This is a genomic window from Novosphingobium sp. SG919, assembly GCF_012932495.1.
Lineage (GTDB): Bacteria > Pseudomonadota > Alphaproteobacteria > Sphingomonadales > Sphingomonadaceae > Novosphingobium > Novosphingobium rhizosphaerae.
This window is the reverse complement of record NZ_JABCNG010000002.1, coordinates 1-230686: the sequence shown is the minus strand read 5'-3', so window position 1 is coordinate 230686 and position 230686 is coordinate 1. Positions and strand designations below refer to the sequence as shown.

General features: G+C 65.9%; 184 protein-coding genes and 5 pseudogenes (1 of these 189 cut by a window edge). 104 read left to right on the top strand and 85 right to left on the bottom strand.

The window, feature by feature from the left end:
- From FHT19_RS11175 to FHT19_RS11165, 3 genes are all read left to right on the top strand, one after another.
- Positions 1-1969, top strand: the 3' portion of a protein-coding gene (locus FHT19_RS11175) for a 2Fe-2S iron-sulfur cluster-binding protein (protein WP_169475180.1). The gene continues 911 nt to the left of window position 1, outside the view; only the last 1969 of its 2880 coding nucleotides appear in the window; its start codon lies off the left edge, out of view; the stop codon is at positions 1967-1969.
- Position 1970: 1 nt separating this feature from the next.
- Complete coding sequence (locus FHT19_RS11170; RefSeq protein WP_248290451.1) at positions 1971-2474, top strand: sarcosine oxidase subunit gamma family protein; 504 nt, start codon at positions 1971-1973, stop codon at positions 2472-2474.
- A 132-nt stretch (positions 2475-2606) separates the two neighbouring features.
- Positions 2607-3956: an MFS transporter gene (locus FHT19_RS11165; protein ID WP_169475178.1), complete on the top strand. Its 1350-nt coding sequence runs from the start codon at positions 2607-2609 to the stop codon at positions 3954-3956.
- A gap of 4 nt (positions 3957-3960) precedes the next feature.
- Here the strand turns inward: FHT19_RS11165 and FHT19_RS11160 are convergent, their stop codons facing one another.
- Positions 3961-5022, bottom strand: coding sequence for an SDR family oxidoreductase (locus FHT19_RS11160; protein ID WP_169475177.1), 1062 nt, complete (start codon positions 5020-5022; stop codon positions 3961-3963).
- 122 nt (positions 5023-5144) lie between these two features.
- On the opposite strand from FHT19_RS11160, the gene FHT19_RS11155 reads away from it, so the two are divergent.
- From FHT19_RS11155 to FHT19_RS24615, 5 genes are all read left to right on the top strand, one after another.
- Entirely contained in the window at positions 5145-5531 is a 387-nt protein-coding gene (locus tag FHT19_RS11155; protein WP_168557523.1) for a helix-turn-helix domain-containing protein, read from the top strand.
- 90 nt (positions 5532-5621) lie between these two features.
- On the top strand, positions 5622-6623 hold the full coding sequence (gene bchI, locus FHT19_RS11150; RefSeq protein WP_169475176.1) for a magnesium chelatase ATPase subunit I: 1002 nt from the start codon (positions 5622-5624) through the stop codon (positions 6621-6623).
- Positions 6607-8367 carry a magnesium chelatase subunit D gene (locus FHT19_RS11145; protein ID WP_348981779.1) on the top strand — a complete coding sequence of 587 codons (1761 nt, stop codon included), beginning with the start codon at positions 6607-6609 and terminating at the stop codon, positions 8365-8367. The genes bchI and FHT19_RS11145 overlap by 17 nt, the downstream gene beginning before the upstream one ends.
- Positions 8364-9242 (top strand): alpha/beta fold hydrolase BchO, encoded by an 879-nt coding sequence (bchO, locus tag FHT19_RS11140; protein ID WP_169475175.1) that lies wholly within the window; start codon positions 8364-8366, stop codon positions 9240-9242. Before FHT19_RS11145 ends, bchO begins: the two co-directional genes overlap by 4 nt.
- Positions 9239-9361: a hypothetical protein gene (locus FHT19_RS24615; protein ID WP_282435895.1), complete on the top strand. Its 123-nt coding sequence runs from the start codon at positions 9239-9241 to the stop codon at positions 9359-9361. The genes bchO and FHT19_RS24615 overlap by 4 nt, the downstream gene beginning before the upstream one ends.
- A 464-nt stretch (positions 9362-9825) precedes the next feature.
- Here the strand turns inward: FHT19_RS24615 and FHT19_RS11135 are convergent, their stop codons facing one another.
- The 6 genes from FHT19_RS11135 to FHT19_RS11110 form a co-directional block, all read right to left on the bottom strand.
- Positions 9826-10104, bottom strand: coding sequence for a hypothetical protein (locus FHT19_RS11135; protein WP_169475174.1), 279 nt, complete (start codon positions 10102-10104; stop codon positions 9826-9828).
- Positions 10105-10115: 11 nt separating this feature from the next.
- Complete coding sequence (locus tag FHT19_RS11130) at positions 10116-10283, bottom strand: hypothetical protein (protein WP_169475173.1); 168 nt, start codon at positions 10281-10283, stop codon at positions 10116-10118.
- A gap of 10 nt (positions 10284-10293) precedes the next feature.
- Positions 10294-13404: an efflux RND transporter permease subunit gene (locus tag FHT19_RS11125; protein WP_169475172.1), complete on the bottom strand. Its 3111-nt coding sequence runs from the start codon at positions 13402-13404 to the stop codon at positions 10294-10296.
- Positions 13401-14432 (bottom strand): efflux RND transporter periplasmic adaptor subunit, encoded by a 1032-nt coding sequence (locus tag FHT19_RS11120; RefSeq protein ID WP_211184896.1) that lies wholly within the window; start codon positions 14430-14432, stop codon positions 13401-13403. The genes FHT19_RS11125 and FHT19_RS11120 overlap by 4 nt, the downstream gene beginning before the upstream one ends.
- A 122-nt stretch (positions 14433-14554) precedes the next feature.
- Positions 14555-15169: a TetR/AcrR family transcriptional regulator gene (locus FHT19_RS11115; protein WP_168553860.1), complete on the bottom strand. Its 615-nt coding sequence runs from the start codon at positions 15167-15169 to the stop codon at positions 14555-14557.
- Positions 15162-15338 carry a hypothetical protein gene (locus tag FHT19_RS11110; RefSeq protein ID WP_169475051.1) on the bottom strand — a complete coding sequence of 59 codons (177 nt, stop codon included), beginning with the start codon at positions 15336-15338 and terminating at the stop codon, positions 15162-15164. Before FHT19_RS11110 ends, FHT19_RS11115 begins: the two co-directional genes overlap by 8 nt.
- On the opposite strand from FHT19_RS11110, the gene FHT19_RS11105 reads away from it, so the two are divergent.
- The 3 genes from FHT19_RS11105 to FHT19_RS11095 all read left to right on the top strand — a co-directional run bounded on the left by FHT19_RS11105 (position 15261) and on the right by FHT19_RS11095 (position 19626).
- Positions 15261-16772, top strand: coding sequence for an efflux transporter outer membrane subunit (locus tag FHT19_RS11105; protein WP_211184897.1), 1512 nt, complete (start codon positions 15261-15263; stop codon positions 16770-16772). The genes FHT19_RS11110 and FHT19_RS11105 overlap by 78 nt on opposite strands.
- Positions 16769-17227 carry a 3-hydroxyacyl-ACP dehydratase FabZ gene (gene fabZ, locus FHT19_RS11100; RefSeq protein WP_169475170.1) on the top strand — a complete coding sequence of 153 codons (459 nt, stop codon included), beginning with the start codon at positions 16769-16771 and terminating at the stop codon, positions 17225-17227. Before FHT19_RS11105 ends, fabZ begins: the two co-directional genes overlap by 4 nt.
- A gap of 155 nt (positions 17228-17382) precedes the next feature.
- Complete coding sequence (locus FHT19_RS11095; RefSeq protein ID WP_169475169.1) at positions 17383-19626, top strand: GH32 C-terminal domain-containing protein; 2244 nt, start codon at positions 17383-17385, stop codon at positions 19624-19626.
- Here FHT19_RS11095 and FHT19_RS11090 read toward each other — a convergent pair.
- A complete protein-coding gene (locus tag FHT19_RS11090; RefSeq protein ID WP_169475168.1) occupies positions 19608-20621 on the bottom strand; it encodes a LacI family DNA-binding transcriptional regulator in 1014 nt (337 codons plus the stop codon). The genes FHT19_RS11095 and FHT19_RS11090 overlap by 19 nt on opposite strands.
- 166 nt (positions 20622-20787) lie before the next feature.
- Between FHT19_RS11090 and FHT19_RS11085 the strand changes: the two genes are divergently transcribed.
- A complete protein-coding gene (locus FHT19_RS11085; protein ID WP_169475167.1) occupies positions 20788-23655 on the top strand; it encodes a TonB-dependent receptor in 2868 nt (955 codons plus the stop codon).
- A 174-nt stretch (positions 23656-23829) separates the two neighbouring features.
- Here the strand turns inward: FHT19_RS11085 and FHT19_RS11080 are convergent, their stop codons facing one another.
- The 8 genes and pseudogenes from FHT19_RS11080 to FHT19_RS11050 form a co-directional block, all read right to left on the bottom strand.
- Complete coding sequence (locus FHT19_RS11080; protein WP_169475166.1) at positions 23830-25275, bottom strand: glycoside hydrolase family 32 protein; 1446 nt, start codon at positions 25273-25275, stop codon at positions 23830-23832.
- Positions 25276-25330: 55 nt separating this feature from the next.
- On the bottom strand, positions 25331-26422 hold the full coding sequence (locus FHT19_RS11075; protein WP_169475165.1) for an ABC transporter ATP-binding protein: 1092 nt from the start codon (positions 26420-26422) through the stop codon (positions 25331-25333).
- Between the two features lie 3 nt (positions 26423-26425).
- Positions 26426-27313 carry a carbohydrate ABC transporter permease gene (locus tag FHT19_RS11070; RefSeq protein ID WP_168553867.1) on the bottom strand — a complete coding sequence of 296 codons (888 nt, stop codon included), beginning with the start codon at positions 27311-27313 and terminating at the stop codon, positions 26426-26428.
- The gene (locus tag FHT19_RS11065; protein WP_169475164.1) at positions 27310-28359 is read right to left on the bottom strand and encodes a sugar ABC transporter permease; all 1050 of its coding nucleotides are present in this window, start codon (positions 28357-28359) and stop codon (positions 27310-27312) included. Before FHT19_RS11065 ends, FHT19_RS11070 begins: the two co-directional genes overlap by 4 nt.
- Positions 28356-29639 carry an extracellular solute-binding protein gene (locus FHT19_RS11060; protein ID WP_169475163.1) on the bottom strand — a complete coding sequence of 428 codons (1284 nt, stop codon included), beginning with the start codon at positions 29637-29639 and terminating at the stop codon, positions 28356-28358. Before FHT19_RS11060 ends, FHT19_RS11065 begins: the two co-directional genes overlap by 4 nt.
- Position 29640: 1 nt before the next feature.
- Positions 29641-30546 carry an ROK family protein gene (locus FHT19_RS11055; RefSeq protein ID WP_169475162.1) on the bottom strand — a complete coding sequence of 302 codons (906 nt, stop codon included), beginning with the start codon at positions 30544-30546 and terminating at the stop codon, positions 29641-29643.
- 403 nt (positions 30547-30949) lie between these two features.
- Positions 30950-31143 (bottom strand): annotated as a pseudogene (locus FHT19_RS24415) (IS21 family transposase); the annotation flags it as partial.
- 177 nt (positions 31144-31320) lie between these two features.
- Complete coding sequence (locus tag FHT19_RS11050) at positions 31321-31548, bottom strand: hypothetical protein (protein WP_169475161.1); 228 nt, start codon at positions 31546-31548, stop codon at positions 31321-31323.
- 59 nt (positions 31549-31607) lie between these two features.
- On the opposite strand from FHT19_RS11050, the pseudogene FHT19_RS24410 reads away from it, so the two are divergent.
- A pseudogene (locus FHT19_RS24410) lies at positions 31608-31914 on the top strand (transposase); the annotation flags it as partial.
- Between the two features lie 343 nt (positions 31915-32257).
- Here the strand turns inward: FHT19_RS24410 and FHT19_RS11045 are convergent.
- A complete protein-coding gene (locus tag FHT19_RS11045) occupies positions 32258-32923 on the bottom strand; it encodes a TetR/AcrR family transcriptional regulator (protein ID WP_168553871.1) in 666 nt (221 codons plus the stop codon).
- A gap of 136 nt (positions 32924-33059) precedes the next feature.
- Here FHT19_RS11045 and FHT19_RS11040 point away from each other — a divergent pair, with 136 nt between their 5' ends.
- Complete coding sequence (locus tag FHT19_RS11040; RefSeq protein WP_169475160.1) at positions 33060-35378, top strand: TonB-dependent receptor; 2319 nt, start codon at positions 33060-33062, stop codon at positions 35376-35378.
- Complete coding sequence (locus FHT19_RS11035) at positions 35378-36670, top strand: family 1 glycosylhydrolase (protein ID WP_169475159.1); 1293 nt, start codon at positions 35378-35380, stop codon at positions 36668-36670. Before FHT19_RS11040 ends, FHT19_RS11035 begins: the two co-directional genes overlap by 1 nt.
- A 188-nt stretch (positions 36671-36858) precedes the next feature.
- Here FHT19_RS11035 and FHT19_RS11030 read toward each other — a convergent pair whose 3' ends face one another.
- Together FHT19_RS11030 and FHT19_RS11025 are read right to left on the bottom strand one after the other, a co-directional pair.
- Positions 36859-37092, bottom strand: a complete 234-nt coding sequence (locus FHT19_RS11030; protein ID WP_169475158.1) for a DUF2274 domain-containing protein — start codon at positions 37090-37092, stop codon at positions 36859-36861.
- A 10-nt stretch (positions 37093-37102) separates the two neighbouring features.
- Positions 37103-37603 (bottom strand): annotated as a pseudogene (locus FHT19_RS11025) (TrbI/VirB10 family protein); the annotation flags it as partial.
- 143 nt (positions 37604-37746) lie between these two features.
- Between FHT19_RS11025 and FHT19_RS11020 the strand changes: the two are divergent.
- From FHT19_RS11020 to FHT19_RS11005, 4 genes and pseudogenes are all read left to right on the top strand, one after another.
- On the top strand, positions 37747-38094 hold the full coding sequence (locus FHT19_RS11020; protein WP_169475157.1) for a transposase: 348 nt from the start codon (positions 37747-37749) through the stop codon (positions 38092-38094).
- On the top strand, positions 38046-38432 hold the full coding sequence (gene tnpB, locus FHT19_RS11015) for an IS66 family insertion sequence element accessory protein TnpB (protein WP_348981778.1): 387 nt from the start codon (positions 38046-38048) through the stop codon (positions 38430-38432). The genes FHT19_RS11020 and tnpB overlap by 49 nt, the downstream gene beginning before the upstream one ends.
- A gap of 72 nt (positions 38433-38504) precedes the next feature.
- Positions 38505-40150 (top strand): annotated as a pseudogene (locus FHT19_RS11010) (IS66 family transposase).
- Between the two features lie 120 nt (positions 40151-40270).
- Positions 40271-40723, top strand: coding sequence for a hypothetical protein (locus FHT19_RS11005; RefSeq protein WP_168557280.1), 453 nt, complete (start codon positions 40271-40273; stop codon positions 40721-40723).
- A 189-nt stretch (positions 40724-40912) separates the two neighbouring features.
- Here FHT19_RS11005 and FHT19_RS11000 read toward each other — a convergent pair whose 3' ends face one another.
- Genes FHT19_RS11000 through FHT19_RS10990 form a run of 3 tightly spaced genes read right to left on the bottom strand, consistent with a single transcriptional unit; the run spans position 40913 to position 43712 of the window.
- Positions 40913-41896: an NAD(P)H-quinone oxidoreductase gene (locus tag FHT19_RS11000; protein ID WP_169475156.1), complete on the bottom strand. Its 984-nt coding sequence runs from the start codon at positions 41894-41896 to the stop codon at positions 40913-40915.
- Positions 41893-42231 carry a carboxymuconolactone decarboxylase family protein gene (locus tag FHT19_RS10995; protein ID WP_168557278.1) on the bottom strand — a complete coding sequence of 113 codons (339 nt, stop codon included), beginning with the start codon at positions 42229-42231 and terminating at the stop codon, positions 41893-41895. The genes FHT19_RS11000 and FHT19_RS10995 overlap by 4 nt, the downstream gene beginning before the upstream one ends.
- Positions 42232-42254: 23 nt before the next feature.
- Entirely contained in the window at positions 42255-43712 is a 1458-nt protein-coding gene (locus tag FHT19_RS10990; protein ID WP_168557277.1) for an NAD-dependent succinate-semialdehyde dehydrogenase, read from the bottom strand.
- 94 nt (positions 43713-43806) lie between these two features.
- On the opposite strand from FHT19_RS10990, the gene FHT19_RS10985 reads away from it, so the two are divergent.
- Entirely contained in the window at positions 43807-44841 is a 1035-nt protein-coding gene (locus FHT19_RS10985) for a LysR family transcriptional regulator (RefSeq protein WP_211184898.1), read from the top strand.
- 137 nt (positions 44842-44978) lie between these two features.
- Here FHT19_RS10985 and FHT19_RS10980 read toward each other — a convergent pair whose 3' ends face one another.
- Together FHT19_RS10980 and FHT19_RS10975 are read right to left on the bottom strand one after the other, a co-directional pair.
- The gene (locus FHT19_RS10980; protein ID WP_169475155.1) at positions 44979-45992 is read right to left on the bottom strand and encodes a nucleoside hydrolase; all 1014 of its coding nucleotides are present in this window, start codon (positions 45990-45992) and stop codon (positions 44979-44981) included.
- A gap of 245 nt (positions 45993-46237) precedes the next feature.
- Complete coding sequence (locus tag FHT19_RS10975; protein ID WP_168557274.1) at positions 46238-47125, bottom strand: LysR family transcriptional regulator; 888 nt, start codon at positions 47123-47125, stop codon at positions 46238-46240.
- A 105-nt stretch (positions 47126-47230) separates the two neighbouring features.
- Between FHT19_RS10975 and FHT19_RS10970 the strand changes: the two genes are divergently transcribed.
- The gene (locus FHT19_RS10970; protein WP_168557273.1) at positions 47231-48073 is read left to right on the top strand and encodes an oxidoreductase; all 843 of its coding nucleotides are present in this window, start codon (positions 47231-47233) and stop codon (positions 48071-48073) included.
- Here the strand turns inward: FHT19_RS10970 and FHT19_RS10965 are convergent.
- On the bottom strand, positions 48066-48257 hold the full coding sequence (locus tag FHT19_RS10965; protein ID WP_169475154.1) for a hypothetical protein: 192 nt from the start codon (positions 48255-48257) through the stop codon (positions 48066-48068). The two genes, FHT19_RS10970 and FHT19_RS10965, sit on opposite strands and share 8 nt — an antisense overlap.
- A gap of 24 nt (positions 48258-48281) precedes the next feature.
- The gene (locus FHT19_RS10960; protein ID WP_169475153.1) at positions 48282-48959 is read right to left on the bottom strand and encodes a hypothetical protein; all 678 of its coding nucleotides are present in this window, start codon (positions 48957-48959) and stop codon (positions 48282-48284) included.
- Between the two features lie 363 nt (positions 48960-49322).
- On the opposite strand from FHT19_RS10960, the gene FHT19_RS10955 reads away from it, so the two are divergent.
- Positions 49323-52337: a PAS domain S-box protein gene (locus FHT19_RS10955; RefSeq protein ID WP_169475152.1), complete on the top strand. Its 3015-nt coding sequence runs from the start codon at positions 49323-49325 to the stop codon at positions 52335-52337.
- Between the two features lie 106 nt (positions 52338-52443).
- Here the strand turns inward: FHT19_RS10955 and FHT19_RS10950 are convergent, their stop codons facing one another.
- The 5 genes from FHT19_RS10950 to FHT19_RS10930 form a co-directional block, all read right to left on the bottom strand.
- A complete protein-coding gene (locus FHT19_RS10950; RefSeq protein WP_169475151.1) occupies positions 52444-53445 on the bottom strand; it encodes an NADP-dependent oxidoreductase in 1002 nt (333 codons plus the stop codon).
- Positions 53446-53475: 30 nt separating this feature from the next.
- Entirely contained in the window at positions 53476-54339 is an 864-nt protein-coding gene (locus FHT19_RS10945; protein ID WP_169475150.1) for an alpha/beta hydrolase, read from the bottom strand.
- Between the two features lie 48 nt (positions 54340-54387).
- A complete protein-coding gene (locus FHT19_RS10940) occupies positions 54388-55212 on the bottom strand; it encodes an oxidoreductase (RefSeq protein WP_169475149.1) in 825 nt (274 codons plus the stop codon).
- A gap of 94 nt (positions 55213-55306) precedes the next feature.
- Entirely contained in the window at positions 55307-56401 is a 1095-nt protein-coding gene (locus tag FHT19_RS10935) for an alkene reductase (protein ID WP_169475148.1), read from the bottom strand.
- A gap of 55 nt (positions 56402-56456) precedes the next feature.
- Entirely contained in the window at positions 56457-57245 is a 789-nt protein-coding gene (locus FHT19_RS10930) for an SDR family oxidoreductase (RefSeq protein ID WP_169475147.1), read from the bottom strand.
- A gap of 108 nt (positions 57246-57353) precedes the next feature.
- Between FHT19_RS10930 and FHT19_RS10925 the strand changes: the two genes are divergently transcribed.
- The 3 genes and pseudogenes from FHT19_RS10925 (at position 57354) to FHT19_RS10915 (ending at position 60108) form a co-directional block, all read left to right on the top strand.
- Positions 57354-57902, top strand: coding sequence for a TetR/AcrR family transcriptional regulator (locus tag FHT19_RS10925; RefSeq protein WP_169475146.1), 549 nt, complete (start codon positions 57354-57356; stop codon positions 57900-57902).
- 414 nt (positions 57903-58316) lie between these two features.
- Positions 58317-58511 (top strand): annotated as a pseudogene (locus FHT19_RS10920) (CsbD family protein).
- Between the two features lie 106 nt (positions 58512-58617).
- Positions 58618-60108: a PAS domain-containing protein gene (locus FHT19_RS10915; protein WP_169475145.1), complete on the top strand. Its 1491-nt coding sequence runs from the start codon at positions 58618-58620 to the stop codon at positions 60106-60108.
- A gap of 13 nt (positions 60109-60121) precedes the next feature.
- Here FHT19_RS10915 and FHT19_RS10910 read toward each other — a convergent pair whose 3' ends face one another.
- Positions 60122-60526, bottom strand: a complete 405-nt coding sequence (locus FHT19_RS10910) for a response regulator (protein ID WP_248290409.1) — start codon at positions 60524-60526, stop codon at positions 60122-60124.
- A gap of 506 nt (positions 60527-61032) precedes the next feature.
- Between FHT19_RS10910 and FHT19_RS10905 the strand changes: the two genes are divergently transcribed.
- Together FHT19_RS10905 and FHT19_RS10900 are read left to right on the top strand one after the other, a co-directional pair.
- Positions 61033-63180: a TonB-dependent receptor gene (locus FHT19_RS10905; protein WP_169475144.1), complete on the top strand. Its 2148-nt coding sequence runs from the start codon at positions 61033-61035 to the stop codon at positions 63178-63180.
- Position 63181: 1 nt separating this feature from the next.
- On the top strand, positions 63182-64633 hold the full coding sequence (locus FHT19_RS10900) for a PepSY domain-containing protein (RefSeq protein WP_169475143.1): 1452 nt from the start codon (positions 63182-63184) through the stop codon (positions 64631-64633).
- Between the two features lie 250 nt (positions 64634-64883).
- Here the strand turns inward: FHT19_RS10900 and FHT19_RS10895 are convergent, their stop codons facing one another.
- Together FHT19_RS10895 and crtD are read right to left on the bottom strand one after the other, a co-directional pair.
- Positions 64884-65699, bottom strand: coding sequence for a hydroxyneurosporene dehydrogenase (locus FHT19_RS10895; protein ID WP_248290408.1), 816 nt, complete (start codon positions 65697-65699; stop codon positions 64884-64886).
- Between the two features lie 23 nt (positions 65700-65722).
- Positions 65723-67282: a 1-hydroxycarotenoid 3,4-desaturase CrtD gene (gene crtD / locus FHT19_RS10890; RefSeq protein ID WP_169475142.1), complete on the bottom strand. Its 1560-nt coding sequence runs from the start codon at positions 67280-67282 to the stop codon at positions 65723-65725.
- Between the two features lie 103 nt (positions 67283-67385).
- On the opposite strand from crtD, the gene FHT19_RS10885 reads away from it, so the two are divergent.
- From FHT19_RS10885 to FHT19_RS10830, 12 genes are all read left to right on the top strand, one after another.
- Positions 67386-68504 carry a methyltransferase gene (locus tag FHT19_RS10885; protein ID WP_169475141.1) on the top strand — a complete coding sequence of 373 codons (1119 nt, stop codon included), beginning with the start codon at positions 67386-67388 and terminating at the stop codon, positions 68502-68504.
- A gap of 124 nt (positions 68505-68628) precedes the next feature.
- On the top strand, positions 68629-69606 hold the full coding sequence (bchC, locus tag FHT19_RS10880) for a chlorophyll synthesis pathway protein BchC (protein WP_168557258.1): 978 nt from the start codon (positions 68629-68631) through the stop codon (positions 69604-69606).
- A 35-nt stretch (positions 69607-69641) separates the two neighbouring features.
- Positions 69642-70604, top strand: coding sequence for a chlorophyllide a reductase iron protein subunit X (locus tag FHT19_RS10875; RefSeq protein WP_169475471.1), 963 nt, complete (start codon positions 69642-69644; stop codon positions 70602-70604).
- Positions 70591-72132 (top strand): chlorophyllide a reductase subunit Y, encoded by a 1542-nt coding sequence (gene bchY / locus FHT19_RS10870; protein WP_169475140.1) that lies wholly within the window; start codon positions 70591-70593, stop codon positions 72130-72132. The genes FHT19_RS10875 and bchY overlap by 14 nt, the downstream gene beginning before the upstream one ends.
- On the top strand, positions 72129-73589 hold the full coding sequence (gene bchZ, locus FHT19_RS10865) for a chlorophyllide a reductase subunit Z (RefSeq protein ID WP_169475139.1): 1461 nt from the start codon (positions 72129-72131) through the stop codon (positions 73587-73589). The genes bchY and bchZ overlap by 4 nt, the downstream gene beginning before the upstream one ends.
- A complete protein-coding gene (locus tag FHT19_RS10860) occupies positions 73586-73756 on the top strand; it encodes a hypothetical protein (RefSeq protein ID WP_169475138.1) in 171 nt (56 codons plus the stop codon). The genes bchZ and FHT19_RS10860 overlap by 4 nt, the downstream gene beginning before the upstream one ends.
- Positions 73749-73904: a light-harvesting antenna LH1, beta subunit gene (gene pufB, locus FHT19_RS10855; protein ID WP_168557254.1), complete on the top strand. Its 156-nt coding sequence runs from the start codon at positions 73749-73751 to the stop codon at positions 73902-73904. Before FHT19_RS10860 ends, pufB begins: the two co-directional genes overlap by 8 nt.
- 79 nt (positions 73905-73983) lie before the next feature.
- On the top strand, positions 73984-74169 hold the full coding sequence (gene pufA, locus FHT19_RS10850; protein WP_168557253.1) for a light-harvesting antenna LH1, alpha subunit: 186 nt from the start codon (positions 73984-73986) through the stop codon (positions 74167-74169).
- 117 nt (positions 74170-74286) lie between these two features.
- Complete coding sequence (pufL, locus tag FHT19_RS10845) at positions 74287-75111, top strand: photosynthetic reaction center subunit L (protein ID WP_169475137.1); 825 nt, start codon at positions 74287-74289, stop codon at positions 75109-75111.
- Positions 75112-75125: 14 nt separating this feature from the next.
- Positions 75126-76100: a photosynthetic reaction center subunit M gene (gene pufM, locus FHT19_RS10840; protein ID WP_169475470.1), complete on the top strand. Its 975-nt coding sequence runs from the start codon at positions 75126-75128 to the stop codon at positions 76098-76100.
- Positions 76097-77203 carry a photosynthetic reaction center cytochrome PufC gene (pufC, locus tag FHT19_RS10835; RefSeq protein WP_169475136.1) on the top strand — a complete coding sequence of 369 codons (1107 nt, stop codon included), beginning with the start codon at positions 76097-76099 and terminating at the stop codon, positions 77201-77203. Before pufM ends, pufC begins: the two co-directional genes overlap by 4 nt.
- 270 nt (positions 77204-77473) lie before the next feature.
- Complete coding sequence (locus FHT19_RS10830) at positions 77474-78004, top strand: cytochrome c family protein (RefSeq protein WP_169475135.1); 531 nt, start codon at positions 77474-77476, stop codon at positions 78002-78004.
- A gap of 76 nt (positions 78005-78080) precedes the next feature.
- On the opposite strand, the gene hemA is transcribed toward FHT19_RS10830, so the two are convergent.
- Genes hemA through bchF form a run of 14 tightly spaced genes read right to left on the bottom strand, consistent with a single transcriptional unit; the run spans position 78081 to position 93358 of the window.
- Positions 78081-79301 (bottom strand): 5-aminolevulinate synthase, encoded by a 1221-nt coding sequence (hemA, locus tag FHT19_RS10825; RefSeq protein ID WP_169475134.1) that lies wholly within the window; start codon positions 79299-79301, stop codon positions 78081-78083.
- Between the two features lie 33 nt (positions 79302-79334).
- Positions 79335-80147 (bottom strand): putative photosynthetic complex assembly protein PuhE, encoded by an 813-nt coding sequence (gene puhE / locus FHT19_RS10820; protein ID WP_169475133.1) that lies wholly within the window; start codon positions 80145-80147, stop codon positions 79335-79337.
- Positions 80141-81217, bottom strand: a complete 1077-nt coding sequence (gene acsF, locus FHT19_RS10815; RefSeq protein ID WP_168557246.1) for a magnesium-protoporphyrin IX monomethyl ester (oxidative) cyclase — start codon at positions 81215-81217, stop codon at positions 80141-80143. Before acsF ends, puhE begins: the two co-directional genes overlap by 7 nt.
- Entirely contained in the window at positions 81214-81504 is a 291-nt protein-coding gene (locus FHT19_RS10810; protein WP_168557245.1) for a hypothetical protein, read from the bottom strand. Before FHT19_RS10810 ends, acsF begins: the two co-directional genes overlap by 4 nt.
- Entirely contained in the window at positions 81501-81983 is a 483-nt protein-coding gene (gene puhC / locus FHT19_RS10805; RefSeq protein ID WP_169475132.1) for a photosynthetic complex assembly protein PuhC, read from the bottom strand. Before puhC ends, FHT19_RS10810 begins: the two co-directional genes overlap by 4 nt.
- Positions 81980-82606 carry a photosynthetic complex putative assembly protein PuhB gene (gene puhB, locus FHT19_RS10800; protein ID WP_169475131.1) on the bottom strand — a complete coding sequence of 209 codons (627 nt, stop codon included), beginning with the start codon at positions 82604-82606 and terminating at the stop codon, positions 81980-81982. Before puhB ends, puhC begins: the two co-directional genes overlap by 4 nt.
- A complete protein-coding gene (gene puhA / locus FHT19_RS10795; RefSeq protein ID WP_169475130.1) occupies positions 82603-83391 on the bottom strand; it encodes a photosynthetic reaction center subunit H in 789 nt (262 codons plus the stop codon). The genes puhB and puhA overlap by 4 nt, the downstream gene beginning before the upstream one ends.
- Positions 83392-83413: 22 nt before the next feature.
- Positions 83414-84805, bottom strand: coding sequence for a BCD family MFS transporter (locus tag FHT19_RS10790; protein ID WP_248290450.1), 1392 nt, complete (start codon positions 84803-84805; stop codon positions 83414-83416).
- A gap of 56 nt (positions 84806-84861) precedes the next feature.
- Positions 84862-85566: a magnesium protoporphyrin IX methyltransferase gene (bchM, locus tag FHT19_RS10785; protein ID WP_348981777.1), complete on the bottom strand. Its 705-nt coding sequence runs from the start codon at positions 85564-85566 to the stop codon at positions 84862-84864.
- Positions 85563-86474 (bottom strand): ferredoxin:protochlorophyllide reductase (ATP-dependent) iron-sulfur ATP-binding protein, encoded by a 912-nt coding sequence (gene bchL / locus FHT19_RS10780; RefSeq protein ID WP_210425739.1) that lies wholly within the window; start codon positions 86472-86474, stop codon positions 85563-85565. Before bchL ends, bchM begins: the two co-directional genes overlap by 4 nt.
- A 10-nt stretch (positions 86475-86484) precedes the next feature.
- Complete coding sequence (locus tag FHT19_RS10775; protein ID WP_169475128.1) at positions 86485-90078, bottom strand: cobaltochelatase subunit CobN; 3594 nt, start codon at positions 90076-90078, stop codon at positions 86485-86487.
- Positions 90068-91606, bottom strand: a complete 1539-nt coding sequence (gene bchB / locus FHT19_RS10770) for a ferredoxin:protochlorophyllide reductase (ATP-dependent) subunit B (protein ID WP_169475127.1) — start codon at positions 91604-91606, stop codon at positions 90068-90070. Before bchB ends, FHT19_RS10775 begins: the two co-directional genes overlap by 11 nt.
- A 4-nt stretch (positions 91607-91610) precedes the next feature.
- Positions 91611-92894 carry a ferredoxin:protochlorophyllide reductase (ATP-dependent) subunit N gene (locus FHT19_RS10765; protein ID WP_169475126.1) on the bottom strand — a complete coding sequence of 428 codons (1284 nt, stop codon included), beginning with the start codon at positions 92892-92894 and terminating at the stop codon, positions 91611-91613.
- The gene (gene bchF, locus FHT19_RS10760; protein ID WP_248290449.1) at positions 92891-93358 is read right to left on the bottom strand and encodes a 2-vinyl bacteriochlorophyllide hydratase; all 468 of its coding nucleotides are present in this window, start codon (positions 93356-93358) and stop codon (positions 92891-92893) included. Before bchF ends, FHT19_RS10765 begins: the two co-directional genes overlap by 4 nt.
- Positions 93359-93551: 193 nt before the next feature.
- Here bchF and FHT19_RS10755 point away from each other — a divergent pair, with 193 nt between their 5' ends.
- From FHT19_RS10755 to FHT19_RS24405, 8 genes are read left to right on the top strand one after another with little or no spacing between them, the layout of a single operon-like run.
- A complete protein-coding gene (locus tag FHT19_RS10755; protein WP_169475124.1) occupies positions 93552-93791 on the top strand; it encodes a hypothetical protein in 240 nt (79 codons plus the stop codon).
- A gap of 29 nt (positions 93792-93820) precedes the next feature.
- Positions 93821-94552, top strand: coding sequence for a cobalamin B12-binding domain-containing protein (locus FHT19_RS10750; RefSeq protein WP_169475123.1), 732 nt, complete (start codon positions 93821-93823; stop codon positions 94550-94552).
- A complete protein-coding gene (ppsR, locus tag FHT19_RS10745; RefSeq protein ID WP_168557235.1) occupies positions 94553-96007 on the top strand; it encodes a transcriptional regulator PpsR in 1455 nt (484 codons plus the stop codon).
- Between the two features lie 58 nt (positions 96008-96065).
- Positions 96066-96968 carry a chlorophyll synthase ChlG gene (gene chlG, locus FHT19_RS10740; protein ID WP_168557234.1) on the top strand — a complete coding sequence of 301 codons (903 nt, stop codon included), beginning with the start codon at positions 96066-96068 and terminating at the stop codon, positions 96966-96968.
- Positions 96965-98284 (top strand): BCD family MFS transporter, encoded by a 1320-nt coding sequence (locus tag FHT19_RS10735; RefSeq protein ID WP_248290407.1) that lies wholly within the window; start codon positions 96965-96967, stop codon positions 98282-98284. The genes chlG and FHT19_RS10735 overlap by 4 nt, the downstream gene beginning before the upstream one ends.
- Complete coding sequence (locus tag FHT19_RS10730) at positions 98281-99510, top strand: geranylgeranyl diphosphate reductase (RefSeq protein ID WP_169475122.1); 1230 nt, start codon at positions 98281-98283, stop codon at positions 99508-99510. Before FHT19_RS10735 ends, FHT19_RS10730 begins: the two co-directional genes overlap by 4 nt.
- The gene (locus tag FHT19_RS10725; protein WP_169475121.1) at positions 99507-99986 is read left to right on the top strand and encodes a TspO/MBR family protein; all 480 of its coding nucleotides are present in this window, start codon (positions 99507-99509) and stop codon (positions 99984-99986) included. The genes FHT19_RS10730 and FHT19_RS10725 overlap by 4 nt, the downstream gene beginning before the upstream one ends.
- Positions 99987-99993: 7 nt before the next feature.
- A complete protein-coding gene (locus FHT19_RS24405; protein WP_248290406.1) occupies positions 99994-100368 on the top strand; it encodes a hypothetical protein in 375 nt (124 codons plus the stop codon).
- Here FHT19_RS24405 and FHT19_RS10715 read toward each other — a convergent pair.
- Complete coding sequence (locus FHT19_RS10715) at positions 100265-100882, bottom strand: TetR/AcrR family transcriptional regulator (protein WP_248290405.1); 618 nt, start codon at positions 100880-100882, stop codon at positions 100265-100267. The genes FHT19_RS24405 and FHT19_RS10715 overlap by 104 nt on opposite strands.
- Before the next feature lie 92 nt (positions 100883-100974).
- Between FHT19_RS10715 and FHT19_RS10710 the strand changes: the two genes are divergently transcribed.
- The 5 genes from FHT19_RS10710 to FHT19_RS10690 all read left to right on the top strand — a co-directional run bounded on the left by FHT19_RS10710 (position 100975) and on the right by FHT19_RS10690 (position 106054).
- Positions 100975-102108: an acyl-CoA dehydrogenase family protein gene (locus FHT19_RS10710; RefSeq protein ID WP_169475120.1), complete on the top strand. Its 1134-nt coding sequence runs from the start codon at positions 100975-100977 to the stop codon at positions 102106-102108.
- A gap of 86 nt (positions 102109-102194) precedes the next feature.
- A complete protein-coding gene (locus FHT19_RS10705) occupies positions 102195-102962 on the top strand; it encodes an SDR family NAD(P)-dependent oxidoreductase (protein WP_168557230.1) in 768 nt (255 codons plus the stop codon).
- A 38-nt stretch (positions 102963-103000) separates the two neighbouring features.
- Complete coding sequence (locus FHT19_RS10700) at positions 103001-104206, top strand: acyl-CoA dehydrogenase family protein (protein ID WP_169475119.1); 1206 nt, start codon at positions 103001-103003, stop codon at positions 104204-104206.
- Positions 104196-105275, top strand: coding sequence for a phosphotransferase (locus tag FHT19_RS10695; protein WP_169475118.1), 1080 nt, complete (start codon positions 104196-104198; stop codon positions 105273-105275). Before FHT19_RS10700 ends, FHT19_RS10695 begins: the two co-directional genes overlap by 11 nt.
- Positions 105272-106054: an enoyl-CoA hydratase/isomerase family protein gene (locus FHT19_RS10690; RefSeq protein WP_169475117.1), complete on the top strand. Its 783-nt coding sequence runs from the start codon at positions 105272-105274 to the stop codon at positions 106052-106054. The genes FHT19_RS10695 and FHT19_RS10690 overlap by 4 nt, the downstream gene beginning before the upstream one ends.
- A 341-nt stretch (positions 106055-106395) precedes the next feature.
- On the opposite strand, the gene FHT19_RS10685 is transcribed toward FHT19_RS10690, so the two are convergent.
- Positions 106396-106659, bottom strand: coding sequence for a hypothetical protein (locus tag FHT19_RS10685; protein WP_169475116.1), 264 nt, complete (start codon positions 106657-106659; stop codon positions 106396-106398).
- On the opposite strand from FHT19_RS10685, the gene FHT19_RS10680 reads away from it, so the two are divergent.
- A complete protein-coding gene (locus FHT19_RS10680; protein ID WP_169475115.1) occupies positions 106651-110364 on the top strand; it encodes a hypothetical protein in 3714 nt (1237 codons plus the stop codon). The genes FHT19_RS10685 and FHT19_RS10680 overlap by 9 nt on opposite strands.
- A 49-nt stretch (positions 110365-110413) precedes the next feature.
- Entirely contained in the window at positions 110414-113185 is a 2772-nt protein-coding gene (locus FHT19_RS10675; protein ID WP_169475114.1) for a hypothetical protein, read from the top strand.
- A gap of 101 nt (positions 113186-113286) precedes the next feature.
- Here FHT19_RS10675 and FHT19_RS10670 read toward each other — a convergent pair whose 3' ends face one another.
- Complete coding sequence (locus FHT19_RS10670) at positions 113287-114861, bottom strand: ABC-F family ATP-binding cassette domain-containing protein (protein WP_169475113.1); 1575 nt, start codon at positions 114859-114861, stop codon at positions 113287-113289.
- Positions 114862-115105: 244 nt separating this feature from the next.
- Positions 115106-115756, bottom strand: a complete 651-nt coding sequence (locus tag FHT19_RS10665) for a hypothetical protein (protein WP_169475050.1) — start codon at positions 115754-115756, stop codon at positions 115106-115108.
- A gap of 108 nt (positions 115757-115864) precedes the next feature.
- Between FHT19_RS10665 and FHT19_RS10660 the strand changes: the two genes are divergently transcribed.
- Together FHT19_RS10660 and FHT19_RS10655 are read left to right on the top strand one after the other, a co-directional pair.
- Positions 115865-116533 (top strand): response regulator transcription factor, encoded by a 669-nt coding sequence (locus FHT19_RS10660; protein WP_169475112.1) that lies wholly within the window; start codon positions 115865-115867, stop codon positions 116531-116533.
- Positions 116530-117855 (top strand): HAMP domain-containing sensor histidine kinase, encoded by a 1326-nt coding sequence (locus FHT19_RS10655; RefSeq protein WP_169475111.1) that lies wholly within the window; start codon positions 116530-116532, stop codon positions 117853-117855. The genes FHT19_RS10660 and FHT19_RS10655 overlap by 4 nt, the downstream gene beginning before the upstream one ends.
- Before the next feature lie 18 nt (positions 117856-117873).
- Here FHT19_RS10655 and FHT19_RS10650 read toward each other — a convergent pair whose 3' ends face one another.
- Together FHT19_RS10650 and FHT19_RS10640 are read right to left on the bottom strand one after the other, a co-directional pair.
- Entirely contained in the window at positions 117874-118572 is a 699-nt protein-coding gene (locus FHT19_RS10650; protein ID WP_169475466.1) for a pentapeptide repeat-containing protein, read from the bottom strand.
- A gap of 418 nt (positions 118573-118990) precedes the next feature.
- Positions 118991-120010, bottom strand: a complete 1020-nt coding sequence (locus FHT19_RS10640; RefSeq protein WP_169475110.1) for a zinc-binding alcohol dehydrogenase family protein — start codon at positions 120008-120010, stop codon at positions 118991-118993.
- Positions 120011-120109: 99 nt separating this feature from the next.
- Here FHT19_RS10640 and FHT19_RS10635 point away from each other — a divergent pair, with 99 nt between their 5' ends.
- Positions 120110-120484 carry a helix-turn-helix domain-containing protein gene (locus FHT19_RS10635; protein WP_169475109.1) on the top strand — a complete coding sequence of 125 codons (375 nt, stop codon included), beginning with the start codon at positions 120110-120112 and terminating at the stop codon, positions 120482-120484.
- A gap of 52 nt (positions 120485-120536) precedes the next feature.
- Here FHT19_RS10635 and FHT19_RS10630 read toward each other — a convergent pair whose 3' ends face one another.
- Both FHT19_RS10630 and FHT19_RS10625 read right to left on the bottom strand, forming a co-directional pair.
- Positions 120537-121232: an HAD-IA family hydrolase gene (locus FHT19_RS10630; RefSeq protein ID WP_169475108.1), complete on the bottom strand. Its 696-nt coding sequence runs from the start codon at positions 121230-121232 to the stop codon at positions 120537-120539.
- Positions 121233-121378: 146 nt separating this feature from the next.
- Positions 121379-122275, bottom strand: coding sequence for a LysR family transcriptional regulator (locus FHT19_RS10625; protein WP_169475107.1), 897 nt, complete (start codon positions 122273-122275; stop codon positions 121379-121381).
- Between the two features lie 113 nt (positions 122276-122388).
- Between FHT19_RS10625 and FHT19_RS10620 the strand changes: the two genes are divergently transcribed.
- The 4 genes from FHT19_RS10620 (at position 122389) to FHT19_RS10605 (ending at position 126952) form a co-directional block, all read left to right on the top strand.
- Positions 122389-122718 carry a nuclear transport factor 2 family protein gene (locus FHT19_RS10620; RefSeq protein ID WP_169475106.1) on the top strand — a complete coding sequence of 110 codons (330 nt, stop codon included), beginning with the start codon at positions 122389-122391 and terminating at the stop codon, positions 122716-122718.
- Positions 122715-123494, top strand: coding sequence for an SDR family oxidoreductase (locus tag FHT19_RS10615; protein ID WP_169475105.1), 780 nt, complete (start codon positions 122715-122717; stop codon positions 123492-123494). The genes FHT19_RS10620 and FHT19_RS10615 overlap by 4 nt, the downstream gene beginning before the upstream one ends.
- Before the next feature lie 286 nt (positions 123495-123780).
- Positions 123781-125943, top strand: coding sequence for a TonB-dependent receptor (locus FHT19_RS10610; protein ID WP_169475104.1), 2163 nt, complete (start codon positions 123781-123783; stop codon positions 125941-125943).
- A gap of 73 nt (positions 125944-126016) precedes the next feature.
- On the top strand, positions 126017-126952 hold the full coding sequence (locus FHT19_RS10605; protein ID WP_169475103.1) for an alpha/beta hydrolase fold domain-containing protein: 936 nt from the start codon (positions 126017-126019) through the stop codon (positions 126950-126952).
- Here FHT19_RS10605 and FHT19_RS24400 read toward each other — a convergent pair.
- The 5 genes from FHT19_RS24400 to FHT19_RS10580 all read right to left on the bottom strand — a co-directional run bounded on the left by FHT19_RS24400 (position 126943) and on the right by FHT19_RS10580 (position 133294).
- Positions 126943-127974, bottom strand: coding sequence for a hypothetical protein (locus FHT19_RS24400; protein ID WP_248290404.1), 1032 nt, complete (start codon positions 127972-127974; stop codon positions 126943-126945). The genes FHT19_RS10605 and FHT19_RS24400 overlap by 10 nt on opposite strands.
- Before the next feature lie 305 nt (positions 127975-128279).
- On the bottom strand, positions 128280-129176 hold the full coding sequence (locus FHT19_RS10595) for a LysR family transcriptional regulator (RefSeq protein WP_169475464.1): 897 nt from the start codon (positions 129174-129176) through the stop codon (positions 128280-128282).
- Between the two features lie 104 nt (positions 129177-129280).
- Positions 129281-130276 (bottom strand): aldo/keto reductase, encoded by a 996-nt coding sequence (locus tag FHT19_RS10590; protein ID WP_169475102.1) that lies wholly within the window; start codon positions 130274-130276, stop codon positions 129281-129283.
- 106 nt (positions 130277-130382) lie between these two features.
- On the bottom strand, positions 130383-130844 hold the full coding sequence (locus FHT19_RS10585) for a DUF3429 family protein (RefSeq protein WP_169475101.1): 462 nt from the start codon (positions 130842-130844) through the stop codon (positions 130383-130385).
- Between the two features lie 59 nt (positions 130845-130903).
- Complete coding sequence (locus tag FHT19_RS10580) at positions 130904-133294, bottom strand: membrane-bound PQQ-dependent dehydrogenase, glucose/quinate/shikimate family (protein ID WP_169475100.1); 2391 nt, start codon at positions 133292-133294, stop codon at positions 130904-130906.
- Between the two features lie 241 nt (positions 133295-133535).
- Here FHT19_RS10580 and FHT19_RS10575 point away from each other — a divergent pair, with 241 nt between their 5' ends.
- The 4 genes from FHT19_RS10575 to FHT19_RS10560 all read left to right on the top strand — a co-directional run bounded on the left by FHT19_RS10575 (position 133536) and on the right by FHT19_RS10560 (position 140406).
- Positions 133536-134891 carry a dienelactone hydrolase gene (locus FHT19_RS10575; protein ID WP_169475099.1) on the top strand — a complete coding sequence of 452 codons (1356 nt, stop codon included), beginning with the start codon at positions 133536-133538 and terminating at the stop codon, positions 134889-134891.
- Between the two features lie 10 nt (positions 134892-134901).
- Positions 134902-136785, top strand: a complete 1884-nt coding sequence (locus FHT19_RS10570; protein WP_169475098.1) for a sulfotransferase — start codon at positions 134902-134904, stop codon at positions 136783-136785.
- Between the two features lie 195 nt (positions 136786-136980).
- Complete coding sequence (locus tag FHT19_RS10565) at positions 136981-139398, top strand: TonB-dependent receptor (protein WP_248290403.1); 2418 nt, start codon at positions 136981-136983, stop codon at positions 139396-139398.
- 81 nt (positions 139399-139479) lie between these two features.
- Complete coding sequence (locus FHT19_RS10560; protein WP_169475096.1) at positions 139480-140406, top strand: LysR family transcriptional regulator; 927 nt, start codon at positions 139480-139482, stop codon at positions 140404-140406.
- Positions 140407-140415: 9 nt separating this feature from the next.
- Here FHT19_RS10560 and FHT19_RS10555 read toward each other — a convergent pair whose 3' ends face one another.
- The 3 genes from FHT19_RS10555 to FHT19_RS10545 are packed head-to-tail and all read right to left on the bottom strand — an operon-like array spanning position 140416 to position 145069.
- On the bottom strand, positions 140416-140943 hold the full coding sequence (locus FHT19_RS10555) for a RidA family protein (protein WP_168557204.1): 528 nt from the start codon (positions 140941-140943) through the stop codon (positions 140416-140418).
- A gap of 12 nt (positions 140944-140955) precedes the next feature.
- Complete coding sequence (locus tag FHT19_RS10550; RefSeq protein WP_169475095.1) at positions 140956-142470, bottom strand: FAD-dependent oxidoreductase; 1515 nt, start codon at positions 142468-142470, stop codon at positions 140956-140958.
- A 22-nt stretch (positions 142471-142492) separates the two neighbouring features.
- Positions 142493-145069: a TonB-dependent receptor gene (locus FHT19_RS10545; RefSeq protein WP_169475094.1), complete on the bottom strand. Its 2577-nt coding sequence runs from the start codon at positions 145067-145069 to the stop codon at positions 142493-142495.
- Positions 145070-145492: 423 nt separating this feature from the next.
- On the opposite strand from FHT19_RS10545, the gene FHT19_RS10540 reads away from it, so the two are divergent.
- On the top strand, positions 145493-146059 hold the full coding sequence (locus FHT19_RS10540) for a hypothetical protein (RefSeq protein ID WP_169475093.1): 567 nt from the start codon (positions 145493-145495) through the stop codon (positions 146057-146059).
- A 53-nt stretch (positions 146060-146112) separates the two neighbouring features.
- Here FHT19_RS10540 and FHT19_RS10535 read toward each other — a convergent pair whose 3' ends face one another.
- The 4 genes from FHT19_RS10535 to FHT19_RS10520 form a co-directional block, all read right to left on the bottom strand.
- On the bottom strand, positions 146113-147000 hold the full coding sequence (locus FHT19_RS10535) for a hypothetical protein (protein WP_168557200.1): 888 nt from the start codon (positions 146998-147000) through the stop codon (positions 146113-146115).
- On the bottom strand, positions 146997-148076 hold the full coding sequence (locus FHT19_RS10530; protein WP_248290402.1) for a 2-oxoglutarate and iron-dependent oxygenase domain-containing protein: 1080 nt from the start codon (positions 148074-148076) through the stop codon (positions 146997-146999). Before FHT19_RS10530 ends, FHT19_RS10535 begins: the two co-directional genes overlap by 4 nt.
- 115 nt (positions 148077-148191) lie before the next feature.
- Positions 148192-148866, bottom strand: a complete 675-nt coding sequence (locus FHT19_RS10525; RefSeq protein WP_168557199.1) for a TetR/AcrR family transcriptional regulator — start codon at positions 148864-148866, stop codon at positions 148192-148194.
- Between the two features lie 127 nt (positions 148867-148993).
- Complete coding sequence (locus tag FHT19_RS10520; protein ID WP_169475092.1) at positions 148994-150214, bottom strand: MFS transporter; 1221 nt, start codon at positions 150212-150214, stop codon at positions 148994-148996.
- Positions 150215-150338: 124 nt separating this feature from the next.
- On the opposite strand from FHT19_RS10520, the gene FHT19_RS10515 reads away from it, so the two are divergent.
- The 6 genes from FHT19_RS10515 to FHT19_RS10490 all read left to right on the top strand — a co-directional run bounded on the left by FHT19_RS10515 (position 150339) and on the right by FHT19_RS10490 (position 158089).
- A complete protein-coding gene (locus FHT19_RS10515; protein ID WP_169475091.1) occupies positions 150339-151439 on the top strand; it encodes a Gfo/Idh/MocA family oxidoreductase in 1101 nt (366 codons plus the stop codon).
- Between the two features lie 29 nt (positions 151440-151468).
- Complete coding sequence (locus FHT19_RS10510) at positions 151469-152521, top strand: sugar phosphate isomerase/epimerase (protein WP_169475090.1); 1053 nt, start codon at positions 151469-151471, stop codon at positions 152519-152521.
- A gap of 173 nt (positions 152522-152694) precedes the next feature.
- Complete coding sequence (locus FHT19_RS10505) at positions 152695-154272, top strand: carboxylesterase family protein (RefSeq protein ID WP_169475089.1); 1578 nt, start codon at positions 152695-152697, stop codon at positions 154270-154272.
- Positions 154273-154319: 47 nt separating this feature from the next.
- On the top strand, positions 154320-154964 hold the full coding sequence (locus tag FHT19_RS10500; RefSeq protein WP_169475088.1) for a gluconate 2-dehydrogenase subunit 3 family protein: 645 nt from the start codon (positions 154320-154322) through the stop codon (positions 154962-154964).
- Positions 154965-154985: 21 nt separating this feature from the next.
- On the top strand, positions 154986-156671 hold the full coding sequence (locus FHT19_RS10495) for a GMC family oxidoreductase (protein WP_169475087.1): 1686 nt from the start codon (positions 154986-154988) through the stop codon (positions 156669-156671).
- 2 nt (positions 156672-156673) lie between these two features.
- Positions 156674-158089, top strand: coding sequence for an MFS transporter (locus FHT19_RS10490; RefSeq protein ID WP_248290401.1), 1416 nt, complete (start codon positions 156674-156676; stop codon positions 158087-158089).
- Positions 158090-158142: 53 nt separating this feature from the next.
- Here FHT19_RS10490 and FHT19_RS24395 read toward each other — a convergent pair whose 3' ends face one another.
- Positions 158143-161850, bottom strand: coding sequence for a hypothetical protein (locus tag FHT19_RS24395; protein ID WP_248290400.1), 3708 nt, complete (start codon positions 161848-161850; stop codon positions 158143-158145).
- 261 nt (positions 161851-162111) lie between these two features.
- Between FHT19_RS24395 and FHT19_RS10480 the strand changes: the two genes are divergently transcribed.
- Positions 162112-164019, top strand: a complete 1908-nt coding sequence (locus FHT19_RS10480) for a sialate O-acetylesterase (RefSeq protein WP_169475086.1) — start codon at positions 162112-162114, stop codon at positions 164017-164019.
- 84 nt (positions 164020-164103) lie between these two features.
- Here FHT19_RS10480 and FHT19_RS10475 read toward each other — a convergent pair whose 3' ends face one another.
- The gene (locus FHT19_RS10475; RefSeq protein ID WP_248290399.1) at positions 164104-166623 is read right to left on the bottom strand and encodes a glycoside hydrolase family 3 protein; all 2520 of its coding nucleotides are present in this window, start codon (positions 166621-166623) and stop codon (positions 164104-164106) included.
- Between the two features lie 87 nt (positions 166624-166710).
- Between FHT19_RS10475 and FHT19_RS10470 the strand changes: the two genes are divergently transcribed.
- The 7 genes from FHT19_RS10470 to FHT19_RS10440 all read left to right on the top strand — a co-directional run bounded on the left by FHT19_RS10470 (position 166711) and on the right by FHT19_RS10440 (position 180240).
- Complete coding sequence (locus FHT19_RS10470) at positions 166711-167778, top strand: LacI family DNA-binding transcriptional regulator (RefSeq protein WP_169475085.1); 1068 nt, start codon at positions 166711-166713, stop codon at positions 167776-167778.
- A 100-nt stretch (positions 167779-167878) separates the two neighbouring features.
- Complete coding sequence (locus FHT19_RS10465) at positions 167879-169516, top strand: family 43 glycosylhydrolase (protein WP_169475084.1); 1638 nt, start codon at positions 167879-167881, stop codon at positions 169514-169516.
- Positions 169517-170070: 554 nt separating this feature from the next.
- Positions 170071-172995, top strand: a complete 2925-nt coding sequence (locus FHT19_RS10460; protein ID WP_169475083.1) for a TonB-dependent receptor — start codon at positions 170071-170073, stop codon at positions 172993-172995.
- A gap of 98 nt (positions 172996-173093) precedes the next feature.
- A complete protein-coding gene (locus FHT19_RS10455) occupies positions 173094-174587 on the top strand; it encodes a tryptophan halogenase family protein (RefSeq protein WP_169475082.1) in 1494 nt (497 codons plus the stop codon).
- 1 nt (position 174588) lies between these two features.
- Positions 174589-176127, top strand: coding sequence for a tryptophan halogenase family protein (locus FHT19_RS10450; RefSeq protein ID WP_169475081.1), 1539 nt, complete (start codon positions 174589-174591; stop codon positions 176125-176127).
- 148 nt (positions 176128-176275) lie between these two features.
- Positions 176276-178600 (top strand): glycoside hydrolase family 31 protein, encoded by a 2325-nt coding sequence (locus FHT19_RS10445; protein ID WP_169475080.1) that lies wholly within the window; start codon positions 176276-176278, stop codon positions 178598-178600.
- A complete protein-coding gene (locus FHT19_RS10440) occupies positions 178597-180240 on the top strand; it encodes an alpha-L-fucosidase (RefSeq protein ID WP_169475079.1) in 1644 nt (547 codons plus the stop codon). The genes FHT19_RS10445 and FHT19_RS10440 overlap by 4 nt, the downstream gene beginning before the upstream one ends.
- On the opposite strand, the gene FHT19_RS10435 is transcribed toward FHT19_RS10440, so the two are convergent.
- The 4 genes from FHT19_RS10435 to FHT19_RS10420 form a co-directional block, all read right to left on the bottom strand.
- Entirely contained in the window at positions 180237-180638 is a 402-nt protein-coding gene (locus FHT19_RS10435; protein ID WP_169475078.1) for a VOC family protein, read from the bottom strand. The genes FHT19_RS10440 and FHT19_RS10435 overlap by 4 nt on opposite strands.
- Before the next feature lie 69 nt (positions 180639-180707).
- The gene (locus tag FHT19_RS10430) at positions 180708-182186 is read right to left on the bottom strand and encodes a PepSY-associated TM helix domain-containing protein (RefSeq protein ID WP_169475077.1); all 1479 of its coding nucleotides are present in this window, start codon (positions 182184-182186) and stop codon (positions 180708-180710) included.
- On the bottom strand, positions 182183-182746 hold the full coding sequence (locus FHT19_RS10425; RefSeq protein WP_248290398.1) for a hypothetical protein: 564 nt from the start codon (positions 182744-182746) through the stop codon (positions 182183-182185). Before FHT19_RS10425 ends, FHT19_RS10430 begins: the two co-directional genes overlap by 4 nt.
- Entirely contained in the window at positions 182743-185022 is a 2280-nt protein-coding gene (locus FHT19_RS10420) for a TonB-dependent receptor (RefSeq protein ID WP_211184902.1), read from the bottom strand. Before FHT19_RS10420 ends, FHT19_RS10425 begins: the two co-directional genes overlap by 4 nt.
- A gap of 229 nt (positions 185023-185251) precedes the next feature.
- On the opposite strand from FHT19_RS10420, the gene FHT19_RS10415 reads away from it, so the two are divergent.
- Entirely contained in the window at positions 185252-186058 is an 807-nt protein-coding gene (locus tag FHT19_RS10415; RefSeq protein WP_169475076.1) for a FadR/GntR family transcriptional regulator, read from the top strand.
- Positions 186048-187124, top strand: coding sequence for a hypothetical protein (locus FHT19_RS10410; RefSeq protein ID WP_169475075.1), 1077 nt, complete (start codon positions 186048-186050; stop codon positions 187122-187124). The genes FHT19_RS10415 and FHT19_RS10410 overlap by 11 nt, the downstream gene beginning before the upstream one ends.
- Before the next feature lie 44 nt (positions 187125-187168).
- On the opposite strand, the gene FHT19_RS10405 is transcribed toward FHT19_RS10410, so the two are convergent.
- Genes FHT19_RS10405 through FHT19_RS10375 form a run of 7 tightly spaced genes read right to left on the bottom strand, consistent with a single transcriptional unit; the run spans position 187169 to position 195590 of the window.
- The gene (locus FHT19_RS10405) at positions 187169-189244 is read right to left on the bottom strand and encodes a beta-galactosidase (RefSeq protein ID WP_169475074.1); all 2076 of its coding nucleotides are present in this window, start codon (positions 189242-189244) and stop codon (positions 187169-187171) included.
- 28 nt (positions 189245-189272) lie between these two features.
- Complete coding sequence (locus tag FHT19_RS10400) at positions 189273-190340, bottom strand: Gfo/Idh/MocA family oxidoreductase (protein WP_169475073.1); 1068 nt, start codon at positions 190338-190340, stop codon at positions 189273-189275.
- Positions 190337-191530, bottom strand: a complete 1194-nt coding sequence (locus FHT19_RS10395) for an extracellular solute-binding protein (RefSeq protein WP_169475072.1) — start codon at positions 191528-191530, stop codon at positions 190337-190339. Before FHT19_RS10395 ends, FHT19_RS10400 begins: the two co-directional genes overlap by 4 nt.
- A complete protein-coding gene (locus FHT19_RS10390; protein WP_169475071.1) occupies positions 191527-192639 on the bottom strand; it encodes an ABC transporter permease in 1113 nt (370 codons plus the stop codon). Before FHT19_RS10390 ends, FHT19_RS10395 begins: the two co-directional genes overlap by 4 nt.
- The gene (locus FHT19_RS10385; RefSeq protein WP_248290397.1) at positions 192636-194129 is read right to left on the bottom strand and encodes a sugar ABC transporter ATP-binding protein; all 1494 of its coding nucleotides are present in this window, start codon (positions 194127-194129) and stop codon (positions 192636-192638) included. Before FHT19_RS10385 ends, FHT19_RS10390 begins: the two co-directional genes overlap by 4 nt.
- The gene (locus tag FHT19_RS10380) at positions 194126-195133 is read right to left on the bottom strand and encodes a sugar ABC transporter substrate-binding protein (RefSeq protein ID WP_169475069.1); all 1008 of its coding nucleotides are present in this window, start codon (positions 195131-195133) and stop codon (positions 194126-194128) included. The genes FHT19_RS10385 and FHT19_RS10380 overlap by 4 nt, the downstream gene beginning before the upstream one ends.
- Before the next feature lie 4 nt (positions 195134-195137).
- Positions 195138-195590 carry a MaoC/PaaZ C-terminal domain-containing protein gene (locus FHT19_RS10375; protein ID WP_169475068.1) on the bottom strand — a complete coding sequence of 151 codons (453 nt, stop codon included), beginning with the start codon at positions 195588-195590 and terminating at the stop codon, positions 195138-195140.
- 127 nt (positions 195591-195717) lie between these two features.
- On the opposite strand from FHT19_RS10375, the gene FHT19_RS10370 reads away from it, so the two are divergent.
- The 5 genes from FHT19_RS10370 (at position 195718) to FHT19_RS10350 (ending at position 207565) form a co-directional block, all read left to right on the top strand.
- On the top strand, positions 195718-196809 hold the full coding sequence (locus FHT19_RS10370) for a carbohydrate ABC transporter substrate-binding protein (protein ID WP_248290396.1): 1092 nt from the start codon (positions 195718-195720) through the stop codon (positions 196807-196809).
- Between the two features lie 122 nt (positions 196810-196931).
- A complete protein-coding gene (locus tag FHT19_RS10365) occupies positions 196932-198533 on the top strand; it encodes an alpha-L-fucosidase (RefSeq protein WP_248290395.1) in 1602 nt (533 codons plus the stop codon).
- A gap of 57 nt (positions 198534-198590) precedes the next feature.
- The gene (locus FHT19_RS10360; RefSeq protein WP_169475066.1) at positions 198591-201194 is read left to right on the top strand and encodes a TonB-dependent receptor; all 2604 of its coding nucleotides are present in this window, start codon (positions 198591-198593) and stop codon (positions 201192-201194) included.
- Between the two features lie 93 nt (positions 201195-201287).
- A complete protein-coding gene (locus tag FHT19_RS10355; RefSeq protein ID WP_169475065.1) occupies positions 201288-204767 on the top strand; it encodes a glycosyl hydrolase in 3480 nt (1159 codons plus the stop codon).
- Positions 204767-207565 (top strand): family 78 glycoside hydrolase catalytic domain, encoded by a 2799-nt coding sequence (locus FHT19_RS10350; RefSeq protein ID WP_169475064.1) that lies wholly within the window; start codon positions 204767-204769, stop codon positions 207563-207565. Before FHT19_RS10355 ends, FHT19_RS10350 begins: the two co-directional genes overlap by 1 nt.
- 21 nt (positions 207566-207586) lie before the next feature.
- Here the strand turns inward: FHT19_RS10350 and FHT19_RS10345 are convergent, their stop codons facing one another.
- A complete protein-coding gene (locus FHT19_RS10345; protein ID WP_169475063.1) occupies positions 207587-208792 on the bottom strand; it encodes an SGNH/GDSL hydrolase family protein in 1206 nt (401 codons plus the stop codon).
- An 8-nt stretch (positions 208793-208800) separates the two neighbouring features.
- The gene (locus FHT19_RS10340) at positions 208801-209748 is read right to left on the bottom strand and encodes an IclR family transcriptional regulator (RefSeq protein WP_169475062.1); all 948 of its coding nucleotides are present in this window, start codon (positions 209746-209748) and stop codon (positions 208801-208803) included.
- 171 nt (positions 209749-209919) lie between these two features.
- On the opposite strand from FHT19_RS10340, the gene FHT19_RS10335 reads away from it, so the two are divergent.
- From FHT19_RS10335 to FHT19_RS10320, 4 genes are read left to right on the top strand one after another with little or no spacing between them, the layout of a single operon-like run.
- Positions 209920-211119, top strand: coding sequence for a CaiB/BaiF CoA-transferase family protein (locus tag FHT19_RS10335; RefSeq protein WP_248290394.1), 1200 nt, complete (start codon positions 209920-209922; stop codon positions 211117-211119).
- A 3-nt stretch (positions 211120-211122) separates the two neighbouring features.
- On the top strand, positions 211123-212769 hold the full coding sequence (locus FHT19_RS10330) for a DUF5597 domain-containing protein (protein WP_248290393.1): 1647 nt from the start codon (positions 211123-211125) through the stop codon (positions 212767-212769).
- A gap of 31 nt (positions 212770-212800) precedes the next feature.
- Positions 212801-213544 carry an SDR family oxidoreductase gene (locus FHT19_RS10325; protein WP_168557165.1) on the top strand — a complete coding sequence of 248 codons (744 nt, stop codon included), beginning with the start codon at positions 212801-212803 and terminating at the stop codon, positions 213542-213544.
- A gap of 59 nt (positions 213545-213603) precedes the next feature.
- Positions 213604-214449 (top strand): fumarylacetoacetate hydrolase family protein, encoded by an 846-nt coding sequence (locus tag FHT19_RS10320; protein WP_169475061.1) that lies wholly within the window; start codon positions 213604-213606, stop codon positions 214447-214449.
- A 58-nt stretch (positions 214450-214507) separates the two neighbouring features.
- Here FHT19_RS10320 and FHT19_RS10315 read toward each other — a convergent pair whose 3' ends face one another.
- A complete protein-coding gene (locus FHT19_RS10315; protein WP_211184903.1) occupies positions 214508-216226 on the bottom strand; it encodes a DUF5597 domain-containing protein in 1719 nt (572 codons plus the stop codon).
- 154 nt (positions 216227-216380) lie between these two features.
- Between FHT19_RS10315 and FHT19_RS10310 the strand changes: the two genes are divergently transcribed.
- From FHT19_RS10310 to FHT19_RS10295, 4 genes are read left to right on the top strand one after another with little or no spacing between them, the layout of a single operon-like run.
- Entirely contained in the window at positions 216381-217511 is a 1131-nt protein-coding gene (locus FHT19_RS10310; RefSeq protein WP_169475060.1) for a fumarylacetoacetate hydrolase family protein, read from the top strand.
- Between the two features lie 17 nt (positions 217512-217528).
- Positions 217529-218302 carry an SDR family oxidoreductase gene (locus FHT19_RS10305; protein ID WP_168557305.1) on the top strand — a complete coding sequence of 258 codons (774 nt, stop codon included), beginning with the start codon at positions 217529-217531 and terminating at the stop codon, positions 218300-218302.
- Positions 218293-219189 carry an SMP-30/gluconolactonase/LRE family protein gene (locus FHT19_RS10300; RefSeq protein ID WP_211184904.1) on the top strand — a complete coding sequence of 299 codons (897 nt, stop codon included), beginning with the start codon at positions 218293-218295 and terminating at the stop codon, positions 219187-219189. The genes FHT19_RS10305 and FHT19_RS10300 overlap by 10 nt, the downstream gene beginning before the upstream one ends.
- A 21-nt stretch (positions 219190-219210) precedes the next feature.
- Positions 219211-220623 carry a sugar porter family MFS transporter gene (locus tag FHT19_RS10295; protein WP_168557162.1) on the top strand — a complete coding sequence of 471 codons (1413 nt, stop codon included), beginning with the start codon at positions 219211-219213 and terminating at the stop codon, positions 220621-220623.
- Between the two features lie 34 nt (positions 220624-220657).
- Here the strand turns inward: FHT19_RS10295 and FHT19_RS10290 are convergent, their stop codons facing one another.
- Positions 220658-221317: a TetR/AcrR family transcriptional regulator gene (locus tag FHT19_RS10290; RefSeq protein WP_248290392.1), complete on the bottom strand. Its 660-nt coding sequence runs from the start codon at positions 221315-221317 to the stop codon at positions 220658-220660.
- A gap of 142 nt (positions 221318-221459) precedes the next feature.
- Here FHT19_RS10290 and FHT19_RS10285 point away from each other — a divergent pair, with 142 nt between their 5' ends.
- The 9 genes from FHT19_RS10285 to FHT19_RS10245 all read left to right on the top strand — a co-directional run bounded on the left by FHT19_RS10285 (position 221460) and on the right by FHT19_RS10245 (position 230581).
- Positions 221460-222653: an amine dehydrogenase large subunit gene (locus FHT19_RS10285; protein ID WP_248290391.1), complete on the top strand. Its 1194-nt coding sequence runs from the start codon at positions 221460-221462 to the stop codon at positions 222651-222653.
- Positions 222650-223138 carry a MauE/DoxX family redox-associated membrane protein gene (locus FHT19_RS10280; protein ID WP_169475059.1) on the top strand — a complete coding sequence of 163 codons (489 nt, stop codon included), beginning with the start codon at positions 222650-222652 and terminating at the stop codon, positions 223136-223138. The genes FHT19_RS10285 and FHT19_RS10280 overlap by 4 nt, the downstream gene beginning before the upstream one ends.
- Positions 223138-223728, top strand: coding sequence for a redoxin family protein (locus tag FHT19_RS10275; RefSeq protein WP_248290448.1), 591 nt, complete (start codon positions 223138-223140; stop codon positions 223726-223728). Before FHT19_RS10280 ends, FHT19_RS10275 begins: the two co-directional genes overlap by 1 nt.
- Before the next feature lie 3 nt (positions 223729-223731).
- Entirely contained in the window at positions 223732-224298 is a 567-nt protein-coding gene (locus tag FHT19_RS10270) for a methylamine dehydrogenase light chain (protein ID WP_168557159.1), read from the top strand.
- Positions 224295-224768, top strand: coding sequence for a cytochrome c (locus FHT19_RS10265; RefSeq protein ID WP_248290390.1), 474 nt, complete (start codon positions 224295-224297; stop codon positions 224766-224768). The genes FHT19_RS10270 and FHT19_RS10265 overlap by 4 nt, the downstream gene beginning before the upstream one ends.
- Positions 224765-225235 carry a cytochrome C gene (locus tag FHT19_RS10260; RefSeq protein ID WP_169475057.1) on the top strand — a complete coding sequence of 157 codons (471 nt, stop codon included), beginning with the start codon at positions 224765-224767 and terminating at the stop codon, positions 225233-225235. Before FHT19_RS10265 ends, FHT19_RS10260 begins: the two co-directional genes overlap by 4 nt.
- Before the next feature lie 29 nt (positions 225236-225264).
- Positions 225265-227463, top strand: a complete 2199-nt coding sequence (locus FHT19_RS10255; RefSeq protein ID WP_169475056.1) for a TonB-dependent receptor — start codon at positions 225265-225267, stop codon at positions 227461-227463.
- A gap of 74 nt (positions 227464-227537) precedes the next feature.
- Positions 227538-228941, top strand: coding sequence for an aldehyde dehydrogenase family protein (locus FHT19_RS10250; RefSeq protein ID WP_169475055.1), 1404 nt, complete (start codon positions 227538-227540; stop codon positions 228939-228941).
- On the top strand, positions 228938-230581 hold the full coding sequence (locus FHT19_RS10245; protein WP_169475054.1) for an AMP-binding protein: 1644 nt from the start codon (positions 228938-228940) through the stop codon (positions 230579-230581). Before FHT19_RS10250 ends, FHT19_RS10245 begins: the two co-directional genes overlap by 4 nt.
- Positions 230582-230686 lie beyond the last annotated feature (105 nt).

Sequence of the window (230686 nt, the reverse complement as noted above, 5' to 3'; positions counted from 1 at the left end):
TGGCGTGGTGCCGGGCCGCCGCGCCGTGGTGGCGACGAGCAACGACGATGGCTATCGCACCGCCTTTGCCCTGGCCGATGCCGGGGCGCAGGTGGTGGCCGTGCTGGACAGCCGCGCCGCGCCTGCTGGCCCGTTGGCGGAGCAGGCGCGCGCGCGGTTTGCCGTGCTGGCCGATGCCCGGCCGATCGACACGCGGGTGCGTGGGAAGAGGCTTTGCGCCGTGATTGCGCAAGTGGGCGGGAGCGAGCAGCGCTTTGCCGCCGATCTGCTGGCGATGTCGGGCGGGTTCACCCCGGTGGCGCATCTGCACAAGCAGGCGGGCGGCGATCTGGCCTGGGACGCGGCGACGCAGGCCTTCGTGCCCGGCGCGGCGCGGCAGGCGCAGGCGAGCATTGGCGCGGCGGCGGGCGGGCATGACCTGGCCGCGATCCTGGCGCAAGGCTGGCAGGCCGGTGGCGGCGATGCGCGCATGTTTGCGGTGGACGATCCGCTGGGCATGGGCACGCCGGCCGAAGCGGCGACGGTGCCCGACACCATACGCGGCAAGGCTTTCGTCGATTTCCAAAACGATGTTTCGCTCGGCGATATCGATCTGGCCTGGCGCGAGGGCTATCGCTCGGTCGAGCACCTCAAGCGTTATACCACGCTGGGCATGGGCACCGACCAGGGCAAGACCGGCAACATGGCCGCGCTGGGCCGATTGGCGCAGGCGCAGGGGGTGGACATTCCGCAGGCCGGGCTGACCACGTTTCGCCCGCCTTATACCCCGACCACGCTGGGCGTGTTTGCCGGAGCCGCGGTGCGCGATCATGCCGGGCCGGTGCGCAAGCTGCGCCTGCACGCGGAGCATGACCGCCAAGGCGCGGCGTGGCAGCCGGTGGGATACTGGTTCCGCCCGCGCAGCTATCCGCAGGTGGGCGAAAGCCTGGGCGAGGCCAGCCTGCGCGAGGCGCGGATGGTGCGGCAAAGCGCGGGAATCGTGGACGTATCCACGCTGGCGACGTTCGAGGTGGCCGGGCCGGATGCCGCAGCGCTGCTGGAAATGGCCTGCGCCACGGCCATCGGGCGGCTGGCGGTGGGGCGTGGGCGCTATACCGTGATGCTGCGCGAAGACGGTATGGTGATGGACGATGGCACCGCCTGGCGCCTGGACGAGCAGCGCTATCTGCTGACCAGCTCCACCGGCGGGGCGGACCGCATGGCACAGCACTTGTCGTGGCTGCGCAATGTCATGGCCCCGCAGCTGAAAGCGAGCGTGGTCAATGTGCAGGAGCATTACGGCGCCGTGGCGCTGGCCGGGCCGCGCGCGGCGGCGGTGCTGGCCGGCCTGACCGGCGCAGCGGCGCCCGCGCATATGCATTGCGCGCAAGGGCAGATCGCCGGGATCGACGTGCTGCTGCTGGCGGCGAGCTATAGCGGAGAGCGCGCGTTCGAAGTCTATGCGCCGGGGCATCACATGCCCGCGCTGTGGCAGGCGCTGCACCGGGCGGTGGTTGCGGCCGGTGGCGGTGCCTATGGCCTTGATGCCATGGACCATCTGCGCGTGGAAAAGGGCCATGTGGTGATCGGCGCCGAAGTGGACGGGCGCGTGACCGCCGCCGATATCGGCCTGGGCGGTATGCTGCGAAAGCAGGGCGGATTTGTCGGCTGGCAGGCGCTGCAGCGCCCGGTCCTGGCCACGGCCGCAGGGCGGCGGCACTTGGTGGGGCTGACCGTGCTGGACGGGCAGGCCCTGCCCGAAGGCGCGATGCTGGTGCTGCGCGAGGGAGAGGAGCCGCTGGGCCATGTGACCACGGCGGCGCCGAGGGTTGCGGGCGAGGGGTGGATCGGCCTGGCGCTGTTGACCGATGGCGCTTCGCGGCATGGGCAGGAATTGCTGGCTTGGTCTGCCACGCGCGGGGCCACGGTGCGGGTGCGGGTGGGCGATCCGGTGTTCTACGATCGGCAAGGGGCGCGCTATCGTGACTGAGATGATCGTTGGCGATGCAGGCGATGTGCTGGCGCTGGAACTGTGGGATGGTGCTGGCGCCGGGCCGGTGGCGGCGGCCCTGGGCTTTGCCCTGCCGACGGCGGGATGCAGCGCGGGCGACGATGTTTGCCGGGCCATGCGGTTCGAGCCCAATGTCTGGCTGGTGGAAGGCAGCGGCGTGGATGCCCGCGCCCTGGCCGCTGCGGTGGCGGGCCATGGCGCGGTAACGGCGATTGGCGGCGGGCTGGTGCGGGTCACTTTGCGCGGGGCTGCCTGGCGCGCCCTGTTGATGCACGATGGCGTGTTCGATGCCGAAGACGTGGGCTTTGGGCCGGGGCGCACGGCGGCGACGGTGATCGCGCATGTGGCGGTGCGGCTCCATGTGGTGCGCGAGGACCGCTGCGATGCGCTGGTGCCGGCCAGCCTGGCCGATGGGTTGCTGGCGCGCTGGCGACAGGCTGCGTGGGGGCTTCGACAAGCTCAGGGCGAACGGGGGAGAAGTTGATTGATCGAATCCGAGGTAACGGAAAACCTTGGAATGCTGCTTTGCCGGGGCAACAAGGCCGGGCTTCGGAATGACGGGAAAATGCGTGTATGGGCAGGCCTGCATTCAAATGGCCGCCGGGGAGAAACGAGCATGCGCGATGGTGAAGCAATTCTGCCCCCGGCACCCCCGGTGATCGGCCAGAGCGCGGCGGAGGCGGCGCGGCAGTGGTATGTGCTGGTGCTGCTGTCGCTGGTCTATGCGATGAACATTGCCGATCGCTATGTCATCACCACGGTAATGGAATCGATACGGCTGGATCTGAAGCTGACCGATTCGGGCGTGGCGCTGCTGACCGGCGTGGCCCTGGCGCTGTTCTATGTCACCATCGGCATTCCAGTTTCGGCGTTGGCTGACCGGTTCAGCCGGCGCAACATCATTTCGGGCGCGCTGCTGCTGTGGTCGGGCCTTACCGTGCTGACCGGGCTTTCTTCCACATTTGGCCAGATGCTGCTGGCGCGGATCGGGGTGGGGATTGGCGAGAGCGGGGGCACGCCGCCGTCCACCTCGATGCTGGCGGACTACTTCCGCCCGGCGCAGCGGCCGGCGGCGCTGACGGTCTATGCCCTCGGTTCATGCCTGGGGGCGTGGATCGGGGCGGACGTGGCCGGGCGCGTGGCCGATTTGTATGGCTGGCGCCATGCGTTCCTGGCGCTGGGCGTGCCGGGCGTGGCGCTGGCGGCGCTGATCTTTTTCACGGTGCGCGAACCGCGCCGGGGGGCGATGGATGCGCCGCGCGCGGCCGATGCGCCGCCGGCCGCGCCGCGCCTGCCGCTGTGGCGCGCGCTGGCATTCCTGCTGCGCCAGCGCGCCACCATGCACCTGATGATGGGCGGGGCGGTGACGGCGCTGTGGGGCTGGGGCCTGATGTGGTGGACGCCCACCTATCTGCAACGCGCCTATGGCCTTTCGGCCGGGCAGGCGGGCGAGATCCTGGGGCCGATGCACCTGATCGCCGGCAGCCTGGCGACGGTGGCCACGGCGGTGCTGATGGCCAGCCGCGTGATGGCCGATCCGCGCCGCGTGCTGATCCTCATGGCGGTGGTGGTGGCGGTGATCACCGTGCCCTCGTTCTTCATCTATTGGACGCATGACCTGGGCGTGGCCAAGGCCTGCCTGTGGCTGTTCGTGCCGGCGATGTATTTCTACATCGGCCCCTCGTTCGGCCTGTTGCAGAACATCGTGCCCGCGCAGATGCGCGCCACCGCCTGCGCATTGACGCTGCTGATGGCCAACATCGCCAACCTGGTGATCGCGCCGCAGTTTGTGGGCTTGGTGAGCGACCACGTGGCCGGTGGCCACGGCGCGGACGCGGCATCGCTGCGGGTGGCGCTGCTGATCCTGGCGCCCACCGGGCTGTGGGCCGCGTGGCATTACTGGGCCGCCACGCGCGGCATCCTGGCCGAACAGGCGCGCGCCACCGCAGGTGATACGCTGGGTTGAGCGCCTAGGGAATCAGCCGTTCGGCGCGAAGCTGGCGGAACAGGTCGAAAAAGGCGGCATCGGTCTGCTGGTAGGCGGCAAAGCCCAGCGCGCGCGAGCGGGCCATGTCGGTCACAACCTCGATCGGGCGGCCCAGATCGGCATCGGTGTGCCAGGGGGAGGCGAGGCGGGCGAGATCGGGTTCGACCAGTCCTTCGCGCGCGGCGATGGCGCGCCAGGCCGGGGCGTCGTCGGCCATCTGATCGGCCAGGGGGCGCACGGTACCATCGAACGCGGCCGCGTCGAGCCCGAACCATTGCGCCAGGCGCGGCCACATCCAGCGCCAGCGGAAGACATCGCCGTTGGCGCAATTGAACGCCTGGTTGGCGGCCTCTGGCGTGGTGCTGGCCCACAGCAACTGGTGGGCGAGCTGGCGCGCGTCGGTCATGTCGGTCAGGCCGTTCCATTGCACCGCCGATCCGGGGAAGCGGAACGGGCGGCCCAGTTCGCGGCACAGCGTGGCATAGACGGCCAGCGTGGTGCCCATGTTCATGGCATTGCCCACGGCCTTGCCGATCACCGTGTGCGGGCGGTGCACGCTCCAGGCAAAGCCATCGCGCGCGGCGGCGGCGAAAAGTTCGTCTTCCTGGGCATAATAGAAGTTGTCGATCGGCAGGCGCGGCTGGTCTTCGCGAAACGGGGTATCGGGCAGGTTGCCCTGGCCATAGGCCTCGAACGGGCCGAGATAGTGCTTGAGCCCGGTGACCAGCGCCACGTGGCGCACACTCTTCGACCACGCCACCCCGTCGAGCAGGTTGCGCACCATGGCGGCGTTGACGGCAATGTTTTCCCGTTCGGTCGGGCGGCGCAGCCAGGTGGTGATGAACACCGCATCGGGCGCGTGGCCGGCCAGGGCGGCGGCGGTGGCGGCGCTGTCGGTCAGGTCTGCGGCAACGGGTTCGACGCCGGGCAGCGGCAAGGGATTCCGCGCCAGGCCCAGCACGCGCCAGCCCCGGGCGTGCAGCAGGCCGGCAATGGCCTGGCCGGTGATGCCGGTGGCCCCGGCCACAAGGGCAGTCTTGGTCATCGATGGTTCCTTGTCGGGCAAAAACGTATAGTTGGGATCAGGATGGCAAGGCGCCAAGAAGGCACCATTTGGTGACCACCCGCACCCAGCGGGCGCGGGGCCGAGGCGAAAGGAATGCAGGCGTGATACCGGGCAGCCCGGAAGAGGAATGGCGCGAGGACTGTGCCCCGCGCCGCATCCTGGAACTGTTTGCCACGAAGTGGACCAGCATGGTGCTGCACACGCTGCATGCCCGCCACGGTGGCACGGCGCGCAGTGCGGCCCTGCTGCGCAGCCTGCCGGGCATTTCCAAGAAGATGTTTGCCCAGACGGTGCGGGAAATGGAAGCAAGCGGCCTGATCGCGCGCACCGTGCGCGATGCGGTGAACCCCCCGGAAGTGGATTATGCGCTGACGGCGCTGGGCCGCCGCTTCGTGGAGCCGGTCGAAGCGCTCTATGGCTGGGCGCGCGACAATGGCGACGCACTGGATGCTTTGGCGCCGCGCATCCGCTCGCGGCGGCGCGCCTAGGGGCAATTCGCGCCAACCCGAGAAATCGGGCGGCTGGCCCATGCGATTTTTCTTGTCCTTACACACATTGATGTCCAATGTGTTGGACATATGGCGCGCTTCCCCTTCTCTGCGATCGTCGGCCAGGACGAAATGAAGCTCGCGCTGCTGATCGCGGCGGTCGATCCGTCGATCGGTGGGGTCATGGTGTTTGGCGATCGCGGCACGGGCAAATCTACCGCCGCGCGCGCCCTGGCAGCGCTGTTGCCGCCGATCCAGGTGGTGGAAGGCTGCCGGTTTGGCTGTGCGCCGGGCCATGCCGGCGCGTGTCCCGGCGCGTGCACCGGGGGCAAGGCGGTGAAACGGCCGGTGCCGTTCGTGGACTTGCCGCTGGGCGCGACCGAAGATCGCCTGCTTGGCGCACTCGATCTGGAACGCGCGCTGCGCACCGGGGAGCGCGTCTATGAACCGGGCCTGCTGGCGCGCGCCCATCGCGGTTTCCTGTACATCGACGAGATCAACCTGCTGGAAGACCACCTGGTCGACCTGCTGCTCGACGTGGCGGCATCGGGCGAGAACGTGGTGGAGCGCGAAGGCCTTTCGGTGCGCCACGCGGCGCGGTTCGTGCTGATCGGCAGTGGCAATCCCGAAGAAGGCGAATTGCGTCCGCAATTGCTGGACCGGTTCGGCCTGTCGGTGGACGTGCGCACGCCCAAGGCGATCGAGGACCGGGTGGAGATCATGCGCCGGTGCGCCGCGCACGATGCCGACTCGGCCGCGTTTGCAGCGCATTGGGCGCAAGAGGACGACAAGGTGCTGCAGCAGATCGCGCGGGGGCAGCGCAAGCTGGCCAGGATCGAGGTGCCCGATGCCCTGATGGCCGATGCCGCAGGCCTGTGCAGCGCGGTGGGGGTGGATGGCTTGCGCGGCGAACTGACGCTGATGCGCGCCTCGCGCGCCTATGCTGCGCTCAAGGGGGCCAAGGCGGTGCGCCGCGAGCATCTGGTGGCGGTGGCGCCGCTCGCCCTGCGCCACCGCCTGCGCCGCGATGTGCTGGACGAAAGCGGATCGAGCGCGCGGATCGAGCGCGCCCTGGTTGAGCATCTGGCATGACCCGGTATCGCTCATGAGTGGCGCGCTGGCGGATGCGCTGTTGGCAGCGCGCCTGCTGGCCCATTCGCCCGCGCCGCTCGGTGGCCTGTGCCTGCATGGCGGCGGCCCGGCGGCAGACCGGGTGCTGGCCGCGCTGGCGGCGCTGATGCCACCGGGCACGCCGTTTCGCCGCCTGCCCGGCCATATCGACGAACAGCGCCTGTGCGGCGGGACCGACATCGCGGCGAGCCTGGCGGCGGGCCGGCTGGTGCGGCAGCGCGGCTTGCTGGAAGAAGCGGCGGGCGGCGTTCTGGTGATGCCGATGGCGCAGCGGCTGCGCGCGGATGTGGCCGGGCGCGTCGCCCAGGCGATGGATGGGGCCGGGGATAGGGCCGGCGCCTTCGTGCTGGTGCTGCTGGATGATGGTGCGCCCGGGGATGAGCGGCCGCCATCTGTGCTGATGGAGCGGATTGCCTTTGATCTGTGCCTGGCCAAGGTGCGGCCGGCCGACCTGGCCATGCCGCTCCCTTTGCCATGGCCAGGGCGCGGCGAAGGCGCGGTGTTGCCGGCGCTTGACGATACCGCGCGGGGGGCGCTGGCGGCCACGGCAGATGCGCTGGGCATCGCGTCCATGCGCCCGCAGTTGCAGGCCTGCGCCGCGGCATGTGCCCATGCCGCCTTGATGGGCGCGGCGGTGGTGGGTCGCCCGGATGCAGAGATCGCGGCGCGGCTGGTGCTGTCGCCGCGCACCACGCAGGTGCCGCCCGAAGCCGGCGCCCCGCCGCCAGAGCCGCCGCCCGCGCCGCGCCCCGATGCGCGCGCCGAGGAACCGACGGCCGGCGACGCGGATGGCGAGAGCGCCACGTCCGACATTCCCGAAGCGCTGGTGGTGGAAGCCGCCCGCGCGGCGATTCCGCCCGACGTGCTCGATCGCATGGCCGCCGGCCTGGGGCGGCAGGCGCGCGGCAGCGGCGGTGGGGCCGGGCGGCGCATCCGTTCGGCCCGGCGCGGCCGGCCTTTGGCCGCGCGTCCCGGTACGCCGGGCGGCGGGGTGCGGCTGGCCCTGGTCGACACGCTGCGCGCGGCGATCCCGTGGCAGCCGCTGCGGCGCGACGATCCCGCGCCCGAAGGGGCGGGCCCGATCCGCTTTCGCCGCGATGACTTGCGCGTGCGCCGGTTTGAAGAACGCAGCATGACGGTGACGGTGTTCTGTGTGGATGCGTCCGGCTCCACCGCGATGTCGCGCCTGGCCGAGGCCAAGGGCGCGGCGGAGCTGATCCTGGCGCAGGCCTATGTCAAACGGTCGGACGTGGCGGTGGTGGCCTTTCGTGGCGAGGGGGCGGAACTGCTGCTGCCGCCGACCCGCTCGCTCACCCGCGCCAAGCGCGCGCTGGCGGCGCTGCCCGGCGGGGGCGGCACGCCGCTGGCCAGCGGCCTGGCCCTGGCGCGGCAGGTGGGCGATGCGGTGGGCGCGCGGGGGGCAACGCCGCTGCTGGTGTTCCTCACCGATGGCAGCGCCAACCTGGCCCTCGATGGCACGCGTGGCCGCGCGCGGGCGCAGGACGATGCCTTGTTCGCCGCGCGCGCGATCGCCACGGCGGGCCACGATGCGGTGGTGATCGACATTTCGGCGCGCCCCCGGCCCGAGGCGGCACGGCTGGCCGATGCCATGCGCGCGCGCTATCTGCCGCTGCCCTGCGCCGATGCGCGCGCGTTGCACGCCGCAGTGGCGGTGGCGGCGGCGGGGCCGGGGGCACGGGCATGAGCGGCGCGCCGCGCTGGGACGGGGAGGGGCGCTGCTGGCCGCACCGCGCGGCCAGCCGCTTCGTCGCCACGCCGGGGCTGGTCTGGCACGTGCAAGTGATGGGGGCCGGCCCGGTGGTCTTGCTGATCCATGGCACGGGCGCGGCCACGCATAGCTGGCGCGGCGTGATGCCCGTGCTGGCGCGTGATTTCACCGTGGTCGCGCCCGATCTGCCGGGCCATGGCTTCACCCGTGGGCGCCCGGCGGGTGGCCTCACGCTGCCGGCCATGGCGCGCGCGCTGGCCGATCTGCTGCGCGCTTTGGACCTGGCGGCCGCGTTGGTGGCGGGCCATTCCGCCGGAGCGGCGATTGCCCTGCAATGGGCGCAGGACGCGGGCGGCGCACTGCCGGTGATCGGCTTCAACCCCGCGCTGATGCCGTTTCCGGGGCTGGCAGCGCAGCTCTTTCCTTCGCTGGCGCGGATGCTGTTCGTCAACCCGCTGGTGCCGCGCCTGCTGGCGGGCATCGCGCGCCTGCCCGGAGAGCCGGAGCGCTTCCTCACGCGCGCCACGGGATCGACCATCGATGCGGGGGGCCTGGCCGCCTATCGCGCGCTGCTGGGCTGCCCGGCGCATTGCGCCGGGGCGATGGAAATGATGGCGAGCTGGGATCTGGACGCGCTGCGACGCCGCCTGCCGGCCATGGCCATGCCGGTGCACCTGGTCCACGCGCGGGCAGACGTGGCCGTGCCGCTCCACACCGTGGAAGCCGCCGCCGCCCTGCTGCCCCACGCGCGCCTCACCGTGCTGCCCCACCTGGGCCACCTCGCCCACGAAGAACGCCCCGACCTTGCTGCGCAGACCATCGCGGCGCAGCTACAGGAGAGCGTGGCATGACCGGCTGGATCGAAATCGTCTTCACCGCCGCCGTGGCGATTGGGTTTGGAGCGTATCAGCTGTGGTCGGTGAACCGGGAGATCCGGCGCGACCGGGACAGGCGGGATCGGGGGGAGTAGCGGGCTTGCGAGGAGGGGGTGAGGTCAATTGCGCGCCCTTTTCGCGCCCCCGCGTGGAACCGTTTTTGCAATCGGAGGCGCGGAGGATGGGGTTGGTGACGCTCTGATTACGACCAGAGCTGGTTGTTCAACTCAGCTCTGCTCGAAGTTTGTTGCTGCCGGAAGCTGCCAAAGGGACGCCGCGCACCGGTCTTTTCGCGAACGGCCCAATCCAAGCCCATGTTGCCCCATGTCTGGAAAGCTTGGTTCGAGATATAGGACGAATTTGTTCGACCATAGGACTGACCGACATCAGGTCATACCGAACAAACCAGGCGCAGCGCGGAACCAATGTCTGGTGCAGGAAACGAACGTAAAACCTCGTTGATTGGAACTTTGCCCGCCAGCTTCGTGATGGCCGGATTGGCTGCCTGCCCCCACTTGGCCGCGGTACCCGAAAGCGCAATGGCATGCATCGCGGATCGCTACTGCACGATGGCTTGGACGATCCTGGCTTGTATATCCGGATCTTGATCGTTGGGTTGACCGAGCGGGATCGAAAAACCGGTGTGCGCCAAGCCGACAATGCGCGCGACAATTGCCTCTTGGCTGTTGCTGGGCGGAGTTGCAATCCGCTTTGCATTTTTCGAACCGCTCGGGGCGTGCGAACCTCCAACAAGGGTTTTGATTGCGATTTGCTGCCGATCGAGCAACTGGAATGCTGCGTGATGGGCCATGTGTTGTGCGCCGAGCGAAAGCGCCATGATAACTCCAATCATTTTCTGAACTCCTGCGTGGCAAGGTGGCGTGTCTGGTCGGCCAGGGGATCGGCGGCCATCGCGCGGTCCAGCGTATCAAGCGCTTTCCAGATCTTGCGGCCGGTTCGGGCGAATCGATTGAACGGCGCTATGGCATTCTCCTGTGTCATGATCCTGGTGGACAAGGCTGTCTGCTTACGCGGCAGCAGGCTCGGTGTGCGGGTCGCGCCCCGGGGCAGTGATGCGGAACCACAGGGCGTAGAGCGCGGGCAGCACCAGCAGGGTGAGCACCGTGCCGCCCAGCGTGCCGCCGATCAGGGTGATCGCCATGGACCCCCAGAACACCGACTTGATCAGCGGCACGAAGGCGAGGACGGCGGCAAGGGCGGTCAGGATCACCGGCCTGGCGCGCTGGACGGTCGCTTCGACCACGGCATCGAATGGCGCTAGCCCAGCGCGATCGTTGTCATGGATCTGGCCGATCAGGATCAAGGTGTTGCGCATCAGAATGCCGGCAAGTGCGATAAGGCCCAGGATCGCGTTGAAGCCGAATGGCGTGCCGGTGAGCAGCAGCGTGGGCACCACGCCGATGAGCCCCAGCGGCGCGGTGAGCAGCACGATCCACATTGCCTTGAGATTGCGCACCTGGAGGATGATCACGATCATCATCAGCACGATCATCAAGGGGAAGATCGGTGCCAGGGCCGCATTGGCCTTGTTGGCTTCCTCGATCGAGCCGGCCATGTCGATGCGATAGCCTTCGGGCAGGTTCTGGATAATCGGTTGCAGCTTGGCGAGCATCGCCGTCGAAACGTCGGGCGGTTGCAGGCCATCGGCAATGTCGCCACGCACCGTGATCGTTGGCACGCGGTCGCGGCGGCGCAGGATGGGGTCTTCCATCCGCACTTCGACTTTGCCGATCTGGCTGACCGGCACGCGCTGCCCATTGGATCCGGTCAGTACGTAGTCACCGATCCGGGCGGGATCGAGCCGCTTGCCGCCTTCCGAGCGCGCCACCACGTCAACCGTGCGGATATCCTCGCGCACCTGGCTGATCGTGACGCCGGTGAGCAGGAACTGCAACTGCTCGCCAACATCGCTGGAGGTGAGGCCCAGCGCGCGCAGGCGATCCTGGTCTAGCACGATGTGCAGCGCCGGGCTGCGTTCGCCCCAATCGGTGTTGACGGTGCGCATCGCCGGATCGTTCTGCATCACCTTTTCGACGCGGGCAGCGATGTCACGCACCTTGGCAAGATCGGGGCCGTTCACGCGGAACGCTACCGGGAACGGCGAGGGCGGGCCGAACACGAGCTGCGTCGCACGCACGCGGGCGCTGGGCGCCAGGCCATTGGCCACCGCCTCGCGCAGGCGCAGCTTGAGCGCGTCGCGATCCGCTTCCTTCTCGGTCCGTACGATGATCTTGGCGAACGAGGGATCGGGCAGTTCGGGCGAGAGCGGAATATAGAAGCGCGGTGCGCCCTGTCCCACGTAGGTCGTCACGATGCGGGGCTCTCGCTGCGCGCGCAGCCAGCTTTCTACCTCGCGCGCGGCTTCGCTGGTGCGCTCGATCGCGGTGCCTTCGGGCATCTGCACTTCCACCAGCAGTTCCGGGCGGTCGGACGTGGGGAAGAACTGCTTCTTCACCGGCCCCATGCCCAACCCGGCGATGAGGAACGCACCCAGCGTTGCCAACGCCACCCATTTCTTGCGCAGCACAGCCCAGGAAATGACGGCGCGGACCTGGTTGTAGCGTGGGGTGCGATAGATCGCCTCGTGCCCGCCGGAGACCGGCTTGATCGCGGGCAGCAGCTTGACCCCCATGTACGGTGTGAAGATCACCGCGACGAACCACGACGCGATCAGCGCAAAGCCCACGACCCAGAAGATGTTGCCGGCGTATTCCCCCGCCGTGGACTTGGCAAAGCCCACCGGCATCAGGCCGATTACGGTAACCAGGGTGCCGGCCAGCATCGGCGCGGCGGTGTGGCTCCAAGCATAGGCGGAGGCGCGGATACGATCGTAGCCCTCCTCCATTTTTACCACCATCATCTCGATGGCGATGATCGCATCGTCGACCAGTAGGCCGAGGGCGAGGATCAGCGCACCCAGCGTGATGCGGTCGAACACCCGGTCTGTGGCCCACATGATCAGCAACACGACCGCCAGGGTGAGCGGCACGGCTGCCGCGACCACCACACCCACGCGCCAGCCCAGGCTGACCAGGCTGACGACCATCACGATCGCCAGGGCTTCCATGAAGGTGTGCATGAACTGGTCGACGGCTTCGCTGATATTGACCGATTGGTCGGTCACGGTGCTCAGCGTCATGCCCAGCGGCAGTTCGGTGCGGATCTTGGCGACTTCGGCGTTGAGCGCCTTGCCCAGGTCGAGGCCGTTCCAGCCTTGGCGCATCACCACACTGAGCATCAGGGTGGGCTCGCCTTCGCTGCGGATCAGGAACGAGGCCGGGTCTTCATAGCCCCGCTCGACTTTGGCGATTGCCGACAGCGGCAAGGTCTTGCCATTGGCCACGATGGGCAGGTCGCGGATCTTGGCGAGGTCGTCGAACGCGCCATCGAGCCGCACGAACATCTGCTGGCCCTTGGTTTCCACCGATCCGGCCGGCGTGACCAGGTTCTGGCGGTTGAGGGCATCGAACACCGCGCGCGCCGAAACGCCCAGTGTCGCCAGGCGATCCTGCGCGAATTCCACATAGATACGCTCAGGTCGTTCGCCGAGGATCTTGATCTTGTCGACGCCAGGAACGTGCAGAAGACGCTGCCGCAGCGTTTCGGCCTCGCGCGCCATGTCGCGCTGGGGTTCGCCCTTGGCCTTGAGAGCCAGGAGCGCAAAGCTCACGTCGCCGTATTCGTCGTCGACGAACGGCCCGACCACGCCACGCGGCAGCCGGGGGGCTTCGTCCAACATCTTCTTGCGCGCCTGGTAGAATTGCTCCGGCACGTCCTGCGGGGGGGTCTGGTCGCGCAGGGTCAACGTGGTGAAGGCCAGGCCCGGTCGAGTGAACGTCTCACTGCGATCGTACCAGCGCAATTCCTGCAGGCGCTTTTCCAGGGGCTCTGCCACCTGGTCCTGCATTTCGGCCGCGGTGGCGCCGGGCCAGGCGGTGACCACGGTCATGGTCTTGATCGTGAAGCCGGGATCTTCGGCACGGCCCAGTTTGAGAAAGGCGAACAGGCCGGCCACGATGATGGCCACCAGGAAGAACAGCGTGACCGATTGCTCGCGCACGGCCAGCGCCGAAAGGTTGAAGCGGCCGGAGCCGGCATCGGGGCTGGGCGCGCTCATCGTGCGGCCACCCGCACGGCCTGGCCCTGGCGCAGCAGGTGCGCCCCCATCGCCACGAAGCGGTCGCCGGGGTTGAGGCCGCTGGCGATGGTGGCGGTTTCTTCGCCAAGGCCGCTGACGACGACCGGGCGCCAGGAGACAGTGGTGCGCTGTCCCACGCCCACCACCCAGACTCCCGGCCCTTTGCCGACATCGCGGATCGCGCCGAGCGGAACCTGGATTGCCTTGGTATTGCCGGGACGAGCCAGATTGACCGTAACGGTCGAACCCAGCGGTGCGCGCGCGGCATCGCCCGACAGCACGTAGCGCGCCTCGAACGTGCGCGTCATCGGATCGGCGGCGTCAGAAAGCAGGCGCAAAGTGCCGATGCCGGCGGCACCGCCAAACGTCCGGGCCGGGGCCGTCGAGCCAATGGCTGGGCGCAGGGTTTCGGGCAGATGCACCAACGCCTCGCGCGGACCGGACCTGGCAATACGCACGACGATCTGCCCAGCGCCGACCACCTGCCCGGGCTCGGCCAGGGTTTCGACGACCGTGCCATCGGCATCGGCAACCAAAACACTATAGCCCGCTGCGTTGCCCGCGACGCGGGCCTGGGCCTGGGCGGCCGAGAGCTGCGCGCGCGCGGCGTCGGCGGCGGCCTTGGCCTGGTCATAGGCCGATGCCGATACGGCCCCCGCGCTGACCAGATCGCGCATTCGGCGTTCGTCGGCAGCGGTTTGCACCGCGCGGGCGCGCGCAGCGGCGACGGTTTCCAGTGTCGATTGCGTGTTGAGCGCAAGATCGGTGCGATCGATCCGCATCAGCGGTTGGCCCTTGTGCACCGTTTGCCCGGCATCGACGAGACGCTCGACGACTTTGCCGCCCACCCGGAAGCCAAGGTCGCTCTGGACGCGGGCGGCAATCACGCCGGTGAATTCCCGCCCATCCGCATCCTGTGGCCAGGCGGCCAAAACACGCACAAGCGGTGGCTCGGTGCGCGGGTCAGTCTCCTGCTGGTGGCAAGCAGCCAGGGGCAGGGACAGCATGAGGGCAGCGAACCCGATTTTGCTCGGCCGACTCGACACGGTGGACTCCTCCAGATTTCGAGGGTCCATTTGTTTTCATGTGACCAATCTGTCAATAGGTCACAACTTAAAACTTGGGGCAGTCAGAGCGAAAGGCTGCGCAGGATCAGGTTGGCAACCTCGGTCTGCGCATCGGGCAGCAAGTCCAGGTTGCGTTCGAGGTGGAGCGGATCGACAAACGGCATCATCGCGTAGAAGATCGCGCGACAAGTCTCGTCCAGCGGCGTCTTGCGTTCGAATTCGCCGCTCTCCCGCCCGAGCCGGACGATCTCCTCGATCATCTCGCGCAAGGTTGCCTTATAGGCCTGGGCAGAGCCCCATTGCTCCGCCGCGGAATGGGCGGTGATGTCGTAGATCTTGCGATCGTGAAAGAAAAGCGCGACGCTAAGCTGGGTCAGCGTCTTGAACATGCGGCGAAAACGTTCTGATGCGCTGCCACCTTCATCCACCGTTTGGCGTGTCTCCGCGGCGATCCGCTGCAATCTGCTGCTGCAGATCGCTTCACCGATCGCCTGTTTCGATTCAAAGAAGCGATAGATGTAGGCCTTGGAAAAGCCGATCTCGCGGGCAAGGTCGGCCACGGTGGTCTTGGCGTAGCCATAGCGTGCGAAGCATTCGTTCGCCGCTTCGACGATCTGGTCGCGCACGGCATGTTCGGCAGGGCCGCGGGTGTGGGTTTCGGGCGTAGCATCAGACATGGATATCAGCATAAGCCGGGCCGAGTAGATTGACAACGAGTGACCAAATAATATAATGGTCACTACTCAATTTTCGCGGCTCGAGGAAAAGATGCGGTTGCTCCCCTTGATCATCACTGCCGGTTGCGCGCCCTTGCTGCTTGCGGGCTGTGCCACTGAAGGCGGCCATGCCCCGTTAGCGCTAGCGCCCGCTCCGGCCCTGCCAACCGCATTCCAGGGCAGCGCGGCGGTAGAAGCGCGGCCGGTGGCGGCAGGCGCAGCGTCTGCGGATCTCATAGCCTGGTGGCACATGTTCAATGATCCCCTGCTCACCAGCCTGGTCGAACGGGGGCTGGCGCAGAATCTCGATCTGCAGCAGGCGGCCGCCCGCGTGAGCCAGGCGCGCGCCGCGCTCAAGGGCGCGAACGCCGCGATGCTGCCCTCGGGCCAGGCCAGCGGGCAGGGCGGAGAGGTCTACCAATCCCGCGAGACGCCGATCGGCCGCCTCGGCAGTGCCTTCCCGTCGTTCGAGCGATCGACCCAGACCTATGAACTCGACCTGGGAGCAAGCTGGGAAGTCGATGTCTTCGGCGGCCGTGACGCGGCGCGCGATGCGGCGAGGGCGGATTGGCAGGCCTCGCAAGCGGGTGCGGTGGCAGCGCGGCTGGCCGTGACCGCCCAGATTGCCGATACCTATGTCGGCATCCGCATGCTGCAGGCCCGGCTCGACGTGGCCAGAGCGCAGCTTGGCACCCAGCAACGCCTTACCGATCTGGTAGCGCTGCAATATCGCAAGGGCTTTGCGGCAGAGCTGCAATGGAAGCAGGCGGAAGGCGCGCTGGCGCAAGTGCGGGCATCGATCCCCGCGCTGCAGAACGAACTGGACATGACCCTCAATGCCCTGGATGTGCTGATCGGGGCGCAGCCGGGAACCACGCGGGCAGAGCTTGCCGCCAGCGCTCCCGTTCCCGCGCCGCCCGCGATTTCCACGGCGGGTGGGCCGGCGGCCATGTTGCGCCGCCGACCTGACATCATCGCGGCCGAGCGCACCCTCGCCGCGTCGAACGCGCGCATCCGGGTAGCGACGGCGGAATACTATCCCAAGTTCTCGCTGAGCGGCCTGCTCGGCACCGCGACAACCTCGGCCGGCAGCCTGCTCTCGGGCGGCGCGACCCAAGCCAGCGGCATTCTCGGGCTGCGCTGGCGCTTGTTCGATTTTGGCCGGGTCGATGCCGAAATCAAGGCCGCCAAGGGGCGCAATGTCGAAGCGCTGGCGGCCTATCGCCTCGCGGTGCTGCGCGCCTCGCAGGATGTCGAGGATGCCTTCTCCTCCCTCGTCCAGCAGGAAGCGCGGGTCCAGGCGCTGGGCGAGGGGGAAACCGCGCTGGCGCGTGCACGCGACGCGTCGCTGGCGGCCTACAAGGGCGGAATGGTCAGCCTGGTCGAAGTGCTCGACGCCGATCGCCGCTTGCTGGAAACCCGCGATGGCCTGGTCCAGGCGCGCGCTGCCACCGCGCGCGGCGCCATCGCCTCGTTCCGCGCGCTGGGTGGCGGCTGGGATGCTGCGGCAGGCAGTCCGGCGCTGGCCCTGGCCGACATGCCACGGCCTGCCGCCCGGCCATGAGTAGAGGGCCCAGCCTGATCGGCGCAGCAGCGCTCGCTGCCGCGCTGCCGCATCGGTATCCAATGCTGCTGGTCGACCGGGTTGAGACGCTCGTTCCAGGAGAGCGCATCGTGGCGATCAAGGGGGTGACACTGAACGAGGCGTTCTTTGCTGGCCTACTTCCTGGCAATCCTGTCATGCCAGGCGTGCTCGTGGTTGAAGCACTGGCCCAGGCGGCGGGAATCCTGGCGATGGAAACCTTCGGGTTGAGCGGGTCGCGCCGCCTAGTTTACTTCACCGCGATCGATCGGGCTACGTTTACCTGGCCGGTGTTGCCCGGCGCGTTGCTTGTTCTCGATGTCGTGTTGCGTCAGCGCCGAGCGAACATGGCCAAGTTTGGCGGACTGGCGCGCGTTGACGGATTTGCCATAGCCGAGGCGCAGTTCACCGCTATGATCGGACCGGCGCCGGCCTGAGGGTTTTATCCCCGCTCGCAAGATCACGAACAGCAATTTGTCGACGTCGACATTTTCCAATTGACGCTCTTGCCGGGCTCGGTCACATTTCGCGGGAAGCAAGGGCACAGCCCGCGCCAAGAACGACTGGAGAGACCGTGCCCCTGAATTCCTCCATGCATCGCGCCGTTCGGTTGGGTGTGCTCGCACTTTCCTGCTGGACGAGGCCTGCCTGCGCCGATGCGCCGAAGCCGATCGCTGACAAGCCCCTGGTCGCATGGTCGTTCGAAGCGTCTGACTCTGGCGGTCCGGCGTATCATACCCAGTTTCCCCAGCCGGATTTCGTTCCTGGCGTTGTCGGACAGGCCTGGCGCAGCGACGGCTTCTCGAGCTGGGCGTCGGGTGCTCTGGCGCTGGAGTCCGTGCGAGGCTTTACCGTCAGTACGTGGATTGCGCTGGAAAGTTATCCCTCGGGCTATGAGGCGCCAGTAGACCAGCTCGTTCCGGCATCGATCGTGCAACAAGCCACGCGGGACAGAGGCTTTGACATCTTCATCGATGCTTTTGGCCGTTGGGGCGCGCGCATCTCGACCGACGCTGGTGCGATACGCCTCCGGGCCAAGGGGCCGTTTCCGCTCAACGCATGGGTCCACCTCGCACTGACGTTCGATCCGCCTAGTGGGGAGGCATGCCTCTATCTGTCCGGGCAGCCGGTAGCCTGCCAGAAGCACCGGCCGACGACGTTTCGCGCTGCCGCGGTACCGTTCCAGATTGCCCACAGTTGGCAACAGGCACCGCTTGGCCTGTTCAACATCAATGGCCTCAACGCTGCCTATGACGAGGTGCGGGTCGATGCCGGGCGCTTGCCGCCAGTGGCCGTGGCGGCGGCGGCCGCGACTGTCAAGCCGCCTCCGGCCGTGCGATCGCTGATCGTCCCTGCCTCCCGCTTTGCCGGGGACTTGCAGCGTCCCACCTATCACGCCCTGCCGCCGGCCAACTGGACCAACGAGCCGCATGGGCTGGTCCGGCGTGGTGCGACCTGGCATATGTTTTATCAGCGCACGCCCAACGGGCCCTACAAGACCCTGATGACCTGGGGCCATATGCGCAGCGACGACCTCGTGCACTGGACTGATCTGCCATTGGCACTGCGCCCGGAACTGCAGACCGACGATTTCGGGTTCGACATGAAGGGCATCTGGTCGGGCGACGTGGTCATCGGCCCGGCCGGATTCGCATATGCGTTCTACACCAGCGTCAACCACAGCGCGGCCTTCTTCAACCCTGGCGTTTCGCTGGCCATCAGCGACGATCCGGGGCTTTTGCGCTGGACCAAAGTGGGGCCGTTGATCGACCGCACTGGCGCGCAGGACATGCGCGATCCATTCGTGTGGTTCGAAAACGGCGAGGCGCGGATGATCGTGGGGGCGGCGCTGGGCGGGTCAGGCGGGCTGGCCTACTACCGGTGCGACAACCTGGCGAGCCGGCGATGCTGGAAACGGCAGCCGCCGTTGGCGCCCTTTGCCGCCATGGACGTCGGCTCGCAGATCTGGGAAATGCCGGTCTTCGAGAAGATCGCGGCAGACCGCTATATCCTGGTGGCCAACCCGATCGGCGGCAAGGTCAGCAAATATGGCGAGCCGGCCACGCGCGCGGTCTATTGGATCGGGCGCTGGGACGGCACGCAGTTCATGCCAGATAACGTCGAGCCCAAGATGCTGGATGTGGTGCCGGGCCATCTCAGCCCGACCGTTTCGCGAACCGCCGATGGCACCCTGGTGGGTATCGGCATTGTCGACGAGCGGCGTACGCCCGAGGCGCAGCGCCAGGCCGGCTGGGCGCATACGTTCGGCTTGCCGCGCGCTTGGCGCCTACTTCCCGATGGCAGGACGTTGGGCCAGTCGCCATTGCCCGCCCTGGCGAGCCTGCGCAATGCGGACGGCGCGATCGTCGTCGGCGCAGCCGGTGTGGGGGAGCGACATCTGGGCGATCTGGGGCATGCGATCGAGCTCGACGTCCAGTTCGCCACGCCACCGGCCACCGGACAATATGGCGTGATTCTGGCTGCGTCTGCCGATGGGCAGGAAACCACGCGCCTCTATTACGACGCGGACAAGCACGAACTCGTCGTCGACAAGAGCCGTTCAACGTTGGCCGCCACCGGAGAAGGGCCGCAGGTCCTGCGCGGCGCCTTTGACGAGGTCGCGTTTGGCAAGCCACAGGATTTTCACGTTTATGTCGACCATTCCGTAGTCGATGTGTTCATCAACGATGCGGCGGCGCTGTCCTTCCGCATCTATCCGACCAGGGCGGACAGCACCGGGTTCGGCATTGTCTCGAGCATGGAAACGGCCGCGAACGCGAGGGCCTGGCGGCTTCGCCCGGCGCCGGTCGTGCTGGATCAGGTCGAGGCGCGCTGAACAAGCGGGCAGGGCAGCCGCTCCACCGTCGGCTGTTCGTCCGCCCCGGCCAGCAGCGCGAACAGGCGGTCTGCGGCGCGCACGCCGATCTGGTAGTAGGGCAGGGCAACCGTGGTGAGCGGCGGAACCACTTGTTCCGAGATCATGCGGAAATCGTCGAAACCGACAATCGCGATGTCGTTGGGGATCCCGAGGCCCAAGCTGGCTGCGGCAAACATGCATTGCATGGCGATTTCGTCGTTACCGGCGAGGATGATGGTGGGACGCGAGGCAGCCGGCGCGTCCAGCAGCTGGCGCGCCGCAGCATAGGCCTGCATCGTTTCGCTGCCGATGGCGCCGGATATGCCCGGCACGATCCATTCCTCGCGAATCGGCACGCCGGCTTCGGCCATGGCGCGGGCAAAACCTTCGCGACGCAGGCTCGACGCCAGGATCAGTGGGTTGAGCGTGACGAACGCAATGGAGGTGTGGCCCTTGTCGAGGGCATGGCGCGCGGCGGCATAGCCGCCGTCACGGTCGTCGGGAACCACCGCAGGAACGTTTGCGCGCGCTGCAAAGCAATTGACCAGAACCGCGGGAATGTTGTGCATGTTCGGGTCGAAGTCGATTTCATGGTGATACATGGTGGCGAACAGCACGCCATCGATGCGGTGCTCCTGGAATGTGCGCCAAACGCGCTTTTCTCCTTCGGCCGTGCCGGATGTGTTGGCGATCAGCAGGCTTTGGTTTGCCTGGGAGACCCGTTCCTGCACGCCGCGGATGATTTCCACGGAATTCGGCGTGGTCGACACCACGTCGGTGATCAGCCCGATAACCCCTGACCGGTTGGTGCGAACCATGCGCGCGGCCAGGTTGGGAATGTAGTTGAGACGGGCAATCGCTTCCTCGACCCGGGCGCGGGTCTTGCTGCTGATGTTGGGCTCGCCATTGACGACCCTCGACACCGTCCTGTCCGACACGCCAGCCAGCGCGGCCACGTCCTTGATCGTCTGCAAACTGTCACTCCCGCATTGCGAACCGCACCTTAGCGGCAAATCCCTGCGCCGCCATCACATTGTCGACGTCGACATTTTTAGATTGACGACGTCGACAATGTGATGCTCTATCCGCTTCACCATCGACTCGGATCAATAACGATCAGGTAATGGGGGAGGAGACGAGATGATCATGCGTTCCAGTCGGCCAATGACCATGCTGGTGGCGACCGCGTCCGTTGCGGCGTTGTGCGCGCCCTTGGCGGCACAGGCGCAGGCCGCGCCCGGGCGGGATGCCGCGCAGGACAGGGACACGGCGGCTGCGCGCGCCGCCAACCCCGAAATCGTGGTGACCGGCGTGGTGCGCAAGACGCGCAAGCTCGATACCACGTTCACCATCGACACGCTCAGTCAGGACGATATCAAGCGGCTGGCGCCGATCAGCACGGCGGACCTGCTCAACAACATTCCCGGTTTCTTTGCCGAAGGCAGCACGGCGGGCGAGCGCAGCAACAACGTGACGGTACGCGGCCTGCCCAGCAGCGGCTATCGCTATGCGCCGCAGCTGATCGACGGCCTGCCGGTCTACCAGGATTCCGACGTTCCGTTTGCCAACAACGACGTGTTCTTCTCCACCGACCTGATGACCGACCGGGTCGAGGTGGTCAAAGGCGGGCCGGGCGGGGTGCTTTATTCCAACGGCCTGGGTGCCATCGTCAACTATGTCACCAAGACCGGCGGTGACCGCTTCGAAGGCGGCTACAAGCTGGAGCTGGCGACCTACGATTTCATTCGCAACGATGTCTACCTGGCCGGCCCGATCAACAAGAACCTGCACTTTGCCGTCGGCGGGTTCTACCGCACATCCGGCGGCCTGCGCGACACCGGCTATACTGCCGACAAGGGTGGCCAGGTTCGTGGCAACATCACTTACAAGAGTGACGACGAGAAGACCACGTTCGGCCTCTACGTCTCGCACCTGAACGATCGCACGGCCGTCTACAACAACCTGCCGATCGAAGTGCCGGGGTTCAGTTCGCCGGGGACGGCGCAGAATCCGATCGTGATCGACCAGTCCACCGTGAAGCCGATCGGCATCAATTTCCAGAACGGCACGCTGCTTTCGCCCGCCACGCGCTACATCACGCAGATCGATGACAGTGGCCGCGTCACGACGGCGGACCTGGCCGACGGCATCCATCCCGATTTCACCACGATCACGGCCAAGTTTTCCAAGGAACTCGATTCCGGCTGGCGCTTCGATGTCGACGCGAACTACACCTCGGGCACGTCGGGCTTCAATGCGATGTTCGCGGGCAACGATGCGGCCACGGCGACCTCGTTCCTCAACAACCGATGGATCGGGGACGTTCTCCAGCCCGCATTCGATGCCAATTTCCAGGCGTCGGAAGGCCATCCCAACAATGCCTCGTTCTATAACCGCAATATCCTGGCGACCTATTTCAACGCGCTGAGCCCGGCGGATTTCGACGCGCAGTACCGCACGCCGCTGATCAATGCCGGCTTCAGCAATTTCGAGCAATTGCGCGCGCAGTATGGCGCAAACCAGAATATCGCCGGGCCGGGCGGCTCGCTGGGCGCGTTCTATGCCCGCAATAGCCAACCCATTGCGGCGGGCAGCAACCTGAGCTTCCAGATCCCCTGGATCGTCCGCTCGCGGCTTTCTAGCGCGGCACAAAACCTGAAAGTGCAGAAGGAGTTCAGCCTGTGGGGCAAGCATAACCTGACCCTGGGCGCCTATCACAGCACCAACAGCGACGATTACAATTTCCAGCAGAGCCTGGTGATCACCACACTGGCTTCGCCGGTCGAACTGGTCGACCTCTACATGGTCAACGCCGCCGGCAGCAAGGTCGGCCCGGCGCTGTCGCTTAATGGCAGCTATCTGCCCGGTTTTGCCGGCAACGCGGCAAGTGGGGATGCGGAGAACGCGGCGCTGTTCATCCAGGATCACTGGGAAACGCTGGGTGGGCGGCTGCGCATCGACGCCGGTTTCCGCTGGGAGACCGAGAAGCTCAACGTCCGCTTCCAGACCCGGCAATGCTGCACCAGCTTCCTGCCCGGCGGTGCCGAGACGGGCAACCGCGCCTATACCCAAGTGCAGACCCTGGGCGCGCCGCAATATCTCGATGAGCGGTATTACGGCCATGGCTGGTCGGTTGGCGCCAACTACAGTTTGATGCGCAACCTGGCGGTCTATGCGCTGGCCTCGCAATCGTTCCGCCTGCCCAGCTTCAACGATGGGGTCGCCTTTGCGCAATCGGCGCCGATGGGCAACCCGGTGGAGCATATCGACCAGTACGAAGGCGGCGTCCGATTCCAGAGCCGGATCTTCGATTTCTCGGCAACCGGTTTCTACAACAAGTTCACGCCGCGCACGCTGATCAACATCTACCAGGATATCAATGCCCCGGTCTGCACCGGCGGCGGGACCGTGGCCACGACGGCGACGATCACGTCCTGCCCCAATGTCTATCAGCCCTATTCCTATGGCACCACGAACTATGGCACCGAACTCGAACTGGTGGTGCGCCCGCCATTCATTCCGGGGTTCGATATCAAGGCCAACGTCGTGCTGCAAAATCCCAAGGTCAACGGGTCCAGCTACACCATCGTGAACCAGGTGGGGAACAGCTACCAGTATGGCACGGTCAGCCAGGATGGCCGCCGCGAAGGACGCCAGGCCACCACGACGCTCAATATCCAGCCGCGTTGGGACATGAAGCCCCTGACCGGGCTGCCGGTCAAGCTCTATGGGCAATACGAGTATCGCTCGGCGCGCTATTCCAATTCGCAGGATCTCAATGTCACGATCTATCCGTCGTACTATATCGTCAATGCCGGTGCGTTGATCGATCTGACCGACAAGCTCTCGATCCAGTTCCACGTGGCGAACTTGACCAACCAGCTTTCGTTCACCGAGGGCGATCCGTTGTTCTTCGATCTGAAGGCCCCCAACGGGCAGGGCAATCGCGGCGTGGCGCGGCCGCTGTTCGGCCGCACCGGGCGCTTCACGCTCAACTACCGGTTCTGACCAGCAGCCTGCCGCTGCCGGTTCCGCCATGCCAGCCAAGCGAGGAAGGGTCTTTGTCGACCCTTCCTTTTTTGTATGCGTGTGGCGTGTCGCGCCGATCCGCTGGATGATGCGGGTGCAAAAAAAGGCGCCCACCGCTTTGGCTGGGGTGGGCGCCGGTTGCTCTTGGCGCGGTCAGGCTTCGGTCGGCACTTCGGCCGGCAAGGCAAAGTCGATGCGCGCGCCGGGGTGCGCGATCAGTTCGACCGTGGTTTCGCCGAGCGGGAAGTGGCAGGCGGTCAGCACCACGGCGCCATCGTTGACGAACAGTTCGACCGACGAGGCATCGACGATGATGGTCATCTCGATCGTGTCGCCCGCCGGCATGGCGCAGGCGGTTTCCGCAGCGAAGGCCTCGACCGGCAGGGCGGGGTGACGGCCACGCCGCAGGCGGATCTGGTTGGCGGCAAAGTCCAGCGTGATGGCGATCCCGCTGTCATCCTGCCCGGCGATGGCAAACGTGCATGCGCCCTGCGAGGCCCTGTCGGCCCGCAGCAGGACCTGGCCGCGCAGCGGCTGCCCCTCGCGGTCCAGCCTGTGCCGCTGGCCATCAGCGAGGACGCCACCGAACCCGTACTCGGGCAGGCGGTCGCGCACCTGGCGGGCCGGGCGTTGGGCGAGGACCATGGTGCCGCCGATGTCTTTGACGTGCAGTTCGCGGGGGATGGTCATTGCACCGCGCCAGGGATGGGTGGGGTAGTCCTTGCCGGTGAGATGATTGCTCATCCAGCCGATCCATAGCGGGCCGTGCGCATCGCCGGGAAGATCGGACCAGCATTGGGCGGCATAGAAATCCGGCCCCATATCCACGATCTGTGCGGCACTGCCCGCGAGCGGCGTGAACCTGTGGCCATCGAATGTGCCGATGAAGACTTGCGCGCCGGAAGCACCGCAGACCATATCCTTGTCGACATCGACCTTCAGCGCCCAGGCGCTGCCGCTCTGCCCCGCCATCGGTGCTTCGAACAGGTCGGGGCATTCCCATTGGCCGCCGGTGTGGCCGGCCGGTCCGAATTCCGACGCGAGCTGCCAGTCGATCAGGTTCGCGGAGCGGTAGATCTGCACCTTGTGATCGCGCGCCAGGGCAACCACCAGCACCCAGGCCTGGCTGGGGGCGTGCCAGAACACCTTGGGATCGCGAAAATGCACTTGCTTTGCGGTGATCACCGGATTGCCGGGATATTCGATCCAGGACCGCCCGCGGTCGTGGCTATAGGCCACGTGTTGCGACTGGCGCTCCGTGGCGGGGTGAAACGCGGTGTAGAGCGCGACCAGCGGCGGCGCCCCGTCGATCCCGAAGCCACTGGTGTTGGCCCAATCGACCACCACCGATCCGGAAAAGATCATGAATTCCCGCTCTGGCATGGCGACGGGCAATTCTTCCCACTGGACAAGGTCAGTGCTGATCGCATGGCCCCAACTCATGTGGCCCCAATCCTTGCCATGCGGATTGTATTGGAAGAACAGGTGATATTCGCCCTCGAAATAGACCAGGCCGTTGGGATCGTTGATCCAGTTGCGCTGCGGCGTGAAATGAAAGTCTGGCCGATAGTGGGGGGTGGCTTCGTCAGGTGTGGTCATGATGCATTCCAAAATGCCCGTTGGGCCGTGCCCATGCGGAGGGCAGCGGTGATGACTATGCGGCCAGGCGCGGCAGGGTGACGCCGTCGCTGGCAAACAGGTGGGCGCGTGCCGGGTCGAACGTGATGCCAACCGCGTGTCCGGCGGCAACCGTGTGGCCGGCGCCCACGCGCACGGCCACCGGTTCGGTCCCCGTGCTTTCGACAAACGCGAACGTGTCGCTGCCCAGCCGTTCGACCTGCAGCACCGCACCGGCGAAATGGCCGTCTTCGGGCGCGCAGAGCGTGCAGTCCTCGGGCCGGATGCCGATCGTCACCGCGCCGGCGTGGGCGCCATGGTGCGGGAAGGCGAGAACCTGCCCGGATGCGGCGATGCGCACGGCCAGGGCATTGCCGTTCAGGCCCAGGGCCTGCGCAGGCAGGAAACCCATCTGGGGAGAGCCGAGAAACCCCGCGACGAACCTGTTGGCCGGCCGCTCGTAAAGCTCCAGCGGCGCGCCGATCTGTTGCACGGTTCCTGCTTCCAGCACCACGATCCGGTCGGCCAGGGTCATGGCCTCGACCTGGTCGTGCGTGACATAGACCACCGTGTTGCGCAGCCGGTTGTGCAGGCGGCTGATTTCCAGGCGCATCTGCACCCGCAGCGCGGTGTCGAGGTTGGACAATGGCTCGTCGAACAGGAAGACCGCCGGATTGCGCACGATCGAGCGGCCAATCGCAACCCGCTGCCGTTGCCCGCCCGAAAGCTGGCTGGGCCGGGCATCGCGCAGCGCGCTCAACTGCAGGGATTCCAGCACAGCATCCACGCGGCGCTGGCGTTCGTGGGGATCGATCCGCGCCAGTTTCAGGGCAAAGCCGACGTTTTCCGCCACGGTCATGTGTGGGTAGAGGGCATAGGATTGGAACACCATGCCCACGTTCCGCTCTGCCGGCGTGCGATCGTTGACCACGACACCATCGAACCGGATTTCACCGGCATCGACGGATTCGAGGCCGGCGATCATGCGCAGCAGGGTCGATTTGCCGCACCCGGAAGGGCCGACCAGTACGATGAACTCGCTGGGCTGGATCGCCAGGTCGATACCCTTGATGATCTGCCTGTCGCCAAAGCCCTTGCGGACATCGTTCAATTCAACCTGTGAAGGCATGACTTATCCTTTGACTCCGCTGCCCATCACGCTTTGCACGAACCAGCGCTGGAAGAAGACGAAGGCCAGGAACACCGGCAATGTTGCCAGCGTGGCATAGGCCATGACCTCGCCCCATTCGGTTTGAAAACGGAAGAACTGTTGCAGCCCGACCATCAGCGGCCGCGCCTCGGCGCTCGGCACCACGATGACCGGCCACAAGTATTGATTCCACGCGGCAAGGCCCTGGATGATCGCCACCGTCGCGAACGTGGTGCCCGAAAGCGGCACGATCACATGGCGGAAGACCTGGTAGGGGGTGGCGCCATCGACATAGGCGGCTTCGTCGAAATCGCGCGGAATGTCGTTGAACGCCTGGTAGAAGAAGAAGATCGAGAAGGCATTGGCCACGAACGGCACGATCTGCACCAGCCGGGTATCCAGCCACGACCACTGGATGGTCAGGCCACCATCGAAACCCAGCGTGGGCAGGGAGGCAACCAGCAACATCATCGGCACGGCGATGGCTTCGAGCGGGATGATCAGCATGATCACGATCAGGCCCAGCACCAGGCCCTTGCCGCGCCATTCCAGCCGGGCGAGCGCAAAGGCGGCAAGGCTGTTGACGAACAGCCCGGCGCCGACCGTGGACACGGTGATGAACGCGGAATTGAGCGCGTAGGAGCCTATGCCCGACGTGGCGATCACGTCGCGATAGTTCTGCAACGATACCGCCCCCACCGGCAGGAAGGCGCGAAAGGAGCCAAGATCGCCGAAGATCTGCTGGTTGGGCTTGAACGAGGCCATCACCATGAACACGAACGGCGAGACGAACACGATCACGAAAAGCAGGGCGATGGCATAGAGGCCCACGCGCACGGCGGCCGTGCGGCTGTTGATCGGCCGCCTCATCGCGCACCCGCGCGCCGCGCAAAGAAGCGCTGCTGAAGAATGGCCAGCGTGGCGATCAGGACGAAATAGACAACGGTTACGGTAGAGCCATAGGCGATGTCCTGATCGCGGACGCCGCGTTCGATCGCATAGAACATGACAGTGCTCGTGGCATTGGCCGGCCCGCCCTGCGTCATCACGTCGACCTGGGTGAAAAGGCCGAAGGCGGCGATCGTGGTGATCACCACGACGAAAGCGATCGTGTTGGACAGGCCGGGCAGGGTGACGTGGACAAAGCGTTGCAGCGGCGTGGCGCCGTCGATCCGCGCGGCATCGTAAAGCTCGGTGGGGATGGCCTGGAGACCCGCCAGGAAAATCAGCATCTGCAGCCCGGCGCCCTGCCAGGCCGACATGATGACGATGGCGGGCATGGCCGTGGCCGGATTGCCGAGCCAGTCGATCCGCGTGCCCTGGCCGCCCGAAAGCCAGCCAAGCGCCTGATTGACGAGCCCCAGATCGCGGTTGAACAGGAACGCCCAGATGACCGCGACGACCACCATCGACATGACGACCGGCGAAAAATAGATCGTGCGGAAGGCGCGCTGGCCGCACAATCCGGCATTGACCAGCAGGGCCAGCCCCAGCGCCAGGCCGCATTGCAGCGGCACCACCATGACCGCGAACAGCGCCGTGTTAAGCAGCGAACGCATGAACACCGGATCGCGCGCCAGCAGCACGAAGCGCGTGCTTTCCCAGGTCATCGCGCCAAGCGGGCGGTAGGGCCGCAGGGTGGGGCTGGACCGCGTCACGTCACGAATGCGGGGGAACGTCACATGGCCATCACTGCTGGCGATGCCATCCTGGCGCATCACTTTCAGGCCGAGCAGCCGTTCATAGTTGGCCAGGCCGACAGCCTGCACATGCTGGGGCGACAGCAGCTTCTGGTTGGTGAGCGTAAGGGCGATCGCCATCGCGAAGGGGATCACCAGGAACGTGATCAGGCCCAGCATGGCCGGCGTGCCGAACAGGAACGCGAGGCGCCCCTTGCGTGCCCATCGCGGGGTCATTTCGTCTTCTCCGCAGCAGGCGCATAGCCATTGTTGTCGGCAATCGACTGGTCGATGGCGTCGGCGGCGTCGTCCAGGGCGTCGCGCGGGTCCGTGCCGTCCATGATGTCGCGCGCGGCGTGGTACCAGGCGTTGGAAATCGCGGTGAATGCCGGCGTGGCGGGGCGGGGCCGGGCAAAGGCGCGCGACATGTCGTAGAACACGCGCCAGTCTCCCCCCTTGCGGAAGCGCTGGGTGCGCTGCGCCGCGGCTTCGGTTGCCGGGATCATGCCCGCCGCCGTGGCCATGGCGGCGATCTCCGGCGTGCTGATGAGATGGCGGATGAACGCCGCGGCTTGCGCCGGCTGCGTGCAGGTGGAACTGACCGCCCACTGCCAACTGCCGCCGCCGATTGCCACGCCATGGCCGAAGTCTGGCGGCGGCAGGATCAGCAGGTCGTTGCCGAAGGCCTTTTCAAGATCGGGGGCTCGCCAGTTTCCCGTATAGGCAAGGGCAACGCGGCCCCGCATCAGGCTCTGGTCGTCGGGCTCCAGGCGCCGCGCCCATTCGTTGGCGAACAGCGCGTGGAACCAGGCCGCCCATGCCCGGGCTGGCGCGCCATTGATCACGCCGTCAGCCGTGCGATTGGTCTTGCGGTCGATCAGGTCGCCGCCAAAGCTCTGCAGCATCGGGCTATAGGCATAAGTCCACCAGTTCGGGTTGGGTTCGCGGGTGCCCAGGTCCAGCGGCACCTGCCAGCGTCCGGTGGCCTTGAGCTTGCGCAGGACATCGTCGAATTCAGCGCGCGTCCACGGCTGTGCCAGCGTGGGGATGCGGGCGTGGATCTGCGCCAGCGTCGATCGCCGGGTGAAGATCGCCAGCGCCGCGTCGAACTGGCCGACCGAATAGATATGGCCCTGGTACTGGCCAAGCGCGGGTGGCGCGATGGAGGCAAACGCCTGGCGGTCGATCAGCGTGTCGAGCGGGCGAATGTGCCCCGCCCAGACGAACGCGGGAACCATCGGACTGTCGACCGTCAGCACGCAGGGCAGGCGGCCGGCCATGGCCGCGGCCATGATCGATTGCGGATAGGAACCTTGCGGGATGGTCTGCGCGTTTACGACAAAGTTGTGCCGGCCGGCGGCGAAGCGGGCGATCATCTGCTGGTTGGCGGCGGCTTCCTCCGGCCCGGTCTGGTGCTGCCAGACATGGAGCACGCGCCCGCCTGCACCGGGCTTGTCCGTGCAGGACGCGGTGGAGGCAAGCAGGGTGCCGATGCTCAGGCGCAGTATGCGGCGCATGTCAGGCGTCCCCGGCCGCGCGCCGGGCCATCGCCATCGCGCCGATCAGCGCTGGCGACGTTTCGAGCAGGGCCGTCGGCATGATGAATGTCTCCGTCGCCACTGCGCGTGGGCCCAGGGCATAGCCGGCCATCAACCCGGCAAAGCCGACGCGCACGCGATCGACCAGGAACGGCGGCGACATGACCCCGCCGCCCAGCACGATGCGATCGAGCCGCAAGGTATAGGCCAGGTTCACACATAGTGCCGCGATATAGTGTGCGGCCATGTCCCAACCCGGATGATCGGGCGCCAGTTCCTCTGCCGCGCGACCCCAGCGTGCCTTCATGGCCGGCCCGGAAGCCAGGCCCTCAAGGCAATCGCCGTGGAACGGGCAGGTGCCGGCAAAGCCATCGCCCGGTGCGCGCGAGACCTGGAGATGTCCGATTTCCGGGTGAGGGAATGTCTGGCGCAATTGGCCGTCCAGCACGACGCCAACCCCAATCCCGGTGCCGATGGTGACATACGCAAAATTGGCAAGACCGGTGGCCTGGCCTTGCAATCCTTCGCCAAGTGCCGCGGCATTCACGTCGGTTTCGGCAACCACCGGGGCGCCGACGGCACTGGCCACGGCGCGCACGATATTCGTTCCCGACCAGCCAGCCTTGGGCGTGGTGACCAGGCATCCGAACGATGGGGATGCGGGATCGAGGTCGATCGGGCCGAATGCGGCCAGGCCCGTGCGGACTGCATCGCCGTGGCGTGCCTGCGCGGCCCGGAAGAAGTCCGCAAGGTCGGCAAAGGTTTCAGCCGGTGTGCGGGTGGGGAAGGCGGCCTGTGCCAGCACGTCACCCTCGGGCGTGCTCAACGCACAGACGAACTTGGTTCCACCCGCTTCGATCGCGGCGAGATTTCTTGGTGTGGGCATGGGCGATAACTCGTTGCCGGAGCGGAATGAGGGCAGCGGGTGCGGCCAACCCGCAGCCTGGGACGGGCGTTGCGGGATTGGTCCGGGCACTGCGGGTGGTGCGGCCGCAGGCGAGACGTGCAGTCAGTTTCGACCCACGCCGGCATCTTCCATGCGCGATGCTGTTGCTGTCATCCGTCCTCTCCGGCTTCTTCCGATGAGATGATTGTGTAGGCTGCTCATGTCGACGTCGTCAACAGCTAATTGTCGACGTCGACATTTACGCATTTATGCATGCTCTGTGGAAAATTCTGAGCGCTCTGGCACCCGTCGTTGCGGCGTGAGCGGGGCAGGGGGCAATCGTCGCGCCGCATGTTCCGTCCCGTTGAACCGCCAGTGCGTGCCCGTGTGCGCCTTGGTGGCTGATTTTGTCGTCCGTTGTCTTCATACTATCAAAAACTCCGCACTGTGGCACGCCGCCCGGCACCCGGAATGCCTGCGCCAAGGCAACGAACAGCATCTAGCTGCGCTGAACTTCGTTTCCTGCGACTGCAGCGGGTGAGCCCGCATCATGACAGTGCGGCTGTGCGAACGCTTGGTATGGGCCACCTTGACCTTGATCCGCTTGTGGAGCGGCGTGCAAAATTGGGTCTGACTCAAATTCCGTGCAATTCAGATCATACTGGCGCCATAACTTTGGTATAGAGTAGGTCGATCTTGGCGCAGCCGTACATCTGTCGCTTGATGGCTTTCAGGCGGTTGACCTTGCCCTCACTTGTCCGCTGGACCACGGCGTCAGATTGCGGTGGCGACGGCGTCCTTGTCTGCCTGAACGCCGGCGGCAAAGGCAGCAACTTTGTATATGACGATCCACGGATCGAGCCGCGCCTTGTCTTTCGAGCGCATCATCCCGTGGAAGCGATCGAGAGCCTCGCGCGCGGCTATCGGCGTTGGCACGGCCTGTTCGATTCCTGCGTTGATCAATGCGGTCTTGACCGAACCGGTGTTGCGCTCGGTGGTCATGCTGCGCGCTGATCTGACCCCGGAAAACTGGATCGCCTGGAGTTAGCGTTTTTCGCCGTATTCACGCTGGCTGGCAGGAGGGAGCGGACGGTGTTCTCTTTGCGGACATCTGCCGCAAGGCAGGGTCAGCCAGGCGATCTACTTCAACTGGAAGAAGAAGTGCGACGGCATGCTGCCGCCAGACATGCGGCTGCTGAAGCAGGTAGAGGACGAGGATTCCAAGCTGCGCAAGCTTGTGGCGGTTCTCTCGCTCGACAAGGAGATATTGCAGGACGTCATCCGCCGAAAACTGTGAGGCATGCTCGCAAGCGCGAGCTGGCAAACGGGTTTCGCAGTGACTTGGGCGTGTCGATCCGCCGGGCTTGCCAGCGCCTGGAAATGGACACCTCCGGCTGACAGTCGGTAGGTACCGGAGTGATCGACATGCACCTGCCCAGTGTGATCCACCGCCGGCATTTTCAGCAAGACATAACTGTTCACGAGATCAAGCGGCGTGCGCGCTTTTCGCGCAACACGCCCCCCCCAAACGTCTGCGCGCGGACGCCGCGGAGCCGGTGCTCATGGTTCTTCACCGACCGAGCAAGCTGGACCTGTCCACCTGATTCCTTATGGTATTGAACCGATTGGCCTGGCCCGCGATTGGTGCGCTGGACCACGGCGTGGTGATCGCGGCTGCAAGGCATAGCATTGATATGCACCCGCGAGGTTACTACGAGGTTTGCTGTTCAAGGGACTGAGCGAACCTTGCCAGCAAAGGTTCGAGTTCATCAATGCGGCCGCTAGGCGCTGCAAAGGACAACAGGCTGCTTAGCAATGCCACCGGCGTGCGGGTGTCGATGCCGGTGGGCATCACCAGGTTCGCGATCGACAGGCCACGCACCGACCAGACCATCAGCCGCATAACAGCTAGGGCCGTTTCTCGACCTCCGCCAAGGCCCATTTGCACCGTTGCAAGTGCGGCGTCTTCCACGTCAGCCTGCCGGTTGCGTACCAGCTCGGCAAGTTCTGGATCGCTGCGACTGGCCTGAAGGATTTCCAGCACGGCAACGCCAGCCGGTCGGTCCAGTACGTCGAGCAGGATCGCAGGCCAGTCCTGCACCTTTTGGCCGGTCAATCCCTGCGCAACCAGTTCCTCATAGATGATTGCTTCGCGTCGATAGACTTCGGCAACCACTTCGGCCATCAGCATCGCCCGTGTGCCGAACTGGTGCAATATGGCACCCCGGCTCACGCCTGCTTGCGCTGCGATCAACGCCGTACTGGCAGCCGGATAGCCGGCTTGGTGAATTACGGCGATGGCTGCGTCGATCAGCGCCTCGCGGGTTTCTGCTGTTCGTTCTTCCTGGCTGCGGCGCCTGCGCGTCTGCTCTGTCATGGATCCATCCTGTGTGATGCAGGAAAAGCACAGGACACTGCGTACGATCAAGCTGTAACTAACATGCGTTCTTGACTGAACGTAAATTGACGACTAGCCAGCTGTTCAACAAAACTGTCCTGAAGGGAGGATCCTGATGTCCAAGTGGACGAAGCTGGCCGGTGCTGGCCTGCTATCGATCGCGCTCGCCATGCCTGTTGCCGAAATTGCCCATGCCAAAGCTGGCGGCGACGACCAGGCAGCCCTTGCCGTTGGCGAAATCATCGTGACAGCGCAGCGCCGGCCTGAACGTCTGCAGACCGTGCCGGTCAGCGTCACCGCTGTTTCATCCGATGCGCTCAAGGCGCGCGGGCTCAACGATCTTTCGCAGATGACTCTCGCCGCCCCAAGCCTTCAAGCCGGCGCGGACAACAATTTCTCGGTACGCGGCGTTGGTACGTCGGCCTTTTCGAACTCGATCGAATCGAGCGTCGCTTTCGCCCAGGACGAAGTGAACCTGGCCAACCCCGGCCTGGTTTACAGCTTCTACGATCTTTCGCAGGTCGAAGTGCTCAACGGGCCACAAGGCCTGCTGTTTGGCCGCAACGCTTCTGCTGGGCTCGTCAACGTCAGCAGCGCGCGTCCGGAACTGGGCAAGACCTCGGGGCAGTTCGACCTTGAGCTCGATACGCGGCCGACCGCGGCCAGCCGGTCCAACGGCGTGGTGGCGCGCGGTGCGGTAAACCTGCCGCTGGGATCAAGTGTCGCGCTGCGCGTGGCCGGCTTCAACGAATACCAGCGTCCGATCACGGCGTTCACTGGTCCTGTCGATGCCGGCGCGCGCAGCGAACTGGACCTGCGGCGGTTTGGCGTGCGGGCCAGCCTGCTGTACAAGCCTAACGACGCCTTCAGTCTACTGGCAATCGGAGAGATCGGCCAGGACCGTGGTGTACTGGGGATGTTCGACATCGCCTATCGCGAATTGGGCAGCGGCAGCGTCAACGCCGCCGCGCTGACCGCCAGCGGAATCACCGCAGGGCCGGACAATATCACCGTCGCGGGCAACGGCGGCTATTACCGTGACCTCGATCGCCGCGGCCTGCAAGCCAAGGCGAGCTATGTCTTGGACAATGGCCTTGAAATCAGCGACATCGCCGCGTGGAAGAGCTTCAACCGCAACCAGCAGCTCGACACCGACGGCACGGTGCTCAACGGCGCCGACATCAATGCCAACGTCAGCCGTTTCGACCAGGTCAGCAACGAACTGCGCCTGGCCCTGCCAAGCGATCGCCGGCTGAGCGGGCAGGCGGGTCTCTATGCGTTCCATTCGCGACTGCGCGAAGCCTCGCAGATAGCTGGTAACAACTATTTTCCCGCGTTTCTGCTGCCGCAGTTCCCGTTCTGCGTGGGAGCGACAGCGGTGCCGGCCTGTCCGGGCAGCAACGACTATTTCCTCGGCACCGATCACCGTGTGTTGCAGACCAACGACAGCCTCGCCGCGTTCGGTCAGCTGACCTACAAAGTGACGGACCACCTGCAACTGATCGGCGGCGGGCGCGTGACACGCGATATCGTCAAGATCGACCTTGTCCAGAACGAGGGCGCCTATTTCGTCGCGTTCGGATCGGTGCAGCCGGGCCGCAGTGAGCGGACCACCAACACCAATTTCAGCTACAAGCTGGGCGCGCAATACACGTTCGGGCGCGATGCGATGGCCTATGTCACATATGGCCGTGGCTACAAGGGCCCCGGCTTCAACAACACCGAAGCCAGTGTCATTGCGCCCTTGGCGATCAAGCCGGAAACCAATCAGAACCTGGAAGCGGGGATCAAGACCAGCTGGCTGGGCCGCAAATTGACGGTCAACCTCTCGGCGTTCCGTTCCATTTTCGACAATTACCAGGTGCAGTCGTTCGACCTCACCACGTCCTCGTTCGTCACCCAGAACGCGGCGACGGTGAAGACCAGGGGAATCGAAATGACCCTTACCGCGCGTCCCGTGCCGGGCCTGGCGATCAACGCCAACGCGACGCTGTTGGATTCGCACTTTGGCGATTTTGCGGGGGCGCAGTGTTATCCGGGGCAAGGCTGCACGACCTACAACGCGGCGGGACGCAAGACCCCGCTGGCGCCCGCGTTCACCGGGACGCTCGACGTCTCCTACGAGTTCCAGACCAGCGGCGCGCTGCGTCCTGTCGTGTCGGCCAACTATTACCACCGCGCTTCGATGAACTACACGATCCAGCCTTACAGCGGCACGACTTATGGCGAGGCCGATATCCTGGGCGGCAGCGTGGGCGTGCGCGGGGACAATTGGCGCGCTTCGGTGTTCTGCAAGAACTGCACCGACCAGCGCGTGCCGGTGGCACTCGGCCTCGAATCCGCCGATGGCAACGCCGGTATCGCCACGGTCCAGCAGCGCTTTGGGTTGAACTCGTTCCGCACCATCGGTTTGCAGCTGGGGTATATGTTCTGATGGACTTGACCCGGCGTCAGGCGCTGGCCGCGACGGCCACGGCGGCGAGCCTGCCCCTGCTGGCGCCGGCCGCGGCAGCCGGAGCAGCGGCCGCTCGGTCCGGCTTCATGTTGGGTGCGGGCACCTCGGCTTTCCAGGTGGAGGGCAACAACGTGAACAGCGACCTGTGGCTGGTGGAAGGGCTTGCCGAAGCCGGCTTTGCCAACCAGTCGGGCGATGCCTGCGACCACTATCATAGCTATGCCGCTGATATTGCGCTCGTTGCGGGGCTGGGGCTCGATACCTATCGCTTTTCGATCGAATGGGCACGGGTCGAACCCCGAGAGGGTGCGTTCTCGCGCGCCGAGTTGGACCATTACCGCCGAGTGTTGCAGGTCTGCCGGGCCGCCGGCCTGCGCACCGTGGTCACATTGTTCCACTTTACCGCGCCGCTATGGGTCGCGCGTCAGGGCGGCTTTTCAAACCCGGCGATCGTGCCGCTGTTCGCCCGCTATGCCGCGCGGGTGGCCGAACATTGTGGTGACCTCATCGATTGCTTATCCACCATCAACGAGGCCAACATGTCGTTCGTGGATTATGTGACGCCCGAAGGCGCAAGGCGAGTGCAGCATGCTGCGGCACGCGCCGTGGGCGCCGAGCGATTCGGCACGTTCCTGCTTGATGATGTGGCGGCATCCAAGCCCATCGTGCGAGAGGCGCACGTGGCGGCGCGCGAAGCGGTGCGTCGTACCCGGCCAGGGCTTCCGGTGGGGATCACCCTGGCTATGGACGATCTTCAGGATGCGCGGGGTAGTGAAGGGCACGCCGCGGCCATGCGCGATGCGCGCTATGGTGCCTGGCTAGCACTTGCGCGTGACGACGATTACCTTGGCGTGCAGAATTACACGCGACAGCTGGTTGGGCCGCAAGGCGTGGTTCCGCCGCCGCCCGGCTCCGTGTTCACCCAGTTGCATCAGGAAGTTCACCCCGCGTCGCTCGGCAACGTGGTGCGCTACGCGGCCTCTGTCGCAAGGGTTCCCGTGCTGGTCAGCGAGCATGGGATCGGCACGGCAGACGATGCCCTGCGCATTCGCTTCATCGACGAAAGCCTTGCGGGGCTGCGCGCTGCCGTGCGCGACGGCGTCACCGTCACCGGTTATATCCATTGGTCCCTGCTCGACAACTATGAGTGGGCCTTTGGCTATCGGGCACAGTTCGGACTGGTCGCTGTGGATCGTGCAACTCAGCGTCGCAGTCCCAAGCCAAGCGCGCAGCACCTTCGTCGCTTGGCCCGCGCTGCAAAGCTGGCCTGACGAGCTATCTGGGTTATATAGCAACTGAAAATGGCGGCCCTTCAGGCAGCGATATGCCGGCATCAAAGAGGTAGTTTAGCCATTAGTGATCGATGCGAAGGCGACAAGATAAGGCCGCCCATTCGATGCTGCGTGGCGCTTGACCTCGTCGATCCGCTTGACGCGGTCACGTTCCTTCGCCGGCTGCGTCATTTTGACTGCTCGCGGACAAGAGCTTCGCGGGCAAGGAGGAAGCCGCGATCGCTGTCCAGAAAGGCGGATAATATGGCCGGGATCAGCTCGGCGACTGGCTCCTCGCGGCCATAGGTGTCGGCGTAGATCCGGGCATAATCAGTCAGGGCAAGATGCAGGTCGGGCATGACCATGACGGTCAGTTTCACCGGTGTACGATCGGGGATGCGGGCCAGCTTGAGTTCGGGCATCGACGGCCTCCTATGGTTTCCAGGGTGCCAGGATCAGATCACGATGCACGACAAGCCGGATGGGGGCTCTTGGCCGTATGGTGATCGTGGGTTGGATTTGCAGATTGCGCGACGTGAGCTGGTCACCGGCGCGGGACACGTTCTGTTGGGTTGATTCCCGGATCGCCTGGACGAGATCGCTTTCGCCGGTGAATGTCAGGTTCGCACCCACGCCGAGCAGGGTCGATGCCGCCACTCCCTTGAGCAGCGACCAGGTGTGAAAATCTATTTTATCCGAGAGGCCCGCATAGCCTGACGGATCGGTTGCCGGCACATTGTCGATCCGGATCGAACTGCCGTCTGGCAAGACGATCCGTTGCCAGACCACGAGCGCGTGGCTCTGCCCGAACGCCACCACCGAGTCATAGCTGCCGATCAGCCGCGCCCCCTGCGGAATGAGCAGCATACGCCCCGTGGCGCTGTCATAAGTGTTCTCGGTAACCTGCGCGGTGACCAGCCCCGGCAGGTCGGAGCAGGAGAGGACTCGAAAGCACTCACATTTCTCTCGGAAAACTGCTGTTTTTGGAGGACGTATCCATCCGGCGTGACCCGCCTTGTCCGGTGCTGAGCGAGCGCTCTTAAGGACGCTCTTGAGAGCGCACTCAGGAGCGGTTGATGCGGCAGATTACGGTTATGCACGGGCCAGAGCGTCGTCGGCGATGGATCGACGAGGAACGGCTGCGGATTTTGGCGGAGGCCGCAGCGCCAGGGGCTTGCGTTGCTGACGTTGCTCGTCGGCACGATATTTCGACGGCACGTATCTATACCTGGCGGCACAAGTTGCGCCAACAGATCGCAGGGCCGCAGTTCGCTGAGGCTGTGGTCGATGCTGGCAACGTCGATGTTCCGATTTCGGAACCGTCGCCCGCCGTCGTGGTGGAACTAGGCAACAAGATGCGCATGACGGTCTTCCCGTGTGCGTCTGCGGCGCTGGTCGAAGCAACGTTGAAGGCGCTGCGGTGATCCCATCGACGGTGCGAGTGTGGATTTCGATGGGGCACACGGACATGCGCAAAGGCATGCAGGGCCTCGCGTTGCTGGTGCAGCAAGGCCTCCAGCGCAATCCCCACGGCGGTGACCTTTTCGTGTTCCGCGGACGCGCTGGCGCGCTGGTCAAAATCATCTGGCACAATGGCGTCGGCATGTCGCTCTATGTCAAACGATTGGAGAAAGATCGCTTCATCTGGCCATCGGCCAAGGATGGTACGGTGTCGCTGACGCCGGCACAATTGGCCCGTCTGCTCGAAGGAATCGACTGGCGGAACCCGCAGCATACCGCGCGTCCGCAGAGTGCCGGTTAATCTCGCAAATTCGGCAGTTTTCAGCGTATTTTCCGCTTTGGCTTTGACCGATTGTGTGATTCCATCAGCGTCATGGACACGGCCGTTTCGCCCCTGCCGAACGACATCGAAGCGCTCAAGGCGCTGGTGTTGGCGGCAACGCACAAGGCCGATCTTGCCACCCAGTGTGCCGCCATGCTGAGGCGCGTCTCGCCAATGCGCAAGCCCGGGCCAGCGCCACCGAAGCGGTGATCGCGCACCTCAAGTTGCAGATCGCCAAGCTGCGGCGCGAGCAATATGGCCCCAGCGCTGAGCGCACGCGGCGGCTGCTCGACCAGATGGAACTGCAACTCGGCGACCTTGAAGCCGACGCAGCCGAGGACATGCTGATCGCGACGGCCACGGCAGAAAAGGCGACTTCGGTCGCAGCCTTCGACCGCAAGCGCCCTTCGCGCAAGCCGTTCCCCGAACATCTGCCACGCGAGCGGGTCGTCGTTCCGGCACCATGCACATGCCCGGCATGCGGCGGCGGCCGGTTGTCCAAGCTGGGCGAAGATGTGACCGAGACGTTGGAAGTGATCCCGCGTTCGTGGAAGGTCATCCAGACGGTGCGGGAGAATTTCTCGTGCCGGGATTGCGAGGCCATCACACAGCCGCCCGCATCATTCCATGTGGTGCCGCGTGGCTGGGCCGGGCCCAGCTTTCTCGCCATGGTGCTGTTCGAGAAGTATGGCCAGCACCAGCCTCTCAACCGGCAGGCCGAGCGCTTCGCGCGTGAAGGCGTGCCGCTCAGCGTATCAACGCTGGCCGATCAGGTTGGTGCGGCATGTTTCGCGTTGATGCCGATCTTCAAGCTGATCGAGGCGCACGTCTTTGCCGCCGAGCGCCTGCATGGCGACGACACCACTGTGCCGGTCATAGCCAAGGGCAAGACCGATACCGGCCGACTATGGAACTATGTGCGCGATGATCGCCCGTTTGGCGGTGCTGATCCCCCGGCCGTGGTGTTCCGCTATTCGCGCGATCGGCGTGGCGAGCATCCTCAGGCACATCTGGCGACCTGGTCAGGCATTCTGCAGGCCGATGCCTTTGCCGGCTATAATGAGCTGTATGCAGCCGACCGCCAGGCGGGCCTGATCCTTGAGGCGGGTTGCTTTGCGCACGCCCGGCGCAAATTCTTCGAGCTGGCTGATGTGGAAGGCACGGCGCGCAAGAAAAGTCGTGGCGAGAAGACCGGCCAGATCTACCCGATCGCGCTGGAGGCGGTGCAACGGCTCGACGCGCTGTTCGAGATCGAGCGGAGCATCAACGGCAAGACGCCCGAGGAGCGCCTTGCCGTTCGCCGGGAACTGAACAAGCCGCTGATAGACGAACTGCACACCTGGCTAACGGAGCAATTGGCAAAGCTTTCGCGCCATCATGATCTGGCCAAGGCGATCAACTACATGCTGCGGCGCTGGGATGCCTTCACCCGGTTCCTCACCGATGGCCGCGTTTGCCTGACCAACAACGCCGCCGAACGGGCGTTGCGCTGTGTGCCCTTGGGCAGGAAGGCATGGCTGTTCTGCGGTTCGGATCGCGGCGGACAACGTGCTGCTATCGTTTATTCACTGATCCAGACTTGTCGGCTCAACGATGTCGATCCGCAGGCGTGGCTCGCCGATGTGCTGAGCCGGATTGCAGAATGTCCGGTTAGCAGGCTCGGCGATCTGCTGCCCTGGAATTGGCAACCTCGATAGACTTGATGTCGGACTGCACTACTATAGCAGTGAAACTGTCGCTCTGGTCGACAACATTGTAGTCATTACGATCGGGCGATATGTTCCATCCCCATGAGACTGCCATGGCAAAGAACGGATATGTCCGAAGCGCTTCTGATCCAGGGAGCGACTGCGATTGCGAGGGACTGGGAGTATTCGGACGAACGTAAAGTTGAAGGTCTTCGCCGGCAGGGCTTTTCTGAAGGAGAGGCCCTGCGATTGGTCGCATTGCTGCCGCTTGCCTTCAGTCGCGCGGTTTTGGAGAAGTTAGGCGTCAGACATTTTGTTCATCAAATCAATGTGATAAGATCGGACGGTTCAATCCTGATAGCAGATTTGAAACGGCAGCCCGAATATATTGGCGGTTTGAAATTGGCTCGGCGCCACTGCGCACATGGCCGAATGGATCATGAGATATTCAAGCTCATTGTAAGCAGCAGCGCGGATATTGATGCGGTCAGCAAAGCGCTTAATGCCGGCGCTGACATTAAGGGGGCAACGATAGCCTCATCATTGCTCGGAACTGACATCGCCTCGCACCTCCTCAAGTGAGGATGTCAGCTCCCCCTGCAACGCAGATCGACAGCACGCCTCCGATAGCGGCCTTCACCGGATGGCTACGCGAAACCCCTAGCCGGGCCCCTACGCGCTGACGGCATCTATAGCCATCGCAATGCAAACGGGCGAAGGAGGACTCGGGACCGGCGCAGCGAACACCGGTCCCCTTCTGCCGTCATCAAGTCACGACATCCGTAGAATGATCTTGCCGAAGCTGGCGCCGGTTTCCATCCGGCGATGGGCTTCGGGAGCCTGCTCGAGAGAGAAGCTGCTGTCGATCACAGGGCGGATTGAACCATCGGCGAAATGCCCCAGCCATGCCTCGCCAAAGCGTTGGACCATGGCATGTTTCACCGCCTGATCGCGCGACTTCATCACTGTGCCGATGATGCGCAGATGCCGGTAGAGCAGGAGATCAAGCGGCAGTTTTGCATCCGCTACGCCGCCCATGATGCCCACCTGCACCAAGCGTCCACCATAATTCATCGAGCGGATATTGCGCTCCAGATTGGGCGCGCCGATGAAATCGACGATCACATCCACCCCGCGCCCTTGCGTGGCTTCGGCCACGATCTGGACAAAATCCTGGGTCTTGTAATCCACGCCGACATCGCCGCCGATAGCTTTCACCTTGTCGATCCGGTCGCCCGGCGCAGTGAAAATCACCTGACCCCCGCGCGCCTTGGCCAATTGCACGGCAGCCGAGCCAACCCCGCCCGAAGCCGCATGGATGAGCGCCCACTCGCCAGGTTGCAACTGCGCCAGATGCATCAGCGCCTCATGGGCGGTAACGAAGACCTCCATGATGCCTGCCGCCTCGACCAGATCCAGATTGTTGGGCACGGGCAGCGCCATGCGGTAATCGATGCGCGCCAGTTGCGCATAAGCGCCGCCGCCCGTGATGCCCATGACCCGGTCACCCACCTTGTAGCCGGGCACATCGCGGCCCACGGCCACAACCTCACCGGCCATTTCAAGGCCAATCAGGGGCGAGTCCCCGAAATCGGCCCAGCCATAAAAGCCGGTGCGAAAGCTGAGGTCGGCTCGGTTGATCCCCGCGGCTGCCACTTTGACCAGCAGATCGGTGGGGCGCAGCGCAGGATCGGGCACCTCGCGGATCTGCAGTACATCGGCATCGCCGAAAGCGTCGAACTGGATGGCTTTCACTGGACCTCTCCCTGCTGGGCGCCAAGCGTGGCGGCGGCGATGGCCGAGGCCGTGATGGCAGCCGGAAAACCGGCGTAGAACGACAAGTGCGTGATGAGCGCCCCCAGTTCCTCTTTGGTCACGCCATTTTCAACAGCGCGCTTGAGGTGGGCGGGAAGCTCATGCTCGGCGTGAAGCGTGATGAGTGCGGCAACGGTGGCAAGACTGCGATCCCGCGTCGAAAGCGTGGGATCATTCCACACCTGGGAATACAGCGGCTGTTCGACGAATTGCGTCAACAAAGGGGTGAAGGCGCGGGCAGCCTCGCGCGGGCTGGTGAAATCGATGGCGGACATGGGGTATCTCCTGGAAAATCGTGTCAGATCTGGCTGATGAATTTGGTCACGAGGTAATTGTCGATGCCTTCCTCGCCGCCTTCCGAGCCGTAGCCGCTTTCCTTGAAACCGCCGAAGGGCAGTTCGGAAACGATCATGCTGAAGTGGTTGATGCCGATCATCCCGGCTTCCAGTTCGTCCCCGGCGCGGATTGCGGTCCTGGCGTCCTGCGTGAAGACATAGCCGCCCAGAGCATAAGGGAGGCGATTGGCCTCCTTCATGCCATTTTCAAAGGTGTCGAACGGACGGATGATGGCGATTGGGCCGAAGGGCTCTTCCTGCATCACGCGGGCATCCAGTGGCACATCGGTCAGAACGGTGGGCTCGAAGAAGAAGCCGGGGCCGGGGATGGGCTTGCCGCCGGTCAGGATGCGAGCGCCGCGCGCCACGGCATCGTCGATCAGCGACTGGGTTTTCTCGACCTGCCTCGGATTGGAGAGCGGGCCGACCTGCGTGGCCGGGTCATGCCCACTGCCGACCTTGAGCGCCTGCGTTGCCGCCACGAATTTCTCAGTGAAAGTGTCAAGGCTTTCGCTCTGGACCAGAAAGCGCGTGGAAGAGATGCAGATTTGCCCTGTGCCGCGGAAGCGGTTGGCCGCGCCCAGCCGTGCCGCCGCATCCAGATCGGCATCGTTGAAGACCAGCACCGGCCCGTGCCCGCCCAGTTCCAGCGTGATGGGCTTCACCCCCTGCGCTGCTTGGGCTGCCAGCAAGCGGCCAACGGGCACCGAACCGGTAAAGGTCACCTTGCGGATGATGGGGGAGGCGATCAGATGCGCGCTGATATCGGCCGGCACGCCAAAGAGGATCTGCACCACGCCCTTGGGCAAGCCTGCATCTTCCAATGCTCGGCCGATGGCGAGAGCCGTGGCGGGGCATTCCTCGCCCGGCTTGATGATGACCGAGCACCCCGCCGCCAGAGCCGCGGCCAGCTTGCGTGCCGGGGTGATGGCCGGGAAATTCCAGGGGGTGAAGGCGGCGACCGGGCCGATCGGCTGGCGCTTCACGATCTGCTGCACTTCGGGCCGGCGCGAGGGGACCACGCGGCCATAGGCGCGCTTGCCCTGTTCGGCGAACCACTCGAAATAGTCGGCGGCGCTGGCCACTTCATATTTGGCCTCGCTCAGTGCCTTGCCCTGTTCGGTGGTCATCAGCCATTCGATGTGGGTCGCGCGCTGGCGGATCAGTTCGGCGGCGCGCTTGAGCACCTTGGCGCGGTCATAGGCGGGGGTGCCGCTCCACAGTTTAAAGGCGCGCTGCGTGGCGGCCAGCGCCCGTTCTACATCGTCATGCGTGGCATGGGGCACGCGGCCCACCACGCAGCCATTGGCCGGATTGATCACGGCCGAGGTGTCGCGGTTGCCCGCCTCCACCCATTCGCCGTCGATAAACAGATACAGGTCATCGAACCGGTCCGTGACCGGATTTGCCAGAGCATGCATGGATTGTCTCCTTGGGGGGCGGGGCCTTGGCCCCGCGGTACCGTCCTGCGGTGTGCCTCTGCATCTATGCCCCGCGCGCTTTTTCGATAATCCATTGCCTGCTCGAAACGCCTGTGCGAAAATCGCAAAGGTGAAAGATCCTCGCTTTGCCGAACACCTCTCCGTCTTTGTCGATGTCGTGCGGGCGGGCAGCTTCTCGGCTGCCGCGCGACGACGCAACGTCACGCCATCTGCCATTGTACGACAGATCGATGCGCTGGAAGCCGGACTAGGTACGGCTGTCTTCGTTCGATCAACCCGCGCGCTGGCTTTGACCGATGCAGGGCGCGTGGTGTTCGAGCGCGGTCAACCGATCCTGGATGAACTGGTCGATCTGCGGGCGGAAGTGCTGGGCCTCGACGATGCGGTGACCGGCATTCTCCGGCTTGCCTGCTTCCCCACGTTTGGCAAACGCTATGTCATCCCCGTCGCCCACGCGCTGATGGAGCGGCATCCCGATTTCAGCATCGAGTTGGACCTGACCGAGCGACTGGCCGATCCGGTGATGGAGCGCCTGGATGCGGTGATCCGCATCGGCCATCTGGCTGACAGTACGCTGATTTCTAGCAAGATCGCGTCTGACCGCCGCCTGTTGGTGGCTCATCCAGCCTATCTGGCACGGCACGGCGTGCCAGCCCATGAGGAGCTTTGCGAACACCGCCTGATCGATAAGCTGCACGGTCCCGATCTGCTGGGCTGGCGGCATGTTCTGGGGCGCACCACGGCAGAGTTGCCTAGCTCACGCACTGTTTTCCGTTGCGATGATTTCGAGGCGCTGCGTCAGGCGGCGTTCCGGGGGATTGGCATCGCCCTGTTGCCCGAATGGGTGATTGGGCCGGATGTGCGCGCTGGGTTGCTGCAAAAGCTGCCTCAAGATGTGAAGCCACCGGAAGGCGATGCCGGCATTTATGTGCTGCGCGCCTTGCCCAAGGCCAGCACCAGACTGGCTACCTTCATGACGGCGCTGCGCGCCCACATCGGTTCGCCGCCGGTCTGGGCCCATGACCATCAGCCGACCGAGGCGCAACTAGCGGCAGTACCTTCGTTGGCGCCCGCGCCCGCCCTGCTTGAATTGCCAACCACCGCATGATCATCTGCTCAGCGGGATGGCATGCAGATCATTGGTGACGAAATGGAGCAGAGTTTCCGTCACTTTTAAACCCGGTAGGCAAATGACCGGCTCCGACGCAGGGAACACGGCTGGAAGCGACTGGTCTTGGGGCGGAACTACCCGTTCGCTCTAAAACGGCTAATCATATCGCGAAATGTAAGGCCTGCATCCACCATTGTGTAAACCCGCATCGGGCGGGTGCCGTCCTGATTGTGATAGGAGCCGTCAGCCTGCAATATCGGCGTCGGTTTAAGAATATAGTGGCTGGAGGATGGATCCGGCTGAAGCGGCGACATGAGGGCGGTGAGCGTAACTAGCGGGCTGTCACCGAGGACATAAACATCACTCATCGGCATGGCAGGAAAACCGGGAATTTTGGTAAGATTAACTTCCATCTCGTCCAATTGCTGGCTAAGAAAACGGCCAATCTTGCAGCTTTTAGATAAATCTGACAGTTCGGCGGTTGACATCAGAAACTGCCGATAGGCATCGCGCGGGACCTGCCAAATATCGATATCGGATTCATTAAAGATCACCTGCGCGGCAATGGGGTCGACCGAAAAATTGAACTCAGCCTCGTATGGGCCAGGTGGTGGATTGGAAAGACCTGGGTGTTCGTTGCCGCCGATCCACGCCAATTTGATCCTTTTGCCGATTTTGGGTTCGGTCAACCAAGCAATCGCCAGTTCAGTCAGGCTGGCTCCCGCGGCGTAGAACAATGGCTCGCTCGCGTCTTCGCGCATCGCCTCGCGAATGATTGCGGCGGTGGCGGGGGTCGGTTTCCATTCAGTTCGTGCCGAAATCGGCAATTCTGCGCCGCCAATCAGGCGGGGCGAGGGGCCCTGATGGACGATGTCGAGCACTTGCTGCACTTTCTTCACGCCATTCCCGGCCGAAGATGGCCCGCCGAATTTGACCGGAAGATGCGAACTTACAATCAGCGGAATATGCACTGATGGGCTAAGGAGATGATGTGCCAATTGAAACAGGCCATCGGGATCGCCAGCAAAATCATTGTCGATGATCACACGCGCTGACACGCGCCTGGCCACGCTCGCCAATGTCGCTGCCGGTTTGACGACGAAAAGCCCCATGGCAGTCGTGGCCAGAAAACAGCGGCGATCGATCATGGCAATTCTCTCCATTTTTTGGTGCCGGGATGCTGAAAATCATTACGGCTGCTCAAAAGCATGCGCCTAAGCGATATTCATGCCTGAATACAATCAGGCATGTAGGATTTTATCGGCGTGAATTTAATTCTGCTTGGGAAGGGCCGATCTTAAGCAGTGAACCAACGAAATAAGGACAGATTCCGCCGGGCGTTTCACCGTATTTTTGCCGGTTTCTCTGAGCAACATCTTGCTGGTCTGTGTGCTCACTGCTCGCTGCAAAAGTCGATGAAAGCGCGCACTGCCGCTGGGAGCTGGCGGCGGCTGGGATAATAGAGGTGAAAGCCGTTGTACGGTGGACACCAATCTTCCAGCACACGCATGAGGCGCCCTGCGGCGACCAGATCGGCCACTTGCCCCTCGAAGGCATAAGCCAGGCCCACGCCGTCCAGCGCAGCCTCGATCATCAGCGACTGGTCGTTCATTGAAAGCGGCCCGTCGACCTCGACTGCCAGGTCAATGCCGTTCCGCTCAAATTCCCACGCATAATAGCGACCGCTCTCGAAGCGCAACCGGATGCAGGGCAGCGTCTTGAGATCCTGTGGATGCAGGGGCACCCGATGACGAGCCAAAAAGTCCGGCGAGGCGACCACGGCCGATCTTTGGCGCGGTCCGATCGGCACCGCGATCATGCCCTGCGCGATGGTTTCGCCAAAGCGGACCCCGGCATCGAAACCGCCTGACACCAGATCGATCAATCCGTTGCTGATCACGATGTCGACCCGGACCTGGGGATAGGCCGCAACGAAACGACTGACTATCGGGCGCAGCACCATCTCGGCTGAAGAGCGCGCGGCATTGATTCTGAGCGTGCCGGTGGGCGTGCCCCGAAAATTGTTGAGATCGTCCAGCGCGTCATCAATGTCCCGAAACGCCGGGGCGACGCGGGCGTATAGCTGTGCGCCAGCCTCGGTCAGAGTAACGCTGCGCGTGGTGCGGTTGAACAATCGTAGGTCCAGCCGTTCCTCCAGTGCCCGCAAGGCATGGCTAAGGGCCGAAGGTGTGCAGCCGGTCTCATCGGCGGCACGGCGAAAGCTGCCATGGCGCGCAATAGCGAGGAAGCTCGCGAGGTTGCTGGGGCAAATGGTATTCATTGCTGAACGATGCTCATGATCAAGAGGAAAATCCAGTCGATTATCTCACCTGTTGGCAGGCGCTAGAGCCGAGTCAAAGCAACAAGCGCGGATTGGAGTCTTCTCATGCGCACATGGTTCATCACGGGCGTCAGCAGCGGTTTCGGCAAAGCCATCGCGGTAGCTGCTCTGGCCGCAGGCGACACGGTAGCGGGCAGCTTGCGCCGGATCGAAGACTGCGCGGCTTTCGAGGCGCTGGCACCGGGGCAAGCGCTTGGCATCCTGCTGGACGTCACGCAGGATGACGCGATCCAGCCCGCCGTTCAGCGTATCCAGCGGGAGATCGGTCCGATCGATATTCTCGTCAACAATGCGGGGTATGGCCATGAGGGGCTGGTCGAGGAATCGAGCCTCGATGATCTACGGCGCCAGTTCGACGTCAATGTTTTCGGCGCGGTGGCCGTGATCAAGGCTGTGTTGCCGCAAATGCGTGAACGGCGGCGCGGGCACATACTGAACATAACCTCGATGGGCGGCATGATGACCCTGCCGGGGCTGGCATACTATCATGGCAGCAAATTTGCGCTGGAGGGTATTTCGGAAAGTCTGGGCAAAGAGGTGAAACATCTGGGCATCCATGTCACCGCGGTGGAGCCGGGGTCGTTTCGTACAGACTGGGCGGGTCGTTCAATGGTGCGCTCGCCGCGCTCTATTGCCGATTACGACCAGCTGATGGACCCCATCCGCCAGCGGCGCGAAGCTCTCAGTGGCCATCAGGCTGGCGATCCGGCCCTTTTGGCGGCGGCCATCATCAGGCTTGTTGCCGCACAGGATCCGCCTGCGCATCTGCTGCTCGGCTCGGATGCGTTGCGCCTTGTGTCGGAAAAACTGGCCGATCTGCAGGCGGAGTTTTCCGCTTGGCGGTCGGTGACGGAATCGACCGATTTCCCAGTGCCAAGCGTCAGTTGACCACGGGAAAAGCTTTGGCTGTAGGCTCTGTGAAAGATGGATTTACGCTGGTCGTGCTGCCGATCAGGACAGTCAGGTGCAGATTATCGACGCTGGGCACCGCTGACGGCGCGTGCGCGACAAGGGGCAGCGGCACCAGCAACGCTCCAGTGGCGGCCAGAAGAGTGCGGCGGCTCATGTACATGGCATTCTCCTCCAGCGCAAAAATTCAGCGCCGGGTCTGCTCCTGATCGGCTGAAAGCTGCCGGGCGCACAAGCCCTGCGGCTGCCAGGTCTGCGTCAGGGTAGTGGCAGGTTGGGCGGCATCGTGCAGAATCAGAGCGAAGCCCTGCCGGGGCAGTTTGCCGATCGCCATCAGTAGCATCGGCGGCCCGGCCTTGATCAGTAGACTGTTGCCGGGGCCTCGGCCGATCTGGACGCCATCGGGGGTTTCGAGGCAAGTGTCGCCAGCTACGGCATAAAACGCTTCGGGTCCGGAGTGGACGTGCAGCGGCGCCGTGGCGCCGGGCTTGAATACTGACCTGAGATAGTCGGCGGAGTAGGTTGCGGCGGCGGCAAGGGGTAGGGGGCCGATCTCGGCCATGTGCTTACCGCCTTTCGGACGCCATCCGGCATGCTGTAGCGTGAAAAGCCAGACCGATCCGAATGCTTTGGTCACTGTGCTGGTCGCGCTGGCGGCGTGCTCAGCATCGGCCAGCGACGGGAAAATGTCCAAATGCCAAAACAGGGGGCCGGGCGGCAGAGCCGGCAAAGGCGTATGAACCAGCAGGCATGCAGGCCCTGGGGTCTCGATGGTATCGCATGGCCGCGTCGTCGCCTGCGCCCAAGCCGGCGTCGTCAGGCTGATCGCGGCCATAAAAGCGGCGCACACAAGCGTCCTGCGCATCACGCCCTCCGTCGTAGCGGTCGGAGCGGCACTTATGCCCATTTCCAGCAACGGCATCAATCGACATGAGCATGGTTGGCCAACCAGATCCGTGGACGCCGCCAGCCGGTACCGGCAAATGCCGCCCATTTCAGGCAATTGCGCGCCACGCGTTTAGTTGTCCGGTCATGCCGAAACCCGCCTTGTCTTGTGCGCGAGTATTCAATCAGTCTCAATTCCTGATTTCCGTCGATATTCGGGCTGGCCTGCGACTTGGGCAGCGAATGCGTTCATTGCATTGCTCAATGTGTCGCTGCGCGACGACCTTGTTTGAACTTCTGCGCATATGATAGGTTCGCAAAATGAACATCTTGGCTATCGGCAATGCGCTTCATGACCAGCGTTAGGGAACTGGCAGGCGACCAGCCACGCCTCATCGGCGGCGGCGAGGCCGGCGATCTCATCCGAAGCAAGGATTGGGGGGCAACGCCGCTGGGGTCGATCGCTGCGTGGCCGGTCGAGCTGGTTGCGAACTGCCAGACCGTGTTGTCTTCGGCGGTCCCCATGGTCGTGCTTTGGGGTACTCAGGGCATTCTGCTCTACAATGACGGTTACGCAGCGATCTGTGGCCCTCGCCATCCGGCTGCCATGGGCGGCAAGCTGTTGGAGGTCTGGCCAGAGGCGCGAGAGTTCAACGCCCGGGTGATCGAAGCTGGCTTGAGAGGAGAGGCGCTTAGCTTTCACAGGCAGGAATTGGAGCTGTGGAGGAATGGGCAGCCGGAAAGGGTCTGGATGGACCTTGAGTATCTGCCGATCCGTGACAGCGAAGGCTGCCCAATCGGGTCACTGGCGATGGTATTCGACATTACCGAGCGTGTGCTCGCTGAGCGGCGGCTCGCGCAGAGCGAGGAACTCTATCGCTTCCTCGACAGGCTCGGCCAGACTGTTGCGGGATTGCAGGATGCCGACGACGTGCTTTCGGTCACCATGAAGATGGTCGCCGCGCATCTCAAAGCGTCGAACTGTGCCTATGCCGACATGGATGCGGATGAGGACGGCTTCACCATCAGAGGCGATTGGCACGCTCCCGGCTCGCCCTCGATCGTGGGACATTACAGCCTGGCTGATTTCGGGCGCCTTGCAGTGCAGCAGCTGACAGCCGGCCGGCCGCTCATCATCAACGATAATCTTACGGAAATCGCCCCGTCGGAAGCCAAGACATTTCAGGATATCGGCATCGCCGCAACTGTCTGCATGCCGCTTGTGAAGAACGGTCAACTCACGGCGCTGATGGCCATCCACGACAAAATGCCGCGTCGCTGGAGCGACTATGATCTGACGGTTATCCGCGAAGTCACCGACCGATCATGGGCCCACGTCGAGCGGGTGGGGGCCGAAGCCAATCTCCGTGCCCGTGAAGAGCAGCTCAGGTTGGCGATCGAAGCGGCCGAAATCGGTCTATGGGATGTCGACGAGGTCGCTGGTACGTTGTTTTGGCCGCCGCGCGTGAAGGCTATGTTCGGCATCTCCCCGGACGTCCCGGTTTCTCTGGCAGACTTCTATGCCGGCCTGCACCCCGACGATTTCGAAGCGACTGCCGCGGCTTTTGCGGCGGCGGCAGACCCCGAGCGGCGGGCCGTCTATGAGGTCGAATATCGCACGATCGGCAAAGAAGACGGCGTTGAACGCTGGGTTGCGGCAAAGGGGCGCGGCGTATTCGAGGACGGGCGTTGCCTGCGGCTCATCGGCACGGCGATCGACATCACCCACCGAAAGCACGTCGAGGCTCAACTGCGCGACTTGAATGAAACGTTGGAACAGAGAGTGGCGGCGGCGCTCGCGGAGCGAAAGCTGCTCGCCGACGTTGTGGATGGCACAGATATCTTTGTGCAGGTTGTCGATCGCAATTACAATTGGCTCGCTATAAACACGGCTGCCGCAGCTGAATTCGCCCGCATTTTCGGGGTACGGCAGCCCCAGGCCGGCGATAACATGCTGGCCGTGTTGCAAGGGCACGCAGAACATCAAGCAGCCGTACGGGAGGTATGGTCCCGCGCACTCGGGGGCGAGGAATTTATCGAGACAGACGCTTTCGGCGACCTGTCCATCGATCGCCGTTCTTATGAGATGCGTTTCCGCAGCCTTCGCGACTCTGACGGGCATGTGATCGGCGCCTACCAGTTTGTCTCGGACGTGACCGAACGGCTGCGTGAACAGCAACGATTGCAGAGAGCGGAGGCGGCGCTTGCCCAGGCGCAGAAAATGGAGGCTGTCGGACAGCTCACCGGCGGGATCGCGCACGACTTCAACAACCTGCTTCAGGGCGTAACGGGTTGTCTCGATCTCATTCGCCGCAAGTCGGGCGATCCGGACCGGGTGCAGCGATGGGCTGATGCGGGACTGAAAGCGGCAGAGCGCGGGTCCAGGCTCACGGGCCAGCTCCTGGCATTCAGCAGGGCACAGAAGATCGAACTGAAGCCCGTGCCGCTTTCCGATCTGATCACGAATTTCCGTGAGATGATCGATCGAACCATTGGCGCCCATATCACAGTGCGCCTCGACCTCGGCGCGGATGGCGTTCGGGTCTTGGGTGACGATGTCCAAATCGAAATGGCGGTGTTGAACCTTGCGCTCAACGCGCGGGACGCAATGCCCGAGGGTGGCGAACTGACAATCAGCACGCGATCGATCCGCATGGAGCGCGACCGAGAGCTGGACGACGGTGACTATATCGAACTTGCAGTGCGTGACACCGGCACGGGTATGCCGCCTGAGATCGTTACGCGCGCCTTCGACCCTTTTTTCACGACCAAAGGCATAGGCAAGGGAACAGGGCTGGGGCTCAGCCAAGTCTACGGCGCGATGCGTCAAGGCGGCGGAACTGTTCGTATCGAAAGCGCGCCGGGCAAGGGCACGACGGTTCGGCTGTTCTTCCGGCAAACGGATAATTCCGAGAAGGTGGAAAGTTCGACAACCCGCTCGGTAATCACAGCGGGCGTTTCGGCTCAAGTCCTTGTCATCGACGATGATGCCGACGTGCGACATTTCGTTGCCGAATGTCTGGAGACTCTCGGCTTTGCCGTCACTTTGGCGGAAGATGGCGCCGCGGGTCTGGCAGAACTGCAGCGATCCGAGCCAGACGTCATCATTTTGGATTTTGCGATGCCTGGTCTGAATGGTGCCGAAGTTGCCAAGCGGGTGAAAGACATCCGGCCGGCGTTGCCCATTATCTTTGCGACTGGCTATGCCGAAAGCACCGCGCTAGCACAGGTTTTCGATGGACCCGCGCCACTGCTCAAAAAACCTTTCCAGATTGACGAACTTGAGCGCGTGCTGATCGCAACTCTTCAGCACCGCGCTCAGGCGAATCTCGCGCAATCTAGGTCACGACCTAGCTAGAGCAAGGGCGTTTGCTCGATGAGATTTGGCTAATCACTGGCAATGATCCCGGATACCGTTGCCCCCCGGAGGTTGAGCGCGCTCTGAAAGCGCATGCCGCGCTTGGTCACAAACCCTGGACGACAACCTTTCCCTTGGCCCGCCCGGTTTCGACATAGGCAAGGGCGTCCGCAGTCTGCGCAAAAGGAAAGACCTTGTCGACGACCGCGCGGATCGCACCGGCATCAATCAGCTTCGCGATCTCCGCCAGTTGGCCCCCATCCGCGCGCATGAACAGGAAGCTATAGTCGACGCCCAGGCGCTTCGCCTTTTTCACGGTGCCCCGGCTCAGCATCCGCACCACGAGGCGCAGGACGGGGTTCATCCCCAGCGATCGGGCAAAGCCGATGTCCGGCGGGCCGGAGATGGAGATCAGCTTCCCGCCCGGCTTCAGCACGTTCAACGACTTTGCCAGCGCCTTGGCATCCTGGCTGTGGAGCACAAGGTCGTACCCGGACAGCAGCTGTTCGAAATCCTGCGTCCTGTAATCGATCACCACATCCGCGCCGAGGCTTCGGACCAGTTCGGCATTCGCGGCGCTGGTGGTGGTGGCGACGGTCGCGCCGAGATGCTTGGCCAGCTGGATGGCAAAGGTGCCGACGCCGCCCGAACCGGCCTGGATGAACACCTTCTGCCCGGGCTTCACTTTGCCCAGTTCGACCAGCGCCTGCCAGGCGGTGAGACCGACGAGCGGGATCGACGCGGCCTCTTCCATCGACAGGCTCGTCGGTTTCAGTGCGAGGTCCGCCGCGTTCACCGCGATCCTCTCCGCAAACGTGCCGGCGCGGCCATCGCGCGGGCGCGCATAGACTTCGTCGCCTGCCTTGAACTGGCGCACATTGGCGCCGGTGCGGATCACGGTTCCGGCCAGATCGTGCCCCGGGATGAACGGCGGGCGATAGGGCAGGAAGAGCTTGAACTCGCCGTCACGGATCTTGGAATCGAGAAGGTTGATCGCGGCGGCGTCGATGCGGACGAGAACATCGTCGGCACCGATCTCGGGATCGGGCATGTCGCGCAGGCGCAGCGGGCCCTTCTTCTTGTACTTGTCGACGACAAAGGCTTTCACGTGCGGTCTCCAGCGTGAGATGGTGTCGGGTCAATCGGCGAGGAAAGCTGCGGCTTTCGAGACGAACTCGTCGTGATACTGGAAGATGCCGCCATGGCCGGCGTCAGGGTAGATCACCAGTTCGGCATTCGGAATGCGCCGGGCCAAGTCCAGGCTGTTCGCGGTGGGCACCATGATGTCGTTGTCTCCATTGGCGACAAGCACCGGTATCGCGATCCGCGCGAGATCTTGCGGAGACTGGCGTCCCCAGGCCTTGATCGCGGCAAGCTGGCGCAGGAAGGCACGCGGCGTTGGTCCTTTGTCACGATCCGCCTTGCGCTCGTTCAAGCGCGCGAGAAAGTCCCTGGCCGCGCGGCGGCCTCTGGTGGTGCCCGTGAAGAACAGATAGGTCTTCGGGTCGCGTGCGGTCAGCATGCCTTTGAGGATCAGCGGCCAGGAGATGGCGCCGACTCTATCGATGCCGGTGCCGCCCGCAGGGCCGGTGCCGGTGAGGATCAGCTTGCGCACTAGGCCCGGCGCCCTGAGCACGAGATCCTGGGCGACGAAGCCCCCCAGCGAGAAGCCCAGCAGATCGACCTTGGTGAAGCCCAGCGCGCTGATCACGGCCTGCACGTCGCGCGTCATCTCCCCTATGGTCACCGGGGCCGATCCGCCGGAAAGACCGATCCCGCGATAGTCGAGCGCGATCACGTGGCGTCCGGTGGCGAGTCCGTCGACGATGCGTGGATCGAAATTATCCAGCACCGCGCCCCAGTGGTTGAGCAGGACCAGCGGCGTCCCGCCGCGTGGCCCGAGTTCGCGATAGGCGAAGCGGATCTTGCCCATGGTCACGAAGCGGTTGGGGGCGTCGCGATAGCGGCGTGGCGATGCGGTCGGATGGGTTGCGTTGGTCATGATGGGCCTGCGTTGCCCGCGCACGGGTCGATGAAGGGGAAGGGGCGTTCAGGCGATGTTGAACTGCTTGCGCAGCGTGCGATCGAACAGCGCGCGGGGCAGAAAGCGCCGGGCGAAGGCCGTCTGTCGCGCCGCCTTGCCAGAAGGGTAACGCAGCTGCGGTTTGCCGGCCTGTGCTGCGGCGACAATGGTTTCCGCCACATCCTCCGCCGTATCGCCGGTCGCCATCGCCGCCGCGAACGCGGCCTGGTAGCGCGCGAACGCGTCGTTATAGTCCGCGACGGGTCGATCGCCGCGCGGCGAATTGGCTTCGATGGATGTCTTGGTCGCCCAGGGCTCGATCACGGCGACGCGAATGCCGAACGGGCGCACTTCGTGGTCGAGCGATTCCGAATAGCCTTCAATGGCGTGCTTGCTCGCCGTGTAATGGGCGCCGAAGGGACCGGGGATCAGCCCCACGACCGAGCCGATATTCAGGATCCGCCCGCCGCCCTGGCCGCGCAGGATCGGCAGCACCGCGTTCGTTACCCGGACGACGCCCAGATAGTTGGTGTCGAACAAGGCGCGGACCTGCTCGATCGAGCTTTCCTCCGCAGCGCCGGAAATCGCATAGCCGGCGTTGTTGACCAGTAGGTCGATGCGGCCGAGCTCGGCGTGCGCGGATGCCACTGCTGCGGCAACCGAGGCGTCCGATGTCACGTCGCAGGCGATCATCCGGATGCCATCGCGGATTTCGCCGGGTGCCGCCTTGCGGCTGGTGCCGATCACCCGGTAGCCCGCGCGGGCGAGCGCCATAGCGGCCGCCTTGCCGATGCCGCTCGAGGCGCCGGTCACGAATGCTGTCTTCGATGCGTTGAATGTGGAGGTCGCCATGGCGTTGTTCTCGATCTGGCGTGCGGCATTGGCCGCGCGGCGGTTGATGGTGGGGTGGGTATCGAGGACCGTGCCGCAGCACGGCCCCGTTGGCTCAGTTGCCGGACGCGTCGGTAAAGCGGGGGTAATCCGTGTAGCCTGCGGCGCCTCCGCCATAGAGCGTGGCTGGATCGATCTCGGCCAGGGGCGCGCCGCGCTGCAGCCGTTCGACGAGGTCCGGATTGGAGATGAACGGGCGCCCGAAGGCGATCAGGTCGGCCTTGCCTTCCGCCAGATGCGCGGTCGCGAGACCCAGATCATAGCCGTTGTTGGCGATATAGGCCTTTGAGAAGCGGCGGCGCAGCGAGCCGTAATCGAAGGGCGCGACGTCGCGCGGGCCACCGGTCGCGCCTTCGACGACGTGGATGTAGGCGATACCCAGAGTGTCGAGCTGATCGACGATATAGTCATATTGTGCCTGCGGATCGCTGCAGGCGATACCGTTGGCGGGCGAGACCGGGGAAATCCGGATGCCGGTGCGTTCCGCTCCGATCTCCTGCGCCACCGCGGCCGTGACTTCCAGCATCAGCCGCGCGCGGTTTTCCACCGAGCCGCCATAGGCGTCGGTTCGGACATTGGCCCCGTCTTTGGCGAACTGCTCGAGCAGATAGCCATTGGCACCGTGCACCTCGACCCCGTCGAAACCCGCCTCGATCGCGTTGGCGGCCGCCTGGCGGAAGTCGTCGACGATGCCAGCCAGCTCCTCGATCCTTAGCGCGCGGGGCTCGGAGACATCGACAAAGGCGTTGTTGACGAAGGTCTTGGTCTCGGCCCGGATGGCCGAAGGCGCGACCGGCTGGCCGCCGTCAGGCTGGAGGTCGAGATGGCTGATCCGGCCGACATGCCAGAGCTGGAGGACGATGCGGCCACCCTTTTCGTGCACCGCCGCGGTCACCTTGCGCCAACCTTCGATCTGGTCGCTGGTGTAGATGCCGGGCGCGTCCTGGTAGCCTTGCCCTTGCTGCGAAACCTGGGTCGCTTCCGAGATGATCAGTCCGGCTGACGCCCGCTGGGCGTAATATTCGGCGGTCAGGTCACCCGGCACCAGGCCGGCCCCGGCGCGGTTGCGGGTAAGCGGCGCCATCACGATCCGGTTGGAAAGTGGAATGGCGCCGAGGGCGTAGGGTTCGAAAAGCGTGTTGCTGGTCATGATGCACCTGAAGGATGGCCGCTGTCGCGGCATGGGCTTGGGGAGGGCTTGGTGCTCAGGCGCGCGTGCGATAGCGCTCGGCCGGCAGGGCGTTGCCGACGTTGCCGATCATGGCCTTGCGCGCGCCGTCGAACGCATCCCACTGGCCGGCATCGTGCAGCGGCGGGATCGTCACCGGTTCGCGGCGGTCGAAGCCGAGCAGGGCCGCGTCCACCAGATCGCCCACTTCCATGACGTTGCTCATGGCATCGACGTCGGCACCGGCATGACCCCAGATCTCGGTGCGGGTCGAGGCCGGAAGCACCGCCTGGACGTAGACGCCCTTCGGCCCGAGCTCCTGCGCAAGGCCCTGCGACAGGAACTGCACGAAGGCCTTGGTTGCACCATATACCGTCATGCCGAATTCCGGTGCCACGCCAACGACCGAGCCGATATTGATGATCGCACCTTCGCCGGCCTCGGCAAGACGCGGGGCAATCGCCTTGGAAAGGCGCAGCAGCGCAGTTGCGTTGAGCGCGACGAGCCTGGTCATGTCTTCGACGCTCTGGTCGACGAAGCTTCCGCCGATCGCCGTTCCGGCATTGTTGACCAGGATGCCGATGCGCGCATCCTCCCGCAGCCTGGCCTCGACCTTGGCGAGATCTGTCGCCTGGGTAAGATCGGCCGGGAGGATGTCGATCGTCACCCCGGTTTCCTGCCGCAGGCGCGCCGCAAGCGCTTCCATCCGCGTCGCATCGCGCGCGACAAGCACCAAGGCATGGCCACGGCGGGCGAACCGCTCGGCATAGGTGGCGCCAATGCCGGTGGAAGCGCCGGTGATCAGAACTGCAGGAATGTCGCTCATCGGATTGCTCTTTCTGTATCGGGCTCTATATTCATGACAGCGATCATGATTGGCTAAATATGATAGCCATCATCTAAATGTCAACGGCGGTCGCGGAGAAATTTGGATATGAAGGTCAGCAGAGAGCAGATGGCGGAAAACCGTCGCCGAATTCTGAAAGTCGCCAGCGCCTTGTTCAGGGAAAAGGGCATCGAGGCGGTGAGTGTCGCGGAGGTGATGAAGGCGGCAGGCCTCACCCATGGCGGCTTTTACGGGCATTTCCGCTCGAAGGACGATCTGGTGGCGCAGGCGCTTGCGAACGCGCTTGCAGCGGACAGTTTCGAGAACGGAAGCTTCAGCGATTTTGTCCGGGCCTATCTGGCCCCGCGACACCGGGATAATCCCGGAGGCGGTTGCCCGACCGCCGGCCTCGCCGCTGCCATGCGCCACCAGACGCCTGCAGCCAAAGCCACCATGACGGAAGGGCTGCGAACGCAGATCGCGCGCATCGAACATGCGCTTCCGGCGTTGCCCGCAGCGGACAAGCGTACCGCTGCAATCGGAAGCTGGGCGGCGATGGTTGGGGCGGTCATCCTGGCGCGGGCGGTCGATGACCCACAATTGTCGGACGAGGTGCTCGAGCGAACGCGCGCATGGATCGACGCTGCCGTCAGGTAGGCCGCAGCGTCGCCGACAGGAGAACCGGCCCTGCGCGGGTCCGCTGGCTTTTACATTCTCGGGCCGCCGCTGGGGCAACTTTGGCGCCTCTCTAGCCACTCCTCGTCTGTACGGGGCACCGCGACGTTGAGGCGCGTCTGCTTATGGAAAGATCCGCAATTCCACACGCCGTGTTGGATCGACGGCTTCGTCCCGCGATGCCACCTTCGCTTCCGGCAGCGCCCGACCACCTTCGGGTATTCACCTAGTTGAGCCAAATGTCCGGTTCTGACTGAAGTTACCGAAGGAGACAGGTCGGACCCGCCGATCGGCGAGGCTGCCTAGAAGCCACGCAGGCGCCTTGAGTAAGGAACGTGACATGGATCAGGACGTTGACTGGCACTGTCTTCAGGGACCCAAGTGACAGGAACGACCATGGGCGACCTCACAAACAAGATCAGCGCCGCCGGCAACAAGGTGGTGGGCAACTGCAAGGAGACGATTGGCAAAGCGACTGACAACGAGAAGCTGGTCGTCGAAGGCGAGGCGTAACGGCTCAAGGGTATGGCGCAGGATGTGAAAGGCACCGTCAAGGGCCCGCTCGGCGACAATATCTCAGCCTGTTGCTAGGGGCGGCCCGTGCGGACTGCCACGGAAGCATTCCCTTTTCGAGCTACCCACCAGGGCGCGGCTATCGCGGCCTTGCGCGCAACCAATAGAAGCGAATGTCCTGCTGATGACCGAGAAATTTGACGGTACGTCCATCGAGGAGGAGTCCGAACGGGCCGAATCCCTCCTGAGTTTTGACTTGGAAGAGTTGGCCGGCAGCGCGGCGCTGACGCGCATCACCGATTTCGCAGCCGCCTTGTGCGCTACACCGATCGCCCTTGTGAGCATCGTCGAACGCGAGCGACAATGGTTTCCAGCACGAACCGGGCTCGACGTTGCAGAGACTCCGCGTGAGACATCCTTCTGCGCGCACGCCATGCGCGGCACCGATCTCATGGTCGTGCCTGATGCAACGCAAGATCTGCGGTTTGCAGACAATCCGCTGGTGGCCGGCGCGCCCTACATTCGATTTTATGCGGGTACGCCGCTCATCTCGGACGACGGTGTACAGCTCGGCGCGCTTTGCGTCATCGATCGAGAACCGCGTTCCGGACTAACCAAGGTGCAGCGCGAAGGATTGTTCGTCCTGGCCTCGAATATCATGTCATTGCTGACCGCACGCCGTGCGTCTCTCCGGACCGACCGGGAGTTGGACGAACGGGAAGCCAAATTCCGGATCCTGGCGGATGCGATGCCGCAGATGGTCTGGTCGGCGCGTCCAGACGGGTTCCACGACTACTACAACGCGCGCTGGTATGAATTCACGGGCATGCCGGCCGGCTCCACCGATGGCGAAGGCTGGAATGGCATGTTCCATCCGGAGGACCAACCCCACGCTTGGTCGGTCTGGCGCCGATCGCTGGCAACGGGCGAACCGTACGAAATCGAGTATCGACTGAGACGTGCGGACGGCGAGTATCGGTGGACTTTGGGCCGAGCTCTCCCCATCCGTGATCGAAACGGCGTGATCACACGATGGTTTGGAACATGCACGGATATCCACGATCAAAAGATGATACAGGCGCAAAGAGAGATCGTGGCGCACGAGCTCAGTCATCGTATCAAGAATATCTTCGCCGTGATCAGCGGCCTGATCAGCTTCTCGACACGGCAACATCCCCAGATGAAACCCGTCGCAGATGATTTGCGCGAACGGATCCTGGCACTCGGGCGCGCGCATGATTTTGTTCGACCGCATAGCGATGCATCCAAGCCGAGCGCCGTGCAGGACAGCCTGTCCGGGATGCTCGGTGAACTGATGGATGCATATGCCGGGCGCATCGCCATCTTGGGAGATGATACGACCATCGACGATCGCTCTGCCACGCCCTTGGCCCTGCTGTTTCACGAGCTGGCCACCAATGCAGCGAAATATGGATCGCTTTCGTCCGCCGATGGCAGGGTCCAGATCACGATCGAGGTGGGCGATGGTCGCGTAGAAATCGAATGGCTCGAGCGCGGGGGGCCGCCGGTCGCCGCGCCCTCGCACGACGGTTTCGGCACCAAATTGATCGAGCTCAGCGCGATCAAGCAGTTGGGCGGTCACATAGAGCGGAACTGGTCCGTCGAAGGCTTGCGTCTGCGCCTCGTCGTTCCCACCGCGGCACTACATCGCTAGCGGACGTCGTCTGCTAAATGATGATGACATCCTGATGGATCACGTTCGCTGATTCCGGATCCGCTGCGATAGCCGCTGCCGCGAGGACCGCTTCTTCCGAAAATGGTTTACGGATATAGCCGACAGCAGTCCGGGCAGGTTGTTCGATCTGATTTGGGTTGGCGGTCACGTAGACGATCCTCATACTGAACCTGTCCGCCAGCTCCAGCGCCAGCCCAGGGCCGGTCGGCCCATCTCTCAGATTCAGATCAACGAACGCTACTTTGGCTGTCGCTCCGGCAGCCAGCGCTTCCGTCTGATCGGCTGCAATGGCAACGACGGTGTACCCGGCATCCTGAAGAATCCGCTCTATTTCCAAGGCAATGAAGATTTCGTCCTCGACGATAAGCACGGATTTCATACTGGGAACCTCATGCATTCACAATGCTGCAGCGCCGCACCCGTTCCCTTTTCAATTGGCCCCTGCCAATGCCTTCATTTGCTGCTCAAGCCGGCTTGCAGATCGGCATTGGTCAAGGCCGGAACGTCGGTGACGCGTATGCCTTGACGCACGTCTGGCGTCATCTGCCGCGGCCATTTCCCTGTCGATCGATGCGGTTAATGCCGAACCGCTCCTGGAGATCAAGGACCGCCAGCTGTTGGTGGATGGCAAACCCTATCTGGCGCTCGGCGGAGAGCTGCACAATTCCAGCGCGTCCGGCCCTGAATACATGGGGCCGATCTGGGACAAGTTGCGGGCTATGCAGGAGTTTCCTCGCCCAGCTACGCAAATCGGGACTGCGTGGTTCCGCAACATCTTGTAACGACGCTGTAACCTGTGACTGTCGGCCCTATTACGGTACATAACTGGCCGCTGCACGGCGCACCCCTAAGCAACACGTGATACAGATTATTGGGGGGGTTGGAATGAAATGCACGGCGCGGATGCTGGCATTGGCCGGGTGGTCGATGACGGCAATATTGGTTGTGGCGGAAGCGCGCGCGGCTGAGGAAGACGATCCTCAAAACAACGACATTCTTGTGGTCGGCAGGCCGCTGGCCGCTCTCACGGCACCGGCTCCCACCGGCAGCCGCCTTGGTCTGACCCCGCTGGAAACCCCCGCCACCATCTCGATCATCGACGGCAACGAACTGCGCGCTCGAGGCGATCTGACAATCGTCGATGCGGTTACCCGTGCGCCTGGGATCACTTCCTCGGCAAACCCCGGCAATGGCGGGACCGCGCTGGTTGCGCGAGGCTTCAGTGGACAAGGTTCGGTCCTGCAACTCTACGACGGCGTTCGGCTCTTTCCGGTTGCCGGCACGATCACCTTTCCGGCAGATCCGTTCAACGTGGAAAGGGTCGAAGTGCTCAACGGTCCGTCGTCTGTGCTCTACGGGCAAGGCGCGCTCGGCGGCGCGGTCAATGTGATCACCAAGAAGCCGAATACCGCCAGGACCGAGGTCAACGGCGAAGCCAGCTATGGTGCGCAGAACAGCTGGCATGTTGCGGCTGGCTCGGGAGGGCCAATCGGTGACAGGCTGTCCTACCGCATCGATGGCAGTTACCGGCAATCTGACGGCTATGTCGATCGCGGGGACTCCAGCAGCTATGCCCTTTCGGCAGCGCTGCGTTTTGCGCCGTCCGACTCTTTCTCGCTCACGCTGCGTGACGATTATGCGAACCAGCGGCCAACCGAGTATTTCGGCACGCCGCTGATCGACGGCAAGCTCGACAGGAGCATCCGTCGCCGCAACTACAACGTCGCCGACGCCGAGCTGCATTACCGCGATAACCGTGTGATCCTGACCGCAGAGTGGGCGCCTTCCGCAGCCATCAGCATTTCCAACACAGCGTATTGGCTGACCAGCAAGCGCTTGTTCAAGAATCTCGAGAGCTATTGCTGGATCGGTGCCAGCGGCGATTGTCCCAATGGCTATAATGGCACCTCCGGCACCCCGGGCACGATCTACCGCACCGACAATCTCGGCATCTTTCACGACCAATCGCAGATCGGTAACCAGGGCAGCGTCAAGTGGAACGGCTCTTTCGGAGCTATCCGCAACGACCTCGTGGTCGGGTTCGACGTCAACAGGATCAACCTGACCTATTCGAACGATTTTGGTTCGGACCTTCAGGAGGATTTTGTCGACCCGCGGACATTCGATCCGGGGTTGTTCTTCGATACACAGGGTATCGCCCCGCGGTACCGCACGCGCACCACCGAATACAGCTTCTTCGCCGAGGACCGGTTGCGCCTCAGCGACCAGCTTTCGATCGTTGCCGGTATCCGCGACGAGCACGACCGGGTCTATCGCCAGAACATCGACCCTGCCGGCGCAATCAGCGCGCGGCTGTTCACCAAGACGCTGCGCAACACGACCTGGCGGGCCGGCGCGGTTTACCAGCCGACCGCGACAGTGTCGCTCTATGGGCAGTATTCGACCGGCACCGATCCGCTCGGCACACTCACCACGTATTCGGGTTCGCAGACCCGGTTCAGCAATGCGACCGGCAATCAGGTCGAAATCGGCGTCAAGGCCAGCTTCCTCGATGGGCGGGGGACGGCCTCGATCGCTGCCTATCGCATCGCCAAGAAGGGCCTGTTGTCGCAGCGGACGGCGACCAGCCCGATCGAACAGGTGGGCCAGCGCTCGTCGAAGGGTATCGAAGCTTCTGTCTCGCTCGATTTGCCGCTGGGCTTCGGCATCGATGCGAACGGCACCATACTCGACGCGCGTTTTGACGATTTCATCAGCGGCACGAGCATCTACACCGGCAAGACGCCGCCCGGCGTCCCGGAACAATCGGCCAATGTATGGCTGCGTTGGGATGCGGCCAAACAGGTGCAGGTACGCGCCGGTCTTCGCTATGTCGGCCGCACCTATTCCGACAACGCCAACAGCTTCCGGGTGCCCGCCTATGCGGTTGTAGACGGCGGGCTGAGCTATGCCGTGACTAGCAAAGTCGCTGTTGACCTTAGGTTCTATAATCTCTTCGACAAGGATTATGCGACGACCACCTACAATGACGAACAATGGATCCTCGGCCGTCCGCGCTCGCTCGATCTCACGGTTCGCGTCCGCCTCTGACATGTCTGGCGGCAGGCTCGGTCACCATCTCAAGCGTTGGCTTTTTCTGGTTCACCGCTGGATCGGCATCGTCACTTGTATGCTCTTCACGATATGGCTCGTTTCTGGCCTGGTGATGATCTACGTTCCGTTCCCGTCGCTCGGCAAGGCCGAGCGGCTGGCCGGTCTCGCGCCGATCGATTGGGCAGCAGTGCGTGTGCCGCCCGAAGAAGCGCGACGGGTTGCAGGTGGCAGGCCGGTGCGCAACCTGACTCTGGAAATGCGCGATCGCGCGCCAGTATGGCAGATCGAGCCGTGGGATGCCGCCCCGGTGGCGATCTCTGCCGTCTCGGGCAATGTTCTGGGTCAAACCGACGGAGCGTCTGCGCGCCGAATTGCCGGTGATTTCGGGCATGCTCCAGTTCGCCTGATCACAGCTCTCGAACGCGATCAGTGGACCGTTGCGGGCAGCTTCGACCGCCACCGACCGCTCTGGAAGGCCGAACTCGCGGGCGAGGGCGGCAGGGTGCTGTACGTCTCGTCGCGGACCGGTGAGGTGGTGCTCGACACCAACGGGACGGAGCGTTTCTGGAACTGGATCGGATCCGTTCCGCACTGGATCTATCCAACGGTGCTGCGGCAGTACAATCTGGTCTGGCGGCAAGTCGTCATGTGGGTGTCGGGCCCCTGCATCATCGGTGCGATCACCGGACTTTGGATCGGGATACTGCGGTTGCGCACGGGACGCAGCCGCTACAGCGCAGGGCGCTTCACACCCTATCGCGGTTGGATGAAATGGCATCATGTTTCAGGGCTCGTTGGCGGGGTCTTCCTGACAACCTGGATTTTCAGCGGGTGGCTGTCGGTCGACCCAGGCCGGCTTTTCGCGAGCCCAGGCCTCAGTCTCGCTTCCCAGATCAGCTATGCGGGAGCCGACAAACCGTTGACACTTTCCGCTGATGCGCTGGGACGGTCTGCGACGGGGGCGAAGCTGGTGCGCATCCGCTGGAGCCTTGGCAGGCCGCAGGTACTGGTCGAGCGCGGCCCGCAACAGGCAAGCTTCCTCAGTGGCAAGACGCTCACGCCATGGCAAACTGATCGCGCCACCATCGAGCAGCGCGCTGCGCAGCTTGTCCCTGCGGGCCATATCATCGCTGTTGACCGCCTTGTAGCACCCGATGCCTATTGGTACGAAACGGACGGACTGCCGCTGCTCCCCGTTCTGCGCATCCGCTTTGACGATCCGGCGCGAAGCTGGGTCTATATCGATCCGGCGAGTGGTGCGATCGTCGGCGATACCGACACCCGGCGCCGCCTCTATCGCTGGGCTTTCGACCTCCTGCACAAATGGGATCTGAACGGCTTGACCCAAGCGCGGCCTGCCTGGGACGCAGTGCTGTGGCTGACATCGCTCGCAGGGCTGGTAATCGCAGTGAGTGGCGTCGTGATCGGCTGGCGGCGCTTGAATCGCTAGGCGGCGTGGACAAATTGCACAGCGCAACCGTTGCGTTGTGGAATTTGTCCACGCCGCCTAGACTTTTAGCGACAGCTCCGTAGGCATGCCTCGATCGCGATGGGCCCTGGCCGATGCTGGAGCAGCAGCGTGCAGGTCGGGGTCGGCAGCCCTTTCTCGGCGACTAGATAAACGTCCGCTCTTGCCGAAGTCCGCCCTTCAACGAGCAGATTGCGAACAGCAGGAATGTTCCAGCCCCCGACACCCCCCATCACCCCACCCGCGGAATCCGGTACGGCAGCATGAACTGCACCATGGGCGAGGCGAAGCGGGCCATGTCGAGGCTTTCCTGCACCGAGACGACCGGTTCGCCGTAGAGGGTGGAGCGCAGGGTGGAGCGGGCGTAGAAGGGGGCGTCTTCCCAGGTGCGGACAACGCTCGCCAGGCCGCGGTCGGCGCGGGTCTTGCGTTCCATTTGCCACAGGGTGTTGGGCAGGGGGGCGACGGGGGGGAGCACGTCTTCCTCGTGCGGGGTGCCGTCGGCGGCGAAGCGCAGGGCGCTGGCGAAGGGGCGGCCGCTCTGGCGGATGCCTTCGTACATGACGAAAGCGCCTTTCCGGCTGTGCGCGCGGGACCAGTGCCACACGCGAAAGCCTTGTTCCAGCGACTCTGCGCCAAAGTTGGAATCGAGATAGGCGCTGCCCTGCCACGACAGCGCGGGCGCCTGCATCGTCACTTCGATCCGCGCGCGCGGGGCCAGGCAGTGCCAGCGGTGCACGCCTTGCGGATCGAGTGCAAAGGCCGTGGCATTCATGGTTTCGGGAATGACCCGGATGCGGCCGGCGACGCGGCGCTGCCAGGGCACGCCCACGCGCTTGTCCATTTCCTCGATCTCGATTTCCAGCGCATTGCCGGTCCAGTGCACGCTGCTGGGCCCGATCTGAAGGGTATCGGCATCGCGCCGCACGGCGCCGCGCGCGCGCTCCGTCATCGTCCAGCGCGCGTCGGGACCATAGAGCGCGACGTTGAGCGCGCAGTGATCGAGCGGATCGGCCCGGCCGCTTTTCTTGTAATAGGGCGAAAACACGCTGCCGATGAAGGCGATGATAGTCAGCCCGTGGCGCCCGCAGGCGCTGATCGCGTCGACATACCACCAGCCGTAGCCACCGGGTGGAACCGCCGCATCGAAGCGAGGTCTTGCATCACCACCTGGGCTGCCAGCCGTCCCGACAAGGCGGCCATCGGCACCCCTGCCCCCGGGTGGGTGCTTCCACCCGCGCAATAGAGCCCAGGGATCCGCGTCCGCGTGCCCTGGCGCAGGAAGGACGCCGCCCAGCCGTGCGAGGCCCGTCCATAGATCGCTCCGCCGGTCGAGGGCGAAAAGGTCTCGAACGTGTTCGGCGTCAGCAGCACGCGGGGAAAATCCACTTCCAGTTCCAGCCCGCAGCGCTGCAGCGCCCGGCTCATGGCCAACGTGCATTGGTCCCTCTCCTTTTCGGTATAGACGTGGCTGTCGCCATTGGCGGGCGCGTTGACGATGATCTGCAGCCGTTCGCGGCCGCCATCGTTGGCCAAGGCGCCGTCGCGATCCTGCGCGCAGACATAGACGCTGGGATCGGCGGGTGGGCGGCCCCCGGCGATATCGCGGAATTCGCGCGGGTAATCGGGCGAGAACAGGACGTTGTGGCGTTGCAACGGAAAGCTGCCGCTGCTGCGCGCATGGGCGAGCCAGACCATCGCCGATAGCGAGCGCTTGCGCACCCCGTGGCTGCTGACTGCCATGGCCGCCACCGGGCCCAGGCGGCCCGCTGCCAGCGCTTCGGGATCGGCATTGGCAATCACGGCATCCGCTGCCACGTGATCGCCATTGGCCAGGACCACGCCTGATGCCCGGCCGAGCGCGGTTTCCAGCATCGCCGCGCCGGTGCCGAAGCGGAACTGCGCGCCATGTGCCTTGGCCAGGTTCATCAGCGCCTGGGCCAGCGCGCTCATCCCGCCATCGATCAGCCAGACGCCAAGCGACTCGACATGCGCGATCAGCATCAGCGTGGCCGGCGTGGCAAAGGGGGAAGAGCCGCAATAGGTGGCATAGCGCGCGAAAAGCTGGCGCAGGCGGGGATCGGCAAAGTGCTGCCCCAACACGGCCCACAGGCTTTCATAAGGGCGGATCGCCAGTAGATCGCCCAAGCGCCAAAGGCCGATGCGCCACATCAGCGATGGCGGCCAGGCGAGCTTGCTGCCGCGCAACATCGTGGCATCGAGAATGCCGTGGATGCGCGCCGCCTCTGCCCGAAACGCGCGAAACCCGGCGGCCGCGCCGGCCCCGGCGAAATCACCGATCGCCTCTTCGCTGCGCGCCGGATCGGCATGAAGATCGAGCTGGCGGGTCTCGTCCCAGGCGTGGCGGGCCAGCACTTGCGCGCGCCGGATCGTCACGTGATCGGCAAGGCTTGCCCCGCATTCGTGGAAAATCTCGTCGAACACGTCGCGCAGGGTGAACACGGTTGGTCCGGCATCCACGGCCACGCCGTCTACCGCGATCTGCCGCGCCTTGCCCCCCGGATGGGCGGCTTTCTCGATCACGGTCACGGCGTGGCCCCGCGCCGCGAGCAGCGCCGCTGCCGCCAGGCCGCCGATGCCGGCGCCGATGATCGCAACACGTGCCGCCATCTGCGTGCCCCCGTCTGCATGAATGCGTTGGAAAAGGAATCGAGCCTGCGTGTTCGCAATTGAACTTTACCGCATATGTGTCAAACAAGATAGACATATGCTGATGTCAACCACCATTGAAGGCTTTCAAGCCTTGCCACGGCTCAAGCGCTGGAAGGGGCGGTGGGTGGCGTGGCGCAACGCGGTCTTGGCCAGCCCGCATTTCCAGTTGTGGGCGGCGCGTCTGCCGCTGCTGTCCTGGGTGGCGCGGCGGCGCGCGGTGCAGGCATTCGATCTGGTGGCGGGCTTTTGCTATTCGCAGGTTCTGGCAGCGGCGGTGCAGGTCGGGCTGCTCGACCTGTTGCGCCGGGGCCCCTGCGATCTGCCCGGTGTGATCAAGGCCAGCGGCCTTTCGCAAGCGGCGGCGCTGCGCCTGGTGCGCGCGGCGGCCGCGCTCGACCTGGCTGAGGAAGTGGCGCCGGGATGGTGGCTGCTCGGGCCGCAGGGGGCGGCGCTGCAGGCCAATCCGGGCGCGATTGCGATGGTTCGTCATCACGCCCTGCTTTATGCCGATCTGGCCGATCCGGTGGCCCTGCTGCGGGCCGATCGTGCTGCGCCCACTGCGCTTTCCGCGTTCTGGCACTATGCCGGCAACGCCCCTGCGCCAGAGGCTGCGGCCTATTCCGCGTTGATGGCCACCTCGCAAGCCATGGTCGCCAGCCAGGCGCTGGGGGCCTATCGCTTTGCGCGGCATCGCCGGGTGCTCGATGTGGGGGGTGGGCACGGCGCCTTTGCCAACGCGGTGGCGCGCGCCTGCCCGCGGGTGGATGTGGGGGTGTTTGACCTGCCGCCGGTGATCGCCGGGGCGCAAGTGGACCGGCGCATTGTGTTGCACGTGGGCGATTTCTTCCGCGATCCGCTGCCCGCGGGGTATGATTGCATCACGCTGGTGCGGGTGCTGCACGATCATGACGATGCCGCCTGCGGGGCGCTGTTGCGCGCCGTGCACCGTGCCCTGCCGCCCGGTGGGCGACTCGTGGTGGCAGAGCCGATGGCAGCGACGGCGGGGGCCGCCGCGATGGGCGAGGCCTATTTCGGGCTCTACCTTTGGGCGATGAATGCCGGCCGCCCGCGCTCTGCCTGCGAATATGGCGCGATGCTGAAAAACGCCGGGTTTTCCCGCTGGCGGCGCCAGGCGACGGATTACCCGGTCGTGTCCAGCCTGATTGTCGCGTTTAGATGACAAAATAAAGCGTCAACTGTAATTGACGTTTGACCGCGTTGGCGTATGTTGATTCTTGCCGGACCACATCCGCCTTTGGGTGTTGCGCCGGGGTCGAACAGACCGATGGGAGAAGGACCGGGGCATGGATGCGCTGGCCGTCATACTCGAGGCACCCAGGTGCATCGCGCTGCGCAAGCTGACGTTGACCGGCTCGGCCGGAGCGGGGCCTGCGACGGGCGCTTCGCCGGCGCCGCTCGGCCCTGGCGACGTCCTGGTCGACGTGCGGTGGAGCGGCATCAGCACCGGCACCGAGAAGCTCTTGTGGTCGGGCGAAATGCCGGCCTTTCCCGGAATGGGCTATCCCCTGGTGCCGGGCTATGAATCGCTGGGCCGTATCGTGGACGCCGGGGCCGATGCCCAGGGGCGGATCGGTGACTGGGTCTTCGTGCCCGGCGCGGCCTGCTATGCCGATGCGCGCGCCTTGTTCGGTGGAACCGCGCAAGCCCTGATCGTGCCGTCGGCGCGCGCCTTTCCGGTGGCCGAAACGCTGGGCGCCGATGGCGTGCTCTTTGCCCTGGCCGCAACCGCGCTTCACGCGCTCAACGGCGGAGCGGCGCCCGATCTGATCATCGGGCATGGCGCGCTGGGCCGTTTGCTCGCGCGGCTGGCGATCGCGCAGGGTGCGCCCGCGCCAACGGTGTGGGAGCGTAATCCGCTGCGGCGCACGGGCGATACCGGCTATCGCGTGATCGCGCCCAAGGACGACGACCGGCACGACTATGGCACGATCTATGATGCCAGCGGCAATGCCGATTGCCTGGACCTGCTGATCCCGCGGCTGCGCCACGGCGGCGAAATCGTGATGGCCGGGTTCTATGCCAACCGCCCGAGCTTTGCCTTTGCCCCCGCCTTCATGCGCGAGACGCGTTTTCGCATTGCGGCAGAGTGGCGGAGCGAAGACCTGGAGGCGACGCGCGCGCTGGTCGAGCGGGGGGCGTGCAGCCTGGCTGGCGTGATCAGCCACATGCGCCCCGCGCACGAGGCGCAGGATGCCTACCCCGAAACTTTCCTGGCCACCGACTGCCTCAAGACGGTTCTCGATTGGAGCGCTTGCGCATGACCTTGCTGAACACTGCCAACGCCCCGCACGGCGCCATGCTGCGCGCCGAAGCCGCGATCGAACCCGACCTGCCCCATATGGGCGAAGCGACCAAGCAGACCCAGGTGATCGCGATCTATGGCAAGGGCGGATCGGGCAAGAGCTTTGCCCTGTCGAACCTGAGCTACATGATGGCGCAGCAAGGCAAGCGCGTGCTGCTGATCGGGTGCGATCCCAAGTCCGATACCACCAGCCTGCTGTTTGGCGGGCGCAGTTGCCCGACGATCATCGAAACCTCGGCCGCCAAGAAGCTGGCGGGCGAAGAGGTGCGGATCGAGGACGTGTGCTTCCAGCGCGACGGGGTTTTCGCGATGGAGCTGGGCGGGCCGGAAGTGGGCCGCGGCTGTGGCGGGCGCGGCATCATCCATGGGTTCGAGCTGCTGGAAAAGCTGGGCTTCCACGATTGGGGGTTCGACTACGTGCTGCTCGATTTCCTGGGCGACGTGGTCTGCGGCGGGTTCGGCCTGCCGATCGCGCGGGACATGTGCCAGAAAGTGATCGTGGTCGGCTCCAACGACCTGCAATCGCTTTATGTGGCGAACAACGTCTGCAAGGCGGTGGAATACTTCCGCAAGATGGGCGGCAACGTGGGCGTTGCCGGCATGATCGTGAACAAGGATGATGGCACCGGCGAAGCCGCGGCTTTTGCCCGCACGGTGGATATCCCGGTGCTCTGCGCCATTCCGGCGGACGAGGACATCCGCCGCAAGTCCGCCAATTACCAGATCATCGGCCGGCCCGGCGGGCAATGGGGCAGCCTGTTCGAAGACCTAGCGCGCAACGTGGCCGCAGCGCCGGCGCGGCAGCCGCGCCCGCTCGACCAGGATGGCCTGCTTGGCCTGTTCTCGCCCGAGGACGTGGGCGGGGGCGTGGTGCTGGTGCCGGCCACCCAGGCCGACATGCGCGGCGGCGCCTTTGTCCGGAAGCCCTCGCTCGAGGTGATCTATGACGAAGCGTGACGCGCCCGCGCCCGTGCTGGAGCGCCAGCCAGACCGGATCGCGCTTGGTACGCCGGCCGAAGGCGGGGGCTGCCATGCCGATGCCGGCGTGTTGCGCGCGGCGACCGACAAGGCGCAGGGCAGCGAATTGCTGGCGCGCTATGCCGCCGATTATCCCGTCGGCCCGCACGACCAGCCGCAGAGCATGTGCCCGGCATTCGGCTCGCTGCGCGTGGGGCTGCGCATGCGCCGCACCGCCACGGTGCTCTCCGGCTCGGCCTGTTGCGTCTATGGCCTGACGTTCACGTCGCACTTTTACGGCGCGCGGCGGACGGTGGGCTATGTGCCGTTCAACTCCGAAACGCTGGTGACCGGCAAGCTGTTCGAGGACATCAAGGAAGCGGTGGAAGGGCTGGCCGATCCGGCGCTCTATGATGCCATCGTGGTGACCAACCTGTGCGTGCCCACGGCCAGCGGCGTGCCGCTGCGCCTGCTGAAAAAGCAGATCAACGGGGTGCGCATCATCGGCATCGACGTGCCCGGTTTCGGCATTCCCACCCATGCCGAGGCCAAGGACGTGCTGGCCGGTGCGATGCTGGCCTATGCGCGGACTGAGGCCGAGCAGGGCCCGGTGGCCGCGCCGCGCGTGAAGGCGGATCGGCCCACGGTGACGCTGCTGAGCGAGATGTTTCCGGCAGATCCGGTTGGCATCGGCATGCTGCTGGAGCCGCTGGGCCTGGCGGCGGGGCCGGTGGTGCCCACGCGCGAATGGCGCGAGCTCTATGCCGCGCTCGATTGCGCCGCAGTGGGTGCGATCCATCCGTTCTACAGCGCCAGCATGCGTGAATTCGAACATGCCGGGCGGCCCATCGTTGGGTCGGCACCCGTGGGCGTGGAAGGCACGGCGGCCTGGCTCGATGCCATCGGCGCGGCTTGCGGCGTGGCGCAGCGCCTGATCGACAATGCCAAGGACCGCTTCCTGCCCGCCATCGGTGGCGCGCTGGCGGCCAATCCGATCAACGGGCGGATCACCGTGACCGGCTATGAAGGATCGGAACTGCTGGTGGCGCGGCTCCTGATCGAAAGCGGCGCCGATGTGCCCTATGTCGGCACGGCCTGCCCCGCCACCGTGGCCGGGGCGGCGGACCGCGCCTGGCTGGAAGCGCGCGGTGTGCGGGTGCAGTTCCGCGCCAGCCTGGAGCAGGACCTGGCCGCCGTGGCCGAATATGCGCCCGATCTGGCGATCGGCACCACGCCGGTGGTGCAATATGCCAAGCAGCGGGCGATCCCGGCGCTCTATTTCACCAACCTGATTTCCGCGCGCCCGCTGATGGGCATGGCCGGCGCGGGCAGCCTGGCGCAAGTGATCAATGCGGCGATGGCCAACAAGCCGCGCTTCGACGCGATGCGCGCGTTCTTCGATGGCGTGGGCACGGGTGCTCAGGCAGGCGTGTGGGAAGACACGCCGCAGGACCGGCCGCAGTTCAAGAAGAAATACGCTGCGCTCAACGAAGCCGCGCGCAAGGCGGCCGAGGCGGTGGGATCATGACGCTGGTGCTCGATCACGACCGGGCCGGCGGCTATTGGGGCGCGGTCTATGTCTTTGCCGCGGCCAAGGGCTTGCAGGTGATCATCGACGGGCCGGTGGGCTGCGAAAACCTGCCGGTCACATCGGTGCTGCATTATACCGATGGCTTGCCGCCGCACGAATTGCCCATCGTGGTCACCGGCCTGGGCGAGGAGGAGCTGGGCAAGACCGGCACCGAAGGGGCGATGAAGCGGGCCTGGGCCACGCTGGACCCGGATTTGCCCGCCGTGGTCGTGACCGGCTCCATTGCCGAGATGATCGGCGGCGGGGTGACGCCGCAGGGCACCAATATCAAGCGCTTCCTGCCGCGCACCATCGACGAGGACCAGTGGCAGAGCGCGGATCGCGCGCTGAGCTGGCTGTGGTCGGAATTCGGGCCGAAGACCGTGCCGGCGGCGCGCCCGGTGAAGCCGGGCGAAAAGCCGCGGGTGAATATCATCGGCCCGTCCTATGGCATGTTCAACATGGCCAGCGACCTGCACGAAGTGCGCCGCCTGATCGAGGGGATCGGGGCGGAGGTCAACCTGGTGTTTCCGCTCGGCTGCCACCTGGCCGATATTCGCAAGCTGGCCGATGCGCAGGCCAATGTCTGCCTCTATCGCGAATTCGGGCGCGGCTTGTGCGAAGTGCTGGAGCGGCCCTATTTCCAGGCGCCGATCGGGCTGGACAGCACGACGCGGTTTTTGCGTGCGCTGGCGGCGGAACTGGGGCTGGACGCAGAACCGTTCATCACCCGCGAGAAGCACACGACGATCAAGCCCTTGTGGGACTTGTGGCGTTCGGTGACGCAGGATTTCTTTGCCACGGCCAGCTTCGGCATCGTGGCCAACGGCACGTATGCGCGTGGCATCCGGCACTTTCTGGAACAGGACATGGGCCTGCCGTGCAACTTTGCCTTTGCGCGCGAGCCGGGGGTGAAGCCGCGCAACGAGGACGTGCGCGCCGCGATCCATGCCAATCCGCCGCTGGTGCTGCTGGGCAGCTATAACGAGCGCATGTACAACGCCGAGCGCGGCGGGCGCGGGATCTATATCCCGGCGAGTTTTCCCGGCGCTGCCATCCGCCGCCACACCGGCACGCCGTTCATGGGCTATGCCGGGGCGACCTATCTGGTGCAGGAAGTGTGCAATGCGCTGTTCGACGCGCTGTTCCACATCCTGCCGCTGGCCACCGAGATGGACAAGGTGGAGCCCACGCTTGCGCGCGTAGCCGGCGAGGCTGCCTGGCGCGAATTGCCGTGGGACGAAGATGCCAAGGCGCGGCTCGACGATGTGGTTGCGGCCCAGCCGGTGCTCATCCGCATTTCGGCCGCCAAGCGGCTGCGCGATGCGGCAGAGCGCGCCGCGCGCCGCTGCGGCGAAGACCGCGTCAGCGCCGATCGCCTGGCCGATGCCCTGCTTGAGGCACAGGTCGCATGACCCGCGCCGACCCCGATCGCCCCGCTGCCCGGTTTTGGGCAACCCGGCCTTGCCATTCTCGCGGCACCATCGAAGCGCGGCGAACCGCCCCGCAGGTTCGCGAGGATACCGAAGAGGTCTTCCGCCTCTCGCACACCACCAACGAAAGGAGATTGGGCTATGAGTGATCGTGACGATCGCTTTGGGCTGAGAACATATCTAACGCCCGAAGAAGCAAAGGAATTCCACAAGCTGTTCATGAGCAGCTTCCTTGGCTTCACCGCCGTGGCCGTGGTTGCACATGTCCTTGTCTGGATGTGGAAGCCCTGGCTCTAAACGCGCGTTTCCCTCGCGACCTCGGGCCATCACGGCTTGATGGGGCGGGGGCCAACAATCTTGCACAAGGATAAAACCCATGTGGAGACTTTGGCTGATTTTCGACCCGCGCAGGACACTGGTTGCCCTGTTTGCTTTCCTGCTCGTGCTGGCGCTGATCATTCACTTCATCCTGCTCAGCACCGATACCTACAACTGGCTCGACGGCCCCAACTCGGCGCAGGGCGCCGCGCATGCCGCCGCAGCCGCGAAGCCGGCAAGCTGACGAAAGCCCGTGCGAGAGGCGGCGGCTGTCCCGACCGCCGCCTCAAGGGCCCGGCCGATCGACAAGGGGGCAACCGATAACAAACGCCGCCGCATCCAGGCGGGGAAGGGGATGGCCATGGCACTCCTGAGTTTCGAACGAAAATATCGCGTGCGCGGCGGCACCTTGATCGGTGGCGACCTGTTCGATTTCTGGGTGGGCCCGTTCTACGTCGGCTTTTTCGGCGTGGTGACGGCGATCTTCGCCTCGTTGGGCACGGCGCTGATTTTCTATGCCGCCAGCCAGGGCCCGACGTGGAACCCGTGGCTGATCTCGGTGGCGCCGCCCGACTTGAAATATGGCCTGGCGCTGGCGCCGCTGAAGGAGGGCGGCTTCTGGCAGATCATCACGGTCTGCGCGCTGGTGTCATTCGTGTCATGGGCGCTGCGCGAAGTGGAAATCTGCCGCAAGCTGGGCATGGGCTATCATGTGCCGGTGGCCTTTGGCATGGCGATCTTTGCCTATTTCACCCTGGTGGTGATCCGGCCGGTCCTGCTGGGCGCGTGGCATTGGGGCTTTCCCTATGGCATTTTCAGCCACCTCGACTGGGTGTCCAACACGGGATACCAGTACCTCCACTTCCACTATAACCCGGCGCACATGCTGGCGGTGTCGTTCTTCTTCACCACCACGCTTGCACTGGCGCTGCATGGCGCCCTGGTGCTTTCGGCGGTGAACCCGCCGAACTGTGGCGAAGTGAAGACGCCCGAATACGAAGACACCTTCTTCCGCGATCTGATCGGCTATTCCGTCGGCACCCTGGGCATCCACCGCGTGGGCCTGCTGCTGGCGCTCAACGCCGGGTTCTGGAGCGCGGTGTGCATCGTCATCAGCGGCCCGCTGTGGACCCGCGGGTGGCCCGAGTGGTGGACCTGGTGGCTCAACCTGCCGATCTGGTCGTGAAGGAGCACCGTGCGATGGCGACCTATCAGAACATCTTCACCCAAGTGCAGTTGCGTGGCGAGCCCGAGATGGGCGTGGCCCTGCCACCCGGCAGCGAGGCGCGGATCGGCGAGGGTGGCTTCGTCCACGTGCTTGGCCTGATCGGCCAGGCACAGATCGGGCCGATCTACCTGGGCTGGACCGGGCTGTTTTCGTTGATCTTCGGCTTTACCGCGTTCGAGATCATCGGGCTCAACATGCTGGCGTCGGTGCATTGGAATCCGATCCAGTTCGTGCGCCTGCTGCCTTGGCTCTCGCTGGAACCGCCGGGGCCGGAATATGGCTTTACCCCCTTCGTGCCGCTGGCCAAGGGGGGCTGGTGGATCATGGCCGGGTTCTGCCTGACCACGTCGGTGCTGCTGTGGTGGGTGCGAACCTATACCCGCGCAAGGGCGCTGGGCATGGGCACCCACGTGGCCTGGGCATTCCTCAGCGCGATCTGGCTGTTCCTGGTGCTGGGCTTCATCCGCCCGTTCTTCATGGGCAGCTGGGCCGAAAGCGTGCCGTTCGGCATCTTTCCGCACCTGGATTGGACGGCGGCCTTTTCGATCCGCTACGGCAACTTGTTCTACAACCCGTTCCACTGCTTCTCGATCGCGTTCCTTTATGGTTCGACGCTGCTGTTCGCCATGCATGGCGCCACGATCCTGGCCGTGGGCCGCTATGGCGGCGAGCGCGAGATCGAGCAGATCACCGACCGGGGCACGGCATCGGAACGCGCCGCGCTGTTCTGGCGCTGGACCATGGGTTTCAACGCCACGATGGAATCGATCCACCGCTGGGCGTGGTGGTTTGCGGTGCTGACCACGCTGACCGGCGGCATCGGCATCCTGCTGACCGGCACGGTGGTGGACAACTGGTATCTGTGGGCACAGCAGCACGGCTATGCCCCCCACTATCCCGCAACCGGGGTGATCGACCCCGCCACCTTGGGGAGCGCCGGGAAATGAGACGGATCACCGCATTTGCGCTGGCAACGCTGGCCGCGCTTTCCCTGGGGGGCTGCGAACTGGCGCACAAGGTTTCCGGCCAGAACGGCTATCGCGGCACGGGCATGGACCAGGTCACGGTCAAGAAAGTGGCCATGGCCAAGGACGAGGTGCCACCGCCGCCCTATGATCCGCCGTCCAACGACGGGCCCCGCGCCCGGGAATCGTTCCAGAACCTGCAAGTCCTGGGCGATGAATCCGCCGAGCAGCTGAGCTATACCATGGCTGCGATCACGGCCTGGGTGGCACCCAAGGAGGGCTGCAACTATTGCCACAATCCCAACAACATGGCCTCTGACGAACTCTACACCAAGGTTGTCGCCCGGCGCATGTTGCAGATGACGCGCAACATCAACCACAACTGGGGCGCGCACGTGGGACAGACCGGCGTGACGTGCTATACCTGCCATCGCGGGCAGGCGGTGCCGGCCTATAACTGGGCGCTGCCGCCACAAGGGCCCAACGGCATCATCGGCAATCGCCACGGCCAAGACAATCCGATCGACGCGACAGGCTTTTCCGCGTTGCCGCAAGCCTCGCTGGCGCTCTATCTGACCGGCGATCCCAAGCGCGACCAGAACATTCGCGTGCAATCGACCAGCGCGCATCCTTCGCCGGCCGACAAGACCAGCGTAATGCAGACCGAAAATTCCTATGCCGTGATGGTCCACGTTTCCAAGGCCTTGGGCGTGAACTGCACGTTCTGCCACAATGCCCAGTCGTTTGGCACCTGGCCGATCAGCACGCCCAAGCGCGCCAAGGCCTGGTACGGTATCCGCATGGTGCGCGAAGCCAATGGGCAATACATCGGCTCGCTCGCCAACGTGTTTCCGGCCTATCGCAAGGGGCCGATGGGCGATCCGCTCAAGGTGAGCTGCGCCACGTGCCACCAGGGCAAGAACAAGCCGCTGGGCGGCTATCCCATGGCCCGTGATTATCACGCGCTGTGGGGCGCACCCGGGCCCAACACCGTACCGGCCACGCTGCCCCGCCCGCTGCTGGCGCCGCCGCCGGCACAACCGGTTGCCTCGGCCGCGCCGGCACGGGCCAACCCGGCGGGCTGATGGCGATGGCCAGCCTGCTGCATCCGCCCTGAGCGGTCCGCCATCGGCCCGGCAAGACGGCCCAAGGAACCGCTGGTGCCACAAACCGTTTTCGCGCCAGGGAAGTCACAGGAAAGTGCGGCAAACAGAGCCCTTTCGGCACCCACGGCCGCATGCAAGCGAAGATCGGTTGACCGCCCTAACGGCCGTATTGCGTGGCACTATAGGACTTGTTCTATTTTTCCGCCGTCCTGCGTGACGCGCACCCTCAAAAAATAATGGAGGATGCAGATGAAATCCAAGATCCACTATCTTGTGCTGGGTTCCGCCACCTTGCTGCTTGCAGCGTGCGGCGGCGGGAGCAGTTCCGACAAATCCGCGGCAGAACAGGCGCCTGCCGCCAGCGAAACGACCACGGCGGCGGCTGCCGCAATGACCCCTGCTGCGGCAACCAGCACCGCCGCGCCGACCGCGGATTCGACCGATACGCTGGACGGGACCACGCTGGCATCGCTGACGGGCGATGCGGTCCATGGCAAGGCGATCTTCACCCAATGCCAGGCCTGCCATTCGGCCGAACCGGGCAAGAACATGATCGGCCCGTCGCTGGCGGGCGTGGTGGGCCGCAAGGCCGGGCAGATCGCCGGGTTTGCCTATTCCAATGCCAACAAGAACAGCGGCATCACCTGGACCGCCGAAAAGCTGTTCCAGTATCTGGAAAAGCCGCAGCGCGTGGTGCCCGGCACCAAGATGACGTTCGCCGGCCTGCCCAAGGCGCAGGACCGCGCCGACGTGATCGCCTATCTCAAGAACCCGACCTGACGCACCGCTTGCCGGAAGGCCACGAAAAAGGGGGCCGCGACCAATATGGTTCGCGGCCCCCTTTTTTGGCTGTTGTTCAGGCCGCGGCGGAGCGCCGGGCCAGCTCGCACTGCGACCAGATGTCGCTCAATGCCTCGATCAGGCGTTCGATGTCGGCATCGCTGTGCACCGGCGAGGGCGTGATGCGCAAGCGTTCGGTGCCGCGCGGCACGGTGGGATAATTGATCGGCTGCACATAGATGCCGTGGTTGTCCATCAGCCAGTCGCTGATCCGCTTGCACTTCTTGGCATCGCCCACCATCACCGGAATGATGTGGCTGGGATTGGGCAGGTGCGGAATGCCCATGGCATCGAGCCGGCGGCGCACATTGGCAACGCGTTCCTTGTGGCGTGCGCGCTCGATCTGGCTGGTCTTGAGATGGCGGATGCTGGCGGTGGCGCCGGCGGCCAGCGCCGGCGGCAGGGCGGTGGTGAAGATGAAGCCGCTGGAAAAGGTGCGCACGAAATCGCACAGCGCGGCCGAGGCGGCGATATAGCCCCCCATGACACCAAAGGCCTTGCCCAGCGTGCCTTCGATCACCGTGATGCGGTCCATCAGCCCTTCGCGTTCGGCCACGCCGCCGCCGCGCGGGCCATAAAGGCCCACCGCGTGCACTTCGTCGATATACGTCATCGCGCCGTGCGCGTCGCACACATCAAGGATATCGGCGATCGGCGCGATATCGCCATCCATCGAATAGACGCTTTCGAACGCCACCAGCTTGGGCACGTCGGGCCCGTATTGCGCCAGCAGTTGATCGAGGTGCGCGGCATCGTTGTGGCGCCAGATGTGGCACTTGGCGCGGGAGTGGCGGATCCCCTCGATCATCGAGGCGTGGTTGAGCGCATCGGAAAAGACCACGCAGCCGGGAATTTTCGCGGCCAGCGTGCCCAGGCCCGCCCAGTTGGAGACATAGCCGCTGGTGAACAGCAGCGCGGCTTCCTTGCCGTGCAGCTCTGCCAGTTCGCGTTCCAGCATGACGTGGTGATGGTTGGTGCCGGAAATGTTGCGCGTGCCGCCCGCGCCCGCGCCGCATTCATCCAGCACGGTGTGCATCGCATCGAGCACGGCCGCATGCTGCCCCATGCCCAGGTAATCGTTGGAGCACCATACCGTGATCGGGTGGGTCTGCTCGTCGACATAGCGGGTGGCATGGGGGAATTGGCCACAGTGGCGCTCGATCTCGGTAAAGATGCGATAGCGGCCTTCCTCGCGGACCGACTCCAGTTCCCCCATGAAGTAGGTTTCGAAATCCATCGTGATCGGTCCTCTCGTGCTTGTCTTGCTTGTTCAATTGGCGGGATGGCGGCGGGTTGCCGGCGTTCGGACCGGCAGGGCCCAGCCCCACAAGGCCCCATCCCGCAACGGCAGGGCCAGGAAGAGGTGTTCGAGCGCGCCCAGCGCGGCGAGCGCGAAGAGCAGGCTGGCGCCGGCGGCATCGGCACTGCCGGCCGGGGCGGCAAGGGCAATGGTGGCCAGCCATGCCGCAAGAGCAAGGCACGCGGCGATCGCGGCATAGAGTTCGGGGCCCAGCCGCGGTTTGCCGAAATAGCTTTTCAGGTAAGCCAGATGCTGGGGCAGGATATCCGCGCTCATGTTGGGAACGCCAAGGAAAATCGCGATCTTGGTGCTCAATCGCATGGCTAGCAGCAGGGCAAAGGCCATGGCGCCAACCTGGTTGGGTGCGCCCTGGCTCATCCAGATCAACCCGGCGGCGCTGAGTGCCAGGGCCACTTCGTGCCAGGCGACCACCGCCACGGCATGGGTGAAGCGCTGCCACCCCCGCGCGCCGGGCGGGCAGGCTTCGCGCCGCGGGCCGGTGATCACGCCGGTGAGGAAGCTGATTTCGTGCCAGGCCCAGACCAGGATTGCGCCGGCAAGCGAGGCATAGACACCCCATAACGTGGCCGAATGCATCGTGGCGGCGATGATCGCGATGCCACCGACCGCCGCCACGCCGGCCAGGGCCAGGCTGCGCGCGAACGTGTGGCGCGCACGGTTGTCCAGCCAGGCCACCAGCCCGGTGGCCAGGAACCAGACCAGGACCGTGGCCAGCACCGGCAGGACGTGGCCGGTAAAACTGATCGCGCCCAGGCTTACCATGCCGGTTGCAGCCGCACCGTGGCGGGCAGGGCATTGCGGCGCGGGCGCAGCAGGTACATGCGGGCAAAGTTGGCCCCGGCACCCAGGGCCCCGGTGGCGCGCAGCCAAGCCCCGGCCAGCCCGCCCCGCGCCTTGCCCGCGGCAAGGCGGTTGCTGGCCACCAGCAGGCGCGCCATGGCGCGGCGGAAGCGGGGATCGTCGGTGTCCAGCTCTACCGGGAAGACCTGGCGGGCGATCTGCGAGCAGATCGTGAACACGCGATAATCGTAATCGGTGGGATCAAGGCCCAGGGCCTGGTGGAATGCCGGCCGGGCGTGATCGCGCACGTACATCGTGGCATAGACGGCGAGCAGGAAGAAGCGCACCCACAGCGTGTTGGCCCCGCGCAGCAGCGCAGGATCGGCGCGCAGCAGCAGGGCGAACGCCTCGCCATGGCGGAACTCGTCGTTGCACCAGTTTTCGAACCACGCGAAGATCGGGTGAAAGCGCAATTCCGGCCGCGCGGCGAGCTGGCGATAGATCGTGATATAGCGGGCATAGCCGATCTTTTCAGACAGGTAGACCGAATAGAAAATGAACTTCGGCTTGAAATAGTGGTATTTCTTGGCCTTGGTCAGGAAGCTCAAGTCGATGCCGATGCCTTCGTCCTTCAAGGCTTCGTTGATGAAGCCGGCGTGGCGGCTTTCATCGCGGGCCAGCAGCTTGAACAGCATCTTCATGTCGGGGTTGGTCGTGCGCCGCGCCATTTCGGCATAGAGGATGCAGCCGGAAAATTCCGAGGTGAGCGAGCTGACCAGGAAATCGATGAACTCGGCGCGCAAGGCCGGTTCGAGCGCGGCGATGATGCCGGCAAAATCCTGCTCGCGCTTGAAGTGGCGCTTGTTGGGGTCGCTGGCCATCTCGGCAATCAGGGCGTCCCATTCCTGGCGCACGGGGGATACGTCGATCGCGTCCAGCGCCTTGAAATCGGTGGTGTAGAAACGCGGGCTCAGCACGGTTTCGTGGCTGACCATCGCGTGCACGTCGGCTGTGGCGGCCGGGGCAGGCTGAACAGGGGTGTGCGCGTTCATCTCAGGCTCCCAGGGGTAAAGCTCACTTCGTAAAGCTCGGTCAGGCCAAGGTAGGCCACCAGCCGTGTCCACGCGCGGCGCACCGGGCCGGCGCGCTCCACGGTTGCCATACGCTCGAACACGGCATTTTCGCCAAACGACACGCGAACCGGATCGCCGTGGACACAGACCCGGTCGCCCGGCGCCATGGCCAGGTTGCCCGCCAGTTCGACATGGGCGTGAAAATGCGCGGCGCTTTGTTCAACCGCGATACGGCAGGGCACGGTCAGGGCGCGAGGGCGGATCATGCCGCGCTGCCTTTCAGAAAGCGGGCAAAGGCGGCGCGGTTGGTCGCCCCGAAAGAGCCCAGCTCGATCGCGCGGCCGGTGGCGGGGTCGCGCAGCGTGAGCGCGCCATTGGCCCATTGCGTCAATTCGAACGGGCGGGCCGGGCCAACGCCGTTCATCCGCCGCTCGCGCGCCATGCCGCGCATCACCCCGCGCACGAAGCCGCCGCCATCGTTTTCGCCCACCAGCACGGCCAGCGCCTGGTCGCTATCGGTATCGCGCACCACCACCGCGCCATCGGCGCGATCGGCAAAAGTAAGGTGGCGCACTTCAACCGCGCCAACCCCGGCCTTGGCCCGTTCCACCGCCGGCACCGCCTCGCGATCGAGCACGCCCACGCGCACCAGGGTGGTCAGCGCCAGCGTGATCGCCACCAGTGCGCCGGCCAGCACCAGGGCCGGGCGGGGAACGGTGTTTTCATGGGAATGGGCGTGGCTCATGCGGCGGCTCCATGCAGGGCGGGGCCGGGGGCGGCGTCGGGCGTGGGCGCCGGGGCACGGACCACGCCGGCCGGGGCGGCGGCCGCGCAGGCCTGCGCCAGGGCCTGGGCCAGGCGCGGCGCATCGACCAGCGCGCGCAGCATCGGCTGCGGGCACGAGAGGTGCCACGGGCGGGCGTGCGGCCAGAGCATGGCATAGCCCAGGCGGTGCGGCCCCTTGAGCGCGAGGGCGATATCGCCCGCCATGCCGCCATGGCTGCGCAGATCGGCGGCGGCGATCTGCGCCAAGGGCAGGTTCACGCACTTGCCCAGCGCCACGCCGATGCGCAGGACCAGCCGCTTGTTGGTGAGGGTGTAGACCGTGGTGCGCGCCACCGCCCAGGCAAAGAGCGTGAGCAACCCTTGCAGGATCACCCCGGCCCCGGCAATTGCGGCTGCGCCAACGGCATTGCCGCTGGCCAGCGCGGCGACGACCAGCACCGCGAAATAGAGCGCCAGCCACCGCGCGTGGAGCGCGCTGCGCCGGAATGCAGGCCAATCGGGCGAGGCTTGCCACACGATCCATTCGCCTGGAGGCAGGGTGCCCGGCAGCCCGCGCACCGGTTCGAAATCATATTCGATCACAGCAGTGGCTCCAGCCGATCGGCATTGGCATAGAGATAGCCGGTGCCGAAGTAAGCGACGATGCGCTCTTCCTCGTAGCGGGTGATCTCGCCGGGATTTTCGGGGAAAGGCGCATTGGCAAAGTCTGCGGCGTTGATCGCGCTGATGATGACGCCTTCGCGGCGCACCACCGCCATGGCCATCGGCGCCAGCACGGTGCGCCCGCCTCCTTCCACATGCCCGGTATCGACCGCCAGATAGCGGATCACGTGCTCCGCGCGATCGACCCACAAGTCAGCCACGGTACCGGCGCGGGCGCCATCGGCGCCATAGACGGGCAGCCCGCGCGGATCGGTGCTGGCGCTGGCCACGCTGATCTGCGGCACGGCGCCGATCGGCACGATCCGTGGCAGGCCATGGGCATCGCGATCGGCAAAGCGCGCACGATTGGCATAGGCGCCCGGCCCGACGCCGGCGGCAAAGACATCGCCGATCGGCGAATAGGGCGCCCCGCCAAAGTTTTCGCGCCGCTCTGCCCGGATATCCACCGGTTCGCGATTGTCGCTGGCGGGCAGCGGCACGACCACGGTGCCCATGCCGAAGGGCAAGACGAAAGTCTTGACGCTGGCGGTAGAGAGCGGCCCACCATTGCTGTCGACCCGGCCGGTCAGCGCATCTTCCAGCGGATAGCCCTCGCGCCGGTCTTCGCGTCGCAACCAGAACACCAGGGCGATGAAGAAGAGCACGAATGCGATCAGCGCCAGCTGCGCGGCATCCACAGTGCCGACGATATAGCCTTGTCTCATGGGCGTTATCCTTCTCGTCCGGTCATGTCGGGAACTCGGTAAGGCCGAAGCGGTGTGCCCCGGCGGCGGAAAGCGATGCCGGCGATCCCGACAGCCGCCCGACGAGCGGCCCCATCAGCACCAGCGTGGCCAGCAGCAGGCAGATCTCGATGGCGTAGATCACGCCATAACCGGTGGCATGGTGCGCCAGGGTAAGGCCCAGGCCATCGGCCACGGCGAAGGTGGACACGAGATCGCGCGCGATCCCGCCAAAGGCGATGGCCAGGCCGGCCGCCGTGGTTTGCACCGCGCCCCATGCGCCCAGTGCCAGGCCTGCGGTATCGCTGCCGGCCTGGCCCATGGCGGCGGTGAGCGTACCGACGGAGAACAGACCCGCCCCCGCGCCGATCGCCAGCGCGCCCAGTCCCAGCGTGACCGGGCTTTCCAGCGGGGCGGCAAAGATCACCAGCAGGAAGGCGGCAATGCCCAGCACCACGCCATAGCCGGCCAGGCGCAAGGCATCGGTGCCATGGCCCAGCCACCGCGCGGAAAAGCCAAAGCCGGCCAGCGCGCCCAGCGCCCAGGCGCCGGAAAGGCTGGTGGTGGCCCCCACGGAAAGGTGAAGCACTTCGCCGCCATAGGGTTCGAGCAGCGGATCCTGCATGGCAAAGGCAGCCGCACCCAGGCCCACCGTGGCGAGCAAGCGCATGGTCAGCGGATCGGCGGCAAACCGGCGCCAGACCTGCGCAAAGGGCGGGCGCGGCGTTTGCGCGGAGGCGATCGCGGCGCTGCGCGCCTCCTGCTTCCACAGGGCGACAACGTTGAGCACGAACGTCAGCACGGCGCAGGCCTGGATCACCTGCACCAGCCGCGTGGGGGTAAAATGGTTGAGCAGCCCGCCCAGGATGGTGGAGCAGACCATCATGCCCGCCAACAGCGAGAGATAGAGCAAGGCCACCGCGCGGGCGCGCCGATCGTCGGGCAGGAGATCGCCCACCAGGGCAAGGCCGGCGGTTTGCGTGGTGTGCATGCCCGTGCCGGCCAGCAGGAAGGCCAGCGCGCTGGCGCCAAGCCCCACGGCAAACAGGTGCGGATCGCGCATCAGCAACAGTGCAAAGGGCATGATCGCCAGGCCGCCGAACTGCATCAGCGTGCCGAACCAGATGAACGGCACGCGGCGCCAGCCCAGCACCGAGCGGTGCACATCGGACCGATGCCCGATCAGAGCGCGAAACGGTGCGACAAGCAGCGGAATGGCGATCATCAGCGAGACCAGCCAGGCCGGAATGCCCAGTTCCACGATGAGCACGCGGTTGAGCGTGCCGTTGAGCAGCACTGTCATCATCCCCACGCTGACCTGGAACAGCGACAGGCGCAGCAGGCGCGAAAGGGGAATGTCGACACTGGCCGCGTCGGCAAACGGCAGCCAGGTCATCGCCACCCGGCTCCATCGGCTGGCCAGGGGGCTGAACCGAGGCGCGCGCACGGCCATCAGCGGCGCACCAGTTCCAGAGCCTGGGAAATGTAGAACCCGCTGGAAATGCGGCCCGTTCGGCCCACCTGCCAGGCATCGAGCGCATCGAGCCGGGCGCGCAGCGCAGCGGGCGGAATTGGCTGGATCGCGGGCGAGCGGTTGGCGCGCGGGAAGGTCTGGCCCACTGCATGCATCGCCCCCAAAAGGCGGGTGTGCGGGGCAAACGTGAAGAGCAGCGAGCGGGTGCAGCGCGCGGCCAGCCGCTCCACCGCCCAGACCATGTCATCGAGCGGATAATGGATCAGCGAGTCCATCGCCACGACATGGTCGAAGGGAGCGCCGGGCGGATCGAGCATATCCCCCACGTGCCAATCGATGCGGCCATGGCCGAGGAAGCCGGGCGCGCGCTGGCGCGCGATGTCCACCAGCCCGCCCGCGACATCCACCGCCGTCACCGCCGCGCCGCGCCAGGCGGCCTCGACACTCAGGCTGCCGGTGCCGCAGCCGGCATCGAGCACGGTGCAGCGCCGCAGGTCTTGCGGCAGCCAGCCGAGCAATTGCGCGCGCATGGCATCGCGCCCGGCGCGCACCGTGGCGCGGATGCCGCTGACCTTGGCGTTGGAGGTCAGGTCGATCCAGGCCTTGCGGGCGCTGCCGTCGAAATACTGCGCAAGGCGTTCGCGTTGCAGCTCGTAAGGGGAAAGCGGGTGCGTGCTCATCATTCGAACCCCAGGAAATCGAAGATATCGCGGTCTTTCATCGGTGCCGCTGCGATTGGATCGACGCCGTCCCACAGCATCTGCGCCAGGCGCAGGTATTCCTGCTGCGCGGCCAGGACTTCGGGCGACGGCTCCATTTCGAACAGCGTGCATTTCTTGAGCCGGCTGCGCCGGATCGCATCGAGATCACGGAAATGGGCGAGGCGGCGCATGCCGATGGCCTGGCTGAAGCGGTCGATCTCGTCCGTGGCGGCAGAGCGGTTGGCGATGACACCGGCGAGGCGCACGTTGTAGTTCTTCGCCTTGGCGCCGATCGCCGCGACGATGCGGTTCATGGCAAAGATCGAATCGAAATCGTTGGCCGCCACCACCAGCGCGCGTTCGGCATGCTGGAGCGGCGCGGCAAAGCCGCCGCAGACCACATCGCCCAAGACGTCGAAAATCACCACGTCGGTATCGTCGAGCAGGTGGTGTTGCTTGAGCAGCTTGACGGTCTGCCCTACGACATAGCCACCGCAGCCGGTGCCCGCCGGGGGGCCGCCGGCCTCCACGCACATGACGCCGTTATAGCCTTCGAACATATAGTCTTCGGGGCGCAGTTCCTCGGCATGGAATTCCACCTGTTCGAGCACGTCGATCACCGTGGGCATCAGCTTCTTGGTGAGGGTGAAGGTGGAATCGTGCTTGGGATCGCAACCGATCTGGAGCACGCGGTGCCCCAGCTTGGAAAAGGCGGCGGAGAGATTGGACGACGTCGTCGATTTGCCGATCCCGCCCTTGCCATAGATGGCAAAGACCTTGGCCGTGCCGATGCGGTCCTGCGGGTCGAGGCGCACTTGTACCGAGCCTTCGCCATCGGCGCCCCGAGCCATCGGGGTAGCAAAGCGCGTGGGGGTGTCGATCAGGGTCATGCCGGTTTCCTCATTGCGCCGCGAACACGCCTTCGAGGCGGTCCTCCAGCTCGTCGCTGGCCACGCGCAGGGCCTCCAGCGTCTGTTCGTCGGGTTCCCACAGATGCCGGTCGCAGGCTTCGAGCAGGCGATTGGCGACGCGGGCGGAACTGTCGGGGTTGAGCTGCGAAAGCCGCGCGCGCATCTGCGGATCGAGCACGAAAGTTTCGCTGATGCGCTGATAGATCCAGGGCGCGACCTGCCCGGTGGTGGCGGACCAGCCGACCGTGTTGGTCACATGTTGTTCGATATGGCGCACGCCTTCGAAGCCGTGCCTCAGCATGCCTTCGAACCACTTGGGATTGAGCGTGCGGGTGCGGGTTTCCAGGTCGATCTGTTCGGCCAGGGTGCGCACTTTGGCCGCCCCTTGCGTGGCATCGACGATATAGACCGGCGCCTCGCTGCCCTTGGCGCGCGCCACCGAGCGGCTGACCCCGCCCAGCCCGTCGACATACTGATCGAGATCGGTAATGCCGACTTCGACGCTCTCCAGGTTCTGATAGACGAAATCGACATCGCGCAGCGCGCTTTGCAGCAGATCCCGCCGCTGCGTGGGCGGGCCAGCCACGCCATAGGCATAGCCCTTGTGCGTTTCGAACGCGTCGGCGAGGTCTTCGGGCGTGGTCCACACGCCGCCGTCGATCAACTGGTTGACGTTGGCGCCATAGGCCCCTTCGGCATTGGAAAACACGCGTAGCGCCGCCGTTTCCAGGTCGCAGCCGTGCTGCGCCTGGTGGGCGAGGCTGTGCTTGCGCACGAAATTGTGAGTCAGCGGCTCGTCGGCGCTGGCCGCCAGCAAGGCGGCCTCGGCCAGCATCCGCGTCTGCATCGGCAGCAGGTCGCGGAAGATGCCCGAGAGCGTGACGACCACGTCCACGCGCGGGCGGCCCAGCTCTGCCAGTGGCACGAGCTGCGCGCCGACCACGCGCCCATAGCTGTCGATGCGCGGGCGCGCGCCGATCAGGCTCAGCGCCTGGGCGATCTGCAGCCCTTCGCTTTTCATGTTGTCGGTGCCCCACAGCACCATGGCCAGGCTTTCGGGGAAGGGCTGGCCGCTGGCGATGTGGCGGGCGATGATCTGTTCGGCCTGCTCGGCGCCCTGGATGCAGGCAAACCGGCTGGGCATGGCAAAGGGATCGAAGCCATGGATGTTGCGGCCGGTGGGCAGCACGGCCGGGTTGGCCAGCACGTCTCCGCCCGGTGCCGGCTTGATATAGCCACCATCGAGCGCGTGGATCATCGCACCGATCTCGTCGCAGGCGGCAAGGCTGGCTTCCAGCGTGGCGCGCTCGGCCGCAGGATCGGCTTCCAGCATGGCACCAACCAGGTCTTGGGCTGCGGCGCCGTGGGGCGACTGGCCCAGCACATGCAGCCCCTCGGGGATCAGCGTGCGTTCCAGTTCATAGAGCGCCGTGGCAAGATCGGCGATGTCCTTGCATTCCAGATCGAGCGCAGTGCACTGGTCCTGGATCAGGGTTTCGAGCGCGTCGCGCTCTGCCCCGGCGGCCGACCAGCGCCAGCGCTCGACGCTGGCTTTCAATTCGACAAACCCGCGATAGAGCCCGGCGCGGGCCAGGGCCGGGGTGAGATAGCTGACCAGCGTGGCGCAAGAGCGCCGCTTGGCCAGGATGCCTTCCGACGGATTGTTGGACGCGTAGAGATAGAAATTGGGCAGATCGCCGATCAGCCGTTCGGGCCAGCATGCTCCGCTCAGACCCGCCTGCTTGCCGGGCATGAATTCCAGCGCGCCGTGGGTGCCGAAATGGAGCACGGCATCGGCGCGAAAATCGTGGCGGAGATAGCTATAGAACGCGGCGAAGGCATGCGTCGGGGCAAAGCCGCCTTCGAACAGCAGCCGCATCGGATCGCCTTCATAGCCAAAGCCGGGTTGCACGCCCACGAAGACCTTGCCGAAATGCGCGCCCAGCACGTGGATATGCGATCCATCCGATTGCAACTTGCCCGGTGCCGGGCCCCATTGCGCCTCGATCTGCGCCAGGTGCGCCTCGCGCCGCACGTGCTCGTCGGCACTGATCCGCGCGGCGACATTGGCATCGGCGCCAAAGCGCGCCGCATTGCCGTGGACGATGGCGGCCTGCAGCGCGGCGACGCTTTCGGGCACGGCCACGTCATAGCCTTCCTCGCCCAGGCGGCGCAGCAGGGCGTGGAGCGATTCGAACACCGCGAGATGCGCGGCCGTGCCGGTGGCGCCGGAATTGGGCGGGAAGTTGAAGATGGTGATCGCCAGGCGCCGCTCGGCCCGGGCGGCGCGGCGCAAGGCGATCAGCTTGCGCACTTTGGCGGCCAGCGCGGCGGCGCGTTCCGCGTCTCCGCACATCGCCTGCACATGCGCGGCACCAGGCCGGTCGGCACCGGCCGGGGCGGCACTGCGCCCGCCGAACACGCTGGGGCAGATCGCACCATCGAGTTCGGGCAAGGCCACCATCATCGTCGCTTCGAGCGGCACCAGCCCGGTGCGCCGCTCGCGCCATTCCTCGATCGTCTGGAATTCCAGCGCGTGGGCCGCAACATAGGGCACATCGAACCGCGCGAGGGTTTCGACGGCGGCCGCGGCATCGTTGTAGGCTGGGCCACCGACCAGCGAAAAACCGGTGCAATTGACAATGGCATCGACCGCCACGGCACCATCGCGCAGGAAAAAGCGCTCCATCGCCGCGCGCGCATCCAGGCCGCAGAAGAACGCTGGAATGACGCGCAGGCCGGCCTGCTCCATCGCCGCGATCAGCCCGTCGTAATGGCCGGTATCGTTGCCGAGCAGGTAGGAACGCAGCAGCAGCAGCCCGACGGTGCCATTGGGTTTGCCCTTTGCCGGCGGCAGCAGGCTTGCGCTTTCCGACATCCTTTGCGTGGTGCGCGGGTGATAGACGCCCAGTTCGGGATAGTCGCGCGGCGGTGCGGCCGCCAAAGTGCCGCGGCGCGCGGCCCGGGGGCCGGCGGCATAGCGATCGATCAGGTTGCGCACCATGGCGACCACGTTCTCGTCCGAACCGGCCAGCCAGTATTGCAGCGTCAGGAAATAGGCGCGCACGTCTTGCGCGGTGCCGGGAATGAAGCGCAGGATCTTGGGCAGGCGGCGGAGCATGCGCATCTGGCCGGCACCCGAATTGGCACTGGCGCCGGCCTTCGGCTTGGTCGATCCGCGCAGCCGCTTGAGCAGCGCCAGCGGCCCCTTGGCCGGGGCATCCATGCGATAGGCGCCCATGCGTGTCAGCCGCGTCACGTCCCCGGCCGACATCATGCAGACCATCGCGTCGCAGGCTTCGCGCCGCGCTTCCAGCGTGGGCTGGATCGCGCGGATGTGATCGTCGAGGAACAGCATCGTGGCGATGACGATGTCCGCCTTGGCCACGGCGGCCTTGGCGCGGTCGAGCGCGCCGGCCTCGCGATCCCAATCGGCCGCGGCGTGGAGCGTCAACGTGATGTTGCCGGCTGCGAGCTGCACGGCGGCGCGTTCCACCGCGCCCTTGAGGTGGTTGTCGAGCGTCACGATGGCGACGCGGACCGCCGCACCGGCGCGCAGGGGCGAGGCGGGGCTAGCGGGCATAGTGGGCCTTGGCGTCATAGAGGGTCGCCAGGTCGATCTGCGTGCGGCCGTGGAGCGCGGCGTAGCGTTCGGTGTTGGCGCGGGCCTTGTTGCGCACGAAGAACGGGATCTTGCGCAGTTCGCGCTCGGCCTCGCCGGTCCAGCCGGGCGCGGCTGCCGGTTCAGCGGGCGCGGGTACCTGGGGCGGGGCGGGGAGGAGGGCGGGGGGGAGGTGCGAGGGGCCGGCCACATCGGAAAATTCGAAATCATCGCGGAACATGGTGAGCAGATGCTCTTCCAGCCCCATCACCAGGGGATGGACCCAGGTATCGAAAATCACGTTGGCGCCTTCGAAGCCCATCTGCGGGCTGTGGCGCGCGGGAAAATCCTGCACGTGGACCGGCGCGGAAATGACCGCGCAGGCAAGGCCCAGGCGCTTGGCGATGTGGCGTTCCATCTGGGTGCCGAGCACGAGTTCGGGCGCGCTGGTTCGGATCGCGGCTTCGACGGCCAGGTGATCGTCGGTGATCAGTGGATCAAGACCATGGCGCGCTGCGGCGGCGCGCATCTCGCGCGCGAATTCGCGGTTGTAGCAACCCAGCCCGCAGACGGTGAAACCCAGTTCCTCGCTGGCGATGCGCGCGGCCGCGATGGCATGGGTGGCATCGCCGAAAATGAACACGCGTTTGCCGGTCAGATAGGTCGAGTCGACCGAGCGGCTCCACCAAGGCAGGCGTGCGCCTGGTGCGGCGAGGGCCGGGGCCGGATCGACCCCGGCGAGCGCGGCGACCGCCTGGATGAAATCGTTGGTGGCGCCAATGCCGATCGGCACCACGTCGATAGTGGACTGGCCGAACGTGCGGCCCAGCCAGCGCGCCGCCTCGGCCCCGATTTCGGGATAGAGCACCACGTTGAAATCGGCGCGGCCCAGGTCGCGCAAGTCTGCCGGCGTGGCGCCCAGCGGAGCGACGCAATTGACGCCGATGCCCAGGCTGTCGAGCAGCTTGACCACTTCGACCACATCGTCGCGATGGCGAAAGCCCAAGGCGCAGGGGCCGAGCAGGTTGGCCAGCGGGCGGCGGCCTTCCCTTGGCCCGGCGCGTACGGCCGGATCGGCGAGTGCGCGCACCATGCGATAGAAGGTTTCGGCCGCGCCCCAGTTTTCCTTGCGCTGGTAGCTGGGCAGTTCGAGTGGAATGACCGGGCAGGACAGGTCGAGCGCCTGCGCCAGCCCGGCCGGATCGTCCTGGATCAGTTCGGCGGTGCACGATGCGCCGACCAGCAGCGCCTGGGGCGCGAAGCGCGCGGCCGCTTGGCGGATCGCGTCCTGCAACAGGGCGGCGGTGTCCTTGCCCAGGTCACGCGCCTGGAACGTGGTGTAAGTGACGGGCGGGCGCCGGTCGCGCCGCTCGATCATGGTGAACAGCAGGTCGGCATAAGTATCGCCCTGCGGCGCGTGCAGCACGAAGTGCACGCCTTCCATCGCCGTGGCCACCCGCATGGCCCCCACGTGGGGCGGGCCTTCATAGGTCCAGACGGCGAGTTGCATGGCGCTATACCCTCAAGATGTCGCGCCGCCGCAGCGGCCGGGCAAAAAGGTCGGCGAGGTCGCCGGCCTGCTCGAAGCCATGGATGGGCGAGAACACCAGCTCGATCGCCCACTTGGTGGCAAAGCCTTCCGCTTCCAGCGGATTGGCCAGGCCCAGGCCGCACACGGTGAGATCGGGCCGGTCGGCGCGCACGCGATCGAGCTGCCGCTCCAGGTGCTGGCCTTCGCTGATCCGCGTGGCCGGGGGCAGCAGTGGCAATTCGCGCGCCAGCAGATCGCGGTGGAGATAAGGCGTGCCCACTTCCACCGGCACCATGCCCAGTTCGCTGGACAGGAACCGCGCCAGCGGCACTTCCAGCTGCGAATCCGGCAGGAACGTGATGCGCTTGCCGCGCAGCCGATCGTGGCTATGGGCCATGGCGCGCTTGGCGCGCTCCCGCCCCGGCGCGACCACGCGGTTGACGTGCATGGGGCTGATGCCAAATGCATCGGCTGCCGCGCGCAGCCAGTCGGTGGTGCCTTCGGCCCCGAACGGAAACAGCGCGTCGAGCCGCTGCGCCCCGCGATCCTGCAAGGCGCGCATGGTTTCACCCAGGAACGGCTGGGCCAGCAGGACGCGCGTGGCCGGCCCCGCCGGCGGCAGGTCTGCCAGCCGCCGCGCCGGCAGCCAGCCCACGGCGGGAATGCCCAGTTCGGCAAACAGTCGCTGAAACTGGTCTTCCACGATATCGGGCAGGGTGCCCACCACCAGCAGTTGCGGCGCGGCGGCGTTTTCGTGTGCGGGCATGTGCGGCACCAGGGCGGCAAGGCACGCGTCTTCGCCTTCGGTAAAGGTCGTTTCGATGCCGCTGCCCGAATAATGCAGCACGCGCGGGCCGCCCCCGGCACGCCCGGCCAGGTGCCGGTCGAGCCGCTGGGCCGCCATGCCCAGGTCCAGCTTGATCACTTCCGACGGGCACGAGCCGACCAGGAACAGCGTGCGGATTTCCGGCCGCCGTTCCAGCAGTTGCAAGGCGATGCGATCAAGCTCGTCCTGGCAATCGGCAATGCCGGCCAGGTCGCGCTCCTCGATGATCGCCGTGGCAAAGCGCGGTTCGGCAAAGATCATCACGCCGGCTGCCGATTGCAGCAGATGCGCGCAAGTGCGCGAGCCAACCACCAGGAAGAACGCGTCCTGCATCTTGCGATGCAGCCAGACGATGCCGGTCAACCCGCAGAACACCTCGCGCTGGCCGCGTTCGCGCAGCACCGCCGGGGCTGGCGGGGCAAGGTCTGCCTGGCCGATCATGCGGCCACCGCCGCCGACTGGCCTTGCGCTTCAAGCCGCGCGGCGCGCAGCTTGAACAGGAACTGCCCGGCGTTGACGAGATAGGCGGCATAGCCGGCAAGGGCCACCTCCATGCGCTGGTCGAACGTGCCGCTGCCGCTCAACAGCATCGCCAGATAGGCGGTGTGCAGCGCGATCACGAGCATCGAGAACACGTCTTCCCAGAAGAACGCGGGCGCAAACAGCCAGCGCCCGAAGACGACCTTCTCCCAGATCGAGCCGGTGATCATGATGGCGTAGAGGGTGAGCGTCTTGGCCACGACCGAAATGTCGGCGGCGGCCGTGCCGGTGTGCGTGACCAGGCTGTGCAGCACCAGCACCAGGCTGGCGAGGAAGACTGCGAACTGGAACGGCGCGAGCAGGCCCTGCACCAGTGTCCAGCGAGTCGCGTCGCGGCGGCGGCGCTGTTCTGCGGTGTAGAGCATGCGCCCGCGCTGGCGGCCCTGACCGTTCGCACCCGTGGTGCCGGAACTGATCGCATCCCCTCTCATGTGCAGACGCTCGCCTTTGTTGTTGGGCGGAGATTACGCCTCCCTTCCGGCAAGTGTCAATCTAGGTTGACGACAAATAAAAATGACACTTTGCTATTTGTCAGATGGTGGAAAAGGGCGTAGGCTGATGGTCCCGAACAGCAGCGACTTGTCGATGCAGCCGTCCGGGCAAGGCGCGATCTGCGCCAAACCGGACCGGAGGGGTCTGCCATGGCAACTGTTTTTGGTGCAGGCGCGGCAAAACGCGCCGGTCGCGGAGAAAACGCTCCTCGAACCAAGGATGGAATGGGAACTGCACCGGGCCGTCCAGGCGCGGCCCGACGCGAATGCACGCTGGCGTTTCCGCCCGCCGCGGTCGATGCGCTGATCAGTGAACAGATCATTCCGCGGCTGTTGATGGCGCAGGCTCACAGCGTGCCACCGCGCGACGTGACGCCGGGAAATCTGACCGTCGACCCGGCCGAAGCCCAGCGTTTCGCATCGCTGCCCTTGCAACTGGAAGCCGACGAACTGCTGGTGGTGGTCGAAGGCATCCTGGCGCGCGGGGTTAGCGTGGAATCCGTATTCGTCGATCTGCTGGCCACCTCGGCCCGGCGCCTGGGGCAGCACTGGGAAGACGACGATTGCGATTTCGTCGATGTGACAATGGGTTTGTGGCGGCTTCAGGAAGTGATGCGCGAGGTGACCATGCGCTTTCCGCCGCCGCGCTCTGCCCTGGCGCGCCAGCGCGCCGCGCTGTTCGCGCCGGTGCCGGGTGACGTGCACAGTTTTGGCGCGCTGATGGTGGAGGAAGTCTTTGCCCGCGCCGGGTGGCAGACCGAGGTTCTGATCGAACCCGAACGCAAGGAATTGCTCCAGCATATTTCCGCGCACAGCGTGAATCTGGTTGGCTTGACCATCAGTTGTGATTGTCCTAACGCCAAGCTAGCGAGCCTGATTTCCGCCATGCGCAGTGTATCGAGATCGCCCGATCTGAAGATTTTCATTGGTGGAAAGATGGTCAACGCCAATCCCGCACTCGTTGACGAGGTCGGCGCCGATGGCAGCGCCCCTGACGCTTGCGGTGCGCTTGCTCTTGCAGAACGACTGGTGCCGATGCCGGCGTTTCCCGCCGCCTTCGACGTTTAGATGTCCAACCGCAGAAACAGCCTGGAAGGCAAATCGCCTTTCGCGACGGCCACCCGGCATTTTGCCGGCCTGGATGGCGATGTTGCGGCCAAGCTGGCGATGGTGGCTGGAGACATCGCCCTGATCCTCGATGCGGCCGGCCGTATTGTGGACGTTGCGGCCGACCCGCGCGCATTTCCCGAAGCGGCCGCCTGGGTGGGACGCGAATGGCTGGACACGGTCACGATCGAGAGCCGGCCCAAGATCATGGAAATGCTGGCCGGGATGCGCAAAGGCGTGACCCAGCACTGGCGGCAGGTCAACCTGGTGGCCAGCGACGGCGATATCGCGGTGCGCTTTGTCACCGTGGCACTCGGCGCGGCGGGGGGCAGCGGCACGGGTAACGGCAGCGGCAACGGTGGTGGCTGCATCGCCATTGGCCGTGACATGCGCGACGAGGCCAAGTTGCAGCAGCGCCTGCTCCAGGCGCAGCAATCGCTGGAACGCGATTACATCCGCCTGCGCCAGCTGGAAGCACGCTATCGCCTGCTGTTCGAGCAGACCGCCGAGCCGGTGCTGATCATCGATGCCGATACATTCCGCATTCGCGAGGCAAATCTGGCCGCGCACCAGCTGTTCCACAGCCGCCCCGGCACCTTGCCGGGCGGCAAGCTGACCGCGCTGTTTGCCCACGCCGCGCGTGACCAGGTCATCGCGTTCCTGGGTTCGGCCATGGTTTCCCACGGGTTGCAGCCGCTTGACGCCGCCCTGGCCCACAGCGTTGACAAAGTGCAGCTGTCCGCCAGCGGGTTTCGCGAGCGGGGTGGCCAATTCCTGCTGGTGCGGCTTGCGAGCGCGCCCGGTACGGTGCGTGCAGATGCCAGCGTGACCGCGCGGGTGATCGAGTCGATGCCCGATGCCTTCGTGCTGACCGACGAGGCAATGATCATTCGCGAGGCCAATGCCGCCTTTGTCGAACTGGTGGCGGCAGCCAGCGCCGAGCAACTGCGCGGGCAGCCGCTTGGCGACCACGTCGGGCGCCCCGGCATCGATCTCGATCTCATCGATGGCCAACTGGCCAAGCACGAGAGTGCCCGCAACGTGATGACCGTGGTGGGCGCACGCGATGGCTTTGAAGGTGAGCCGGTGGAGCTTTCCGCCGTGCGCATCGGCAGCGAGCAGGTCTTTTATGGCTTTGTCATCCGCCCGATCGGGCGCCGCTTGCGCGACCTGCCGCCGACCAGCGACTCGCCGCGCTCGGTCGAGCAATTGACCGAACTGGTGGGCCGCATGTCGCTGCGCGACATCGTGCGCGAAAGCACGGATCTGATCGAGCGCCTGTGTATCGAGGCGGCGCTGGAATATACCTCCAACAATCGCGCATCGGCTGCCGAGATCCTCGGGCTGAGCCGCCAGAGCCTCTATTCCAAGCTGCATCGCTATGGTCTGGGCAACATGGCTGACGCCGAAGATTGACACAAAATCTGTCAATTTAATTTGACGCATGGGGCGCCTTGGGCTTAGTCTCCAGCCCATGGCTCGCTCTGCTGCCTTTCCTGCGATGGCGCCGTTTCCGGCGGTCCGGGACGTTGCCACGCTGCTCAAGCCGATCACCTGGTTTCCGCCGATGTGGGCGCTGCTGTGCGGTGTCGTTTCTTCGGGCGTGCCGGTCCTTTCACGCTGGTCTTTCCTGATCGCCGGGCTGGCGCTGGCCGGGCCGCTGGTGTGCGGCACCAGCCAGGCGGTGAACGACTGGTTCGATCGCCATGTCGATGCCATCAACGAACCGCACCGGCCAATCCCGTCCGGGCGCATCGCCGGGCGTTGGGGCCTGGCCATCGCCATCGGCTGGACGGGCCTGTCGTTGCTGGTTGCCGCGCTCACCGGGCGGTGGGTCCTGGCAGCGACCATGCTGGGCCTGGCCTGTGCCTGGGCCTATAGCGCACCGCCGCTGCGCTTGAAGACCAGCGGCTGGATCGGCCCGGGAGTCGTTGCGCTGAGCTATGAGGGGCTGAGCTGGTTCACCGGGGCTGCGGTCATGGCCGGGGCACTGCCATCCGGCCGTGTCCTGGCGGTGCTGTGCCTTTACAGCCTTGGCGCCCATGGGATCATGACCTTGAACGATTTCAAGGCCGTGGTCGGCGATCGGATGACCGGATTGCGATCGCTGCCGGTGGTTCTGGGCGAGCGCCGCGCGGCCCTGTTGGCCAGCGCGGTCATGGCCGTGCCGCAAGCGTTGGTCGTGCTGCTGTTGCTGCGCTGGGACATGGCCATTTCGGCGCTTGCCGTGGCGTTGGCGCTGGCGACGCAGATCGCGCTGATGCCGCGGCTGGTTGCCGATCCGGCGGCGCGTGCGCCCTGGTACAACGCCACCGGGGTTTCGCTTTACGTGCTCGGCATGATGGCCGCCGCGTTCGGCCTGGGAGGATACCTGTGAGACAGCACGCATTCGGCTGGTGGTCCATCCTGCGTCTGGGTGCGGTGCAAGCGGCGATCGGCGCGATCACCATGCTGGCCACTTCGTTGCTCAACCGCCTGATGGTGCTGGAATATGGGCTGGCGGCGGGCATTCCGGCCGGCCTGGTCGCCTGGCATTACGGCGTGCAGCTGTCCCGCCCGCTGTGGGGCCATGGATCGGACGTGGGCCGCCGCCGCACGCCATGGATCCTGGCCGGGATGGTAACCTTGGGCCTGGGCGCGCTGCTGGCGGTGCGTGGCGTTACCCTGCTGGACGTTTCGCGCGGGCAGGGCATTGCCCTTGCTGTGTTTGCCTTCACCCTGATCGGCGCCGGCGTGGGCGCGGCGGGCACATCGGTGCTGGCCTTGCTGGCCACGGGGGTTGCGCCCGAACGGCGCGCGGCGGCCGCGGCGGTGACGTGGATCATGATGGTCTTCGGCATCGTGGTGGCGGCGGGTGCGGCCGGCGCCCTGCTCGATCCCTATTCCAAGCAGCGGCTCACGGCGGTTGCCTCGGGTGTGGTCGGCGTGGCGCTGTTGGTCACGCTGCTGGCCACGTTCCGGCTGGAGGGGCAGGCGCCCCTGCTGCGCAATGCCACGCGTTCGGCCGATCCGCTGCTGTCCCTGCGCCAGGCGCTGGCAGAAATCTTCGCCGACGATGAAGCGCGCCGCTTTACGCTGTTCATCTTTGTCTCGATGCTGGCCTACAGCATGCAGGACCTGATCCTGGAGCCGTTTACGGGACTGGTCTTTGCACTGACGCCCGGCCAATCGACCAGCCTTTCGGGCCTGCAGAACGGCGGCGTGCTGGTCGGCATGATCGTTTCGGGCGTGGGTGGCAGCGCGTTTCGCGGGCGCCTGCCGATCGAATTGCGCACCTGGACGATGGTGGGCTGCCTGGGTTCTGCTGCGGCGCTGGCCGGCCTGGCAGTGGCTGCCTGGGTCGGCCCAGGCTGGCCGATTGCGGCCAATATCGCGTTGCTCGGCCTGTGCAACGGCGCCTTTGCGGTTTCGGCCATCGGCTCGATGATGGGGCTGGCCGGGGCAGGCCGCAGCAACGGGGAAGGCGTGCGCATGGGGGTGTGGGGCACCGCGCAGGCGATCGCATTCGGGCTGGGCGGGCTGATCGGGGCGTTGGGCGTCGACGTGGCGCGGGGCGCCTTTGGCCGACCGGGCATAGCTTTTGCGGTGATCTTTGCTGCCGAAGCCGGGCTGTTCCTGGCTTCCGCCGTGCTGGCCATGCGCACGCGCAGCCAGCCATCCCCCGCCGCCCGCCTGCAGTCGGTGGGCGTATGACACCGGACGCCACTTTCGATGTGGTGGTCGTGGGCGGTGGGCCAAGCGGCGCCACCGCGGCCTGGGACTTGGCCCGCGCCGGGTGTTCGGTGCTGCTGCTCGACCGGGCGGGGCGGATCAAGCCTTGTGGCGGTGCCGTGCCGCCGCGGCTGCTGGAAGAATTCGATGTGCCGCAAGCGCTGCTGGTGGCGCGTGCACGCGCGGCGCGCATGGTCGCCCCGTCTCGCCGCGCGGTGGACATGCCAGTGGGCGATATCGGCTATGTCGGCATGGTGGACCGCGCCGCGTTCGACGAATGGCTGCGCCAGCGCGCGGCCACGGCGGGGGCAGAGCGGCGCGTCGGAACGTATGAAAGCATCACGCACGACGCTGCGGGTGGCGCGATCGTCTCTTATCGCGCCCAGCGCGGCGGCGCCATGCACGCCGTGCGCGCCCGGCTGGTAATCGGCGCCGATGGTGCGCGTTCGGCCATCGCGCGCGCGCATGTGCCCGGTGCCGGCCGCAACCCTTGCGTCTTTGCCTATCACGAGGTGATCCGCGCGCCGGTCGAGACGGGCGAGGGCCAGGCGGGGCGGGGCTTTGATGGTGGGCGCTGCGATGTGCTCTACCAGGGTCGGGTGTCGCCCGATTTCTATGGCTGGGTCTTTCCCCATGGCGAGACGGCCAGCGTGGGCGTGGGCAGCGCGCGCAAGGGCTTTTCGCTGCGCGGCGCGGTGCAGCTGATGCGCGAGGACATGGGCCTGGCGCGCTGCGAGACAATCCGCCGCGAAGGCGCGCCAATTCCGCTCAAGCCATTGAAGCGCTGGGACAACGGGCGCGACGTGCTGCTCGCGGGCGATGCTGCCGGGGTGGTTGCCCCGGCCTCGGGCGAGGGTATCTATTATGCCATGGCCGGGGGGCGCATCGCGGCGCAGACCGCGCTGGCTTTCCTGGCCAGCGGCAATCCGGCGGTGCTGCGCCAGGCGCGCCGCGATTTCCTGCGCGCGCATGGCCGGGTGTTCTGGATCTTGGGCATGATGCAGCGCTTCTGGTATTCCAGCGACGAGCGCCGCGAACGCTTCGTGGCGATGTGCGCCGATCGCGATGTGCAACAGCTTACCTGGCAGGCCTATATGAACAAACGGCTGGTACGGCAGCACCCCTGGGCCCACTTGCGCATTTTCCTCAAGGATTGCGCGCACCTGCTGGGCATTGCCCGCAGCCCTGCAGAAAGCCCCGCGCCATGAGCCGGCCATGGGCCATGCCGGTGGGGATCGCGGTCGTCGCGGCGCTGGTCATCGCGCTCCTGGGCGGCACGATCACGGATCTGGGGCCCTGGTATCAGGGCTTGCACAAGCCGGCCCTCACCCCGCCGCGCCCGGTCTTTCCGATTGCCTGGACACTGATTTTCGCGCTGGCCGCCACGGCGGGGGTCACGGCCTGGCGCGGGGCGCGGGATGTGCGCACGTCCGACACGGTGATCGGCCTTTTCGCGCTCAATGGCTTCCTCAACATATTGTGGAGCCTGCTGTTCTTTCGCCTGCAACGGCCGGACTGGGCCTTTTTCGAATTGATCGCGCTGTGGTGCTCCATTGCGCTGCTGATCGTCTATTGCCTGCGCATTTCGCGCCTGGCAGCGGCGCTGCTGCTTCCCTACCTGGCCTGGGTCACGGTGGCGGGCCTGCTCAACTGGCAGGTCGTGCAACTCAACGGGCCGTTCTAGAACGGCCATGCAGGCCTATTTCGCCTCGGGCCATGCGGCCGACGTGATGCTGGCCGCACTGGTGCTGGAGGCGGCCTGGCTGTTTGCGCGCAGGCGGCGTCTGGGCCTGGTGCTCGTCATGCTCGGCCCGGCGGCGCTGATCGTGCTGGGCCTGCGCGCGGCGCTGGTTGGTGCGCCCTGGCCATGGATCGCCCTGCCGCTGGCCCTGTCGCTGCCGATCCACCTGGCCGATCCGCGCCTGTGGCAGCGCGCGCCCGCCGATGGAAGCAGCGCGCGCCCTAGCGCGGCAGGAACCCTTGGGCGAGCATGGCGACCAGTTGCTGCGCGATTTGCGCCGGCTGCAGGGCGCCGCCCGGATCGTGCCAGCGGCCCGGCCAGTTGAGCGCACCGGCCAGGGCAAAGCCCAGCAGCTTGGTATCGACCGGGGCGAGCGAGCCATCGGCCACGCCTTCTTCGATCAGTTCGCGCATCGCCGTGTCGATCTTGCGCTTGAGCGCCTGGAACTGTGCCCGGCTTTCCGGGCCAAGTGCCTCTGCCCCGGTGCGCACCACGCAGCGCCCGAAATCGTCCATGTTGACCTGGGCATAGCGGGTAAGAAAGGCAATCAGCCGATCAGCCCCGGTGCCCGCGCTCTGTCGCGATTGTTCGGCCGCCTCAAGCAGTTGCGACAGGCCGATGGTGACGCATTCGAGCAGCACCTGATCCTTGTTGCCCAGGTAGTGGTAGATCGTCGGCTTGGAGATGCCCAGCCTCGCGGCAACGTCATCCAGCGAGGTCTGGTGAAAGCCGCGCTCGTTGAACATCTGCACCGCCGCGCGCAGCACCGCCTCGCGCTTGGCGGCGCGCGCCTTGCTGCGCTGTTGCGGGGATTGGAACGGGGAATCGGCAGGCGGCAAGATTTAACTCCATGCGCGGAACGCTGCCGTGTTGACACGATACCAGGCAGAAGGCAATCTACTCATGAGTAAACAATAGTCCGGTCAGTTTTATGATTCTCGATGAAACCCAGATTGCCGTGCGCGACATGGTCCATGCCTTTGCCCAGGAGCAGTTGCGCCCGCAGGCCCGCGCGTTCGAAGCGGCCGGTGGCTATCCGCCCGAACTCTTTGCGCAGCTTGCGCAATTGGGCCTGATGGGAATGGCCGCACCCGAAAGCGAGGGCGGGGCCGGGCTCGATGCAGTGTCCTATGCCCTGGCATTGATGGAGATCGCTGCGGGCGACGGCGCGCTGTCGACCATCGTTTCGATCCACAACAGCCTGATCGTGGCCGGCATCCTGCGCTATGGCAGCGAACAGCAGCGTGAGCGGTTCCTGCCCGATCTGGTCGCAGGCCGCGCCACCGGCGCCTTTGCCCTGACCGAGGCCGACGCCGGATCGGATGCCGCTGCACTGCGCTGCCGCGCCGACCGGGTGGACGGTGGCTGGCGCCTCAACGGGGCCAAGCAATTCATTTCCAATGGCCGGATCTCCCGGTTGGCAATCGCCTTTGCCATGACCGACCCGGCAGCGGGCAAGAAGGGCATGACCGCGTTCCTGGTCCCGACCGATAGCCCTGGCTATGTCGTGGACAAAGTGGAGCACAAGCTGGGGCAGTGGGCCTCGGACACGTGCGCGATCCGCTTTGACGACGTGTTCGTGCCCGATGCCATGGTGCTGGGCGCGCCCGGCGAGGGCTATCGCATCGCGCTGTCCAACCTGGAAGCCGGGCGTGTCGGCATTGCCGCGCAGTGCATCGGCATGGCCGACGCCGCCATGGCCATTGCGCTCGACTATGCCAAGGAACGGCGCAGCTTCGGCCAGCCGATCATCGCCCACCAGGCGGTGGGGCACCGCCTGGCCGATCTGGCCGCCCGGCTGGAAGCGGCGCGGCAACTGGTGCTGCATGCCGCCGCCGTCAAGCAGACCGGCGCGCCGTGCCTGACCGAAGCGTCGATGGCCAAGCTCGTGGCCTCCGAAACGGCCGAGGCGGTGGTTTCGGGCGCGATCCAGACCCTGGGTGGCTATGGCTACCTTGAGGAATATGGCGTGGCCAAGATCTATCGCGATGTGCGCGTGTGCCAGATCTATGAAGGCACATCCGATATCCAGCGCATGGTGATTGCGCGCGCGCTGGCCGGATGAGGGCACCCTCGTTTTTCGGCCAGTGAGGCCCATCGGCAAAGCCGTCTAAGACATCAGCAAATCGATAATCTGCGGGAGATGCATTCATGGATATCAATGGCGTTGCGGCAATCGTGACCGGCGGGGCCTCGGGCCTGGGCGCGGCCACGGCCGAACTGCTTGCCGCGCGCGGGGCCAAGGTCACGCTGTTCGATCTCAATGCCGAACTGGGCACGGCCAAGGCGGCGGAAATCGGCGGCCTGTTCAAGGCGGTCAACGTCACCGACGAAGACGCCGTGGCCGATGCCATTGCCGAGGCCGAAGGCCTGAACGGCAAGGCGCGGATCCTGGTCAATTGCGCCGGGATCGGCCCGCCGGCCAAAGTGCTCAACCGCGAAGGGCAGCCGCTGCCGCTGGCCGATTTCGCCCGGATCATCAACATCAACCTGATCGGCACGTTCAACGTGCTGTCGAAATTCGCCGCGCGCATTTTCGATGCCGAGCCGCTCGATGCCGATGGTGCGCGCGGGGTGATCGTCAACACCGCCAGCGTTGCCGCGTTCGACGGGCAGATTGGCCAGCCGGCCTATGCCGCGAGCAAAGGCGGGGTGGTGGCCATGGCCCTGCCGATCGCCCGCGAACTCGCCCGCTTCGGCATTCGCGTCAACACCATCGCGCCGGGCATTTTCTGGACGCCGCTGCTCGCCAGCCTGCCGCAGGAAGCGCAGGATTCGCTCGGCAACCAAGTGCCGTTCCCCAGCCGCCTGGGCCAGCCGGCCGAATATGCCAAGCTGGTGGAAGCGATCGTGACCAACCCGATGCTCAACGGCGAAGTGATCCGCCTGGACGGCGCGATCCGCATGGCGCCGCGCTGACACCAGGACGCCGGGCCGAACAGAAAAGGGAGAGGGTGATGAGCGGGATCGGGATGGCAGCGGCGCAAGACCTGGCGCGGAAGGTGGAAGCTTTCGTGCGCGCCGTGGTGGTGCCTTATGAAAAAGACGGTCGGCGCGACCATCATGGCGCGCCGACCGACGACCTGGTGCGCGAACTGCGCGAAAAGGCGCGCGCGGCGGGCGTGCTGACCCCGCATATCCTTCCCGGCGGGGGCCACCTGACCCAGCGCGAAACCGCGGTGGTACTTGCCGCCACCGGGCTTTCCCCGCTGGGCCCGCTGGCCTGCAACACCGCAGCGCCCGATGAAGGCAACATGTACCTGCTGGGCAAAGTGGGCGATGCCCATTTGCGCGAGCGCTTCCTCAAACCGATGGTGGAAGGCCGCGCGCGGTCGGCCTTTTTCATGACCGAGCCGGCCGAACTGCAAGGCGCGGGATCCGACCCTTCGATGATGATCACCACCTGCCGCAAGGACGGCAACCACTGGGTGGTCAATGGCACCAAGTGCTTCATCACCGGGGCCGATGGCGCGCAAGTGGGCATCGTGATGGCCCGGTCGGATGAGGCGGACAGCCAGGGCGGGGCGTGCATGTTCCTGGTGGACCTGCCCGATCCTTCCATCCGCATCGACCACGTGCCCAATACGATCGACACCTCGATGCCGGGCGGCCATGCCACGGTGACGATCGAAAACCTGCGCGTGCCGGCCGACCAGATGCTGGGCCAGGCGGGCGAAGGCTTCAAGTATGCGCAGATCCGCCTTTCGCCCGCGCGCCTTTCGCACTGCATGCGCTGGCTTGGCGCCTGCCAGCGCGCCAACGAGATTGCCAGCGACTATGCCAATCGCCGCATGGCCTTTGGCAAGCCGTTGATCGACCACGAGGGCGTGGGCTTCATGCTCGCCGAAAACCTGATCGACCTGAAGCAGGCGGAACTGATGATCGACTGGTGCGCGGGCGTGCTCGACACCGGCAGCCTGGGCACGGCGGAAAGCAGCATGGCCAAAGTGGCCGTGTCCGAAGCGCTGATGCGCGTGGCCGATCGTTGCGTGCAGGTGATGGGCGGCACCGGCGTGACCGACAAGACGATCGTGGAGCAGGTGTTCCGCGAAATCCGTGCGTTCCGCATCTATGATGGCCCCACCGAAGTGCACAAGTGGAGCCTGGCCAAGAAGATCAAGCGCGACTGGAAGCAGGCCCAGGAAACCGTCGATGCCCACTGACAAGCTCGACGCGGCGCAGATCGCGCAGGCCAATGCCGGCGTAGGCGCGGTGCGCACCGCGCTGGACGAAGGCGCGCTGGCTTCGTGGCTTTCCGCCCATGTCGATGGCTTTGCCGGGCCGCTGACCATTGGGCAGTTCAACGGCGGGCAATCGAACCCCACCTATCGCCTGGAAACGCCGGGCGCGCGCTATGTCTTGCGGCGCAAGCCACCGGGCGCCGTGCTCAAAGGCGCACACGACGTGCTGCGCGAAGCGCGCGTGCAGCAGGCCCTGGCGACAAGCGACGTCCCGGTGGCGCGCATCCTGGGCGTGTGCGACGACGATGTCGTGATCGGCAGCGCGTTCTACGTGATGGACATGGTAGACGGGCGCGTGTTCTGGGACACGAGCTTTGCCAAGGTGCCCAAGGCGGAGCGAGCCGCCTATTTCGATGAGATGAACCGCGTGATCGCCGCGCTGCACGGCGTGGACCACGTGGCAGTGGGCCTGGCCGACTATGGCAAGCCGGGCAACTACTTCGCGCGGCAGATCGGGCGCTGGACGCGGCAATACCTGGAAGACGAGCTTGCCGGCCGCGACGCCGATATGGACGCGCTGGTCGCCTGGCTGCCCACGGCCATTCCCGACGATGACACGACCACCCTGGTCCACGGCGATTTCCGCTGCGACAACATGATCTTCCACCCCAGCGAGCCGCGCGTTCTGGCGGTGCTGGACTGGGAATTGTCCACGCTGGGGCACCCGCTGGCGGACTTTGCCTATCACGCCATGCTCTATCGCATGCCGCCCGACATCGTGGCGGGACTGGGCGGGGCGGACCCTGTGCCATTGGGCCTGCCGAGCGAGGCGGACTATATGGCCCGCTATTGCGCGCGCACGGGGCGGGATGGCATTGCCAATTGGGATTTCTATGTCGCGTTCCAGTTCTTTCGGCTGGCCGCGATCTTTCACGGGATCAAGGGCCGCGTGCTGCGCGGCACGGCGGCCAACGCCCAGGCGGCGGAGCGGGCGAAAGCCTTCCCCCGCCTGGCCCGGCTGGGCCGCGAAGCGATGGAGGCCTGCGCATGAACGATGATCTGGTGGTGCTGGAACGGCACGATGCCGTGGCGATCCTGACGCTCAACCGCCCGACCGCGGGCAACACGCTGGACATGCCCACCGCGCTGCGGCTGGAACAGCAGGTCGATGCGGCGATTGCCGATACCGCGGTGCGCTGCGTGGTGCTGACCGGCATGGGCAAGCTGTTTTGCGGCGGGGGTGACGTGAGCGCGTTCGGCACGGCGAGCGAGGGGCCGTCGGCCTTTCTCTTCGCGCTGGCAGGCGCGGTGCATCGCAGCGTGCTCAAGCTCGCGCAGATGGGCAAGCCGCTGGTCACGCTGGTCAACGGCCCGGCGGCGGGCGCGGGGCTGAGCCTGGCGATCCTGGGCGACGTGGTGCTGGCCGCGCCCGGGGCGCACTTCACCGCCGCCTATGGCATGGTGGGGCTGACCCCCGATGGCGGCATGAGTTGGACGCTGCCACGCGTGGTAGGCTTGCGCCGCGCGCAGGAGATCATCCTGACCAACCGCCGCATCGGCGCAGAGGAAGCCGCGGCGATTGGCCTGGTCACCCGCACCGTGGCGGCCGAGGATCTGCACGCCGAGGGCCTGGCCGTGGCGCAACGCCTGGCGCAGGGGCCGCTTGCTGCCATCGCCGGCGCCCGCGCACTGCTTGCCGAGAGCCTGCAAAACGACCTGGCCACCCAGCTTGACCTGGAAGTGGTGCGCATTGCCCAGGCCGGCGCCGGGGCCGAGGCCGCGGAAGGCATCGCCGCCTTTGCGCAGCGCCGCGCGCCGCGTTTTGCGTGAAAGCCCGACCCGAACTACGTCTGTGACGTAGTTTCGGAGAGGCTGCCGGTGCCGAACCCAAAATTCGCCTTCCGGCGAATTTTGAATCAGCCTCCAAGTCGGCAGTTGCCTTGATCACGAAACCACCAATTTGAAATTAAAAATATTGCTATTGCTCAAGTGCTGCTCCGTGTTAGCTTTCGTAATCCTGCAATAAATACCAAGATTCGTGTCTTGCAGGGCCGGAAGCGGGGGCAGCCGGTATGGTGGATTCACAGAAATCGGTTGGTTCAGATGCGGCATATGCGGCGCCAAGGCGAGTTTTGCCTTATTGGCTGCGCGTCTGTGCAGTCCTGGTGGCGTTAACCAGCCTTGGCGTTGGTTTGGTTGCTTTTGTTCATAGTTTGATCGTCGTCAACAGCACGCACAAGAGCAATTTCCACCTCGTGGAAATCGCCGCACAAGGGCTGCAATCCTGGCCGCTGGATATCGAGCGCATGGCGCGGGCCAATGTGAATGCTACCAAGCGCCAGGATAATAACGCTGCTTCCGCCAAACAAGGTTGGCAAAGCGGAAATCGGATACTTGTGATGTTTCACCCCGATCTGGGGCGATACATGCTGCATATTCGTGCGCCCGATAAGGATGGCGCCTGCCCCGGAATCCCGCTGGGCGCGCGTTCGCTGGCTATCGGCTATGAGCAGGGCGAACATCCCGGCCAGGGCATAAGGCTGGAAGTGACTGGCGTGGTTCGCAGCGACGACTACGGCCAGCCGGCCAAGGTCGTGGCGTGCTTCCTGGCGCGCGTGCCGCTCGACCGGCTGATCAACACCGGTGTGGAAGACACGCCGATTTCCCACTTCCTGCTGGTCGATGGGCAAGGCCGGATCGTGGCGCAAGTGGGCGATCCGCCGCTGACCGTCGATGCCATTGCCGATCTGAATGATACCGGCGCGATGGGGCGCAACATCGCGCGGGAACTGGGCAGTGGTCTGGGGCTCAAGGATGGCGAGGGTGGGCCGGCCAATCCGCCAAAGCCCTCCATCGGCACGGCGCAAGATGTCGTTTCGCTCAGCGCCGGCGGTGAGGACTATCTCGCCTATATCAAGCCCTTTCTGGTGCCCAACGCCGTGAGCCAGCCGTGCAGCGGCGCGGTGGGCACGCCTATGGCGGCCAGCGGCAATGCCGGGGGCACGACGGCCTGCTATATCGTGGCGCTGATGCCGAAATCGGCGATGACCGCGCGCTGGCTGGAGACGATGCCGGTGGAACGGGTGGGGGCGACGTTGGGCCTGTTGTTCCTGGCAGCGCTGTTGCCGTTCCTGCGCTTTCAACTCATGGGTGCGGCGCAGTCCTCTGGGCCGTTCGAAGTGATTGCGATGCTGGCCGGGGTGCCGGCGGCATTGGTGCTGGCGCTGTTCATGGTGTTGCTGGCCCACGATACCGATGCCGGGCGGCGGTCCATCGCACAGGCGGCGGGGGACGTGGCGCAACGGCTGGCACTCGATACGGGGGGCCAGGTGGCAAGGCAGGCGGGCCGGCTGGCCGCCTTGCTGGAAACGGCAGACGCGGCGCAGTGCAGTGGATTTTCCGACGTAACCTTGTTGCACGAGGATGGGGAGGCGCCCTCCGACGTGCCTGCGAACGATGGCGCCCGCGCGCCGGCAGGGGCCGAGAAGACGCGCATCTGCACCGCCAACCCCCGCCGGCCGGTGGCCATCGACATCAGTGGGCGCGATTACTTCCAGCGGCTGCGTGACCAGAACGGCACCGCGACGCCAGGGCATGCCGCTACCTATCTGGCCAGCGGCGTGCGATCGCAAGTGATGGGCGTGGATACGGCGGTGATTGCCGCGCGCCTGGCAGGGCCTGGGGGCCAAGCCGATCGCTATGCCGTTGGTTCGTTTCAATTGGCTGCGCTTATGCAGCCCGGTGCGCGGGCAGGCCTGCGCGCAGACCAGCGCTTCATGGTGGTGGAAACGCGCAATTGGAATGGGAATGATCTGCGCCTGCCGGTGATCTTTCACGCCCAGCGCGGCCATGCCGGGCAGGAAAACCTGGCCGACCAAGCCGAAACCGATCCCACCATCCCGACACAGATCGTGTCCTTGGCGCAGAATTCTGCGCCAGGCGGCGGTGCGCCGGTGTTGCACTTCAAGGCCCGCTATGCCGGGCGCCTGGCCAGCTTTGCCGCCGTGGCCGTGCCCGGGACGACCTGGGTCGTGCTGGTATGGAGCAATGTCGCCGAAATCGATGCCGTGGCGGCGCGCACGGCCAGCCTGGGCTTGTGGAGCAGCCTGGCTTTGCTGGTGGTGATGCTGGTGGTGGCGGGTGGGCTGGTGATGGCCTTACGGATGAAATCCCCGTTGCCGGGGGGATGTCCGCCGGCACGCTGGGCCAATATCTGGCCGCACGAAGCGGGCGCGCAAGCCTATGCCTGGCTGGCCAAGCGCATCCTGCCATTGGCCGGTGGCATCCTGATGGTGTCGGTGCTGCTGGCGCTGGCCCTGGACGGAATGGCGCCGGGCCTGTCGTTTTGCGCCCTTGCCGTGCCGTTCACGGCGGTGGCCGTGGGCGTGGGCTTATCGATGCAGCGGGATACCGACGATGCCCTGACGCAAAAGGCGGAACAGCCGTTCTTCCGCCTGGTGGTGGGGACGATTGCGTTGGTTGCACTGGTGCCCGCTGTGCTGGTGTGGCTGGATGCGCGCGCCTTTTCCGTGGCGCATCACGCTGCCGACAGGCATGTGGCTGATCTGGCTGCCAACGCGGATCGTGATCGCCGCGCGCAACTCATGGCCATGGCGCAATGCCAGGGCTTTGGAGTCGATGGGTTGAGCCTGGCCACGCAGCAGCGGGAGCGCAACGCCTGCACCACGGCGGTGGCCGTGGCGCCTGCCGCCGCGATCGACCAGGCCGCTCCTCCTCAGGCCGTTCACGCGCCATTTTCGGCATGGCCGGCTTCGGCACTGGCCGCATCCATCTGGGGAATGCGGCAGGATTACTGGTTTGGTGCGCCCGCCGGTGTTGCGCCGGCTGGCGCGTCTGCCAGCGCCAGCTATGACGTGGAGTGGCGCCTGCCGTTGCTGGACTGGTTGAGCCTCGCCGTGTTCGGCGTGGTGCCGGTGATCGCGCTTTGGCTGGGCTTGCCGCGCCTGTTGCTGCGCGCGCTATGCGGGTTTGGCGTGCCGCTGGGCTTGCCCGTGTCGCTCCAATCCGACGTGCCGGGGGTGCCGCGTCTGCTGGTGGTGGGCGGCGACCATGCCAGCCGCAGCACGTTGATGGCGGACCTTGCCGGAACCGACCCGCAGAACAGCGCCAGGATCGACCTGTCGGACGTGCTGCTCTACGAAGACGCCCCCGCGCTGGCAGACAGCAAGATCTGCCAGCGTGCGGACGATAAGATCGGTGATGCGCGCATCGTTCAGGTCTATGGCCTGTCGTTGTTGCTGCGCGATCCCCTGCGGCGCCGGGCGGCGCTGGTTTTCCTGGAATGCGTTGACCGAGCCGTGGCCAGCGGGCGGGTGGAAAGGTTGGTGGTCTATTCCGATCTCACCCCGCTGGAACGCATTCTCGATGTAGTGGATGGGGAAAGTTTCGGCCAGGGCGAACGATCGGGGGGCCTGGAAGAGCTGCGCTGGGCGCGGTTTTTCCAGACGTTCGTGACCTATACGCCAGCCGACGGTGCCCTGTTGATCGATCCCCTGGCGGTGGAGCACATGGCCGATCTCTCCCTGTCGGCGAAGGCCCTGCTGCGCGAATTGCGTCACCTGCCCAGCCATATCGTCGCCACGCTGCTGCCCGGTGTGCTGGCCCACGCAGATCGCGCCGAACGTACTGCCGCGCTGGCGGATTGGGCACGTTCACGCCATCTGCCGACGGTGCCCGCTGCGATCGATTTCCTGCGCGTGCACCTGATCGAATACTACGAGCAGTTGTGGTTTGCCTCCACCCAGGCCGAACGGGTGGTGCTCGATGCCATTGCACGGGGCCATTTCGTCAACATCCATGCCTCGCTCGTGGTGCGTTCACTGGTGCGGCGGCGGCTGGTGACGCTGGAGCCGGGGCCGCGCCTGTTCAACGACAGCTTTGCCATGTTCGTGCGGCAGGCCGAGCGGCCCGAAACCATCCGTAGCTGGCGCAACAAGTTGCCCAAGGGCGAATGGAACCTGGCGCGGTGGCCGCTGCTGGTGGGGGTGCCGCTGGGCCTGCTGCTGGTGGCCTATGGCGCGGCGCAACAGGGGGACAATCTCAACGCCACGATTTCGGCGCTGCTCGCCGGCATTCCGATGCTGATCGGGGCCTTTTCGCGGCGGCAGGCGGCGGGGTGAGCCAACTGGGTGAACCGGCAGGATGAGTAGACAGGACAAGGGGGCCGAGATGGACGAGGCGAAGGCGACGGACAATGCCATCGACGCGCGGCGCGCGTTGTTGCGCCAGTGGGTGGGCGGCAAGGGGCCGGAAATCGATGCGGCGGTGCCGCCCGGCACGATGGGCGTGGCGTTTTCGGGCGGCGGCATTCGCAGCGCCACCTTGAGCCTGGGGTTGGCCCAGGCGCTGGCGCGTGCAGGGCGTCTGCTCGATTTCGATTACTGTTCCACCGTTTCCGGTGGCGGCTATTTCGGCAGTTTCCTGGGCAGCCTGTTCCTGCCCGACAGCGCGCGCGGTGGCAATGCCGGCCTTGGCGCAACCGATAGCGTGATATTGGATGAAGCGGATCTGGCACAGACCGTGCTATCGTCGCGTTCGGACGCCACGCTGTTGCCGTGGGATGGGCGGACCTTGCGCCACCCGGTGCGCTGGCTGCGCGAGCATAGCCGCTATCTGGCGCCCAACGGCGCGTCGGACTATCTGCCCGCAGCCGCCTATATGGCGCGCAACTGGCTGGCGATGCTCTATGTCTTCCTGCTGCCGGTGGTGTTTCTGGCCACGGTGATGACCGGGCTGACGGCCTGGACGGTGGCGAATGCCGATCCGAACGGAACCTTGCGCGCGCCGCTTTCCGCCGCGCCGATGGCGGCGAATGCGGCGGGCTGCCTGCAACCGGTGCGCACTGGTGCCTGTGCCCAGCCGTTCCATCTGCTGCCCAGCCTGCTGTGGTGGCCGGTGCTGGCGCTGGCCTTTGTCACCCTGGCGGTGTGGTTGGGCTATTGGTACACGGAAGTGCTATCCTCTGCCGGGCGCGGTCAGGATCAGCGCAGCCGGGACAAACAAAGCCCTGCCTGGGCGCGGCTCACGGCCGGCATCGTGCTGTGGCTGGCTGCCATTGGCGTGGGCTGGGCCGCCTGGCGCCAGTTTCCGTCTGGCGAGGGGGCCAGCCTGATGGTGCTGGCGGGTGTGCTTCTGGCGGTGATCGGTGCGTTGGCCGCACTTCTGGCCGCTTACCTGTCCCAGCATGCCAAAGTGGCGCCCGATGATGCCTATACCGCCGACGTACGCAGCCGGTTGACGCGCTGGGGCGGCAATCTGCTGGGGCTGTCGCTGGGCCTGGCGGCACTGGCCACGATCAACACCTTGGGATTGAGTGCCTATGACTGGATCGCGCGCCAGAACCAGGCCGGGATTGGCCTGCGCCAGGCGCTGGGCCTGGCGCTTGCGCCGCTGGGAGCCTGGCTGATCAACAAGTTACCCGGTTGGGTGAGTGGCGATGGCAAGCTGGCGGCGATGCTGGGGCGCCATGTCTGGACCCTGGCGCTGGCGGCCGGGGTGCTGCTCTATGGACTGGTTTCGGTGGGGGCGGATGTGACGGTGCAGGCCCTGTTGTTCGATGGGCAGCGCTGGGTGTCCGGCTTGCCAGGGCGATGGAACGGGCAAATTGTGGCGATCGCGCTTGTCGTGGTGCTGGGCCTGATGATGGCCACGGGCTGGGCCACCGGATTCATCAACCTTTCGTCGCTCCATGGCATATATGCCGCGCGGCTGACGCGGGCGTATGTCGGGGCGACCAACATCAACCGGCTGCAAGGCGGTCTCCCCCGTCCCGAAGCCAGGCCGGGCAAGGGAGGTGACGCGGCCAAGCCGATCACCGAGACCGATCCGGGCGACCAGGTGCCGATCGCCGTCTATCAGCAACAGCGCACCCTGGCGCCGCTGCACCTGATCAACGTGACGCTCAACGAAACGGTCAGCAGCGCCCATTCGCAGTTGCTGGAACGCGATCGCAAAGGCGTGCCGATGGTCTTTGCGCCCGAGGGGCTGTTCGTCAACGCCACGACACCGGGCACGCCGACGGGCGCGTTCTTTGCTTGGAGCGCGTTGGAAGCAGCCGGGGTGGAAGGGCTTTCGCTGGGGCAGTTGTGTGCGATTTCCGGGGCGGCGGCGTCAACCGGGATGGGATCGCGCACCACGCTGGGTGGGTCGCTGGCGCTGTGCTTTGCCAATATCCGCCTGGGCTATTGGTGGCATGTGGACATGCTGCTGCGCGAAAGCGAGGGCGAGCCGCGCAAGCGGAAAGCCTGGCATTTCACATCGCGGCTGTTCCGCACGTTCTTCTATCTCGGTTCGGAAATGCGCGGCTATTTCACCCGCCGCTACAGCCGCGTCTATCTGTCCGACGGTGGCCATTTCGAGAACAGCGGCGCTTACGAACTGCTGCGGCGGCGGGTCCGCACGATCGTGGTGGCCGACAATGGTGCCGATCCCGGCTTTGTGTTCGAAGACCTGGAAAATCTGGCGCGAAAGGCGCGGATCGACCTGGGGTTTGGCTTGGAAGTGGCCAAGCCCACCAAAGTGCAGCACCTGGTGGGCAGCACGGCCGCCGCCCTGTTCCTCAATGGCGAGGAGGAGGACTGGCGCCTGCGGGCGGCGCGGCGCAGCGCGCCAGGCACGGCGGCGAGCCCGATCGACCGCGCGTTCTGCCTGCTGCTCGAAGTCCATGGCCGCACAGTGCCCGAGGATGACAATTCCTATGGCGTGATCGGGCATATCGTGTGGATCAAGCCGCGCCTGTGCGAAGGGGTTTCGGCCGATGTCACCGGCTATGCCACGGCGCACTCCGCCTTTCCGCACGAAACCACCGGGGACCAGTTCTTCGACGAGGCGCAGTGGGAAAGCTATCGCCGGCTGGGCTTTTTCATGATGGAGGAACTCCTTTCCACCCACGACTGGCAAGAAAACCTGCTGCGCCAGATCAACGATCCGGCACGGTGGTAGGCCGTATCGCAGGCCAAGTGGCGGTGAACCGGGCGTGAGCCACCAGCGATTGACCGGCGCGCGCAAAAGAGTCCGGTCAACGGCGGCCCTGCCTGCGCAGGTCAGAGTTGGATCTGCCGTGCAATGCCGATCGCGTCCAGGAACGAGCCATCGTGGCTGACCACCAGCAGCGCGCCGTCGTAGTCGCGCAGCGCCTGCTCGATAATCTCGATGGATGCGATGTCGAGGTGATTGGTCGGTTCGTCGAGCATCAGCAATTGCGGCGTGGTGCGCGCCGATAGCACACAGGCCAGGCCGGCGCGCAGGCATTCCCCGCCGCTCAACTGCCCGACCAGCTTGTCGCCCTCGGTGTTGCGGAAGGCAAACCTGGCGAGCGCGGCACGGGCGCTGTTATCGTCCAGTCCGGGGTTGAGCCGGCGCATGTTGTCGATCAGGCTGGTCGCGCGATCAAGCATGCTTACCGTCTGGTCCAGGAGGGCGTGCGCCACGGGGCGTTCGATCCGGCCGCGGGTTGGCATGGCCAAGCCTGCTGCAAGCCGCAGCACCGAGGACTTGCCGGTGCCGTTGCGGCCGGTCAACGCCACGCGTGCGGGGCCGTGCAGGTCGAATGACAGATCATCGATAATCGTGCGCCCGCCAGCCTCCCATGTCACGCCGTCGAACGCGAGGACAAGCCGGTTCGCGTGCAGGCCGCACGGTGGCAACACGATCTTGAGCGGCGTTGCCACCTCGACATGGGACCGTGCCGCTTCGAGTGCCGACGCCTGCGCTTCGATGCGCTGCTGGGCAAGGGTATGGCCACGGCCACCGCTGTTCTGCGCGCGCTCGCGTTGCCGGCCAAGCAGGATTTTCGGCGCGCTGCCGCTGGCGGCATAGGCCTGACCACTGCGATCGCGCCGTGCCTGTCTCTCTTGCGCGGCCTGTGCTTCGCGCCGGGCGGTGCGAGCTTGCCGTTCCGCCTCGGTCAGGTTTGCCTCGGCGCGCGCTTTTGCCGCGTCACGTGCTTCGACCCAGGATGACCAGCCACCGCCGTGGACCGCTAGCCCGGTCGGCGAAAGCGAGACGATCCGGTCCACCCCTTCGAGTAGATGGCGATCATGGCTGACGAGCAGCGCGCCGCCGCGCCAGTTCGCCAGAAGATCGGCAATGGCCGCCCTGCCATCCGCGTCGAGGTTGTTGGTGGGTTCGTCGAGCAACAAGAGGTCGGGACACGCGATCAGCACGCGGGCAATTGCCAGCCGGGTCCGCTCGCCACCGCTGAAGCTGGCCAGCGGGCGCCCAAGGTCAGGTGCTGGCATGCCCACGCTGGCCAGGGCATCGGCCAGCCGATGGGGCAGGGTCCAGTCCGCTTCGGCAAAATCGTGTTCCGTGCCAGCGCCGGCTTCGATGCGGTCCAGTCGGGCGAGTTGGGCGGCAACACCCAGGGCACACGCTGCCGATTCGGTGCCCGGCGCCACGGCCTGGCCGAGCATGCCGATCGTGCCTTTCACGGTGATCGTGCCGGCTTGGGGCGGGATAGTGCCGAGGATCGCGCGCAGCAGCGTGGATTTGCCCGCGCCATTGCGGCCAACTACGCCGACACATTCCCGGCCGAGATTGAGCGACAGGCCGGAAAACAGCGGCTGACCGACAGGCGTGGCCAGGGCCACGGATTCGAGCGTGAGGAAAGATGACATGATGGTACCGGATTCAGGAAAACGACGGGCGAAATCAGCGCGTCTTCCGGTCCATTTCACGCTCCTGCGGTTTACATGATCAGTCTTAGAATTTCAGGGCATTACCAGATCGGGCCGATGCTGGCAATTCGCCGCACGCGCTGCGGCGCACCCGGCTCCGATCCTGCCTGCTGCGGGCCGGTTGCCAGTCTGCAAAGGGTGAGGCGACAGCCGCGCCAAGCAATAGCGCGGCTGTCCAGGGTTATTACTTGGTGTTCGGCCCCGCGGGCGGCGCGGGCGGATTGGCCGGGCCGGGGCGATTGTCGGCGCGGCTGGCGTCCGGCGGCGGTGGAGCGGGAGGTGCAGCGCCGCCGTTGGGCAAGGGCGGCGGCGGGTTTGCGCCCGTACCCGGCGGTAGCGGGTTGGGTCCGGCTCCCGGCGGCGGAGGAGGAGGGGGAGGGGGCGGCGGTGCGTCATGGCCCGGACCATGCGCCGGCGGAGGCGGAGGGGGCGGCGGCGGGCCGCCGACCTGGGTGACGCTGCCTTGTGGATCCACGAGATAAGAGGCGTGCATCTGGCCGTTCTCGTATCGACCCTGGACCATCACGGCGTTGCCCGAACGCATCTGGCTGGAACCGCCATGGCCGGCGTCAACCAGCAGGCGGCCGGTGTTATCCTGCAGAATGAAGCGATCGCCATAGACTTCGGCGACCCGGCCCTTCACGGTGGTGATCCCGCTGCGCTGCGGCACTTTGGCGATTGCGGTGGGAAGCGTGGGCGCCATTTCCACCGTTGGCCGGGTAAGGGATACAGCGCCCGCGCCGGCAGCGCCGCCCAATGCGAACAACACCGCCATGCCACTGGCCAGCTTGACCCGATGCGGAATGTGCCGGACCGGTTTTTTCCAATCGACCATCTTTCAACTCCTTGGGTTGTCGATGGCGCTTTTCTATGATGCCTTGTCCGACGCAGCCTGAAGCTGGCGTTTCATGTTCGGTTTAACCTGCGGCGGTAATCTGCGGCCATGCGTATTTTGCTTGTCGAAGATGATCCCGACCTTGGCGAGGCAATCGCGCGCAAGCTGCGCAGCGAAAATTGCGCGGTCGATCTTGTCGACAACGGGATCGATGCCCAGCACCTTGGCGAAACCGAGCCTTACGATGCCGTGATCCTCGACTTGGGCCTGCCCGGCAAGGCGGGGGCGGCGGTGCTGGCAGACTGGCGCAAGGGCATGACGAGCGTGCCCGTTCTCGTGCTGACCGCGCGCGAGGCCTGGGCGGACAAAGTTTCCGCCTACAAGGCGGGCGCGGACGATTATCTGACCAAGCCCTTCCGCATCGAGGAACTGATGATGCGGTTGCGCGCCATCGTGCGGCGCGCCGCCGGGCATGCCAATCCCCACATGGTCTGCGGACCACTGGTGTTCGAAAGCCAGACCGGGCAGTTCGAGCTGGACGGCCTGCCGCTGCGTCTCACCGCGTTCGAATGGAGAGTGCTTTCGCAACTGATGATGCGCCGGGAGGCGGTGGTCGAACGGCTCGACCTGATCGAGCGCATGTATGAAGGCGATGCGGACGTCGATTCCAACACGCTCGATGTCATCATCGGCCGCCTGCGTCGCAAGATCGGCGCAACGCTGATCGAGACCGTGCGCGGCCGGGGCTATCGCCTGACCGCGGGGGCAACGCCATGAAGCGCTGGTCGTTGCGGGCCCGGATGCTGGCGCTGTCGGCCGTGGCCACGGTGGTGGCACTGGGTATTGCCGGATGGTCTGTCGCGGGCATCCTCACCCATTTCGTGACCGAAGGGCTGGATCAGCGGCTCGATGCGCAGATCGCCCTGATGGCAGGCGCCGTGCGCGACGATGGGACGATCGACCGCACCCGCATCGAGCAACGGATCGGGATCATGACGCTGCGCCCGGAATGGCGCTGGCGGATCATCGGTCCGGATGGAGAGATTGGTTCGACGGATTTTCCCGCGCTCGACCCGGCGCCGCCACCACCGCCGGGCGAACCGCGTCCGCCGGCCGGCCCCTTGCCCGCGCCCTCGCTTCCCGTTCCGCGCGATGGGATGGCGGGTGAAGGGCACGTTCATGCCCGGCAGGCAGTCATCAGCACCAGCCGCGGAACCGTGACTCTCATTGCCGCCGCGCCGCCGCAAGTGATCGCCCGGCCGATCCGTGCCGCGCTCGTGCCCCTGCTGTCTGTCATTGCCGTACTTGCCGTGCTGTTCACGCTGGCGGCGCTGTTCCAGCTGCGCCTTGCCCTGCGGCCCATTGCCCTCCTGCGCGAACAGCTTGGCGAAATTCGCCTTGGCACGCGAACGACAGTGGACGAGGATCAGCCTGCGGAACTCAAACCGCTCGCGGTCGAACTCAACGCCATGTCTTGCGAAAGCGCCGCAGCGCTCCATGCCGCCCGGGCGTCGGCGGCCAATCTCGCCCATGCGTTGAAGACCCCGGTGGCCACACTCGCGCTCACCGTCGAAGACAATCCCCAGGCGACCAGCCAGATCGCCCGGATCGAGAGCGTCATCCGCCATCATCTCGCCAGGGCACGGTCCGTGGCGGTGGCCCATCGCGCCAGGACGCCGCTGGCGCCTGCAGTCGCCGATGTCACGGGCGTGATCCGCTCGCTGCATCCGGCTTTGGCCATATCGGTTGATGTGCCGGGCAGCCTCGCAGTGACGCTTGATGGACACGACCTGTCAGAAATCCTTGGCAATCTGCTCGACAACGCAGCGCGTCATGCGCGCACGGCCGTTTCGGTCAGCGCCTGGGCAGAGGGCGGGCGAATCCTGGTGGCCATCGAGGACGATGGACCAGGCATTGCGGCCGACCAGCGCGAACTGGCACTGCAGCCCGGCATTCGGCTGGACGAGACGCCACAGGGCGATGGGTTCGGGCTGGCGATCGTGCGCAACCTCGTTGCGCTCCACGGCGGTGGCCTGGATCTGCGCGAGGGGCAGTGCGGCGGTTTGCTCGTACAGCTTTCCCTGCAGTCGGCCGGGTGACAGGGCGGGCCACGCCGCCTAGCCAAGCGTCAGGCCAAGTTCGGCGATCAATTGCGCGGCCTGGTCGCGGGATATGGTCGCGCCGCGAAACAAGGCAGCATCGACCAGGCGCAACCCGTCGAGTTGGGCCCCGCGCAGATCCGCCTTTTCAAAGCGCGCGCCGCCCAGCAACGCGTCGCGCAGGCTGCAGGCCTCGAACGTGGCGTCCCGGAAATCGACTTTGCGCAGATCGGCCTGGCTCAAATCCAGGCGCTGGAGATGCCTTTTGCGAAAGCTCAGGCCGGCCAGTTTGGCTCCGACCAGCAAGACTTCCTCGCAATGCAGGTCGATCGTCCGGGCATCGGTCAAGTCGGCGCCGGTGAGCTTGCAGCCGGTGATGCGCGTGCCGGTCAAGCGGGCATGGCGCAAATTGGCATTGTTGAAGTCGCACGACTGGATGGTGGCGTCTGACAGATCCGCGTTCAGGAAGACGGCAAACGGGCCACGGCAAGACAGCCATTGCGTGCGCTCAAGATTGGCGCCGGTCAGGTCTGCACTGCGCAGGCTGCAACGCTCAAATCGCCACCCGCCAAGATCAAGATCGGCCAGGTCCGCCTCGCCCAGATCGCAAGCGACAAGGTTGACTGTGCCCGCACCGTTCGCCGGCATGAGGGCGAGAATATCCGTGCGAGCCAGGGTGGCCCCTTCGACGGTTTGGGCAAAGGCGTTCCGCGGCATCATCGCGCCTGTTAAGGCCTTTCCAGCGCTTTGGTAAAGTGGCGCTTTGGCATGGCCGCCAGCCAGCGCCGGCCCTCCGGCGGCTGGCTGGCTGACACGGGCCGCTTACAGCGCGCAGCCGTTCGAGCGCGAGTGGTTGCGCCAGCAATTCGCCCAGTTGCGCTGCCACGCCGCTCGATCCAAGCAAGGCGGCATGGGTGTCGAGCGCGGCCTGGTTTTCCCAGGCCTCGACCATGACGATCACGCCCGGCGCATCCAGACTTTCGTGTGCGGCATAGGCGATGCAACCCGGTTCGGCCTGCACTTTGGGGATCAGGGCGAGCATGGCTTTTGCCAAAGTCGCCTCCTTGCCCGCTTGCGGCACCAGGCGGGCGATGAGGTGGACGGTCGTATCGGTCATTGTTCGGGTCCTTTTGCTTCAGGCCCACCCTTGCAGCACGATCTTGCCGCGCGTGGTGTTGCTTTCGATCTGCTTGTGCGCCGCCATCAGGTTGGCGGCGTTGATCGGGCTCAGTGTCTGCGTGAGGGTGGTTCGAATCCGTTCGGCGTCAACCAGTTCGGCAACCGTATCGAGCAACTTGCCCTGCTCGGCCATGTCGGCCGTTTGGTACAGCGACCGGGTAAACATCAGTTCCCAATGGACCGATACCGACTTGCGCTTGAAGGCGATCACGTCGAGGCTGGACGGATCGTCGATCAGGGCAAAGCGGCCCTGCGGGGCGATCAGTTCGGCAATGTCGGCCAGATGACGGTCGGTGTGGGTCGTGGAAAACACCCAAGCCGGCGCGCCCAGGCCCAGCGCCGTGATTTGCGGGGCAAGCGGCTGCGCATGATCGATCACATGGTGCGCGCCCAGATCGCGCACCCAGTCCTGCGTTTCGGCGCGCGAAGCAGTGGCAATGATCGTCAGGTCTGTCAGCGCCCGCGCAAGTTGGATCGCAACAGAGCCAACGCCACCTGCGCCGCCGATGATCAGGATCGCCTTTGCCGCGCCCGGCACCGGATCGGCCAGGCGCAACCGGTCGAACAGCGTTTCCCAGGCGGTAATGCTGGTGAGGGGAAGCGCGGCAGCCTGCGCCCAGTCCAGGCGCTGCGGCTTGTGGCCGACGATGCGTTCGTCGACGCGGTGATACTGCGCGTTGCTGCCATCCCGCGCGAGATCGCCGGCGTAGTAGACGGCATCGCCCGCCTTGAAGCGCGTGACGTCGGGTCCGACTGCTTCCACCACGCCCGCGGCATCCCAACCCAGCACGCGATAGTCAGCGCCGGCCAACGGCTTGGCTCCGGTGCGCACCTTGGTGTCGACAGGGTTCACCGAAACGGCGTGAACCGCGACGAGGATATCGTGCCCGGTGGGCTCGGGGCGGGGCAGTTCAATGTCGATCAGCGCGTCGTTCCGGTCGATCGGGCCGGGATTTTGATAGCCGATGGCCTGCATGGGACTTCCTTTCCTGATGGTTGCCCCTAACTAGGTGCGGCGGCGGAACGTGTCATATGCACAAAAACTGCCTATAGTATCAAAAAGGATAGCGTAACGATGGCCAAGGCTCGCCATTCCAGGCTCGATTGCACGCCCGGTTGCGCGGTGGAGGCCGCGGTGAGTTTGATCGACGGTAAGTGGAAGGCCGTGGCGCTCTTCCACCTTGAGGACGGGCCGATCCGCTTCAACGAATTGCGCCGCCGCGTGGGCGAGGTCACGCCCCGCATGTTGACCAACCAGTTGCGCGAGTTGGAAGCAGATGGCCTGATCGAGCGCGAGGTCTTCGCCCAGGTGCCGCCACGGGTCGAATATCGCCTGTCGCAGCGCGGGCAATCGCTTACCCCGATCATCGCTGCGCTCAAGGCGTGGGGCGATGCGAACATGGATCTGTTTGGCCGCAGACGCGAAGCGGGGCTTCCCGGACGGGACTGAGCCTTCGGCACGCCAGCGAGACGGTCAAGTCAAAACAACGGGCCTGTGCCCATCATCCGGTGCGCAACCGATAGGATTGCGATGCTCCGTCAGGGCGGATCCACAGTTCTCCATCATCGGCGGCTTCGACCTGCAGCGCGCTGTAATCGCGAATGGCGGGATGGGGCGTTTCCACGGTGTGGGTGTGGGTCGCGGTGATCACCAGCACCAGGGCGCCCGCCCGCTCCGCTGCCAGAATGCCTGCAGCGGAATCCTCGAGCACGAGGCAGCGCTGGGCGGTGGTGCCAAGTTGCCGTGCGGCAAGCTGGAAGCAATCGGGGGCGGGCTTGCCGTGCTCGACATCCTCCGCCGCGACCAGGATGGGCGGATTGGGCAGTCCGGCGGCGGCAATCCTGCGCTGCGCCAGCGCGCGCGGGGCCGATGTCACCACGGCCCATTGCGCGCCGGGCAGCGAGGAAAGGAACGCGGCGCTGCCGGCAATGGCCTCGATCCCGTGCACGTCGTCAATTTCGGCCTGGGTGATCCTTGCGGCTTCGGTGACGGGATCGACGCCCGGCAAACCGAGCCGCCGGATCGTCTCGACCGATTGCACGCCATGGATGGTCTTGAGGAAAGCGTCCACATCGAGACCTTGGCCTGCAGCCCAGCGGCCCCAGATCCGTTCGGCGGTCGCTATCGAGTTGAGGATCGTGCCATCCATGTCGAGCAGCACCGCATCAATCGAATGAATTTCTGCTTCCGACGTCATGGTTTAGATCCTTTGGGCCCGTGTTTGCGGGATAGCTGCGATTGGTTGGCACGGCAACCGTGCACCGCCGATGCCAGACCGAAGGGGTGGGCGCGGTTCAAGCCGGCAAGGTGCCTGGCCGCCAAGAACCCCGGCGGCCGGAGGGGTCATCGATCGGCCAGTTCGCGGGCAAGATTCACGAAGGCCTGGAATGCGGCGGAAGAGTTGCGCCGGCTGGGGTAATATAGGCAGACCGGTGGCAAAGACGGGGTCCAGTCCGGCAGGATTTGGATCAGTCGCCCCGCGTCCAGGTCTTCGCGAACGTCGGATTCCATGAAATAGCCAATTCCCACGTTCTCCAGCACCGCCATGCGCGCAAGGGTCGCTTCATCCAGCGTGATCGGTCCGTCCACGTCGAGGTGCAGTAACTCTCCCGATCGCTGAAACTTCCAGCGGAAAAGGCCGCCATCCGGCAATCGCACGCGGATACATGCGTGATCGCGCAGATCGCCTGGATGCTGCGGCCGTCCATGCGCAGCAAAGTAGCCGGGCGAACCGACCACGGCAAAGCTGCGCGGCCCGCCCAGTGGCACGGCGATCATGTCAACCGGCACCATGTCCTGGCTGCGGATGCCGAAATCGTAGCCATCGGCAACGATATCCACCAGGCGTCCCTCGGTAACCAGGTCAACGTGAACACCAGGGTAGCGTTGCACGTATTCGCGGATCAACGGCGCGAATGCCTCGCGCGCGGCGGTCGCAAACGCATTGATGCGCAATGTGCCCGACGGCGTCCCCTGGTGCGAGCGGACCGCTTCCATCGCCTCGCGAATGATGTCGAGCGCGGGCCCCACTTGCTCCACGAAGGCGCGCCCGGCTTCGGTCAGTGCCACGCTGCGCGTGGTGCGGTTGAACAGGCGAACGCCCAGTTCCCGTTCGAGTTTGGCGATCGTGCTGCTCAACGCGGTCGTCGAGACGCCAAGTTCCAGGGCTGCAGCGCGGAATGATTTCCGGCGCGCAATGGCAAGCACGCTGGTCAGGCGCGTGAGGCCTGGATCAGCCATTGTACCGAAAATCAGGACAGCACATTCCGCCTTATCCTGATTATCGGGACGGTCGTCCATCGCTAAATCAGCAGGCGGAGGCGGTTTTGCCTCTCACCATCGGAGCACTGACCATGAGCCTTGCGCTACCTCTTCCCATCGCCCGCTATTTCACCGCAGACAAAAGCAAGGATGCAACCGCGATCGTGGCGGCCTTTGCCGAGGACGCCATCGTCCGGGATGAAGGGCAAACCTATGTCGGGCACGCGGCCATCCGGCAATGGAAGGTCACCTCGTCCAGCAAGTACACGTATACCGTCGCGCCTTTCGCCCTGACCATCGACCAAGACGCAAGCATCGTCACCGCGCACCTTGCGGGTGATTTCCCGGGCAGTCCGGTCGATCTGCGTTACCGCTTCGTGCTTGCGGGAGACAGGATCGCCGGGCTGGAGATCACGCTGTGACACCCTTCCTTGATCTGTCGGGCAAGAACGCGCTGATCACCTCGGGGACGCGCGGCACCGGCGCGGCCACCGTCAGCCTGTTTCGGGAATTGGGCGCGCGGGTCTTTACCTGTGCCAGGTCCGCGCCGTCGACCATGCCCGAAGACCAGTTCATGGCGGCCGATCTCACGACGCCCGAAGGAACCTCTGCCCTGGCGGAGGCGGCACGGCGACACTTGGGCGAGATCGACATCATCGTCCACTTGCTGGGCGGCTCATCCGCACCGGCGGGCGGGTTTGCCGCTTTGGGTGATGCGCAATGGTCGCGGGAGCTGCAGCTGAACCTGATGCCGGCGGTGCGCCTTGATCGTGCCCTCGTCCCCCACATGGTCTCGCGTGGCAGCGGCGTGGTCATCCACGTGACATCGATCCAGAGCCGGCTGCCCTTGCCCGAAGCGACGACAGCCTATGCCGCGGCCAAGGCTGCCTTGTCCACGTATAGCAAAAGCCTGTCCAAGGAGGTGTCGCCGCGCGGCGTGCGCGTGGTGCGGGTCTCGCCGGGCTGGATCGAAACAGAGGCTGCCGTCGCCCTGGCGCAACGGCTGGGCGAAGAGGCGGGTACCGACATGGTGGACGGCAAACGCCGGATCATGGCCTCGCTTGGCGGTATTCCGATCGGGCGTCCCTCATCTCCTGGCGAGGTGGCAAGCCTTATCGCATTCCTGGCCTCGGACCGCGCCGCGAGCATTACCGGCACGGAATTCGTGATCGATGGCGGGACCATACCAACCGCATGAACACACCGGGGCTTTGCGCGGATCGGCCCCTGTTGCACGCGTCGCCCGATTTGTCCGAAAGCAGCGGCGGGCTTGTGTTTCCAGCACGAGCAATCGTGGTTGAAACTCCTGCCCGCCGCACGGCCCCGACTATTCAAAATAGGCCGCTATTTAAATCCATCCCCTCGGGCCAGAAGCAGGCCAGCAACGATCGGCCGCCGCAAGCAGGCCGATCACGGGAGAGGGGAGCGATATGTTTCAAATCCAACGTAATTTTCGTGTCCGGGCGGCTGCGTCTGCAGGCGCCATGGCGCTGTCGCTGGCGGGGACCAGCGCCTTGGCCCAATCTGCAGCACTTGCCGGGCCGGCTCCAGCGCAGGCCGCGCCGGCGCCGGCGCCGGGCGAGATCGTCGTGACGGCGCAGCGCCGTTCGGAAAGCTCGCAAAAGGTGGCCATCGCGCTGACCGCCGTGGCCGGCGACCAACTCACCCAGAAAGCCGTGCTGGTGCAGCGCGATCTCCAGAATGTGGCGCCGGGCCTTACCATCACCAAGGCGGGGTTGACCGAATCCATCAATATCCGCGGCATCGGCCTGTCGAGCGGCTCGCCGCAAGTGGCCAATGGCGTGGCAACCTACGTCGATGGCCTGTTCCAGCCTCCGATCGCGCAAAGCTTTGACCTGTACGACATCCAGAGCATCGAAGTGCTGCGGGGCCCGCAGGGCACCCTGGTGGGTTCCAATTCCACCGGCGGCGCGATCTTCATCAATTCCAAGCGCCCCAAGCTGGGCGAATTGGGTGGCGATGTGACGGCCGAATATGGCAGCTACAACAATGTCCGCCTCAATGGCGCAATCAACGTGCCGGTGGGGGACAGCCTCGCCTTGCGCTTTGCCACCAACCAGCACTGGCGCGATTCCTATTATACCGACATCGGCCCGTACAAGAACCAGCCCGATAGCCTCAAGGAACACGATGAGCGGCTTTCCGCCCTCTATCAGTCTGGCGGGTTCACCGCCTATTGGAAGGGCGAACTGGCGCAGAAGAGCACGGGTGGCTATGCCTATCAGCCGATTGCGGGCACGCAGTTTGCCGCTGGCCGCCAGGCGACGCCTTACCAACTGAACTACGACACCAAGACCGCCAATTTCGAGCGCGCGTTCACCACGGCCCTGGAATTGAAGTACCAGACGCCCGGTGGCCTCGTGGTCCGCTCGGTGAGCGGGTACCAGAACAAGCGCGTGTGGAACGTCTATGACGTGGACGGCACCAACGTGTCGCAGGTTGTCGGGACCTTTGGCGCGCAGTATCAGGACCAGTATGTTCGCGAGAAGGAATACTCGCAGGAAATCAACATCATTTCCCCGGATTCCAAACCGCTGAACTTTATCCTGGGCGGCTATTACCAGCACAACGATATCGACGTTCTGCTGCATTTCACCGGCACGGCCCCCTTCCCGATCGTGGTCAATCCGATGAACAGCAAGACCACGCTCGGTGCTTTTGCCCAGGCCAACTATCGCCTGACCGATAAACTGGAGATCCAGGCGGGTGCGCGCTATTCGCACTTCCATGTCGATGGTACGGGCGGCGTCTACCTGGGCGGGCCGCCATCTTCGGCCTTCCTGACGATTCCGCAGACCGGCACCGAGGCCGATGGCCGCATGACCGGCAAGATCGCGCTCAATTTCAAGCCCGATGCCGATAACATGCTCTATGTCTTTGCCGCGCGGGGCTACAAGCCGGGCGGGATCAACCCGCCGGGCGGGATGTTTGCCCCCGAAACGGTGTGGGACTTTGAAGCGGGTTGGAAATCAAGTTTCCTGAACCGCCGGGTGCGCACGCAGATTGGCGTATTCTATAACAAATACAATAATTTCCAGATGGATGTGATCAGCCCGGCGTCTGGCCAGAACGGGGTGGTCAATCTTGCCAATGCCACGATCAAGGGCTTCGAGGGGCAGCTTCAGGCCAAGATCGCCGGTTTTGGCCTGGATGCCGGCGTGTCCTATGTGGATTCCCAGCTCAGCAGCGTGACGGTGATCAACAAATGGCAGGCTGGCGCGGCAACCGCGCAATTGCCCGCCTGCACCACCACGGTGACCAGCAATTGCTTTGCCTATGAATTCATCACGTCCAGTTCCGGGCCCAACCTGCTTTCGCCGAAGTGGACCTGGAACGCGGGGCTTGATTACACCTATGCGCTGGGCGCCGGGCGTTCGCTGGTGCCACGCGTCAACTATTCCTACATCGGCTCGCAATGGGCCTATGTGACCTATCTGCCGCAATACGATCTGATCAACGCGCGGCATCTGGTCAATGCCAGCATCACGCTCAACTGGGACAACTTCAAGGCCGAGCTGTATGGCACGAACCTGACCAAGGAATACTTCGTGACCGGGCAATCCGGCCTCAATGAATTCCGCGTCGCGCCGCGCGAGTTCGGTGTCCGCCTGGGGGCAAAGTTCTGATGCTGGGGCGATCGTCTGGTCAAGACGGCTGGGGAAACCCAGCCGCACCGGCCCCGCTCATGGGGCCTGTGCCATGCCGCTGATTGCCGATACCATGGCGCGGGTGATGCAGCGGATGCTGGCGCCACGGCTGGCCCGGCCGGATGCTGCGCTCTTGTTCCCGGACATTCCGCGCCGGTGCCGGCAGATCAGCATCCCGACGCCATTCGGGGCTGCCGCTGCAACGCTGTTCGCCCCGCCCGCAATGGCAGGCTGCGTGCCCGTCCATGTCAACTTCCATGGCGGTGGCTACGTGATGGGGCATCCCGAGCAGGACGATCCATTTTGCGCGTTCCTGGCGGAGCGGGCGGGGGTGTGCGTGCTCAACGTCGATTATGTCCTGGCGCCGCAGCAGCGGTTCCCCATTGCGGTGGAGCAGGCCTGTGCCGTGATCCGCTGGGTGGCGGACCAGGCGGCAGAGCAGCGCTGGGATGCCGATCGCTTGACGGTGGGAGGGCAAAGCGCCGGCGGTGGCCTGGCCGCCGCGGCCAGCCTGTTGCTGGCCCAGGCGGGTGCGCCGTGCATCGCCGCGCAGGTCTTGCACTATCCGCCGCTCGATCTCGTTACCCCGCCTGCGAACAAGCGCGCACGCGCGGCACGGCCTGCCATATCGCCGGGCGTCGCTCGCCTGTTCAACGCCGTCTATGTCCCGGATGTGGCCACGCGGGCAGACATGCGCGCGTCTCCTCTGGTGGGCGCGCCCGATGACGTATTGGACAAGGTGGCCCCAGCCATCGTCATTACGGCCGGCCTCGACCTTCTGCAGGCAGAGGGTGCCGCCTATGCCCAGCGCCTGCGGGCACGCGGGCGCCTGCTCGACTATATCGACGTTCCCGATCAGGACCATGCGTACAACTTGCGCGGTGGCCCGCGCGATCTGGTGGAAGCGATCTATGCGCGGATCGCCGGGCACCTGGGCGGCCGACTTTCCCCAGGCGTGGACGCTGCGCCTCTGGCCTTTCACCAGTAGTCCTGCAGCGCCAGCTGGCAGCGCCATTGCGCTTCATTGGGAGCATCCTGGCTGCCGCCAACCAGATGGGCGCGGATCTGGCGGCTGGCCTCGAATAGTTCGCGTGCTGCCGCCTCGGGCAGTTCGGCGCTGCGGGTTCGCCGGATGAGGATGGACCCGGCCATTGCGCGCGCGATGAAATGGAGCAGGCCATTGCCCGACATATCGGCAATGTCGCGGATGAAACCATACCAGTTTTGGCCAAGGGCAGTGGCATTGCGCGCCTGCTGCATTTGCTGAAACGACTGCTCCACCTTTGCCAGGCACTGGGGATCCTGCCGCGCGCGGGCCAAATCGATCATGCCGATATTGGCCCGGTTGAGCACCGCGCGGCACCGTTCGGGCGAAACGGCATTGGCGATGAGAAAGGCGTTGATCGTATGCAGGGCGCGCCCCGCATGGGGCTCGCAAGCAAAGACCCCGCCGCCCCGGCCGCGGCGCATGCTCACATGCTGGCCATCGGCCAGAATGCGCACCGCTTCCACCGCCACTTCCAGGCTGGTGTCATATGCCGCCGCGATGCTGGCAAGCGAGCCCAGAAACGTCTCGCCAGGCGGCAGCAAGGCGATCTGCTGGCGCAAGTCGGCGGCCAGGCGATGGGCCCGTGACGGCGGACTATCGCTATTTGGGCGGGTTGGCCCGGTGGGGGCCGGCTGCGATGGTTCAGGCGCGCGCGCAGGGGGCGTATCCTCCAGCATCGCGTGCATCAGCCGCGCCAGAGGATCTTCCTGATCGGCGATTTCCCATTGCAGCCAGCGTCGCGCGTCGGCCATTGCCGCCACCGAACTTGTGGCCACGATCTCGCCGCGGATCGTGTCGAGCGTTTGATCCAGGCCGGGCAAGCACACCCGCAGGCCACCCATGCCTTTGCCACCGCGCCGCGGCTCCATGACGCCGCGCAGTTGCAGGATGCGGCTCGTCTGCCGCGCAACGCGGCGGCCCACGCCAAATGTGCTGGCCAGATTGCCTTCGGTAATCACCACCCTGTGGGATGGCGTCAGGCAGATGGACTGTTCAATGCGGTCGGCAACGTTCGCGGGCGTCGATCCACCAAGGTCGTGGCCGTTGATGACGCGTCCGAACAGGTCCCGGGCGCGCGACAGCGTCGGCGTATCAGCGATGGGCAACGCGCAATCCTGCACTGTGGTCACGACCCGTCCCCCAAGCAGCCGCTTTCCGACACGGCTTGTCTCGCGAACGTGCCCGACAAATTCACGATCGGCAATGCCCGCGCGGTGCATTCGGCGCCGGGCGTGGCGGCCGGGTTTCACCAGCGCCAGAAAACCGGTCAATCGCCGCGATGGCGCAGCGCGTTGACCAGCAGCGCAAAGGCGGGGGAGGCCTGGCGCCGGCTGGGATAATAGAGGTGGTATCCGGCAAAGGGCGGGCACCAGTCTTCCAGCACGCGCACCAGTTGGTCGTTTGCCACGGCATCGGCAACGACATCGTCCAGAGTCATGATCAGGCCCAGGCCGGAAAGCGCGGCCTGGAGCAGCATGCCCGATCCGGCGAAAGTCAGTTGGCCGTCCACGCGCACGTTCATCACGCGCCCGTCGCGTTCGAATTCCCAGGCATAGAGCCCGCCGGTGCTGGGCATGCGCAAGTTGACGCAGTTGTGCTGCGCCAGGTCGTGCGGGGTCTGCGGGATCGGGTGGCGGTCGAAATAGGCGGGCGCGCCCACGCAGGCCATGCGCAGGGTTGGCCCGATGCGCACCGCGATCATGTCGCGCGCGATCGCTTCGCCCAGGCGGATGCCCGCATCGAACCGCTCTTCGACGATATCGACGAAGCCGTTGTTGATGCTCACTTCCACATGGATATCGGGATATTCCGGCAGCAGGCGTTCCAGCGCCGGCCACAGCAGCGTGCGCGCGGCATGTTCGGACGCGGTGATGCGGATGTTGCCGGCCGGCTTGTCGCGCAGGTTGGTAAGTTCCTCGATCCCCGCGCCGATCTGATCGAGTGCGGGGGCAATCGTGGCCACGAGGCGTTCCCCCGCCTGCGTTGCCGAGACCGAGCGCGTGGTGCGGGTGAGCAGGCGCACGCCCAGCTTCTGTTCGAGCTTGCGCATGGCGTGGCTGAGCGCGGATTGCGAGACGCCAAGCCGGGCCGCCGCGCGCGTGAAGCTGCGTTCTTCGGCCAGGACGGCAAAGGCGGCAAGGTCGGCAAGATCGCTGCGGCCGATGGACATGAGGGAGCGGCGCCTTTCAGGCAGAAGAAGCGGTGGGCATCACGCATGATGCCCACCCTACCGGTTCAGGCCAAGCCCGGTGTGTGCGAGCGCAGGGATTACAGCCCGGTGAGGGCCTCGAAGGCGGGGGTATAGCGCGCGCCCTGCACGGCAATGGCCGAAAGCCGCTCGGCAATGCGTGCCAGATCCGCCGCCGACAACGTGACATCGGCAGCGCCGAGGTTTTCTTCCAGCCGGTGCAACTTGGTTGTGCCGGGGATCGGCACGATGAACGGGCGCTGCGCCAGCAGCCAGGCCAGCGCGATCTGCGCCGGGGTGACGCCGCGTTCGGCCGCAATGTCCTTGAGGCTGTCCACCAGCGCGAGGTTGGCCTGGAGCGCGTCTTGCTGGAAACGCGGCAAGCTGGCGCGGAAATCGCCGCTCGCCATGTCGGCCGTGCTGGTGATCGCGCCGGTGAGGAAACCCTTGCCCAGCGGCGAATAGGGCACCAGGCCGATGCCCAACTCGTCGCAAGCCTCTAGGATGCCGTTGGTTTCCACCTGGCGCGTCCACAGTGAATATTCGTTCTGCAGCATGGTGACGGGCTGCACCGCGTGGGCCCGGCGCAGCGTGGCCGCGCTCGGCTCGCTCATGCCGAAATGGCGCACTTTGCCCTCGGCAATCAGGTCGCGCACGGTGCCGGCCACATCCTCGATCGGCACATTGGGATCGACGCGATGCTGATAGAACACGTCGAGCGTGTCCACGCGCAGCCGCTTGAGCGAGGCTTCCGCCACGGCGCGGATGTGGTCGGGCCGGCTGCAGACGCCGCGCATCGCGCCGGTGGCCGGATCGATGTCGAACCCGAACTTCGTGGCGATCACCACTTCGCCCTGGAACGGCGCGAGCGCCTCGCCCACGGTTTCCTCGTTGGTGAACGGGCCATAGACTTCGGCCGTGTCGAAGAAGGTCACGCCGCGTTCCACCGCCGCGCGGATCAGGGCAATGCCCTGCGCCCGCGAAAGGGTATGGGCATAACCGAAGTCCAGCCCCATGCAGCCATAGCCAAGGGCCGAAACCGTGGGGCCTTGCTGGCCGAGCGTGCGGGTCTTCATGGGTGTTCTCCTTGCAATCGAACGGGTGTTGCCAGCGTTCTACCGCAGGGAGACTTCACGCATTAGCTGGGGAAATGCGCATGAACCTATGCATGAGACTCATCAATCAGGCGAGCAGCCCGACCAGGATCGTCAACGTGCCAAGCCCGGTTGCCATGATCACGCGCAATGGCTGCCAGCCGGCGGGCAAGGCCAAGTTCTGGGCCATGTGCCGCGCGAGGGCGCGGTCGGCGAGCGGGCTGGCGAGCAGGAGCAAGCCAAGCGTGACCAGTTCCGGCGCCGGCCAGGGCGCGCCCACGCACCAGGGCAGCAGCATGGCCCAGCCGATCAGGCTGGGCAGGACCGCCAGGGCATGAAACCAGGGCGCTGTCACCCCGCCCAGCAGCCCTGCCATCCACCACAGCCCACCCAGGAATGAAAGGATCAGCGCGGCATAACAGCAGGCCGCGGCCAGCGCCGTCCACCGCGCCTCTCCGCCCGAAAGCGCCATGACCAGGCAGAACGCCTGCGGCAGGATACCGGCAAGGCCGAGGACGACAAGCGGACGGGGCAGGGATGTGATCGACATAGGGCGCAGCAAAGCACGATCGGCGCCAACCCCCGCAAGCTGACCTTTCGATACGCGCCTTACGATTTGGGCAGGGCATAGGCGATGATCGAATCCCCCAGCTTCGTCCCCAGCGAGCCATGGCCGCCGGCGACCACCACCACGAACTGCCGCCCGCTGGCCGGCGAACGATAGGTCATCGGCGTGGCCTGCGCGCCGGCGGGCAGCCGGGCGCGCCACAGCACGCGGCCGGTGGTGGTATCATAGGCGCGCAAGTAATAATCGAGCGAGGCGGCCATGAACGAGAGGCCGCTGCCGGTCATCATCGGCCCGCCGAGCGAGGGCACGCCCAGCTTGAGCGGGATCGGCAGCGGGGTTTCATCGCGGATGGTGCCGTTGGCATGGCGCCACGCCACCTTGCCGCTGACCAGATCGATCCCCGCGACATAGCCCCAGGGCGGCGATTGGCAGGGCAGGCCCAGGCGCGACAGGAACGGCCCCATCGACACGGCAAACGGCGCGCCGGCGTTGGGGCTATAGCCATGTTCGGCCGAACCGCCGCGATCCGATGCGCCCGACGGGCCGCCCTTGCCGCCGTTGGTGGCACCGGGCCCCTGCGGGATCAGGCGATCGACGAAGGCCATGTAGTTGGGATGGGCAAAGGCCACCTGGCGCACCGGGTCGATTGCCAGGCCGCCCCAGTCCATCACCCCGAAATTGCCGGGGAACACCAGCGTGCCGCGCGTGGAGGGCGGGGTAAACGGCCCTTCGTGGCGATAGCGGCGGAAGGCGATGCGACAGGCCATCTGGTCGAACAGGGTGGCGCCCCACATGTCCGCCTCGCGGATGCGCGGCGGCATCAGCGAAATGGCCGAGACCGGCTGGGTGGGCGCGGTGAAATCGCCCGGCGCCGCGCCGCCCGGCACGCGCATCTCGCGCACCGGCTGGATGGGTTGGCCAGTGCGGCGATCGAGCACGAAGATATTGCCGGTCTTGGTCGATTGCACCAGCGCGGGCACGCGGCCCTTGCCGGGAATGGTCAGGTCTACCAGCGCGGGCTGGGCGGGCACGTCCATGTCCCACAGATCGTGGTGCACGGTCTGGAACACCCAGCGCGGGTGGCCGGTCTTGATGTCGAGCGCCAGGATCGATGTGGCGAAGCGTTCGGTTTCGGGCGGGCGCTTGCCACCCCACTGGTCCACCGCGCCCATGCCCATCGGCAGATAGAGCAGGCCAAGGTCTTCGTCTGCCGCCGCCGTGCTCCAGCTGTTGGGCGTGGAGGGCACGGGCGGATGGTTGGGGCCAAGCGGCGCCGTGTCTTCCGGCCGGCCTGGATCGAATGCCCACGCGGGCTTGCCGCTCGCAACGTCGAAAGCCTGGATCGCGCCCGAGGGCATGTGGACCGAGGCGTTGTCATAGATCGCGCCACCCACCACGACGAGGCCACGGGTGACCAAGGGCGCCGACGTGAACTGGAACCAGCCGGGCTTGAGGCCCGGCCCGGTGACGGCCAGATTGACGGCGCCGCCCTGGCCAAAACCGGTGCACAGCCGCCCGGTGTGCGCGTCAAGCGCGATCAGGCGCGCATCGGCCGTCGCCATGATGATCCGTTGCGGGCACGATCCGTCGGCGCTGTGCGCGGCGCCGGGCCAGTTGGCATCGTGATAGGAAACACCGCGGCAGGTCAGGTGCTGGACATTGGCCGGCACTTGCAGGTGCGGATCGAATTTCCAGCGGGTTGCCCCGGTTTCCGCGTCGAGCGCCAGGACCATGTTGTGCGGCGTGCAGGCATAGAGCGTGTCGCCCACCTTGATCGGGGTGAGTTCATAGGTGATTTCTTCCGGATCGCCCTCCCGGCGGGTGTCGCCCGTGTCCACGCGCCAGGCCTGCTTGAGACCGGTGACGTTGGCGGGGGTGATCTGGGTGAGGGGGGACCATTTGGTGCCGGCCCAGGTGTGGCCATAGGCCAGCCAATCGCCCGCATCGGTGCCGGCCGCCAGTGCCGGCGCCGGCCCGCGCGCGCCGGGGAGCTGGCCATCCCATTCGTGCGGGCTGCGCGCCATGCTGGCCAGGCCGACGAGGGCGGCCAGCGCCAGGCTGAGCGCCAGGGGACCGGCGTTGCGCCACCAGCCGGGCCGGGCCGATGCCAGGCGCCGGGTGACGAAGGGCAGCAGCAGGATGCCGCCGAGGATGAAGATCACGTCCCCGCGCGGGACCAGCCCCCACCAATCAAGGCCCACTTCGGCCAGGGCCCAGGCGAGCGTGGCGAGGACCAGCACGGCGTAGAGATGCAGGGCGGCAACGCGCCGCTGCCACAGCAGCACGGCGCAAGCGAGCAGCGCCACGCCCGCCATGCCATGGAACCAGCTGCCCCCCTCGCTGGCCAGCCAGATGCCGCCGCCCAGCAGGATCAGGCCGCATAGGCCAAGCACGATGGCCATGATCGCCAGGGCTTTGGTGGTCTTGCGCATTGCCGAATTTTCCCTGTTAGCGCCGATGCTTGTCGCGCCTTTCGGGTGGGCAACGAATTGTGCGGCGCAGCGTTCCGCGCCAGGCTTGCGATTGTGTTTGCGCCCTTCTTGCCGCCATCGGGCTTGCCAGCCACGCGCGTTGACACGAAAGCAATGGCAGATGCCTTTACGAGATAGGGCACGGGCGCGCCCAGGCCATAGCATTGCCGTGGCAAGCGAACCGGCACGCGCGAGGAGGATCATGACGCAGGCAAGGCAGCGGGGCCCCATCGATCGGGGCATGGCGGGGTTCGGGCGCGGCGCGATGGCGCTGGCCTTGGCCCTGGCGGGTGCCATGGGCGCAGCGCCCGTGCCGGCAGTGGCGCAGGTCGCGCCGGGGCAAAGCGAGCCCGGACTGCCGGAACTGGCCGCGCCCGGTGCCTATGTGCCGGGGACGATGACACGCACGATCGTGGCGACGGGGCAACTCGATGCCACGGCCGCTGTCGCGGCGGGCAAGGCGGTGCCGGGCACGCGCACCTTGCCCTTGCGCATCTGGTACCCCGCCCGGGCCAAGGCCCACGCGCGCACGGTGACCTACGCCGCCAGCCTGACCGCAGAACCACCCCTGCCGCCGGTGCATTTCACCATCGCCGGGCGTGCCGTGGCCGATGCACCACCGGCCGGCCAGGGCTTTCCGCTGGTGGTGCTCTCGCACGGGTTCGACAACGATCCGGTGATGCTGCGCTGGCTGGGTGAGAACCTCGCCAGCAAGGGCTATGTCGTGGTGGCCATCGCCCACCACGATGGGCCGATCACCCAGGCCAGCGGCGCCATTCCCATGATGTTGCGCCGCCCATTGGATGTGGTGCTCACGCTGCAACGCCTGCGCGCCGGGCTGTTGGGATCGTTGGCCGCCACCGACCAGGTGGCGCTGATCGGCTATTCCTTTGGCGGCTATGGCGTGCTCACGGCGGCCGGGGCGCGGCTCGATCCGGCCGGCCCATGGGCGGCGCGCCTGCCGGCGGCACTGCGCGCCGACTATACCGGCGACGGGCCGCGCGCGGGGGATTTGCGCGTGCCCGGCATCGCCGCCGTCGTGGCCATTTCGCCAGCCGGAGGCGGCGCGCAATCGGCCTGGGGCGCCGGGCTGGCCCAGCTTCACGCCCCGCTGCTGGTCCTGGCAGGAACCGCCGATCGCACCGTGGGCTATGATCCCGGCCCCGCCACCATCTTTGCCGGCGCAACCGGGGCGGATCGCACGCTCCTGGCGTTCCAGGGTGCCGGCCATGCACTGGGCACCGATCCCGCCCCGGTGCAGATGCGGCAAGCGTTGTGGGACATGGACTGGTTCGAGGATCCGGTATGGCGCAAGGCGCGCCTCAACGGCATCAGCCTGCATTTCATCACCGCGTTTTTGGCGGTGCATCTCAAGCACCAGGCCGCGATGCAGGCCTATCTCGATGTGCCGCAGGAACGGTCTGACGGGGCAGGCTGGATCGGCGCCGAAACGCCCTATGCCGCGATCAGCGCCGGCGGCACCAATCCCACCTGGAAGGGCTTTGTGCGCAACCACCAGAACGGATTGCTGTTGCGGCACATGGCACCAGCGCCCTGATCGGCTGCACGTGACGCTCGACCGCGCCAAGGCCCTGTTATCCCACGATCCGGCGCAGGCCCGCGACTTGGCCCTGCGCGCCGGGCCGGGGCTGGAAGCGCGCTTTGTCGCGGCAGCCGCGACGCGCCGCTGCGGGGATGCCGATGGCGCACTGCGCCTGCTGGCAATGCTGCCGCAAACCCGTGCCTGGGGTGTCCATTACGAACGCGGCGCCGCCCATGCCATGCTCGGGCAAGAGCAAGCGGCGCTGGCCGCATTGGAAACCGCGCACCGGCTCAATCCGCAATCGGCGATCGCCGCGCATGCGCTGGCCGGGCAACTGCGCGTGTTGGGCCAACCCATGGCGCCGGCGCTGGACCGGGCACGGGCCGCCATCGTGGCCCAGGGGGCTGCCCTGCCGGGGGTGGATCGTCGCGATCCATGCTGGCTGCACCTGCTTGCCGATGCCGCCGTCGCGCAGGGCAACGACGATGCGGCAGAGGAATGGCTGCGCGCCGCGCTGGCGCTAGCACCGGCCTATGATGCCGCCGCACTCGATCTGGCCATGCTTTACGAGCGCCAGCAACGCGGGCCCGAGGCGCTCGCGCTGGCCAGTCCGCTGGCCGCGCGCCGTCCCGCCAACCCGGCGCTCCATGGGCTGGCTGCAGCCGCGCATCTCCATGCCGGCGCCGTGGACCAGGCGCTGGCCGCGCTCGATGCGGCGCTGGTTCTGGCACCGGGGCAGGCCGCCCTGTGGCAAGTGCGTGGGCACGCCCTGGCGGCGGCGGGCGACGTGGCCGGGGCCGTGGCGGCCTATCGCCAGGCCCTCGAACACGCGCCGCACCAGGCCGAGCCTTGGTGGAACCTTGCCAATCTCAAGACCTTCCGATTTTCCCTGGCAGACCGCGCCGCGATGGAACGGGCCTTGGCCGATGCGGCCTTGCCACCGGGCCAGGCCGCACACCTGCATTTCGCGCTGGGCCGTGCCGCGCTCGATGCGGCAGAGCCCGCCCGCGCGATGGACCATTTCCATCGCGCCAATGCCTTGCGCCGTGCCCAGGTGCCGTTCGACATTGCCGCGCACGTGGCGTTCGTGGCTGGCACGATCGCCACGCTGACGCCCGATTTCCTGGCCCGGCGCGCCGATTGGGGCGATCCGCGCCGGGGCCCGGTCTTCATCGTCGGCCTGCCGCGCAGTGGCTCCACCCTGGTGGAGCAAATCCTGGCCAGCCATCCGGCGGTGGAGGGCCTGTCCGAACTGTCGGACTTTACCGTGCTGGCCCGGCAGCTGACCCGCCGCCTGATCCAGCAGGGTCGCGCGCACGATCGCGTGTCCGTGCTGGCGGCGATCACCGCGCAAGAAGCGCGCGAGCTGGGCGAAAGCTATCTGGCGCGCGTGGCGTGCCTGCGGCAAAGCGGGCGGCCCCTGTTCGTGGACAAGGCGCCGGGCAACCTGTTCAACCTGCCGCTTATCCGCCTGGCACTGCCCAATGCCCGCATCATCCACGTCACGCGCGATCCCATGGCGTGCGGTTTTTCACTTTACACCCAGGATTTCGCCGCCGGGCAGGGGTACAGCTATGATCTTGTCACGCTTGGCCGCTATTGCCGCAGTGCGACGGCCTTGGCCGCGCATGGGCACAAGGTGATGGCGCAGGCGATGATGCAGGTTTCGTATGAGGCGATCGTTGACGATCTGGAAGGCCAGGTGCGCCGCTTGCTGGATCATTGCGACCTGCCCTATAGCCCGGAAACACTGCGCTTTTTTGAAAACCGCAGGGCGGTGCGCACGATCAGCGCGCAACAGGTGCGCCAACCGCTGCACCGCGCTGGCCTGGCCCGCTGGCAGGCCTGTGCCCCCTGGCTCGGCGCCTTGGAGCAGGCCCTTGTGACAGGGGATGACAAAATCCGATGAGCGCATGCGATTAACACAGTTGTTGCACGCCAGCATGGTGCGAAGCTGGCGGGGCGCGAAAACGGGCGCCGGCCCAGGTGGCCGAGCGGGTGGAGGGCACCCGCACGGGGAGTCAAATCAGAACAAGCGAGGGGTATAATGAAAACCTGCGAATCCCTTTCCACCATGCCGTGCGCCCGTCTGGCCGCCCGGCTCATGGCAACCACGGCCATCCTGTCTTGCGCCGTCGTGGTGGCCGCGCCTGCTTTGGCCGAAGACCAGGCGGCCCCGCCCAGCGCCAAGGTCGAGGACATCGTCGTCACCGCCAGCCGATCGGGCGCGGAATCGGTGCAGAAGGTACCGATCGCCATTTCGGTGGTGAACGTCGACACGATCACCAAGTCGGGCCAGGGCAACCTGTCAGACCTGCAGCGCTTCGTGCCCTCGCTGTCGATCACCGAAAGCGCGCCGGGTTTCAACAAGTTCAACATGCGCGGGCTTTCCACCGGCGGCTACCGCACGTCCGATACCTCGGACCGTTCGCTGGTGGCGGTCTATCTCGATGACACGCCGATTTCGGTGCAGGGCCAGACCCCCGATCTCAAGGTCTATGACCTGGAACGCGTGGAAGTGCTGCGCGGCCCGCAGGGCACGCTCTATGGCGCCGGATCGATGGCCGGCACGGTGCGCTTCGTCACGGCCAAGCCGCGTGCCGATGAAGTGAGCGGGTCGATCGAAGGATCGGCCGCCACCACCGAGCATGGCGCGGCCAGCACCAGCGTCCGCGGCATGGTCAACCTGCCGCTGGTGAAAGACCAGCTGGCGGTGCGCGCCAATGTCTATGTTGGCCGCGATGGCGGGTTCATCGACAATGTCGGCGCCTATGCCGGCAAGAACCGCAACAGCAACACCACCGAGCAGGCCCGCGTCGCCCTGCGCTGGACACCCAGCACCGCGTTCACGTTCGACGCTGCGTTCACCTATGAACACAGCAAGGCCAATGGCCTCAACACCGGCATGAGCGGGCTGGCCGACTACACCACGTTCACCAATGGCCCCGAAGGAACGAGCGACAAGTTCCGTCTTTACCAGGCCTCTGCCGATTATGACCTGGGCGGCGTGCACCTGATCGTCAGCGGCGCGCATACCGATCGCGACGTGGGCTACCTGGCCAGCACCGAGCCGACGATCGGCTATTTCTTCCAGGATTACAGCGGGGGCACGCTGCCCGTCAGCAGCAGCACTTATCCGCTCTACAAGGCGCCGACCAGCTTCGATCCGGCGGTCAGCAAGTTGATCCCCTACGAACAGTACATGATCAACCAGAAGATCAAGGACACGATGGTCGAAGCGCGCCTGGCTTCCGACAACACCGGCGCCCTGAAATGGACCGCGGGCGTGTTCTATGAAAAGCAGGTCCGCCACCTGGTTCAGGACATTCCCGTCGCCGGGTTCGATACGCTGTCCTACATGAACTATTTCTATGGCCCGTTCCCGCAGACCGCCAATGGCCTCTATGATTCCAAGGCGGTGGACAAGGCGTTCAATTCCAACGACATCTTTTCCGGCCTGCAGGATACCGACGAACACCAGTTCGCCGCCTATGCCGATGCCACCTGGCATGTGACCGACAAGCTCGATCTGTCGGGCGGGTTGCGGTACTTCAATTTCAAGGAAAAGTATTACCTGTTCGAAAGCGGCGTCTATGGCGTGATCGACCATGTGCCGCTGGAACAGAACGCCACGCTCAAGTCCAACGGCGTGAACCCGCGCGCCAATGTGTCGTACAAGGCCAGCCAGGATTTCATGGTCTATGCCGAAGTGGCCAAGGGCTTCCGCTATGGCGGCGCGAACCAGCCGGTGCCGATCGGCGACACCGGCATTGCCGGCACCTGCAAGAACAACCTGGCATCCTATGGCTATAGCTCGGCGCCCAATACCTTCGGGCCCGACAAGCTGTGGAACTATACCGTGGGCGAAAAGGCGCGCCTGGCCGATGGCAAGGTGACATTCAACGCCAGCGCGTTCTGGATCGACTGGAGCGACGTGCAGACTCGCCTGCTGCTCGATTGCTCGTACTTCTTCACCGACAACAAGGGCAAGATCCGCTCCAAGGGCCTGGAACTGGAAACCACGGTCAAGCTGAGCCCCGAAGTGACGTTCTCGGGCTTTGCCTCGTACACGGACTCGCGCGCCAACGGGAACATCCCGACGGTGGGCGCTTTCGACGGCAACCGCACGCCCTATTTCCCGCAATGGACGGCTTCCGCCTCGCTGTTCTACGATCGCATGATCGGCACCGACCAGTCGATCCACTTGCGTGCCAGCTATCAGTTCCAGGGTGACCAGTTCACCACGTTCAATCCCTACAAGACCAAGATCACCAATGGCGAGTTGGTGACCGATGGGTTGAGTGCCACTTATGCGCGCATACCCGAACAGCACAATGTCAGCGCCTCGATCAGCTATGACATCGGCCGGCTCGAACTGGGCCTGTTCGGCAATAACCTGGTCAACGGCGTAAAGTATGTCGATGTCGCCCGGGCCACCTACTACAAGGTCTACCAGCCCGGCGACCGCATTTCCTGGGCACGCCCCCGCACCATCGGGGTGCGGGCGCGCTATACGTTCTGAGCTGGCATCGCGGCGGGGAAGGGGCAGCCCCCTTTCCCCGCCGCATTGTCGCAGGCGAGGCGATGACCTAGGCTGGGGCGCATGCCCGATCTGCCCAATCCCAACTTTGCCGCCCAGGTGGATTGGAACCTGCTGCGTCTCTTTGTCGAAATCGTGAAGGCCGGCGGCATCGGCGCGGCCGCGCGGCGGCTCAACAAGCAGCAACCCACGATCAGCGCGGCGCTCAAACGCCTGGAAGACCATGCCGGGACGCGCCTGCTGCATCGCGGCGCGAGCGGCGTGGAGCTGACCGCGGCCGGGCGCGCGCTCTACCTGCTGTGCGAAGACATGGCCGAGGCTGCGCGCGCCGCGCCGCACCGGATCGCCCAGGCGCTGCAACAAGTGAGCGGGCTTGCCCGCATCCAGGTGGTGTCGTCGATCGTATCGGATGAATTCGACGCGGCGATTGCCAGTCTCCACGCGCGCCATCCCGCGATCCGCATCGAGATCCGCGTTTCCCCCTGGCGCGAAGTGCTCGACGTGCTGGAGCGGGGCGAGGCCGAACTGGGCGTGGGCACCGACAGCGGCGTGCGCGCGGGGCTGACCTACGAACCATTGTTCACCGAAACCCAGCAACTCTATTGCGCGCGTAGCAGCCCGCTGTTCGGCACGCGGATCGCCACCATGGCCAGCCTGCGCGACGAGGGCTTCGTGCTGACCGGCCATGACGAAGTGGAGACGATCACCCGCCTGCGCCAGCGCTATCGCCTGGGCACGGTGGCGACGGGCCTGGCCGAAGACCTGCACGAAGCGCAGCGGCTGATCCGCCTGGGCACCGGCATCGGCTTCCTGCCCACGCTTGCCGCCGCGCCCGCGGTGCAGGCGGGCGAGCTGTGGCCGCTGCTGCCCGAAGACATCGCCCCGTCCTATCCGATGTACCTGCTCACCCGCCAGGCGCCCGAGCGCGCCACTCCCGCGCAACTTTTCCTGGACGAGATCACGCGGCACTTGCGCGGCCGGGAGGGATAAGGGGCCGCTTTACCGGACTTTGGCGGCAACCGCCTCCACTTCGACCAGGAAGCCCGGATTGGCCAGCGCCGCCACTTGCACGGTGGTGCGTGCCACCTTGTTGGGCTGTTCGGGCGTGCCGAAGAACTGGGCATAGGCCTGCGAGAACCCGGCAAAGTCCAGCTTGCCGCCCTTGGCCGGATCACCCACCAGATAGACGGTAAGCTTGACCACATCGCCCAGCGCAAAACCTTGCGCCTTGAGCGCGGTGTCGATCTTGCGAAACACGCCAAGCGCCTGGGTGCGGGTATCGCCATAGGCGGCAATGCTGGCCGGATCTGCCGTGGTGTCGTTGACCGGGGGCACCTGGCCGCTCAGCAGCAGGGTCTGTGCGCCGGCGGGCACGGTCACGCCCACCAGGATCGGGGCTGCCGGATCGGGGGCGGGATGGCGCACGATCGGTGCGGCGGTGGCGGTGGCGGCATGGGCCGGTTGCCACCCCAGCAAGGCCAGCGCGGGCAGGGCGATGGCGCGGCGCAGGGCTGAAATCTTGGGCATCGGGTATTCTCCTCAACGAACGTGGGACAGCGAGGGCACCAGCAGGCTCACGGCGCGGCGGGCGGAAAGAACCGCGCCTTCCTGCCAGTGGCCGCTATAGGCAGACAGGTGGCTGCCGGCGAAAACGAATGGCCCGTCGCCCTGGTTCAAGCGGTCGAGCGTGGCCGGATCGTTGCTATCCTGGCCCCACTCGATCCACGGGCCCAGGCTGAACGGCTGCTTGCCCCAGTTGATTACCACCGCGTTGGCCAAGGCGGCGCCATGGCCGGGGTGCACTTTGTCCACCGCCGCGCGAGCCAGCGCCACCTGCTGGTCCAGCGGCCGCGCGGCAAAGGCCTTCGCCCCGGCGGGCGTTGCGGTATAGGCAGCCAGCAGAACCTGGCGTGGCGCCTGGAAGCGGTCTGACGGGTACCAGATCACCCCGGTTTCCCCGCCCACGAACGAAAGCCCGCCATAGATTTGGTCCGCTTCCCAGAACGGCGCGCTTTCGAACGCCACTTTCACCGAATCCGCCAGCCGCGCGCTGGCAATGGCCGCGGTGGTTGGGGCGGCAAAATCCGACGGGATGCCCGCCAGTATCGGCAGCGGCAGGGTAATCACGGCGCGATCGGCGATCGTTGCCTGCGGCTGCCCCGCGGCATTGCGCCATTCGATCCGCACGCCCTCGCCCTCGCGGCGGATCGCGGTGACGCGCGCACCGGTCACGACAGGCCGACGCAGCGCTGCGGCCAGCGCCTTGGGAAAGGCATCCATCCCGCCGCGCGGCGCCAGCATAGTGGCCTGCATAAGGATATCGTCATCGAACAGGATGAACGGCAGGGCGGGGTGGGCGAGGATATCGTCCAGGCTGCGCGGGGCCACGGCGCGTTGCAGATCGCGCGGCGTGGCGCCGGGCGGGCTGGCCAGGCCCGCACGCGGGCTGCCGTGAAACTGCCCGTCGGCGCCCAGATCGCCATAAACCGCCAGAAACTTGGCCAGCGCCTGGCGGGTGGACGCATCGAGTTCCACATCGAACGTGCCCTTGCGCAGCGCTTCCTGCAGCAATTGTGAGAGATAGCCGCGCAAGTCATAGCTGGCCTCGCGCAGGCGCAGCGTGCCGTGCTCGTCCGACAGGAATGCGCTGCGGCTGGCATTGACCAGCGGTTCCACCGGCACGCCCAGTTCGCGGATAAGGCCCAGCACGCCTTCGTGATGGCTGGGCAGGCGGGCGGCGCCCGCGTTCTGGTAGAGGCCGGGGGAAAAACCCACTGTCTGGGTCACGCCCTCGGTGTCGGTAAAACGATCGCCGCCGCGCACGGTCCAGACGCGGCCGCCCACGCGTTGGCGCGCTTCCAGCACGGTGACGGTGGCGCCCTGCCGCTCCAGCTCGCGCGCGGCGACAAGGCCGGCGATCCCTGCGCCCAGCACCACCACGCGGGCGGGGCGGGTGCCGCCCGGTGGCAGGGGTTTGGCCAGGCTGCGGGCGGGAAGGCCCAGCGTGACGGTGGCCGCACCCAATGCGGTCAACAAGGATCGCCGATCGATCATGGTGTGCTCCTTCCGGGCCGGATCAGAACGAGAGCGTCACGCGGGCGTAGTAATACCCCCCGTTGATGCCCCAAGGCGCGAGCGAGGACGGCCGGTCGTAGACGTTGCTGCCATCGGCCGGCTGCAGGACCCCGTTGTTGTTGACGTTGGGAACCGTGGTGGCCTTGTGGTTGAGCACGTTGTTGGCGCCCAGATCGAGGCGGAAGGCCGGCGTGACTTTCCAACCCAGGTTCACGTCGGTGATCAGCGTGGTCGGCGTGCCGATCACGGTGTTGCCGGAGCCGGTGCCATCCAGGCTCACGTGCTGGCGCGTAATGCCATAGAGCGTCTCGCGCAGGTTGAACGACAGCGGCCCGTGGGTGACCAGCGCGCCGGCGATCAGCTTGACGCGCGGCGTTGCGGTGGTGAGCGCATCGGTGGCGTTGCGGGTCAGCAGGGTCGTCTGCCCGAATGCGGCATTATAAACCGCCGAAGGCAGGCCAGAGACGCGGGTAACCTTGGTCTGGTTGTAGTTGAAACCCAGGCTCCAGTCGACGCGGTCGCCATTGCCGAAGCGGCTGGTGGCCGTCAGCGTTGCTTCCACCCCACGCGTGCGGGTATCCGCGCCGTTGGTGAACAGGTTGAGGCCGAAGAAGCTGTATCCGCTGGCCGCCACCACTGCCGGGTCGGTGCTTGAAATCAGGCCCCGCGCCGCAAGCGTGGAAAGCACGGCGGACGAAACCACGCCATTGCTGCCAAAGCCGCTCGAATAGCCCACGATCCCGCCCGAGGCGACGATGCGGTTGGTGATCTTGATCTGGTAAGCATCCACCGTCAGCTGCAGGCTGCCGCCGGGATGGGCGACGAAGCCGGCCGAAAAGTTGGTCGATTTTTCCGGCTTGAGCTTGCCAAAGCCCAGCGCGGCCACGGCGGGCGAATTGGGCGCGAGTTGGGCATAGATCGAATTGGGGCTGACGTTGGTGGAGGAATAGTATTCCTCTGCCAGGGTCGGCGCGCGAAAGCCGTTGGAAACCGTGCCGCGCAGGGCAAAGGCCGGGCTGAAATCATAGCGTGCGGTGGCCTTGCCCGTCCACACCGATCCGAAATCGGAATAGTGTTCATAGCGGCCCGCTAGATCAAGGTGCAGGCCCGACACCGGATCGAGCGCCGCGTCGATATAGCCGGCCCAGGTCTTGCGGCCGTTGACCCCGGCATCGCTCGGACCAAAGCCGGGATAGGCGGCCGGCCCGCCGTTGTAGTAGGAGCCCAGCTCGCCGTTCTGGATGCCATAGTGGCCAACGCGGTATTGCGCGCCCAGCGAAAGCGTCAGCGGCTTGGCCAGGCCGAGCGGAATGTCCCGCGTGGCCCCCAGGTCTGCCACCCACTCGCTGTTGGTCAGGGTGCCATCGTAATAGTCGGTCTGCGGGCGCACCGCGGTGGTGCTGGCCTTCTGCACCGGCACCCAGGTGGCGGCATTGATCGAATCCCGCGTGTAGAGCGCATCGGCCACGCGGCCATACGTGAGAGAGCCATCCCACTGCCAGCCGCCCAGATCGCCCGAAAGCCCGGTGGTGAGCGAGAAGTCTTCCTCGTCCAGCGCGATGCGCGGCGTAAAGCCATTGGGGAAGGGCACCACCGTGTTGCCGTTGGCATCGGTGCCGGTATAGCGGCTGGGCGCGCGATAGTTCTGCCGCGCCGATGCGGTGCGCCGGCCATAGCTGCCAAATGCATAGGCATGGACGGTCTCGCTCACGTCATAGCCGGCGTTGAACGCCAGGTTCCAGATCTGGTAGCGCGCATCGCCGAGGATGCGGTTGACATAGGGATAGTTCGCCGCGCCCTTGATCCCGTTGGCGTTGAGCGCGCTCAGGCTGCTGCGCAGCGTGCCATCGGTGTTGAAGAAGCGGTAATCGTAAGTCCCGCGCTGGGTATAATCGTGAAAGCGGTATTCGCCGGTCAGGTTGAGGAAGCCGCGATCGCCCAGCTTGAACCCCTTGTTGAAGCTGCCCTCGAACGTCTTGCCGTCACCTTTGTAATACTGCCCGCCGGTCAGCGAGAGCTGCCCGCCATGATCGTCGTTGCGCAAGATGATGTTGACCACGCCGGCGATCGCATCAGACCCGTATTGCGCCGCCGCGCCATCCTGCAGGACTTCCACGCGACCGATCGAACCGGTGGGAATGAAGCTCAGGTCCGTGGTGGCCGCGCCCGAATAGGGGCTCCCGCCCAAGACGGCCAGGTTGGCGGTGAAGTGGCGGCGCTTGCCATTGACCAGAACCAGCGTGTCGTTGGGGCTGATGCCGCGCAAGGCCACGTTGAGCGTGAGATTGGCCGCGTCGCCGCCGAACGATTGCGTGCCCAGGCTGGGCAGGCTTTGTCCCAGAACCTGGCGCAGATCGCGCTGCCCGACATTTTCGATGGTGCTGGCGCCCAGGATCTGAATCGGCGCGGCGCTGTCGGCAGCGCGGGTGCCGGTGGTGCGCGTGCCGGTCACGATGATGTCGGTGGCCGTGGCTGGCGCCGTATCAGGCTCGGCAGCGGGCGCGGGCGGTGTTGCGGCAAAGGCAGCAGCGGGTTGCGCCAGCATCAGGGCTGACGTGGCGAGCAAAGCGGATTTCATGGAATTCCCCCCCATGGCAAGAAATGCCGCGCTGCGGTTCGGGCCTTTGGCCAGGCAGCGCGTGAGGGCTCGCTAGGCAATAAACTCTACCAATTGAATTGAGAATGTCTCGTTCATTGTTTGCCCGCAACGATATGTTGCGCAGCGCAAATAGGTGCAGGCTGCGCGGTGCCGTTGCTGCGGGCTGCGGCATTGCCGATGCTCATAGCTGCCCGCGTCGTTTGCGGGCTGCGCGAGGCTGGCTTGAGAGAGTTCAATCGCTCTATCAGCAACGCTCGTCATTGGGCCTGCCGGGCGGCGCCCGCTGGCCGATCCGGGCATCGCGCAGGCAGTCACGCCTCGTCGCGCGGCGCCACATGCTTCATCGCGCGTTCAGCCAGGCGGCGGAAATTTGGGCGCGGACAAGCACAAGGAGCGACATCCATGACAGGATTCCCCAAGTTTGTGATCGGTGCCGCCGCGCTTACGCTGGCAGGGGCCTGTGCCGCCCAGGCGGCCACGGCCGACGTGCACACCATGCTGGTCAACCTCCCCGATGGCTCGGTGGCGCAAGTGCAATATCAGGGCGCGGTGCCGCCGCGCGTTGCGGTTCAGCCGGTGGCGCTGGCCGATCCATTCGCCCAGATGGATATGATTTCGGCAATGATGGACCAGCAGGCCGCTGCGATGATGCAGCAGGTTGCCTTGATGCAGCGTGCCGCCATGGCCAATGCCGCCGCCGCGCCAGCGGGCGCCGCACCCGGCGCGACCGTGGCCGGCATGGGCAATCTGCCCAAGGGCGTGCACATGACCTATGTTTCGTCCACCACCGACGCATCGGGCTGCACCCGCACGGTATCCTACAGTTCCGAGGGTGGCGCCGATGCCGCGCCGCGCGTGACGCAGGCCGCTTCCGACGCCTGCAGCGCGGTTAAGCCCAACACCCAGGCTGTGCCGGCCAAGGCAGAGGCGCCCGCCGCGCCGGCCGCAACCGTCGGCCAGAAAGTGTAACGGCGCCGGCGGCACGGGGGAGCGCCTTTTGGCGCCCCGTGCCGCCCGTGTGTCTACATCGCGACCCGCGCATGCCGCGCCAGGTGCGCGCGTTCCGCTTCCAGCCAGGTGAGCGCATCGGGCGCGGCGGGCGTGCATGTGGCGAAAGCGAAATCCGGTTCGAACACGTCGACCGTGTAAAACCGCGTCCAGCGCGCGCCATTTATCGCGCATTCCTGGGTGACGGTGCCATCGGGCAGGAGCGTGAACGGGCCTGGCGCGATCGGCTTGCCTCGCCGCGCGGGCTGGGTGCTGCGGGTCACGATCTCACTGCCCAAGGCCACCGACACTTCATAGCTTTCGATCGCCGCAGCGCTGGTGCACCCGTTGGCAAGTGCCTGCTCCAGGCTTTCCGTTTCGGCCAAGGCTGCATCATCGGCCGGCAGGCGTGAGCGCGCGAGGGCGATGTGCGCGCCCGCCATGATCAGCCCGCCATCCATCGCATGCCGGGCGCCCGTGGCCTCGTCGCGCATCGCCGTGAGCCGCAGGCCAAGCAGCGGGCCCTGCGTGCTTTGCTGGCGCCAATCCTCGACATAGGCACCCGAAGGCGCGAATTCGAGCACGCTGTTGCCGATGAACGCCAGGCGGGCCGGCTCGGGCCACTGGTTGCGCGGCTGATAGCTGCGCGCGATAGACCATGACAGTTCAGCGCGGCGCTCGTCCCATAGCGTATCCCCCACCCAGCCTTGCCGATCGGAAACGGCCGTCTGGTCAAGGCCCGGCAAGCGCAAGTCCAGGGTGAAGCTGCGCGATTGGAACCAGTAGACCGGCGTGGTCTCGTCGGTCAGCCCGGTGCAGAACGTGATGCTCTTGCGCCGGAATGCGCCGAGCAGATGGCGGGGAAAGGCCAGGTCCCCCAGCGGACGGGGTGGCAGGACGGCCAGCAACTGGTCCAGCGTCATGGTCGTGCCCCGGCCTCGCGCTGGCCAAAGGAATCAAGCGGCACGGGATCGTTCAGCACCAGTTCGCCGCGCGCGATGCGCGCCTTGAGATAGGCAAAGGTCTGCGCGGTCTGGTTGAACAAGTGTTCGCCGCCCTTGATCGGGCGATAGTGCGACGCCTGCTGTCCCGCCGGCCCCACGACCAGCGGCGCGATGACATGGTCATAGTCGCACGAGAAGAACAACGGGAAGGAATAGCGCTCCTGCGCCACTTTCTTCACCCGGTGCTTGGTGGCGAGGTAGCGGCCGTTGGACAGGATTTCCATCATGTCGCCCACGTTCATGATCAAGGCGCCGTCCACCAGCGGCACGTCCACCCAGTTGCCCTGCTTGTTCACCACTTGCAGGCCGGGCGCGGTCACGTGCAGCAGGGTAAAGCATTCATAGTCGGTGTGGGCGCCGATGCCGGGGCGATCCTGCGCATCGGCATCGTGGGGGTAGTGGATCAGCCGCAACTGGCTGGGCGGATGGCGCAGGTGGGCGTCGAAATGGCTTTCCGCCAGGCCCAGCGCCAGGGCAAAGGCGCGGAACAATTGGTGGCCGATGCCGGTCAGGTGTTGGTACCAGGCCTGCACGTCCTCGCGAAAGCCGGGCATCGGCGGCCACAGGTTGGGCCCCAGCAGCGGGCGACGGCCGTGGGCGTGGGCATAGTCCACGTTGATGTCATAGGCTTCCTTGAGATCGGGCGTGCCGCTGCCGAATTGTTCCTCGCCCACCGGCACATAGCCGCTGTGGTTTTCGGACAGGCCGATGTAGCTGGCCATCTTGGCCGCCTGGTCTTGCGCGAAATAGGCCTTGGCGCGCGCCACCACGCGGTCGCGCAATGCCGTGTCGATCTGGGCCCCGGTGACATAGAGAAACCCGGCGTCGACACAGGCGCGGTCCAGCTCTTCGGCCACGGCCAGGCGGTCTTCGCGCCGCGCGCTTTGCAGGCGGGTGATATCGACGAGCGGAAGAACATGGGTGGGCGTAACCATGGCGCCATAGTGACAAGCCCGCGCTCGCCGCGCCACCCCGCAAACGGCGATAGCGGTCATCAATGCGGTCTATGCCCCTGGGCCGGATCGGACGCGCCGTCTGGATCGGGTTTCGAGGGCAAGCAGTGCCGGCGCGCAAGCGCTGAATTCGGGCCTTTCGGGGCGGCCTGGCGGTTCAGGGCGCCTGGAAATAGGCGGCGCACATGCGCGCCAGTTCGCCCTTGAGCACGTTCCAGTCGTAATTGGTGACCGACTCGCTGCTCGATCCCAGGCTGAGCTGGCGGGCGAGGGTTGCAAAGATGATATGGTGCGCCGACGAGGCGGCGAGTTCGGGATCCGCGCCACCGAATTCGTCGCGATAGGTCATGAACGCGGCCACGGCCTTGTCCACCGCGCGCAACGCCGCCTGCTTGCCCAAGGCTGAAATCTGCGGGTCCTGCTCGGCGCGCATCATGGTCAGGCGCAAGAGCGGGGCGTTGACGCGGAGCACTTCGGAATAGGCCTCGACATAACGAGGCACGAATTCGGCAAGGTTGGCGCAGGACGCGGCCAGCGCCGCGTGCATCGCGTTCTCCTCGCGCGCCAGGTTCTGCGTGGCCTGAAGCAGCACCGCACGCACCAGGCTGTCCTTGTTTTCAAAGCGCAGATAGATCGAGCCGATCGACACTTTGCCGCGGCTGCTCACTTCCTGAAGCGTGAAATCTTCGCTGCCGCGTTCCAGCATCAGTTCGCGCGCAGTGGCCAGCATGCGTTCGAGCGAAGCCTTGCTGCGGCCTTGCAAAGGCGCGCGGCTCAGGCCTTCGAGCGTGAATTCCTGGGCGTCCGCCGGGACGGACGTTTCTTGCGACATCAAGGCAACCCTATGCTGGCGCCAGCCGGAACGGCGGGTGCGTGTTGCGGTGCCATATCGTCATTTGTTGCGCCCGCCAACCGGCCAGTCATCATTGCGTCACACGCCCGGTGCCCCAGCCTTGGCGTCATGCCGGGGCAAGCACGGCCTTGTGGCGCAGCGCAATCGCGCCGCCGGCCAAGGCCGCTGCCAGGGCGATGACGCCGGCCGCCAGGAAAGCGCCCTGCATCGAACCCAGGTGCCGCGCCACCAGCCCGACCAGGACCGGCGAGACGGCTTGGCCCAGGAAGAAGCAGCTTGTCCACACCCCCATGCCGCGCCCGCGGTGGCGGAACGAGAACTTGCTTTGCGCCCAGGCGATCAGGGCGGGCACCGCCATGCCGGCACCGGTCTGCTGGATGACCAGCGCCACCTGCATCTGTAGCACGCTGTGCGCCAGGCCAATGCCGGCCAGGCCCAGGCCGAACAGCAGCAGGAACGTGGCGATCTGCGCGGCATTGCTGAAACGCGAAACAATGCGGAAGACCACGGCGCCGGCAAGGATGAAGAAGCTGGGGATGAATGTGGCCTTGCTCACCGCCATGGGATCGGTCACGCCCATTTCGGCCCAGGCGATGCTGCCATTGACGATGAACACATAGTAGAGAACCGACGAAAACAGCGTCAGCCCGCCCACCAGGAACGCCATGCCCAGCGGGAAGCGTTCGGCCTGCGTCGGCGGGGTCACCGTGCCGGGCGTGGCCAGCGCGGCTGGTTCAGGCTGGCGGGGTTCGTAGATGAAGGCATACATCGCCGCAAAGATCGGCAGCGCCACCAGGTAGACCAGGAAGCTGCCGTTCCAGCGCCAGGCCGCCACGGCCGCGACCAGCAGGAAGACGAGCGATTGGAACAGCGGACCCACCATGCCTTGCAGCATCAGCCAGGTGCGGCGTTCGCGGTCCTCCCAATAATCGGCGATCAGGGTGTTGACGATGGTGAGGATGCCGGCCTCGCACACCCCCAGCAAAAGGCGCGAGGCGAAGATGACATCGAGGTTTTCGAGGAAGAACGGCGCCGTGCCCACGATCCCGTAGAAGAATGTGCAGGCCAGCAGCAGCGGGCGGCGGCCGAAACGATCGACGAACAGGCCGGCGAACGGCGCCAGCACGGCGATGGCATAGCCTGGCGCGGTAACCATGGCCGGCACGCGAATCGCGGCATCGGGCACGTCCTTGAAATGGCCGATCATTGCCGCCACCACCGGGAACATGGCGATGATGGCAAAAACCGGCAGGAAGCCGGCCACGATCATCGTCAGACCTTGCGGTTTGAGCGTGAGCGAGGCGTAAAACTTGCGGACGAGCTGCATGCAAAATTCTCCCGTCGGGGCCGTTCGGGCGCGACCATTCCTGCTTGACGGCGCTCGCCCTATCAAACTAGAATCGGTATTACAAACGAAACCGCGTGGGGAGAGTGACTTGCGGCGTCTGAGAATGGCTATGATCGGCGGCGGGCCTGGTGCTTTCATCGGCCCGGTGCATCGCTATGCGGCAGAAATGGATCGGGAAATCGAGCTGGTCGCCGGCGTGTTTTCCAGCGATGCGGCGCGCGGCCAGGCGGCGGCGGCAAGCTATCGCATCGATTCTGCGCGGGCCTATCCCACGCTTGAGGCGATGTTCGCGGCCGAACGTGCGCGGCCCGATGGCATCGATTTCGTTTCGATCGTCTCGCCCAATCACCACCATCTGCCCGCTGCCCGCGCTGCGCTGGCGGCAGGTGTGCCGGTGATGACCGACAAACCGCTGACCGCGACCCTGGCCGAAGCGCAGGAACTGGCCGGGCTGGTTGCGGCCGCGGGCCTGCCCTTTGGCGTGACCTATACTTATTCGGGCTATCCCCTGGTGCGTGAGGCGCGCGCACGCGTTGCCGCCGGCGCGCTGGGCACGGTGCGCAAGATCGTGGTGGAATATCCCCAAGGCTGGCTGGCTGGAGAAGCGACGGGCAAGCAGGCGCAGTGGCGCGTCGACCCCGCGCGCGCGGGGCTGGGCGGGTGCATCGGTGACATCGGCGTCCACGCATTTCAACTGGCTGAATTCATCAGCGGGCTGAAAGTGACCGAACTGCTGGCCGATCTGGCCGCCGTCGTGCCCGGCCGCACGCTCGACGATGATTGCACGGTGCTGCTGCGTTTCGACAACGGCGCGCGCGGCGTGCTGCTGGCCAGCCAGATCGAAGTGGGCGAACGCAATGGTCTGCGCATTCGGCTCCATGGCGACAAGGGTGGCCTGACCTGGCGCCAGGAAACGCCCAATGTCTTGGAATACAACACCATTGACGGGCGCAGCGAAGTGATCCACGCCGGAAGCGGTCAACTCGGCCCGGATGCCGTGGCGCGCACGCGCACACCGGCCGGCCACCCCGAAGGATACCTGGAAGCCTTTGCCAACCTCTACCGCGATTTTGCCGCCTTGTTGCGCGGCGAGGCAGCGTCGCTGCTGCCGGGCGTGGCAGAGGGCTTGCGCGGCATGGCGTTCATCGCCACCGCCGTGGCGGCCAGCCGCGAAGGCGCCGGGTGGGTGCCCCTGAGGGCTTGAAATCGACCGTTTGAAGGAGCCGAACAGCCATGAAGACCATTCAGGGGCCGGGCATTTTCCTGGCCCAGTTCGCCGGCGATGCCGCCCCGTTCAACAGCCTGGATGCCATCGGCAGCTATATGGCCGGCCTGGGCTACAAGGGCGTGCAGATCCCCAGCTGGGACAAGCGCCTGTTCGATCTTGACCTGGCAGCGGAAAGCCAGGCCTATTGCGATGAGGTGAAGGGCCTGCTCGCCGACAAGGGCCTGGCGATCACCGAACTTTCCACCCACCTGCAAGGGCAGTTGGTGGCGGTGCATCCGGCATTCGACGCGCAGTTCGATGCCTTTGCCCCGGCGCCGGTTCACGGCAACCCGGCCGCGCGCCAGGCCTGGGCGGTGGAGCAGGTGAAGAAGGCGGCGGTTGCCAGCCGGCGCTTGGGCCTGAGCGCCCATGCCACGTTTTCCGGCGCGCTGGCCTGGCCCTATTTCTATCCCTGGCCGGCGCGGCCCGCTGGCCTGGTGGAAGACGCGTTTGACGAACTGGCGCGGCGGTGGAAGCCGATCCTGGACGTGTTCGACGAAAACGGCGTGGACGCGGCCTATGAAATCCACCCCGGCGAAGACCTGCACGACGGCGCGACCTTCGAGATGTTCCTGGAACGCGTGGGCAATCATCCGCGCGCCAACATTCTCTACGATCCCAGTCACTTCGTTCTGCAATGCCTGGATTACCTGGCCTATATCGACATCTATCACGAGCGGATCAAATGCTTCCACGTGAAGGATGCCGAGTTTCGCCCCAACGGGCGCAGCGGCGTTTATGGCGGGTACCAGAGCTGGGTTGATCGGCCCGGCCGGTTTCGCAGCCTGGGCGATGGGCAGGTGGATTTCCCGGCAATCTTTTCCAAGATGGCACAATACGACTTCCCCGGCTGGGCCGTGCTGGAATGGGAATGCGCGCTCAAGCATCCAGAGCAGGGCGCGGCCGAGGGCGCCCCATTCATTGCCCGCCACATCATTCGCGTGACCGAGCACGCGTTTGACGACTTTGCCGCCGGTGGCGCCGACCGCGCGCTCAACCGCAAGCTGATGGGCATCTGACCTTCATTCCGGCTTGCCTTGGCGCTGCCTGCCAGCCGCGCCACGGCAAGCCGGTTCCGTAGATTGCCGGGTCATTGCGCCGCATTTGCGGCCAATGGCGTTTTGCCGGCTTGACCTATTTTAGAACTATTATATTGATTACGATAAATCAAACCGACGCGGGAGAATGCCTCATGGCCATCAAGCAACCGGCCGCCGTGCTGCTTGCAGCGCTTGCGCTTGGCATTCCCGGTGTTGCAGCGGCCAGCCCCGCGCCACTCGTGCGCACGGCGCAGGGCCTGGCGGCGGGCACGGCGAGCCGCGGCGTGGAAGCCTGGTTGGGGCTGCCTTATGCGCTAGGCCCGGTCGGCGCGCTGCGCTGGCAAGCGCCGCGCCCGGCACCGGCCTGGCAGGGCGTGCGCGATGCCAGCCGCTTTGGCCCCTCGTGCTATCAGGCGCAGGCCGGCGCCTGGGGCCCTTATACCGCCGAATTCCTGGCGCCGCCGCCCTATTCCGAAGATTGCCTGACTGCCAACGTGTGGAAACCGGCGGGCCCGGCGCATGGCTTGCCGGTGCTGGTATTCATCCATGGCGGCGGGTTCAGCGGGGGTGGCGCCACCGTGCCGGTCTATGACGGGGCAGCCTTGGCGGCGCGGCAGGCCGTGGTGGTCACCATCCAGTATCGCGTGGGCGTGTTCGGGTTCCTCGCCCATCCGGCGCTGCGCGGGCCAGGGCAATCGGGTGCCTCGGGCAATTACGGCCTGGAAGACCAGATTGCCGCGCTGCGCTGGATCAAGGCCAATATTGCCCGCTTTGGCGGCGATCCGGCCAACGTGACGATCGCGGGTGAATCCGCCGGCGCCGAATCGGTCGTGGCGCTGATCGTGTCGCCCCGCGCCAAGGGCCTGTTCGCCAAGGCCATCGCGCTGAGCGGCGCGAGCATGGCGGTGGACGTGCCCAGCCTGGCGCAGGGCGATGCCGAAGGTCAGGCGCTTGGCGCGCGGCTGCACGCCGCAGACGCGGCAGCGCTGCGCGCGGTTGCGGCGGCAGACCTGGTGGAGGCGACCAAGGTGGTTCCCGGTGGCAGCGGCCCGCCACGCCTGGTCTATGTGCCCCACGTTGATGGTGCGTTCCTGCCGCATGATCCGGTCCGCGCGGCGATGCCGGTGGCCAGCCCGGTCCCGTTGCTGACGGGCTTCAACGGCGCCGAGATGATCGACCTGTCGATCCGCACGCCCGCCGCGTTCGAAGCGGCGGTGCGAGGGCGCTATGGCGATTTTGCCGATCGGCTGCTTGCGCTCTATCCCCATGCCGATGCGGCGCAGGCCCAGCAATCCAACCTTCTGATCGCGCGCGACCGTTATATGACCGGGCTGCTGCTCTGGGCCAGGGCTCGCGCGCAGGCGGGCCAGCGGGTCTACGCCTATCTTTACGACCATGCCTATCCGCCCGCACCGGGCGGGGCATCGTTCGGTGCGTTCCATTCCTCGCAACTGCCTTATCTGTTTGGCACGTTGGGGCAGGGCGGGCGCCAGTTCACCGCGCGCGATGCGGCGGTCAGCCGGCAATGGCAGGACCACGTGCTGGCGTTTTTGCGCAGCGGCAACCCGGCCGGCCGCAGTGCGCCCTGGCCGGCGATGGCGGCGGACGGTTCTGGTGCGGTGATGTGGCTGGGCGACAAGCCGGGCCTGGCACCGGCGGTATCCACCCCGGCACGGCAGGCGGCCTTTGCCGCCTATGCCGCGGCCGGTGGCAATCTGGGGCTGATGTAATGGCATTCCGCGACGAAGCTGATCGGCACGAGGCAAAGCGAGGTAATATGGCAGACAAGACCGCCGGTGCATGGCAGCGCCGCGAATTCATGGCCGGGTTGGCGCTGTTCGGCGCGGCCCTTGGCGCCTCGCTCGGCCCGGCCGACGAAGCGCTGGCCGCCGCGCGGCGCAAGGCGGCGCGGCTGGCCCCGCACCAGGCGTTGATGCGTGATGTTGCCCAACTGGTCATCCCGCGCACGGGCACGGCCGGGGCCGGTGAAGTGGGGGCGGGCACGTTTGTGCTGCTCGCGCTCGACCACGGGCTGGACGGCACGCGCAAGCCGCTGCCCGATGCGCTGCGCGCCGATCCGGCGGTCGCGGCCTTTGCCCGTCCCGATGGCAGCCTCGATCACGCGAGCTGGCTGGCCGCCGAACTTGCCAAGCGCGCCGGGCGTCCGTTTGCCGTGGCAACGCCCGCGCAACGCCAGTCCGCGCTGGCCGCACTCGATCACGATGCCTTTGCCAAGGTGCCTGCTGCGCAGCCCTGGCACCCGATCAAGAACCTGATCCTGACCGGTTACTACACCAGCGAGATCGGCGGTTCCAAGGAACTCAACTACGAACTCGTGCCCGGCCGGTGGGACCCCGACGTGCCGGTCACCCCCACCACGCGCAGCTATTCCAGCGACTGGACGGCCATCGATTTCGGCTGATTTGCGGACAGGATGTTTCCCATGGATTTCGATGCGATTGTGGTTGGCTCGGGCATCAGCGGTGGCTGGGCGGCCAAGGAATTGACCAAGGCTGGGCTCAAAGTGCTGATGATCGAGCGGGGCCGCGAGATCCGCCATCAGCAGGACTATGATACGGAAATGAAAGCGCCCTGGGAAATGCCGTTCCGGGGCGAAGGCGATGCCGCGCTCTATGAACGGGAATATCCCGTGCAGATGCTCAATCGCCATTTCAACGAATTCACCCAGGGCCACTTCGTCAACGACGCCCAGAACCCCTATCAGACCACGCCCGAAACGCAGTTTACCTGGTTCCGCAGCTATCAGCTGGGCGGCCGCTCGCTCACCTGGGGCCGGCAGTGCTATCGCTGGTCGGACTATGACTTTGCCGCCAATGCGCGCGATGGCCACGGCACCGACTGGCCGATCCGCTATGCCGACCTCGCCCCATGGTACGACAAGGTGGAAAGCTTCGTCGGCGTCTCGGGTGCCAAGGAAGGCCTCAAGCAATTGCCCGACGGGCAATTCCAGCCGCCCATGGCGCTCAACGTGGTGGAGCAGCACACGCGCGAAGCGATTGCGGCGCGCTGGCCCGATCGCTGCCTTACCGTGGGACGCACCGCGAACCTGACCCAAGCCAAGGAAGAAGAAGGCCGGGCGCCGTGCCAATATCGTTCGATCTGCGCGCGCGGGTGTTCCTATGGCGCCTATTTCTCCACGCAATCGAGCACTTTGCCGGCCGCCATGGCCACCGGCAACCTGACCGTGATCACCGATGCCGTGGTCGAAGCGGTGGATTATGACCCGGCCACGCGCCGGGCCACCGGGGTGCGCTACATCGACACCAAGACCCGCACCCGCAAGAGCGCCACGGCGCGGCTGGTCTTCCTGAACGCCGGGGCGTTCAATTCGGTGCATGTGCTGCTCAATTCCGCCACCGAGGCGATGCCGCAGGGCCTGGCCAATTCCAGCGGCGTGCTGGGCACGCACATCATGGACCATGCCAACACGCTTTCGGCAGCGGCGATCATGCCCGGCTTCGACGCGCATACCTCGTTCGGCAACCGGCCGACCGGCATTGTCATTCCGCGGTATCGCAACATGGAAACGCTCGACGGCGTCGGCCACACGCGCGGCTTTTCGTTCCAGGGCGGCGCGTTGCAAAGCACCTGGACGCAGGGCAAGCGGATGGAAGGGATCGGTGCGGACTACAAGAACACGCTGCACCGTCCCGGCCCGTGGCGCATGGTGCTGGTGGCCTTTGCCGATTGCGTGCCGCGCGCCAGCAATCGCCTGACGCTCGATCGCAGCAAGACCGATGCCAACGGCCTGCCGCAGCTCAAGATCGAGTTCGCCTTTGGCGCGGAGGAACACGCCGCACTTGCCCAGGCCAAGGCCGAGGCAGCCGAAATGCTCACCGCTGCGGGCGGGCAGGTCATCATGGGCTTTGACCGGCCGGGTGCGGGCGGCACCGCGATCCACGAGATGGGCGGCGCGCGCATGGGCAACGATCCGGCCACCAGCGTGCTCAACAAGTGGAGCCAGGCGCACGATGTGGCCAACCTGTTCGTCACCGATGGCGCGCAGATGAGTTCGTCGGCGTGCCAGAACCCGTCGCTCACCTACATGGCCTTGACCGCGCGCGCTGCCGATGCGGCCGTGGGCATGCTGCGCGAAGGCAAGATCTGAGCGTGCCAAAGTCCACCGGTCGAGACCCGCAAAGCCTGACGCATCGCCAGAAAACCTTCGCGTTGATCACCCTGATCACGGCGCTGGTGCTCGAAATCGTCGACATGACGATCGTGAACACCGCGCTGCCGGCGATCAAGGCCAGCCTGGGCGCGGATGCCCAGGCATCGCAATGGATCGTGGCGGGCTATTCCCTGGCCTTTGCCGTGCTGCTCATGGCCGGTGGCCGCCTGGGCGATACTTTCGGCTATCGCCGCATGTTCCTGATCGGGGTGACGGGTTTCACCCTGGCTTCGGCGGCCTGCGGGCTGGCCACGACCGGCACGGCGCTGGTGGCGGCGCGGCTGCTGCAGGGCGCGACGGGGGCGGTGATGGCGCCCCAGGCGATGGCCATGGTCCAGGTCATGTTCTCCCCGCTCGAACGCGTTTCACGCATGGCGTTGTTCGGCGTGATCGGCGGCCTGGCAGCGATTGCCGGCCCGGTGCTGGGCGGCATCCTGATCGAGGCCAACCTGTTCGAACTTGGCTGGCGCGCGGTGTTCCTGATCAACCTGCCGGTGGGGATCGGCGCGGTGATCGCCGGCCTGGTGCTTTTGCCCGAGGCCCGGTCAAGCCGGCCGGCCGGCTATGACCTGCTCGGCATGGCATGGTTCGGCCTGGCCATGGCGGCGCTGTTGCAACCGCTGATCGGCGCGGCCGAAAGCGGCCATGGCGGGGTGAACCTGTGGCCGCTGCTCGCCGTGATACCTTTGGGGATCATGGCCTGGCGCCACGCCGGGCGGCGCGTGCGCGAGGGGCGCCCGGCGCTGTTCGATCCAGCCTTGTTCAACATTGCCAGTTTCCGGCTGGGGCTGGCGCTGGCAATCGTGTTCGGCGGGGTGGGATCGGGCTTCCTGCTGGTCTTTGCCTTTGCCTGCCAGGCAGAGCGCGGCCAGACGCCACTGTTCACCGGCTTGCTGCACATGCCCTATGGCCTGGGCGCGATGTTCGGCATCGGGGTGATGAGCCGCAACCTTCTGCCAAGGCTGGGCCGCTGGGTGCTGGTGCTGGGCGCGGCGACGATGCTGCCCGCCACCGCGCTGGTGCTGTGGGGCATTACCGTTGCGCACCTGCCATGGCTGCTGGTGGTGCTGGCGCTGATGATGGCGGGCGCGGGCATGGGCATGACATCGGGCTGCGTTGGGCCCGTGGTGGTTTCACGCGTGGATCGCGACCACGCCGGGGCGGCCAGTGCCCTGCTCAAGACCAGCCAGCAATTCGGTGCGGCGCTGGGCGTGGCGCTGGTGGGCAGCCTCTATTTCGCCAGCGGTGCACGCCATTATCCGTTTCCGGCCATGGCCGCGCTGGCGGCGATCGTCGTGCTGCTGGGCCTGTGCATGGCGATTGCCTGGCGCCTGCCGCACAAGCTGTTTGATTGAAGCAACGGGGCGGGGGCGCCGCTGCGCCACCCGCCCGCTGGTGAGAACCGGGCCTAGCCCTGGGGTTCGAGCGTGGCGAGCGCCACGTCGTTGCTGTGCATCGGCACTTCGCGCACGAAGGCGCCATCGCTGCCCACGGTGACCGTCTCGCTCGCTTCCGGCTGGTCTTGTGCCTGGGCCTGAAGGCTGGCCAACTGCGCCGGGGTGAGCTGTTCCGGGGCGCCCATGTCGATATAGGCGGAATAGGCATCGTTGGCGCGATAGCCGGTGCGATGCAGGGTATAGCGATAACGACCCGGCTTGAGGTGGTTGAACGCCAGGCGCACCGGCGCGACCGGCGCATTGGGCACCAGCTTGCCAAAGAAGCTGCGGTTGCTGGTGGGCTGGTCGGGCTGCCGGAAATCCCACACCAGCGCGGCCAGCTTGCGGCCATCGCTGGCGATCCAGCTTTGCCCGTCGGCCGAGGGCACGCGGTGGCCCTGCAGGGCATGGAGATACTTGTAGGCGAACCACGCGGGCTTGCGGATGCCGTCCTTGGTCATCAGGCCAAAACCGCCGTGAAACTCGGTCGTCGGCGGGCCGGGTTCCTCGAACAGATCGGAATAGACCCAGTAGCTCATCCCTTGCGCCGCGCCTTCCACGGCTTTCAGCTTGGACAGAATATAGGGCGCGCTGACATAGGAATCGTGCACCAGGTCACGCGGGGTATAGCTGGTGCTCCATTCGGTGAAATAGAGCGGCAGGCCAGGGAAGGGCGAAGCCTCGATCTGCTGGCGCACGCGCAGCACGTCACCCGTGATCGCCTGCGCCGAAGGATCGAGCTTGGTATCGTCCTTGCCCATTTCGTCGAGGAAACCGCCGTTCACGCCATAAGTATGCGTGGTGACGAAATCGATCGTGCCGCCCTTGGCCTTCACATAGGCGAGCAGTTCGGGCACCCACGCCGCGCCTGCCGTCGAAGGACCGCCCACGCGCAGTTGCGGGTCGATCGCCTTGATGGTTTGCGCCGTCTGCAGGTAGAGGTCGAAATAGGCCGGTTGATCGGCTTTTTCCCAGAAGCCGGCCAGGTTGGGCTCGTTCCACACTTCGAAAAACCACTGCCGCACTTCCTCCCGGCCATAGCGCGCAATCGCATGGCGCACGAAGGCGTCGACCAGATCGCGCCACGGCCCCGGCTGGGGGTGCGAGGTGTTGCCCTTCCAATAGAAGATCGTCTGGTCCGAGGTCTTGATCGCATCGGGGGTGAAGCCGAGTTCGACGAAGGGGCGCAAGTTGCGCGCCTTGAGATCGTCGTAGAGCGCGTCGATCGCGGTCCAGTCATAGACGATCTTGCCGTTCACGCGCTTTACCGTGCCCAGCGCATCGTGGAAAATGTCGTGAAAGCGGATGGTGCGGAAGCCCAGTTCCTCGCTCGCGATCTTGAGCTGCGCCATGTTTTCCGGGCGGCGCAGCGTGCCGGGGTAGTCCGACCCGATCGAGAGATCGAAGAAGCGGTCGATCGGCCCGCCATCGCGCGCCGCATCGATGGCGATCTGGCGCACGGCCGGCGGCCCGTCCGGCACGGCATTGGCCTGCGGCGCGCCCGGCGCGGGCAGCGGCTTGTTGGCCGGCATGCCGACGACCAGGCCGCGCCCGTGGGGCGCGAGGTAGAGCGTGCCGGGATCGAGCATGTCGCCCGCGATCGCGCGCAGCGTGCCGAACTGCTGGTCTGCGCTGTTGATCCGCACCCAGTTGGCGCCGGCATCGTCGGACCGCCAGAGCCCTTCCTGGCCCATGACCTTGCCCCACAGGAACACCGCCGGGTAGCCATCCTTGACCGTGGGTGCGCCAAAGCTGACCAGCCAGGCCTCGGTCACCTTGCGGTTTTGGGTGACCTTGGTCTTGCTGTCGGGCGAATGGAACAGGCCCATCGGCAGCGCCAGCCACAGATCGCGCACGCGGCCCGGCACCACCGCCAGGCGGCCCTGCTGCCAGGATTCAAGCTTGGGCAGCCCTTCGATCAGCGGCTTGAACGTGGCGCCGCCATCGCCGCTGGCCAGCACGGCGGAGGCCGCACGATCATAGACATAATAGATGCCGTCGGCGGCCTTGTCCGCCACGGGCAGGTAGGAATCATCGGCGCGCGCAGTGATCCCGGACGAAGGCTTCCAGGTGCGGCCCGTGTCGGTCGAGAAATAGAGGCCATCCTTTTGCGGCGCCCAGACGAGCGACGTAGCCTTGGCCGAAATGGCCGCCACGCCCAGCCCGCGCCATGGCTCGCCCGGTGCCGGCGGTTGCCAGGCAGAAGCGCCGAACGGGGTCCAGCTGGCGCCGCCGTCGGCCGAGACATAGCCGTGGGTGGGCGCGCGATCGACCAGGCGGACCAGGCTGCCTGGCTTGAGGCCGGCATAATCGATGCTGAAGTTGGTTTCGCTGGCGGGCGTGAACAGACCCTTGCGCGGCGGCGTGCGCGCCAGGTCTTCCCAGGCACCGCCGCCGACATCGCCGAACGCGGCGAGGATTGCCGCCCCGCCGGTGGGCGAGACCATCTGCAGCGTGGCGGCCTCTTCCAGGTTGGCGACGGTGAAATCGAATTGCACCGGCTCCTGGCCCTTGGCGCTGGCAAGGTTGCGGCTCATCCACAGGCCATAGCCGGTGCCATAGACCAGTTCGTCGGGCTTGAACGGATTGAACTTGAGATCGGCCATCCAATGGCCCATCCGATCCTCGCCCTTCATGTAGTCGACCAGCCAGGGATAGCCCTTGGGATCGTGGCGTGCGTGCGTGGACAAGGCGTTCCAATGCGCGCCGCCGTCACGCGAAAGGTAGATATCGTCGCCCGGTGCCCAGCGATCGATGGTCGATACCGCCAGGGTGCCATCGCTCGACAGGTCGATGCCGGAAAAGCCGCCGGGCAGGCCCGGAGCGGGCGGGGTGGGGGTGATATCGTGCCACGCGCCGTCCTTGCCGTCGCGCTTCCACACCGCGCCGGTCTTGACGTTGGCGGGGTTGAGCGTGCTGGCCTGGTCGCCGCCGGCGAACGTCACGTAGAGGCTGCCGTCGGGGCCGAAGACCAGGTGCTGGGGCACCAGCGCGGGCAAACCGCGCACGGGGGTAAAGCTGGCGCCGCCGTCGCGGCTCACCACCAGCGCGCCGGTGCCGTCGGTCGATCCGGCCCAGACCTTGTTGGCCACGGCGGGATCGACCGCGACCAGGCTGAACCCGGCGACACTGGCGCCGGTGCGGGCAAAGCTGCGGCCGCGATCGGTGCTTTTCCACAAACCGTCGCGGTTCGACCCGAAATAGAGCACGTCGCCCTGGCGCGGATCGACGGCCAGCCGCTCGCCCGAGCCGCGGCCATCGCTGTTGCCGCCCACGCCGATCGGCAGTTCGGTTTTCTGCCAGGTGCGGCCGCGATCGTCGGAACGCAGGATCGCGCCCTTGCGGCTCCATTGCGAAAGATAGAGCCCCGTTGCGGCATAGATCCGATCGGACGCCTGGGGATCGACGGCAAAGCTGAGCACACCCATCAGATCGCCATCGTCATGGCCCAGGTGATCGAGCAGGGGCAGCCACCGCTTTCTTTCGAAATCAAAGCGATACATGCCGCCGATATCGGTGCGGGCATAGAGGATGCCGGGCTGGCGGGGATGATAGAGGAACCCGTCGATGAACCCGCCCGCGCCGAACGGCACGGTCTGCCAGTGATAGGGCCCACTCGCCAGCGGAACGGGCGCTGCGGTGGCGGCGGCGGGTGCCGGTCCCTGGGCATGAGCCGGCATGGATAGGGCAAGGCTTGCGGCGATAGCGCCCAAGGCGGCCATGGTCCTTCGCGCGGGGCACGTTGCGGGCATGTCTCTCTCCTTCCCTGGCCGGCTGCGGGGCACGGCGGGTTATGGTTTTTGCGCTGGATTTCGCTTCCTTGCGGCAGGGCATAAATTGCGCTCGAATTGCCGTCAAGATAGCGCTAACAATACACCATCAAAAACGCGGCGCGCACCCCGTCGGGCGCGTGCCGAGCATCGAGAGGAGCCTTGCCGGGCATGTTCCACCCTGGTTTTTCGCTGCGCCTGGCGCCCTTCGGCGCGTCTTGCGGCGCGCTGGCCCTGGCGCTTGCCGCCGCGCCCACGCTGGCGCAGGCCGCGCCCTTTGCCCTGGCACCGATTCTTACCGACAACGCCGTGTTCCAGCGCGGCGTGTCGATACCATTGCGCGGCACGGGCGAGCCGGGCAGCGTTGTGCATGTGCGGCTGGATGATGGCGTGGCCCAGGATGCCACCGTGGCCGCCGATGGCACCTGGCAGGTGGCGCTGCCCGCGCATGACGCCGGCACCGGCCATGTCCTGCATTTTGCCGCGTCCACCGGGCAGCAGGCCCACCTGGCCAATGTGGCGTTTGGCGATGTCTTTCTGTGTTCGGGGCAATCGAACATGGAATTCACCCTGCGCCATGCCACCAATGCCGATACGGTGATCGGCAACAGCGCCAATGCCGACTTGCGCCTGTTCAACGTACCCAAGCAAAGCAGCCTGGCGCCCCAGGCGCAATTCGGCGCGCCGGTGGCGTGGGCAACGGCCGGGCCGAGGAGCGTGCCCGATTTTTCGGCCGTGTGCTATTTCATGGGGGCCGATCTCCAGGCGACGCGCAAAGTGCCGGTGGGCCTGATCGCGGCCTCGTGGGGCGGGTCGATCATCGAGGATTGGCTGCCGCAAGCGGCTGCCCAGCGCTTGGGCACGTATACCGACGAACTGGCCTTGCTGGCACTGCGTCGGAGCGATCCGGCGGCCGCCCAGGCGGCGTGGAGCGAGCGCCTGGGCACCTATTTCGCGCGCACGGTGCGCAAGGGCGCGGGCCGCCCCGCCGATGTTTCGCGGGTGTGGGAGGAATGGGGCGATCCCGCGTTCGCCCAGTTCGATGGCACGGCCACCTACACCGCCACAGTGCAACTGACCAGGCAGCAGGCGGGCGCCGTGCAGGCGCTGCGCCTGGGCGTGGCCGACGATATCGACCAGACCCTGGTGAACGGGCGCGTGGTCGGGGCAGACGTGGGTTGGAACAACCAGCGCCGCTATGCCCTGGCGCCCGGCGTGTTGCACGCCGGGGCCAATACGATCACGGTCAACGTACTCGACAGCGGGGGCGGCGGCGGGCTGCACGGCGCGGCGCCCCCGGCGCTGGAACTGGCCGACGGCCCGGCGCTGCCGCTCAAGGATTGGACCGTGGTGCAGGGGGCACCGCTGGGCGGTTCCGGCCGCGTGCCGATGCCGCCATGGATCGCCGCGAGCGGCCTTACGACGCTGTACAACGGCATGATCGCGCCACTGGGCGATTATCCGTTGGCGGGCATCGCCTGGTACCAAGGAGAATCGAACGCCGGCGATGCCCAGGGCTATCGCGCTTTGCTGCGCGGCTTGATTGCCGCCTGGCGCAGCCAGTTTTCCACCCGCCGTTTCGGCATCGTGCAGATCGCCGGCTATGGCCCGCTCGCCACTGGTCCGGTTGCGGCGTTCTGGCCGCAGATCCGCGAGGCGCAGCGCGAGGTGGCTGCCACCGATGCCGAAGCAGGGCTGGCCGTGGCGATCGACGTGGGCGATCCCGACGATATCCACCCCACGCGCAAGAAGCCGGTGGGCCATCGCCTGGCCCTGGCGCTTGCCGGCAAGGACGTGGCGGCGCTGCCCCAGGCCGGGCGTGACGGCGCCACGCTGCGGCTGCGTTTCAACCGGCCCTTGCGCGTCATCGGCGATAGTGTGCCGATCGGCTTTGAACTGTGCGATGCGGCGGCCCATTGCCGCTATGCGGCGGCGCGGCTGGATGGGGCGGAAACGGTCGTCTTGGCGACGCAGGCAGGCGATGCCAGTCTGCGCTATCTCTGGGCAGACAGCCCGGTGGCGAACCTGTTCGACGCCGATGCCAGCCCGGTTGCACCGTTCACGATGCCTTTGCCGTGACAGCGAACGCGACCGGCCGGGTGGATGGCCCGGCCGGCCGCGCCTGCGCCCCTCGAGGGAAGGGGCGGGTATGCGTTCACGCGTCTAGTCCTTGGGGCAGACCGCACCGGTGGGATCGCCCGACAGGCGCGCTTCGGCCAGGGCGATGGCAAAGGGGCCAGTGCTGGCAAGGCCCAGCACTTCGTCCACCTTGCTCATGTCGAGCCCGCGCGCGGCAAAGCACGAGAGCGGCACGCGCAAGATGTGCCATTGGCCATCGGCGGGGGCGAGCACGCCGTTGAGCGGCACGCCGGCCGCTGAACCATGGGCCGCCAGTTCCAGAGTGACCGGCGCTTGCGGCGCCTGCTCCACCCGATACGTGAGTTGCAGCACCATCTGCGCGTTCAATTCGCGCATCCAGTTCAGCGGTGCGCCACGCACGCGCAGTGCGCCCTCTTGGCCCGCCTTCCAGGCCAAGCGCAACGCGCCTTCCTGCGTGGTCGCGCTATCGACCTTGCGGGCGTCGAGGCCGGGCGCCAGGTCCAGCTTGAACGGTGCGGGCGCTATCGCGCGGCTCAGGAACAGCGTGGTATTGGCCGCCCCGGCATCAAGCCCCGGTGCTTCGTCGAGCGCGCCGACCTTGCCGCCGTGGGCATAGCTCAGGCCATAATCCAGCGGAAACAGCGGATCATAGCCCGCCTTGCCCTGGTTGAGGGTGAACTGGCCTGCCGTCCTGGGCCAGGAAAACGACAGCCGCCCCTGGAAATCGCTGCGCGGCGTCCCTTGCGCGGTGCCGACCAGCACATCGGCAATGCCGCCGCCCTCGCTGCCCGGCAGCCAGGCGGCGACAAAGGCATCGGATTGGTTGAGCTCAGGGTTCACCCACAGCGGACGGCCCGAGAGGAAGACCGAGACGGTGGGCACGCCCGCTGCGCGCAACCGCTTGAGCAGGGCCAGCGCCTGCTTGTCGCCCGCCTGGAATTCGAGGGTTTTCACGTCGCCCACACCTTCGGCATAGGGGGTTTCGCCAAAGACGACGATCGCCACGTCGGGCTTTTGCGTGAATGTGCCATCGCGGCTGAGCATGGCCGTGCCGCCGCCGGCCTGCACCGCCTGGGCAATCCCGGCATAGATCGATTGGGCATTGGGAAAATCGGCATTGGTGTTGCCTTCGCCCTGCCAGCTCAATGTCCAGCCGCCCGATTGCAGGCCGATATCGTCGGCGGCAGGGCCCGCCACCAGCACGCGCGCGTTGGCGCGCACCGGCAGCACGCCGTCGTTCTTGAGCAGCACCAGCGACTTGCGCACCGCCTCGCGTGCCAGGGCGCGATGGGCCGGCGATCCCAGCACGCCATCCAGCCCCGCGAGCGGCCGGGCCGGATCGAACAGGCCAAGGCGAAATTTCACGCGCAGGATGCGGCGCACGGCGTCATCGACCCGCGCCATCGGGATTTGTCCGCTGCGCACCTCGCGCAGGGTGTTGTCGAACAGGCCTTTCCAGCCGTCAGGCGCCATCGCCATGTCGAGCCCGGCGTTGAAACTGGCGGGGCAATCCACGTTGCTGCAGCCGGGCACCTGGGCATGGCCATTCCAATCGCCCACGATGAACCCGGTAAAGCCCATGCGCCCCTTGAGCACATCGGTCAGCAGGCTGCGATTGCCATGCATCTTCTGGCCGTTCCAGCTGTTGAACGACGCCATGACTGTCATTGCGCCAGCGCGGATGGCGTTGGGGTAGCCAGCGTTGTGAATGGCGATCAGTTCGCTTTCGGGCACTTGCGTGTTGCCCTGGTCCACCCCGTCGGTGGTGCCGCCATCGCCCAGGAAATGCTTGACGCTGGCCGCCACGTGCCCGGTCTGGATGCGGTTGTCGGCGCCCGGCTTGCCCTGCAGGCCTTCCACCATGGCGCCGGCATAGGCGCGCACGATTTCGGGCCGTTCGGAATAGCCTTCGAACGTGCGGCCCCAGCGATCATTCTGTGGCACGGCCAGCGTCGGGCCAAACGCCCAGTCGATGTCGGCCGCCGCGGTTTCGCGCGCCGTCGCCTCGCCGATGCGGCGGACCAGATCGGGGTCGTGCGCTGCACCGAGCGCGATGTTGTGCGGGAAAAGCGTGGCGCCCACCACGTTGTTGTTGCCGTGGACCGCATCGATGCCGAACATCAGCGGGATGGGCTGGTGGCCCGGCCGCCGCTCCATCGCCACGGCGCGAAAGGCGCGGGCGGTGGCCACCCATGGCCCGGCGGGGGAGCGATCGGGCGCATCGAGCGGCGGCGTGCTGCCGCCGGCCAGGATGCTGCCCAGGGGGTATTGGCGCAGGTCATCGGGCCGGATGGTGGAAAGATCGGCCTGGATCATCTGGCCGATCTTTTCCTCTAGGCTCATCGCGCGCAGCAGCGCGGTGATTTTCCGCTCCGTCGCGGGATCGAGCGCCAGGCCGCTTTTGACCGCAGGCCATAGCGCGGGATGGGCCTGCGCGGCAGCAGGGGTTGCCGTGTCTTGTGCAGCCGCCACGGGAGGGCTGGCAGCCAGTGCGCCCGCAAGCAGGCAGGCGGTGAAACTGATGGTCTTGCGGTGCATCCTGATCCCGATCTCGATGGCGGCGGCGGTTGCTTCGTCCGACACGGAATGCAATAGTTAGCGTTACCAAGCAGACGCGCGCAAGCGTTGTTTTGCTTGCATGGCGCCGGAGCCGCGCGTAGGAGCCGGAAGATGGCAGAGCAGGACAATGGGCGCGCAAAGCGGGGCCAGCGCAGGGGCGCGCGCGGGCCCACCGTTGCCGACGTGGCGCGTCTCGCCCAGGTTTCGCCGATGACCGTGTCGCGGGTCGTAAACAGCGATCCCAAGGTTCACGAAACCACCCGGGCCAAAGTGGAAAAGGCGATTGCCGAACTGGGCTATGTGCCCAACCTGGCCGCGCGCAGCCTGGCCGGCGGGCGGCAATGCCGCATCGGCCTGCTCCATTCCAACCCGAGCGCCGCCTATCTCAGCGAATTCCTGGTGGGATCGACCGAACAGGCCAACGCCATGGGGGCACAGCTTCTGGTCGAACATTTCGAGGAAGAGGCGAGCCGCGATGAGCTGGCTGCCAAGCTGCTGCTGCATCGGGTGGATGCCGTGCTGCTGCCGCCACCGCTTTCCGATGACGTGCTGCTGCTGGAATGCATCAACCGGGCGGGCATGGTCATGGCGCAAGTGGCCACGGGTGCGCCCTCGCCGCTGGCCCACGCCGTGACGATCGATGATGAAGCCGCCGCCTTTGGTCTGACGGCGCGCCTCATTGCCCTGGGGCACAAGCGCATCGGTTTTATCGGTGGTGCGCCCAACCAGACGGCCAGCGCCCTGCGCCGCAACGGCTATCGCCGTGCCTTGGAAAGCGCGGGCATCGACGCCGACCGACGCCTGGAAACCACCGGCGATTTCACGTTCCGCTCCGGCATGGATTGCGCGCTGGCATTGCTGGCTTTGGACGAGCGGCCCTCGGCGATCTTTGCCAGCAACGATGACATGGCCGCCGCCACGATCGCGGCGGCGCATCGCATGGGATTGGACGTGCCGCGCCAGCTTTCGGTCTGCGGGTTCGACGATACCGCCTCGGCCACCAATGTCTGGCCTGAACTCACCACCGCGCGCCAGCCCGTCGCCGACATGGCGCGCGAGGCGGTGCGCCTGCTGGTGGACAGCGTGTTCGATGCCAAGGCGCGTACGCCGCGCCACGTGCGCGTGGATTTCTCGCTGGTCTTGCGCCAGTCCGATACCGGCGTTGCCGTTTCGGCCTGACATCGGCCGGCTTGACCGGGCATATTGCTGTTGATAGCGCTACCAAGGTAAAAGCGCCCGGCTGGCTGGCAGACCGGCGCGCGCCATGGGAACTGTGCCGATGACCGATCCGACCCGCCGCGATGCGTTCAAGGCCCTCGCCGTTGCCGGATTGGCTCCGGCCGGGTTGCCCGTCGCCGCCTCGGCATGGGCCGCAGCGCCCGGCGCGGCCGCCGCGTGCCACCCTGCCGCTGCCGCACCGGCGTGGGCGCGTGGACAGGAAGGGCAGCGCCGTGCCGACTTGGGCAACGGCACCTATCGCAATCCCATCCTTGGCGGCGATCATCCCGATCCCACCGTGCTCAAGGATGGCGATACCTATTACATGACGTTTTCGTCGTTCTATTCCTATCCAGGCCTCATCATCTGGAAATCGACCGACCTGGTGAATTGGGCGCCGGTCGGCCCAGCCCTGCACAAGCCGCTCGGGACCGTGTGGGCGGTGGACCTGTGCAAGCATGCCGGGCGCTATTTCATCTACATACCCGCCGCGCCTGATGGCGATCGCTGGTCGATCTATGCGATCCATGCCGAGCGGATCGAAGGGCCATGGAGCGACCCGGTGGATCTGAACATCCCCGGCTGCATCGATCCGGGGCACGTGGTGGGCGAAGACGGTGAGCGCTATCTCTTCGTCAACGGCATTCGCAAGATCCGCCTGGCGCCCGACGGCCTTTCGACCGCCGGGCCGCTGGAGCCGGCCTATGCGCCGTGGGTCTATCCGCAGGACTGGATCGTGGAAGGCTTTTCGCCCGAAGGGCCCAAGCTGCTGCGCCGCAACGGTTGGTTCTATATCACCACGGCCGTGGGCGGCACGGCCGGGCCACCCACCGGGCACATGGTCATCGTGGCGCGTTCGCGCTCGGTGCACGGCCCGTGGGAGCATTGCCCGCACAATCCGATCGTGCGCACGGTCGATGCAGCCGAGCCGTGGTGGTCGCGCGGGCACGCCACCATGGTGGAAGGGCCGGGCGGCGATTGGTGGATGATCTATCACGGCTATGAAAATGGCTATCGCACGCTGGGCCGGCAAACCTTGCTGGAACCGATCGTGTGGACCGCCGAAGGCTGGCCCAAGGCGATGGGGGGCGATCTTTCGCGCCCCTTGCCCAAGCCGCGTGGTGGTCGCGCGGGTCCATCCGGCATGGCCCTGTCGGATGATTTCGCCCACGATCGTTTTGGCCTGCAATGGGCGTTTCACGAACCGTCCCTGCACGAGATGGACCGTGTGGCGCGCCCCGGTGCCGGCTTGGTGCTGGCCGGCAGCGGCAAGACGCCGGCGGACAGCAGCCCGCTGACCATGGTCGTGCCGGATCGTGCCTTTGCCGTGGAGGTGACGATCGACCGGCACGATGGCGGCGAAGGCGGGCTGCTGCTGTTCTACAACCACCAGGCCTTCGTGGGGCTGGGCTTTACCGCCGATGTCGCCAAGCTGTGGCAATATGCGCAGGAAATGGCCTGGGCCCGTGCACCTTTGCCCGCCGGGCCGCTGCGCGTCAGGCTGACCAGCCAGGACCAGATCGTGACGTTCTGGCTGTCACACGACGGGGGACATACCTGGGCGCTGCACGGTTTGCGCATGGATGTTTCGGGCATGCATCACAACACCTTCGGCGGCTTTCTCAGCCTCAAGGTCGGGCTTTACAGCGCCGGTACGGGCCAGGTGCGCTTCAGCGACTTCGCCTATCGCGCGTTGTAACGCGCAGCAGGCAGCGCGGAAAACCAAATTGGAATAAAAATACAGTTTTGTCCGTTGCTCTTGTGCAACACTTCAAGGCCCCCTTCAGGGGCTCTTTTGCGGTCGTTTTGCGCACTATCGCAATGCACCATGGTGGGGTGCGAAACGCCCTTATCTCATTGATATTATAATTCCAAAGTATTGAAAATAAAGAAATGATGCGAAGCAGAAAAATCGCTCGTTTCCGATGCCTTCACACCCACCCTCGCCGCGAGGGGCCGAATGTGTCGATTTGTTGATAATCGGATTTGCGAATCACGCGGTGTAATGGTAGCGTTAACGCAGATGATGTGCACGGAAACGCGGCGCAATCAGGAGAGGAAATCGGGGGTTCAGTTCCAGTTCTTGGCGGCGGTCGTGTCGGGCTTGGGGCCCACGCGGCCTGTAAATGTCTAAAAATTCGTCGAAATTTCAAATATAGCCTGCAATTGGGAGGGGTTATGCACCAAGTTGTTGTGCGCAGCACGCGCCGAAACACACGTAAGATCGGGTTCCTTGTCACCTCCAGCCTGGTGATGGCCGCGTCGCTTGCGGCAGGGTCCGCGCACGCGCAGGAAGCCGCGCAAGCTGCTGCAGACAAGGCCAAAGCGGCCGAAGAACCCAGCGTCCCCTCGATCATTGTTACCGGTATTCGCGGCTCGCTGAGCAATGCGCTCAATACCAAGCGCAATTCGCAGGTGATCGTCGATTCCATTTCCGCTCAGGACATCGGCGCCCTGCCCGATCGTACCGTGTCGGAAGCGCTTCAGCGCGTGCCTGGCATCACCATCCAGCGTACCGGCGACGTCAACACGCTCGAAGGCAGCGACCCCGGCCGTGTCCCGGCCGAAGGCGGCGGCGTGTTCATTCGTGGCCTCTCGTGGACGCGCAGCGAAATCAATGGGCACGACGTATTCTCGGCCAACAGCGGCCGTGGTCTGAGCTTTGAAGACGTCTCGCCCGACCTCATGGGTGCGGTGGACGTCTACAAGACGCCGTCGGCCGATATGGTCGAAGGCGGGATCGCCGGTATCGTCGACCTGCGCACGCGCAAGCCGCTCGATTCCAAGAACTTCATCGCCGTTTCGGGCGATTGGAACTATGCCGACAAGCGCAAGGAAGGCTTCTTCTCCGGCAACGCCGTCATCAGCCACCGCTGGGACACGCCCGGCGGCACGGAAATCGGCCTGCAACTGTCGGCGTCCACCGGCAAGACCGGCAACCGCACCGACGCGATCCAGACCGGTTCCATCAGCACCACGACGCTGACGTCGGCGCAATCGGGCCTGCCCGCCGGCACCACCGTGGCGCTGCCCAGTGGCTTGGGCTATCGCTCGGTGGAATGGACGCAGGTGCGCCACTCCTATGACGCCGTGCTGCAGATCAAGCCTTCGTCCAGCCTGCTGTTCACGTTCGAAGGCATGGTCGCCAAGGTGACGCCGCGCGACACCGAAAACGCTGTGGGGATCAACGACCAGAACGGTGGCTTCGCCCTCGATCCCAGCTTCACCTTTACCGGGCCGCAACATACCCTGGCCACCGGCACGTTGACCAACGCGCAACTCACCTATGACACCCGCGTCGGCCAGCAGGACAAGGTGACGCGCGAATTCTATGGCAGCATGTTCTGGACGCCGACCGATCACCTGACGGTGAGCGTGGACGTCGATCACGTCAATTCGCACGCCAGCGTCTACAGCCTGACGGCGTTTGACGGGTTCGGTCTCAACGGCAATCGCCCCTCGGTGTCATTCGACCTGACCGGCAAGACGCCCAGCCTCAATTTCATCGAAAACGGGTTGAGCCTGAACGATCCGGCGAACTATTTCTGGTATGCTGCCATGCAGCACAACGAGAACAATCGAGCGTCCTCGTGGGCAGAGCGGGCCGACGTGACCTATACGCTTGACGAGGGCAACTTCTTCAAAGCCTTCAAGGTTGGTTTCCGCAACACGTCCAAGGACCTGGTCACGCAGTCGACCAACTATAACTGGGGCCTGCTCAGCACCGCCTATTGGGGTGGCGGCACGCCGGTCTATCTCAACCAGGATCCTGGGAACGTCGGCCTGACCGGCCAGACCACGCGGCTCGCCTTCAACAACTTCATGGGCGGCAATGTCAGCGTGCCGGGCGGCTGGTTCGCCAAGAGCGGCTTGCTCGACAAGGGCGCGGCCAATGCCTACAAGTATCTGGTGACGACGCAGAGCGGCAATGGCGGCTGGTCGCCGCTGACCGACGCTGCGTTCGACGGCAGCGCCGGCTCGAACAACGCCTATGGCACCAACACCCAGACCGAAAAGACTCTGGCCGGCTATGCCATGGCGCGCTTTGGTGACGAAGGTGGCTTGCTCGGCCGGTTTGATGGCAACATCGGCGTCCGCGTGATCCGCACCCGCACCACCGCGGTGGGCGCGATCTTCCTGCCCACGCTCAATTCGTCCTCGTCCAACTCGCAAACGGCGGCCGCGTGCGTCGCGGCCAACGGCGCGGCAGCGTGCCAGGCGCTGGTCAATGCCGCCACGTTCGTGGGCGATGGCAGCAAGACGCCGGTCGATGCCCGCAACAGCTATACCGACGTGCTGCCCACCTTCAATTCGCGGTTCTATCTCAACGACAAGACCATCCTGCGCTTTGCGGTGGGCAAGGCGATCTATCGCCCGAGCTTTACCGATCTCCAGGCCAACCAGACGTACAACTTCAGCTTCCAGTCCGACGGTTATACGCCTGCCGTCACGGCGCCGCGCACGCTCACGGGTGGCAATCCCTACCTCAAGCCGATCCGCGCGTGGAACTTCGACGCCAGCTTCGAATACTACTTCGGCAAGGCCAACGCGGTGACGCTGGCAGCGTTCTTCAAGGACGTTACCAACTATATCAGCCCGCAGGCCAGCACCGTTACGTTGACGCGCAATGGCGTGACCCAGGATTTCCAGGTCAACATTCCGGTCAATGGCGGGCATGGCACGATCAAGGGCGTGGAAGCGGGTTACACCATGTTCTTCGACAGCCTGCCGGGCGCGCTGTCGGGCCTGGGCTTCAACGGCAACTATACCTTCATCCAGAGCACCGGCGGTCGCAACCCGGCGAACCCGCAGCTTGCCCCGGGCAGCCTGCTGCCGGGCGACCTGCCGATGCAGGGCCTGTCCAAGCATTCGTTCAACGCGGCGCTGCTCTATGAAAAGTATGGGGTTTCGGCACGCCTTGCCTACAACTGGCGTTCGGAATACCTGGCCAATGCCAACGGCGCCAACGTCAACCAGCCGGTGTGGAACGAAGCCTATGGCCAGCTCGACGCCTCGTTCATCGTGGACGTCAACAGCAACGTGAAGGTGGGCCTGCAGGCGCAGAACCTGCTCAAGGCCAAGACCTATATCGATGTTGGTCCGGCCAGCCTTCACCCGCGCTATGCCTGGGAAGAAACCGATCGCCACATCGCTTTCCTGATCCGTTCTAAGTTCTGATCAGCTAGCATCTTGCCCACGGGCTTGGGCTCTGGTTATCTCCCCGCGCTGCCCCAGGCAGGCGCGGGGATGACCGGCCGAGGCAGGGGGAGGCACCAATGAACGAAGCAGCCATCCGATCGATCACCATCCTGGGCGGTGGAACGGCCGGTTGGATGGCGGCGGCCATGCTGGCCAAAAAGCTCGATCCGCGCACCGTGAACATCACCTTGGTCGAATCCGAAGAGATCGGCACGGTGGGTGTGGGCGAGGCCACGGTGCCGCTGTTCTGCCATTTCAACGCAACGCTGGGCGTGGACGAGCACGCGTTCATGCAGGCGACCCAGGCCAGCTACAAGCTGGGCATCGAATTCTGCGACTGGGGCGTGGCAGGCAACACCCATTTCCATGGCTTTGGCGATTTTGGCGAGCCGATCGACGGTATTGCCCCGCACCAGCACTGGCTGCGCCTGCATCGGGCCGGCGACACCGCCCCGATTGACGATTATTCCGCGCCTTATGCCTTGGCGCGACGCGGCAAGTTCATGCCGACCGATCCGCGCCAGCCGCGTTATCTCCACGCCTATCATTTCGATGCCGTGCTCTATGCGCGCTATTTGCGCGGTCTTGCCGAAAGCCGCGGCGTGGTTCGCGTCGAAGGCCGCGTGGTGGATGTGCCGCTCGATGCCGAAACCGGCCACATCCGGGCACTGGTGCTGGCCGACGGGCAGGTGGTGGATGGCGAACTGTTCATCGATTGCACCGGTTTTGCGGCCGAATTGATCGGCCGGCGGCTGGGAACGCCCTATGTCGATTGGTCGCACTGGTTGCCGTGCGACAGCGCGATTGCCGTGCCCTGCGCGAGGGCCGAAGCCCCCGCGCCGTTTACCCGCTCCACCGCGCTGGCGGCGGGTTGGCAATGGCGCATTCCGTTGCAGCATCGCGAAGGCAACGGCGTGGTCTATGCCAGCGCCCACATGCGCGATGACGAGGCCGAGGCCACGCTGCTGGCCAACCTGGCCGGGGCGCCGTTGGCAACCCCGCGCCGTTTCCGCTTCACCGCCGGGCGGCGCGAAGCGTTCTGGCGGCACAATTGCGTGGCCCTGGGTTTTGCCAGCGGGTTTCTCGAACCGCTCGAATCAACCGGCATCCAGTTGATCCAGAATGGCATCGGCCGCCTGCTGGAGTTTTTCCCCGATCGTCATTTCGATCCGGCGGTATGCACCGAATACAACCGTGTGTGCGGCGCGGAATGGGACCGCATCCGCGATTTCATCATCGCGCATTACTGCGTTTCGCAGCGGCCCGAGCCGATGTGGCAAGCCGCGCGCGCAATGGATCTGCCCGATACGCTGCGTCACAAGCTGGACACTTGGCGCGCCACCGGCCGCGTGCCGCTGCTGGACGGGGAATCCTATTCTGAATCCAGTTGGGCCGCGATCCTGCTGGGCAATGGCTTTCTACCCCGGCGGCACGATCCCCTGATCGACGCGTTGCCGGTTGAGGCCCTGCGCGCCAGCATGGCTCGCCGGCGCGAGGACCTCGCCCGGTTGGGCAGGGCCGCGCCCGATCACCAGGTCTATCTCGACCGCAATTGCAAGGCAGCAGCTTGACATGGTGGATAGCGACACCGCACCCCGGCATATCCGTTCGATCGTCATCGCCGGGGGAGGCACTGCCGGTTGGATGGCGGCCGTGGCGCTGTCGCGCACGATTGCGCCGCATCGCTGTGCGATAACCCTGATCGAATCCGAAACGATCGGCACGATCGGCGTGGGCGAAGCGACCATTCCACCGATCCTGTCGTTCAACCAGATCATCGGGCTGGGCGAGGCCGAGTTCGTTCAGGCCACAAAAGCGACGTTCAAGTTGGGCATCGAATTTGCCGGCTGGCGCAACCGTGGCCACCGCTATTTTCATCCGTTCGGGCGTTACGGCAACGATTTTGCCGGCACGAATTTTCATCAGCACTGGCTGCGTGCCCAGTCATTGGGTGATACGACGCCGTTCGGGGATTTTTCCTTGAACGAAAAGGCCGCCTATTCGGGCAAGATGGGCAAGCTCGACAGCGATCCACGGTCGGTGTTCTCGACGTTTTCCTACGCCTATCATTTCGACGCCGCACTCTATGCCCAGCATCTGCGCAGCATGGCCGAACAACGCGGGGTGGTGCGCCGCGAGGGGCTGATCGAGGACGTCGTGCTCAACGGCGAAAGCGGCCATATCGAAGGCTTGCGCCTGGACGATGGCGGGTTGGTGGAAGGTGATCTGTTCATCGATTGCACGGGCTTGCGCAGCCTGTTGCTGGGTGAGGCGCTGGGCGTGCCATTCGTGGATTGGACGCATTACTTGCCCTGCAATCGCGCGCTGGCAGTGCCGACCGACAGCATCGACCTGGACCGACCCTATACGCGCTCCACCGCGCATGAAGCGGGCTGGCAATGGCGGATTCCGCTGCAGCATCGCATGGGCAACGGCATGGTCTATAGCGCGGCGTTCTGGAGCGACGATCAGGCCCATGACGCGCTGATGGCCAACCTGGAGGGCAAGCCGCTGGCCGATCCGCGCCCGATCCGCTTCACCACCGGGCGGCGCGCGCAAAGCTGGGCGAAGAACTGCGTGGCCATCGGCCTTTCCGCCGGATTTCTCGAACCGCTGGAATCCACCAGCATCCATCTCATCCAGATCGCGGTTGCAAAACTGTTGAACTGGTTTCCCGACCTGGATTTCGATCCGATGACGATGGGTGAGTTCAACCGTCAGATCATCAACGAATATGATCGTATTCGCGATTTCCTGGTGCTGCACTATCACGCCAATGCCCGGCACGACGACGCTTTCTGGCGGCACTGCGCCACGCAGCCGATTCCCGATACCCTGGCCGAGAAGATCGCCATGTTCCGCCGAACCGGGCGGCTGCTTTCCCGCGAGAGCGACTTGTTCCAGGACGCCAGTTGGCTTGCGGTGATGCTGGGCCAGGGGATCATGCCGCACGGCCACGACCCGCTGACCGAAAGCCTGCGCCCGACCGACCTGGACAAGCTGTTGCGCGGGATGCGCCAGCTGATCGCCAAGGCAGCCGATGCCATGCCGACGCAGCGCGCCCATCTGGCGCAGATGGGCCAGGCGCCGCGCCAGATGGCGCTGGGCTGAAGCGCCGGGGCTTCGTACGACAATCCGCAGAAGCTGTTGCAAAGCCTCGCGAGGCGTTTTAATGATAGCGCTATCACAACAAGTGCCGCGCGAGCGACGCGGCCAGCAACAACGCAAAGACGCAACGACACGGGAAGGGACCGTTTGCATGAAGGCCAAGGCACGTACTTTCACGCTCGCGCTGCTACTGCAGGCTGGCTGCGCGCTTCCCGCGCTGGCCGCCCCCCTGGCCGTGCTCGATCGCAACGGCGCGGCCGTGAGCATCGAACCATATGCGCCCAATATCGTGCGCGTCACTATCGCCACCGATCCCGACCTCGTCCGCGCGGGCCCGGGTGAAGGCCCCAATGCCAAGCCCGATGCGGCGGGGTGGACGCGCGCCAGCGAGAACGGGGCCGACGTGTTCCGCTCCGGCGACCTGGAAGTGCGCGTGGATGCGCAGCCCTGGCCCAAGGCGCCCACGATGATGGAGCGCTATTTCGCGCCCTCGCTGCCCAATGTCACGATCGGCTTCGGCCGTCCCGGCGGCGCTGCGCTGACCCGCATGAACGGCTGGGAAATGAGCCCGCACGACGTGGCGGGCGAGCATACGTTCCGCGTCGGGGCCAGTTTCTCGACCACTGCGGACGAGCATTTCTGGGGCCTGGGCCAGAACCAGCAGGGCTTTGCCGACTTGCGCGGGCGCACCATCGATTGCCGCCACAATTACGACGCGCCCGAGGGCGAAAGCGTCTGCGTGCCGTTCATGGTGACGAGCAAAGGCTATGGCATCGTCTGGGACAATCCCTCGGCCACCACGGTTTCGGCCGGGGTCAATGGCAAGACCCGCTGGCAATCCAACGTGGGCGAACGGGTCAGCTTTTTCCTGATCACGGGCAAGACCACCGACGAGATCTATGCCGGCTATGCCCGCCTGACCGGGGCCACGCCACTGCCGCCCAAGGCCGCGCTGGGCCTGATCCAATCCAAGGCGCGCTATGAGACGCAGGCCGAACTGCTCGATATCGCCAAGGGCTATCGTGCGCGCAACCTGCCGCTCGATGTCATGGTGCTCGACTGGTTCTATTGGACCGCGCTGGGCAACCTCGATATCGATCGCGCGGCCTTTCCCGATCCCAAGGGCATGAACGCCCAGCTCAATGCCATGGGCATGCGCTCGCTGATCAGCGTGTGGCCGCGTTTCGAAAAGGTTTCCAAGAACTTCGACATGCTGGCCGCCAAGGGCTGGCTGCTGCACGACAAGGACGGCAAGCCGGTCGATGGTCTGCCGATCCGCGCCGATCGCGCCGGTGCCCTGATCGACCCCACCGTGCCGGCCGCGCGCAAGTGGTTCTGGAGCCAGGTGCGCGACAATATCCTGAGCCAGGGCTTCGACTGGACCTGGCTGGACGAGACCGAGCCGGATCTGGTGCCCGACGGCTATTTCTATTCGATCGGCTCGGGCGACCGCTATCACAACCTGTTCCCGCTGCTGCATACGCAGAGCGTGGCCGAAGGGTCTGCGCAGGACCGCCCCGACAAGCGCAACCTGATCCTGTGCCGCGCGGCGTACCTGGGGGCGCAGCGCAATGGCTGCCTGTTCTGGTCGAGCGACGTGGACGCAACCTGGGAAGCCCTGCAGCGCCAGATTCCCACCGGCATCAACGCTGCGGCTTCGGGCCTGACGTATTGGAGCAGCGACACCGGTGGCTGGCAGTGGCCGGGCGGCGCGGGCGAAGCCACGACCGCGCCGTTGGTCGATCCGGCCGGAGCCACGGCCATGGCGCCCGATTACAAGGACTATCCCGAACTGTTCGTGCGCTGGTTCCAGTACAACGCCTTTACCCCCACGTTGCGCATCCATGGCCAGCGGCCGGGCACCGCGCTGTGGCAATATGGCCCTGCGGCCGAGGCGATCCTGGCCGACACGCTGCGCCTGCGCTATGCCTTGCTGCCTTACACCTATGCCGCCGCGCGCCATGCCTATGACACGGGTGCGCCGATCATGCGCGGGCTGTTCATGGATTTTCCGGGCGATGCCCAGGCCCTGGCCGTGAAGGACCAGTACATGTTCGGCCCCGCGTTCCTGGTGGCGCCGGTCACGAAGCAGGGCCAGACGCACCGGCCGGTCTATCTGCCCGGCGGCACGGACTGGTATGACTGGTGGACCGGACGCAAGTTCAGCGGCGGCCAGACGATCGAGGCGGATGCGCCGATCGCGCATATTCCGCTGTTCGTGCGCGCGGGCAGCGTGGTGCCGCTGGGCACGCCGATCCTGTCCACCGCCGAAAAGCAAGGCATCGCCAAATTGCGCGTGTTCGCCGGGGCGGATGGCGAAGCCATGCTTTATGATGACAATGGTATCACAAACGACTATAAATCATCTTCATCTGGCAAGACCATTTTGCACTGGAACGACAAAGCCGGCAATCTGGAATGGCCGCAAGGTGTGGGCAGGGGTGCTCGCCCCCCGATCGAGGTGATACACGGATGACGCAACGAACCCTGATGGCGAGCCGGCGAACCATGCTCAGCGGCAGCGCCGCCGCCCTCGCTCTCGGGGGCATTTCCAAAGCGCAAGGCAGAAAAGCCGGCACGCTCAAGGCCGACTGGAACACGCTGGCCGATGGCTACCGCGTGCCGGCGTGGTTTGGCGACGCGCGCTTTGGCATCTGGGCGCATTGGGGGCCGCAATGCCAGCCCGAACGCGGCGACTGGTATGGCCGGTCGATGTATATTCCGGGCACGCCGGCCTATAAGCATCACGTCAAGACTTATGGCCATCCGGCCGACCATGGCTTTATCGACGTGATCGGCCAATGGCGTGGCGAGCATTGGGACCCTGATTTCCTGGTGCGCCGCTACAAGGCGGCAGGTGCGCGCTATTTCATGGCGATGGCCTGTCACCACGACAATCTCGACCTGTTTGCCAGCGATCACCACGCGTGGAACAGCACGCGCGTGGGCCCCAAGCGCGATTTGATCGCCGGCTGGGAAAAGGCCGCGCGCAGCCAGGGCCTGAAATTCGGTGTATCCAACCATGCCAGCCATGCCTGGCACTGGTGGCAGACGGCCTATGGCTATGACGCGGAAGGGCCGCGCGCCGGGCAGCGCTATGACGCGTGGAAGCTGCGCAGCAAGGATGGTCAGGGCACCTGGTGGCAGGGGCTTGATCCGCAGGCGCTCTATACCGGCCCCAACATGGCCCCGCCCGATGGCATCACCACCGAGGCCGCAATGGGCAAGTGGCACGATGCCAACGACGGGCAGTGGCTGGAAAACATTCCGCCCACCAATCCCGCCTTTGCCGCGCGCTGGCTGGCGCGGCAAAAGAACCTGGTGGAGCGCTATCGCCCCGACATGGTCTATTTCGACGATTACAGCCTGCCGTTCGGGCAGTACGGGCTCGATGCGTTGGCGCATTACTACAACCAGGCGACGGCCTGGCACGGCGCGCCCGACGTGGTGCTGACCGCCAAGCGCCTGAGCGATGACCAGCAACGCGCGGTGGTGGAAGACGTGGAGCGCGGCTTTGCTGCCGACATCCGCCCGCGCCCCTGGCAGACCTGCACCTGCATCGGCGATTGGCATTACAACCGCGACCGGTTCGAGCAGAAATCTTATGTGCCAGCCCACCAGGTGATCCAGCGCCTGCTCGACGTGGTATCGAAGAACGGCAACCTCCTGCTGTCGATCCCCCTGCGCGGCGATGGCACGTATGATGGCGAGGAAGACAAGATCCTGGACGGGATCACGGCGTGGATGGCCGTGCATGGCGACGCGATGATCCACGGCAGCCGCCCGTGGCGCCGCTATGGCGAAGGGCCGACCAAGCTGGACACCGGCCTGATGGCCGAAGACAAGGCCGGCGCGTTCACCGCACAGGACATTCGTTTCACCACCAAGGGCGGCGCGCTGTTTGCCGCGATGCTGGTGTGGCCCGAAGCGCCCGTGCGCATCGCATCGCTGCCGCGCGCGCAGGGGCAGGTCGTCTCGGCCCGCCTGCTGGGCGGCGGGGCAGTGCCGTTCCGCCAGGATGACGATGGATTGACTGTGACGTTGCCGCCGCGTCCGACTGGCGGGATCGTGCCAGTGGTGCAACTGGACGGGCCGGGGCTGGTGCGCGGCGCTTAAGGATAAGACGCGATCTCGATCAGGTTGCCATCGGGGTCGCGCACATAGACCGAACGGATCGGGCCGCGCGCGCCCGCCCTGGTCACCGGGCCAAGTTCCACCGCGACGCCGTGCCGGGCCAGATCGGCGATCACGGCTTCCGGGCTTTGCTGGGTGAGAAAGCACAAATCGTCGCTGCCCGGACAGGGCGAAAGGCCGGTAAACCAGTCTTCCTGCGTGGCCGTGATCGGGCGCAGGTTGATCTTGTTGTGGCCGAAATGCATTGCCGTGCGGGTGGCGCCGCCGGGCGCGGCACGATCTTCGCGCGCCATGCCCAGCACCTGGCCATACCAGCGGGCAGCGACGTCCACGTCGCGAACGTTGAGCACGATGTGGTCAAAGGCATCGACAAGCGGCATGGGCGTGGCTCCGGCAGCGAAAGAATGGCCCTGTCCCAACGTGGCGCGCCGCGCAAGGTTGCCACGATCTTAGGCTGCGCTGCGCCGTGCCACCGGCCAGGTCAAGGCGAGCAAGGCTGCGCCGCCAAGGCATAGCACGCCGTCGATCGGCCCGAGGCCGACCGTGGCCGCATGGACAAGGCCGAGTGCGACCAGCCCGGCCCCCAGCGCGCGGCGCAGGCCTACAGCCAGTCTGGCGCCGTCGATGCGGACCAGCGCCGCGCCCGCCACGATGGCGATCGTCAGAACGAGCCAGGTGATGGGCAAAGGTGCGCGGGGTGCCACCATGGCGATCATGGCCGTGACCATCAGCGCCAGCGGCTGGCCCCAGCACACGGCGGCCCAGATGCGTTCCCACTGCGGCGCCGCGCGGCCGCGATCGCGCCGCCGCGCCAGCCAGATGGTCACCCCGCTGGACGTGACGACGCACAGCGCCAGCCCCAGCAGGCCATAGGCCACACGCACCGCCGCGCCGCCGAACCAGCCGAAGTGCACCTGGCCGATGCCGCCCAGCACTTTGGTGCCGAGCGCGAGATCGGCGGGATGTTCTTCGGCCAGCACCGTGCCACGCGCGTCGAACTGCACTTCGTCTTGCGGCACCAGCAGGCGTGGCCGGGCGCTGTTGACCGTGATGCGCATGTCGGCGCGGCCGTGGCGCGCGATCGACACGGTCTGGGGCGCGGCCTCAGGTGTCCTGGCGCGCGCGATCGCCAGCAGGGCGGCGATATCGGGCATCGGCACGGCCCGCGCGTCTGCCGGCGGGGGCGGATCGATGAACAGGCCATAGACCTTTTGCGTGTCGCCCCGATAGAGCAACAGCGCCAGCGCGGCGACGATCAGCGTGCTCAGCCCCAGGAGCGCACCGGTGAGCGCGAGGGTAAAATGAAAAGGCAGCGCCCATACGCCCAGGCGGTTGTGCAAGTCTGCTTCCTGCAACCGGCGCGATCCGCCCAGCCGCAGGTGAAACGCATCGCGCACCACGCGCGGGTGGGCAAGAATGCCCGACACCAGCGAAGACAGCAGCGCGACGCCGGTAAGCCCGACGATGAACCCGCCCCAACTGCGCGGCAGATGGAGATTGACGTGGAGGTGGAGCAGAAATTCGGTCCACGGCGCATCCATTGGTACGAGCGCGCCATCGGGCGCCACGGCCCAGGTCTGCTCTGCGCGCTTGTTGCCATAGGCCATCAGCGTGGCGCCGGCCCTGGCCGGGCCCGGCAGGCTGAGCGAGAGTGTGGCATCGGGCGCGGCCTGGCGTTCGGCCAGCAACACGGCGCGCCCGGCGGCGCGATCCGACAGGCTCGGCACCACGGGTGCCTGGGGTACTTCCCAATGCTGCAGATCGGGCGAAAACACCACCAGCGTGCCGGTGAGACAGACCAGGTAGATCACGGCGGCAAAGGCCAGCCCCAGCACCGAATGGCTGCTCAGCACGGCGCGCACCGTTTCGGGTGATAGCGGCCAGCGCCATTGCTTGCTGCGTGTGTTGCGCGGCGTCTGCTCGGTCATGCTGCCCCTCCCAATGCGGCGATGCCCAGGCCGAGTAGGCTGGTGCCGACCAGCACGGCCAGGGCCCGCAACAGGCGGCGGTCAGCCAGGGTCCAGGTCATCGCCAGGCCCCACAGCACCGGCATCAGCAATCCGCTCAGCACGATGCGGGTGCGCGGATCGCCCGGCAGGTAGACCGCCACGCACAACGCCACGGCGAGCGCCGCGACCATGCCCAACGGCCCGGCGAGCAGGGCGCGCAGCACGCCGCGCCACACGCGGCCTGGTTGTTCCAGCGGTTCCGGCGCAGCTTCCCCGGCGCGCGGGCGCGCGGCCTTGCGCTGCACCCGGCCCTGCCAGACAACACCCAGCGCGCCGATCGCCTGCATGGCGAGGGCAAGGGCCATGCCCTTGACCGGGCCAAAGGCCAGGATCGCCAGCGCCAGGGCAATGGCCGGCAGGCCCCATCCAGCAGCCACCAGCGCCGGGGCCATGCCATCGCGCCGTTGCCAGGATCGCCGCAACAGCGCCGCCCCCGCCGCGCCCGTGGCCAATAGCGCCAGGCTTGCCGGCGCGATCACCAGTGCAGCCCCGCGCCGACGCCGAACGTCTGTGGATCGCCCAGGATCGCCAGGCCCGCCGCGGTATAGTTGTACTGCCGGTATTTGGCGTTCAGCAGATTGCGTGCAAAGACGAACAGATTCCAATGGTCGGCCTGATAGCCGATCTGGCCGTTGACCACGGTGCGCCCGCCGACGCGCGAACTGGCCTGGCTCTGGCCCACCCCGGTGAACACCGCGCTGCGATAGTTGGCGTTGAGATTGCCGCTGATGGGGCCGCGGCGGGCATTCACCCCCGCCGCCAGCGTCCAGCGCGGGGCATAGGGAAATTCGGTGCCATCGAGTTTGAGAGAACTCGTCGCCCCGGTGGGCAGGGTGAAATCATCGAAACGGGTGCGCGTATGCCCGACCGACGCATAGAGATCGACCGCTGGCGAAAGCCGGCCGCTGGCCTCGATTTCAAAGCCATAGAGATGCGAACTGGCCGCGTTGACAGTGTTGTAATCGTAGTTGTTGTCGCTGAAATAGGCGATGACCTGCTGGTTCTTCCACGTCATGTAGAACGCATTGGCGTTGATCAGCAGTTTGCCACCGAACCACTTGGACCGCAGCGATCCCTCGTAATTCCAGCTGAATTCGGGATTGTAGGGCACCAGGGTGGCGCGTGCCGGGTTCTGGCTCGACCCACCCGAACGATAGGCGCGCTGCACGGTAAAGGCGGTGGTCAGGCGCGGCGTCCAGTCCATGCTGATCCCCGCCTTGGGCAGGAAGGCGTGGAACGTGCGCGTGTTGGAGGCCATCGCCGAACTGGCATCGTCCACCAGGCCCAGTACGCCGCTGTTCACCGCCGCAACCAGCGGGGCATAGCGCGTGCCAAGGAAATTGACGTCAGGCAGCGTGCCGGTGAACGTGGCCTGGGTTTGCGCGGCATAGCGGTTGCGTTCGCGGTCGAGGCGGAAACCACCGATTAGCGTCAACCGGTCAGCCACCTTGAAGCGCGCGTCGCCGAACACGGCCATCGTTTCCACCCGTTCCGGCTGGTACGAGGTGTAGGCGACCGGAATGACGGGCAGAGCCTGGGCATAAGCGGCGGCGATGGTCCCGGCGGCCGTGGCGCCGACATAGGGCGTCAGCAGGCTGGTGATCGTGCCGGTGGGCGTGGTCACATTGACCTGGCTGTTGGCATCGAGCGCGCCGGTGCGGCGATAGTACCAGGCCCCGAGCAGGCCGCTCAGGCGATCGTCTTCGTAATTGAGGCGAAGTTCCTGCGTCAGCGTCTTGTAGCGATAATGGTTGTCGATCGCCGACAGGTTGACGGGCGTACCGTCGGAATCGGCGAGCGAGCGCACATCCGACCGGTTCCACGAGGTGGCGCTGGACAGCTTGAGATGATCGGTCAGCCGATAGCCGAGCTGCACCACGGCAATGTCGCTGGCCACCCATCCCCGGTTGGGCTGATCAGAGGTGGACGTGCGGTTATCATAGTAATCGGCCACGTCGGTGCGGGCATATTGGTAGAGATAGCCACCTTCGCGGCGCACGCGGTTGTAGCTGGCCGTTGCCTCGAAGCCGGGCAGGGCGGTGGGCGTCCACTTCAGCTTGCCGCGCAGGTTGAGCGATTGCATGGCATCATCATAGCCGCCGCGCGTGATGTTGCGGATCACGCCACGGTTGGCGCGGCGCTCGGCCGAGAGGCGCAGGCCAAGTTCGTCGGTGATGATCGGGCCACCCACGGCCGCCGAAAAGGTGCGGTCGTTGCGGTCGGTCCACAAGACGCGCGCGTCACCGGTCCAGCTTTCGAGCGATGGGTCCTTGGTGGTTATGACAATGCCGCCCGCCATCGCATTGAGGCCTTGGATCGTCGATTGCGGCCCGCGCAGCACTTCCACCTGCTGTACATCCCACAGATCGGTGGGGCCGCCATAGAGCGCCTGGCGCGAGACCGGCGCGCCATCGACATAGACCGTTGCAGTATCGGATTGCCCGCCCCCGCCAACGCCCGAATTGGTGATGCCGCGAATGGTAAAGCCGGCCGCACCATAGGTGTCGGAAAGATTCGCGGTGCGCGCATAGACATCCTGGATCGACAGCAACGTTTCGCGCGCGATCTTGTCCGCAGCGGTCACGGCGATGCTGGTCGGCGTGTGCTGCAAGGTGCGCGCCGCCTTTTCCCCCGTGACGACGATTTCGCCGGGCGCGAACGCCGGCGGCGCCGCCGGCTCTTCGGCACGCGCAGCGGTGGGGATGGCAAGCGCGGCGAGTGCGCCACCGGCGAGCAAGGCGTGAATACGGATCAAAGAAGCCTCCCTGTTACGGTCCGGCTCCTGACGCGAATAGTAATGAGAGTCAATCGCAATAAACCAAGGGCGGAAAATTCCGTGGTGCCGGATGTTTAGCCTCTTGGCGTGGCGCCGGCGGATTTCTGTGTGACCTCCGCGCGCTCGCACACATCGCACGACAGCCAAAATATCATATAATCATATAATATGACTATTCGACGGTCGCCGGTTGCCGTAGTCTGCTGCCATGTCGATTCTGGACAACTTGTTGGCGGATTCGCTCCGACCGCGGCGCAACAACCATCTCGCCAGCCGCGGCGGCGTGCAGCCGTTGCGCAACAGCCATGATCATGTCGTTGCAGCGCTCGGCAGCGCGATCGTATCGGGCACCTTTGCCCAGGGCGCCCATCTCCCCGGTGAGGACGCATTGCTTGCCCGCTTCACGGTTTCGCGCACGGTGCTGCGCGAAGCGCTCAAGACGCTTGCCGCCAAGGGCCTGATCGTCTCGCGCACGCGGGTGGGCACCCGCGTCCTGCCGCGCCAGCACTGGAACCTGTTCGATACCGACGTGCTTTCCTGGCATGTGGTCGAAGGTGTCGAGAGCAGCCTGCGCGCCGAATTGACCGACTTTCGCTTTGCCATCGAGCCGGCCGCCGCAGCCTTGGCCGCGCGGCATGCCACGGCCGGGCAGATCGCGCAGATGCGCGAGCTGGTCGCTGCGATGGCCGCCGCGCAGGATTCGCGCCTGGCCTTTGCCCAGGCGGACCTGGCGCTTCACCAGTTGATCGGCCAGGCATCGGGCAACCGCCTGATGGCCGGGACCGGAGCCGTGATCGAGACGGCGCTGTTCGCCTCGTTCACGTTGAGTTCGCCGGTGGACGACCGGGCCGACCACGCCGCGAGCGTGCGCGGCCACGCGGCCATTGTCGAAGCCATTGCCGCGCGCGACGGCGTCGCTGCGGCAGAGGCTGTGCGCGGGGTGATCCGCCACGGCCAGGAGAGGATCGACGCTGTCGAACAGCGCCAAGGGGAGATCAAAAAACATGAACGATAGCCTTTCCCGCCGCGCCCTGCTGGCGGGGACTTCGGCCACGGCCGGCACGCTGCTGCTGCCGGGGGGCGCCAAGGCCACGGCGCGCGGTGCGCGCGACGCGGTCGCGCCCTTTCGCACGCCCTACAAACTGGGCCGCCTGGTTCTGGGCGGGTCCAAGGTGGCCGGCAGCTTTGATGAAAAGGCGGTCGATTGCCCGTTCGTGTTCCGGCACGATGGCCGCTTCTATCTGACCTATGTGGGCTTTGACGGCACCGGCTATCAAACCGGCATCGCCGTGTCCGACGATCTGGTGCATTGGCAGCGCCAGGGCGTGATCCTGGCGCGCGATCCCCAGGATCCGGTGACGCGGTTCAACGTGGCATCGGCGTCGATCCTGCGGGAAACCGCGATGGACGCGCCGGGCGCGCTGATCAAGGTGAACGGCGAATATGTCTGCGCCTGGCACGCCTATCCCAGTCCCGGTTATGAAGAGGGGGCGGCGGTGATCGGCCTGGCGTTCAGCCGCGATCTCAAGACCTGGCGGCGCGGCCCGCCGATCTTGCGCTCGGAAGACGGCGCCCCGTGGGAGCGCGGCGGGTTGTACAAGCCCTACCTGGTCAAGCATGGCGACCAGTTCCTGCTCTACTATAACGCCAAGACCGCCGAGAAGGACTGGCACGAACAGACCGGGGTGGCGGTTTCGTCGGACCTCAAGACCTGGCGCCGCCATCCGGGCAATCCGATCCTGCGCAACGGCGCACCGCCGGCACCGGATTCGCGGTTTGCCAGCGATCCGGTGGTGATGACGCACCAGGGCAAGTGGGTGATGTTCTACTTCGGCCTGTCGGGAACGGACTTCAAGGCGCGCGAACTGCTGGCGATCGGCGACGATCCGTTCACCTTCCGCAAGGTGGACGAAGTGCTGGTCAATGTCGGCAAGCCGGGGTCGATCGACGATGGCTATGCCCACAAACCGTCGGTGATTGTCTGGAAGGGAGACCTCTACCACTTCTATACCGCAGTGGGCGGGCCCTATCCCAACGATGTGCGGGGCATTTCGGTGTGCCGCTCGCGCCCCTGGGGTTGACCTGAAGCCTGGCGGCGCGCCAGCGATCGGGCGCGCTGCCGGGGTCACGGCACTTGCGCCACCAGCACGCCGTGCCCGCCCAGTTGCCCGCTGTCCAGGCGGCCGACCAGTGCTTTGGCACCGGCGGGCAGGGTGAGCGGCCGGGCGGCATCGGCATGATTGATCGCGATCAGTAAAGTGCGCCCTGCGCCGCGGCGCAGCCCGATTTCCACGTCCGCCGCTGCCCCCGGCACGATCGGCGCGACGCCCGCCTGCGTCACGAGCAGGCCGGCCAGGCGCGAGAGTGCATCGGGTTCGAGCCAGGCGCCGACATAGACCACGCGCCCGCGCCCGACCTTGCGCGACACGACGGCCGCCTTGCCATCAAGCCAGCCGCCTGGCTGGGCATAGCGCGCCAGGATTTCCACGCCCGGCGCGTTGGGCACCAGTGCCTCGGCCCAGATCGCGGCCTTGGCTTCACCCAGTGGACCGGTCAGCGCAACCGTGCCGTCCTGGACATAGAACTGTTCGACATGGGCGCCGAGCAGATCGCGCAAGGGGCCAGGCTGGCGCGCGTCCCACAAGGCGTTGGCATCGTCCTTCTGGCCGGTGCGCGGGCCAAGCACGAGCGTGCCGCCGTTGCGCACATAGGCGGCGAGGTGCTGTGCCTCGGGCGCGGTGAGCACGTTGAGGCTGGGCGCCACCACCAGGCGATAGCGGGCCAGGTCCGCCATGGGCGAAACCACCGCCGCCCCTTGCGCGGCGATGCGGAACGGGCGGTAGAAATCGGTGAACTGGCGGATCGGATCGAAATCCTTGTGCATGCGCTGGAGATCGATTGCCCAGCGGCTGTCATAGGAAAAGAGAAAGGCCATGTCCGTCACCGGATCGGTGCCGGCCAGCGCCTTTGAGGCCTGGGCCAGTTCGCCACCCAGGCCGGCGATTTCCGCAAAGACCGGCGCCGGTGTGCCATCGGGCGCCAAAAGCGCGCCATAGTTGGTTTCCTGTCCATTGGGGGCGGGGCGGAATTCCCAATAGAGAATGGCGTCGGCGCCGTGCTGCACCGCTTGCCAGCCCATCTCGCGCACTTGGCCCGGCCGCATCGCGCGGTTGACCGGCACCCAATCGATCCGCCCGGCCTGCGTTTCCATCAGCCAGAAGTTCTTCTGCTTGTAGCCGCGCACCAGATCGTGATCGGCGCCGTTGCCGATCCAGTCCGGCTCGGCATCCTGGATGTAATTGTCCCAGGCCGCGATATCGAGGCCCTGGTGCAAGGCGAAATGATCGAAACCGTCGTTCCAGAACATCGTGTTGGTGGTGATGAACTGGCGTGGATCGGCCAAGCTGCGGATCGCATCGGCCTGGTTCATGACGTAGCTGGTCCAGGTGGCGGTCAGGAAATGGCGGAAATCGAGCAGCAGGCCGGGGTTCTGCTGGCCGGCCAGGTGCATGGGCACTTGGTCGAACCGCTGGTAGCTCTGGCTCCAATAGGCCGTGGCCCAGCGCTGGTTCAACGTGTCGATCGTGCCATAGCGCTGTGCCAGGAACGCGTGCCACAGCTTGGCCGCTTCGGGATCGAACGAGGGCAGGCCGATTTCGTTGTCGATCTGCCAGCCGATCACGGTGGGATTGTGGCCATAGCGGCGGGCCATTTCCGTGGCGATCCGCCGGGCGAACTGGCGATAGCGCGGGCTGGCGAACGAGAAATGCCGGCGGCCGCCGTGGCCGGCGCGGGTGCCATCTTCATCTACGCGCAGAATATCGGGATAGCGTTCGCTCATCCAGATCGGCGGGGCGGCCGTGGGCGTGCCCAGTACCACGCGAATGCCGTGCCGTGCCGCTGCGGCAATCGCGCGATCGAGCCAGGCGAAATCGAAGCGGCCTTCGTCGGGCTCCATCCGGCTCCAGGCGAATTCGGCAATGCGCACGGTGTTGATGTGCGCCTGCTGCATCAGCGCCAGGTCAGTGTCCCAGCGGCTTTCGGGCCACTGTTCGGGATACCACGCCGTGCCAAAGGCGATGCCGGGCGCTGCGGGCAATGATGCGGCAGGCGCAGGGGCCGCGCTGGCGGACGTGGCGGCGGCGCCAAGGGGCGATAGCAACAGGCCAAGCGCCAGGATGCGGTGGGCAAAGGTGATCATGATAACCCCGTGTTTGCAGGCGGGTGGTTCAATCCTGCGGGATGGGAAAAGCGGGCTGGCGCGCCGCGGCATAGCAGGCCTCGACCAGCGCCATCGTCTGCCAGGCATCATCGACGTGGGTGGCAAGGCGGGTGTCTTCGCCGCTGGCAAAGCGTTGCAGGTTGCACATCGGACCCAGGAATGCGTCGGGAAACCAGCCGCCGGCCAGCGGCACCTGTTGCCAATCGCCGCCGCGCCGCACGATCCACAGTTCGTCTGGCTCCCCCACCGGATAATCGAGCAGCAGGCCAAGCTTAACCATCGCGGCGCCTTCGGTCCCCTCCACGCGGAAGGCGGCATCCTGGAACCGCCGCGCGAAATCGTGGTGATGGTTGATCGACAGCGTGACGCGCAGCGGCGCGGGGTAATCGAGGATGATCGTGGTGCGCGTATCGGCGAGCGGGCTGCCGGGATAGCCAAAGCCGCGCGCAAAGACGCCGCGCGGATTGCCGGCCAGCGCGCGGATCGCATCGAGGTAATGGATCGAGTGCGACACGATTTCGACGCGCGGGTTGGGCACGAGGTGCGGAAACAGGTGCCAGGGCGTAGCCAGGTTGAGATGCACTTCGATTTCCAGCAGCGTGCCCAGATTGCCGCGCGCGAGGCAGTCTGCCAGGGCCAGCATCATCGGCGCATAGCGCAACTGGAAATTGACCGCGGCCGTCTGGCCCCGCGCGTGCACCGTGCTGCGGATCGCCCGCGCGGCGTCGAGGTCAAGGCCCATGGGCTTTTGCAACAGCACTGTGGCGCCCAGCGGCAGCGCTTCCAGGATGGCAAGGTGCGCCACTGGCGGTGCGGCCACGTCGAACACGGCGTCGGCCTGTGCGGCGGCGCTGGCGAGCGTGGGATAGACATGCGCGACGCCGAATTCCGCAGCGAGGGCAGCGGCGCGGGCCTGATCGGGATCATAGACGCCGCACACCGGCAGGCCAGCCTTGCGATAGGCGGGAAGATGGGCATCGCGAGCAATGCCGCCCGTGCCGATCACCACGATCGGCCGGGGATTTGCGGGCCGATCCCATGCCTGGCGCAGCGGCGGGGCCGATGGCGCGGTCATGCCAGCGCCTCCGCCCGGCGTTGCGCCTCGGCCAGCAGATCGCCGGTCGGCCGATCGCCGGTGACCGCCTGGCCCAGGATATCGTCGATGATGTGCGAGATATCCGCCAGGCGCGTGGTGCAGGGCAACGTACGCGCGCAGGTGTGCAGCCATTCCAGGCGATGGTAATAGGGAATGGCGGCGTTGACGGCCGGATCGGCCCAGGTCGATCGCCGCGTGCCGATTGCGCCATGGGTGGTGGTGAGCAAGTCCATCTCGGGCCGGGTGCAATGCCGCATGAAATCCCAGGCCAGGTCCGGGTTGGCTGACCCGCTGCCCAGGGCCAGCACCCAGAACACGTTGAGCGAAACGGTGCCGCCGCCCGGTCCGGCCGGCAGCGGCGCCACATCGACCAGGCCGCGCACCGCGCTGTCGGGCGCGGTGTCGGCATAGGCGGCAAAGCCGAACCAGTTGGCCATCATCGCCACCTGCCCGGCGGCGAACATCATGCCCGATCGCACGCTGTCGGTGGCGCGGGCCTCGGCCGCGACCGCCTGATCGTCTCGCGCCAACGCGCGCAGGAAATCGAGCGCGGCGTGGGCCTGGGGAGAGGCGAAATCGGGCCGGCCTGCGGCCGTGAACGGCTCCCCGCCGCGCGACCAGATGTGGATGCAGAAATCGTAGAAGCCGTTGTGGCCATCGGGAAACAGCGCCAGCACCGTGCCGTTGACGCCCCGCGCGGGATCGTGCAGCCGCCGTGCGGCGGCATGGTATTGCGCCCAGGTTTGCGGCACCGCAAGGCCCGCCGCCGCGAGAAGATCCTTGCGATAGACCAGGCATTCCGGGCCATCGTGATAAGGCAGGCCCCAGACGCCGCCCGCGAACGCCTGCATCGTGGTGAGCGAGGGGCTCCACCCTTGGGGATAATCGCAGGCCGGGCGCCGGGCCATCCACGGGGCCAGGTCGGCGAGTTGGCCCATGTCCTGCGCCTGTGCCAGCCAATCGGTACACAGGAACGCGATATCATAATCCCCACGCGCCAGGCCGCCCTGCGCTATGGCGTTGTGATGCAGCGCATTGAGATCGAGCACGTCCAGTTCGATCCGGGCGCTGACGCCGGCGTGGCGCGCAAAATCGGCGAACTGGGCGGCAATCGCGCTTTCGAACGGGGCGAATTCCCGCACGGCAATGCGCAGAACGGTTTCGGTCATCGTGTTTCCCCGCGTTTGCGGTTGCCCAGGGTGTAGATCGCTGCAGCAATGATGATCACCGCCCCTTCGATGATGCCCTGGTAGTTGGCGCCCAGGTTGAGAATGTTGAACCCGTTGGTCAGGGTAAAGAGGATCAGCGCGCCCGCAACGGTCTTGATCACGCTGCCTGCCCCGCCATAGAGCGAGGTGCCGCCCAGGATCGCGGCGGCAATCACGGTCAATTCCGCGCCCTGCATCGCGGTGGGATTGATCGCGCCGAGCCGGCAGCCGAACAGGCACCCGGCAAAGCCGGCGGCCAGGCTCGACAGGACGAATGCCCCGATGCGATAGGCGCGCACATCGATGCCGGACAGGCGCGCCGCTTCGGCATTGCCGCCCACGGCCTGAAGCCGCCGCCCCATCACGGTGCGCTCCATCACGAACCAGGCTGCGGCGGTAAAGGCGATGAGATAGACCACCGGCGCGGCCACCGTGAAGCCACGCCCCAGCACGGCGGCAAGGCCGAGCAGGGCCGCCCCGGCGAGCGCTATTCCCCAGGCCCGCCGCAGCGTGGCGAGGCCAAGGGCCACCGCGCCCAGCACCAGCAGCGCCCAGAACAGCGGCACCCGCGTGCTTTCGAACGCGAGCATCTGCGCCAGCACCTGCGGATCTTCCACCATCAGCGAGCGCCCGTCGGTGACCACCAATACCAGCCCGCGCACGGCGGTCAGCGTGCCGAGCGTGACGATGAAGGCATTGATGCCCACCAGTTCGACGATCACGCCGTTGAAGATGCCGACCATCGCCGCCGTGCACAGCGCGCAGCCGAGCGCCGGAACAAAGCCGATCTGCCCGGCCAGGCCGACCAGCACCGCTGCCGCAAGTGCGGCGACCGAGGCCACGCTCAGATCGAACGCACCGGTGATCAGCATCACCGTCATGGCCACGGCCATGATGCCGACGAGCGAGGCCTGATAGGCGATATTGCCCAGGTTCGAGGGCGCGAGATAAGGCGGCAGGCCGCGACTGGCTGCCAGGGCGGCAAGAATGCCGAGCAGAACCAGCAGCGCATAGAACACGCCGGCCTGGCGCAGGCCCAGGCTCTGCCGCCAGGGTGAAGAGGCGATCATGCAGGTGCTCCATCGCAAGGCGGCGCAGTGCCGCTTGCCAAAAGGGTGAGGTCGATTTCGCTGGTCCGCGCCGGATCGGCGCAGGCCACCACCGCGCCATCGCGCATCACCAGGATGCGATCGCTCAAGGCCAGCAGTTCTGCAAAATCCGACGAGACCAGCACGACGGCGAGGCCCTGGTCGGCCAGCCGCCGCACTTGTTCGAGGATATCGATACGCGCACCGATATCGATGCCGGCAGTCGGCTCGTCCAGCAGCAGAACGCGGGTTTGCGGCGTCAGCCACTTGGCCAGCACCACTTTCTGCGCATTGCCGCCCGAAAGCGTGCCAACCGGCCGCTGCGCATCATCAGCCTTGATGCCCAGCGTGGCGATCGCATGATCGGCCCGCTGCCGTTCGGCGGCGCGGTCGATACGCCAGCCGGTGCCGGGCAGGGCGATGTTGTCGGCAATGCTGAAACCGGCCACGAAGCCCTGGCGCTTGCGGTCTTCGGGCACCAGCGCCAGGCCAGCGGCGACCGCCGCGCCGGTTTCCGCCACAACCGGCACGCCATCGACCAGCACTTGCCCGCGCGCTTGCGGATCTGCGCCGAACACGGCGTGCAGCAGTTCGCTGCGACCCGCGCCCAGCATGCCGGCGATGCCCAGGATTTCCCCCGCACGCAGATCGAACGTGGTGGGCGAAAGGCCCGCGGGCGAGGCCAGGTCGCGCACGGCCAGCCGGACCTCTGTTCCCACCTGGCGTTGCCGCCGTGCCAGCATGGCAACGTCGCGGCCGCTGATCGTGGCGGCGAGGCTGGCTTCGTCCAAGTCGCCGGTGGCGCGGTGAAGCACGTCGCAGCCATCGCGCAGGATCGTGACGTGGTCGGTCAGGGCCAGGATCTCGTCCAGGAAATGCGAGACAAATACGATCGCCTTGCCTTCCTGGTAGGCCAGGCGACGCACCACGTCATACACAGCGGCCCGGTCACTGGCGCCAAGCGAAGCGGTGGGTTCGTCCATCACCAGCACTTGCGCGCCGCCAAGCAGCGATTGCGCGATGCCGACCATCTGCCGCGCGCTGATCGGCAGGTGGGCGACAAGGGCATCTAGCGCGAAGGGATCGCCCAGCTGCGCCACCACCGCGCGGGCGCGGGCGCGCTGGTCACGGTCATGGCGCTGCCAACCCGGCGCATCCAGCAGGATGTTTTCCAGCGCGGAAAGCGTCGGCACCAGGGGGATGTGCTGGTAGAGCGTGGAAACGCCGCTGCGCCGCGCATCGGCCGGGCGCCGCCAGCGGACGGGCTGGCCCTGCCACACGATCTCGCCCTGCGTAGCAGCGGTGGCGCCGGACAGGATAGCGATCAGGGTCGATTTGCCCGCGCCGTTCGCGCCCAGCAAACCGTGCACGGCGCCCGCATGGATTTCCAGCGACGCATCGACCAGCGCCTGCGTGCCGTTGGGATAGCGCTTGGCGATATGGCGCAGCGCAAGCAGGGGGGACGCGCTCACCATTGTCCGGTGCAATCGCTGGCGGTGGCGCGGGTGACGGCGTGGATCGGATAAGTGCGAAACCGTGGCGTGCCCGGCGCGGGCGGGCGCTGCATAGCCGCAAAGGCGAGCGCGCCCAACGCCTCTGGCTGAAAGCACACCGTGCCATTGATCGCGCCGGCCTTGAGCGAGGCGATGGCGAGGCGCGAGCCGCCGATGCCGATCAGCCGCGCTTTCGAACCGGCCGCCCTGACCGCGCGCGCGCAGCCGATCACCATGTCATCGGCCTGGTTGAAGAACAGGTCGATGCGCGGATTGGCGGCAAGCATGTTCTGGCAGACGGCCTCGCCCCCTTCGGGTGTCCAGTTGCCGGGCTGGGTTGCCACGATGGCGTAGGGAATTCGCCGCGCCGCAAGGCCGGCCAGAAAGCCGCGTGTGCGCTGCTCCACTTCGGGAAAGCCGGCTGCCCCTTCGACGATGGCGATCCTGGCGGTTTGCCCGGCTGGCAAGATGTCTGCCGCCAGATCGCCCGCCGCCCGCCCGGTGGCGACCTCGTCTTGCGATACGAGCGCGGCAAGGCCCGGATAGACGTCTGTCACGGCCCGGCGGCGCGGATCGCCCACCAGCGCTGCAACCGCCACGACCGGAACGCGGGCCGCCTGGGCGCGGCCGACCCAGCCTTGCGCGACGATCGAATCCAGCGGCATGATTGCCAGGCCCTGCGGGCGCTGCGCGATCAGGTCGTCGATATCGTTGGCCTGCTTCTGGATATTGGCCTTGCCATCGAGCACGATGGCCCGGGCACCGGCCTTTTGCGCGGCCTGGCGAAACCCCTTGGCGATCGCGGCGGCGAACGGAAAGCTCATGCCCACGGTGGACAGGGCATAGCGCGCCGCGCCGGGCGGCGGGGCGGCAAGGCCGGTGTCGCCGGCATCGCCATGGCGCGCCAAGGCCACTAGCGAAAGGCTGCCCACCGCGACGATCGCGGCTGCCGCCAGCAGGGGGAGGGGGCGAACCGGGCGCACCGGATCAGGCCACAGCCTGGCGGCGGTTGACGAGGTAGAGATGCTCGCACGCCAGCACGGTCTCACCCCGCTGGTTGCGGATGTCCACCGCCTCGGTCACCACGCCCTGCGCTGCGCGCTTGGGATGGTCGCGCTTGTCAGTGATGCGGGTGATCGTGGTGATCGTGTCACCGATATGGACCGGCCGGATGAAGCGGAGCCGGTCATAGCCATAAGACATCGCGCAAGGATTGATCACCGTGGCCGTCAGGCCGATGCCGATGCTGAATATCAGCGTGCCGTGGGCGATGCGCTGGCCGATGTCTTGCGTGGCGCACCAATCGGCATCCATGTGATGTGGAAAAAAGTCTCCGGTGTGGCCGGCGTGAACGATGAAATCGGTTTCGGTGATCGTGCGGCCAAAGCTGCGCCGTTCCGTGCCAAGAACATAATCCTCGAAAAACTGCTCGACTACCATCTCTCGACCCTCTCCGAAATCTATTTTGTCATTTTTATAATATTTATATTATCAATATGCTGTAGCATGTTGCGAGTCAACCAGTGTTGTTGATTGCAACATCGAGCAGGAGGATGGGATGAAAGGCATGACCTGGGACCACGCGCGCGGGTTCGAACCGCTGGTGGCCGCATCGCGCGAATGGGCGCGCAAGACTGGCGTGGCGATCACGTGGGAACGGCGCTCGCTCCAGGATTTCGAAACCCATCCGGTTGAAGACCTGGCGCAGGCGTATGACCTGGTGGTGATCGATCACCCCCACGTCGGCATCGCGGCGCAATCTGGCGCGCTGCTGCCGTTCGATGGCGGTGATGCCGACGCTGCCGCCGGCAGCGTCGGCGGCTCTTACGAAAGCTATGCCTGGGATGGGTGGCAATGGGCGCTGCCAATCGATGCGGCGGCGCAAGTGCAGGCCTGGGTGCCGGAACGGATCGCGGCGCCCTTGCGTGATTGGGACAGCGTATTGCGCCATGCCGAAGCGGGCCAGATCGGCCTGCCGCTGCGCGCGCCGCACAGCCTGATGAGCCTGATGACGCTGTGCGGCCTGATGGGCATCGCCTTGCGGCCAGAGCCGCGCGTGCTGTTTCCCCAAGCGGCGGTGCGCGCGGTGGATCACCTCTATGCCCTGGCGGAGCGCGTGGGGCCCGGCGCGGACCAGAGCGATCCCATTGCGGTGCTGGAGGACATGGCCCGCCCGGATTCGCCGCTGGTCGCCGCGCCGCTGATCTACGGCTATGTCAGCTATGCCGAGGCGGATTTTCGCCCGGTTCGACTGGCATTTGCCGATCTGGCACCGATCGCCGGGGCCGTGCCGACCGGCTCGGTTCTGGGTGGCACCGGGATTGCCGTGTCCCGCCTGGGGGCCGATCCTGCAGGAGCGATGGCGTTCGCGCGCTGGCTGGCAAGCGGGCTCGTTCAGGCCGGCATCGTTGCCACTTGCGGTGGCCAGCCGGCACACGCCCGGGCCTGGGACGATGGCTGGGCCAACGCGGCGACGCGGGATTTCTACCGCGCGACTCGGGCCACGCTTGACCGCGCGTGGATACGCCCGCGCCACCCCGGATACATGCCGTTCCAGGACGAGGCATCGGGCCTGATCATGGCCGCCATCGCCGGCAAACAGCCCGCCGAATCGCTGGTTCGCGCGCTCAATCACCGCTTTGCGCAAAGCCTGCGGTAACGTTTGGCAACGTGTGAATGTGTGTTCGGTAAAAAACATCTTGTTCATATACGAACAATCTGCCAAATAGTCCACAGCCCTCGCAGAGGGGCGACGAAAGGATTGAGGATATGGCTACGGCCATGAAGGGTCTCACTCGCATCATGCTGGTGTCCGCGCTTGCCGGGGGATGTGCCTTGGCCTCGCCGGCACAGGCGCAGCCGGGCATTTCGTCCGATCCCAAGGCGGCAGCGGCGCAGATCGCGCGTATGGATCGGGAAGTGGCAAAGGGCACGTTCAAGGCGGACTGGCAGTCCTTGGCTGCATATCGCGTGCCGGAATGGTACCGTGATGCCAAGTTCGGCATATTCGTCCATTGGGGCGTCTATGCCGTGCCTGCGTCTGGCAGCGAATGGTACTCGCGCAACATGTATGTGCCCGGGCACGCCGATTTCGTGCACCAGCGCAGCGTGTTCGGTGACCAGAAAGTGACCGGATACAAGGATTTTATCCCGCAGTTTCGCGGGCAGCGCTTCGATCCCGCCGCATGGGTCGCGTTGTTCAAGCGGGCGGGCGCCCGCTATATCGTGCCGGTTGCCGAACACTGCGACGGATTTTCGATGTACGGTTCGGCCATCAACCGCTGGAACGCGGCGGCGATGGGCCCGCAGCGCGACGTGGTGGGCGAACTGGCCAAGGCAGCCCGTGCGGCCGACCTGCATTTCGGCCTGTCGTCACACCGGGCGGAGCACTGGTGGTGGTATGGCCAGGCGCCGGCCGGCAGCGACGTGTGGAACCCGGCCTATGCCGACCTCTATGGCCCCGCCGCCTCGCGCACCCTGGCCGGGGCCGATCCGGGCGTGGAGCCCGATCCCAACCACCTGGAGCAGTGGAATCCGCCGTCCAAAGCGTTTCTCGATGATTGGCTCGCCCGAACCGGCGAAGCGATCGAGAAGTACAATCCCGAATTCGTCTATCTCGATTGGTGGATCAACCAGCCGGCTTTCACGCCTTATCTGCAACGGCTGGCGGCCTATTACTACGACAGCGCGGCGCGACGCGGCGTGGGGCCGGTGCTGACTTACAAGGAAGAAGCGTTTCCGGCCGGTTCGGCGCTGTTCGATATCGAGCGCGGCCGCCTCGATGCGCTGCGGCTGCTGCCCTGGCAGACCGACACGTCGATCAGCATCAAGAGCTGGGGCTATGTCGAGAACGACAATTATCGCACCGCGTCCAGCCTGGTGGCGACGCTGGTGGACGTGGTGTCCAAGAACGGCAACCTGTTGCTCAATGTCGGCCCCAAGGCCGATGGCACGATCCCTGACCAAGCCACCAAAGTGCTCGACGAGATCGGTGGCTGGCTCGCTGTCAATGGCGAGGCGATCTATGGCACGCGGCCCTGGGTGATGTTTGGCGAAGGGCCGACGCGCAACGCGGTCGGCTCGCTCCAGGAAGGCGGCGATCCTGCCTATACGCCGGCAGACATCCGCTTCACCACGCGCACCGGGCGGCTCTATGCCCTGGGCCTGGCGCATCCGGCCGATGGCAAGGTGCGCATCGGCGTGCTCTACGCCGGTAATCCTTATGTACCGCCGATCGCGTCCGTGCGCCTGCTCGGCAGCGATGCGCCGATCGACTGGCACCAGGAAAAGGACGGGTTGCACCTGACCTTGCCGGCCACCTCGGCAAAGCCCGCCATGCCTTATGCGCTGCGCATCGAATTCACGCCCTCGAAGCAGACCTGACGGGGCCATCGAACACCACAAGCTGACACAAGTTTGGGACAATGGGGAGGTTATGCAATGAAGAACGTGGGAGCCTATCTCTGCACCGCGGCGCTTGGTGCGCTGATCGTGCCAGGCGCAGCAGCCCTGGCGCAGACCGCGGCGGGCACGGCCACCGATACCACTGCCACTGCCACTGCCGCTGCCAACACCGACGATAGCGGCATCGTCGTCACCGGCGTGCGCGCCAGCTTGCGCAGCGCGCAGGAACGCAAGGCCAACGCGAGCCAGATCGTGGATTCGATCGTGGCCGAAGATATCGGCAAGCTGCCCGACCAGAACACCACCGATGCCCTGCAGCGCGTGACCGGCGTACAGATCGAGCGCGATTACGGCGAAGGCTCGACTGTCTACGTGCGCTGCCTCGCCCAGGTGAACACCACGCTGAACGGGCGTGAGATCTTTACCGCGCAGGGTTCGCGCGGCCTCAACCTACAGGATATCCCCGCCGAACTGCTGGCCGGGCTGGACGTCTACAAGTCGCCCTCGGCCAATCTCATCGAAGGCGGGCTGGGCGGGTTGATCGACCTGCGCACGCGCCGTCCGCTCGATTTCAAGGGGTTGACCGTGGCCGGCAACGTGCGCGGCATCTATTCCGATCTCGCCAAGGAACTGACCCCAGCCATATCGGGCCTGATCGCCGATCGCTGGGACACCGGCGCGGGCGAGATCGGCGCCCTGGTCAGCGTATCGTACCAGCAGCGCAAGTTCCGTTCTGACCTCATTTCCACCGGCACGCCGGCCAGCAGCACCACGATCGTGCCGGGCCAGACGGTGGTTGCCCCCAACGGCGCCTATGACGTGACGCCTTACGGCGATCGTCGGCGCCTGGGCATCAGCGGAACGTTGCAGTGGAAGCCGTCACCCAATCTCGAAATCTATTTCGAAGGGCAATATGCCCGCTTCAACAATCTCAACGACAATTACGGCGGTTCAGTGGGCCTGGCCGGGCTGACGGCGGAACCGGGCGCCACCGTGGCGGCCAATGGCGATGTGACCAAGGCGACCTATCTCAACGCCCCGCTCACCGTGCTGTCCTATGCCTATGACACGCGCGACCGCATGACGCAGTTTGCTGGCGGCGGCAAATGGACCAACGACAAGCTGACCGTGTCGACCGACATCAGCTATACCAAGGCCACCGGTTCCGTGGTGTTCAACAGCGGCTTCACCGGCGCCACGATCCCGCGCTTCTCGGTGGACAACACTGCGTTCGTGCCCGGTTCGAGCGCCAATGGCTATGACCTGCTCAGCCAGTCCAACACCAATTTCCAGTTCCTGCTCTACCAGGGCACGCAAAACAAGGCTGACCAGTTCGCCGGTACGCTCGATGCGTCCTATGCCGTGGATGGTGGCTTCCTCAAGGCGATCGATGTCGGTTTCCGCTATGGCAACCGCTCGGCGCAATCCAACCAGACCAGCTTCTTCCTGTTCAGCGGCGCACCGGGCACGGCGGCTCCGTCGATCCTGGCGGCTAACCCTGCCAGCGATTTCTTCAGTCGCGCCTCGCAGGGCACGCCGCTGCTCTCGAACTACTTGGTCATCCCCGTGCCCATGCTGCGCGATCACCTGAGCGAAGTGCAGACGGCGCTGGGCTTTACCGCCACCGATCCGGTCGATGGGCCGCTGGCGTTCTACCGTGTCACGGAAAAGACCACGGCGCTGTATGCCATGGCGCGCTTTGGGACGCCCAATGGCCTGGTCGATGGCAATGTCGGCCTGCGCTATGTGCACACGCAGACCGCGCTCAATGGCAATCGCACGCTTTCGGGCGGCGGGGTCGGGCCGATCTCGGTCAATTCCAGCTACGATGATTTCCTGCCTTCGGCCAATATCCGCTTCAACCTGACCGACAAGCTCAAGCTGCGGCTGGCCGCGTCGAAAGTGGTCACACGGCCCAACTTCAGCGATCTTTCGCCCTCGCTCACGCTCAATTCGGTGCAGCAGAACGGATCGGCCGGCAATCCCTATCTCAAGCCGCTCAAGGCCGACCAGCTCGACGCCTCGCTAGAATACTATTTCGCGCGCGGCTCCTCGCTCTATGGCGCGCTGTTCTACAAGAAGGTGCGCAACTTCATCTCGGTCAACCCGTCGGTCGAAGTCTATGATGGCATCACCTATACGATCAGCCGACCCGACAACAACCAGGGTGGCGAGATAAAGGGCGCCGAAGTGGGTTATCAGCAGTTCTTCGATTTCCTGCCCGGCGCGCTGTCGGGTCTGGGTCTCCAGGCCAACTATACTTATGTCGATAGCAAGACGACCTCGTCTATCGTCGGGCAGACCACGCCATTGCAGGGCCTGTCCAAGCACACCTACAACCTGGTGGGGATGTACGAGAAATACGGCGTGTCCGCCCGCGTCGCCTACAACTGGCGCAGCACTTATTTCGACAGCACCTATCTGTTCAACGGGGTGGGGCAGCCCAGCTTCCGGCGCGGCTATGGCTGGCTGGCCGCCTCGATCGGCTATGACGTGACGCCCCGCGTGACGATCAGCCTGGAAGGCAACAACCTTACCCGCGTGATCCGCCGGTCCTATTACAACAATATCGACAGCCGGCCGCACGAAACCCAGATCGACGATCGCCAGATCATCTTCGGGGTTCGCTTCAAGTTGTGATGCGCACCTCTATCGGGCAGGCTTTCGCCATGAGCGCCTGCCCGTGCGGAGCGCCCGCAGGCGCACGAGCTTTGGCCCAGACAAAGGCAATTCATGTCAACAACGCCTGAATTCCCGAACCCGGGGCGCGGTATCAACCTGGATCGCCGATCCGCCTTGGTGGGTGGATCGGCGGCGTTGCTTTATGCGGGCGCAAGCCATGCCGTACCGGCCAAGGCGGGCGACGATGCGGCAGCGCCGGCCGGCGATTGGGCCAGAGCCTTTGATAACCCCCCGCGCGAGGCGGGGCCGGGCGTCTATTGGTACTGGCTGGACGGCGCGGTGACCAGCGCAGGCATCACTGCCGATCTTGAAGCGATGCACGCCAACGGTATTTCCACCGCGATGGTCTTTGCCATTGGCGCATCGCCCAAGCCGCCGCTGGTCGATCCTCCCGCCGATGCCCTGACCCCGCAATGGTGGGGCTTGATCGACCATGCCGTGGCGCAGGCCGAGCGGCTGGGCATCACCCTTTCGCTCAATATCTGCGATGGCTGGGCCACGGCGAGCGGGCCCTGGATCACGCCCGATCTGTCGATGCAGGTGCTGACGTTCTCCGAAGCGCGCGCGACCGGCCGGCAGCAGGCGATCCGGTTGGCGCCGCCGCCCATGCGCCGCAACTGGTATCGCGATATTGCCTTGCTCGCCTTTCCCTGGCCCGAGGCGCTGGACGAAAGCAGCATCACCCGCAAGCCGCGCGTGCGCGCAGACCTGCCGCTGGCCGGGCCAGACCTGTCGCGCATCCTGGATCCTGGCAACGACAAGGATATTTTCGACACGACCGAGGCCGGCCATATCGATTTCGCTTTCGACCGGCCGTTTACATTGCGCTCCGTCACGGTGCGGACGCCATCGCCGTGGGGCTATTCGCCCGGTGTCTATCGCGCCGCCAATTCGCTGTGGGTCGAAGCGAGCGACGACGGCGTGGCGTTCCGCCCGGTCGGTCGCCTCGAATATCCGCAACACGGCTGGCAGACCGACCTTACCACGCTGACCCACGCGCTGCCCCAAACCACCGCGAAGATCTTCCGTTTCCGCCACGAACCGCAGGCACCGGGCCCCTATTTCGAGAATTACGATTTCGGCCAGGACGTGCGCTTGCGCTTGTTCAGCCTGGAGCTTTCGGCGCGCCCGGAAATCCACCAGATCGTGGGCAAGACGGCGGCGCAATGGTCGATCAGCCGCCGCACCGATGCGCGCGACGTGCCCGATGCGGTGTGCGTCGATCCGGCCACGATCGTAGATCTCAGCGATCGCATGGCGCCAGACGGCACCCTGGATTGGACGCCGCCACCGGGACGTTGGCGGATTCTGCGCCTGGGGCACACCAGCAATGGCCGCGAGAATTCCGCGGCCGGCGGCGCGCAAGGATTGGAAGTGGACCGGTTCAACCGCAACGCGGTTACCATGCAGTTCGATCGCTGGTTCGGGGCGGCGCTCGATCGCATCGGCCCGGCGCGGGCTGGCAAAGTGCTCGACACTGTGCACGTCGATAGCTGGGAGGCGAGCGGGCAGAACTGGACTGCCGATTTCCCCGATCGGTTCCAGGCGCTGCGCGGTTATACCCTGATGCGCTGGTTGCCGGTGTTGGCCGGGGTGCCGGTGGCGAGCGCGGCGCGCAGCGAAGCGGTGCTGCACGATTTCCGCCAGACCGTGGCCGATCTTACGCAAAGTGAATTCTTCGCCACAGTGGCGAGCCTTGCCCATGCGCGTGGCTGTCGGTTCAGTGGTGAGCCGGCCAGCCCAACGTATGCGGTCGACGGCTTGCGCTGGGCCGAGGCGACCGACGTGCCGATGGGCGAATTCTGGCTGCGCACGCCGCGCAACGACAAGCCGACCGACGTGGCGGACGCCGTTTCGGGTGGCCGCATCTATGGCAAGCGCATCATCGCCACGGAAAGCTTCACCGAAAACGACATCCGCTGGGACGAACATCCCGCGATGCTCAAGCCGCTGGGTGACCAGCATTATTGCCGGGGCATCAATCGCTTCATGCTGCACGTTTATACCGCGCAGCCGTTTCTCGATCGCGCGCCGGGCATGACGCTCAACGGCATCGGCACGGTGTTCAGCCGCACCCAGACCTGGTGGGCCGAGGCGCACGGTTGGTTTGATTACCTGCGGCGCTGTCAGGCGGTGTTGCAGCGCGGTGTGCCAATCAGCGACGTGGCGGTGTTCACGGGCGAAGAAGTGCCCAACCGGGCGTTGCTGCCCCATCAACTCGATGGGCCGCTGCCCGATGGCATTGCCTATGATTCCATCAACCGCGACGCGCTGGTGCGGCTGGCTGGCGTGGAAGACGGTGCGATCGTATTGCCCGGTGGCATGCGCTATCGCCTGCTCGTGCTGCGCACCGGCGCGCGCTATTCCAGCGTGTTCCTGGCCGCGTTGGAACGGCTGGTGCAGGCCGGCGCCACGGTGCTGGGGCCAAGGCCGCTTGGCCCGGTGGGGCTGGAGCCGGACGCCGGGCCGTTTGCCAGCCTGTGCAAACGGCTATGGCCTGGCAGCAGCGACCAGGGGGAAACGCGGCTGGGCGCGGGGCGCGTGGTGTGGGGCCAGACGCCAGCACAAGTGTTGCAAGATATGGGCATTGCCGCAGACCTTGCGGCTCCGGATGCGGCAGGGCTGGAGTGGACCCACCGGCGCGACGGCGCGAGCGACGTCTATTTCGTTGCCAATACCGGCGCGGCGGCGGTGGACACCGATCTGTCGCTGCGCGCCAAGGCCAGCCACGTGGCCATCTGGGATGCACTGGAAGGCGAGCGCATGGCCGCGCCGGTCTGGCGGCAGGACGCTGCGCGCACCGTGCTGCCCTTGCGATTGGCGCCGGGCGAAAGCCGCTTCATCGTGCTGGGCCAGCAGCGGATGGCGCCGCATCTGGCAGATGCGCACCTCGATCGTGGCCAGCGGCTGTGCTGGCAGGCCGGGCGGCTTGCGCTGGCGGGTGGCGGCATTGCGGCCTTGCGCCGTTCCGATGGACGCGCACTGGCGCCGGCGGTGCCGGCACTGCCGCCGATCCTGCTGGATCAGCCCTGGACTTTGCGCTTTGCCGGTTGGCGGGCGCCTGCGGACCGGATCGACCTGGCCCAACCCGCACTGTGGAGCGACCTTGGCCCCGACCGCGTGCGGTTTCATGCCGGATCAGGGTGCTATGTCACGCAGGTCGATCTGCCGCGCGGCCAGTTTGCCCGCGATCGCCGCTTGATCCTTGAGCTTGGCACGGTACACGAGATAGCCGAGGTGACGGTAAACGGCCGCCGCGCCGGCTTGCGCTGGATGGCTCCGTTCCGGCTGGACATCACCGATTTCCTGCATCCGGGCCGCAATGCGATTGGCATTACCGTCACCAACGTGTGGCACAATCGCCTGGTCGGTGATCGCGCCTTGCCCGAGGCAGAGCGCATTGCCTGGGTCTATCCCCGTCTGCGCGGCACCAAGGACTGGCTGCCTGCGCAAGACGCCGCGCTGTTGCCGGCGGGCCTGGCGGGACCGGTGCGGATCGTCCCCGAAGTGTTGGTGGAGATACCCGCCTGATGGCGCTGGACCGGCGCACGGCGATGGCGACCATGGGCGCGCTTCCGTTCACCGCCGCGCATTCAAGGGCCGGGCTGGCGCCGCCCGGTGATCTCCAGGCGCAAGACCTACGGGTCGAAGGGCTGGTTGATCCATCCGGGCTCGACCGGTTGCGTCCGCGCTTTTCCTGGGCGCTGGCGGCGCGCGAGGCGCGGGCGCGGGGCCTTGTGCAGGCAGGGTTCGAGATCGTGGGCGGCACCGACCGCGCGGCCGTTGCTGCCGGCCGTGGCGCGCTGTGGTGCGGCGCGCCCAATGCGGGGCCCCAAACCCTGGCGCTGCCCGCGCAGCCGCTGCCGCTAGAAAGCCACCGCGCCTATTGGTGGGCGGTTCGCGTCTATGACGCGGCGGGCCGGCCAAGCCCATGGAGCGCCCCGGCGGCGTTTCTCACCGGCATGCTCGCCACCTCGCAGTGGCCGGCGGCCTGGATTGCGGCCAGGCCCGATGTTGCCGTGCCGCCCCATCGCCAGGGGCAGGCGCGCGCAGACATGGTACCTGCACGGCCCTTGCCGATCATGCGGCGCGCGTTTCGCCTGGCTGCTTCGCCACGCCGGGCGGTGGTGTCCGTCTGCGGGCTTGGCCAATATGGCCTGGCCATCAACGGCCAGCGCGTGGGCCGAGTGGCCCTGGCGCCAGGATGGAGCAACTATCGCCGCAGCGTGCTGTACGACACCTATGATGTCACCGCGCTGCTTGCCGCCGGGGAGAACGTGCTTGCCATGATGCTGGGCAACGGCATGTACAACGTGGAGGCAAAGACCGGGCGCTATACCAAGTTTCTCGACAGCTTCGGCCAGCCCAAGGCGATTCTGGCGATGACTATCGAACACGCCGACGGCCGTGTCGAACAGGTCACCAGCGATGCGCTGTGGCGTTGGCTGGAAGGGCCGATCCGCTTCTCCTCGATCTATGGCGGCGAGGATTGGGACGCGCGGCTGGTGCCGCCGGGCTGGATGGAGCCCGGCTTCGACGATCGCGCCTGGCAGCCGGTGCACCAGGTGCCTGGGCCGGGCGGTGCCTTGCGCGCAGGCATGGTGCCGCCGGTGGTGGCGGCGCGCAGCCTGGCTCCCGTTTCGATGGCCGAGATTGCGCCGGATGTCGTGCTGGTCGATTTCGGCGTGAACTTTGCGGGCCGGCCGCGCATCGTCGTCGATGCGCCTGCCGGCGCCACGCTGACCGTGGTGCCGGGCGAGGCGCTGGACGACCAGGGCCGCGTGAGCCAGCGCAGCTTCAACGCCGGGCCGGGCAACGGCGTGCAGTTCACCTCCGTCTGCGCCGGTCGTGGGCCCGAGCGTTTCGAGCCGCTGTTTACCTATCACGGCTTTCGCTGGCTGGAGCTGCGTGGCTTGCCCCGCGCCGCGATCAGCGCGGTGGAAGGTTTGGTGCTGCATGCCGATCTGGCGCGGGTGGGCCAGTTCCATACCGATGATCGGCTGCTCAATGGCATTCACGGCCTGATCGACCAGGCGGTAACGAGCAACATGGTCTCGGTCCTCACCGATTGCCCGCACCGTGAAAAGCTTGGCTGGCTGGAGCAGACCTATCTCAACGCGCCGACCGTTCTCTACAACCGCGATGCCGCACCGCTTTATGACAAGCTGGTGTGCGATATTGCCGAGGCGCAGCAGGATGATGGCATGGTGCCGGGCATCGCGCCCGAATATGTCGCGTTCCAGGATGACCAGGGCCGGGATCAGGTCTGGCGCAATTCGCCCGAATGGGGCGCCGCGGCCGTGCAGGCACCCTGGGCTGCCTATCGCCTTGGCGGCGATGCCACGCTGCTGGCGGCCGCCTGGCCTGCGGCGCAGCGCTATTGCGCCTATCTTGCCGCGCGCGCGGTGGAGGGCACTGTCGATTTCGGCATGGGTGACTGGTACGATCTTGGCCCCAACGAGCCTGGCGAAGCGCAACTGACCTCGCGCGCACTGGTGGGCACGGCCACGCGGATTGCCTGCCTCCAGGCCATGGCGCGGATTGCACCGCTGGTTGGCCAGGGTGCGCAGGCTGCCGATTTTGCGGCGCAGGCGGCGCGGGTCACGCGGCAGTTCAACGCCCGTTTCCTCGATCCTGCCACGGGCCGCTATGAACGCGGCAGCCAGACCGCGCAGGCCATGCCGCTGGCGCTCGATCTCGTACCCCCGGCGCAGCGCCAGGCCGCGCTGACCGCGCTGATCGCAGCCATCCGGCGCGAGGGCAATAGCGTGACGGCGGGCGACATCGGCTATCGCTACGTGCTCGATGCCCTCGCCGCCGCCGGGCGCGACGATGTGATCCTCGCTATGCTCAAGGTCCGCGATCGCCCCGGATATGCCATGCAACTGGCGCGCGGCGCCACCGCCCTGACCGAGGCGTGGGACGCCAATCCGACGAAATCGCTGAACCATTTCATGCTGGGGCAGGCCGAGGACTGGTTCTATCGCCGGCTCGCCGGGCTCGATATCGATCATGGTCGCACACACGCTGCGGCGTTGCGCGTGGCGCCACAGATCCTGCCGGGCCTGGGCAGCGTCGCCGCCAGCCACCGCCTGCGCGAAGGCGTGCTTTCGTGCGCCTGGCGGCAGGAGGCGGGTATCTTGACGGTGGACGTGGCGGTGCCTGCCGGCCGGCAGGCGCACCTGGTGCTGGCGCACGCAGTGCCCGGCACTCTGCGCGAACAGGGCCGTCCGCCGGCGCGTGTGCCCGGCGTCAAAGGATTTGCGGCGGGCCCGGCGATCGTGCTCGGTTCGGGCCATTACCGCTGGACGGCCCGCGCGGCAGATTGAGCGCGCGGGCCGCCGTGCCGATCAGTGGCGCGCCGGTTCGAACAGCGATGTGCTGATGGTGCCGGCCAGCGCTGCATAGCCGGCGTCGTTGGGGTGAAGGTGATCGCCTGGCTCAAGGCGGGGATCGATTCGTGCCGGATCGGTTGGATCGGCCGCAGCCTTTTCGAAATCGATCACGCCGTCGAACAGGCCGCCGGAGCGGATGAAGGCATTGACCGCCTGGCGCATCGCTTCGCCTTCGGGGGTGAAATAGACCGCGCCCTTGTAGGGCAGGATCGTGCCGCCGATCACCTTGATGCCGCGTGCGTGCGCGCGCATCACGATTTGGCGATAGGCCGCGATCACGCGTTCGGCGGTTGCGTCGCTGTCCGGCTTGTTCCACCAGCCGATATCGTTGATCCCCTCCAGCAGCACGATATGGGTAACGCCGCTCACCGCCAGGGCATCGCGATCGAGCCGCGCCAGCGCGGGCAGGCCGAACCCTTCGTGCAGCAGGCGATTGCCGCTCATCCCGGCGTTGACCACGCTCCACCCGCGATAGCGCGGATCGGCGGCCAGGCGCGCGGCGAACTGCTGGGGCCAGCTCATGTCCTTGCCCGGCGTCGATGCCGCGCCTTCGGTGATCGAATCGCCAAAGGCCACGATCACCGGGCCATGCGCGGCGCGGGCCACTTCCACTTGCGAAACCACCGCCGGCCCGCGCAGCGGCCGGGCGCCGGCCATGGCATCCACGGCCATCTGCTCTCCTGGCGCCACGATCAGGTCGGCATGGTGCGCCGCCGGCATCGCGCTGTCCTTGTAATAGACCGAGATCGCGATGTGTTGCAGCGCCGCGACCGGCAGATCCACCGTGTCGCTGACCAGCGGCGCCCCGGTGGGTATCCATGCTTCGGCCGCGCCGGCAAAGGTGACGGCGTGATCGCTGCCCGCCGCGATGTGCCCGTCGGCCCCCACCAGCGCAACGTGGATGCCGGCGATGCGGATGGGCGAAATCCCCAGTTCGTTGGTCAGCTTGAGGCGGATGGCGCTTCCCGCGGCATCGACGCGCAAGACCTGGCGCACCGTCTGGTTGGCAAAGATCGCGGGCGTGCCGCCCGGCTGGCCGGCAATCGGCGCGAAAGGCGCGCTGAACCATCCGGCGGCCCAATCGGCCTGGGGTGGCGGGCTGGCCGCCAGCAGCAGGGGCGCGCCCAGCAGGGCCAGTGCGGCGATGGGCCTTGGGATCATGGTCTCTCCTATTTTGACGTCTTGCGGGTCTTGGACGGCTTGGTCGCTGGCGGTGCCGGTTCAGCACTGCCGGCACGCGGCAGGCCGTCGAGCGTCAGCCCGGCGGCCATGCCGATCGCCGTGGCGGTGCGCTCCAGCGGTTCGAGCAGCGGGTCGAGGCGCGCGTCGCCATTGGCGTCGATCAGCGTGGCGATGGTCAGGGCCGCGTTGAGCGGAGCTCCCGGTGTGCCGACCAGCACGCCGATGTCTGCCCCGCCCAGAAAGCGTTCGCCCAGCGACCGGGCATGGCCGCGCTGGCGCACATCCTCGATGCGGGCCAAAAGCTCTTGCCGCGCGGCCGGCGCGGTGGCCTGCCATTCGCGCGAATGGGCAAGCCAGGCGTCGAGTGCGGACGGCGCCAGCCCGGCCAGCAGCAGGCGCCCGGAATTGGTGCGCAAGGGGGAATGGGTAGAGCCGACTTCCACCGACAGGCGAAACGGGTTGGGGCTTTCCTCCTGGGTCAGCACCAGCACCTGGCTGCCCTGCAACACGGTCAGATGGCAGCTCTCGCGCACTTCATCCGACAGCGCGCGCATCAGCGGCCGTGCCGCGGCAATCAGCGTTTCGTAGGGTGAGTGGATGCGTGCCAGCTGGAACAGCTTGAGCGTGAGGGCATAGCCGCCATTGGTGGGATCGCGACGGACATAGCCGCGCCCTTCCAGGCAGGCGAGCATGCGGAACAGTTCGCCGGGCTGGCGGTTGAGCGCGCGCGCCAGTTGCGACTGGGTCATCGGCACCGCCTGGTCGGCCAGATACTCCACGATATCCAGGCCCTTTTCAAGGGCAGGCACGGCATATTTCCGCCGGCGTTCGTCGGTCGACAAGGTGCTGTCCGACAAGCTTTCCGACTCTGGATTGGCAACCATCATCTCTCCCTCCGCGGCTGGTCCGGCGATCTCGATGGTTCCGTAACCCATGGTCGAGCGAAGTGCCATCATCGCCTGCCGGCGCACGTGCCGATGCGCGGGCTGGCGGTGCGATCCGGCAGGGCGGCGCAAGCAGCGTGAGGGGAGATCAGAAATTGCATTGAATGTTTATATAGAGACTGTATGTTTGCCTGTAAACAATGAGTGAACTGGAGGACGGGATTGGAACAGCGGCTCAACCACGCGGAAACGGCAACGGACACCGCGCCGTCTGCGGGCAACCAGGGGCCGCTGAGCGATCTGCTGGTGCTGGACATGGCCCAGTTCCTGGCCGGGCCATCGGCGGCCCTGCAACTGGCGGACCTGGGCGCGCGGGTGATCAAGGTAGAGCGGCCGCAAAGCGGCGACTTGTGCCGCGATCTCTATCTGAGCGACACCGACATTGCCGGCGATTCCACGCTGTTCCACGCCATCAACCGCAACAAGGAAAGCCTTGCGGTCGACCTCAAGGACTCGCGGCAACTGGCCGAGTTGCGCCGCCTGGTGGCGCAGGCCGACGTGATCATCCAGAATTTCCGGCCCGGCGTGATCGAACGGCTGGGCCTGGGCTATGACGACGTCAAGGCGATCAACCCCAGCCTGATCTATGCCAGCGTTTCAGGCTTCGGCAGCGCCGGCCCCTGGGCGGCGCTGCCGGGCCAGGACTTGCTGGCCCAGGCGCGCTCGGGCGTGATGTGGCTGACCGGCAGCGCCGATCACGGCCCGATGCCGATCGGGCTTTCGGTGGCAGACATGCTGGCTGGCCATGTCCTGGCGAAGGGTATTCTCGCGCTCCTGGTACGGCGCGCGCGCACGGGGCTGGGCGGGCGGATCGAAACCAGCCTGCTCGAAGTGCTGGTCGATTTCCAGTTCGAGCTTTTGACCACTTATCTCAACGACGGGCGCCGCTTGCCCACGCGGGCGGCTGCGCACGGCGCCAATGCCTACCTTGCCGCACCCTATGGTGTCTATCGCACGGCCGACGGGCATCTTGCCTTGGCTATGACCCCGCTCGCACGGATTGGCGAATTGCTCGACCTGCCAGGCCTGGGGGATGCCGGCAATGGCTTCGATGGACGCGACGCCCTGCTCGACCGGATCGCCGCGCGGCTGGCCAGCCGGACCACGCAGGAATGGCTGTCCATCCTGGAGCCGGCCGGCATCTGGACGGCCGCCGTGCTCGATTGGCAGCAATTGCTGGACGCCGAAAGCTTTCGCGCGCTCGACATGCTCCAGGCGATCAACGGACGCGGGCGCAGCATCCTGACCACGGCGAGCCCGATGCGGATCGATGGCCAAAGGCCGGGTTCGGCGCGCGGCGCGCCCCGCGTAGGCGAGCACAGCGCCGCCATTGCCGCCGAATTCGGCCTCGCGCTGGCCTGACGCATGGGCCGGGGAACGTGCCGCGCGGCGATGGCCATCCTGTTGGCGGCAGTTGCGGCGCCAGCCTTGGCGCGCCCGGCGCCGCCGCCGCTGCCGCGCGTTGCCACGTCCGATGGGCGCCCGGTGCTGCTGGTGGATGGTGCGCCGTTCCTGATGCTGGGCGCGCAGGCCAACAATTCTTCGAATCACGCCAGCGTCTTGCCACAGGTTTGGCAGACCATGGCCGAACTGGGTGCCAACACGCTGGAAATGCCGGTGGCCTGGGCGCAGATCGAACCGCGCGAGGGGCAATTCGATTTCGCCTTCGTCGATAGCCTGATCGCGCAGGCCCGCGCCCGCAACGTGCGGTTGGTGCTCTTGTGGTTCGGCACGTGGAAGAACGGTGGGCCGGGCTATACGCCGCTATGGGTCAAGACCGACCTGGCGCGTTTTCCGCGCAAGCGCGATGCCCAGGGCCGCCCGCTCGCCGCGCTGTCGCCCTTTGCCGAGACCACGCTGACGGCCGACCGCACCGCGTTCGTGGCCGTGATGCGTCATCTGGCGCAGCATGATCGCGATCATAGGGTGATCATGGTGCAAGTGGAAAACGAGCCCGGCGCCTTTGGCATTGCGCGGGATCGCAGCCCGGCGGCCGACACACTGTTTGCCCAGCCGGTGCCCGCTGCCTTGCGGCTGGCGATGCATCTGTCATCGGGGAACTGGCAGCAGGCGTTCGGCCCACTGGCGGACCAGGCGTTCATGAGCCGGTACACCGCGCGCTATATCGATGCGATTGCGGCGGCGGGCAAGGCGATCAAGCCGCTGCCGATGTATTGCAATGCCGCGCTCAGCGATCCCGTCGCAAAGACGGTCGATCCGCAATGGATTTCGAGCGGGTCACCCGATTGGAACATGATCCCGATCTGGAAAGTGGCCGCGCCGCATCTCGATTTCGTCGCGCCCGATATCTACACGCGCGATTGGTCACAAGTGCGCGCTTACCTTGCCACCTATGCCCGGCCCGATAACGCGCTGATGATCCCCGAAATCGGCAACGATGCGGCCTATGCGCGCTTTTTCTGGCCGGCCCTGGCCCATGGCGCGATCGGGTTCGCGCCGTTCGGAATGGATGCCACCGGCTATGTCAACTATCCGCTGGGTGCCAAGCGGCTCGATGCCGCGACGATCGGTGCCTTTGCCGCCAAATTCCGCTTCATGGCGCCGATGGCACGGGGCTGGGCCGCCTTTGCCGCGCGCCATGCCGGGTGGGGTGCCGCCAAGGATGACGACGGCGCGGACCAGGCCCACGCGTTTGGCGATTGGCAAGTGGCCGTGCAATTCGATCGCTGGATGATCGGCGATGAAAGCTGGACGTTTGCCCATCCCGATCCAGCGCCCACGCAAGGGCGCGCGACGGGCGGCGCGGCGATTTTCCCGCTCGATGCCAACAGCTTCCTCGTGGTGGGCAGCGATGTACGCCTGCGCTTTTCCCGCCGCGCGCCACAAGACGCCGCGTCATGGCAATACCTTTCGGTCGAAGAGGGCCGGCTCGATAGCGGCGGCAACTGGGTGGGCCAGCGTCCCTGGAATGGCGACCAGACCGATTATGGCCTCAATCTTCCCGAACATCCGGTGATGTTGCGCGTGGTGCTGGGCGCGCTGGCCCCATGACCGCCGACCGCCATCCCAGCAGGAGCATCGCATGACGACACCGTTCACCCTTTCCGGCAAGCGCGCCATCGTCACCGGCGCAGGGCAGGGCATCGGCCGCGCCAGCGCCGAAGCGTTCCGCGATGCAGGCGCGCAAGTCCTGGCGCTCGATCGCAATGCGCAGGCGCTGGCGGAGCTGGCAGCAGGGTGCCGCACCCAGGTGCTCGATGTGACCGATCGTGCTGCCATCGCGGCGCTCGCCGCCGCCGAAGAGGGTTTCGACATTGTCTTCAACTGCGCCGGCGTGGTGCACGGCGGTACCGTGCTCGATTGCAGCGACGAGGATTGGGCCTTTGCCTTCGAATTGAACGTGACCGCCATGTTCCGGCTGATCCGGGCGTTTTTGCCCGGCATGATCGCACGCGGGGGCGGATCGATCATCAACATGGCTTCAGTGGCCAGTTCGGTGATCGGCGTGCCCAATCGCTTTGCCTATGGCGCATCGAAAGCTGCCGTGATCGGCCTGACCAAGGCGATCGCGGCGGATTTCGTGCAGCAGGGTGTGCGGTGCAACGCGATCTGTCCTGGCACGGTCCATTCGCCCTCGCTCGAACAGCGCCTGGCCGCCAGCGGTGATTTCGATGCGGCGATGCGAGCCTTTACCGCGCGCCAGCCAATGGGGCGCATCGGCCGGCCGGAAGAGATTGCTGCGCTTGCACTTTATCTTGCCAGCGATGCGTCTGGCTTTACCACGGGGCAGTGCCACGTCATCGATGGTGGCTGGTCGAACAGCTGATGCCATCGGCGCGATCCGCCCGCCTTGCGGGCCCCCCCCGTTTCCCGAAAGGACCGATCATGAAATTGCTGCGCTATGGAAACCCTGGGGCGGAACGGCCGGGTCTGCTCGATGCCGAAGGTGCGGTGCGCGACTTGAGCGGCCATGTTGCCGATATCGACGGCAGCGCGCTCGATCCCGCCACGCTGGATCGGTTGCGCGCGCTCGATCCGGCCAGCCTGCCGCTGGTGGCTGAGCCAGGGCGGTTGGGCGCCTGCGTGGCCAAGGTCGGCAAGTTCGTGTGCATCGGCCTCAACTATTCCGACCACGCCGCCGAAACCGGCGCCACCGTGCCATCCGAACCCGTCGCGTTCATGAAGGCCACCAGCGCCATCTGCGGGCCGAACGATCCGGTAATCCAGCCGCGCGGCAGCACCAAGCTGGATTGGGAAGTGGAACTCGCCTTCGTCGTGGGCAGTCCCGTCAGCTATGCCGACGAGGACACCGCCCGCGCGGCGATTGCCGGATACTTCGTTTGCAACGACGTGTCGGAACGGGCCTTCCAGCTTGAGCGCCAGGGCCAGTGGATGAAAGGCAAGGGTTGCGACAGCTTTGGCCCGATCGGCCCCTGGCTCGTCACGGCCGACGAAGTGGGTGACCCTGGCCAGCTGGCAATGTGGCTCGATGTCAACGGCACCCGCTATCAGGATGGTTCCACCCGCACGATGGTCTACCAGCCGGCCTTCGTGCTCAGCTACATGTCACAGTTCATGAGCTTCCAGCCTGGCGACGTGATCACCACCGGCACGCCTGCCGGGGTTGGCCTGGGCTTGACCCCGCCCAAGTTCCTTCAGCCGGGGGACGTGATCGAACTGGGCATCGAAAAGCTGGGCACGCAGCGCCAGGTCGTGGTGCCCGCGCCCTGAAGCGCAAGGGCAGGGGAGCCGGGCCGGCCTGGGGTCGCCGGCCAGGCCCTGCCATGGCTCAATGGTCGGCGCCGACCGGGATCACCGCATTGCCCTTGATACGGGCATAGCGCACGCGCAGGACCTGCGGCAGGCCGGAGAAATTGAAGCCATAGTCGATCTGGTCGCCATTCCACACCCGATCGAACACCCAGCGCTGGCCGCCTTCACCGTCGGGCTCGTAATGCCCTTCCTCGGCGCGCAACAGCAGCAGCGATTCCCCCGGTGCGGGATCGGCCAGGGCGAGAGTGACCCGGGTATCGAACCCGGTGATCAGGAACTCGTCCGGCCCCAGTTGCGCCAGTGCAGCGCCGCCGGTTGGCTGGGTGTTGCCGGCCGGGGGATCGAACCCGAACTGATGCTGGCCAAAGCCGAGCGTCGCCTTGTAGCGCCCAAGCGTGAGTTCACGGGTGTGCTTGGCGGCCGGGTCGATCGGTTCACCCGCGGCGCGCACCAGGCCTTGCGCTCCGGCCTTGGCCCAGACCGACTGCATCGGCGCAAACAGGCGATAGATGCGGGCAAAGCCGTTGAGCGAACCATCGAGCGCGCGGGCGCCGAGCGGATAGTTGAAGTAACCGGTCTGATCCATGCCGAACGGCGAAAAGCCGATCGTGCCCTTGCCCAGCGCATCCCAGAAGAACCGGGCATATTCGGTGGAATTGCCGATTTCGGGCACCATCAGCGGATTATCGGGCCGCCCGTAGAAGCCCAGGTATGCGGCCACGGCCTTTTCATCGTGGTTGTAGATATCGGGTGCCACCAGATCGAGCGCGGGCGCGGCCAGCTTGTAGATGTCGATCACATGGTGGACCGGTCCACCGCTGGAATAAGTGGTGGCCGCCTGTCGGCCGAAAGCCGAGGCGAGGGCGGCATTGGCATACATTGGCAATGCCTTTTCCGCCTTGCCGGCGAGCGCCACGGTGTTGATGTAGCTGGCCACGTACCAGGCCTGGAAATACTCGTCGGCATCGCTGCCAAAGGCCTTGGCCCAGCTTTGCCCGGCCGGCTTACCGTAATGCTTGAGCAGGGTGGCTGGCGCCGGCCCATCGAACAGCTTTTGCGCCTGCGGCGAAAAATCGCGCACATTGCCATAGCTGCCCACTTCGTTTTCCACCTGGACCATGATCACGGTGTTCTGCGGATCGGCTTGGCGCAAATGGCGCATCAGGGTGGCAAAGGCGCGGGTATCGGCCTTGAGCGTTTCGGTGCCGAGCGGGCTCATCGCATAGTGCACCTCGCCCTTGGGGGTGAGCATGTGGGGAAAGCGCGCGGGGTTGAGCTTGACCCACTCGGGGGCATAGGCCGGCGCTGTGTTCTTCCAGGTTGCAAACCACAGCAGGACCAGGCGCTTGTTATGCTGGCGCGCTTCGCCCAGCAGATGGTCGACCCAGGAAAAATCGAACTGGCCTTCGCGCGGCTCGATCTGTTCCCAAGCCACGGGGATTTCAAGGGTGTTGGCCGCCATGGCATCGATCGTGGGCCAGACCTGCTTGAGCGGCGCGGGATAATTGCTGGAGTTGTTGGCTTGCGCCCCCAGCATCAGGAACGGCGCGCCATCGACCACCAGCATCGCACCGGATTTCGTGCGTTCGATATGGGGAAGCGGTGCGGCCGTTTTGCCCTGCGCGATGGCCGGGCATGGCGCGGCCAGTCCTGCGGCCAGCGCGGTTGCCATGGCCAGTGGCAAGGCACGGCGGCATGCGTGGTGGAACAGCCCGAGCGGTGCGGCAAGCGGCATCGTCATCTCCCTGGTGGCAACTGTGGCCTCGCCCTGCGCGGGCAGGATCGTTGTTTGCCCGGCTGCGCCAAAAGCACTTGACAGCCGACGGGTTTGCATGATGGTAGCGCTATCAGAATTTGTCAACGATTGCCCGATGGTTGGGGGAGATAAAATGGACGGGGTTTCGTCAATCACAGCGCTGTTGCCCGACGATTGGGAATCGGGCCGGTTTCTGGGGCGGGTGCAAACGCCGGCCGGGCCCAGCCCCATCCTGGTGCAAGACGGCATTGCCTATGACATGGCAGCCGTGGCGCCGACCGTTTCGCAACTGGTTGAAATGCTGCCGCTCGATCCCGGCGCCGGCATTATGCTGGGCCGGCTCGATGCGCTCGACCTGCCGTTGCTGAGCCCGGTGGACCTGCAATGCGTCAAGGCTTGCGGGGTCACGTTTGCCACCTCCACGCTCGAACGCGTGATCGAGGAACGCGCCCGCGGAGACTCGAGCAAGGCGCTGGAAATTCGCGCCCGCATCGAAGAGCGCGTGGGCGGTTCGATCCGTTCGGTCGTGCCCGGTTCGGCCGAGGCCGAAGCGCTCAAGGCCTTGCTGATCGAAGACGGGCTGTGGTCGCAATACCTGGAAGTGGCGATCGGGCCCTATGCCGAAGTCTTTACCAAGGCACCGGTGCTGGCCACCGTAGGGCCGCTGGCGGCGATCGGCGTGCGCAGCGATTCCACCTGGAACAATCCCGAACCCGAAGTGGTCCTGCTGGTCAACGCCACGGGCACCGTCGTGGGCGCGACGCTGGGCAACGACGTCAACTTGCGCGATATCGAGGGCCGCAGCGCGCTCTTGCTGGGCAAGGCCAAGGACAACAACGCGTCCTGCTCGCTCGGCCCGCTGGTGCGCCTGTTCGACGAGGGGTTTACCCTTGATGACGTGCGCCAGGCCGAAGTGGACCTGGTGATCGAGGGCACCGACGGCTATCGCCTGGAGGGCCATTCGAGCATGAACGAGATCAGCCGCGATCCGCTCGACCTGGTGCGCCAGACCTTGAGCGAGCATCAGTATCCCGATGGCTTTGCCCTGTTCCTGGGCACGCTGTTTGCCCCGGTGCAGGATCGCGACGATCCCGGCCGCGGCTTTACCCACAAAGTGGGCGACGTGGTCACCATCGCCACGCCGCGCCTGGGCAAGCTGGTCAACACCGTCGTCACCTGTCCGCAGGCGGAACCGTGGACCGTGGGCATCGGCGCGTTCTACGCCAACCTGGCCGCGCGGGGCCTGTTGGGGGAAACGGCGTGAGCGGCCTTAACGGAGCAATGAACGGCAGCGACAAGCGCGCGATCTATCCCAGCCTGATGGGCAAGCGCGTGTTCATCAGCGGCGGCGGCAGCGGCATTGGCGAGGGGCTGGTCGAGGCCTTCGTGGCGCAGGGCGCGCATGTGGTATTTTGCGATATTGCGGCCGAACAGGGCATCGCGGTGGCAACGCGCCTGGGCAACAGCCATGCGCCCGCGCCGCTGTTCCTGGAATGTGATTTGCGCGATGCCGAGGCGATTGCCGCCGTGATGCGCGCCGCCGAAGCGCATCTGGGCGGCATCGACGTGGTGATCAACAACGCCGGCAACGATGATCGCCATGCCGTGGAGGAAGTGACGCCCGCCTATTGGGACGAGCGCATGGCGGTCAACCTCAAGCACCAGTTCTTTGTGACGCAGGCCGCCGTGCCGGCGATGAAGCGCGCGGGTGGGGGCGCGGTGATCAACCTGGGGTCGATCAGCTGGCACCTGGGCCTGCCCGATCTGGTGATCTACCAGACCGCCAAGGCCGCGATCGAGGGGCTTACGCGCGGCCTGGCGCGCGAACTGGGCCGCGACAATATCCGCGTGACCGCGATCATTCCCGGCAACGTCAAGACGCCCCGCCAGGAACAGTGGTACACGCCCGAGGGCGAGGCCGAGATCGTCGCGTCGCAGTGCCTGGATGGGCGGCTGGTGCCGGCGGACGTCGCCGCCCTGGCGCTGTTCCTGGCCTCGGACGATGCGCGGCTGATCACGGGTCACGAATATTGGGTGGACGCGGGATGGCGCTGACCATTCCCGGCGCAAAACCAGAGGCAGTCTGGCCGCTGGGCGCCACGCTGGGCGAAGGTCCGGTGTGGGTGGCGCGCGAAAACGCCCGGGATTCGGCCCTGTGGTTCGTCGATATCAAGGCGCCGGCGATCCATCGCTTCGTGCCGGAAACCGGGGCAACCGCCAGTTGGCCGGCGCCCGCGCAAGTGGGCTGGGTGCTGCCCTGCGCCGATGGCACGATGCTGGCCGGCCTGCAAAGCGGGGTGCATCGTTTCGATCCCGCGAGCGGGGCATTCAGCCTGCTCGCGGCCCCCGAAGCGCATCTGCCGGGCAATCGCCTGAACGATGCGACCGTAGCCGCCGATGGCGCGGTGTGGCTGGGTTCGATGGACGATGCCGAAGCGGCCGATACCGGGCGCATCTATCGGCTGCACGGTGCAGCCTGTGCGGACAGCGGCCTGCCACCCGTTTCGATCACCAATGGCCCGGCGTTTTCGCCCGATGGCACCACGCTCTATCACCACGATACGCTGGGCCGCCGCATCTGGGCGAGCACCGTGGCCGATGGCGTGGTCACGGAGACTCGCCTGTTCGCGCAGATCGAGGATGGCGCGGGCTATCCCGATGGGCCGGTGGTGGATGCCGAGGGCTGCCTGTGGGTGGGCCTGTTCGCTGGCTGGGGCGTGCGCCGCTATGACCCGGCGGGTCAATTGATCGGCACCGTTCCATTTCCCGTGGCCAACGTGACCAAGATCGCGTTCGGCGGGCCGGGCTTGCGCACCGCTTATGCCACCACGGCTTCCAAGGGCCTGGGGGCGGCAGAGCGCGCGGCCCAGCCCCTGGCGGGGGCCTTGTTTGCTTTCGACCCCGGCGTTGCCGGGCTGCCCTGCCATCTGGCGCAGGTATAAGAACAAGTGGGAGAGGGAAGGATGACAGATACGGCAGGAGGCGCAGTGAACATGCGCCTGATCGGTGCCATCGTGGCCGTGGCCACGATCGGCGGGTTCATGTTCGGGTACGATTCCGGCGTCATCAACGGCACGCAAAAGGGGCTTGAGGCGGCGTTCGACCTGGGCAAGGTGGGCATCGGCGTGAACGTCGGCGCCATCCTCGTCGGTTCGTCGATCGGGGCCTTCGGGGCCGGGCGTCTGGCCGACAGCATTGGCCGGCGCGGCGTGATGAAGCTGGCGGCGATCCTGTTCCTGGCCAGCGCGCTGCTGGCCGGCGCGGCCGGGTCTTCGGTGATCTTCATCCTCGCGCGCATCGTCGGCGGGCTGGGCGTGGGCGCGGCCAGCGTGATCTCGCCGGTCTATATTTCCGAAGTGGTGCCGGCCAACGTGCGTGGCCGTTTGTCGAGCGTGCAGCAGGTGATGATCATCACCGGGCTGACCGGCGCCTTTGTGGTCAATTACATCCTGGCCCAGGTGGCCGGGGAATCGACCGCGATCCTGTGGGCGGGCCAGCCGGCCTGGCGCTGGATGTTCTGGCTGCAGGCGCTGCCGGCGGCGATCTATTTCCTGGCGCTGCTCGGCATTCCCGAAAGCCCGCGCTACCTGGTGGCCAAGGGCGATGAAGCCGGCGCGCAAGCGGTGCTCACCCGCCTGCTCGGCGCGGCGAGCGCGACGCGCACGGTCGCCGAAATCCGCGACAGCCTGGCGGCTGATCATCACCGTCCCAAGCTGTCTGACCTGATCGACCGCGCCACCGGCCGCATCCGCCCGATCGTGTGGACCGGGATCGGCCTTGCCGTGTTCCAGCAACTCGTCGGCATCAACGTGGTGTTCTATTACGGCGCCACGCTGTGGCAGGCGGTGGGCTTTTCCGAAAGCTATGCCCTGCAGACCAACATCCTGTCGGGCGTGGTCTCCATCGCCGGGTGCCTTGCCACGCTACTGCTGGTCGATCGCATCGGGCGCAAGCCTTTGCTGCTGACCGGCTCGGCCGGCATGGCCGTGACGCTGGGCATCGTCGCCTGGGCCTTTTCCACCGCGGTGCACGGCGCCGATGGCGGCGTGTCGTTGCCCGGCCACAACGGCGTGATCGCGCTGTTTGCCGCCAATGCCTATGTCGTGTTCTTCAACATGAGCTGGGGTCCGATCATGTGGGTCATGCTGGGCGAAATGTTTCCCAACCAGATCCGCGGCTCTGGCCTGGCGGTTTCCGGCTTTGCCCAGTGGATTGCCAATGCGGCGATTTCGGTCAGCTTCCCGGCGCTGGTCGTTTCGCCGGGCCTGGCGATCACCTATTCGTTCTATGCCGCAGCAGCGGCGATCTCGTTCTTCTTCGTGCGCGCCATGGTCAACGAAACCAAGGGCGTGACGCTGGAGCAGATGCAGGGCTGATTGCGCCACGTCGGCCCTGGCCCGTCATGGCGGGTCAGGGCCGGTAGGTGCGCACCAGATCGAGGAACGACTGCACCGCGATATGCTCGATAGAGGGCATGCGCGGCTCGAACGGCTTGCCGTGTCCGGCAAACACGGTCATCCCTTCCATGCTCGCGGAAATGAACAGCGCCACGTCCTCGCGCACGTCAGGGGGCAGATCGGGCCGCATTTCGTCGATGATCGCGCGAAGCGGCGCGCGGGCGCGCACATAGAGCGCGTGCATCAGATCGAACACGAAGGGCTCGTGGTTGGACAGGGCCCAGATCTCGGGAAAGAGATGCGTGGTCTTCTTGGTGCGAATGTCTTCCAGAATGAACAGGCACACGCGGCGCAGGCGGTCTTCGGGAGAGGCACCGGGCATGTGCGCGATGGCCGTGAATTCCACTTCGTAAGAGCGGATCACCGCTTCGAGCAGTTCGCGCACCAGGTCTTCGCGGCTGCGATAGTGGTAGGTGAGGTTGCCGAACTTCATGCCGCAGGCGGTGGCGACTCGACGCATCGACATCGCCGGATAGCCATGCTCGATCAGGATGGTCAGCGCCGTGCGCAGGATCAGTTCGCGCGTCTCCTGCCCCTTGAGATACCCCCCCTCACGCTCTGGCACGATCAGGTCGGTCACCAGGCGTGGTACGCTATCCATTTGATTGTTCATCGTTTCTCCCCGGCTTCGGTCAGGTTGTAACACGCCTTTAAAAATAGGTCACTCGACAAATTTAGGTCAATTGACAGTTTTGTGTCTGAAAGATCATCTTGTGTTGCACAAGGCGAGCCCATCGGCCGCCATGGGGGGACACATGATGCGATCCTTCGCCCTTGCAGCAGGGCTTTCCCTATCGGTTCTGGCGCTTTCGATTGGGGGAAGCGGCACCGCGATTGCCGCGCCGGCTTTTCCCACGCCCTTGCCCGAGGAAACCCTGCCCAGCGTGGCCAAGCTGCCGGCGCAATGGCCGGCAAGCTGGGTGCTGATCCACGATTTCCGTTTCATGTCGATCGTCGACGGGCGAATTGCCGTGGTCGATACCGCCGATCCGGTCAGGCCGCTCAAGGGCCTGGTGCGTGCCGCGCAGTTCGCCAACATGCTGGTTTCGCCCGATCGCGGCGAAATCTACACCGCCGAAACGTTCTATACCCGCCTGTCGCGCGGCGAGCGCACCGACGCGATCACCATCTGGGACATGGCCACGCTCGAACCCAAGGGTGAGATCGTGCTGCCGGGTGGCAAGCGCCAGCAATCGGTCACCTATCCCCACTTGTTCCAGTTCACCAACGGCGGGAAATGGGCGCTGATCGCCAATTTCACCCCGGCGCAATCGGTGACGGTGGTGGACCTGGCGGCGCGCAAGATCCTGAACGAGATCGACCTGCCGGGCTGCGCGCAGATCTATCCCACCGGGGAACGCGGCTTTACCAGCCTGTGCGCCGATGGCTCTGCCTTCAGCGTGACGCTGGACGACAAGGGCGCGGCGGCCAGTTCCAAGACCGTGCTCAAGGTGCAGGACATCGATCGCCAGCCGCTGTTCGGCACGCCGGCGATCGTGGGCAAGACCGCATGGTTCGTGAGCTTTTACGGCATGATCCAGGGCTTTGACCTGTCGGGCGCGGTGATCCGTCCGCTGCCTGGCAGCTTCAGCGTGGGCAGCGCCGAAGGTGGCCAGCCCGAATGGCGCCCGGGCGGCTGGGAAGTGATCCACGCCGATGCCGCCGGCCGGCTCTATGTGCTGATGAGCCCCTATGGCAAGGAAGGCAGCCACAAGGATGGCGGCACCGAAGTCTGGGTGGTGGACCCGGTGAAGAAGGCCCGCGTGCAGCGCATAGCCTTGAAGGGCCAGAGCGTGGCCATTGCCGTGACGCGCGAAGAACAGCCCCATCTGGTGGCCGCGCGCGCCGATGGGGTGGTTGACGTCTATGATGCCGGCACCGGCGCTTTCGTGCGCACGCTGGGGGCCAATGTCGGCGCCAATCCGATCATGATCACGGTGCCGCGATGATGGCGCTCAACCTGTTTTGCGCCATGCTGCTGGCCGGATCGGCCGCGCACAAGGCCTTGGCTCGCGATCGGCTGGCGCCGGTGGCGGCGCGGCTGGCGGGTACGAGCGCCGCGCTTGGACCCGTGGTTCTGCTGCTCGCCGGTGCTGGCGAGATGGCCGCCGCCGTGTTCCTGGTAACCTCGCCGCTCCACGCCGTGGGCGCGCTGCTCGCGGCCGCGATCTGGGCGGCCTATGCCATCGCGCTGTGGCGCAAGCGCGGGCAGACACTCGATTGCGGGTGTGACCTGGCCGCCCGCGCCAAGCCGGTGAGTGCCGCCATCGTGGCGCGCGCGGCGGCGCTGAGCGCGCTGGCCCTCATCCTTTCCACCCTGCCGGCAGCGCCGTTCACGCTTGATGCGCCGTTCGCCGCTGCCGGCTTTTTGGCTTTGTACCTGGGCTTGAGCGAATTGCTCGCCACGCCCCGCCCTGCATGGAGGACCGCGTGATGCTGACCAGCCAGATCCTGTTGTGGACCGCCGTGATTATCCAGGCGCTGCTGATTGCCGCGCTCGCCCGCCAGGTGGGCGTGCTGCACGAACGCATTGCCCCGGCCGGCGCGCTCACGCTGCACCAGACCGTGGCCGTGGGTGAAAAGGCGACGCCGATGACGCTGGCCGATGTGGATGGCGCCCCGGTGGCCATCGGTGGCACGCGCCAGGGGCGCAGCCAGCTGCTGTTCTTCGCTTCGCCCGAATGCCCGATGTGCAAGTCCCTGCTGCCGGTGCTGCGCAGTTCGGCGCGGGCCGAGGCCAGCTGGCTTGACGTGGTGGTGGCCGGCGATGGCAGCAAGAGCGCCTATCGCGCCATGGCGCGCGAGCACGGCCTCGACGCGCTGCCGATGGTCTTGAGCGAAGCGCTGGGCCGCGCGTTCGGCGTCGCCAAGCTGCCCTATGCCGTGCTGCTGGACGAAGAGGGGCGCGTTGCCTCGCTCGGCCTCATCAACAGCCGCGAACATCTTGAAAGCCTGTTCGAAGCCAAGGAGCGGGGCGTCGCCTCGATCCAGGACTTCCTCGCCCGCCGCCACAAGGAGGCCTGAGCCATGCGGTTCGACAAGTTGACCGAAACGTTCTCCCGCCGCGTGGCGCGCGGCACCAGCCGCCGTTCGCTGTTGGCCCTGCTGGGCGCGGGCATGACCGGGGCCGCCGCCTTTCCGGTGCTGCCGGTGGCGCGCGCGGCCAGTAGTGAAGGGGGACACGGTGCCCATCCCGGCGGCCCGGCGCGGCCGGCGATGGCCAGCGGGCTGGAACAGGACCCGGGCGACCAGGCGAGCTGCGATTACTGGCGCTATTGCGCGATCGACGGGTTCCTCTGTTCGTGCTGCGGCGGCAGCGTCAACACCTGCCCGCCGGGCACGGAAATGAGCCCGATCACCTGGATCGGCACGTGCACCAACCCGGCCGATGGCCGCGCCTATGTGATCAGCTACAACGATTGTTGCGGCACATCCTCGTGCGGGCAGTGCCTGTGCAACCGCAACGAGGGCGACCGGCCGCAAGTGCGCCCGCAGTCCAACAACGACTACAACTGGTGCCTGGGGTCGCAAAGCAGCGTCTACAACTGTTCGGTCGCGGCCGTGATCGGCGTGGCGCTGGAGAAAACCAAGTGAGGCGCGGGGCGATCCTGGCGGCGGCGGCCGCGCTGGGCGGCGTGGCGCTGATCGGCGCCTATCCCTTGCGGGCCGCGCCCGATGGCGCCGCCGTCTTTGCCCGCTGCGCCGCGTGCCACACCCGTACCGGGGCCGGCGTGCCGGGGGCCTATCCCCCGCTCGGGGCCGATTTCCGCAGCCTGGCGGCCAAGGATGCCGGGCGGCGCTATATCGTGCTGGCCGTCACGCGCGGGCTGATGGGGCCGATCACCGTGGAAGGCAAGCCCTATGCCGGGGTGATGCCGGCGCAGGGCGGGCTGGACGATGGCGCCGTGGCCGCCGTGCTCAACCACGTCGGCACGCAAGTGGCCAAGGCCGGTCCGGCATTCCGCCCGTTTGCCGCCGAGGAAGTGGGCAAGCTGCGGCAAAGCGGGGCGGGCCTGGCCCCGGCCGACGTGGCGAGGCTGCACGCCGGGGCTGGCGGCAAATGAAGGCTCGGCCGCTTGCCCTGGTGCTTGTGGCCGGCAGTCTTGCGGCCACGCTGGCCACCGTTTCCACCCGCGCATCACCGGTGCCGGCAATGCGCGGCGTGGCCGATCCGGTGCAGGCGCGGACCGATTACCAGTTGAAATGCCAGGGTTGCCACCGCCCCGATGGCAGCGGCGACGGGGTTTCCAACCCGCCCATGCAGGGCGTGGTAGCCCAGTTCCTGGGCGTGCCGGGCGGGCGCGATTTTATTGCCCGCGTGCCCGGCGTTGCCACCACCGATTTGGATGACCGGCGCCTCGCCAATCTGGTCAACTGGACGCTCTACACCTTTGATGCGCGGCACATGCCTGCCGATTTCCGGCCCTATACCGCGCGCGAACTCGGCGCACTGCGCCAACATCCCCTTCGGCTTGAGCGTGCCGCGACGAGAGCGCGCCTGGTCGAGGGCTTTACCACCAAGCAGGACTGAACAGGGAACCAACCAGCGGAGGGAAGTCCATGAGGAAGCACGTTTTCGGCGGGGTGGCATTGGCCGCGATCGCCATGGCAGACCCCGTGCAAGCACAAACGGCGCCACAACCCCAGGATGCCGCTGCGGCGCCGGGCGAAATCGTGGTGACGGCGGCCAAGCGATCGGAAAACCTGCAATCGGTGCCGATTTCGGTTTCAGCCGTTGGCGGCGATCAGCTGGCCAAATCGCGTATCACCAATGTGGATAGCCTGGTGACCAAAGTGGCCAACCTGCAGTTGACCAGCATCGTGGGGGACAACACGCCGATCTTTGCCCTGCGCGGCGTTTCGATGTCGGACTACAGCCTCAATCAGTCCAGCCCCGTGGCGACCTATTACGACGAAGTCTACAAGGGCAACTTCGCGTTCCTGGGCGTGGCGATGTACGACCTGGAACGGGTGGAAGTGCTGCGCGGGCCGCAGGGCACGCTCTATGGCAAGAACACCACCGGCGGGGCGGTGAACATCATCAGCCGCGATGCCAAGCTCAATGACACCAGCGGCTATTTCAACGCCGGCTATGGCAATTACAACCGGGTGGACCTGAACGGCGCGGTCAATGTGCCGCTGGGCGACAAGGCCGCGCTGCGCGTGGCGGGCACGTTCGCCCGTGCCGATGGCTGGTTCAAGAACGTGGTGCCCGGCATGCCGGACCTGGCGGAAACGCGCGAATGGGCGGTGCGCGGCACTTTGAAGTGGGAGCCGCGCGATGGCGTGCGCTTTACCTTGCGCGCGTCGCACTCGTTCCAGAACCCGCACAACTATGGCATCTATGCCCAGCCCGAGGCGAGCAACCGGGCCGGGCTTTCCACCTGGCAGATCGCTAGCGACGTGGCGACGCGGCGCCGCGCGGTGACCAATTCGGTGGCGCTGACCGCCAATATCGATCTTACCGATGCGCTCGCGCTGACCAGCATCACGAGCTATGACGCCGGCACGCTGTTCTTTCGCGAGGATACCGACGGCACGGCCACGCGCCTGCTGGAAATTCCCTATTACGACAAGGCCAGCCAGTTTGCCCAGGACTTGCGCCTGACCAGCAATTTCGGCGGACCGTTCGATTTCATCCTTGGCGTCTATTTCAACCGCGAGAAAGTGTTCAACAGCACCTCGTTCGAAATCGCCACGGATGACGACGTGAACGGCGATGGCGCGATTACCGCCGCCGATTGCGCTGACGGTTTCCCGCTGGCCTGCAAGGTGAGCAACCGGTTCGACCAAGTGAAGAAGAGCGTCGCGCTCTACAGCGACCTCAAGTACAAGCTGACCGATGCGCTGACCTTGCGCGGCGGCCTGCGCTTTACCCACGATACCGGCTCGCAAAGCGGCTTCACGTCGAACGCCTATGGCTATGACGACGTGCTGGTCATGAACCTCATTCCCAATTCCACCCTGCGCTTCAAGACCGATAACCTGTCCGGCAAGATCGGGCTGGATTACAAGCTGGCGAGCGGCGCGCTGCTCTATGCCAGCGTCAGCCGGGGCTACCGCGCGCCCAGTTTCAACGCCCAGGCCTTCTTCGATCCCAGCGAATTGAGCGTGGCCAAGGCCGAGCAGGTGACGTCCTATGAAGTGGGCGCCAAGACGCGGGCGTGGGACCGGCGCATTACGCTCAACATGGCGGCGTTCTATTACGACTATCGCAACCAGCAGTTCATCAACGTCGATCCCAGCACGGCCGCGCAGACCCTGCTCAACATTCCCAAGAGCCGGATCTATGGCGCCGAAGCCGAATTGAGCGTGCGCGCCAGCGATGCGCTTTCGCTGCGCGCCGGGTTGGGGCTGCTGTCTGCCCGCATCCAGAAAGGAACGGTCAGCGGCACGGATGTGGCCGGGCGCAAGCTGTCCAACGCGCCGGACCTGACGTTCAACGCGGGGATCGACCTGACGGTGGCCAAGGGCGGTTGGGGCGCGGTGTCGCTGCATCCCGAAGTGGCCTATCAATCGAGCCAATATTTCGAGGTGATCAACATCGCCCGGCTCGAACAGAAGGGCTATGCCCTGGTGAGCGGGCATATCGACTGGGAAAGCGCGGATGGGCGCTATTCCGCGTCGGCCTGGGCCAAGAACCTGGGCAACAAGCTCTATTTCACCTCGCGCGTCGATCTGCTGGCGGGGTTCGGGTTCGATTACAACCATATCGGCAATCCGCGCACCTACGGTGTGACGGTGGGCGCCAAGTTCTGATAGACTGCGGGCCGGGCGAAGGTGACGCAAGAGCGCCCGCCTGGTCAACGCGACAAGCGATGACGGAGAGAGCGATGCCTGAGATGAAAATGCTGATCGGCGGCGCCCTGGTGGCGGGCGACATGACGATGGACGTGATCAACCCGGCCACGGGGGAAGCCTTCCTCACCGTGCCGCGCGCCAGCGTGGCGCAGGCCGATGCCGCGATCGCGGCGGCCAAGGCGGCGCAGCCGGCCTGGGGCGCCACGCCGCTGGCCACGCGGCAGCAGGTGCTGCTCGATCTGGCCGATGCCATCGGCGCGCGGGCCGATGAATTTGCCCGCCTCTTGACGCAGGAACAGGGCAAACCCCTGCCCGAGGCGCAGGGCGAAGTGGCCTGGACGCAGGGCTTCCTGCGCCACTATGCCACGCTGGGCCTGGAAGATCGGGTCATCCAGGACGATGCCGCCGGGCATATCGTTGTCAAGCACCGGCCCCTGGGCGTGGTGGTGGGGATCATCGCGTGGAATTTCCCGCTGCTGGTGGCGCTGTGGAAGATCGGCCCGGCGACGCTGGCGGGCAATGCCATCGTGCTCAAGCCCGCACCCACCACGCCGGCCAGCGCGCTGCTGCTGGGCGAAATCTGTGCGCAGGTATTTCCCGCCGGCGTGGTCAACGTGATCACCGATGCCAATGACCTGGGACCGCATCTGACGGCGCATCCCGACGTGGCCAAGATCGGCTTCACCGGATCGACCGCCACGGGCAAGCGCATTGCCGCCAACGGGGCCGACACGCTCAAGCGCGTGACGCTGGAACTGGGCGGCAACGACCCGGCCATCGTGCTGGACGATGTTGACGTGCGCGAGACGGCCAAGGCGATCTTTGCCAATGCCTTCCTCAATTGCGGGCAAGTGTGCCTGGCAATCAAGCGCGCCTATGTCCACGCCGATATCTATGATGCCATGGCCGCCGAACTCGCCCGCCTGGCGCAAGAGGCCGTGGTGGGCGACGGGCTGGAGCAGGGCACCCAGATCGGCCCGATTCAGAACGCGATGCAGTTCGACAAGATCAAGGGTTTCCTCGATAGCGCGCGCGCCGATGGCGTCATTATTGCCGGGGGCGCGGCGATGGAACGCGCCGGCTATTTCATCGCGCCCACGATCGTGCGCGATGTGACCGACGGGATGAAGATCGTGGACGAGGAGCAGTTCGGCCCGATCCTGCCGCTGGTGAAATTCGATGACGTGGAAGACGTGATCGCGCGCGCCAATGCCAGCGACTATGGCCTGGGCGGCTCGGTCTGGTCGGCCGATGTGGGCCGCGCCGCCGATATCGCCGCGCGGATCGACAGCGGGCAGGTGTGGGTGAACCAGCACCTGGCGATCGGCCCGCACATTCCCATGGCCGGCTTCAAGCAATCGGGCCTGGGCGTGGAGCAGGGCGTGGAAGGCCTGGCCGAATATGCCCAGGTGCAAGTGGTGAACATCAAGCGATGAGCGCGCTATCCCATGCCGTGGGGCCGACCGACGAGCCCCTGCTGAACCTGACCATCGGGCAGGCGCTGCGCCGCGCTGGGCAGGAATGGGCTGATGGCCTGGCGCTGGTTTCGCGCCACCAGGGCCTGCGCTGGACCTGGGCAGAGCTGGACGCCGAAGTGGACCAGGTGGCCACCGGCCTGTTGGCGCTGGGCATTGCCAAGGGCGATCGGGTGGGCATCTGGGCACCCAATGGCGCGGAATGGACGGTGATCCAGTTTGCCACCGCGCGGATCGGCGCGATCCTGGTGACGATCAACCCGGCCTATCGCACCAGCGAGGTGGAATACGCGCTCAACAAGGTGGGCTGTCGCCTGCTGGTGCTGGCGCCCCGGTTCAAGAGCAGCGACTATGTGGCGATGCTGCGCGAACTGGGGCCGGAGCGCCTGCCGTCCCTGGAACATAAAGTGGCGCTGGGCGCTGAAGCATTCGATGGCTTCCTGCCCTGGCAGGCCCTGCGGGCAGAGGCGGACCGGGCGGCGCTCGACCTGGCCGAGGCCGAGCTCGATCCGCACGATGCGATCAACATCCAGTTTACCAGCGGCACTACCGGCTTTCCCAAGGGCGCCACGCTGACGCATCACAACATCCTGAACAATGGCCTGTTCAGCGGTCGCACCATGGGCCTGGGGCCGGCAGACCGGCTGTGCATTCCGGTGCCGCTGTACCATTGCTTTGGCATGGTGCTGGGCAATCTGGCGGCGCTGACCAGTGGGGCGGCGATGGTCTATCCAGGCGAAGCGTTCGATCCGCGCCTGGTGCTGGAGGCGGTGAGCGCCGAAGGCTGCACCGCACTGCACGGCGTGCCCACGATGTTCATCGGCGTGCTCGCCCAGCTGGAGGCAGGCACCTATGACGTTTCCACCCTGCGTACCGGGATCATGGCCGGATCGCCGTGCCCGGTCAGCGTGATGCGCGCGGTGATGGAGCGGCTCAATATGGCCGAAGTCACCATCGGCTATGGCATGACCGAAACTAGCCCGCTGACCACCCAGACGGCGCGGACCGATCCGGTGGCAGAGCGCGTGGAAACCGTGGGCCGCGTGCATCCCCATGCCCAGGCCAAGATCGTGGACAGCGATGGCGCCGTGGTGCCCGTGGGCGTGCAGGGCGAATATTGCTCGCGCGGCTATGCGGTGATGCGCGGCTATTGGGGCGATCCGCAAAAGACCGCCGAGGCGATCGACGCCGATGGCTGGATGCATTCGGGCGACCTCGCCACGATGGACGCCCAGGGCTATATCCGCATCACCGGGCGCATCAAGGACATGATCATTCGCGGCGGGGAAAACATCTACCCGCGCGAGATCGAGGAATTTCTCCTCAGCCATCCCGAAGTGCTCGACGCGCAGGTCTTTGGCGTGGCGGATGACCGGTTCGGCGAGGCAGTGTGTGCCTGGATCATCCCGCGTCCGGGGGCAACGATCGACGAAGCCGCCGTGCGCGCGCATTGCCAAGGCCGCATTGCCCATTTCAAGGTGCCTGCGCATATCCGCATCGTCGAACGCTTTGCCATGACGGTGACGGGCAAGGCGCAGAAATTCGAGATGCGCAAGATCATGGAGGCGCAGTTGCGCGGTGTCGAGGCCAACCCGGCTTAGGTCGTGAACGCATAAATGGCGCCCCCGAGGTTTGAGGCCAAAGGCCCCGTCGCGAGGAGAAAGCGCGCAGGAATATCTTACATATTTCAAGTGCTTTCGACGCTG

What these genes read in the sequence shown, in the direction of transcription:
- bchL (WP_210425739.1), bottom strand. Translation starts at nt 86,474, where the DNA reads ATGACCCTGATCGACACCCCCACGCGCTTTGCTACCCCGATGGCTCGG.
- FHT19_RS10315 (WP_211184903.1), bottom strand. Translation starts at nt 216,226, where the DNA reads ATGCCGCTTGCCGCACCGCTCGGGCTGTTCCACCACGCATGCCGCCGT.
- FHT19_RS10935 (WP_169475148.1), bottom strand. Translation starts at nt 56,401, where the DNA reads ATGACCAGCAACACGCTTTTCGAACCCTACGCCCTCGGCGCCATTCCA.
- puhA (WP_169475130.1), bottom strand. Translation starts at nt 83,391, where the DNA reads ATGAGACAAGGCTATATCGTCGGCACTGTGGATGCCGCGCAGCTGGCG.
- FHT19_RS10790 (WP_248290450.1), bottom strand. Translation starts at nt 84,805, where the DNA reads ATGACCTGGCTGCCGTTTGCCGACGCGGCCAGTGTCGACATTCCCCTT.
- FHT19_RS10875 (WP_169475471.1), top strand. Translation starts at nt 69,642, where the DNA reads ATGCTGCGCGCCGAAGCCGCGATCGAACCCGACCTGCCCCATATGGGC.
- FHT19_RS10360 (WP_169475066.1), top strand. Translation starts at nt 198,591, where the DNA reads ATGAAGAACGTGGGAGCCTATCTCTGCACCGCGGCGCTTGGTGCGCTG.
- FHT19_RS10390 (WP_169475071.1), bottom strand. Translation starts at nt 192,639, where the DNA reads ATGATCGCCTCTTCACCCTGGCGGCAGAGCCTGGGCCTGCGCCAGGCC.
- FHT19_RS10465 (WP_169475084.1), top strand. Translation starts at nt 167,879, where the DNA reads ATGACCGATCCGACCCGCCGCGATGCGTTCAAGGCCCTCGCCGTTGCC.
- FHT19_RS10915 (WP_169475145.1), top strand. Translation starts at nt 58,618, where the DNA reads ATGACCGAGAAATTTGACGGTACGTCCATCGAGGAGGAGTCCGAACGG.
- FHT19_RS11120 (WP_211184896.1), bottom strand. Translation starts at nt 14,432, where the DNA reads ATGCTGTCCCTGCCCCTGGCTGCTTGCCACCAGCAGGAGACTGACCCG.
- FHT19_RS11070 (WP_168553867.1), bottom strand. Translation starts at nt 27,313, where the DNA reads ATGAGGCGGCCGATCAACAGCCGCACGGCCGCCGTGCGCGTGGGCCTC.
- FHT19_RS10530 (WP_248290402.1), bottom strand. Translation starts at nt 148,076, where the DNA reads ATGACCGCTATCGCCGTTTGCGGGGTGGCGCGGCGAGCGCGGGCTTGT.
- FHT19_RS11105 (WP_211184897.1), top strand. Translation starts at nt 15,261, where the DNA reads ATGCGGTTGCTCCCCTTGATCATCACTGCCGGTTGCGCGCCCTTGCTG.
- FHT19_RS10990 (WP_168557277.1), bottom strand. Translation starts at nt 43,712, where the DNA reads ATGCATGCTCTGGCAAATCCGGTCACGGACCGGTTCGATGACCTGTAT.
- FHT19_RS10325 (WP_168557165.1), top strand. Translation starts at nt 212,801, where the DNA reads ATGACGACACCGTTCACCCTTTCCGGCAAGCGCGCCATCGTCACCGGC.
- FHT19_RS10375 (WP_169475068.1), bottom strand. Translation starts at nt 195,590, where the DNA reads ATGGTAGTCGAGCAGTTTTTCGAGGATTATGTTCTTGGCACGGAACGG.
- FHT19_RS10750 (WP_169475123.1), top strand. Translation starts at nt 93,821, where the DNA reads ATGGCGCAGGCTCACAGCGTGCCACCGCGCGACGTGACGCCGGGAAAT.
- FHT19_RS10705 (WP_168557230.1), top strand. Translation starts at nt 102,195, where the DNA reads ATGGATATCAATGGCGTTGCGGCAATCGTGACCGGCGGGGCCTCGGGC.
- FHT19_RS11080 (WP_169475166.1), bottom strand. Translation starts at nt 25,275, where the DNA reads ATGACCACACCTGACGAAGCCACCCCCCACTATCGGCCAGACTTTCAT.
- crtD (WP_169475142.1), bottom strand. Translation starts at nt 67,282, where the DNA reads ATGGCGGCACGTGTTGCGATCATCGGCGCCGGCATCGGCGGCCTGGCG.
- FHT19_RS10635 (WP_169475109.1), top strand. Translation starts at nt 120,110, where the DNA reads ATGGCCAAGGCTCGCCATTCCAGGCTCGATTGCACGCCCGGTTGCGCG.
- puhE (WP_169475133.1), bottom strand. Translation starts at nt 80,147, where the DNA reads ATGGTAAGCCTGGGCGCGATCAGTTTTACCGGCCACGTCCTGCCGGTG.
- FHT19_RS10270 (WP_168557159.1), top strand. Translation starts at nt 223,732, where the DNA reads ATGCGGTTCGACAAGTTGACCGAAACGTTCTCCCGCCGCGTGGCGCGC.
- FHT19_RS10980 (WP_169475155.1), bottom strand. Translation starts at nt 45,992, where the DNA reads ATGATCGATCGCCGCTGTTTTCTGGCCACGACTGCCATGGGGCTTTTC.
- FHT19_RS11050 (WP_169475161.1), bottom strand. Translation starts at nt 31,548, where the DNA reads ATGACCACCGAGCGCAACACCGGTTCGGTCAAGACCGCATTGATCAAC.
- FHT19_RS10340 (WP_169475062.1), bottom strand. Translation starts at nt 209,748, where the DNA reads ATGGGTTACGGAACCATCGAGATCGCCGGACCAGCCGCGGAGGGAGAG.
- FHT19_RS10925 (WP_169475146.1), top strand. Translation starts at nt 57,354, where the DNA reads ATGAAGGTCAGCAGAGAGCAGATGGCGGAAAACCGTCGCCGAATTCTG.
- FHT19_RS10810 (WP_168557245.1), bottom strand. Translation starts at nt 81,504, where the DNA reads ATGATCCGCCCTCGCGCCCTGACCGTGCCCTGCCGTATCGCGGTTGAA.
- FHT19_RS10565 (WP_248290403.1), top strand. Translation starts at nt 136,981, where the DNA reads ATGGCAACCACGGCCATCCTGTCTTGCGCCGTCGTGGTGGCCGCGCCT.
- FHT19_RS10300 (WP_211184904.1), top strand. Translation starts at nt 218,293, where the DNA reads ATGGCGCTGACCATTCCCGGCGCAAAACCAGAGGCAGTCTGGCCGCTG.
- FHT19_RS11065 (WP_169475164.1), bottom strand. Translation starts at nt 28,359, where the DNA reads ATGACCCCGCGATGGGCACGCAAGGGGCGCCTCGCGTTCCTGTTCGGC.
- FHT19_RS11060 (WP_169475163.1), bottom strand. Translation starts at nt 29,639, where the DNA reads ATGCGCCGCATACTGCGCCTGAGCATCGGCACCCTGCTTGCCTCCACC.
- FHT19_RS10665 (WP_169475050.1), bottom strand. Translation starts at nt 115,756, where the DNA reads ATGGTCGATTGGAAAAAACCGGTCCGGCACATTCCGCATCGGGTCAAG.
- FHT19_RS10260 (WP_169475057.1), top strand. Translation starts at nt 224,765, where the DNA reads ATGAAGGCTCGGCCGCTTGCCCTGGTGCTTGTGGCCGGCAGTCTTGCG.
- FHT19_RS10355 (WP_169475065.1), top strand. Translation starts at nt 201,288, where the DNA reads ATGTCAACAACGCCTGAATTCCCGAACCCGGGGCGCGGTATCAACCTG.
- FHT19_RS10405 (WP_169475074.1), bottom strand. Translation starts at nt 189,244, where the DNA reads ATGATCACCTTTGCCCACCGCATCCTGGCGCTTGGCCTGTTGCTATCG.
- pufL (WP_169475137.1), top strand. Translation starts at nt 74,287, where the DNA reads ATGGCACTCCTGAGTTTCGAACGAAAATATCGCGTGCGCGGCGGCACC.
- FHT19_RS10650 (WP_169475466.1), bottom strand. Translation starts at nt 118,572, where the DNA reads ATGCCGCGGAACGCCTTTGCCCAAACCGTCGAAGGGGCCACCCTGGCT.
- FHT19_RS10330 (WP_248290393.1), top strand. Translation starts at nt 211,123, where the DNA reads ATGGGCCGGGGAACGTGCCGCGCGGCGATGGCCATCCTGTTGGCGGCA.
- FHT19_RS10395 (WP_169475072.1), bottom strand. Translation starts at nt 191,530, where the DNA reads ATGACCGAAACCGTTCTGCGCATTGCCGTGCGGGAATTCGCCCCGTTC.
- FHT19_RS11030 (WP_169475158.1), bottom strand. Translation starts at nt 37,092, where the DNA reads ATGCCCGAACTCAAGCTGGCCCGCATCCCCGATCGTACACCGGTGAAA.
- FHT19_RS10445 (WP_169475080.1), top strand. Translation starts at nt 176,276, where the DNA reads ATGAAGGCCAAGGCACGTACTTTCACGCTCGCGCTGCTACTGCAGGCT.
- FHT19_RS11165 (WP_169475178.1), top strand. Translation starts at nt 2,607, where the DNA reads ATGCGCGATGGTGAAGCAATTCTGCCCCCGGCACCCCCGGTGATCGGC.
- FHT19_RS10585 (WP_169475101.1), bottom strand. Translation starts at nt 130,844, where the DNA reads ATGTCGATCACATCCCTGCCCCGTCCGCTTGTCGTCCTCGGCCTTGCC.
- FHT19_RS10675 (WP_169475114.1), top strand. Translation starts at nt 110,414, where the DNA reads ATGGACGAGGCGAAGGCGACGGACAATGCCATCGACGCGCGGCGCGCG.
- FHT19_RS10535 (WP_168557200.1), bottom strand. Translation starts at nt 147,000, where the DNA reads ATGACGCTGGACCAGTTGCTGGCCGTCCTGCCACCCCGTCCGCTGGGG.
- FHT19_RS11035 (WP_169475159.1), top strand. Translation starts at nt 35,378, where the DNA reads ATGGACTTGACCCGGCGTCAGGCGCTGGCCGCGACGGCCACGGCGGCG.
- FHT19_RS10765 (WP_169475126.1), bottom strand. Translation starts at nt 92,894, where the DNA reads ATGATCGGCCAGGCAGACCTTGCCCCGCCAGCCCCGGCGGTGCTGCGC.
- FHT19_RS10965 (WP_169475154.1), bottom strand. Translation starts at nt 48,257, where the DNA reads ATGTACATGAGCCGCCGCACTCTTCTGGCCGCCACTGGAGCGTTGCTG.
- FHT19_RS10775 (WP_169475128.1), bottom strand. Translation starts at nt 90,078, where the DNA reads ATGCCCGCTAGCCCCGCCTCGCCCCTGCGCGCCGGTGCGGCGGTCCGC.
- FHT19_RS10580 (WP_169475100.1), bottom strand. Translation starts at nt 133,294, where the DNA reads ATGCGCAAGACCACCAAAGCCCTGGCGATCATGGCCATCGTGCTTGGC.
- FHT19_RS10995 (WP_168557278.1), bottom strand. Translation starts at nt 42,231, where the DNA reads ATGTCCGCCATCGATTTCACCAGCCCGCGCGAGGCTGCCCGCGCCTTC.
- FHT19_RS11110 (WP_169475051.1), bottom strand. Translation starts at nt 15,338, where the DNA reads ATGGCCGCCTTCAGTGGCACAGCCCGCAAGCAGCAAGGGCGCGCAACC.
- FHT19_RS11045 (WP_168553871.1), bottom strand. Translation starts at nt 32,923, where the DNA reads ATGACAGAGCAGACGCGCAGGCGCCGCAGCCAGGAAGAACGAACAGCA.
- FHT19_RS10575 (WP_169475099.1), top strand. Translation starts at nt 133,536, where the DNA reads ATGACGCAGGCAAGGCAGCGGGGCCCCATCGATCGGGGCATGGCGGGG.
- FHT19_RS11055 (WP_169475162.1), bottom strand. Translation starts at nt 30,546, where the DNA reads ATGCCCACACCAAGAAATCTCGCCGCGATCGAAGCGGGTGGAACCAAG.
- FHT19_RS10680 (WP_169475115.1), top strand. Translation starts at nt 106,651, where the DNA reads ATGCTGCATATTCGTGCGCCCGATAAGGATGGCGCCTGCCCCGGAATC.
- FHT19_RS10690 (WP_169475117.1), top strand. Translation starts at nt 105,272, where the DNA reads ATGAACGATGATCTGGTGGTGCTGGAACGGCACGATGCCGTGGCGATC.
- FHT19_RS24615 (WP_282435895.1), top strand. Translation starts at nt 9,239, where the DNA reads ATGACCGGCTGGATCGAAATCGTCTTCACCGCCGCCGTGGCGATTGGG.
- FHT19_RS10275 (WP_248290448.1), top strand. Translation starts at nt 223,138, where the DNA reads ATGCTGACCAGCCAGATCCTGTTGTGGACCGCCGTGATTATCCAGGCG.
- FHT19_RS10245 (WP_169475054.1), top strand. Translation starts at nt 228,938, where the DNA reads ATGAGCGCGCTATCCCATGCCGTGGGGCCGACCGACGAGCCCCTGCTG.
- FHT19_RS10885 (WP_169475141.1), top strand. Translation starts at nt 67,386, where the DNA reads ATGTCAACCACCATTGAAGGCTTTCAAGCCTTGCCACGGCTCAAGCGC.
- FHT19_RS10480 (WP_169475086.1), top strand. Translation starts at nt 162,112, where the DNA reads ATGTTCCACCCTGGTTTTTCGCTGCGCCTGGCGCCCTTCGGCGCGTCT.
- bchB (WP_169475127.1), bottom strand. Translation starts at nt 91,606, where the DNA reads ATGCAACTCGCCGTCTGGACCTATGAAGGCCCGCCCCACGTGGGGGCC.
- FHT19_RS10345 (WP_169475063.1), bottom strand. Translation starts at nt 208,792, where the DNA reads ATGATCCCAAGGCCCATCGCCGCACTGGCCCTGCTGGGCGCGCCCCTG.
- FHT19_RS10505 (WP_169475089.1), top strand. Translation starts at nt 152,695, where the DNA reads ATGGCCATCAAGCAACCGGCCGCCGTGCTGCTTGCAGCGCTTGCGCTT.
- FHT19_RS10350 (WP_169475064.1), top strand. Translation starts at nt 204,767, where the DNA reads ATGGCGCTGGACCGGCGCACGGCGATGGCGACCATGGGCGCGCTTCCG.
- FHT19_RS10685 (WP_169475116.1), bottom strand. Translation starts at nt 106,659, where the DNA reads ATGCAGCATGTATCGCCCCAGATCGGGGTGAAACATCACAAGTATCCG.
- FHT19_RS10410 (WP_169475075.1), top strand. Translation starts at nt 186,048, where the DNA reads ATGAACGATAGCCTTTCCCGCCGCGCCCTGCTGGCGGGGACTTCGGCC.
- FHT19_RS10700 (WP_169475119.1), top strand. Translation starts at nt 103,001, where the DNA reads ATGAGCGGGATCGGGATGGCAGCGGCGCAAGACCTGGCGCGGAAGGTG.
- FHT19_RS10435 (WP_169475078.1), bottom strand. Translation starts at nt 180,638, where the DNA reads ATGCCGCTTGTCGATGCCTTTGACCACATCGTGCTCAACGTTCGCGAC.
- FHT19_RS10525 (WP_168557199.1), bottom strand. Translation starts at nt 148,866, where the DNA reads ATGTCGCAAGAAACGTCCGTCCCGGCGGACGCCCAGGAATTCACGCTC.
- FHT19_RS10510 (WP_169475090.1), top strand. Translation starts at nt 151,469, where the DNA reads ATGAAGACCATTCAGGGGCCGGGCATTTTCCTGGCCCAGTTCGCCGGC.
- FHT19_RS10830 (WP_169475135.1), top strand. Translation starts at nt 77,474, where the DNA reads ATGAAATCCAAGATCCACTATCTTGTGCTGGGTTCCGCCACCTTGCTG.
- bchO (WP_169475175.1), top strand. Translation starts at nt 8,364, where the DNA reads ATGAGCGGCGCGCCGCGCTGGGACGGGGAGGGGCGCTGCTGGCCGCAC.
- FHT19_RS10860 (WP_169475138.1), top strand. Translation starts at nt 73,586, where the DNA reads ATGACCCGCGCCGACCCCGATCGCCCCGCTGCCCGGTTTTGGGCAACC.
- FHT19_RS10285 (WP_248290391.1), top strand. Translation starts at nt 221,460, where the DNA reads ATGATGCGATCCTTCGCCCTTGCAGCAGGGCTTTCCCTATCGGTTCTG.
- FHT19_RS10945 (WP_169475150.1), bottom strand. Translation starts at nt 54,339, where the DNA reads ATGACCAACGCAACCCATCCGACCGCATCGCCACGCCGCTATCGCGAC.
- fabZ (WP_169475170.1), top strand. Translation starts at nt 16,769, where the DNA reads ATGAGTAGAGGGCCCAGCCTGATCGGCGCAGCAGCGCTCGCTGCCGCG.
- FHT19_RS10900 (WP_169475143.1), top strand. Translation starts at nt 63,182, where the DNA reads ATGTCTGGCGGCAGGCTCGGTCACCATCTCAAGCGTTGGCTTTTTCTG.
- FHT19_RS10455 (WP_169475082.1), top strand. Translation starts at nt 173,094, where the DNA reads ATGAACGAAGCAGCCATCCGATCGATCACCATCCTGGGCGGTGGAACG.
- acsF (WP_168557246.1), bottom strand. Translation starts at nt 81,217, where the DNA reads ATGAACGCGCACACCCCTGTTCAGCCTGCCCCGGCCGCCACAGCCGAC.
- FHT19_RS10640 (WP_169475110.1), bottom strand. Translation starts at nt 120,010, where the DNA reads ATGCAGGCCATCGGCTATCAAAATCCCGGCCCGATCGACCGGAACGAC.
- FHT19_RS10545 (WP_169475094.1), bottom strand. Translation starts at nt 145,069, where the DNA reads ATGAAATCCGCTTTGCTCGCCACGTCAGCCCTGATGCTGGCGCAACCC.
- pufC (WP_169475136.1), top strand. Translation starts at nt 76,097, where the DNA reads ATGAGACGGATCACCGCATTTGCGCTGGCAACGCTGGCCGCGCTTTCC.
- FHT19_RS10970 (WP_168557273.1), top strand. Translation starts at nt 47,231, where the DNA reads ATGCGCACATGGTTCATCACGGGCGTCAGCAGCGGTTTCGGCAAAGCC.
- FHT19_RS10550 (WP_169475095.1), bottom strand. Translation starts at nt 142,470, where the DNA reads ATGATCGATCGGCGATCCTTGTTGACCGCATTGGGTGCGGCCACCGTC.
- FHT19_RS10430 (WP_169475077.1), bottom strand. Translation starts at nt 182,186, where the DNA reads ATGACCGAGCAGACGCCGCGCAACACACGCAGCAAGCAATGGCGCTGG.
- FHT19_RS10365 (WP_248290395.1), top strand. Translation starts at nt 196,932, where the DNA reads ATGAAGGGTCTCACTCGCATCATGCTGGTGTCCGCGCTTGCCGGGGGA.
- FHT19_RS10730 (WP_169475122.1), top strand. Translation starts at nt 98,281, where the DNA reads ATGACACCGGACGCCACTTTCGATGTGGTGGTCGTGGGCGGTGGGCCA.
- FHT19_RS11115 (WP_168553860.1), bottom strand. Translation starts at nt 15,169, where the DNA reads ATGTCTGATGCTACGCCCGAAACCCACACCCGCGGCCCTGCCGAACAT.
- FHT19_RS10755 (WP_169475124.1), top strand. Translation starts at nt 93,552, where the DNA reads ATGGTCCCGAACAGCAGCGACTTGTCGATGCAGCCGTCCGGGCAAGGC.
- FHT19_RS10470 (WP_169475085.1), top strand. Translation starts at nt 166,711, where the DNA reads ATGGCAGAGCAGGACAATGGGCGCGCAAAGCGGGGCCAGCGCAGGGGC.
- FHT19_RS24405 (WP_248290406.1), top strand. Translation starts at nt 99,994, where the DNA reads ATGCAGGCCTATTTCGCCTCGGGCCATGCGGCCGACGTGATGCTGGCC.
- FHT19_RS10495 (WP_169475087.1), top strand. Translation starts at nt 154,986, where the DNA reads ATGGATTTCGATGCGATTGTGGTTGGCTCGGGCATCAGCGGTGGCTGG.
- FHT19_RS11160 (WP_169475177.1), bottom strand. Translation starts at nt 5,022, where the DNA reads ATGACCAAGACTGCCCTTGTGGCCGGGGCCACCGGCATCACCGGCCAG.
- puhC (WP_169475132.1), bottom strand. Translation starts at nt 81,983, where the DNA reads ATGAGCCACGCCCATTCCCATGAAAACACCGTTCCCCGCCCGGCCCTG.
- bchC (WP_168557258.1), top strand. Translation starts at nt 68,629, where the DNA reads ATGGATGCGCTGGCCGTCATACTCGAGGCACCCAGGTGCATCGCGCTG.
- FHT19_RS11135 (WP_169475174.1), bottom strand. Translation starts at nt 10,104, where the DNA reads ATGGCGCTTTCGCTCGGCGCACAACACATGGCCCATCACGCAGCATTC.
- pufB (WP_168557254.1), top strand. Translation starts at nt 73,749, where the DNA reads ATGAGTGATCGTGACGATCGCTTTGGGCTGAGAACATATCTAACGCCC.
- FHT19_RS10910 (WP_248290409.1), bottom strand. Translation starts at nt 60,526, where the DNA reads ATGCATGAGGTTCCCAGTATGAAATCCGTGCTTATCGTCGAGGACGAA.
- FHT19_RS10500 (WP_169475088.1), top strand. Translation starts at nt 154,320, where the DNA reads ATGGCAGACAAGACCGCCGGTGCATGGCAGCGCCGCGAATTCATGGCC.
- FHT19_RS10295 (WP_168557162.1), top strand. Translation starts at nt 219,211, where the DNA reads ATGACAGATACGGCAGGAGGCGCAGTGAACATGCGCCTGATCGGTGCC.
- FHT19_RS11040 (WP_169475160.1), top strand. Translation starts at nt 33,060, where the DNA reads ATGTCCAAGTGGACGAAGCTGGCCGGTGCTGGCCTGCTATCGATCGCG.
- FHT19_RS10975 (WP_168557274.1), bottom strand. Translation starts at nt 47,125, where the DNA reads ATGAATACCATTTGCCCCAGCAACCTCGCGAGCTTCCTCGCTATTGCG.
- FHT19_RS10290 (WP_248290392.1), bottom strand. Translation starts at nt 221,317, where the DNA reads ATGAACAATCAAATGGATAGCGTACCACGCCTGGTGACCGACCTGATC.
- FHT19_RS10540 (WP_169475093.1), top strand. Translation starts at nt 145,493, where the DNA reads ATGACAGGATTCCCCAAGTTTGTGATCGGTGCCGCCGCGCTTACGCTG.
- bchI (WP_169475176.1), top strand. Translation starts at nt 5,622, where the DNA reads ATGGCGCGCTTCCCCTTCTCTGCGATCGTCGGCCAGGACGAAATGAAG.
- FHT19_RS24395 (WP_248290400.1), bottom strand. Translation starts at nt 161,850, where the DNA reads ATGCCGGCTCATGCCCAGGGACCGGCACCCGCCGCCGCCACCGCAGCG.
- FHT19_RS10670 (WP_169475113.1), bottom strand. Translation starts at nt 114,861, where the DNA reads ATGTCATCTTTCCTCACGCTCGAATCCGTGGCCCTGGCCACGCCTGTC.
- FHT19_RS11095 (WP_169475169.1), top strand. Translation starts at nt 17,383, where the DNA reads ATGCATCGCGCCGTTCGGTTGGGTGTGCTCGCACTTTCCTGCTGGACG.
- FHT19_RS10960 (WP_169475153.1), bottom strand. Translation starts at nt 48,959, where the DNA reads ATGCGCAGGACGCTTGTGTGCGCCGCTTTTATGGCCGCGATCAGCCTG.
- FHT19_RS10250 (WP_169475055.1), top strand. Translation starts at nt 227,538, where the DNA reads ATGCCTGAGATGAAAATGCTGATCGGCGGCGCCCTGGTGGCGGGCGAC.
- FHT19_RS10305 (WP_168557305.1), top strand. Translation starts at nt 217,529, where the DNA reads ATGAACGGCAGCGACAAGCGCGCGATCTATCCCAGCCTGATGGGCAAG.
- FHT19_RS10710 (WP_169475120.1), top strand. Translation starts at nt 100,975, where the DNA reads ATGATTCTCGATGAAACCCAGATTGCCGTGCGCGACATGGTCCATGCC.
- FHT19_RS10280 (WP_169475059.1), top strand. Translation starts at nt 222,650, where the DNA reads ATGATGGCGCTCAACCTGTTTTGCGCCATGCTGCTGGCCGGATCGGCC.
- FHT19_RS10520 (WP_169475092.1), bottom strand. Translation starts at nt 150,214, where the DNA reads ATGCAGCTCGTCCGCAAGTTTTACGCCTCGCTCACGCTCAAACCGCAA.
- bchF (WP_248290449.1), bottom strand. Translation starts at nt 93,358, where the DNA reads ATGCTCTACACCGCAGAACAGCGCCGCCGCCGCGACGCGACTCGCTGG.
- FHT19_RS10940 (WP_169475149.1), bottom strand. Translation starts at nt 55,212, where the DNA reads ATGGCGACCTCCACATTCAACGCATCGAAGACAGCATTCGTGACCGGC.
- FHT19_RS10460 (WP_169475083.1), top strand. Translation starts at nt 170,071, where the DNA reads ATGGCCGCGTCGCTTGCGGCAGGGTCCGCGCACGCGCAGGAAGCCGCG.
- FHT19_RS10630 (WP_169475108.1), bottom strand. Translation starts at nt 121,232, where the DNA reads ATGACGTCGGAAGCAGAAATTCATTCGATTGATGCGGTGCTGCTCGAC.
- FHT19_RS11020 (WP_169475157.1), top strand. Translation starts at nt 37,747, where the DNA reads ATGCGGCAGATTACGGTTATGCACGGGCCAGAGCGTCGTCGGCGATGG.
- FHT19_RS10400 (WP_169475073.1), bottom strand. Translation starts at nt 190,340, where the DNA reads ATGACCGCGCCATCGGCCCCGCCGCTGCGCCAGGCATGGGATCGGCCC.
- FHT19_RS10415 (WP_169475076.1), top strand. Translation starts at nt 185,252, where the DNA reads ATGTCGATTCTGGACAACTTGTTGGCGGATTCGCTCCGACCGCGGCGC.
- FHT19_RS10955 (WP_169475152.1), top strand. Translation starts at nt 49,323, where the DNA reads ATGCGCTTCATGACCAGCGTTAGGGAACTGGCAGGCGACCAGCCACGC.
- pufA (WP_168557253.1), top strand. Translation starts at nt 73,984, where the DNA reads ATGTGGAGACTTTGGCTGATTTTCGACCCGCGCAGGACACTGGTTGCC.
- FHT19_RS10695 (WP_169475118.1), top strand. Translation starts at nt 104,196, where the DNA reads ATGCCCACTGACAAGCTCGACGCGGCGCAGATCGCGCAGGCCAATGCC.
- bchM (WP_348981777.1), bottom strand. Translation starts at nt 85,566, where the DNA reads ATGATGAGCACGCACCCGCTTTCCCCTTACGAGCTGCAACGCGAACGC.
- FHT19_RS10620 (WP_169475106.1), top strand. Translation starts at nt 122,389, where the DNA reads ATGAGCCTTGCGCTACCTCTTCCCATCGCCCGCTATTTCACCGCAGAC.
- FHT19_RS10370 (WP_248290396.1), top strand. Translation starts at nt 195,718, where the DNA reads ATGACCTGGGACCACGCGCGCGGGTTCGAACCGCTGGTGGCCGCATCG.
- ppsR (WP_168557235.1), top strand. Translation starts at nt 94,553, where the DNA reads ATGTCCAACCGCAGAAACAGCCTGGAAGGCAAATCGCCTTTCGCGACG.
- FHT19_RS10515 (WP_169475091.1), top strand. Translation starts at nt 150,339, where the DNA reads ATGGCTATGATCGGCGGCGGGCCTGGTGCTTTCATCGGCCCGGTGCAT.
- FHT19_RS10310 (WP_169475060.1), top strand. Translation starts at nt 216,381, where the DNA reads ATGGACGGGGTTTCGTCAATCACAGCGCTGTTGCCCGACGATTGGGAA.
- FHT19_RS10320 (WP_169475061.1), top strand. Translation starts at nt 213,604, where the DNA reads ATGAAATTGCTGCGCTATGGAAACCCTGGGGCGGAACGGCCGGGTCTG.
- FHT19_RS11085 (WP_169475167.1), top strand. Translation starts at nt 20,788, where the DNA reads ATGATCATGCGTTCCAGTCGGCCAATGACCATGCTGGTGGCGACCGCG.
- FHT19_RS10440 (WP_169475079.1), top strand. Translation starts at nt 178,597, where the DNA reads ATGACGCAACGAACCCTGATGGCGAGCCGGCGAACCATGCTCAGCGGC.
- FHT19_RS10655 (WP_169475111.1), top strand. Translation starts at nt 116,530, where the DNA reads ATGAAGCGCTGGTCGTTGCGGGCCCGGATGCTGGCGCTGTCGGCCGTG.
- FHT19_RS11125 (WP_169475172.1), bottom strand. Translation starts at nt 13,404, where the DNA reads ATGAGCGCGCCCAGCCCCGATGCCGGCTCCGGCCGCTTCAACCTTTCG.
- FHT19_RS11005 (WP_168557280.1), top strand. Translation starts at nt 40,271, where the DNA reads ATGTCCGAAGCGCTTCTGATCCAGGGAGCGACTGCGATTGCGAGGGAC.
- FHT19_RS10605 (WP_169475103.1), top strand. Translation starts at nt 126,017, where the DNA reads ATGCCGCTGATTGCCGATACCATGGCGCGGGTGATGCAGCGGATGCTG.
- FHT19_RS10660 (WP_169475112.1), top strand. Translation starts at nt 115,865, where the DNA reads ATGCGTATTTTGCTTGTCGAAGATGATCCCGACCTTGGCGAGGCAATC.
- bchY (WP_169475140.1), top strand. Translation starts at nt 70,591, where the DNA reads ATGACGAAGCGTGACGCGCCCGCGCCCGTGCTGGAGCGCCAGCCAGAC.
- FHT19_RS10560 (WP_169475096.1), top strand. Translation starts at nt 139,480, where the DNA reads ATGCCCGATCTGCCCAATCCCAACTTTGCCGCCCAGGTGGATTGGAAC.
- FHT19_RS10255 (WP_169475056.1), top strand. Translation starts at nt 225,265, where the DNA reads ATGAGGAAGCACGTTTTCGGCGGGGTGGCATTGGCCGCGATCGCCATG.
- FHT19_RS10930 (WP_169475147.1), bottom strand. Translation starts at nt 57,245, where the DNA reads ATGAGCGACATTCCTGCAGTTCTGATCACCGGCGCTTCCACCGGCATT.
- FHT19_RS10555 (WP_168557204.1), bottom strand. Translation starts at nt 140,943, where the DNA reads ATGCCCAAGATTTCAGCCCTGCGCCGCGCCATCGCCCTGCCCGCGCTG.
- hemA (WP_169475134.1), bottom strand. Translation starts at nt 79,301, where the DNA reads ATGGATTTCGAAACCTACTTCATGGGGGAACTGGAGTCGGTCCGCGAG.
- FHT19_RS10625 (WP_169475107.1), bottom strand. Translation starts at nt 122,275, where the DNA reads ATGGCTGATCCAGGCCTCACGCGCCTGACCAGCGTGCTTGCCATTGCG.
- FHT19_RS10905 (WP_169475144.1), top strand. Translation starts at nt 61,033, where the DNA reads ATGCTGGCATTGGCCGGGTGGTCGATGACGGCAATATTGGTTGTGGCG.
- FHT19_RS10725 (WP_169475121.1), top strand. Translation starts at nt 99,507, where the DNA reads ATGAGCCGGCCATGGGCCATGCCGGTGGGGATCGCGGTCGTCGCGGCG.
- FHT19_RS10610 (WP_169475104.1), top strand. Translation starts at nt 123,781, where the DNA reads ATGGCGCTGTCGCTGGCGGGGACCAGCGCCTTGGCCCAATCTGCAGCA.
- FHT19_RS11075 (WP_169475165.1), bottom strand. Translation starts at nt 26,422, where the DNA reads ATGCCTTCACAGGTTGAATTGAACGATGTCCGCAAGGGCTTTGGCGAC.
- bchZ (WP_169475139.1), top strand. Translation starts at nt 72,129, where the DNA reads ATGACGCTGGTGCTCGATCACGACCGGGCCGGCGGCTATTGGGGCGCG.
- chlG (WP_168557234.1), top strand. Translation starts at nt 96,066, where the DNA reads ATGGCTCGCTCTGCTGCCTTTCCTGCGATGGCGCCGTTTCCGGCGGTC.
- FHT19_RS10590 (WP_169475102.1), bottom strand. Translation starts at nt 130,276, where the DNA reads ATGAAGACCCGCACGCTCGGCCAGCAAGGCCCCACGGTTTCGGCCCTT.
- pufM (WP_169475470.1), top strand. Translation starts at nt 75,126, where the DNA reads ATGGCGACCTATCAGAACATCTTCACCCAAGTGCAGTTGCGTGGCGAG.
- FHT19_RS10450 (WP_169475081.1), top strand. Translation starts at nt 174,589, where the DNA reads ATGGTGGATAGCGACACCGCACCCCGGCATATCCGTTCGATCGTCATC.
- FHT19_RS11170 (WP_248290451.1), top strand. Translation starts at nt 1,971, where the DNA reads ATGATCGTTGGCGATGCAGGCGATGTGCTGGCGCTGGAACTGTGGGAT.